Consider the following 230686-nt stretch of genomic DNA (forward strand, 5'->3'; position numbering starts at 1 on the left):
GTCGAGGTGCGCGTCGAAGAAGAACGACAGGCCGGGGGCGAACGCGTCCACGTCCATCCCGCGTGACAGGCCCAGCTCCACGTACCCGAACCCGTCGGCGAGGGTGTACGCCAGCTCCTGCGCGGCCGTGGCCCCGGCCTCGCGGATGTGGTAGCCGGAGACGGAGAGCGGCTTGTACGCGGGGATGCCCGTCGCGCAGTGCTCCATGAGGTCGCCGATCAGGCGCAGATGGGGCTCGGGAGCGAAGAGCCACTCCTTCTGCGCGATGTACTCCTTGAAGATGTCGGTCTGCAGCGTGCCGTTGAGCAGGGCCGGGTCGACGCCTTGCCGCTCGGCGGCGACCAGGTACATACAGAAGACCGGGACGGCCGGGCCGGAGATCGTCATCGAGGTGGTGACGTCGCCGAGCGGGATGCCCGCGAAGAGCACCTCCATGTCGGCGGCCGAGTCGATGGCGACGCCGCAGTGGCCGACCTCGCCCAGCGCCATGGAGTCGTCGGAGTCGCGGCCCATCAGGGTCGGCATGTCGAAGGCGACGGAGAGGCCGCCGCCGCCGGCCTCCAGGATCATCTTGTAGCGCTCGTTCGTCTGCTCGGCGTTGCCGAACCCGGCGAACTGCCGGATCGTCCACGTACGGCCCCGGTAGCCGGTCGGGTGCAGGCCGCGGGTGAACGGGTACTCGCCGGGCCAGCCGATCCGCTCGAAGCCGTCCACGGTGTCGCCCGGGGCGGGCCCGTAGACGGGCTCGACCGGGTCCCCGGAGAGCGTGGTGAAGTCCGCGTCCCGCTTACGAGCCGCGTCGTACCGGGCCTGCCAGCGCTGGCGGCCCTCTTCGATGCCTTCGGCGTCCATACCCTCGAATTTACTAGGACGTCCTAGTAAATGTCGATGGCAAACCGCCCACCCCTTGCGGGACAGGCGGTGCGTTGCGTCACGTGCCGCGCGTCACGCGCCCTCGCGTCACGCGCAGAACGGCCCGCGTCACGCCTGGGCGGGCTCGCCGTCCGCCGGGACGACCAGCGGGGCCACCTCACGCGTCACGTTGCGCTCGACGAAGAAGGCGGCGGTCGGGATCGTGCCCGCGAGCAGCACCCAGCCGAGCTTCGGCAGTCCCCACTTCGCCTTGTTGCCCAGGTCGAACGCGAAGATCACGTAGATGATGTAGAGAACGCCGTGGATCTGGGAGATGACGAGGGTCAGGTCCTGTCCCTTGTCGAACCCGTACTTGACGACCATGGCGGCGCACAGCACCAGCAGCATGACGGCGGTGACGTAGGCCATGACCCGGTAGCGGGTCAGCACACTCTGCTTCATGCATCGAGCCTAACCGGTGCTTTTCGGCGGCTTCACCGGGCCCTGCCGCCCGTCCTCGAAGTCCCCCGCCGCTATCCGCAGCGGGCGCAGCGACGCGAAGAGCTCCTCGCACTCCTCCGCGTCGTAGACGCCGAGGCCGAAGTCCATCGCCATCAGGTCCCGGGTGGCCGCGTCGACCACCTCGCGGCCCTTGTCGGTGATGGAGGCGAGGGTGCCGCGGCCGTCGTTGGGGTTGGGGCGCTTGGCGACCAGGCCGGAGCCGACGAGGCGGTCCACGGTGTTGGTGACCGACGTGGGGTGCACCATCAGCCGCTCGCCGATCTTCGACATCGGCAGCTCGCCCGCCTTGCTGAACGTCAGCAGCACCAGCGCCTCGTAGCGCGCGAAGGTCAGCCCGTACGGCTTGACCACGGCGTCCACCTGGCCCAGCAGGATCTGCTGGGCCCGCATGATCGAGGTGATGGCGCCCATCGACGGGACGCGTCCCCAGCGCTGGGTCCACAGCTCGTCGGCGCGCGCGATGGGGTCGAAGGGAAGGCTCAGGGGCTTCGGCACGCCGCTGAGCCTACCCGTCGGTCACATAGTGGGAGGGGCTGTCTCGTCCATCGGAACCCGGCTCCCCGGGGGAGCGGATTCCGACGGATCGGGACGCCGGATCAGGACAGGGCGCTGAGCTTCGCCCACGCCTCCGGGGAGAGGTTCCACTCGCCGTACCCGTTGCCCTTGTCGACGGTCGCACGGGTCGAACCGGTGACCTCGACGACGTCACCGCGGACGGCCTTGTCGAAGAACCACTTGGCGTCCGCGTCCGACATCCCGACGCAGCCGTGGCTGGTGTTCTCCTTGCCCATCTTGGCGTCGTTCCACGGGGCGGCGTGGACGAAGGTGCCCGACGTGGTCAGGTGCACCGCCATCTTGACGTCCTTGTCGTAGAAGTCCGCCGCGTCCTTGTTGGTGGCGATGCCGACCGACGAGGACGTCATGTGGATCGTCGACTGCTTGCTGATCACGGTCATCCGGCCGTTCCAGGTCGGGAAGTCCGGCTTGCCGGCCGAGATGTTGATGACCTTGACGGTCCTCCCGTCCTCGGTGACCGTCATCTTCTTGGCCTTGATGTCGACCTTGGAGACCCGGGCGGTGCCGATGGTGAAGGTGGAGGTGACGTCGCGGCGCAGGTAGCGGCCGTTGCCGGTGTCGAGGCCGCTGAGCTTGGCCGTCATCGTGACCTTGGTGCCCTTGGTCCAGTACGTGGTGGGGCGCCAGTCGACGCGCTGGGTGCCGGTCAGCGGGTCGGTGATCCAGCCCCAGCTGCCCTGCACGGCGGGCGTCGTCGTCACGGACAGCTGCTTCTCGACAGCCGCGCGGTTGGTGACCGGCTTGTCGAAGGCGATGGAGACGGGCTGGCCGACGCCCACCACCGCGTTGCCGAGCGGCGTGACGGTGACGCCGTTGGTCTTGGTCGCGGCCAGCGTGGTGAAGGTGCTGGTCTGCTCCTTCTGCGCGCCGGACTTGTCGGCCGCGGTGGCCTTGACCGTGTAGGCGGTGCCGGGGGTCATCGTGCGGTCGGACTGCCAGGTGTGCTTGGCGGCGTCCAGCTTGCCGGTGACCTCGACCGGCTCGACACCGTCGGTGCTCTTGGCCGCGGCGGTCACGGTCACGGCGCCGATGGTGCCCTCGGTCAGGGACACCTTCACCGGGCTGCCCGGGTCCACCCCGGTCTTGCCGTTGGCGGGCGAGAAGGTGACCGGCACGGCCGCGGGGGCGCCCTTGTCACCCCCCTTGCCGTCGTCACCGCCCTTGGCGCCGTTGTCACCGCCACCGCCGCCGCAGGCGGTCAGGGCGACGGCCAGCAGCGCCGGCACGGCCAGGGCTCGTAGGCGGGCGAAGGAAACACGGGACGTACGTATCGGTGTCACGGGAGATGTCCTCATCAGCAGCGGTCAGAAGAATGGGGAAGGACGTAGTTCGACGGCGGGAGCTCCAGGTCGGGCGATCCGGACGTGCCGCCGGACGTGCCGCCGGACGCGGACGACGGGCCCCCGCCCGCCGGGCTGCCCCCGGCGAATTCGGTGGAGGGGGAAGTGGTGGGGGTGGCGGGAGCGGATCCCGGGGCGGAGGGGGCGAGCCGGTCGAGGGACCGGAACATGCACAGCACCGGGGTCCCGTCGAGGTAGGGCGTGTTCACGCCCATGATCACCGGTGTGACCACCTGGAGCAGCGACACGTAACGGCCCTTGGTCGCCAGCCAGACCTGGCTCATCCACCCGTCCTTCTTCGTTACCCCGTAGAGGCGCAGCACCGTTTCCGTGGTCAACGCCTCCTTCCCTGAAGAGGTGAGCCCGCATGCGCCCAATTCGTCGCTTATGCGGTTCCGTTCCGTGGTGGCCGCGCCCTCGCTGCCGAGGGCGCGGACGGAGTAGCGCGCGCTGCTGGTCTCGTTCCCCAGATAAAAACGGACACTCGCCGCGGCCGGATCGTACAGCGCGGCCCCGCACTCCATCAGCGGCAGTTTCGCCGCGGTGGCCGCCGCGGTCGTGCGCCAGTGCCAGACCGAGTCCCAGGGCAGGGCGGTCGGCCGGAGCAGCTCGCCCGCCAGGTTGTCCGTCGGCAGCGGGTCGGGCGAGGACGAACCGCCGACCATCGGCGTCTGCGCGCCGTTCTCCAGCCGGGGCACGACCAGCCAGGAGCCCACGGCCACCGCGGCCGCGGCCACCACGGCCACCGCGCCCATCCGGCGCCGGGCACGGCGGCGCTCCCCACGCCTGCGGACGTCCGCGGGGGCGGCGAGGACGATCAGCGGCTCGGTGTCGCGAGCCAGGTCCCGCAGGCGGTCGTCGAGCGGGTCAGCCATGGAGGGGCACCTCCTCTTCCTCGGTCAGCCGGACGCCCAGCGCCTTGCGTGCGCGGCTGAGCCGGGTGCGTACGGCCGCGTTGGACACGCCGGTCTCCCGGGCGACCTCCTCGACCGGCAGGTCCATCAAATGGTGCAGCACGACGGCCGTCCGCTGCTCCTCCCCCAGCTCCCGCAGGGCCGCGACGAGAGCGACCCGGTCCGGTGCCAGGGCAGGCGCGTCGGCCGGCACGCCGTACTTGAAGTGTGCCCGCACGCGGTTGCGTGTCTTGCGCCACGTGCTCACCGCCAGCCGCAGGGCCACCGTCCGCACCCAGGGCGTCGGGTCCCCCTCGGCGGTGAGCTTCGCCCACCGCTGCCAGGCGCGGGCATACGCCTCCTGCACGGCGTCCTCGGCCTCGCCAAGGTCGCCGGTGACCGCGTACACCGCGGCGACCAGGCGTTTCGCGGTGACCGCGTAGAACTCGTCGAAGTCGTCCTGCGGCGTCGCGTGCGGACTCACACCCACCCCGGGGGTGTGTGCGCCGTACGGATGTTCAATGTCCCTCCCGCTACCTACACGCTCAGCGGGCCCGAAAGGTGACAAGGAAATCAGGAAAACTTTCCGGCGGCTGAACTCTCAGCGGCCGGGCAGCCGCCGCAGCACCGGGGCGGCGAGCGACCGCACCTCGGTCAGCCGCAGCGGCCCCGCCAGGGCCAGCAGGGAGCAGATGAGCGCGGCGCCGCCGAGCAGCAGCCCGGCGCAGTCCCCGGCGAAGCCGGTGCCGAGCAGCCGCTCGCTGCCCTGCGCGATCCCGTACGCGGCGGCCGCGCCCGGCAGGCACGCGACGGCCAGCCGGACGTGCGCGCCCAGGACGGCCGGCCGCCACCGCAGCCGCCGGCGCAGCACCCACGTGGTGCACGCCAGTCCGGCACAGCAGGCGATCGCGTAGCCGCCCGCCATGCCGGCCACGGCCCAGCGGGCGGGCAGCACCGCGTACGAGACGAGGGCGAGGCCGGCGTTGACGGCGGCGATCACGACGTTGAGGAAGAAGGGCGTACGGGTGTCGCCGAGCGCGTAGAAGCCGCGGGCCAGCAGGTACTGCCCGGCGAAGGCGGGCAGTCCGAGGGCGAACGCCATCAGGATCCAGGCGATGGCCTGGGCGTCCGCGTCGGTGGTGCGGCCGTGCTGGAAGACCACGCCGGTGATCTGCGGGCCGAGCGCCAGGAAGGCCGCGACCGCCGGCACGATCGCGGCGGCCGAGCCGCGCAGCCCGTACGAGAGGTCGGCGCCGATCCGCGCGTGGTCGCCGTCGGTGGCGGCCCGGCTCATCCGCGGCAGCAGGGCCGTGACCAGGGAGACGGTGATGATCCCCTGCGGGACGACCCACAGCAGGTAGGCGTTGCTGTAGGCGGCGAAGCCGACGCCCACCGCGCTCCCGCCGGCCAGCGCGTGGGCGCCGGCGGAGGTGGCGAGCCGGGTGACGACCCAGTACGCGATCTGGTTGACGAAGACCAGCAGCAGCGTCCAGCCGGCGGCCCGCATGGGGTGCACGAGCCCGGAGCCGCGCCAGTCGAACCGCGGCCGCCAGCGGAACCCGGCGCCGCGCAGCGCCGGGACCAGCGCCAGGGCCTGCACGGCGATGCCCGCGGTGGAGCCGAGCCCCAGCAGCAGCGCGTCGGCGCCGCTCATCGTGCCGGCGGCGGTGGTGTCGTGCGCGACCGCGAGGTACAGGCCGAAGACCGCGATGACGACGACGTTGTTCAGCACCGGCGACCACATCATGGCGCCGAACCGGTCGCGGGCGGTGAGGATCTGGCCGAGCAGGGTGAAGACGCCGTAGAAGAGGATCTGCGGCAGGCAGTACCGGGCGAGCGCGATCGTCAGGTCGCGCTGGGCGGCGGTGAAGTCCGGCCCGTACGCGCTGACCAGCCAGGGCGCGGCCAGCGCGGCACCGGCCGTGATCACCAGCAGGGCGACCAGGCAGACGGTGAGCAGGCGGTCGGTGTAGGCGGCGCCGCCGTCGCTGTGCTCCTTGGCGGCACGCACCAGTTGCGGGACGAACACCGAGTTCAGCGCCCCGCCGATGAGCATGATGTACAGGATGTTCGGGACGGTGTTCGCGACGCTGAACGCGTCACCGAGCAGGGTGGTGCCGAGCGCGGCGGTGATGATGCCGCTCCGCACGAACCCGGTGGCGCGCGAGGCGAGCGAGCCCAGCGCCATGACGCTGCCGCTGCGCTTGAGCGAGGCGGCGGAGTCGGCCCCGGTGGCGGTGCCGGTCCCGGCGGCGGGCGCGTCCGGCGGTGCCGGCCGTTCCGCGGCAGGGGGGAGAACGGCCTCCGGCGGGAGGGGTCCGCCGTAGGGGGCGCCGCGCACCGCGTCCCGACCGGGATCGCCGGTCCCCGCGTCACTGCCCACTGCTGATGTCACCCGTTGTGCTCCCCGGCCGGGCGCGGCCGGTGGCCGCGCAGAGGCCGAAGTCTGCCCGTCGCGCGCCCCCTTGGGAAACCGGTGCGCGCTGTCGCGAACATCTCTGTCACATCCGGGCCCCGTGGGGCGTGAGAGAGGTGAGCGGGCCGCCAGGCCCACCGCACCGCGGAGGACGAGCCTTGACGATGACCACCCACCAGGACTCCGCCCACGACGTCTTCCCCGGCCCGGCGCCCCGTCTCGTGCTGCGCCCCGTCACGGAGGCCGAGCACCTGGAGTTCGTGCGGCGGCGGGGCCCGCGCGCGGTCAGCTTCCTGCAGAGCCCCTCGTGGGCCCGGGTCAAACCGGGCTGGTCGGCGGAGAGCCTGGGCTGGTTCGACGGCACCGGCGCGATGGTCGGCTCGGCGCTGGCCCTGTACCGGCAACTGCCCGGCACCCGGAGATCGTTCGCGTACCTCCCGGAGGGCCCGGTGCTGGACTGGTCGGCGCCGGACCTGGAGCGCCGGCTGGACCCGCTCCTCGACCACCTGCGCGGCACCGGCGCCTTCGCCGTCCGGATGGGCCCGCCGCTGCCGTACCGGCGGTGGTCGGCGCGCACCCTGAAGGAGGCGGTGGCGCCCGGCCGCCGGATGGGCGACGTCCTGCCGGACCTGGTGGACCCGCTGGGCGCCGCGGTCGCGGACCGGCTGCGCGAGGCGGGCTGGCGGCGCGGCGGGGAGGACGGCTACAACGGCGACGCCCAGCCCCGGCTGATCTTCGAGGTGCCGCTGGCCGGCCGCGGCCTGGACGACCTGTGGACCGGGCTGAACCAGGAGTGGCGGCGGAACGTGAAGAAGGCCGCGAAGGCGGGGGTGGAGACCGCCGTCGCGGGCGAGGAGGAGCTGGCGGCCTTCCACGAGCTGCTGGAGGTCACCGAGCGGCGCGACGGCTTCCGGCTCGGGCGCGACCTGGCCTACTACCGGCGCCAGTACGAGGTGCTGAACGCCGAACGGCCGGGCGCCATGCGGCTGTACACCGCCCGCCACGGCGGCGAGATCCTCGCCGCGCACACCCTGCTCGTCTCCCCGGACGGCTCCCGCGTCTGGTACCAGACGGGCGCCTCCGCGGACCACCGCCGCGAGGTGCGACCGAGCAACGCGCTGCAGTGGCGGATGCTGTGCGACGCGCACGTGCTGGGCGCGTCCGTGTACGACATGCGGGGCGTACCGGACAGCCTGGATCCCGACGCGCGCTCGTTCGGCCTGCTGCGCTGGAAGCTCGGTACGGGCGGCGAGGCGGTGGAGACGCTCGGGGAGTGGGAGCTGCCGCTGCAGGGCGCGGTCAACAAGACCCTGCACCGGGCGATGCACGCCTACCTGGCCCGGCGCTGAGCGCGGGTTGCGGCGCGGAGACGGCGGCACGGGCGGCGGCACGGTCGCGGCGGCACGGTCGCCGCGGCCGGCACCGGGCCGGCGCGGTGTTACGCGCGTCGACCAGCGGCGAAGGGGTGTCCTTCAGGCCGTCCCCACAGCGCTGCGGCCGGTGGCCGCCACCGAGCGCAGCACCAGCAGCGTGCTCACCAGACCGAGGATCCCGGCGCCGGAGATGACGGCGTACGGCGGGGCCACCTCGGCCACCGCGCCGCCGATCGTCATGCCGAGCCCCTGCAGCGTCATCATGCCCGCGCCCAGCAGGGACATCGCCTGGCCGCGCATCTCCTCCGGCACCGCCTCGACGAACCACTTGTCCATGCCCAGCGCGTAGGCGGAGCAGAGCCCGACCACCAGCATGATGCCGATGGCCACCGGCAGCGGCGGGTGGAAGGCGAAGAGCACCATCGGCACCAGGGCCAGGCCGGCGAGCGGCATCGCGATCCAGGTGCGGGCCGCCGGTGACAGCAGCGTGCCGGCCGCCAGCTCGCTGACCACCGTCCCGGCCGGCATCGCCGCCAGCAGGAGGCCGACCCCCGCGGAGCCGGCGCCGGCCGCGGCGGCGAACGGCGTCGCCAGGCCTTCGGCCACCGCGAAGAACATCGGCGGGATCCACCACCACAGCAGCAGCGCCCGGATCCTGCGGTGGCTCAGCAGCTGGCGGGCGCCGAGCAGCGACTGCCGCATCATCGAGCCGTTGCCGATGACCCGCGCGGGCCGGTCCAGGGTGCCCAGGCGCAGCAGCGCGGCCGAGCAGAGGAAGGTCCCCACGGCCACGGTGAGCGCGGCACGCGGCGACAGCACCACCAGCACCAGGCCGCCGACGCCGAACCCGACGATCTGGGCGCTCTGCGAGACGATCCTGAGCAGCGAACGCCCCAGGACGTAGACGTCGCCCTCCAGGATGTCGGCGAGGCTCGCGGCCCGCGTCCCCTGGAAGAGCGGCGTGATCATCGCGAGGACCGCCCGCAGCAGGAAGAGCACCGCCAGCGGCGTGAACGGCAGCGCCAGCACCGCGACGCAGGCCGCGCAGAGCAGGTCGCACGTCACGAGCACCCGGCGGGCCGGGTACCGGTCGGAGACGCCGGAGAGCAGCACGCCGCTGAGCGCGTACGGCAGCATGCCGAGCGCGAAGATCAGGGACGTCAGCAACGGGGACCCGGTGCGCTCGAAGACCAGCACCGCCAGCGCCACCTCGGCGAAGAAGCTGCCGAACATGGACAGCACGTGGGCGGCGAAGATCGGCCGGAACTCACGGACCGCGAACACCGTGCGATATCCGGCGGCCTGCGGTTCGACGGGATCGGCCGTCGTCCCCGCTGTCCCGTCGCACGTCGGCTCGTCACTTTTCTGAAGTCCCGAGTCTGAGTTTTCCGTTGTCATGGACGCAGACTGGCGGACATCGGGACTTGGCTTCTACTGTTTCGGCTGAAAACGAAACTTGGGGTCTGTCATGCCGTTCCACATGCATTTCGTCGCCGAGGACCTGCTGTCCTCCCGGTTCGCGATCTCCCCGCTCTGGGAGACGCAGGAGGCGATCCGCACCCTGCGGACACCGTCCCGCCAGGGGTACCACCTGCCGTGGTTGCGGCAGGTCAGGACGGTGGCCCGGACGTTCGACCTCAGCCCGTTCGAGCTGGTGATGCCGCGGCGCGGCCACAACCCCGACTTCCTGTGCCCACCGCCCGACGGCGTCTTCGCGACCATCGACGAGGAGCTGGCCCGGGTCCGCGGCACCGACCCGGAGGTGGCCCGCGCCGACCTGGTCAGGGCGCTGGCGGTGACGCCGGGCGCCGCCGAGACCGAGCGGGCGCGGGCGCTGCTCGACGATCCGGCGCGGACGGTCGACGATCTCGCGGAGCTGATGGCCCGGGTCTGGGACACGCTCCTCGCCCCGTTCTGGCCCCGGATGCGCGCGGTGCTGGAGGCCGACGTCGCCTTCCACTCGCGCCGGCTGGCCGACGGCGGCCCGGAGCGGCTCTTCGCCGACCTGCACCCCAAGGTGAGCTGGGCCGACGGCACGCTGACGGTGGACCGGCGGCCCGACCACGTGCGGACCCTCGACGGCGCGGGGCTGCTGCTGGTGCCGAGCGTCTTCGTGCGGCCGGACGTGGTGAGCGGGTTCGACCCGCCCTGGCAGCCGACGCTGGTCTATCCGGCGCGCGGCACCGCCACCTTGTGGACCGTCCCCGGCCCCGCGTCCCCCGAGCCGCTGATCCGGCTGCTGGGGCCCAACCGGGCGGCGATCCTGACCAACCTCGACGCGCCCGCGACGACCAGCGCGCTCGCCCGCCGCCACGACCTGGCGCTGTCGTCCGTCTCCGACCACCTGTCGGTCCTGCGCGAGGCGGGCCTGCTCACCTCGCACCGCGAGGGCCACCGGGTGCTGTACGAACGGACGCCGCTCGGCCTCACCCTCGCCACCGGCGGGGGCTGAGCGCCGCTAGCCCTCGTAGCCCTCGGGGGCGAGGTACCGCTCGACGGTCTCGACCTTCGACGTCATCCCGTCCGTCACGCCCGGCCGGATGTCGGCCTTCAGGACCAGGGAGACACGCGGCGCGCGGGCCTCGACGGCGGCGACGGCGCGCTTGACGACGTCCATCACCTCGTCCCACTCGCCCTCGATCGAGGTGAACATCGCGTCGGTGCGGTTCGGCAGGCCGGACTCCCGGACGACGCGGACGGCGTCGGCGACGTACTCGCCCACGTCCTCGCCGACGCCCAGCGGGGAGACGGAGAAGGCGACGATCACGCGACGACGCCTTCCTGGCGGGCGCGCGCGGCGATGATCTCCGACTCGGCCTCGCGGCGCAGCATGCGCTCGGCGAAGAAGCCGCCGGTGGGCAGGACGGACAGGACGCCGTAGAGCGCGGCCCGGCCCAGCGTCCACTTGGCCTTGTACCAGGCCAGGGCCCAGAAGATCACGTAGAGGACGAACAGCACCCCGTGGATCATGCCCATGGCCGGGACGGCGTTGAAGTCGGTGGTGCGCTTCAGGATCGAGCAGACCAGCAGCAGCAGGAAGGACACCGCTTCGGGGGCGGAGACCAGGCGGAGCCGGCGCAGGGCGGAGGCGGTCTTGATGTCCACGGATTCCTCATCATCGACGGGGGCGTTCTACGGAGGCGTTCTTGTGAACGTGATCACAAGCCTCCGTCCATTATCTCCGCCCCCTCCCCCGCTCCCGCCCCGGGGGTCGAGAACCGGAGGAGGGCCGATAGCGTCCCCCTCCACGACGATGCACGCGGACGACCACCGCGGACGACGACCACCGGGGGAACCGCACCGATGAAGTTCGACTGGGACCGGCGCCACTGCTCGCGCCGGGGCCACATCACCTACGCGCCGGACGAGGCCCACCTGCGCGAGCGGCTGCACGCCACCACGCCCGTCGGCGAGGTCTGGCGCTGCCTGCGCTGCGGCGACTTCGCGCTGGGCGCGCCGCACGGCTCGGGCCCCGCCGACCAGGCACCCGAGGTGCCGCGCGGGCGGGCGCTGCGCGATCTGTTCATCCTGCGGTTCCTGGCGGTCGAGCGGCTGGTGCGCGGGGTCTTCATCGTGCTCGCGGCGTGGGCGGTGTGGAGGTTCAGCAACTCGCAGGACTCCGTCCGCCGGCTCTTCGAGGACCAGCTCTCGGTCTTCGGCCCGGTCGCCGAGCACTTCCACTACGACCTGGAGCACTCCCCGGTCGTCGACACCATCCGCAAGACCTTCGACTACAAGCACTCGACGCTGGTGATCGTCGCCGTCGCGCTGCTGGTGTACGCGCTCATCGAGATCGTCGAGGCGTTCGGCCTGTGGTGGGGCAAGCGCTGGGCGGAGTACCTGACGGTGGTCGCGACCGCCGCCTTCCTGCCCCTGGAGATCTTCGAGCTGACCGAGAAAATCAGCTGGATCAAGATCGCCACGCTGGCGCTCAACGTCCTGGCGGTGCTCTGGATCGCGCTGTCCAAGCGGCTGTTCGGGCTGCGCGGCGGCGTGGAGGCGTTCGAGGCCGAACGCCGCAGCGCCTCACTGCTGGAGGTCGAGGTCGCCGCCGGCGAGAAGCCGGCCGAAAAGCCTGTTCACACCGAACCGGTGACGGTTCCCGTACGGACGGATAGCGTCTGATCGTGGCCATGTTCCGATTGCAGGGCAGCAAAGTACTCGCCGTGGAGATGACCGGCGACGCCGTCAAGGCGAAGAACGGCGCGATGGTGGCCTACGACGGCCAGATGGCGTTCAAGAAGATGTCCGGGGGCGGTGAGGGGATCCGCGGCATGGTGACCCGGCGGCTGACCGGCGAGTCCATGGAGGTCATGGAGGTGAAGGGGCACGGCACGTGCTACTTCGCCGACCGTGCGAGCGAGATCAACCTAGTGCGGCTGAACGGCGAGAAGCTCTACGTCGAGGCCAGCAACCTGCTGGCGACCGACCCCGGGCTGCGGACCGGCACCACCTTCACGGGCCTGCGCGGCGCGAGCCAGGGCAACGGCCTGTTCACCACGACCGTCGAGGGCGTCGGCCAGGCCGCGATCACCTCGGACGGCCCGGCGATCGTGCTGCGGGTCTCCGCGGGCATGCCGCTGCAGGTCGACCCCGGCGCGTACGTGGCGCACACCGGCAACCTGCAGCAGCACTTCCAGACCGGCGTCAGCTGGCGGACGGTGCTGGGCGAGGGGTCCGGCGAGAGCTTCCAGATCCGTTTCGAGGGCGAGGGCCTGGTCTACGTGCAGCCCAGCGAGCGCAACACGATCGGGGGACAGCTCTAGTGCCGTTCACCAAGATCAATTCCAAGATGGTCGAGGCGCAGATCATCCCCGGCCAGCGGCTGTTCAGCCAGCGCGGCGCGATGCTCGCCTACCGCGGCGAGGTCTCGTTCACCCCGAACATCCAGGGCGGCCAGGGCGGCATCGCCTCGATGATCGGCCGGCGGGTCGCCAACGAGGCGACGCCGCTGATGACCGTCGAGGGCCAGGGCTCGGTGATGTTCGGGCACGGCGGCCACCACATCCACACCATCGACCTGAACGGCGAGACGCTCTACGTCGAGGCCGACCGGCTGCTGGCCTTCGACGGCACGCTGCAGCAGTCCACGATGTTCATGGGCTCGCAGGGCGGCGTCATGGGCGTGATCCGCGGCCAGGTCACCGGCCAGGGCCTGTTCACCACCACGCTCCAGGGCAAGGGCTCGGTCGCCGTCATGGCGCACGGCGGCGTCATCGAGCTGCCGATCACCCACCAGGGCGCGGTGCACGTCGACCCGCAGGCGTACGTGGCGCACCGCGGCGACGTGCGCAACAAGCTGTCGACGGCGCTGGGTTGGCGGGACATGGTGGGGCGGGGCTCGGGCGAGGCGTTCCAGCTGGAACTGTCGGGCCAGGGCACGGTGTACGTACAGGCGTCGGAGGACAAGCTGTGAGCGACGCACGAGAGGCCTTTGGGCCGCAGGCGCACGTCGAGCGGAACCTTCGCCGATCGGGCGGAGAAGCGAACGGAGAAGCGCTGTGAGCGCAATGGGCGTTGGCCCCGTCATCCACGATCCGCACTCGCTGCCGGTCGACGACAACGTCAACCCGTACGCGTTCAGCGTCGAGCTCAAGGGCCAGTGGTTCCTGCAGAAGGGGAAGATGATCGCCTATTACGGGCAGATCGACTTCCACGGCATCGGCCACGGCCGGCTCGACCGGCTGGTCGCCGCCAACTTCCACTCGCCGCTGCACGCCTCGGACTGGGTGGTCGCCGAGGGCCAGGGCAAGCTGCTGCTCGCGGACCGGGCCTACGACGTCAACTCGTTCGACCTGGAGAACGGCAACCTGACGATCCGGTCGGGCAACCTGCTCGCCTTCCAGCCCGGCCTGGCGCTCAAGCAGTCGATCATCCCCGGCTTCCTCACCCTGATCGGGACCGGCAAGTTCGTCGCCGCCTCGAACGGGGCGGTGCACTTCGTGGAGCCGCCGATCCGGGTGGACCCGCAGGCGCTGGTCGGCTGGGCGGACTGCCCCTCCCCCTGCCACCACTACGACCACGGCTACATGCGCGGCGTCCTGGGCGGCCTGCGGGCGCTCACCGGGATCGGCGGCACGTCGGGCGAGGAGCACCAGTTCGAGTTCGTCGGGGCCGGGCAGGTGCTGCTGCAGTCCACGGAGGTCCTGATGCCGGAGACGGCGACCGGGGGCGTCCCGGCGTCCGCGGGGCCCGGTGTGCCGGGCGCGGGCGTGCCGGGGGCTCCCGGCGGCCAGCAGGGGCAGGTACCGCGGCTGCCGGGGCAGCTGGGGGATCTGCAGCGGCGCTTCGGGCTGTAGCGGGAGGGCCGTCCGGCCCCGGCGGGACGGCCGTCCGACCAGGTGTTCGGGCGGCCCGTGCCGGGCTGTGACCGGTTGACTACGGGGCCCGTTCATACGGTTTTCAACTACCTGTAGAATTTACCGCATGGAGACTCAGAACGGCACCAAGTGGCTCACCGAGGACGAGCAGCGCGCCTGGCGCACCCATCTCGACGTCAGCCGACTGCTGATGCACCAGCTGGAGCGTGACCTGCAGCCGTTCGGCCTCACCAACAACGACTACGAGATCCTCGTCAACCTCTCGGAGTCCGACGACCGGCGGATGCGGATGAGCGACCTCGCCCGGGTCACCCTCCAGTCCAAGAGCCGGCTCTCCCACCAGATCACCCGGATGGAGAGCACCGGCATGGTCCGACGCGAGAACTGCGAGTCCGACCGGCGCGGGCTGTACGCGGTGCTCACCGAGCAGGGCTGGGACACGATGCGCAAGGTGGCGCCGCACCACGTGGCGTCCGTGCGGGAGAACTTCATCGACCTGCTGCCGGCCGACGACCTGGCGGCGCTCTACAAGGCGCTGGCGCCCGTCGCCGAGCACCTGCGGACGGCGCGCGGCCGCTAGGTCCCATGAGGTCACCGTGAGGGGTCGGGCCGACCGGCCCGGCCCCCTCACGCGCCCGCTACGCCTGCGTGACGCTCTCGATCAGTTCGTCCGCGGCGGTGTACGGGTCCAGGGCGCCGGTGATGATGCGCTCCGCCAGGGCGTCGAGGCGCTGGTCGCCGTGCAGGTCGCCGATGCGCTCGCGCAGGGCGGTGACCGCGATGTTCTCGACCTCGTTGGCGGCGCGGCGCCGGCGGCGGGCGTTCAGGACGTCGTGCTCCTCCATCCACGCCCGGTGCTTCTCCAGGGCCTCGACGACCTCGTCGATGCCCTCGCCGCGGGCGGCGACGGTCTTGACGATCGGCGGCCGCCAGTCCCCCGGGCCGCGGGACTCCCCCAGCCCGAGCATGTGGTTCAGCTCACGCGCGGTGGAGTCGGCGCCGTCCCGGTCGGCCTTGTTCACCACGTAGACGTCGCCGATCTCCAGGATCCCGGCCTTCGCGGCCTGGATCCCGTCGCCCATGCCCGGCGCCAGCAGCACCACGCAGGTGTCCGCCTGGGCGGCGATCTCCACCTCGGACTGCCCGACGCCGACCGTCTCCACGAGGATCACCTCGCAGCCCGCCGCGTCGAGCACCCGGATCGCCTGCGGCGCCGACCAGGCGAGGCCGCCGAGGTGGCCGCGGGTCGCCATCGAGCGGATGTAGACGCCGGGGTCGGAGGCGTGCTCCGACATCCGGACCCGGTCGCCGAGCAGCGCGCCGCCGGAGAACGGCGAGGACGGGTCCACCGCCAGCACCCCGACCCGCTTGCCGCGCTTGCGGTACGCCGTGACCAGTGCGGACGTCGAGGTGGACTTGCCCACGCCGGGCGAGCCGGTCAGGCCCACCACGTACGCGCCGCCCGACAGCGGCGCGAGCGCGGCCATCACCTCCCGCAGCTGCGGGGACGCCCCCTCGACCAGCGAGATCAGCCGAGCCACGGCCCGCGGCCTGCCTTCGCGCGCCTGCTCGACCAGCGTGGCGACGTCCACCATCAGTGCTCCGTCTCTCGTCTGCTCACTTGCCGGGAACGCGGATGATCAGGGCGTCGCCCTGGCCGCCGCCGCCGCAGAGCGCCGCGGCGCCCGTACCGCCGCCCCGGCGCTTGAGCTCCAGCGCGAGGTGCAGGACGACGCGCGCCCCGGACATCCCGATCGGGTGACCGAGCGCGATCGCGCCGCCGTTGACGTTCACCTTTTCAGGTGTCACGCCGAGGTCCTTCATCGACTGCACGGCGACCGCCGCGAAGGCCTCGTTGATCTCGATCAGGTCCAGGTCGTCGACGGTCAGGCCGTCCTTCGCCAGCGCGTGCGTGATCGCGTTGGAGGGCTGCGACTGCAGCGAGTTGTCCGGGCCCGCCACGTTGCCGTGCGCGCCGATCTCGGCGATCCACTCCAGGCCCAGCTCCTCGGCCTTCGCCTTGGACATGACCACGACGGCGGCGGCGCCGTCGGAGATCTGCGAGGAGGTGCCGGCGGTGATCGTGCCGTCCTTGGCGAAGGCCGGGCGGAGCTTGGAGAGCGACTCCGTGGTGGTCTCGGCGCGGATGCCCTCGTCCTGGCTGAAGACCACCGGGTCGCCCTTGCGCTGCGGGATCTCGACGGGGGTGATCTCGGCCTCGAACAGGCCGTTCTTCTGCGCGGCGGCGGCGCGCTGGTGGGACAGGGCCGCGATCTCGTCCTGGGCCTCGCGGCCGATGCCGAGGCGGGTGTTGTGCTTCTCGGTCGACTCGCCCATCGGGATGTTCTCGAAGGAGTCGGTGAGGCCGTCGTACGCCATCGCGTCGAGCATCTCGATCGCGCCGTACTTGAAGCCGGCCCGGGAGTTCGGCAGCAGGTGCGGGGCGTTGGTCATCGACTCCTGGCCGCCCGCGACGATCACGTCGAACTCGCCGGCGCGGATCAGCTGGTCGGCCAGCGCGATCGCGTCGAGGCCCGAGAGGCAGACCTTGTTGATCGTCAGGGCCGGGACGTTCATCGGGATGCCGCCCTTGACGGCGGCCTGGCGGGCCGGGATCTGGCCGGCGCCGGCCTGCAGCACCTGGCCCATGATGACGTACTGCACCTGGTCGCCGCCGATCCCCGCGCGGTCCAGGGCCGCCTTGATGGCGACGCCCCCGAGGTCGGCGCCGCTGAAGGATCGCAGCGATCCCAGCAGCCGTCCCATGGGAGTTCGGGCACCTGCGACGATCACGGACGTACGTGGCTGGCTCATGGTGCGGGCCCCTTCAGCAGGAGAAGAGAGAAGTTAACGAGGGTTACCGTCAATGTACTGAGCGGTAAGCGCGCGGTCATCGGGCGGAACGTGTGATCGCGCGCACGTTGCGTTACGGGGTCGGGTAGCGGTGCACTGTTCCCATGCTGACTCGCATCGACCACATCGGTATCGCGTGCTTCGATCTCGACGCCACCGTCGAGTTCTACCGCGCCACGTACGGCTTCGAGGTCCACCACTCCGAGGTGAACGAGGAGCAGGGTGTACGGGAGGCCATGCTCAAGATCAACGAGACCTCCGACGGCGGCGCTTCCTACCTCCAGCTCCTGGAGCCGACCCGCGAGGACTCCGCGGTGGGCAAATGGCTGGCAAAGAACGGCGAGGGCGTGCACCACATCGCCTTCGGCACCGCGGACGTGGACGGCGACGCCGCCGACATCGCGGGGAAGGGCGTCCGGGTGCTCTACGAAGAGCCGCGGATCGGCTCCATGGGGTCACGGATCACGTTCCTGCACCCCAAGGACTGCCATGGTGTCCTCACCGAGCTGGTCACCGCCGCCAAGGACCACTGACCCCAGCCCCCCTTGGGCCGGTAGAGTGGCCCAGCCGACGGGTGGGCGTGGGGTACCGGCCCGCTCCACGGCGTGGATCAGACACACTTCTCCATAGGGCCCCGCGCAAACGGGGTTGTGGAGAGTCTCACCCGGTTGGCGGGTGAGAACGCCAGGGGACGGATGGGACCGCGGAGTGCGGGGCAACGACCGCTACGAGGCCGACGACCACCTCTCGCTGTTCGAGGCCGAGATGGAGCGGCTTCGCACCGAGCGGGGTAAGGCCGTCGAGCACGCCGACGACCTGGGCTACCAGGTCGAGGTTCTGCGCGCCAAACTTCACGAGGCACGCCGCAATCTCGCCTCCCGCCCCGCCTACGACAACATCGGCCACCAGGCCGACCAGCTGCTCCGCAACGCCCAGATCCAGGCGGACCAGCTGCGCACCGACGCGGAGCGCGAGCTGCGCGAGGCCCGCGCGGCCACCCAGCGGCTGCTCCAGGAGCAGGCCGAGCGGCAGTCGCGCTTCGAGGCCGAATGGCACGCGGAGGCGGTCGCCCGGCGCCGCCAGCTCGACGAGGAGCTGGGCGAGCGCCGGGCCACCGTCGAGACCCACGTCAACGAGAACGTGGCCTGGGCCGAGCAGCTGCGGGCCCGCAGCGAGTCCCAGGCGCGCCGGCTGCTGGACGAGACCCGCGCCGAGTCCGAGGCGGCGCTGGCCGCCGCCCGCGCCGAGGCGACCCGGATCGCCGAGCAGACCCGCGAGCGGCTCACCGCCGAGGCGGAGTCCGCGAAGTCCGAGGCCGAGCAGCTGCTGCGGCGCGCCAGGGCCGACGCGGAGCGGCTGCTGACCGCGGCCTCCAACCAGGCGCAGGAAGCCAGCAGCCAGGCCGAGCAGCTGCGCACGTCCACCCTCAGCGACTCCGACGCGGCCCGCCAGGAGGCCACCGAGCTGACCCGGCTCGCCCAGGAGCGGATGCGCGAGGCCGACGAGTCGCTGCGCGAGGCCCGCGCGGAGGCCGAGCGGCTGCGCGAGGAGGCCAACGCGGCCGCCTCGAAGCGGCTGTCCACCGCCGAGGCGGAGAACGAGCAGCGCAGCCGTACCGCCCGTGCCGAGATCGCCCGGATGGTCACGGAGGCGACCAAGGAGTCCGAGGCCGCCAAGGCCGAGGCCGAGCAGGTCCGCGCCGACGCGCTCGCCGAGGCCGAGCGGATCCGCGCCGAGGCCCAGGAGAAGGCGCGCTCCGCCGCCTCCGAGGACGCCGCGGCGCAGCTGGCCCAGGCCGCCAGGACCGCCGAGGAGGTGCTGACGAAGGCCTCCGAGGACGCCCGGTCCACCACCCGGGCGGCCGCCGAGGAGGCCGAGCGCATCCGCGGCGAGGCCGAGGCGGAGGCCGAGCGGCTGCGCGGCCAGGCCGAGGCGTCCGCGCAGGAGCTGCGCGGCGCCGCGCAGGACGACACCGAGGAGTACCGGGCCAAGACCGTCGAGCTGCAGGAGGAGGCGCGCAGGCTGCGCGGCGAGGCCGAGCAGCTGCGGGCCGACGCGGTCGCCGAGGGCGAGCGCATCCGCGGCGAGGCCCGCCGTGAGGCCGTCCAGCAGATCGAGGAGGCCGCCAGGACCGCCGAGGGCCTGCTGGCCAAGGCGAAGGCCGACGGCGACGAGATGCGCCAGGGCGCGTCCACCGAGGCCGACCGGATGCGGGCCGAGTCCACCGAGCGCGCCTCCGCGCTGAACAAGAAGGCCGAGGAGGCCCTGGAGCGGGCCCGCGCCGAGGCCGAGGCGCTGCGCACCGAGGCCGAGCAGCAGGCCGGCCAGGTCAAGGACGACGCCGAGGCCGAGGCGCGGCGGCAGCGCGACGAGGCCGAGCAGACCGTGCAGCGGCTGCGTGCCGACGCCGAGGCGGACCTCCTGCGGCTGCGCGAGGAGGCCGAGCAGCGCGTGGCCACCGCCGAGCAGGCGCTGCGCGACGCGCGCGGCGAGGCCGAGCGGCTGCGCCGCGAGGCCGCCGACGAGGCGGAACGGCTGCGGAACGAGGCCGCGGAACGGGTCCGCGCCCTGCAGGAGCAGGCCGAGAGCGAAACGGTACGGCTGCGCGACGAGGCCGCGTCCGACGCGTCGCAGACCCGCGCCGAGGCCGAGACGATCGCGGTGCGGCTGCGCACCGACGCCGCCACCGAGGCCGAGCAATTGCGCACCGAGGCGCAGGAGACCGCGGGCCGGCTGCGCGCGGAGGCCGCCGCCGCGGCCGAGCGCACCGCCACCGAGGCCGCCGAGGCGCTGGCCGCCGCCCAGGAGGAGGCCGCCCGCCGCCGCCGCGAGGCCGAGGAGCTGCTGGAGTCCGCGCGCGCCGAGGCCGACCAGGAGCGCGCCCAGGCCCGCCGCGAGAGCGAGGAGCTGCTCGCGTCGGCCCGTACCCGCGTCCAGGAGGCCGGGGACGAGGCCGACCGGCTGGTCGCCGAGGCCGAGGCCCGCGCCGGCGAGCTGGTCGCCGCCGCCGAACAGACCGCCCAGCAGGTCCGCGACGCCGTCGCGCACCTGCACGAGCAGGCCGACGAGGAGATCGCCGGGCTGCGTTCCGCCGCCGAGCACGCCGCGGAGCGGCTGCGCACCGAGGCCCAGGGCGAGGCCGACCGGCTGCACGCGGACGCCAACTCCGAGCGGGAGCGGGCCGCTGAGGACGCCTCACGGATCCGCCGGGAGGCCAAGGACGAGACGGACGCCGCCAAGTCGCTGGCGGAGCGCACCGTTTCCGAGGCGATCGAGGAGTCCGAGCGGCTGCGCACGGAGTCCCGCGAGGACGCCAACCGCCGCCGTACCGAGGCCGCCGGCCAGGCCGACCAGCTGATCACCAAGGCCCGCGAGGAGGCCGAGCGCCTCGGCATACTCGCCAAGGACGCGCTGGACACCGCGGAACGCGAGTCGGAGGCGACCCGCGCCGAGGCCGACCGGATCCGCGACGAGGCCCGCGAGGACGCCAACCGCCGCCGCAGCGAGGCCGCCGAGCAGGCGGACGAGCTGATCGCCAAGGCGCAGGCCGAGGCGGTGCGGATCGGCGCGGCCGCCGAGGAGCAGTCCGACACGATGGTCGGCGCCGCCCGGACGGAGGCCGAACGGATCTTCGCCGAGGCGACGCTGGAGGGCAACGCCGTGGTCGAGCGGGCCCGTACGGACGCGGACACGCTGCTGGGCGAGGCGCGCCGGGACGCCACGTCGATAAGGGAACGCACCGAGGAACTGCGCACGCGCGTGGAGTCCGAGGTAGAGGAGTTGCACGAGCGGGCCCGCAAGGAGTCCTCGGACCAGATGCGGACGGCGGGCGAGCGGGTCGACAAGCTGGTCGCGGCCGCCACCGAGCAGCTCACCGAGGCCGAGGCGAAGGCCGAGGAGGTCAGGTCCACGGCCGAGTCCGAGGCGAGCAAGGTACGGATCGCCGCCGTCAAGAAGGCCGAGGGGCTGCTCAAGGAAGCCGAGCAGAAGAAGGCCGACGCGGAGCGGGAGGCGGAGCGGGTCAAGGGGGAGGCCCGGGCCGAGGCGGAGCGTACGGTCAACGAGGGGAAGCGCGAGTTGGAGCTCCTGGTGCGCCGCAGACAGGACATCAATGCCGAGATCTCCCGTGTCCAGGACGTCCTGGAGGCGTTGGAGTCATTCGAGACCCCTGGTGGCGGGAAGAACGCGGTGACCGCCGGAGCGGGGGCCGGAACCACCCGTTCGGGGGGCAAGCGCAACGACGATGCTCCACTCGATTGAGCGGACATTCTGCATACCTAATAAGCAATGGCTCGGTGACACGCCGTCCGGGCCCCTAGGATTCCCTCTATCACCTCACCCGGTCTGAATTGACAGGAACCCCATGAGTGACACCTCCTCCCCCTTCGGCTTCGAACTCGTTCGGCGCGGATATGACCGCGGTCAGGTGGACGACCGCATCACCAAGCTCGTCGCCGACCGTGACAGCGCACTGACCCGGATCACCGCCCTCGAGAAGCGGATCGAGGAGCTACACCTCGAGACCCAGAACGCGCAGGCGCAGGTCAACGACGCCGAGCCGTCGTACGCCGGCCTCGGCGCCCGCGTCGAGAAGATCCTCCGCCTCGCCGAGGAGGAGGCGAAGGACCTTCGTGAGGAGGCCCGTCGCGCGGCCGAGCAGCACCGCGAGCTGGCGGAGTCCGCCGCCAACCAGGTGCGCAACGACGCCGAGACCTTCGCCGCGGACCGCAAGGCCAAGGCCGAGGACGAGGGCGCCCGGATCGTCGACAAGGCGAAGTCCGACTCCTCGCAGCTGCGGGGCGAGGCCCAGAAGGACGCGCAGGCCAAGCGCGAGGAGGCCGACGCCCTCTTCGAGGAGACCCGTGCCAAGGCCGCCCAGGCCGCGGCCGACTTCGAGACCAACCTGGCCAAGCGCCGCGAGCAGTCCGAGCGCGACCTGGCCTCGCGTCAGGCCAAGGCCGAGAAGCGCCTGGCGGAGATCGAGCACCGCGCCGAGCAGCTCCGCCTGGAGGCCGAGAAGCTCCGCACCGACGCCGAGCGCCGCGCCCGCCAGACGGTGGAGACGGCCCAGCGCCAGTCCGAGGACATCGTCGCGGACGCGAACGCGAAGGCCGACCGGATCCGCAGCGAGTCCGAGCGCGAGCTGGCGGCGCTCACCAACCGCCGCGACAGCATCAACGCCCAGCTGACCAACGTCCGCGAGATGCTGGCCACCCTCACCGGTGCGGCGGTGGCCGCGGCCACCGGCCCGGCCGACGAGGAGCCGATCTCCCGCGGCGTCCCGGCGCAGCAGAGCCGCTGATCCCCATCGGACGGGCCCACCCAGCCCGCTGATGCCCCATCACCGAAAGCCTCCATCCTCCTCGGATGGGGGTTTTCGGCGTGACGGAGGCCCGCGCGAACCGTAGGTTGGGACCATGATTGAACTACAGGGGCTCACGAAGCGGTACGGGGCCAAGACCGCTGTCGACAACCTCACGTTCACCGTGCGCCCCGGCGTGGTGACCGGCTTCCTGGGCCCGAACGGGGCGGGCAAGTCCACGACCATGCGGATGATGCTGGATCTGGACAGGCCGACCGCGGGCGACGTGCGCATCGACGGCAAGCACTACCGTGACCTGAGCGAGCCGTTCAAGTACATCGGCGCCCTCCTGGACGCGAAGGCCATCCACGGCGGCCGCACCGCGTACAACCACCTGCTGTGCCTCGCGCAGTCCAACCGTCTCCCGCCCTCCCGGGTCGACGAGGTCCTCCAGACGGTGGGCCTGTCCTCGGTCGCGAAGAAGCGGTCCAAGGGCTTCTCACTGGGTATGGGCCAGCGGCTCGGCATCGCCGGCGCCCTCCTCGGCGACCCGGAGATCCTGATGTTCGACGAGCCGGTCAACGGGCTCGACCCCGAGGGCATCCACTGGATCCGCAACCTCATGAAGGATCTGGCAGCCAAGGGCCGCACGGTCTTCGTCTCCAGCCACCTGATGAGCGAGATGGCGCTGACCGCCGACCACCTCGTCGTCATCGGCCAGGGCCGGCTGCTCGCGGACACCTCGATGGCGGACTTCATCGCGACGAACTCCCGCTCGTACGTCCGGGTGAGGACCCCCGAACCGGAACGGCTGCGCGACGCGCTGGCCGCCGCCCGGATCACCCCGGTGGTCACCGGCGACGGCTCCTTCGAGATCGAGGACGGCGATCCCGCGCGGATCGGCGAGCTGGCGGCCAAGCACCAGTTGACCCTTCACGAGCTCAGCCCGCAGCGGGCCTCCCTGGAAGACGCGTTCATGCAGCTCACCGCAGAGTCGGTGGAGTACCACGCAGGCGGCCACGCCGCCGGTGTCGCGGCGCCGGTCGCGAACGCCGCCGCCCCGCAGTGGGGCGCCGGCTGGTCCGATGCTTCCGGCAACGCTCCCCGCAACGGAAAGGAGTCCTGACCATGGCGGCTCCGGGCGCGGTCCTCCAGTCGGAATGGACCAAGATCAGGACGGTACGGTCCACGGTGTGGACACTGGCGCTGGCGTTCATCGTCACCGTCGCCCTCAGCGCGGTCATCTGCCTGGTGATCAAGAACAGCTTCAACGACATGTCCGAGGGGGACCGGGCCACCTTCGACGCCACCAGCTCCAGCTTCGCGGGGATGGCGCTCGGTCAGCTCGCGCTGATCGTCTTCGGCGTACTGGTGATCGCCAGCGAGTACAGCTCCGGCATGATCCGCACCTCCCTCGCGGCGGTCCCGCAACGTGCCTCGTTCTACTTCTCCAAGGTCACCATCGCCGGTCTGCTGGCGCTCGTGGTCGGCATGGCCACTAGCTTCGTCTCGTTCTTCCTCGGACAATCCCTGCTCGGCAGCCACAAGGCGTCGATCGGCGACCCGGGCGTGCTGCGCGCGGTGTTCGGCACCGGGCTGTACATGGCGCTCCTGGTGCTGTTCTGCGTGGGCGTCGCGACGATGCTGCGCAGCCCGATGCTCGGCCTGGGCATCCTGATGCCGTTCTTCTTCCTCGTCTCGCCGATCCTGTCGGCGGTGCCGAAGGTGAAGACGGTCGCGAAGTACTTCCCGGACCAGGCCGGCCAGCAGATCATGAACGTGGTGCAGGGCGGCCCGAGCGACAACTCGGCTCCGTACGGGCCCTGGGCCGGGATGGCCATCATGGCCGTCTGGGTGGTCGCCGCGCTGCTCGGCGGCTATCTGGTGCTCAAGAACCGCGACGCGTAGGCGCCGCGGGAGCGTACCGGCAGGGGTGCCGGAAGAACACCCCTGCTGGAACCGCTCGTGCCCCTGTAGCCTCCTAAACCTCACGGGGGCACGTGCCCCGGTTGAATGCGAGGGGCAAGCATGATCGAGGCAACGGGCCTCACCAAGCGCTATGGCGCGAAGACGGCTGTGTACAACCTGTCGTTCCAGGTCCGACCGGGCGCCGTGACCGGCTTCCTCGGACCGAACGGTTCGGGCAAGTCCACCACCATGCGGATGATCCTGGGCCTCGACGACCCGTCGGCGGGGCACGTCACCATCGGCGGCCAGCCGTTCCGGCAGCTGACGAACGCCCCCCGCAGGGTCGGTGCGCTGCTCGACGCCAAGGCCGTGCACGGCGGCCGCAGCGCGCGCCAGCACCTGCTGTGCCTGGCGCAGCTGTCCGGCATCCCGGCCCGCCGGGTGGACGAGGTGCTGGGCGTCGTCGGCCTGCAGGACGTGGCGTCGCGCCGCTCCAAGGGCTTCTCGCTCGGCATGGGCCAGCGGCTCGGCATAGCCGGCGCCCTGCTCGGCGACCCCGAGGTGCTGCTCTTCGACGAGCCGGTCAACGGCCTCGACCCCGAGGGCATCCTCTGGGTCCGCAACCTCATGCGGAAGCTCGCCGCCGAGGGCCGCACGGTCTTCGTGTCGAGCCACCTGATGAGCGAGATGGCGCTGACCGCCGACCACTTGATCGTGATCGGCCGCGGGCAGCTGCTCGCGGACATGAGCGTCAAGGACTTCATCGCCCGCAACTCGACCGCGCACGCCACCGTCCGCACCCCGGACGACGCCGGCTCGCGCGAGAAGCTGTCGAAGGCGCTCAGCGAGGCCGGCGGGCAGGTGCAGCCCGAGCAGGACGGCGCCCTGCGCGTCACCGGCCTGGAGCTGCCGCGGATCAGCGACCTGGCGCACGAGATCGACGTGCGCCTGTGGGAACTCTCGCCGCACCAGGCCTCGCTGGAAGAGGCGTACATGCGGATGACGAGCGGCGCGGTGGACTACCGCTCCACGCAGGACCCGCGCCAGGGCCTGCAGCAGCCCGCCCAGCACCCGCAGCAGGGCTACCCGCAGGGCGGGTACCCCCAGCAGGGCCAGTACCCGACGCAGGGGTACCCGCAGGCCGGCTACCCGCAGCAGGCGCCCGGCGGCTGGGGCCAGCCCCCGGCGCAGCAGGCACCGTACGGGCAGCAGCCGCAGCCGTACGCCCAGCCCTACGGCCAGCAGCCCGCGGGCCCGCCGCCGCAGCCGTACGCGGCGACCACCGCCGTGCCCGCCCAGCCGCCGGCCGCACCGGCCGCGCCTGCCGCGCCCCCCGCCGCCCCGGCGGCTCCGGCCGCCCCCGCCGCGCCCCCCGCGGCTCCCTCCGCCGCTCCCAGCCTCACCAAGTCCGACAGCGAGGACGCCCGATGACCGCCCCCGTCCCCGCCCCTTACACGTACGCCCAGCAGTACACGTCGCCGATCCCGGTGCAGAACACCACGCTGGCGCACGCGCTGAAGTCCGAGTGGACGAAGATCCGCACGGTGCGCTCCACGGTGTGGACGCTCAGCGTGATGCTCGTGGTGGTCATCGGCATCGGCATGCTGGTGACGATGGCGATGGCCCAGGACGACTACGTCGGGCTGCCGCTGCTCAGCGGCGGCCTGTTCGGGCTGATGCTCGGCCAGCTCGCGGTGATCACCCTCGGTGTCCTGGTGGTGACCTCCGAGTACAGCACCGGCATGATCCGCACGACGTTCACCGCCTGCCCGAGCCGTTCGCGCGTGCTGACGGCCAAGGCGATCGTCTTCTTCAGCCTGGCGTTCGTGACGACGACCGCGGCCTGCGGCATCACCGCGCTCATCAACTCCGCGGCCCTGTCGGGCCAGGAGGTCCCGGACGGCGCCTCCGACGACGTGGTGATGCAGGGTTCGATCGAGGCCGGCAAAGTCGTCGCCAGCGGCGGCCAGTGGCTGGGCGCCACCGTCGGCGCCGGCCTGTTCGTGGCACTGCTCGGCCTGCTCTCGCTGGCGGTCGGCACCCTGCTGCGGCACTCGGCGGGTGCGATCACGGCCATGATGGGCGTGGTCCTGCTGCCGCTGATCCTCGCGCTCTTCATGTTCGCCGAGAGCATGCACTCGCTGCGCGACTTCCTGATCAAGTACTCGCCGCTCAACGGACTCGCGTCGATGTACCGCATCCCGATGGACGACGGCACCAGTACCGGCTGGCCGGGCCTGGGGCTGCTCGCGATCATCACGGCCGTCGCCCTCGGCTGCGCCTACGCCGTCCTGGCCAAGCGCGACGTCTAGCCGTGTGACGGCCGGCGCGCGTCAGTAGCGCGGCGCGTTGCGGGACCGCTGCACCCTCGTGGTGCGGCGGTCCTTCGCGTTCCAGCACGCGCGGTGCCAGTGCCGGCGGTCGTCGACGCCCCCGCGGTACTCGGGCCAGGCCACCAGGTGTCCGACGGAGGGCGGGATCTCCTGGTCGCACCCGGGGCAGCGGTAGCTCTTGCCCGCGGCGCTCCCGGCGATCGACCGCACCGACCACTCCTCCCCCTGCCAGGTCTCGGTACGCTCGAGACCCCGGCCGGGACCCGATTCCCCCGGACGATCTGCGGTGCTGTCACCACCGCGCGGGTGGTTACGACGCGGCGACATGGGACACCTCGCGGTTCGTTCGGATCGGATCAGGCCGTTCCAGGGTACGCGGCGGGTGACGGGCGGGGCGTACCTCCGATCCGGCCCCCACCTGCCCGTGTTGCCGAAAATCATGAAATCGCTGCGGTGAGCCGTGCCTTTGGCACGTGTCAAGCGTTAATGCCTGTAGAGGAGGGAGTGACCGATGCGCGTTGGGACTTTTGTTCTCGCAGCTCAGTTCCCCGGCCAGGGCCAGGGAGAGGTGCTGCACCGGGCGGTCCGGTCGGCCGAGCTGGCCGAGTCCGCGGGGCTGGACGCCGTGTGGCTGGCCGAGCACCATTTCGTTCCCTACGGAGTCTGCCCGTCCGCGGTGACGCTCGCGGCGTTTCTGCTGGGCCGCACGAGCACCATCGGCGTCGGCACCGCGGTCAGCGTGCTGCCGACCGCCCACCCGGTGGCCCTCGGCGAGCAGGCGGCCCTGCTGCACATCACGTCCGGCGGCCGCTTCACCCTGGGCGTCGGGCGCGGCGGCCCGTGGGTGGACCTGGAGGTCTTCGGCGCCGGCCTCGAAGCCTTCGAACACGGCTTCCCCGAATCACTCGACCTGCTGACGCGCTGGCTGCGCGAGCCCCTCGTCGGGGCGGACGGACCGCGCTACTCGTTCCGCGAGGTGCCCGTCGTACCGCGCCCCGACGAGCTGGACGAGCCGGGCCCGCCGGTGATCGTCGCCTGCACCTCCCCCAACTCCGTCCGGCTGGCGGCGGAGCGCGGGCTGCCGATGCTGCTCGGGATGCACTGCGGCGACGAGGAGAAGGCCGGGATGGTCGAGCTCTGGCAGCGCACGGCGCTGGCCGCCGGCCTCTCCCCCGAGGCCGTCGCGGCGGCCGGGGCCGAACATGTGTCGGCGGGGGTCGTGCAGATCGCGGACAGCCGCGCGGACGCGGTCGAGTCGCTGGTGAAGGCGATGCCGGGCTGGCTGCAGCGCGGCCTCGCGGCCCACCAGACGGTGGACGGCAGCGCACGCGCGATGCGGAACCCGCTCACTTACACGGAGTTGCTCTGCGATCTCCACCCGGTGGGCACGGCCCGGCTCTGCGCGGACCGGCTGGCGGCCACCTCGGAGCGGACGGGGATCACCCGCTTCGCCCTGCTCGTCGAGGGTTCGGGGGATCTGGCGGTCACGGAGGAGAACGTCATGCGGCTGGGCAGCGACGTGCTCCCGCAATTGGCCTGAACCGGAGAGCGGGAGCACGTGGACCGCTGTCACATGTGGATCAGCAGTCCCTGAATTCCGGTGACTGGTTGAGCAGTTGAGAGCGCACGGAAGTGAACTTTCCGTAACTCCCGTCAACAGCAGGGTCGAGCGGGAAGACCGCTACCCGGTGGCAATTCTGGAACGCGAGTCGGACCCCGAAATGGCGCTGCAGGGCACCCCGTATCGCGTCACTCGCCAGTGCGCGCAGCAGCTGCCCGCGCGCCTGCTCGTCCGGCGGCGGCACCTGGTTGTCGGCGAAGGAGCCGCCGTCAACCTTGAGTTGCGCCACCAGTGAACTGATCATCTCCCACGCGTACGGCAGGGAGGTCCGGACGCAGTCGACGAATTCCTTCTCGTCGACCTCGCCTCGCTCGGCCTGTTCGAGGAGGGCCGGTGAGACGTCGAGCGACATGGGTACTCCTCTCGTGACCCCGCGATGTGCGGGGCCAGACGGACATGGACCGGAAACCGTCCGAGCTTCTCCCGCACGACGGCTTCCACATGCAACGGTAGGCGGCGGGGTCCTGGGGCACCAGGAGGTAGCGCCCACAACCGGCCATTTTTCAACAGTCGCCCGGAGGGCGTTCATGAGGGCGAATCGCGCGCGGGGCGGGGCGTCGAGTAGCGTTGCTCACCATGCGCCTCGTCATTGCCCGCTGCTCCGTGGACTACGCGGGCAAGCTCTCCGCCCACCTTCCGTCGGCGACCCGTTTGCTCCTTGTCAAAGCCGACGGTTCGGTCTCCATCCACGCCGACGACCGCGCCTACAAGCCACTCAACTGGATGTCCCCGCCGTGCACACTCAAGGTGGGCGACGACGGTGTCTGGACGGTGGTCAACAAGGCCGGTGAGCAGCTGATCATCACCATCGAGGAGGTGCTCCACGACTCCTCGCACGAACTCGGGATCGACCCCGGCCTCATCAAGGACGGCGTCGAGGCCCACCTCCAGGAGCTGCTCGCGGACCGCATGGAGGTGCTGGGTGCGGGGTGGACCCTGATCCGGCGCGAGTACATGACGGCTATCGGGCCGGTCGACATCCTGTGCCGGGACGCCGAAGGCGTCACCGTGGCGGTGGAACTGAAGCGGCGCGGCGACATCGACGGTGTCGAGCAGCTCACGCGCTACCTCGAACTGCTGAACCGCGACCCGCACCTGGCGCCCGTGAGGGGCGTCTTCGCGGCGCAGGAGATCAAGCCGCAGGCGCGCGTGCTGGCCACCGACCGGGGCATCGGCTGCGTCGTCCTCGACTACGACGCGATGCGCGGCATCGAGGACGACAAGCTCCGCCTGTTCTGACCCCCGCCCCACCCGCCCCCGAGCGGGGCGCGCTGCGCGCGGGACCCCGGCCCGGGGATTGCCACCGGGCCGGGGTTTCGGTCTTACTGGCCGGTGCCGCCGGTCACCGGATCCGTAGTCGGCGTCGTGGTGGGCGGCGTCGTCGGAGGTGTCGTGGGCGGCGTCGTCGGTGGGATGGTGGGAGGCGTCGTCGGCGGCGTCGTCGGATGCGACGGGCTCGATGCGCCGCCGGTCGGCGTGCCCGGCTTGGTGGTCGGCTTCTGCCCAGGCGTCGACGAGGTGGAGCCGTTGCTCGGAACGGCCATCGTGCCGCCGGTGGTGGCGGACTGCGTCGGCTGGGCGGAACTCGCCGCCGGAGAGGCGCCGGGCTTCGTGGACGTCGTGCCGTCCGTGCTCTGCTGGTCGGCCGGGAGGCCGGCGTTCTGGTCGTCCGGTTGGGCGGATTCGACCGGCTTCACGTTGTTCGGCACGTTGCGGTTCTCGCTGCCGCCGGCAGAAGAGCCGAGGGTGACGACCGTGCCGATGACCGCCGCCAGCGCGGCGGCCGCGCCCGCGGCCAGCAGGTTGCGGCGGGGGTTGGCGAGAGCCGCCCGGACCGTGCGCCGGGCCGGCGGGCCGGCCGCCGCGAGGCGCTTGCTGATGACCGTGACCGGCGGGTCGTACGTGTCGAGGGGGGCCGTGGCGGACGCGGTGGACGCCACGTGCGCGCCCGGGCCCGCTCCGGGTATCTCCAGGCCCGCGGCGACCGGCGCGAGCGCCGCCGTGCCGCTGGCGCGGTCGTTGACGAGCGCGAGGGTCCGTCGGCCCACCAGGGTGCCCTGGCGGTCGGCGAGCGCCCCGCGCAGGGCTATGGAGGCCTCCAGCTCGGCCCGCGCGCGGTCCAGGTTCCCGGTGCAGAGCGCGAGCACGCCCAGCTCGTGATGGAAGTACGCCTCTTCGGCCACTTCGCCGGCCAGCCGGGCCGACTCCTGCCCGATCCGCAGCGCCCGCTCCCAGGCGCTCCAGTGCAGCCCCGCCGCGAACGCGGGGGCCGCGGTGCGGGCGAGGAGGACGGCGTTGCTGGGGTGTCCCGCGTCGCGGCAGGCGGCCATGGAGGCGAGGATCGCCTCGGCCTCGCCTGCGGCCCGCTCGGGCGAGACCGACGGGTGCCCCGCCCACCAGGTGTAGTGCTGGGCCGCGGCGAGGGCGTGGACGGTGTCCTCGGTCGCGGTGGACAGGCCCACCGACAGCTGCTGGCGCACCCCGGCGGCGAGCCGGTAGTGCGCGGCGACGGGGACGGCGAGGCCGCACGCGGCGATCTCGCCGAGCGCGGCGTCGCCGTGGGTGTCGCCCACGAGCGCGGGCAGGTGCGAGGGGTGCGGGCACTCGCCGTCGAGCGCGACGGCGAAGTCCAGCGCCAGCTGGGCCGCCTCGCTCAGCCGGGACGCCAGGAGTTCGGCGGGCGCGGCGCTCTCGGCGAGCGAGGGCAGCGGGACGCGGCCGGCGGGCTCGGCGTCGAACGGGCCGCCGGAGTCGGGGTCGGACGTCCAGACGGAGTCGTCCCACTCCTGGCCCGGCTCGACCGGGTTGCGCAGGACGTCGCGCTGCCGCAGCAGCGCACCGGCCTGGAAGAAGCGCAGCGGCAGCCCCTCGGACTCGAACCAGAGGTCGGCCGCCCAGGCGGCCTCCTCCTCGTCCAGGGGCCGCTCCACGACGTGCTCCAGCAGTTCCAGGCACGCGACGCGGGTGAGGCCGGGCAGGAAGACCTCTTCGATCAGCGAGTCGGAGGCCGGGGCCGCGACGTCCGGGGTCGCGGTGATCAGGAAGGCGCACTCCGGTACGGCGTTCAGCAGCTCTTCGAGCGCCGCGCCGCCGAACTCCAGGTCGTCCAGCACGACGATCGCGCCGACGTCGCTCAGCAGCTCCAGGAGCCGCGGGCGGTCAGGGCGGTACCCGTCGGCCTCGTAGACCAGGGAGAAGAGGTCCTGCAGCAGGTCGGCGGCGGTCCGGCGGTATCCGGACAGCCGCAGGATGCCGTCGGGCGCGAGGTCGGCGCAGGCCTCGGCCACGACGTCCAGCAGCGAGCTGCGGCCGGCGCCGGAGGGGCCGGTGACCCGCACCGAGCGGCCGCGGGCGAGCAGCCGGATCAGCCGCTCCCGCTCCTCGTCGCGCTCCAGCAGCGGCAGCTCGGGCACGCGCGGGCCCGGGGGCAGCTGCGGGCGGCGGGCCTCGGCCTGCCGCTGCCGGTCCTGCGCGCTGCGCGGCACGGGCTGGCGCCGCTCCTCGGGCGGGCACTGCGCGACCTCGCTGCCGTCCACCGGGTTCACGGTGAGCAGGAAGTCGCCCGCGACGACCTGGACGACCCGCGCGCGGGTCGGTCCGCCCGTGTCCCCTTCGGGCCACAGGGTCTCCCCGCCGAAGGCGGGGGCAGGCTCGCGCTGCGGGCGCGATATGCGCGCCAGCGCCATGGTTTCGTCGGCGAGACCCGCTTCGGGCTCGGGTGTCGCGAGATCGTCTGGTCGACCGGAGTGTGGGTCCATTGGTTTCCGCCCCCCATATGCGTCGCGTACGGGGTCGTGTCGGACCACCGTACGTCCGCTTGTCGGACCGGTCCGGCTCCCCTCCTCGACCCACCGTGTGGCGGGCCGGAAACCGAACTCTAAAGCCCCGGACAGTATTGCCGAAGGGCAGGGGCGCCGTGCCGCCCTTACATCACCTTTCAGCCTCGATCGCCAGGATTCGGTGCAGTCGTGTGGCTACGAGCAGCCGCTGCATCTGTGGCGGGACGCCCCGCAGCACGAGCCGGCGGTTGACCCGGCCCGCCCTGCGGTGCGCCCCCATGATCACGCCCAGTCCCGCGGCGTCCCACGAATCCAAAGCTGTCAGGTCCAGCACAAGATCGCCGCAACCGGAGTCCACGGCGGTGTGCAGGACGGTACGGGCGTCCGCCGCACTGCGGACGTCGAGACGGCCTCCGACGACCAGCTCGGCATGGTCGCCCTGGATATGCATAGATCGCTCCCGGTGGAGTGATGGCGTGGTGGATTCCGCGATGGCTCACCACAACTGACGGTTCGTCGCATATAAACGTTGCCGTGCGTGAGGGAACCGCTACCGAATTCACTCCTGGGAGTGAATCGGATTAGTACGTGTAGAAGCCCTGGCCGCTCTTGCGGCCCAGGTCGCCGGCGTCGACCATGCGGCGCATGATCTCGGGCGCGGCGAACTTCTCGTCCTGCGACTCCGCGTAGATGTTGCCGGTGGCGTGCAGCAGGATGTCGACCCCGGTCAGGTCCGCCGTGGTCAGCGGGCCCATCGCGTGGCCGAAACCGAGCTTGCAGGCGATGTCGATGTCCTCGGCCGACGCGACCCCGGACTCGTAGAGCTTGGCCGCCTCGACGACGAGCGCCGAGATCAGCCGGGTGGTGACGAAGCCGGCCACGTCGCGGTTGACGACGATGCAGGTCTTGCCGATCTCCTCGGCGAAGGCCTTGGCCGCCGCCAGCGTCTCGTCGCTCGTCTTGTAGCCGCGCACGAGCTCGCACAGCTGCATCATCGGCACGGGCGAGAAGAAGTGGGTGCCGACGACGCGCTCCGGGCGCTCCACGACCGCCGCGATCTTGGTGATCGGGATGGCGGAGGTGTTGGAGGCGAGGATGGCGTCCTGGCGGGCGATCTTGTCGAGTGCCCGGAAGATCTCCTGCTTGATCTCGATCCGCTCGAACACGGCCTCGACGACGATGTCGGCGTCGGCGACGGCTTCCAGGTCGGTGGTGGCCGTGATCCGGGCGAGCGCCGCCTCGGCGTCCTCCGCGGTCATCCTGCCCTTGGCGACGAACTTGCCGTACGAGGCCTGGATGCCCCCCAGACCGCGGGTGAGCGCCTCGTCCGTGACGTCACGCAGCACCACGTCGTAGCCGGCTGCCGCCGATACCTGGGCGATGCCGGAGCCCATGAGGCCGGCTCCGATGACGGCGAGCTTCTTCGCCACGACACACACCTTTTCGTTCGGGGATTCTGGCCGGACCTTAACGCCCGCTCACACCCCGGCGCAGCAGGAAGAGAGGCGGGTCACTCTGTGTCTTTCGTCGCATAGTTGAGGATCTCGTCGCTCAGCAGGGCTTCCATGGCGTCCAGTTTGACCAGGACCCGCCGCGAGACCGCGTTGGGCTCGCCGTCGTCGGCCATCTCGCGGCCGATGGTGCGCATCACCGTGTTCTGCAGCCAGGCGATCTGACCGGCGACCAGTTCCGGCATCAGATCGCCCCGCTCCGCGCCGGTTTCCCGCTCCAGGGTGCGCGCCAGGTCGTCCTGCGCCAGGTTCTGCATCCGCCAGATCTTGGCCATCAGCAGGGGCGAGGCATGACAGATCCGCATGAACCCGGCGTAGCCGGGGATCAGGCCGAGCGCCGGCGAGACCATGACGAGTTCGTCACGCAGCGCCCGGACGACGGCCCCGACCGCGGACTCTCCGGGCCGCCGGCCGCGCACGATGCCGGAGAGCCGCTCGACGACCTCGTCGTGCCGGTCGAAGAACAGGTCGGCCTTGTCCGGGAAGTAGTTGTAGACGGTGTTGACCGACACGTCGGCCGCGGCCGCGATCTCGGCGATCGTCACCTCGTCGAAGCCGCGCTCCAGGAAGAGCCCGGTGGCCACGTCGGAGATGTACTGCCGGGTCTGCCGCTTCTTGCGCTCGCGCAGCCCTTCGGCACGCCCGCCGGTACGCCCTCCGGCGTCGGTACGCCCTCCGGCTGCCGCCCCGGCCTGCCGCCCCCCGGCTCGCGCTGTCCCGTCGTCCATCCCCGCATTCTAGCTTCGATGGCATCTCACCAATTTTGGAGTCATTGCAATTTTTCCATGACTCTGATTTTCTGGCGGCATGCCGACCCCGATCATCAGGACCGCCGGGCTCGCCCGGACCTTCCAGACCAAGCGCGGACCGGTCGAGGCCGTCCGCGGCATCGATCTCACCGTCGAGCGCGGCGAGATCATCGGCTTCCTCGGGCCCAACGGCGCGGGCAAGACCACCACCCTGCGGATGCTGACCACGCTGCTGGCGCCCACCGGCGGCAGCGCCACCGTCGCCGGGTGCGACCTCGCCGCCGACCCCCGCGGGGTGCGCGCCCGGATCGGCTACGTCGCCCAGTCCGGCGGCGTCGACCCGGCCGTCCCGGTCCGCGAGGAGCTCGTCACCCAGGGCCGGCTGTACCGGCTGGGCAAGGACGAGGCCGCCGCCCGCGCCACCGAGCTCGCCGGCCAACTCGGCCTCGACGGGCTGCTCGACCGCAAGTGCGCCGCCCTGTCCGGCGGCCAGCGCCGCCGCCTCGACCTCGCCATGGGCCTGACCCACCGGCCCGAGATCCTCTTCCTCGACGAACCGACGACGGGGCTCGACCCGGGCAGCCGGGCCGACCTGTGGGACCTCGTGCGCACCATCCGCGCCGAGCACGGCACGACCGTCTTCCTCACCACCCACTACCTCGACGAGGCGGACGCCCTCGCCGACCGGCTGGTGGTCGTCGACCACGGCCGGGTCGTCGCCGAGGGCACGCCCCGGGACCTCAAGGCCGAGCACGCGGGCTCGCCGGCCGCCACCCTCCAGGAGGCGTTCCTCGCCATCACCGGGCGCAGCGCGCCCGAGGACACCGCACCCGTCGCCGTCTGATCCCGCCGCCGTCCGATCCGGAGCCCCGCCATGCCACCCACCAGCACCGCACCGATCACCGCGAACAACGCGACCACCGCCACGACCGCCGCCCGGCTCTCCCGGCTGCTGTCCGACACCGGCCTGATCTTCCACCGCTCCCTGCGGCAGACCGTGCGCTCCCGCCTCGGGCTGGTCTTCGGCCTGCTCATGCCGCTGCTCTACCTGGTCCTGTTCGGACCGCTGCTCCAGGACCTGCCGCTCGGCGGCAGCGGCGACGCCTGGCAGACCCTCGTCCCGGGTCTGCTGATGCAACTCGGCCTGTTCAGCGCCGCCTTCTGCGGCTTCGCCATCCTGATCGAGAAGCAGCTCGGGATCGTCGAGCGGATGCGGGTCACCCCGGTCAGCCGGCTCGCCCTGCTGCTGGGGCGCACGCTGAAGGACGTGCTGCAGCTGTTCCTGCAGTCGCTGGTCCTGGTGCTGGCCGCGGTGGCGATGGGCCTGCGCACCTCGGTCCTCGGCGCCGTCATCGGCTTCCTGTTCACGGCACTGCTGACGATCTCGCTGGCCTCGCTGTCGTACGCGCTGGCGATGCGGGTCGACAGCCCGCAGGAGTTCGCCCCCGTCGTCAACACCGTGAACATGCCCGCGATGCTGCTCTCCGGCCTGCTGCTCCCGATGTCGCTGGCGCCCCGGTGGCTGGACGCCGTCTCGCACTTCGTGCCGTTCCGCTACCTCGTGGACGCCGTCAGGGCCGCCTTCGTCGGCGACTACTGGTCGGGCGCGGTCGGCGTGGGCGCGCTGGTGGCCGTCGTCTTCGCGGCCGTCTCCGTGACGGTGGGCACACGGGTCTTCACCCGGGCCGGTGCGTGACTACGCTCGGTCGCATGGTCAATCTGACGCGCATCTACACCCGCACCGGCGACACCGGTACGACCGCCCTCGGCGACATGAGCCGCACCGCCAAGACCGACGTCCGGATCTCGGCCTACGCGGACACCAACGAGGCGAACGCCGCCATCGGCGTGGCCATCGCGCTGGGCTCGCTGCCCGCGGACGTCTCCGCCGTCCTCACCCGAGTGCAGAACGATCTCTTCGACGTCGGTGCGGACCTCGCCACCCCGGTGGTCGAGGACCCGAAGTACCCGCCGCTGCGCGTCGAGCAGTCGTACATCGACAAGCTGGAGGGCGACTGCGACCGCTTCCTGGAGGACCTGGAGAAGCTCCGCAGCTTCATCCTGCCCGGCGGGACGCCGGGGGCGGCCCTGCTGCACGCCGCCTGCACCGTGGTCCGGCGGGCGGAGCGCTCGACGTGGGCGGCGCTGGAGGAGCACGGCGAGACCATGAACGCGCTCACCGCGACGTACCTCAACCGGCTGTCGGACCTGCTGTTCATCCTGGCGCGGACGGCCAACAAGGAGCGCGGCGACGTGCTGTGGGTGCCGGGCGGCGAGCGCTGAGCGCAGGGAGCCGGTCGCGCGTCAGCGGGCCCCGGCCGGGTCGCGCTTCGGCCAGATCGTGTAGCTGCCGGCGATGACCAGGTTGACGCCGGTCACCATCGCCATCCGCAGCTGCCACTGCCGCAGCGCGTCCGTCCGGTCCGCGTCGCCGACCGCCCAGACGGCCGCCTGCAGCAGGGCGGCGGCGATGACCGCCGCCAGCGCGGTCCTGGCGAGGATCCGCCACTCGTGGGCGGCGCGCGCGCTGCCGTACTTCGGTGCTCCGGCGGGCTTCGGGCCGCCGGCGAAGCGGTGGGCGAAGTGGCCGTCGGCCCACGCCACCATGGAGGGGCCGTAGGCGACGGAGAAGCCGATGTAGGCGGCGGCCAGCCCGTGCTTCCAGTCGGCGGTGGCGCCGCCGCGCAGGTCCAGGACGGTCGCGACGAGCAGCACCACGTCGACCACCGGCACGCAGGCCAGCACGACCGCACCGGCCTTCGGCCGCCGCAGCGGGTAGCGCAGCACGAGCCCGGCCGCGAGCACCAGCCAGAAGCCGATCTCGCACGCGACGATCACGCTGATGATCATTTCCTGGCACCTTTCGTGGACTCCCCGCGGTCCCCTCCAGCCTCCCGGGTGTCGCGCCCGGTCGCGTCGTCGCCCGTGACGATCCGCGCCTGCATCCTTCGATGTACCGCCCGAGGTACCGCCCTACGACCGGCAGACGACGCCCGCACCCCTCGCCACGTGCTCTGATGGAGCCATGCCGCTGACGCTCCCCCGCCCGCACCCGGTCGACGTGCGCATCGCCGCCGCCGGGCTGCTGGGCGGGCTGGTGATGTGGTCGTTCGGCCTCTACACGTACTCGGGCCGCGGCCCGGACGTGCCGCCCTGGGCGACGCTGCTGCCGCTGGCGGTCATGGCCGGCTGCGAGCTGCTGCGCCGGGTCAGACCGGCGGTGGCGATCCTCACCGGCGTCGTCGCGCTCTCCGCCGACATGATCCTCGGCTCCCTGCTGGTCACCGTCCTGATGTTCACCGACGTCGTCTACGCGGCCGTGCTGTACGGGCCGAAGCGCATGACGCGGTCGGTGCCGGCGGTGAGCATCGTCGTCACGTCGGCGATCACCATCACCCTCGCGCTGACCCAGCGCAACGCGCAGGCGCTGTCGGGCGGCCTGATCTGCGCGCTGATCTCGGTGGCCCCGGCCTGGAGCGGGATCATCGTCCGCCAGCACCGCGACACCGCGGACGCGGCGACGCTGCGGGCCGAGCAGACGACGCTGCTGGCAGAGCTGGACCGGCGGCAGGCGGTGACGGCCGAGCGGGCCCGGATGGCGCGGGAACTGCACGACATGGTCGCCAACCACCTCTCCGCGATCGCCATCCACTCCACGGCGGCGCTGTCCATCGACCGGCGCGAGGGCCCGGCCCGCGACGCGCTGGGGGTGATCCGGGAGAACAGCGTCCAGGGGCTGTCCGAGATGCGCCGGCTGATCGGGCTGCTCCGGGACACCGAGGGGAACGCGGTGCCGGCCACCGCGCCCACGCTGGAGGCGCTGGACGCGCTGCTGGAGCACGCCCGCACCGGCGGCGCCGAGAGCGGGCAGACGTTCGTCCTGCGGGACGACCGGCCGCCCGGCGCTCCCCCGCTGACCACCCCGGTCGAGCTGGCGGCCTACCGGATCGTGCAGGAGTCGCTGACCAACGCGCTCAAGCACGCGGCGCCCGGCGAGGTCCTGGTGCTGCTGGAGGAGGACGAGCGGGCGCTGGTCGTCACGGTCGCCAGCCCGTTCGGCGACCGTGACGGACCGCGGGCGCCCGGTTCGGGATCCGGGCTGATCGGCATGCGGGAGCGGGCCGAGCTGCTCGGCGGCTCCTTCGCGGCGGGGCTGGAGCGGGCGGTGCGCGGTGACGGCAAGGTATGGCGGGTACGGGCGGTCCTGCCCGTCGACGGTGGGGGAAGAGACAGATGATTCGCGTGGTGGTCGCCGAGGACCAGAGTGCCGTGCGCGCCGGGCTCGTGATGATCCTGCGCTCCGCCCCCGACATCGAGGTCGTCGGCGAGGCGGCCGACGGCGAGGAGGCGGTGCTGCGGGCCCGTGAACTGCGCCCCGACGTCGTGCTGATGGACATCCAGATGCCGCGGCTCGACGGCGTCGAGGCGACCCGCCGGGTGGTGGCCGAGCAGCTCGCGGACGTCCTGGTGCTGACCACGTTCGACCTGGACGAGTACGTCTTCGGCGCGCTGCGGGCCGGCGCGGCGGGGTTCCTGCTCAAGGACACCGACGCGGAGCGGCTGCTGGAGGGGGTGCGGCTGGTCGCGCGCGGCGACGGGATGATCGCCCCGGCGGTCACCCGCCGGCTCATCGGGGCGTTCGCCGGACAGCCCGCGAAGCGGTCCGCCGACCCCGCGCTGCTGGACGTGCTGACCCCGCGCGAGCGCGAGGTACTGGCGTGTCTCGGCAGCGGGCAGTCGAACGCCGAGATCGCGGTACGGCTGGAAATGGCCGAGGCGACGACGAAGACGCACGTCAGCCGGATCCTGGCGAAGCTGGAGATGCGCAGCCGGGTGCAAGCGGCCGTTCTGGCCCAGGAATTGGGTCTGGTCCAGACCTCTTGACCTATGGTCCAGACCTTTCTACGCTCACTTTCGTAACAGGTGGTGAGCGGACCATGACAATCACGCGATGAACGACCGCGGGACGACTGTCGGGCGTGCTCTCCGGGCGGCGCAGGTTCCCCACATTCCCCCCCGACCTCGAGGAGCACCCTTGAGAACAGGAACCGCACAGCTCTTCCGGCGCAGATTAGCCGCGGTCGCGACCGCGCTGCTGCTCCCCCTGGCCGCGATCGTGGGACTGGCCACCCAGGCGAACGCGGCCGCGTCCGTCACCGCGACCTACGTCAAATCGTCCGACTGGGGCACCGGGTTCGGCGCCGGCTGGACCGTCAAGAACACCGGGACGACGACGATCACCTCGTGGACCGTCGAATGGGACTACCCGACGGGCACCTCGGTCACCTCCTTCTGGGACGCGACCATCACCCACACCGCCAACCACTGGACCGCGAAGAACGTGGGCTGGAACGGCACCCTGGCGCCCGGCGCCAGCGCCAGCTTCGGCTTCAACGGCGCGGGCTCCGGCAGCCCCAGCGGCTGCAAGGTCAACGGCGGCTCCTGCGACGGCGGTACGGTCCCGGGCGACAACCCGCCCTCGGCCCCTGGCACCCCCACGGCCAGCGGCATCACCGACACCTCCGCCACCCTCACCTGGACGGCGGCCACCGACGACAAGGGCGTCAAGAACTACGACGTCATCCGTGACGGCACCACCGTCGCGACCGTCACCGGCCTCACGTACACCAACACCGGTCTGACCGCGGGCACCGACTACGTCTACACCGTCAAGGCCCGCGACACCATCGACCAGACCGGCCCCGCCAGCAACGCGACCATCGTGCACACCACCGGCGGGGGCGGCCCCGACCCCGGCGGCACGTACGCCAAGGTCGGCTACTTCGTGCAGTGGGGCATCTACGGCCGCGGCTACACCGTGAAGTCCCTGGTGACCACGGGCGCGGCGGCGAAGCTCACCCACATCAACTACGCCTTCTCCAACATCAATCCGACCGACCTGACCTGCATGAACGGCGTCACCAAGGCCACCAGCCCCAACCCGCAGGACCCCAACCAGGGGGACGGCGCCGGTGACTCCTGGGCGGACTACGAGAAGGGCTTCAGCGCCGGCGAGTCCGTCAACGGGACCACCGACACCTGGGACCAGCCGCTGGCCGGCAACTTCAACCAGATCAAGCAGCTCAAGGCGAAGTACCCCAACCTCAAGGTCAACATCTCGATCGGCGGCTGGACCTACAGCAAGTACTTCTCCGACGCCGCGAAGACCGCGGCCTCCCGGCAGAAGTTCGTGCAGTCCTGCCTCGACATGTACCTCAAGGGCAACCTGCCGGTGACGAACGGCCGCGGCGGCCCCGGCGCCGCCGCCGGTGTCTTCGACGGCATCGACGTCGACTGGGAGTGGCCCGGCTCGCCCGACGGGCACGCCGGCAACCACTACTCCACCGCCGACAAGGCCAACCTGACCGCGCTGCTCGCCGAGTTCCGAAGCCAGATGACCGCCCTGACGGCGACCACCGGCAAGAAGTACCTGCTGACCGCGTTCACCCCGGCCGACCCGAACAAGGTCGACCTGGGCTGGGACATCAGCGCGGGCGGCATCTTCAAGTCGATGGACTTCGCCAACGTCCAGGGGTACGACTTCCACGGCTCCGGCAGCGACAACAGCTGGGAGCCGAACCGCACCGGCCACCAGGCCAACCTGTACACCGACGCGCAGGACCCCTACAGCACCCACTTCAGCGTCGAGGTGGCCGTCAACAAGTACCTCAACGCCGGGGTCAACCCCCGCCAGCTCACCATCGGCCTCGCCTTCTACGGGCGCGGCTGGCAGCAGGTCACCGACGGTGGCGTGCACGGCGAGTGGCAGGCGGCCAACGGGGCCGCGCCCGGCCAGTTCCCCGAAGAGGCCGGCACCCGCGGCTACAGCAACCTGATCGCCTCGGTCGGCGGGCTCACCGTCTACCACGACGAGCAGTCCGTGGCCACGTACGGCTACACCGGGGCCAACGGCCAGTGGTGGAGTTTCGACGACACCTGGTCGATCGGCAAGAAGAACGCCTGGATCAAGTCGAAGAACCTGCTCGGCGCGATGATCTGGGAGATGTCCGGTGACACCGGCACGCTGATGACCGCCGTCGACAGCGGGCTCAAGTAAGGACCCCCCGGCCGGGGACCGACACGCCGCCCGTCGCCCCCGGCCGGGGACACGAAGAGGCCCTCGACCGCCGTGCACGGCGGTCGAGGGCTTCTCACGTCAGGACGGCTTACGCCACATTCACCCTCCCCCGGACTCCGTCCGGGGGTACCCCCATACAGCGAGGCCTCTTGTTCTAAGCCACATTGACTCGCTGGCCGGGCGGCGCCGCTTCCAGCCAGGCCAGGAAGCCCGTCAGGGCGTCCTCGCTCATCGCCAGCTCCAGCCGGGTGCCGCGGTGCGCGCACAGCAGCACCGTGGCGTCGGAGAGCAGTGCCAGTTCCTCCTGGCCCTGCGGGGGCCGGCGGCTGACCACCTCGATCGCGGGCCGGTCCAGCACGCGCCGCGGCCGGGGCGAGTACGAGAAGACCCGGAACCACTCGATGCGGTCCCCGCTGTAGCGGGCCACACCGTAGACCCAGCCCTTGCCGGTGGACTCGACCTCGTCCCCGTCGGCGGGGGCCGGTCGCAGACTGCAGTCGAAGGTGCCGCCCGGGCGCTGGATCAGCCGTCGGCGCAGGCCGAAGACGAACAGTCCCAGCAGCGCCGCCGCCACGATCCCGCCACACACCTGAAAAGCGAGGATCACGCCCACCGACCTCCTCGCCTAGGAATGGCTACCGCTCTTACTGTGCCGGAGCCGCGGACCGCCCCATGGGCTGTCCGCGGCATCCAGGTGAATCCGCTCAGTGACCGCTCGCAACGGCGGCCAGCCGGACCTCCGCGCGCCGCTCGGCGGCGGCGTCGGTGTCGGCCTTGGAACGCTCCAGAGCCCGCTCGGCACGCGCGACGTCGATCTCGTCGGCGAGCTCCGCGATCTCGGCGAGCACCGAGAGCTTGTTGTCGGCGAAGGAGAGGAATCCACCGTGTACGGCGGCGACCACGGTGCCACCGTCGTTCGTACGGATCGTCACAGGACCGGACAGCAGCACACCAAGCAGCGGCTGGTGCCCCGGCATGACGCCGATGTCACCGGACGGGGTGCGCGCGATGACCATGGTGGCTTCGCCGGACCAGACACTGCGGTCCGCTGCGACCAGCTCGACGTGCAGCTCAGCCAAGACGGCTCCTCGGTTCGGCACCCACCGCTTCCGGCGGGTGTTGGGTCAAAGAATAGTGGAGGTTTCCCCGGCGTCGCCGCCAAGGGCCCGCTCCCGCGGGTGCGCGGGGGGTGAAAGGCGCTGTCCTACGCACCGTCCACCCCCCGCGCGTCCTACCGCCGGACTCAGCTGACGCCGAGCTCCTTGGCGTTGCGCACCAGGTCCTCGATACCGCCGCACATGAAGAACGCCTGCTCGGGGAAGTGGTCGTAGTCACCGTCGGCGATGGCGTTGAACGCCGTGATCGACTCGTCGAGCGACACGTCGGAGCCGTCCACACCGGTGAACTGCTTCGCCACGTGGGTGTTCTGCGACAGGAAGCGCTCGATCCGACGGGCGCGGAAGACGGTGAGCTTGTCTTCCTCACCCAGCTCGTCGATGCCGAGGATCGCGATGATGTCCTGGAGGTCCTTGTACTTCTGCAGGATGCCCTTGACGCGCATGGCGCAGTCGTAGTGGTCCTGCGCGATGTAGCGCGGGTCCAGGATCCGGGACGTCGAGTCCAGCGGGTCGACCGCCGGGTAGATGCCCTTCTCCGAGATCGGACGCGACAGAACGGTCGTCGCGTCCAGGTGGGCGAAGGTCGTCGCCGGGGCCGGGTCGGTCAGGTCGTCCGCGGGGACGTAGATCGCCTGCATCGAGGTGATCGAGTGACCGCGGGTCGACGTGATGCGCTCCTGGAGGATGCCCATCTCGTCGGCCAGGTTCGGCTGGTAACCCACCGCGGACGGCATGCGGCCGAGCAGGGTGGACACCTCCGAGCCCGCCTGGGTGTACCGGAAGATGTTGTCGATGAAGAAGAGCACGTCCTGGCCCTGAACATCGCGGAAGTACTCCGCCATGGTCAGACCGGCAAGCGCCACGCGCAGACGGGTGCCCGGGGGCTCGTCCATCTGGCCGAAGACCAGCGCGGTCTTGTCGATGACGCCGGACTCGGTCATCTCCTCGATGAGGTCGTTGCCCTCACGGGTACGCTCACCGACGCCCGCGAACACCGACACACCGTCGTGGTTGTTGGCGACGCGGTAGATCATTTCCTGGATCAGCACGGTCTTGCCGACACCGGCACCACCGAACAGACCGATCTTGCCGCCCTTGACGTACGGGGTCAGCAGGTCGATGACCTTGACGCCGGTCTCGAACATCTCGGTCTTCGACTCGAGCTGGTCGAACGAGGGCGCCTTGCGGTGGATCGGCCAGCGCTCCGTGATCTCGACCGTGGACGGGTCCACGTTCAGGATCTCGCCAAGGGTGTTGAACACCTTGCCCTTGGTGACGTCGCCCACGGGGACGGTGATGCCCGAGCCCGTGTTGGTCACCGGGGACTGGCGGACCAGACCGTCGGTGGGCTGCATCGAGATGGTGCGGACCAGGCCGTCGCCCAGGTGCTGGGCGACTTCCAGGGTCAGCGTCTTGAGCTCGCCGTCGTGCGCCGGGTCGGCGACCGTGACGTGCAGAGCGTTGTAGATCTCCGGCATCGCGTCGACGGGGAACTCCACGTCGACGACCGGGCCGATGACCCGAGCGACGCGGCCAGTAGCCGTGGCCGTTTCAACAGTGGTGGTCATAGTGGTTAGTCACTCCCCGCGCTAGCGTCGGCGAGGGCGCTCGCGCCACCGACGATCTCGCTGATTTCCTGGGTGATTTCGGCCTGGCGGGCCGCGTTGGCAAGCCGGGAGAGCTTCTTGACGAGGTCTCCGGCGTTGTCGGTCGCCGACTTCATCGCGCGACGGCGGGCAGCGTGCTCGGAAGCGGCGGCCTGCAGCAGTGCGTTGTAGATACGGCTCTCGACGTACCGCGGCAGCAGGGCGTCGAGGACGCCCTCAGCCGACGGCTCGAAGTCGTACAGCGGCAGGATCTCTCCCTTGGCGTGCGACTCCTCCTGCGCCTCCCGCGCCTCCGCGTCGAGGCTGAGCGGCAGCAGCCGGTTCTCCACCGGCGTCTGCAGCATCATCGAGACGAACTCGGTGAACACGATGTGGAGCTCGTCCACACCGCCCTCGGCCGTCTCCCGCAGCACCGACTCGATCAGCGGTGCGGCGATCGCCTTGGCGTCTCCGTAGGACGGCTGGTCGGTGAAGCCCGTCCAGGACTCCTCGACCTTCCGCTCACGGAAGTTGTAGTACGCGACGGCCTTGCGGCCGACGAGGTACGAGTCGACCTCCTTGCCCTCCGAGCGAAGCCGCTCGGTGAGCCGGTCCGCAGCCTTGATCGCGTTGGACGAGTACCCGCCGGCCAGGCCGCGGTCGCTCGTGATGAGCAGGACCGCGACCCGGGTGGGCGACTCGACCTCGGTGGTCAGGGCGTGCTGGGTGTTGGAGCCCGTGGCGACCGCGGTCACCGCGCGGGTGAGCTCGGTCGCGTACGGACCCGATGCCGCCACCTGGCGCTGCGCCTTGACGATGCGCGAGGCGGCGATCATCTCCATCGCCTTGGTGATCTTCTTCGTCGCGGTTACCGACTTGATGCGACGCTTGTAGACCCTGAGCTGGGCTCCCATGCTCAGCCCTCACCCAGGAGCTTGCCGTCCGACGTCTCAAACTGCTGCTTGAAGGTGGCAACGGACTCGGCAAGCGCCTGCAGCGTGTCGTCGGACATCTTCGCGCCCTCGACGATGCTGTTCATCAGACCCTTGTGCTCGCGGCCCATGTAGTCGAGGAGCTCCCGCTCGAAGCGGCGGATGTCCTCGACCGGGACGTCGTCCATCTTGCCGGTGGTGCCGGCCCAGATGGAGACGACCTGGTCCTCGACCGAGTACGGCGCGTACTGGCCCTGCTTCAGCAGCTCGACCATCCGCTTGCCGCGCTCCAGCTGCGCCTTCGACGCCGCGTCCAGGTCGGAACCGAAGGCGGCGAACGCCTCCAGCTCGCGGTACTGGGCGAGGTCGACACGCAGTCGGCCGGACACCTGGCGCATGGCCTTGTGCTGGGCGCTGCCGCCGACGCGGGAGACCGAGATACCGACGTTCAGCGCCGGGCGCTGGCCCGCGTTGAACAGGTCGGACTCCAGGAAGCACTGGCCGTCGGTGATGGAGATGACGTTGGTCGGAATGAACGCCGACACGTCGTTCGCCTTGGTCTCGACGATCGGCAGACCGGTCATCGAACCCGCGCCCATGTCGTCCGAGAGCTTCGCGCAGCGCTCGAGCAGACGGGAGTGCAGGTAGAAGACGTCACCCGGGTACGCCTCGCGGCCCGGCGGGCGGCGGAGCAGCAGGGAGACGGCGCGGTAGGCGTCGGCCTGCTTCGACAGGTCGTCGAAGACGATCAGGACGTGCTTGCCCTGGTACATCCAGTGCTGGCCGATGGCCGAACCGGTGTACGGGGCGAGGTACTTGAAGCCGGCCGGGTCGGACGCCGGAGCCGCGACGATCGTCGTGTACTCGAGAGCGCCCGCCTCCTCCAGCGCACCGCGCACGGACGCGATGGTGGAGCCCTTCTGGCCGATGGCGACGTAGATGCAGCGGACCTGCTTCTTCGGGTCGCCGGAACGCCAGTTGTCGCGCTGGTTGATGATCGTGTCGACAGCCAGGGCGGTCTTGCCCGTCTGGCGGTCGCCGATGATCAGCTGACGCTGACCGCGGCCGATCGGCACCATCGCGTCGACGGCCTTGAGGCCGGTCTGCATCGGCTCGTGCACCGACTTACGCACCATGACGCCGGGAGCCTGCAGCTCCAGTGCGCGACGGGCGTCCGTCTCGATCTCGCCGAGGCCGTCGATCGGGTTGCCGAGCGGGTCGACGACCCGGCCCAGGTAACCCTCGCCGACTGCGACGGACAGGACCTCTCCGGTGCGTCGCACCGGCTGGCCCTCCTCGATACCGCTGAACTCGCCGAGGACGATCGCGCCGATTTCGCGCTCTTCGAGGTTGAGCGCGAGACCGAGGGTCCCGTCCTCGAACTTCAGCAGTTCGTTCGCCATGGCCGAGGGAAGACCCTCGACCTTCGCGATGCCGTCACCGGCCTCGCTGACCGTGCCGACCTCCTCGCGCGAGGCGGCGTCCGGCTGGTACGACTGGACAAAGGTCTCCAGCGCGTCCCGGATCTCCTCCGGCCGGATCGTGAGCTCCGCCATCTGGGTTCCCTGCTCTCCTTGTTGGGCCCGAAGTTTCCTGCGGGTGCCTGGGGGTCGTCCCCGGCAGGCACCGCGCTACGGCCCAACTCGGGCCGCGGTCATGCTCTTGAGTTGGTGGCTGGTCTCAGCCGGCCATCCGCCGGGCCGCCTCTTCGAGGCGGTCGGCGATGGTGCCGTTGATGACCTCTTCGCCTACGCGCACCGTGATCCCGCCGAGGACCGTCGGGTCCACGTCGAGGTTCAGGTGCACCTGCCGGCCGTACAGCTTGGCCAGCGCGGCGCCGAGGCGCTGCTTCTGCTGGTCGGTCAGCGGTACGGCCGAGACCACCACCGCGACCATCCGATTACGGCGGGCGGCTGCCAGCTTGGACAGGGCTTCGAGCCCTGCTTCCAGGCTACGTCCCCGCGGGTGGGTGACAAGCCGGGCGACCAGCCGCTCGGTGACCGGGTTGACCCGGCCGTCGAGCAGCGAGCGCAGCAGCTCGGCCTTGGCCGAGGTCGCGACGACCTTGTCGGTCAGCGCGGCCCGCAGCTCACTGCTGGCGGAGACGATCCGGCCGAAGCGGAACAGCTCGTCCTCGACGTCGTCGAGAGCGCCGGTGCGCTGGGCGGCGACCAGGTCCGCGGCGTAGGAAAGCTCCTCCACCGCGTCCGTCAGGTCGCGCGACCGGGACCAGCGGGAGCGGACCAGGCCCGACACGAGGTCGAGGGTCTCTCCGCCGATCTGGTTGCCGAGCAGCTGCCGGGCCAGTCCCGCCTTGGCCTCGCCGGTCTTCGCCGGGTCGGTCAGGGCACGACGCAGCGATCCCTCGCGGTCGAGCAGCCCCGTGACGGAAGCCAGCTCTCCCCCGAGCTTCGCCGCGTCGACGGACGTGTTGTCCGTCAGCGCGTCGAGCTGCTCGCGTCCGGCGGCCAGCGCCTCGCGGCTCGCGCCGTTCATCGCGTGGCCTCGGCCTTCTCCTCGAGCTCGTCGAGGAAGCGGTCGATGGTGCGGCTCTGGCGGGCGGTGTCCTCGAGGGACTCGCCGACGAGCTTGCCGGCCAGGTCGGTGGCGAGCTTGCCCACGTCCTGGCGCAGCGCCTGCGCGGCTGCCTTGCGGTCGGCCGCGATCTGCGCGTGGCCGGCCGTGACAATGTCCTCGCGCTGACGCTGGCCTTCCGCACGCATCTCCGCGATGAGCGCGGCACCCTGCTCCTGCGCCTCCTGGCGCAGTCGCGCGGCTTCGTGCCGGGCCTCGGAGAGCTGCTCGCGGTACTGCTCGAGCGTCTGCTGCGCCTCGGCCTGGGTGGCCTCGGCCTTCTCCATACCGCCTTCGATGGCCTCGCGACGCTCGTCCAGAACCTTGTTGATGTTCGGGAGGAGCTTCTTGGCGAGGAAGCCGAAGACGAGGGCGAAGGCAATCAGGCCGATGATGAGCTCGGGGATCGGCGGGATGAGGGGGTTTTCCGCCTCCTCGGCCGCCATCTGTACCAGGGCGATCACATCAGTGCCTTCCGTCAAAGGGGCTAGTGCCGTAATCAGCTGGTCGGGTAGACGAACGGCATGACCAGACCGATGAGGGCGAGCGCCTCACAGAAGGCGAAGCCGAGGATCTGGTTGGCGCGGATCAGGCCGGCAGCCTCAGGCTGACGGGCGAGGGCCTGGGTGCCGTTGCCGAAGATGATGCCGATGCCGACGCCGGGACCGATGGCGGCGAGGCCGTAGCCGATCGAGCCGAGGTTGCCCTTGATTTCGACGCCAGCGGCGAGGGTCTGCGCGAGAGCGGACATGCCGGTTCTTCCTTCTCTTTCACGGACCGGTGGGGGTTGGCCACCGGACATCTGTTGGGCTGGGAGGCGCGGTGATCAGTGGTGCTCGGCGAGCGCGCCCTGGACATACGAGGTGGCCAGGAGCACGAAGACGTACGCCTGAACGGCCTGGATGAAGAGCTCGAAGGCCGTCATGACGATCGTCATGACGAACGAGACGCCCGCGTACGCGATGCCGATCCCGTTGAGCAGGTACCAGCTGGCGATCGTGAACAGCAGCAGCAGCGTGTGGCCCGCGAACATGTTCGCGAAGAGCCGGACCGCGTGCGTGAACGGACGCACCAGCACGTTCGAGAAGAACTCGATGGTCATCGACAGCGGCAGGACCTTGCCCAGCGACGGGTCGTAGCCGGTGATGTTCTTGAAGCCGCCCACGAGGCCGTGCTTCTTGAACGTCAGGTACATCCACAGGACGTACACGATCCCGGCCAGGCCGACCGGGAAGGCGATGATCGCCGTCACCGGGAACTGGGCGACCGGAATGATCGACCAGAGGTTCATGATCCAGACGAAGAAGAACAGCGAGACCATCAGGGGGACGTACTTCTCGCCCTCCCGCTTGCCGAGCGTCTCGTAGACGATGCCGCGGCGGACGAAGTCGTAGCCCGCCTCGCCCACCATCTGGAGCTTGCCGGGAATCATCTTCGGCTTGTTGAAGGCCGCCCAGAAGAACCCGACGATGAGCACGGTGCTCAGCAGGGCCAGCAGCATCGGCTTGTTGAAGTCGAAGCTGCCGATGCTGAAGATCGGCTCGAAAAGGAAGGAGTGCAGGCCGGGAGCCGGGAAGCCGCACCCGTCGAAGATGTGGCAGTTGGTCTCGAAGGCGAGAACCTGGTCAGCACTCACCGCGAGCTCCTTCAGCGTGGCGCATGGGTACGGCAACCTCGATGTGTCGGCGCGGCGTACAGCCACGGAACGGCACTGGACTGGTCTGGCAGAAATGGGGGCGGCTCATCGGCTTGGCGCCGAGAGGCCGTGCGGGCAGCTCCGCCACCCGCGCCGGCCGTGCCGCAGTTGAGACCGGACGATAGCAAATGAGCGGGGAAGGCTTTACACCGGCCCTACGGTTCACGACGTGGACCCGGCGGATTCCGGCTCGACATACAGGATCTTCGCCTTCATATGGGCGCGGGCCTGTGCGGCGATCCAGACGAGAGTGGTGCCGAGAAGGGCGAAGGCGAAGGCCCGCTGGTTGAACAACCCGGTGTTCTTGAACACCGCGAGGACCACCGCGAGCAGCAGGATCTGGGTCGTGTACAGCGCGAGACCCATCATCTGGAATAGCGCCGGGTAGGACTTCGCCACTCGCTGCAGCACCAACAGGCCGATCGACATGAACGCGATGACCACGAACGCGCCGAAGGCGGCGCCGAGTGCTCCCTTGCCACCGGCGAGCACTCCGCTGACAACGACGGCGATGACACCGGCGGCGGCAGAGGGGACAGCGCAGTGAAGGAACATTCGGACGTCGTTGGACTGCATGGTGGCAGCTCCTCCGGCGGGAGTTGGGGGAAAGCGGCTGGTCGTCGGAGACGAGCGTAGACCCGGACCGAGGACGTGCCTCACGCCGGAAGACCGTCGCACTGGGGTCTTTCGGCTTGTTTCCCGGGTTTCGTGAACGGTATCACAAAGTATTTGATGCGGTCTTTACCTTGTAAGTGTGCTGCCTGTCACACGGAAGGCGTACTTGGCGTGTCATCACGCTGACGTCGCACCCTCTATCTGGTACAGGCGAACGGCCGGTTACCGGCGGCTGTCGACCGGGCGTCGGTCGGGCAGCCGCGAGCGGTCGCCGATCGCCGTCGAACCGTGCACGCCGGCCGCTCCGCCGGAGCGGATCAGCTGCTCGGCGGCGAGCTGCGCGGCCTGCGTCGTACGGCGCCTGCGGCGGTAGCGGGGCGGCACGAACGACTCGGCCCAGCGCGGGGCGCGCGGGCGGAAGCGGGGCAGCAGCAGCACGACCAGGCCGATGGCGCTGAGCACCATGATCACGACCACGATCCACAGGCTGGAGGAGTTGAGCGAGAAGGCGACCGCGCCGAACGCGATCAGCGCCGACCAGAAGTACATGATCAGCACGGCCCGGCTGTGCGAGTGCCCGATCTCCAGCAGCCGGTGGTGCAGGTGGCCGCGGTCGGCCGCGAACGGCGACTGGCCGTTCCAGGTGCGGCGCACGATGGCCAGCACCAGGTCGGCGGCCGGAATCGCGATCAGGGTGAGCGGCAGCAGCAGCGGCATGTAGACCGGCACCATGAAGTGCACGGTCTCCCGGGTCGACCCCGTCATGTCGGTGATCGCGTCAGGGTCCACCTGGCCGGTGATGGAGATCGCGGACGAGGCGAGGACCAGGCCGATCAGCATCGAGCCGGAGTCGCCCATGAAGATCCGGGCCGGGTGCAGGTTGTGCGGCAGGAAGCCCAGGCACATCCCGATCAGGATGGCACTGAACAGCGTCGCGGGGGCGGCAGCCTCCACGCCGTAGCCGTACCACATGCGGTACGCGTACATGAAGAACGCGATGGCGGCGATGGCGACCATGCCGGACGCCAGCCCGTCCAGGCCGTCGACGAAGTTGACGGCGTTGATGGTGATCACGACCAGCGCGACGGTGAGCAGCGTGGACTGGATCGGCGACAGCGAGACGGTGCCCACACCGGGGACCGGCAGCCACAGGATCGTCAGACCCTGCAGCACCATGACGCCCGCGGCGATCATCTGGGCGCCGAGCTTGATCAGGGCGTCCACGCCCCACTTGTCGTCCAGCACGCCCAGCAGCCAGATCAGACCGGCTCCGGAGAGCAGCGCCCGCGGCTCGTTGGACAGCTCGAAGACGCTGCTGAGGTTCCACAGGTGCGAGGAGACCAGCAGACCCGCGCAGAGCCCGCCGAACATCGCGATCCCGCCGAGCCTGGGGGTCGGTTCCCGGTGCACGTCCCGCTCACGGATCTCCGGCATGGCGCCGGCCGCGATGGCGAACTTCCGCACCGGGCCCGTCAGGAGATACGTGACGGCGGCGGTCACACACAGCGTCAGCAGATACTCGCGCACAGGGCTGCCTCCGGCAGGGTCGGCCGGGAGAAGCGGTGCTCCAGGGGCGTCGGGCAGGTCCTCACAGCGTCACACCTTAGTGGCGTCGTCCGCGCGGCTGCGAACATCTGCGAAGACTCACAGGGTGCGGCCGTGGTTCCCGGGGCCCCGCGACGGCGTTCAGGCCGGGTACGGCGGGAAGCCCCCGACGAGTCGCACGACCTCGGCGGCGAGCCCTGGCTCCTCGCGCAGCGCGCGGGCGATCAGGGACGCGACCTGCGGCATCTCCGGTTCCGCCATGCCCTGGGTGGTCACCGCGGCGGTGCCGATCCGGATGCCGGAGCCGGTGTCGCACGGCTGCAGGTCGTACGGCAGCGCGTACTTGTCGAGAACGATCCCGGCGGCGGCGCAGCGCCCCCTGGCCTGTACGCCGGTGACACCCAGTGGGGTGACGTCGGCGGTGATCATGTGGGTGTCGGTGCCGCCGGTGGTGACCGTCATCCCCTCGGCGGCGAGCGCGTCGGCCAGCAGCCGCGCGTTGGCGACGACCTGGTGGGCGTACGCGGCGAACGCCGGGGTCGCGGCCTCGGCGAAGGCCGCCGCCTTCGCGGCGATCGAGTGCAGGTGCGGGCCGCCCTGCGAGAACGGGAAGACCGCGCGGTCGATGCGCTGGGCCAGCTCGGCGCCGCACAGGATCAGGCCGCCGCGCGGCCCGCGCAGCACCTTGTGGGTGGTGGCGCAGACGACGTCGGCGTACGGCACCGGGTTCGGGGCGGCGCCGCCGGCCACCAGGCCCAGGGTGTGCGCGGCGTCCACGATCAGGTACGCGTCGACCTCGTCGGCGATCTCCCGGAACAGCCGGTAGTCGATGTGCCGGGGGTACGCGATGGCACCGCACACGATCGCCTTGGGGCGGTGCTCCCGGGCCAGCGCCCGCACCTGGTCGTAATCGATCAGGCCGCCGCCGTCCGGGGCTCCAGGAGGCGTCACGCCGTAGCCGACGAAGCGGAACCAGCGACCGGAGAAGTTCGCCTGCGAGCCGTGCGTCAGGTGGCCGCCGTGCGGCAGCGCCATCGCGAGCACCTTGTCGCCCGGGACCAGCAGCGCCGCGTACGCGGCCAGGACGGCGGAGGAGCCGGAGTACGGCTGCACGTTGGCGTGCGCGGCGCCGAACAGGCCGGTGGCGCGCTCCACCGCCAGCCGCTCCGCGACGTCCACCAGCTCGCACCCGGAGTGGTGGCGGCGGGCGGGGTACCCCTCGGCGTACTTGTTGGCGAGCGGCGAGCCGAGCGCGGCCAGGACAGCGGACGAGGTGAAGTTCTCCCCCGCGATCAGCTGCAGCGTCGTGCTCTGCCGGTCCAGCTCGGCCAGCAGCGCGCCGGCCAGCTCCGGGTCCTGCCGCCGCAGTGCGTCGAAGTCGGGCTGCCACATCCGGGCGGCGGGCCGCGGCGGGGTCTGTACGGGGCGTTCGGCGACCGGCATGGCAGGACTCCCGCAGGAGGGTCGGGTAACTGCACCCCACTGTAGGGGCGCCACCGCCGACGCGCCCGGCGAGCGCGGGATCACGGCCGGATCCCGCCGCGCCCGGCCTGCCGGCGGCTCCGGCGGGGCTCTAGCGCGGTGTCGGGGTGCGGATTCCGGTCAGCGCGGTGACGACCGGGTCGAGGGAGCTGTGGATCTCCTCGCCGATGTTGCGGAAGAACCCGATGGGGGCGCCGTAGGGGTCGTAGACCTCGTCCGCCTCCGCGCTCGGGGCCAGCAGCCAGCCGCGCAGCGCGGCGGCCGCACGCACCAGCGCACGGGCGCGGTCGGACACGGTGCCCTCGGGCAGGGTCGCGGGGTCTATCGCCCGCACCAGCCGGGTGAACTCCTTCAGCGTGAAGGTGCGCAGCCCCGCCGCGTGCCCCATCGAGATGACCTGCGCCCGGTGGTCGCGGGTCGCGGTGAGCACCAGGTCGGCGTCGATGACGTGGTCGTCGAGCAGCTCGCGGCCGATGAACCCGGACGCGTCGGCGCCGTACTCGGTCAGCACGGCGGCGGCGTGCGCCTCCATGGGCGCGCCTTCGTGCCCCCACGTGCCGGCGGACTCGACGAGGATGCCGTCGGCGCCGTCACCGAGCCGCAGCGTCAGCTCGTGGCGGGTCAGCCGCTCGGCGATCGGCGAGCGGCAGACATTGCCGGTGCAGACGTGGAGGATGCGGAAGCGGTCGTCCCTTTGACCAGGCAGCCCCGGTATGCCACGCCTTTCGGGCGCGGTCAATTGCGCTCCTCCAGGTCGGGTACGACCTCGCGCAGCTGGTCGGCGCTGATCGCGCCGGCCCGCAGCAGCACCGGGATCTTTCCGGTCACGTCGACGATGGACGACGGGACCGTGGCGGGCGTCGGCCCGGCGTCCAGGTACACCGCGACGGAGTCGCCGAGCATCTCCTGGGCGGCGTCGCAGTCCTCGGGGGAACGGTGGCCGGTCAGGTTGGCGCTGGACACGGCGAGCGGGCCGGTGGCGGTCAGCAGTTCGATCGCGACGGGGTGCAGCGGCATCCGGACGGCGACGGTGCCACGGGTGTCGCCGAGGTCCCAGCTCAGGGACGGCTGGTGCTTGGCGACGAGGGTGAGCGCGCCGGGCCAGAAGGCGTCGACGAGCTCCCAGGCCTGCTCGGAGAAGTCCGTGACGAGGCCGTGCAGCGTGTTCGGGGAGCCGATCAGCACCGGGGAGGGCATGTTGCGGCCGCGCCCCTTGGCCTCCAGCAGATCGCCGACGGCCTGCGCGTCGAACGCGTCCGCGCCGATGCCGTACAGGGTGTCGGTGGGCAGCACGACGAGCTCACCGCGTTTGATGGCGGACGTCGCTTCGCGCAGTCCGGCGGCGCGGTCGGTCGCGTCCGAGCAGTCGTAACGCCGTGCCATTAGCTGACCTCCAGGCTGTGCGCCGCTGCGGCGCCGTGCGTGCAGTTGACCCGCGCCATCATGGCGTCGCCTTGCGGGCTGTGGTGAAGCGGGGCCGGTTGTTCAGGTCGGGGTGGTCGGCGGCGTCGGCCCAGCCGGCGTCCTCCTTGAAGATCCACGGAACCTGGCCGCCCTGCGAGTCCGCGTGCTCGATCACGACGACACCGCCCGGCCGCAGCAGCCGGTGCGCCGTGCGCTCGATGCCGCGGATGGTGTCGAGGCCGTCCTCACCGGAGAAGAGGGCCAGTTCGGGGTCGTGGTCACGCGCTTCGGGCTGCACGTACTCCCACTCGGTGAGCGGGATGTACGGCGGATTGCTGATGACGAGGTCCACCTGGCCGTTGAGCTCGGGGAACGCGGTGAGCGCGTCCCCCTGCTCCAGCTGGACCTTGCTTCCCTCGATGTTCTTGCGGGCCCATTCCAGGGCCGCCTCCGACAGCTCCACGGCGTGCACGCGCGAGCGCGGCACCTCCTGGGCCAGCGCCAGCGCGATCGCGCCGGAGCCGGTGCACAGGTCCACGATCAGCGGCTCGGCCACGTCCATGGCCCGCACGGCGTCTATCGCCCAGCCGACGACGGACTCCGTCTCGGGACGCGGGACGAACACGCCGGGCCCGACCTGCAGCTCCAGGTACCGGAAGAAGGCGCGCCCGGTGATGTGCTGGAGCGGCTCGCGGGCCTCGCGGCGGGCGACCGCCTCCCAGTAGCGGGCGTCGAACTCGGAGTCGGCGACCGAGTGCAGCTCGCCGCGCTTGACGCCGTGCACGTACGCGGCCAGTTCCTCCGCGTCGAAGCGCGGGGACGGCACGCCGGCGTCGGCCAGCCGCTGGGCGGCCTGCGCCACCTCGGCGAGCAGCACGTTCACTGATTGCCCTCCTGTTAGCTCGCTGTGGCCGGTCCCCCGGCGCTACGACCGGTGTCGCGGCCGGTGTCAGCCGGCGTCGCCGGCCGCGGCCAGCTTGGCGGCGGAGTCGGCATCGACACACGCCTGGATCATCGCGTCGAGGTCCCCGTCGAGGACCTGGTCCAAGTTGTACGCCTTGAAGCCGACGCGGTGGTCCGAGATGCGGTTCTCGGGGTAGTTGTACGTCCGGATCCGCTCCGAGCGGTCCACCGTGCGGACCTGGCTGCGGCGCGCGTCGGAGGCCTCCTGGTCGGCTTCCTCCTGCGCGGCGGCGAGCAGCCTGGAACGCAGGATACGCATCGCCGACTCCTTGTTCTGGAGCTGGCTCTTCTCGTTCTGGCAGGAGACCACCAGACCGGACGGCAGGTGCGTGATGCGCACCGCGGAGTCGGTGGTGTTGACGGACTGCCCGCCGGGGCCCGACGAGCGGTACACGTCGATGCGCAGGTCGTTCGGGCCGATCTCGACCTCGACCTCCTCGGCCTCGGGCGTGACGAGCACGCCGGCCGCGGAGGTGTGGATGCGGCCCTGCGACTCGGTGGCGGGCACCCGCTGCACGCGGTGCACCCCGCCCTCGTACTTCAGCCGCGCCCAGACGCCCTGACCGGGCTCGGTGGCCCCGTTGCCGCCCTTGGTCTTCACGGCGACCTGGACGTCCTTGTAGCCGCCGAGGTCGGACTCGTTGGCCTCGATGATCTCGGTCTTCCAGCCGACGCGCTCGGCGTACCGCAGGTACATCCGCAGCAGGTCGCCGGCGAACAGCGCGGACTCCTCGCCGCCCTCTCCGGCCTTGACCTCGAGGATGACGTCCTTCTCGTCGTGCGGGTCGCGCGGCACCAGCAGCAGCCGGAGCTTCTCGGTCAGCTCGGCGCGCTGCTTGTCCAGCACCTTCAGCTCGGCCGCGAAGTCCGGATCGTCCTGGGCGAACTCACGGGCGGTCTCGATGTCCTCGCCCGTCAGCTTCCAGGACCGGTAGGTGCCGATGATGGGCGTCAGCTCGGCGTAGCGCTTGTTGAGCTTGCGGGCGTTGGCCTGATCCGCGTGTACCGCGGGATCGGCGAGCCGCTTCTCGAGGTCGGCGTGCTCGCCGATCAGTTCCTCGACTGCCTCGAACATCTGCTGTGCCTCTCCTGAACAACCCTGGACTGCTATCGGTACCGGACGACAAAGCGCCGGTCCGGTCCCCCGACGAGTCGGGGGGCCGAGAACCGGCGCTTTCGGGTCGCTACTTCTGGGCGGACCCGGCGGCCTTCTTGCCGAAGCGGGCCTCGAAGCGGGCCACGCGGCCACCGGTGTCGAGGATCTTCTGCTTGCCCGTGTAGAACGGGTGGCACGCGGAGCAGACGTCGGCGCGAATCACGCCGCTCTTCTCGGTGCTGCGGGTCGTGAACGACGCGCCACAGGTGCAGGTGACCTGGGTCTCGACGTACTCGGGGTGGATTTCGCGCTTCAAGGGATGCTCCTAGGTTCGGGAGGGCGCCGGGTCGTGGAGCGGGTTTGCGTCACGTGAACCGGGGCCAGCGGTCCAGTCTGCCAGCACTGGCCGTATCTCCCAAAACGAGAGGTCGGCGGAATTCATTCCCGGGGCCCGCGAGGGCCGCCGAGGGGGTACCGGGAGCATCCCGCGGGCGTCCCGGGAACCTTCCGCGGGCCTCCCGCGAGCGTCAGGAGCCCGATCCGACGACGCCCTGGGCCTCGGTGTCGGCGCCCGCGGACCCCTTGGTGGCGGCGGCCGGTATCGGCTGGTCCGCCTTGAGCGCCTGCCAGACCAGCGCGGCCTGCGCGTCCAGCGGCTCGACGCGGTTCGCGTCGCTCTTCGCGTACTGGACCGGCAGCGTCACCATGGTGATGTGCTCGGACTTCAGGCCCCCGAGGCTCTCGGCCAGGCCCTTGAGGCCGCTGACGGAGGCCAGCTCCGAGTCGGTGGTGATGGCCCTGGTGGCCCGGTCGGCGACCTTGATGAGCTTGGCGGGGTTCGACAGCACGCCCAGGCCGTTCACCCGGTCCATGAGCGCCTTCATGAACGCCTGCTGCAGCTGTATGCGGCCCAGGTCGCTGCCGTCGGCCACGCCGTGCCGGGTGCGGACCAGGCCGAGCGACTGCTCGCCGTTGAGCGTGTGGGTGCCGGCCGCCAGGTCCAGGTGGCTGGACTTGTCGTGTATCGCCTTCGTGGTGGTGATCGGGACCCCGCCGAGGGCGTCGATCAGGCCCTTGAAGCCGGTGAAGTCGACCTCGATGTAGTGGTCCATGCGGATCCCCGTCATGGATTCGACGGTCTTGACCGCGCACGCCGGGCCACCGAGCTCGTACGACTCGTTGAACATGACCTTGTGCGCCTCGGGCGAGGTGCCGCCGCCGGTCTTCGAGCACTCGGGGCGGGTGATCAGGGTGTCGCGCGGGATGCTCACCACGCTGGCCGTCTTCCGGCCCTCGTAGAGGTGGACGATCATCGCGGTGTCGGAGCGGGCGCTGCCCTCGTCCGCGCCGTACTTGTTGTTCGCTCCGGCGCGGGAGTCCGAGCCGAGGACGAGGATGTCCTCGGAGCCGTTGTCGACCTGCGCGGGGCGGTCGTCACCGAGCGCCTGGTTGATGTCGACGCCCTTGATGTTGCCGTTGAGCTTGAAGTACAGGTAGCCGGCTCCGGCGCCGCCCGCGAGGACGACTCCCGCGACGACCCAGGTGGCTATTCGCAGCGGACGGCGGCGCGGCGGGGGCCGCCGGCGACGGCCGGAGGCGGGAGCGGAGCCGGACGTGCCGTTCGTGCCCCGCGTATCGCTCATGTCGTCCGCCATGGCCCCTCAGTCCTCGTCCGTCTCGTCGGTGTGCTGCTACCCCCAGCTGTGTCGCTCAGGCGTGGCTCGTTCTGTCCTGTCAGACGGTGGATCGTCCGACGTGGTTCCTGCCGAGTGTGCACCCCGAACATGAGAACGGGCTCTCAGGCGCCCCTTGCGGGGACCCCGAGAGCCCGTTCTCACGCGTTGTACAGCCCTTCTACGGCGTATGTCGTATGACAAACGTCTCAAAAGGGACGAAATCGTCAGTCGTTGTTGTTCCCCGGCGTCGTCTTCGCGATCTGCATGAGGAACTCGGCGTTCGACTTCGTCTGCTTCATCTTGTCCAGCAGCAGCTCGATCGCCTGCTGGGAGTCGAGCGCGTGCAGCACCCGGCGGAGCTTCCAGACGATCGCGAGCTCGTCGCGGTCGAGCAGGATCTCTTCCTTGCGGGTACCGGACGGGTCGACGTCCACCGCGGGGAAGATGCGCTTGTCGGCGAGCTTGCGGTCGAGCTTGAGCTCCATGTTGCCGGTGCCCTTGAACTCCTCGAAGATCACCTCGTCCATGCGCGAGCCGGTCTCGACCAGAGCGGTGGCCAGGATGGTCAGCGAGCCGCCGTCCTCGATGTTGCGCGCCGCACCGAAGAAGCGCTTCGGCGGGTAGAGCGCGGTCGAGTCGACACCACCGGACAGGATGCGGCCGGAGGCCGGCGCCGCGAGGTTGTACGCGCGGCCCAGACGGGTGATCGAGTCCAGCAGGACGACCACGTCGTGACCCAGCTCGACGAGACGCTTGGCGCGCTCGATGGCCAGCTCGGCGACGGTGGTGTGGTCCTCGGCCGGGCGGTCGAAGGTCGAGGAGATGACCTCGCCCTTCACCGACCGCTGCATGTCGGTGACCTCTTCCGGACGCTCGTCGACCAGGACGACCATCAGGTGGCACTCGGGGTTGTTGACCGTGATCGCGTTGGCGATGGCCTGCATGATCATGGTCTTACCGGTCTTCGGCGGAGCCACGATCAGACCGCGCTGGCCCTTGCCGATCGGCGCGACCAGGTCGATGATCCGGGTCGTCAGCACGCCCGGGTCGGTCTCCAGGCGGAGCCGGTCCTGCGGGTAGAGCGGGGTCAGCTTCTGGAACTCCGGACGGCCGCGGCCGGAGTCGGCCGCCATGCCGTTCGCCGAGTCCAGCCGGACCAGCGCGTTGAACTTCTCGCGGCGCTCGCCGTCCTTGGGCTGCCGGACGGCGCCGGTGACGTGGTCACCCTTGCGCAGGCCGTTCTTGCGGACCTGGGCCAGCGAGACGTACACGTCGTTCGGACCCGGCAGGTAGCCGGAGGTCCGGATGAACGCGTAGTTGTCGAGGATGTCCAGGATGCCCGCGACGGGGATCAGGACGTCGTCGTCGTTGACCGTCGGCTCGTTGCCGAACTGCTGCTGCTCGTCGCGGCGGTTGCTGCCCCGGCCGCGGCGGTCGCGGTAGCGGCCACGACGGCGGCCGCGGCCGTCGCCGAACTCGTCGTCGTCCTGCGCGTTCTGACCCTGGCTCTGGTCACGGCCCTGGTCGCGGCCCTGGCTCTGCGCGCCCTGGTCGCGGCCCTGGCTCTGGCCCTGCGGGTTCTGGCCCTGGCCGCCGCCCTGGCTCTGGCCGCCCTGGTTGCCACCGCGGTTCTGGCGGTTGCCGCCCTCCGCGCCTCCCGCGGCGCCCGCGCCGTTGTCGTCGCCCCGGTTGTTGCGGCGCTCGCGCTGCCGCTCCTGGCGCTCGCGGCGGTCGTTCTGCCGGTCGCCGCGCTGACCGCGCTGGCGGTCCTGGCGGTCCTCGCCGGACGCGGCCCTGCCGTCGGCGGACTTGCCCTCGGCGGTGTCCGCGGCGGCCTCGGCGCGCTCGTTGCCGCGCTCGCCCCGACCGGCCTTGGGCTGCTCACCGGCGGGCTGGCCGGGGATTTCGATCTGCTTCGCCTCGGACGGCGCGGCGGCGGCCGGAGCCGCGGCAGCGGGCTCGGAGCTCTCCACCGTGCGGGCCCGGGAGGTCGCCCGGCGCTTCGGCTTCTCGGCAACGGGCTCGGCGGTCGCCGTGCCGGCGACCGCGGCGGCCTTGGAGGGAGCGCTGGTGGCCCCGCCCTTGCCGGCCTGGGTCTCCTTGATCGTCTCGATCAGCTGGCTCTTGCGCATCCGCGCGGTGCCCTTGATACCGAGACCGGAGGCAAGCTGCTGCAGCTCTGCCAGGACCATGCCGTCGAGGCCGGTCCCCGACCGGCGGCGCTTGGGGGCAGCACCGGTGGCAGGCGCGGCAGCGGCGTCCGGAGCGGGCGCGGCGTCTGCGCGCACGCCCATCAGATCGGTGGTGTCGCTCACGAAGGGTCCTTCCCTGGAGCGGACGTCGGCCTGTCTGGCTCGGCGACCGGTTGTGCTGTCCGGATCTGGGCGTTTCCGCTGCTCAGAGCCGGGGCGATGGTCCGCCTGATGGCGGCAGAAATACAACATGGTTCCGACGCGAACGGTGAAGGAGATTATTCGCGCCGACTCCGGAGCGTGCTCGACACTGCTTAGGCGGGATGCTCAGGCAGTGTGGGAGGCTCCCGGAAGAGTGGCGGTCCCCAGAAGGGACACAGATCACTTCTGCGTGCACTTCGGCACCATTCGTGTGCATGGTCCGTCGAGTGCAGGCTTGACATTAACACTACCGGATCCAACAAACATTCCCCCTCTCTTCAACCGGCAATCGTGTCACTGCCCCACTGCGAGGGGCAGCACACAGGCCCCTGCCGCGTCGAGGGCCAGGCGGTTCGCCGCCCACCCCTCCCCCGCGAGCCGGGAGACTTTGTCGGCGGCGCCCTCCTCGGTCAGCGCGAGGACCGTGGGCCCCGCTCCCGAGATGACTGAAGGGACGCCGTCGGCACGCAGCCGGTTCACCAGAGCCACACTTTCGGGCATGGCGGGTGCGCGGTAGTCCTGGTGCAGCCGGTCCTCGGTGGCGGGAAGCAGCAGCTCGGGGCGGCGGGTGAGCGCCTCCACCAGCAGCGCGGCCCGGCCCGCGTTCACCGCCGCGTCCACATGGGGGACGGTGCGCGGCAGCAGGCCGCGCGCGACTTCGGTCAGGACGGGCTTGGACGGGACGAAGACCACCGGGACGACGGAGGCCGCCGGATCCATCCGGATCGCGCGGGCGGCGCCGGACTCGGTCCAGGCGAGGGTGAAGCCGCCGAGCAGACAGGCGGCGACGTTGTCGGGGTGGCCCTCGATCTCGGTGGCCAGTTCCAGCAGCGCGGCGTCGTCGAGACGCTCGGGGCCGCCTATGGTCACCGCGCGGGCGGCCATGATCCCGGCGCAGATCGCGGCGGACGAGGAACCCAGGCCGCGGCCGTGCGGGATGCGGTTGGCGCAGACCACCTCCAGGCCGCGCGGCTGTCCGCCGAGCAGGTCGAAGGCGGTCCGCATGGAGCGCACCACCAGGTGCTTCTCGTCGCGGGCCAGGTTCTCGGCGCCCTCGCCCGCGATGTCCACGTGCAGCCCGGAGTCGGCGACCCGGACCACCACATCGTCGTAAAGGCCCAGCGCCAGGCCGAAGGCGTCAAAGCCGGGGCCGAGGTTGGCGCTGGTCGCGGGGACGCGCACTCGGACCGCGGCGGCGCGGAAGGCGGGACCGGCCATCGTTCGACGATTCTCCTTGTGCTGGTGCTTGTTTCTTGTGCAGAAGTGCTGTTCTGCCCCGGAATGCCGAGCCATTGGCGATGTACGGCGGGGCTGCGGTGAGCGGCGGGAGCGGCAATGCCTCTGGCATGAACCGGATCGGCGCACTGCGGCGCCGGTAGGGGTCAGCCTATCGAAGGAAGGTTCTGCTGCGACATAGGGCGCACGAACAGCGCGCGATGCGTGTCGCGAGCTTCTCCGTGCGCCCCTGTCCCACGGGGCTCCGTCAGGCCAGTCCGAGCTTCTCGGCCGCGGCGTCCGCGTCGACCGCCACGGTGACCGGCTGGGGCGCGCCGGCGACCGCCCAGTCCGGGTCCTTGAGGCCGTTGCCGGTCACGGTGCAGACGATCCGCTGGCCCGGGTCGACCTTGCCCTCTTCGAGCGCCTTGAGCAGCCCGGCCACCGACGCGGCCGAGGCGGGCTCCACGAAGACGCCCTCCTTGGCTGCCAACAGCCGGTACGCCGAGAGGATCTGACGGTCGGTCACCGCTTCGATCAGGCCGCCGGAGTCGTCCCGCGCCTCCTCGGCGAACTGCCAGGAGGCCGGGTTGCCGATCCGGATCGCGGTCGCGATGGTCTGCGGGCTGCGGACCGGGGCGCCGTTGACGATCGGCGCGGAACCGGACGCCTGGAATCCCCACATGCGCGGCTTGCGCGTCGAGACCTTGTCGTCCGCGTACTCGCGGTAGCCGCGCCAGTAGGCGGTGATGTTGCCCGCGTTGCCGACCGGAAGCAGATGGAGGTCGGGCGCGTCGCCGAGCGCGTCGACGATCTCGAACGCGGCGGTCTTCTGGCCCTCGATACGTACCGGGTTGACCGAATTGACCAGTGCGACCGGGTACTTCTCCGACAGCCCGCGCGCCAGGTCCAGGCAGTCGTCGAAATTGCCGTCGACCTGGAGGATCTTGGCGCCGTGGATCAGCGCCTGGCCCATCTTGCCCAGGGCGATCTTGCCCTGCGGCACCAGGACCGCGCAGACCATGCCGGCGCGCACCGCGTAGGCGGCCGCCGACGCGGAGGTGTTGCCGGTGGAGGCGCAGATGACGGCCTTGGCGCCCTCCACCTTGGCCCGGGTGATCGCCATGGTCATCCCGCGGTCCTTGAAGGAGCCGGTGGGGTTGGCGCCCTCGACCTTGAGGAACACGTCGCACCCGGTCAGCTCGGAGAGCAGCTGCGCGGGAACGAGCGGAGTGCCACCCTCCAGCAGCGTGACGACCGGGGAGTCCGGCGCGACCGGCAGCCGGTCGCGGTACTCCTGGATGATGCCGCGCCACTGGTGGGTGCCGGACATCCGGGGACCCGCGGTGGATCCGCTCGGAGACTCGGTGGTGACAGCGTTCATAGTGGGTTACTCCCCTTCCACGCGCATGATGCTGGCGACGCCGCGTACGGTGTCGAGCTTCCGCAGTGCCCCGACGGTCGCCGACAGGGCGGCGTCGGGCGCACGGTGAGTGACGACGACGAGGGACGCTTCGCCGTCCTTGCCCTGCTGGCGGACCGTGTCGATCGACACGTCGTGTTCCGCGAAAACGGTGGCGACCTGGGCGAGGACGCCCGGTTTGTCCGCCACGTCAAGGCTGATGTGGTAGCGGGTGACCACATCGCCCATCGGGCTCACCGGCAGTTGCGTGTACGCGGACTCGCCGGCGCCTGTGGAGCCTGCCAGTTTGTTGCGGCAGGCGGCCACGAGGTCGCCGAGTACGGCGGAGGCGGTGGGTGCGCCGCCCGCGCCGGGACCGTAGAACATGAGCTGGCCTGCGGCCTCCGCCTCGACGAAGACCGCGTTGTACGCCTCGCGGACGCTCGCCAGCGGGTGGCTGAGCGGGATCATCGCCGGGTGGACCCGGGCGGTGACGGAGCGGCCGTCCGCGGTGCGCTCGCAGATGGCCAGCAGCTTGACCGTGCAGCCCATCCGCTTGGCGGACGCGATGTCGGCGGCGGTGACCTCGGTGAGGCCCTCGCGGTAGACGTCGTCCATGGTCACACGGGTGTGGAAGGCGATCCCGGCCAGGATCGCGGCCTTCGCGGCGGCGTCGAAGCCCTCCACGTCGGCGGTCGGGTCGGCCTCGGCGTAGCCGAGCGCGGTGGCCTCGTCGAGCGCCTCGGAGTAGCCGGCGCCGCTGGAGTCCATCTTGTCGAGGATGAAGTTCGTCGTGCCGTTGACGATGCCCATCACGCGGTTGATCTTGTCGCCGGCCAGCGACTCGCGCAGCGGGCGGATCAGCGGGATGGCGCCGGCGACCGCGGCCTCGTAGTAGAGGTCGACCTTGTGCTTGGCGGCGGCGGCGTGCAGCGTCGCGCCGTCCGCGGCGAGCAGCGCCTTGTTGGCGCTGACCACGGACGCGCCGTGCTCGAAGGCGGTGGTGATGAGGGTGCGGACCGGCTCGATGCCGCCGATCACCTCGATGACGACGTCGATGTCGCCCCGTTTGACCAGGGCGGTGGCGTCGGTGGTGAGCAGCTCGGCGGGGACGCCGGCGCGCACCCGGTTGGGACGCCGCACCGCGATTCCGGCCAGCTCGACGGGGGCTCCGATCCGCGCGGCGAGATCGGCGCCCTGCGTCGTCATGATGCGCGTCACCTCTGAGCCGACCACACCACAGCCCAGCAGCGCCACCTTCAGCGGACGCGTACGCATCATCCGACCTCGTTTCTCACATCTCTCGGGGTAGGACCAGTCTCACGCACCGGACGCGAGAATCCATCTCCTGTCCGGTGCGTGAGACCAGCCCCGCTGTTTTTGAGATTTCACTTCAGCCGACGTCGAGACGCAGGAGATCGTCCTCCGTCTCACGCCGCACGATCACCCGCGCCCCGCCATCATTCACGGCCACCACGGGCGGCCGCAGAGCATGGTTGTAATTGCTCGCCATGGAACGGCAGTACGCCCCCGTCGCCGGGACGGCGAGCAGATCGCCGGGCGCGAGGTCGGCGGGCAGGAACGCGTCCTTGACGACGATGTCGCCGGACTCGCAGTGCTTGCCGACGACCCGCGCGAGCATCGGCTCGGCCGTGGACGTCCGCGACACCAGCGAGACGCTGTACTCGGCGTCGTACAGCGCGGTACGGATGTTGTCGGACATCCCGCCGTCCACGCTCACGTACGTCCGCAGCCCCTCCAGCGGCTTGACGGTGCCCACCTCGTACAGCGTGAACGCCGTCGGGCCCACGATCGCCCGCCCCGGCTCCACCGACAGCCGCGGCACGGACAGCCGGTTCGCCTCGCACTCGCGGGCGACGATCTCCCGCAGCGCCTTGGCGATGTCGTGCGGCTCGGCCGGGTCGTCGTCCGACGTGTACGCGATGCCGAGGCCGCCGCCGAGGTCGATCTCGGGCAGCTCCACGCCGTGCTCGTCGCGGACCTCGGCCAGCAGCGACACCACGCGGCGCGCGGCGACCTCGAAGCCGGCCATGTCGAAGATCTGCGAGCCGATGTGCGAGTGGATGCCGACCAGATCCAGCGCGTCGAGCTTCAGCACCCGGCGCACCGCCTCGGCCGCCTGCCCGCCGGCGAGCGCCAGCCCGAACTTCTGGTCCTCGTGCGCCGTCGCGATGAACTCGTGCGTGTGCGCCTCGACGCCGACGGTCACCCGGATCTGCACCCGCTGGCGCTTGCCGAGCCGCTCGGCGGTGTGCGCGACCCGGACGATCTCCTGGAACGAGTCCAGGACGATCCGTCCGACGCCCACCTCGATGGCGCGCTCGATCTCCTCCTGCGACTTGTTGTTGCCGTGCAGCGCGATCCGGTCGGCCGGCATGCCCGCGGACAGCGCCACCGCCAGCTCGCCGCCGGAGCACACGTCGAGGTTGAGCCCCTCCTCGAACAGCCACTTCACGACCGCCCGGGACAAGAACGCCTTCCCGGCGTAGAAGACGTCGGCGTCCTCGCCGAACGCCTCGCGCCACGCGTGGCAGCGGGCCCGGAAGTCGGCCTCGTCGAGGAAGTACGCGGGCGTCCCGAACTCCTCGGCGAGCGCCCGCACGTCCAGACCGCCCACCTCGGCCGCGCCGTCGGCGTTGCGGGTGACCGTACGGGCCCACACCCGCGGATCGAGGACGTTCAGGTCGGCGGGGGGCGCCGTGTAATGCCCCTCGGGCATCACGTCGGCGTAGCGGGGCCCGGCGGGGTGGGCGGATCTACTCACGGGACTCTGTCTCCTCAGAGATGTTCTGGCGCGCTGATGCCGAGCAGGGTCAGGCCGCCTGCCAGCACCGTGCCGGTCGCTTCGGCGAGCGACAGCCGGACACGGTGGGCGGCCGAGGGTTTCTCGTCGCCGCGCGGCAGCGGCGGGCACTCGTCGTGGAAGCGGAGGAAAGCGTCGGCGAGCCGTTCCAGGTGGCGGGCGACCCGATCGGGGGCGCGGTGCCGGGCGGCGGTCTCGATGACACGGGGGTAGTCGGCGATCAGGCCGAGGAGGTCCGTCTCCGCGGGATGGTGAAACGTACCGTCCGCGGCCTCCGAGGAGGGTTCGATGCCCAGATCGTGGGCGTTGCGCAGCAGCGCCCGGGTCCTGGCGTGCGCGTACCGCACCCGGAAGAGCGGATTCCCGGCGCGCTGCGAGAGCAGCGCCGCGGCGTCCAGGGACGGCGTGTCGTCGGCGGGGGGCCGCAGCAGCGCCCAGCGGGCGGCGTCGTCGCCGAGCCGCTCGCGGAGCTCGGCGGGGGTGGCGCCGGCGGGACGGGGGCGCACGGACTCGGGGTGCCCGGCGCCGGCCTGGGCGCCGCAGGCGCGCAGCAGCAGCGTCAGGGCCTCGGCGGTGGCGGCGGCGCGCGCCTCACCGTCGTGGACGGGGGTCACGGACGTGCCGGCGAGCGCGTCGCTGTGGCCGTACGCCGCTCCGCGCTCCAGCACCCTGCGCACCACGTCCCCGTAGGCGGCCACGTCGAGCGTGATGTTCAGGAAGCCGGGACCGGCGATCACCACCTGCGCGATGCCGGGCTCGGTCGCCAGCCGCTTGCGCAGCACCTCCGCGACCTCCCGCGACGGACGGCCCGCGGCGCCCGCGAGCTGCAGCGCGACGTTCGTGGCGTAGTCACCGCACCCGGGCCGGGGCGGCCGCTGCACACTGATCCGCTCGGGTACGGCCACCCGCAGCTCGTCGGCCGCGACGGCGCGGCGAACCGTGCTCAGCACAGCACGGGAGAGCTCGGCGGGGGTCACACGGAAAGGGTAGGCGAGGAGGGGGGTACCCATGCGACCGGGTTTCTCCGCGGAGCTGCCCGGCCAGGCGTTTCAGCTCATCCGCTGCCGGGCGCCGCAGCGGCCTGGCCCTCGGTGGGCGCTCCCTCACTGCTGGGCGCGCCGGGAGCGGCGGGCCCGCCGAGCGCGAGCCGCCGCACCACGTTCACCAGATCGGACGGCTCGAACGGCTTCCCGAGGAACGCGTCCACCCCGGCGGCCACCCCGCGCTCGACCTCCAGCTGGGTACACGCGCTGACGATCGCGATCCGGATCCCCCGCGTCCGCGGGTCGGCCCGCAGCCGGGCCGCGGTACGCAGCCCGTCCAGCCGCGGCATCACCACGTCGAGCGTGATCACATCGGGCTGCACGCGGTGCACGATGTCCAGGCATTCGGCACCATCAGCCGCGGTCACGACCTCGAAGCCCTCCAGCTCGAGATTGACCCTGATCAGCTGCCGGATGACCTTGTTGTCGTCGACCACAAGCACCCGGCCGGACATGCCCGGCACATCTCGAAGAGTAGGCGGGGCCATCGCGATCCGTCCGCGTTTTGCCCACTTCTTCCCCGTGAGAGGGACCTTTCCCAACCCGCCCCCGCCCACCCCACCCCATGCGCTACCGCCCACCGGGCAACACCCCAAAACCCTGTACCCAGGCACCATGCACAAGCTGGTAGGGTTTCACCCGTCACCGCTACTGCGGACGACACGCCCCCGTAGCTCAGGGGATAGAGCATCGGCCTCCGGAGCCGGGTGCGCAGGTTCGAATCCTGCCGGGGGCACTTCGCGAGAAGTGCCAGAAGACCCCGTAACCAGCGGAAACGCTGGGGACGGGGTCTTCTCGTATTTCCGGGCCTTCAGGGACCGGGACAGGCCCGCCCCTCCCCCGGGGCGGAGCGTCGCACGCAGCCGCGGGTCAGTTCGGGGTGAGGCGGGGGCCGCAGGGGGTGGTGGGGGTGGTGGTGCGGCGGTTGGTTGCCTCGGGGATGGCGGGGGGCAGGTTGCGTTGGAGGGATTTCAGGCGGGCCTGGTCGGGGACCGCGGCGCTGCGGATCCAGTCGCCTGTGGGGGTCGAGGTGGAGAGCGGGACGTAGCCGTGGGCGGTGAGGGTTGCGGGGGTCAGGCCCGAGAGGGTCGTCCACGGGCTGTGGACGTGGATGAACGTGGGGCGCACGTGGTCGAAGACGTAGGAGCGGAGCCGGGTCGTGTCGTGGGCCGCGTACGCGTCCGCGATGGTCGGGTCGGTGAGGCCCGCCAGGTCGGTGACGCGCAGGCGGGTCGTCAGGAGGGTGCCGCCCAGGTCGGGGAGGAGCAGCCCGGCGTCGGGCAGGGCGAGTTGGTCGGCGTAGGTGTTGAAGAGCCGGCCGTAGCGGTCGGCGACGAAGCACATCGACAGCGTCGGGTCCGCCTCGAACTCCGCCGCCCGGGGCCGCTGGCCGGCCAGCGACAGGACTGCTCCGACAGCCAGCGCCGACGCCAGTACCGCCCGGCCGCGCGGCCGTTCGCGGTCCCAGACGGTGACCGCGGCCAGCGAGCCCGCGAACGCCGCGAGCGCCCAGACCGGGGTCGCGAAACGGTGCAGCCCCATCCAGTCGCGCTGCAGCATCCCGTACGCGGTCAGGGCCAGACACAGCGGGACGAGCACGGCCAGCAGCGCCCGGCGCGGCGCTCCCGGGCGGGCGAGCGCGGCGGCGGTGCACGCCAGGGCGGCGAGGACCAGGGCCCAGCCCGCGTACGCGACCAGCTCGGTGACGCGGGCGAGGTCGGCCGGGCCCGGCGTGCGCTGCGCCTTCGCGACCGCCGTGTTGGGGACCCAGCGGCCGAACTCCGCTCTCCTCCACAGGAGGTGCAGTGCGTACGGCGTGCCGAACGTCGCCAGCGACAGCGCGATCCGGCGGAGCGAGCCCGCGCCGCGGGCCGGCAGCAGCACCGTCACGGGGTACGCCGCCGCGTAGACGATCCCGTCCGGGCGGGTGAGCGCCGCGACCAGGGCCAGCAGGCCGGTCGCCGCGGCGGTGGAGGTCCGTAGCAGATCGGCGCGGGCGGCGGACGTGGCGAGCATCGCCGCCAGGGCGGTGACGGCGAGGCCGTACAGGGGGTTCTCCAAGCCGGAGAAGAGCCAGACGACCAGCGAGAAGTTCCCGGCCATCGCCGCGCCGGCGAGCAGCACCACCGCCCACGCCCGCCCCGGCAGCACCGCCCGCGCCGCGACCGCCACCGAGGCCAGCATCCCGGCCACGCACAGCAGCGCCAGCGTCTTCGGGAACCACACGAGGTCCGAGACGCCGAACAGCGCCCCGTGGTCGAACAGCCGCAGCCGCCGCCCGGTCACCAGCAGCGCCAGCCACGCCGGGTTGGAGTACCCCTCCACCGGTGGCGCGCCGGCCTGCTGGGCCGGGCCGTACCCCTCGTCGACGCTGCGCGCGTAGGCGTACGTGATGGCCGCGTCGTCCACGATCCACTGCCCCAGCCGCAGCGCCTGCCCCCCGACCAGGAGGGTGCCCGCGAGGACCGCGGCAGCGTCGGGGAGCGTCCGGCGCCCCGCGGGTCGGGGGGCGCGGGTCTGCGAGGTTCTGGTCACATGGAGGTGAACCGCGCGGCGCCCGTCACGTCACGCCCTCAGTAGCGGTAGTGGTCCGCCTTGTACGGGCCCTCGACCGGGACGCCGATGTAGGCAGCCTGCTCCGGGCGCAGGGCCGTGAGCTTCACGCCGAGCGCGTCGAGGTGGAGGCGGGCCACCTTCTCGTCCAGGTGCTTGGGGAGCACGTACACGCCGATGGGGTAGTCGGCGGTCTTGGTGAAGAGCTCGATCTGGGCGATCGTCTGGTTGGCGAAGCTGTTGGACATCACGAAGGACGGGTGGCCGGTCGCGTTCCCGAGGTTCATCAGGCGGCCCTCGGACAGCACGATGACGGTGTGCCCGTCGGGGAAGGTCCACGTGTGGACCTGCGGCTTGACCTCGTCCTTGACGATGCCGGGGACCTTCGCCAGGCCCGCCATGTCGATCTCGTTGTCGAAGTGGCCGATGTTGCTGACGATGGCCTGGTGCTTCATCCGGGCCATGTCGGCGGCCATGATGATGTCCTTGTTGCCGGTCGTCGTCACGAAGATGTCGCCCTCGGCGACGACCTCCTCCAACGTCGTGACCTGGTACCCGTCCATCGCCGCCTGCAGCGCGCAGATCGGGTCGATCTCGGTGACGATCACCCGGGCGCCCTGCCCGCGCAGCGACTCCGCGCAGCCCTTGCCGACATCGCCGTAGCCGAGCACGACGGCGACCTTGCCGCCGATCAGCACGTCCGTGGCCCGGTTGAGGCCGTCGATCAGCGAGTGCCGGCAGCCGTACTTGTTGTCGAACTTCGACTTGGTGACGGAGTCGTTGACGTTGATCGCCGGGAAGAGCAGCCCGCCGTCGCGCTGCATCTCGTAGAGGCGGTGGACGCCGGTCGTGGTCTCCTCCGTGACGCCCTTGATCGCGGCGGCCGCGGCGGTCCACTTGCCGGGGCTCTCGACCAGCGTGCGGCGCAGCAGGTCGAGGATGTGGCCGTACTCCTCGGAGTCGCCCTCGGCGAGGTCGGGGACCGCGCCCGCCTTCTCGAACTCGACGCCCTTGTGGATGAGGAGCGTCACGTCGCCGCCGTCGTCCAGAATCATGTTCAGTCCGCCGTCGGGCCAGGTGACGGCCTGCTCGGCACACCACCAGTACTCCTCCATCGTCTCGCCCTTCCAGGCGAAGACGGGGGTGCCCTGCGGGTCCTCGGGGGTGCCGTTCGGGCCGACGGCGACGGCGGCGGCCGCGTGGTCCTGGGTCGAGAAGATGTTGCACGACGCCCAGCGGACCTCGGCACCCAGCGCGACCAGCGTCTCGATGAGGACGGCCGTCTGGATCGTCATGTGCAGCGAGCCGGTGATCCGCGCCCCCGCCAGCGGCTGGGACGCCGCGTACTCCGCGCGGATCGACATCAGGCCGGGCATCTCGTGCTCGGCCATGACGATCTCCTTGCGGCCGAAGGCGGCGAGGGAGAGGTCCGCGACCTTGAAATCAGCGGCGGTGAGGGACGGCATCTGCACTCCTTGTGTCCAGGTTCAGCTTCTGGTTCTGGTTCAGGTTCTGGTGGATCTCGAGCGTCGCGGTGGACCGATTGAGGGTGATGTAGTGCAGGCCGGGAGCCCCGGCGGCGAGCAGCCGGTCGGCCAGCCGCGTCGCGTGGTCGACCCCGATCCGGTGCCCGGCGGCGGGGTCGTCGCGGGCCGCGTCGAGGCGGTGCGCCAGGTCGGCGGGGAACGTCGCGTCGCTCAGCTCGGCGAAGCGCCGGATCTGCCGGACGTCGGTGGCGGGCATGATCTCCGGGATGATCGGCGTGTCGCACCCGGCGGCGGCCACCCGGTCCCGCAGCCGCAGGTAGTCGTCCGCGTCGAAGAACATCTGGGTGATGGCGTAGTCGGCGCCCGCCCGGCACTTGGCGACGAAGTGCCGGATGTCCTCGTCCCAGCTCGGCGAGCGGGGGTGCCGCTCGGGGAACGCCGCCACGCCGATGCTGAAGTCACCGACGGACCTGACCAGCTCGACGAGGTCCGCCGCGTGGTCCAGGCCGCCCGGGTGCCGCACCCACGGCCCGCGCGGGTCGCCCGGCGGGTCGCCGCGCAGGACGAGGACGTCCCGGATCCCGGCGTCCGCGTACCGGCCGATGATCTGCCGCAGCTCCGCCACGGTGTGGCCGACGGCGGTCAGGTGCGCGACCGGGCGCAGCGTCGTCTCGGTGGCGATGCGGCGGGTGACGTCCACGGTCCGGTCACGGGACGAGCCGCCGGCGCCGTAGGTGACGGAGACGAACGTGGGTCCGACGGCCTCGATGCGGCGGATCGCGTCCCACAGGACGCGCTCGCCCGCGTCCGTCTTCGGCGGGAAGAACTCGAAGGAGAACGACCGGGTTCCGGAGGCGAGGATCTCGCGCAGGTTGGTGGTGCTGGTCAGCGTGGCCGGCCTGGTGGGCGCGGCGGACATGGTGGGCACGGTCCTCCTCAGGCCTTGTAGTAGCCGGCTTCCGGGTGGTGGATGACGATCGCGTCGGTGGACTGCTCCGGGTGCAGCTGGAACTCCTCGGACAGCACGACGCCGATGCGTTCCGGCTTGAGCAGGTCCATGATCTTGGCGCGGTCCTCCAGGTCCGGGCAGGCCGGATAGCCGAGCGAGTAGCGGCACCCCTGGTACTCGGTGCGGAACATCGCGTCGAGGTTGTCCGGGTCCGCGACCGCGATGCCCAGCTCCGTGCGGATCCGGGAGTGCCAGTACTCGGCCAGGGCCTCGGTCAGCTGCACGGAGAGGCCGTGCAGTTCGAGGTAGTCGCGGTAGGCGTTGGCGGCGAACAGTTCGTTCGCCACCTCGGAGACCCTGTTCCCCATGGTCACGACGGTGAGCGCGATGACGTCGGGCTCCCCCGTCCCCTCGGGGCGGAAGAAGTCCGACAGGCACAGGTGCCGGTCGCGGTGCTGGCGGGGGAACGTGAAGCGGTGGCTCTCGCCGCCGGTCTTCCCGTCCAGGATGATCAGGTCGTCGCCCTTGGACACGCAGGGGAAGTAGCCGTAGACCACGGCCGCCTCGAGCATGTTCTCGGTGTGCAGCCGGTCCAGCCACATCCGCAGCCGGGGCCGGCCCTCGGTCTCCACCAGCTCCTCGTACGAGGGTCCGCCGCCCCGGGCCGCCTTCAGCCCCCACTGGCCCATGAACGTGGCCCGCTCGTCCAGCCAGGACGAATACTCGGCGAGCGGAATGCCCTTCACGATCCGCGTCCCGAGGAAGGGCGCCTTCGGCACGGGGTTGTCGGTGGCCACGTCGGAGCGGGCGGGGAGGAGCGCCGGTGCCACGGGGGCACGTACGGGACGGTCCACGGCGGCCACGCGGCGCTGCTTGAGAGGCGGCAGGGTGGCGCCGGGGACACCACGTTTGACGGCGATGAGGGCGTCCATCAGCCGCAGGCCCTCGAAGGCGTCACGGGCGTAGCGGACCTCGCCCTCGTAGATCTCGTGCAGGTCCTGCTCGACGTAGGCGCGGGTGAGTGCGGCGCCGCCGAGGATGACGGGGTAGTCGGCGGCCATCTTGCGGGCGTTGAGCTCCTGGAGGTTCTCCTTCATGATCACGGTGGACTTCACCAGCAGGCCGGACATGCCGATCACGTCGGCCCTGTGCTCGGTGGCCGCTTCCAGGATGGCCGCCACCGGCTGCTTGATGCCGAGGTTGATCACGTTGTAGCCGTTGTTGGACAGGATGATGTCGACCAGGTTCTTGCCGATGTCATGCACGTCCCCGCGCACGGTCGCGAGCACGATCGTGCCCTTGCCCTCCGCGTCGGACTTCTCCATATGCGGTTCGAGGTAGGCGACAGCGGTCTTCATGACCTCGGCCGACTGGAGGACGAACGGCAGCTGCATCTGGCCGGAGCCGAACAGCTCGCCGACGACCTTCATGCCCTCCAGCAGGGTGTCGTTGACGATCGCCAGCGCGGGGCGGGTCCGCAGGGCCTCGTCCAGGTCCTGGTCCAGGCCGTTCTTCTCGCCGTCGATGATCCGCCGCTGCAACCGCTCGTCCAGCGGCAGCGCCGCCAGCTCCTCCGCCCGCCCGGCCTTCACGGACTTCATGTCGACGCCCTCGAACGCCTCCAAGAAGGCCTGGAGCGGGTCGTAGCCCTCCCGCCGCCGGTCGTAAACCAGATCCAGCGCGATCTCCCGCTGCTCCTCCGGGATCCGCGCAATCGGCACGATCTTCGCCGCGTGCACGATCGCGGAATCCAGCCCCGCCGCCACGCACTCGTTGAGGAAGACGGAGTTCAGGACGACGCGGGCGGCCGGGTTCAGGCCGAAGGAGATGTTCGACAGGCCCAGCGTCGTCTGCACCAGCGGGTGGCGGCGCTTGAGCTCCCGGATCGCCTCGATGGTGGCGATGCCGTCCTTGCGGGACTCCTCCTGACCCGTCGCGATCGTGAACGTCAGGCAGTCGACCAGGATGTCGGTCTCCTGGATGCCCCAGTTGCCGGTCAGATCCCCGATCAGGCGCTCGGCGATCGCGACCTTGTGCTCGGCCGTACGCGCCTGCCCCTGCTCATCGATGGTCAGCGCGATCAGTGCGGCACCGTGCTCCGACGCCAGGGCGGTCACCTGTGCGAACCGGGACTCGGGGCCGTCGCCGTCCTCGTAGTTGACGGAGTTGATGACGGCCCGGCCGCCGAGCTTCTCCAACCCCGCCCGCAACACGGGCACCTCGGTGGAGTCCAGCACGATGGGCAGGGTGGAGGCGGTGGCGAAACGCCCCGCCACCTCGGCCATGTCCGCGGCACCGTCGCGGCCGACGTAGTCGACGCACAGGTCGAGCAGGTGGGCGCCCTCGCGGATCTGGTCGCGGGCCATCTCCACGCAGTCGTCCCAGCGGCCCTCCAGCATCGCCTCACGGAATTTCTTCGACCCGTTGGCGTTGGTCCGCTCGCCGATGGCGAGGTACGAGGCGTCCTGCCGGAACGGGACCGTCTGGTAGAGCGAGGCGGCGCCCGGCTCGGGGCGCGGACTGCGCGGGGCAACGTCCAGCCCGCGCACCCGCTCCACGACCTGGCGCAGATGCTCCGGCGTCGTGCCGCAGCAACCCCCCACCAGCGACAGCCCGTACTCGCGCACGAACGTCTCGTGCGCGTCGGCCAACTCCTCCGGCGACAGCGGGTAGTGGGCGCCGTCCTTGCCCAGCACCGGCAGGCCGGCGTTCGGCATGCACGAGACGGCGATCCGCGCATGCCGGGCGAGATAGCGCAGGTGCTCGCTCATCTCCGCCGGGCCGGTGGCGCAGTTCAGGCCGATCATGTCGATGCCCAGCGGCTCCAGCGCGGTGAGCGCCGCGCCGATCTCGGAGCCGAGCAGCATCGTGCCCGTCGTCTCCACCGTGACCTGGCAGATCAGCGGCAGAGAGGCGCCTGCGGCACTCATCGCCCGCCGGGCGCCGACGATGGCGGCCTTGGTCTGCAGCAGATCCTGCGTCGTCTCCACCAGGATCGCGTCCGCGCCGCCTTCCACCAGTCCGGCCACGTTCGCCTCGTAACCGTCCCGGAGCAGGGCATAGGGCGCGTGGCCGAGGGTTGGCAGCTTGGTGCCGGGGCCGACGGAGCCGAGCACCCAGCGCGGGCGGTCCGGCGTGGCGAAGTCGTCCGCCACCTCCCGGGCCAACCGGGCACCGGTCACCGACAGCTCGTGGATCCGCTCCGGGATGTCGTACTCCCCCAGCGCCGCCAGGTTCGCCCCGAACGTGTTCGTCTCGACGCAGTCCACACCCGCCGCGAAGTACTCCTCGTGCACCGACCGCACGATGTCCGGACGGGTCACGTTCAGAACCTCGTTGCACCCCTCCAGATTCTCGAAGTCGTCCAGCGACGGATCCTGCGCCTGCAACATCGTGCCCATAGCGCCGTCGCCCACCACCACCCTGGTCGCGAACGCCCGGCGCAGAGCGTCGGCCCGCACCGAGCCGCTCATGACAGAACCACCAGGTGCGTGGCGAGTTCGGCGGCCGACGCCGGGCCGTAGCCGGCCCGTAGCCGTTCCAGCAGGTCGGCCGCCGAGAGCACGTACTCCTGGGTGCCGACCGATTCGAGGACGACGGTGGCGATGGCGCAGCCCAGTTCGGCCGAGCGGCGGAGGGAGAGGTTCCAGGAGACGCCTGCGAGGAAGCCGGCGCGGAAGGCGTCGCCGACGCCGGTGGGTTCGGTGGGTCCCGTCGTCGGGGCGGCTGGTACGAGGATCGGGGCCTCGCCCGCGCGCTCGATGCGGACGCCCTGGGCGCCGAGCGTGGTGATCCACGTGCCGACGCGCTGGAGCACCTGTTCCGCGCTCCAGCCGGTGCGCTCCTGGAGGAGCGCCGCCTCGTACTCGTTGCTGAAGAGGAACCGGGGGCCGTCGAGGAGTCGGCGCACCGACTCGCCGTCCAGGCGGGCCAGTTGCTGCGACGGGTCGGCGGCGAAGGGGATGCCCAGCTCGCGGCAGTCCGCCGTGTGCCGGAGCATCGCCTCGGGGTCGTTGGGGGCGATGACGACCAGGTCGAGGGTGCCGGCGCGGTCCGCGACGGGGGCGAGGGCGATCCGGCGGGCCTCGGACATGGCGCCCGCGTAGAACGTGGCGATCTGGTTCTGCACCGAGTCGGTGGTGCAGACGAAGCGGGCCGTCTGGTGCTCGTGGGAGACGTGGACGGAGTCGGTGTCGACGCCGTGCTGCTTGAGCCAGACCTGGTAGTCGGCGAAGTCCGGGCCGACCGCGCCGACCAGGACGGGGGCGAGGCCGAGCTGCCCCATGCCGAAGGCGATGTTGGCCGCCACCCCTCCCCGCCGGACCTCCAGGGTGTCGGCGAGGAAGGACAGGGACACGTTCTTGAGCTGGTCGGCGACCAGGTGGTCGGTGAACCGACCGGGGAAGACCATCAGATGGTCGGTTGCGATCGATCCTGTGATGGCGGTGCGCATCTCAGTCACTCACTCACTCCTCCGGTGCTCTTCCTCAGCCGGCTGTCAGAGACCGGCGGCCTGGCGGAGCTTCGCCGCCCGGTCGGTGGACTCCCAGGTGAACTCGGCGTCCGTCCGGCCGAAGTGGCCGTAGGCGGCGGTCTGCGCGTAGATGGGGCGCAGCAGGTCGAGGTCGCGCACGATGGCGGCCGGGCGCAGGTCGAAGACCTGGCTGACGGCGTCTTGAATGCGGGCCACGGGGACCGTCTCGGTGCCGAACGTCTCGACGAAGAGCCCGACGGGGGCCGCCTTGCCGATGGCGTACGCGACTTGGACCTCGCAGCGCGTGGCCAGTTCGGCCGCCACGACGTTCTTCGCCACCCAGCGCATGGCGTACGCGGCGGAACGGTCCACCTTGGACGGGTCCTTGCCGGAGAAGGCGCCGCCGCCGTGCCGGGCCATCCCGCCGTACGTGTCGACAATGATCTTGCGGCCGGTCAGCCCCGCGTCACCCATCGGACCGCCCACCTCGAAGCGGCCGGTCGGGTTGACCAGCAGCCGGTACCCCTCCGTGGACAGCGTGGCGCCGAGGGCTTCGAGCTCGGGCTCCACGACGAACTCGCGGATGTCGGGGGCGAGGAGCGAGTCCAGGCTGATGTCGGGCGCGTGCTGGCTGGAGATCACGACGGTGTCGAGGCGTACGGCCTTGCTGCCGTCGTACTCGATGGTGACCTGCGTCTTGCCGTCCGGACGCAGGTACGCCAGCCGGCCGCTCTTGCGGACCGCGGAGAGGCGGCGGGAAAGGCGGTGGGCGAGCGCGATCGGCAGCGGCATCAGCTCGGGGGTGTCGTCGCACGCGTACCCGAACATCAGGCCCTGGTCACCCGCACCCTGGCGGTCGAGGTCGTCCTCACCGCCCTCCACCCGCGCCTCGTACGCCGCGTCCACACCCTGCGCGATGTCTGGCGACTGCGCACCGATCGACACCGACACCCCGCACGAAGCCCCGTCGAAACCCTTCGCCGACGAGTCGTAACCGATATCCAGAACCGTCTGCCGCACGATCGCCGGAATATCGGCGTACGCGGACGTGGTGACCTCACCGGCGATGTGCACCTGGCCGGTCGTGATCAGGGTTTCGACCGCGACCCGGGCGGTGCGGTCCTGCCCGAGGAGCGCGTCGAGCACGGAGTCGCTGATCTGGTCGGCGATTTTGTCGGGGTGTCCCTCGGTAACCGATTCCGACGTGAAAAGGCGACGGGCCATGGATTCCTCCAGATGCGTATCGAACGCTCCGGTGGGCATGGGAGCGATATCCACGAGAGCGTGCGATCGGCACCTTGCGGACGGCTAAAGCGAAACCTGCGCACGGGCCGTCCCACGGGGGTAACCTTTTTCGACGGCCTTGCGGGTCGCGGATCGCTTTAGGGGCGCTTTAGTCCCACCTGTCGCAATGGATGCAAGAAAGGAGCTATCCATGACCCGCTACCTCATCAGCTTCCTCCCGTGGATCGCCTACGCCTTCGTCGCCACGAGCGATGACTGGCGCAAGGGTGCACTGGTCGGGCTCGGGATCGCCGCAGTGGTGATCTGGCGCGACCGCAAGTCCGGCAAGAACTGGGACGAGATGGTGATCGAGACCAGCGCGTTCGTGTTCTTCGCGGGGATCGCCTGGCTGTCCTACGCGCAACCGGACTCGGATCTGGTCCGTTACGGGCCGGCTCTCGTCGACGCATGGCTCGCCCTCACCGCCTGGGGCTCGCTGCTCATCCGTCGGCCGTTCACCCTCGGCATCGCACGCAAACTCGTACCGGAGAAGGTCGCCCGCACGGAGGCGTTCTACCGGACCAACGCCGTCATCACGCAGGTGTGGGGGCTCGCCTTCGCGGCTGCCGCCGTCGTGCTGGCCCTCATCATCCGCGCCGACGCGCACGCGACGACACCCATGATCGTCGTCAAGGTCGCGAGCTTCGTGATCCCCGTGCTCTTCACGATCCGCTACCCGAAGGCCGTCGCCGCGCGCCGCGCGCACCAGACCGCCTGAGCACCGTCCGCCGCCCCCGCCACCCGCTCCCCCCACCGTCCCACCGCCTCAGAGAGTGAGGCGGTGGGTTCAGTGCTGCCCGAGCGCGGAACGGCGGCGCTGCGACGACATGCCCGTGCCCGGACATGCCCGTGCCCCGGATCCGTCAGGAGGTCCGGGGCACGGGCGGCAGGGTCGCGGCCGTCAGCCGTAGGCCCACGCGCCGGGCGGGCTGTAGCTGTCGGGGGTCCAGCGCGGGGGCCGGCTGCCCTGGCCGCCGCGCCCGACCTGGTCGTCGTCGGCGGCGGCCTTCTGCCGCAGCACGGCGAGCAGGGCGACCGTCGCGGCGGCCACCTGCTCGTCGTCCGGCTCACCGCGGACGAACTGGATGAGCAGTTCGTCCGCCGGCCGGGTGCTCGTCGGTGTCGGTGCGGCCGTCGCGGTGGGTGCGGTCTTGGTGCTGGGTGCGGTCGGTGCGCTCGGTGTCGTCATGGCCGTCACACCGGCGGGTTTCCGTGCTTGCGGGACGGGAGCGTGGCGTGCTTCGTGCGGAGCATCGCCAGCGAGCGGATCAGGACCGATCGCGTCTCCGCGGGGTCGATGACGTCGTCCACGAGGCCGCGCTCGGCCGCGTAGTAGGGGTGCATCAGTTCCTCCTGGTACTGCTTGATGCGCTCGGCCCGGACCGCGTCCGGGTCGTCCGCCGCCGCGATCTCGCGCCGGAAGACGACGTTGGCGGCGCCCTCCGCACCCATGACCGCGATCTCGTTGGTCGGCCACGCGAACGACAGGTCGGTGCCGATGGAACGGGAGTCCATGACGATGTACGAACCGCCGTACGCCTTGCGCAGGATGACCTGGATGCGCGGCACGGTGGCGTTGCAGTACGCGTACAGCAGCTTCGCGCCGTGCCGGATGATGCCGCCGTGCTCCTGCGCGCTGCCGGGCAGGAAGCCGGGCACGTCCACGAGCGTGACCAGCGGGATGCTGAACGAGTCGCACATCTGGACAAAGCGCGCGGCCTTTTCCGAGGCGTTGATGTCCAGGACGCCCGCCAGCGAGGCCGGCTGGTTGGCCACGATGCCGACCACCTGGCCGTCCAGGCGCGCCAGCGCGCAGACGATGTTGGTGGCCCAGGCGGCGTGCACCTCGAAGAACTCGCCGTCGTCGACGATCTCCTCGATCACCGGCCGGATGTCGTAGGCGCGGTTGGCGTCGGCCGGGACCAGTTCCAGCAGCGACTCGTTGCGGCGGTCGGCCGGGTCGGCGGTGGTGACGGCCGGCGGCAGCTCACGGTTGTTGGAGGGCAGGAGCGAGAGCAGGTAGCGGACCTCGGCGAGGCACTCCGCCTCGTCCTCGTAGACGAACTGCGCCGCGCCGGAGACCGACGCGTGCACGTCGGCGCCGCCGAGCTGGTCGTGCGAGATCTTCTCGCCGGTGACGGCCTGCACGACGTCGGGCCCGGTGATGTACATCTGCGAGGTGCCGCGCACCATGAACACGAAGTCGGTGAGCGCCGGGGAGTAGGTGGCGCCGCCCGCGCACGGGCCGAGCATCACGCTGATCTGCGGGATGACGCCCGACGAGCGGACGTTGCGCCGGAAGATGCCGCCGTAGCCGGCGAGCGCGGTGACGCCCTCCTGGATGCGGGCCCCCGCACCGTCGCTGAGGCTGACCAGGGGCGCGCCGGCCGACTCGGCCAGGTCCATCAGCTTGTGGATCTTCTCGGCGTGGGCCTCGCCCAGCGAGCCGCCGAAGATCCGGAAGTCATGGGCGTAGACGAAGACCGTGCGGCCCATGACCTCGCCCCAGCCGGTGACCACGCCGTCGGTGTAGGGGCGCTTGTTCTCCAGGCCGAAGCCGGTGGCGCGGTGCCGGCGCAGCGGTTCGATCTCGGTGAACGTGCCCGGGTCGAAGAGGAGTTCCAGCCGCTCGTGGACGGTCAGCTTGCCCTTCGCCCACTGCTGCTCCGTCGCGCGCGGCCCCGGCCCGTCCCTGACCGTCTGTTTGACCAGGTTGAGCAGCGCCACCCGGGACCGCGGGTCCTGGCGGGGCGGCGGAAGCTGGCCCGTCACCGGGGCCAGCGTCTGCGGCCGGGTCGAGGTGATGTCCTCGGCAATGGTCATGGTTCGGTTCACCCATCCACTCGGTCAGGTCCACTCGGTCAGGCGATTGCGGCGATCGCAGTGATTGCAGCGTTTTATGAAACAGCCTGAACCTCATTGAAGCCGCGGCTTCGAAGCAGGTGCCACAGCGTCGACCCCCTAGCCTCCTCCTGCCCACCCCTATTCGGTGTCCGATATGGGTACTGCTAAGGGGCGCGGGCGGGGAGACATAGGGGTTACTCCCCCTTGGTGCAGCCCGTAGAAAAGAGCGGACGAGGCCAGTTCGCGACAAGGCGGGTTTCAGCGATGACTACGGCAATGGTGTTTCCAGGAATGGGTCCCACCCGTTTCTCCGACCTGGGCAGGTTCCTGCTTCTGAATACCTTTGCCCGCGATCTGCTGCCGATCGCCGACGAAGCGCTCGGCTACTCGGTCTTCGACCGATTCCGTGCGTCGGGCGAGGATTACTCGGAGGCGGCCCAGGTCGCTTTCATGGTCGCTTCCACGGCGCTCGCGCAGTGGGCCCGCGCCGAGTTGGGCGCCGAGGCCGAGATCTGCGCGGGGCCGAGCTTCGGCGAGAAGCCGCTGATGGCGTTCTGCGGCGCGCTGGACTTCCCCGACGCGGTGGTGATGACGGCCCGGCTGGCCCGTTGCACCGCCGACTACTTCGCCACCGAGCACCGGGACGTGGTCACCCAGTCCTTCGTACGGGCCCCCGCCGACGGGCTGCGCGAGCTGCTCGACGGGATGGACGAACGCGGCGAGTGGTACGACCTGTCCTGCCGCCTCGACCAGGGCTTCGAGATGATCTCGCTGCGCGAGGAGCACCTGGAGGCGTTCACCGGCCGGCTGCGGAAGATCGGTTCGCTGCCGCTGTACGCGATGCGCCCGCCGATGCACTCCTCCCTCTTCACCGGGCTGCGCGACCGCGCCGCCGTCGAGGTCATCGACGCCCTGCCGCTGCGCGACCCGGACCTCCCCGTCCTCGCCGACCAGGACGGCCGGCTCGTCGACACCGCCGAAGGGCTCAGGACGATGCTGCTCGACCACTTCGTGAAGCCGGTGGACTGGCCGGCGGTCCTCGCCGAGCTGGGCCGGCGCGGGGTGACGAGGCTGGTGGTGGCCGGCCCCGACGCCCTGTTCAGCCGGGTGGAGTGCGCGGTGCGCAACTTCGACGTCGTCCTGGCCGATCCGAAGCACGCGATGCGTCCCAAGGCGGGGGTCTGACATGAGCGTCATCACCGAAGCGACGGCGTCGGCCGCGGCGACGGCACCATCGCCGTCCGCAGGGCAGGCAGGGGGGCCGGGCTCAGAGCAGGCCGGGGGCCAGGGCCCAGGGCCGGCCGCTTCCCTCGACCACACCCTGCACGGCCGCTTCCTGCGCGGCCTCGCGATCTCCCCCGACCGCCCCGCCTTCCGGGTCGGCGGCCGGGACGTCAGCTACACCGAGGCCCATGAGAGCGCCCTGGCGTGGGCGGGCGCCCTGCGGCACGCGGCGCCCGGGGCCGGTGCGGGACCGCGCGTCGTCGCCGTCCTGGCCACCAAGACCCCCGAGGCCTACATCGGGCTGCTGGCCGCCCTCTACCTGGGCGCCGTCGCGGTCCCGGTCAACCCGGAGTTCCCCGCCGCCCGCAACCGGTCGATCCTGGCGGCGGCCGGCGTGGACGCGGTGATCACCGACCGGCGCGGGCTGGCCGGCCTCGACGCCCTGACGGCGGGCTGGGACGACCGCGACGCCGCGGCCGGCCCGCTGCTCGTCCTCGTCCCGGGCGCCGAACCGCACCCCGAGCGCCCGGACCTCATCACGGCCACCCCGCCGGAGACCGCCCTCGCAGCGCCGCTCCCGGCGAACGCCGAGGACACCGCGTACATCCTCTTCACGTCCGGCTCCACCGGCCGCCCGAAGGGCGTGCCCACCAGCCACCGCGCGGCCGACAGCTACTTCCGCACGCTTGACGCGCGGTACGGCTTCGGCCCGGACGACGTGTTCTCGCAGACGTTCGACCTCACCTTCGACTGCGCCATGTTCGACCTGTTCTGCGCATGGGGCGCGGGCGGCTGCGTCGTGCCGATCCCCCTGCAGGCGTACCGCGACCTGCCGGGGTTCCTGGCCGAGCAGCGCATGACGGTCTGGTTCTCGACCCCCGGCGGCATCGCGCTGGCCCGCCGCACCGGCGCACTGTCGCCCGGCGCGCTGCCGGGCCTGCGCTGGAGCCTGTTCGCGGGCGAGCCCCTGCACCGTCAGGACGCGGAGGACTGGCTGCGGGCCGCGCCCGGCTCCGTGGTGGAGAACCTCTACGGGCCGACCGAGCTGACGATCACCGTCACCGGGCACCGCCTGTCCCCCGCGACCCCCGACGAGCGCTACGTCAACGGCGTCGTCCCGATCGGCCCCGTGCACGACTCGCTGGACGCGCTGCTGCTCGCCCCGGACGGATCGGTGGACGCGGGCAGCGGGGACGGGGAGGGCGAGGGCGAACTGTGCATCACCGGGCCGCAGATGTTCTCCGGCTACCTCGACCCGGCCGAGGACGCGGGCCGCTTCCTGGACCACGACGGCCGGCGCTGGTACCGCACCGGCGACCGCGTACGCCGCTACGCGGACGGCGACATCGCCTACGTGGGACGCGCCGACGACCAGGTGCAGGTGCAGGGCTGGCGGGTGGAGCTGTCCGAGGTCAGCCACAGCGTGCGCGGGCTGCCCGGGGTCGAGGACGCCGTCACGGTGGCCGCGGCCGTCGGCGGCAGCCACGAGCTCGTCACCTTCTACACCGGGGAGCCCGCCGCATCGGCGGACCTGGCCCGCCGGTTGACCGCGGACCTGCCCAAGGCGATGGTCCCCCGGCTCTTCCAGCACCTGGAGGAGTTCCCGATGAACCCCAACCGGAAGATCGACCGGTCCACTCTCAGGTCCCGCGCCGAGGCGCTGCTGGACCGCGGCCGGATTCGCAGCTGACAAGGAGATGACCGTGACCATCGTGGACACCGCCGGCACCGCAGACACTGCGGGCACCGTGGCCCCTGCGGGCACCGTGGCCCCCGCGGGCAACCGCACCGACCGCCCCGCCGACACCGCGCACCTGCTGCACGAACTGCTCGACACGACGGCGGCCCGGCAACCGCGGAGCATCGCCGTACGCGACTCCCGCGACGCCTGGACCTGGGAGAACCTGGTCCAGCAGAGCCACATGATCGCCGGCTGGCTGCGCGAGCAGGGGGTCGGTTCCGGGGACCGCATCGTCGTACGCCTGCCGAACGTCCGCGAGATGGTGGCGCTGCTCTACGCCGCCTCCCGGATCGGGGCGGCGCTCGTGCCGATCAGCGCCGAGATGAAGGAGTTCCACCTCAAGGCCGTCATCGCCAACTGCGAGCCCAAGGCGGTCGTGGTCGTGGACGGCCTGGCGGACGGCGTCCAGGCGCTGACGGAGGTGCCCGTGCACGAGGTCGGCGCCATCTGGGCCGCCGCCACCGACACCGAGGTGCGCATCGCCCCCGCGCAGACGTCGGTCGACTCCCCTGCCGTCCTCATCTACACCTCCGGCAGCACCGCCACCCCGAAGGGCATCGTCTGCCCGCACGCGCAGATGTCGTTCGCCGCCGACGCGATCAACCAGGTGCTCGGCTACCGCGCGGACGACGTCGTCTTCTGCCGCGTCCCGCTCTCCTTCGACTACGGCCTGTTCCAGGTGCTGCTGACGTGCCTGTCGGGCGCCGAACTGGTCCTCGCCGACGGGGAGGCCGACCCCAAGCTGCATATCCTCATCCGCGAGACCGGCGCGACGATCCTGCCCCTCGTCCCCTCCCTCGGCGGACCCCTGATCCGGCTCGCCGAGCGCGACCCGCGCCCGACGAAGCTGCGGATGTTCACCAGCACCGGCGCCGCGCTGGAGCAGCGGATCATCGACGGGCTGTGGCGCTGCTTCCCCGACGCCCGTGTCGTGCGGATGTACGGCATCTCGGAGTGCAAGCGGATCACCGTCATGCCGCCCGAGGAGGACCGCACGCGGCCCGGCTCGTCCGGCCGCCCGCTGCCCGGCACCCAGGTGACCATCCTCGACGAGGAGGGCAACCCGGTCCCGGCCGGCAGCAGCGGTGAGATCACCGTCACCGGCCCGAACGTCATGGCCGGCTACTGGCGGCTGCCCGAGATCACCGCCCGCACCTTCCGCACCGACCCGGAGACGGGCGTCACCCGCCTGCACACCGGCGACTACGGCTCGCTCGACGCGGACGGCTACCTGTACTTCGAGGGCCGGCGCGACGACATGTTCAAGCGGAAGGGCATGCGGGTCAGCACCATCGAGATCGAAGCCGCCGCCATGGACATCCCCGGGGTGCGCAACGCCGCCGCCCTCAAGCCGACCGCCGACCGCGACCTGCTGCTCTTCGTCGCCGCCGACCTGCCGCCGCAGACCGTGCTGCGGGAGCTGGCGCAGCGGCTGGAGGCCGTGAAGGTCCCCTCGCTGTGCAAGGTCATCGACGACTTCCCGCTGACCGCCAACGGCAAGAACGCCAAGCAGCAGCTCGAAGCGCTGCTGGCGGCGGAAGAGCTGGCCGCCGGATGACCGTCACCGAGACCGGAACCGTCACCGAAGCCGTCACCGAAGCCACGGCTGTCCGCGTGACCGACGAAGAGCTGGTCGCGCGGTACGGCTCACCGCTCTACGTCTACGACCTGGACCGCGTCATCGCCGCCCGCGACGATCTCCGGGACGCCCTGCCGGAGCCGTTCACCCTCTTCTACTCCCTCAAGGCCAACCCGCACCCCGGCCTGGTCCGCGCCCTCGGCGAGGGCGACCGGCCATGCCGCGCCGAGGTGTGCTCGACCGGCGAGCTGGCGTCCGCGCTGGAGGCCGGCCACAGCGCCGACCGGATCCTGTACTCCGGCCCCGGCAAGACCGCGGAGGAGATCTCCGCCGCGCTCACCGCCGGCGTCCGTACGTTCTCCGTCGAGTCGCTCGGCGACCTGCGGCGGCTGGGCGTGCGGGCGGTGCTGCACGGCACCACCGCCGACGCCCTGATCCGCGTCAACAGCGCGGCGGCCGCGGCCACCACCAGCATCCGGATGACCGGCACGCCCTCGCAGTTCGGCTTCGACGCCGAGGGCCTGAGCGAGCTGCTGCCGGAGATCCGCGCGGTGGAGGGGATCCGGGTCGCGGGCGCGCACTTCTTCCCGCTCAGTAACTCCAAGGACGAGGCGAGCCTGATCGCCGAGTTCCAGGAGACCATCCGGGGCGCGGCACGCCTGGAGGCCGAACTCGGCACGCCGCTGCGCCTGCTGGACATCGGCGGAGGCTTCGCCGCCCCGTACTCGGTGCCCGGCGAGCGGCCCGTCTACGGCGAGCTGCGCGCGGAGCTGGAACGGACCCTCGACGAGCACTTCCCGCGGTGGCGGCAGGGCGTCCCGGAGATCGCCTGCGAGTCGGGGCGCTACCTGGTCGGCGACAGCGGGCGGCTGCTGACCACGGTCACCAACGTCAAGCAGAGCCGCGGCCGGACCTTCGCGGTGCTGGACGCGGGCATCAACACCCTCGGTGGGATGGCGGGCCTGGGCCGGCTGCTGCCCCTGTCGGTCGAGCCGAAGGCCGGGAGCGGCGACGGTGCGGCGGAGGAGATCGTCGTCACGCTCGCCGGTCCCCTCTGCACCCCCGGCGACCTGCTCTCCCGGTCCGCCCGCATGCCCCTCCCACACCCCGGCGACGTGATCGCCGTGCCCAACGTGGGCGCGTACGGGCCCACCGCGAGCCTGCTGCTGTTCCTCGGCCGCCCCGCACCGGCCGAAATCCTGCTCAGAGCCGGTGAAGTGACGTCGGCGTCGCGCCTGATCTCTTCCCGCGCAGAAATCGACACTGGAGTTCAGTGATGAGCGAGTCCGCATCCCACGAGTCCACCGCAGACGGCTCCGCCGTCGATCCGGCCGACCGGGCCGAACCGGTCGATCTGGCCGGGCTGGCCGGCCTGACCGAGGCGGAGCAGTACCGACGCCTCCTCGCGGTGGTCCGTAGGGAGGCGGAAGCGGCGCTGCGCAAGGCCGGTCGGGAGGGGCGGATCCCTCTCGACCTGTCGCAGCCGTTCCTGCTGCTCGGCTTCGACTCCCTGGCCGTCGTCGACCTGCACCGCAGGCTCAGCGACGCGACAGGGCTCGACCTGCCGATCACCATCGCCTTCGACCACCCGACGCCGACCGCGCTGGCCAGGCAGCTGATGTGGGAGAGCTTCGGCGTGCGGTTCGACGGCCGCTCCGACGGCCGGACGGTGACGGGTGGTGAGGCCGGTTCGCGTCCGCAGGACGAGCCCACGGCCTACCCGGCCGCCGGCTCCGACGAGCCGATCGCGATCATCGGCATGGCGTGCCGCTACCCGGGCGGGATCAGCTCCCCCGAGCAACTGTGGGACCTGGTGGTGTCGGGCCGGGACGCCATCGGCACGCTGCCCACCGACCGCGGCTGGGACGTGGAGGGCCTCTACGACCCCGACCCGGACGCCCCCGGCAAGACCTACACGCGCGAGGGCGGCTTCCTCTACGGGGCGGCCGAGTTCGACGCGGACTTCTTCGGCATCAGCCCCCGCGAGGCCGCCTCCATGGACCCGCAGCAGCGGCTGACCCTGGAGACCTCCTGGGAGGCGTTCGAGCGGGCCGGCATCGACCCGGCCGCGCTCCGCGGCTCGGCGACCGGCGTCTTCGTCGGGGCCGAACCGCAGGAGTACGGACCCCGGCTGCACCAGGCGCCCGAGGGCTACGAGGGCTACCTGCTGACCGGCAGCGCCACGAGCGTCATCTCGGGGCGCGTCGCCTACACGCTGGGCCTGGAGGGCCCGACGCTGTCGGTCGACACCGCCTGCTCCGCCTCGCTGGTCGCCCTGCACCTCGCGGTCCAGTCGCTGCGCGCCGGCGAGTGCTCGCTCGCGCTCGCGAGCGGCGTCGCCGTGATGTCCAGCCCCGGCGCCTTCACCGCGTTCAGCCGGCAGCGCGGACTCGCGCCGGACGGCCACTGCAAGCCGTTCGCCGAGGCCGCGGACGGCACGTGCTGGGGCGAAGGGGTCGGCGTCCTCGTCGTCGAGCGCCTGTCGGACGCGCGACGCAACGGCCACCGGGTGCTGGCGGTCGTGCGCAGCAGCGCGATCAACCAGGACGGCGCGAGCAACGGCCTCACCGCCCCCAACGGCCCCTCCCAGCAGCGCCTGATCCAGCAGGCCCTGGCGAGCGGCGGCCTCACCGCCGCCGACGTGGACGCCGTCGAGGCGCACGGCACCGGAACGAAGCTCGGCGACCCGATCGAGGCCCAGGCCCTGATCGCCACGTACGGGCGGGGGCACGACGCCGACAACCCGCTGTGGCTGGGCTCGGTGAAGTCCAACATCGGCCACACGGCCGCCGCCGCGGGCGTCGCGGGGATCATCAAGATGGTGCAGGCGATGCGGCACGAGACGCTGCCGCCCACCTTGAATGTCGATTCACCGACACCGCACGTGGATTGGTCGGCTGGCTCGGTGGAGCTGTTGACGGAGGCGCAGCCGTGGCCGGTGCGGGAGCGTCCGCGTCGGGCGGGGGTGTCGTCGTTCGGGATCAGCGGGACGAACGCGCACGTGATCGTGGAGGAGGCTCCGGCCGAGGTCGGGGTGGAGGGCGTTGCGGCTTTCGCCCTGCCGGTGGTGCCGTGGGTGCTGTCCGGGAGGACGCCGGAGGCGTTGCGGGCGCAGGCTGCCCGTCTGCGGGAGTTCGTGCTCGCCGATGCGGGGCTGGATGCGGCGCTGGTGGGTGCGGCGCTGGCGACGACGCGGGCGGGCTTCGCCCACCGTGCGGGTGTGGTCGCGGCTGACCGTGCGGGTCTGCTGGCCGGTCTGGACGCCGTCGTGGACGGCGAGGCCAAGGTGGGTATGGCGGGGGGCGGGGACCTGGCGTTCCTGTTCACCGGGCAGGGCAGCCAGCGGGCCGGGATGGGGCGCGAGCTGTACGCCGCGTTCCCCGTCTTCGCGCAGGCGCTGGACGCCGTGGCGGTCGCCTTCGACGAGCACCTGGACCGTCCGCTGCTGGACGTGCTGTTCGCCGACGGCGACCGGCTGAACGAGACGGGCTACACGCAGCCCGCGCTGTTCGCGCTGGAAGTGGCGCTGTTCCGGCTGCTCACGTCCTGGGGCGTCCGGCCGCAGGTGCTGGCCGGTCACTCCATCGGTGAGCTGGCCGCCGCGCATGTGGCGGGCGTCTGGTCGCTGGAGGATGCGGCGCTGCTGGTGGCCGCTCGTGGGCGGCTGATGCAGCAGCTCCCGCCCGGTGGGGCGATGGCGGCGATCCAGGCCACGGAGGCGGAGGTCCTGCCGCAGCTCAACGACCGGGTCGGGATCGCAGCCGTCAACGGGCCGACGTCGATCGTCGTCTCCGGCGACGACGAGGCCGTGGCTCAGGTCATCGCGCACTTCGACGCTTTGGGCCGGAAGACCAAGCGCCTCACCGTCAGCCACGCCTTCCACTCCGTCCACATGGAGGCGATGCTCGACGAGTTCCGGCGCTTCGCCTCCATCCTGGAGTACTCGGCGCCGTCCATCCCGATCGTGTCGACGCTGACCGGGCGGGCCGCGACCGCCGCCGAGCTGACGGACCCCGAGTACTGGGTCCGGCACGTCCGCGAGGCCGTCCGCTTCGCCGACGCCGTCACCACCCTCCAGAGCCAGGGCGTCACGACCTTCCTGGAGCTCGGCCCGGACGCCGTGCTGACGGCCATGGGTGCCGAGAGCGTCACCGACGCCGTCCTCGTCGCCACCCAGCGCCGCAGCCAGGGCGAGGCGCAGGCCCTCGTGTCGTCCGTCGCCGCCCTGCACACGCACGGCGTCGAGGTCGACTGGCGGGCATTCTTCGGAACAGGTCCCGCCACCCCGCTGCTGGATCTGCCGACCTACGCCTTCCAGCGGGAGCGGTACTGGCTGGACGACGTGACGGGCTCCGCCGACCCCTCGGCCCTCGGGATCGAGGCGGCCCCGCACCCGCTGCTCGGCGCCGTCGTCGCGGTGGCGGGCACCGACCGGCTGGTGCTCACCGGCCGGCTGTCCCTGCAGACGCATCCGTGGCTCGCGGACCACGCCGTGGGAGACACGGCGCTGCTCCCCGGCACCGGCTTCGTCGAACTCGCCGTGCAGGCGGGCGACCGCGTCGGCTGCCCCGTCCTGGAGGAGCTGACGCTCCAGGCGCCGCTGCTGCTCGACGGCTCCGGCGCGGTCGACTTCCAGCTGGTCGTGGAGGAGCCCGGCCAGGACGGCAGGCGGGCGCTGGGGATCTTCTCCCGCCCCGCCGGGACCGACGACTCCCTCTGGACGCAGCACGCCGAAGGCCTACTGCGGTCCGAGGACGCGGCGGCCACCCGCCCGGCCGGCAGCGCGTGGCCACCGGCCGGCGCACAGCCCATCGAGGTCGAGGGCGCCTACGACCGGATGCGCGAGCAGGGATACGGCTACGGACCGTCCTTCCAAGGGCTGCGCGCCGCCTGGCGGCTGGGCGAGGAGGTCTTCGCGGAGGTCGCGCTGCCGGAAGGCGTCGACGCCACCGGCTACGCCCTGCACCCCGCTCTCCTGGACGCCGCCCTGCACGCCATCGGCATCGACCGGCCCAGCGAGGACGCCGAGCTGCCGTTCGCCTGGACCGACGTCGTCCTGCACGCCTCCGGCGCGACCGCGCTGCGGGTGCGGGTCACCCCGGCCAACTCCGGGTACGCGCTGCGGCTGTCGGACGTGCAGGGCGGCCCGGTCGCCGACGTGGGCGCGCTGGTGCTGCGGCCGGTCGTTGCCGCCGAGTTGAAGACATCCCAGACTGCGGCCGCACGGGATCTCTACCACGTGGAATGGTCCGCACTCCGGGCCGGTGGGACCTCGTCCGACGGTGAGTCGGCGCTGGTGCGCGTGCCCGCACACGTCGAGCCGATCGAGGCACTGACGGCCGTACTCGCCGAACTGCAGACGCTGCTGGCGCTCGACGATGAGCGTCGGTTGGTGGTGGTGACGCGGGGTGCGGTGGCGGTGGTGCCGGGTGAGGACGTGTCGGATCTGGGGCAGGCCGCGGTGTGGGGCCTGATCCGCTCCGCGCAGTCCGAGCACCCCGGTCGGATCGTCCTGCTCGACACCGACACCGACACCGATGAGATCCCTGGTGGGGTGCTGGGTTCGGGTGAGCCGGAGTTGGCGGTACGCGGCGGGTCGGTCTTTGTGCCGCGCCTGGCCCGGACGACGGCCACCGGTGTCCCGGTGGTGTGGCGGACCGATGGCACGGTGCTGATCACCGGCGGTACCGGTGGCCTGGGTGCGCTGCTGGCCCGCCACCTCGTCACCGCGTACGGGATCACGGACCTGCTGCTGACCAGCCGCCGGGGCCCCGACGCCCCCGGCGCCACCGAACTCACCACCGAGCTTCAGGCTTTGGGCGCGAGGGTCACCGTCGCCGCCTGCGACGTCTCCGACCGGGACGCGCTGGCCGCCGTGCTGGAGGGGGTGGAGCTGACCGCCGTCGTCCACACCGCCGGTGTGCTGCACGACGCGACGTTCGCCACCCTCACCCCGCAGCACCTGGCGGAAGTCCTGGCACCGAAGGCGGACGCCGCCGCCCATCTGCACGAACTGACGGCCGACGCGGACCTGGATGCGTTCGTGCTGTTCTCCTCCGCAGCCGCAACCTTCGACGGCACCGGACAGGGCAACTACGCCGCCGCCAACGCCTACCTCGACGCCCTCGCCGCCCACCGCCGCACCCAAGGACTCCCCGCCACCTCCCTCGGCTGGGGCCTGTGGGCACCAGAAACCGGCGGAATGGGCGCAGGGCTCTCGGCAAAGGACGTGGAACGGGCGGCGCGGGCCGGGACCCCGGCGCACAGCGCCGCGGGCGGCCTGGCGATGTTCGACGCGGCCATGGGTACGGAGTACGCCCACGTCCTGGCGCTGCGGCTGGAGTCCGGGGCGCTCGCGCGCCGGGCCGCCGCCGACGGCGTGCCGGCCCTGCTGCGCGGCCTGGTCCGGGCCCCGGCCCGGCTCGCCGCAGCATCGGGCTCAGCGGGCGATGACTCCTTGCAGGAGCAGCTCGGCCGACTTCCCGCGGCCGAGCAGGAACGCTTCCTGCTCACCCTGGTCCGTACGCAGGTCGCGGCCGCTCTCGGCCACTCCGGCCCGGACGCGGTCGATCCCGCACGCGGGTTCGGCACGCTGGGCTTCGACTCCCTCGCGGCCGTCGAGCTCCGCAACCGGCTCGGCACCGCCACCGGCCTGCGGCTGCCCGCCACGCTCACCTTCGACTACCCGAACGCCACGACGCTCGCCCGCTACCTGCGGGAGAAGCTCGTCAGCGACGGGACGGCCGCTGCCACCTCCTCCGCTGCGGCGGCCGTCGTCGCGGCCCGGCAGTCCGTGGACGACGACCCGATCGCGATCGTCGGCATGTCGTGCCGCTTCCCGGGCGGGGTACGCACCCCTGAGGAGTTGTGGGAACTGCTCGCCGCGGGCCGGGACGCCATCACGGACTTCCCCGAGGACCGCGGCCCGAGCTGGTACGAGGCCTACGACCCCGACCCGGACGCCATCGGCAGGACGTACTCCAAGTCGGGGGCGTTCCTGGAGGAGGCGGGCGAGTTCGACGCCGACTTCTTCGGCATCAGCCCCCGCGAGGCCCTGGCCACCGACCCGCAGCAGAGGCTGCTGCTCGAAGCGTCGTGGGAGGCGTTCGAGCGGGCGGGGATCGATCCGGAGAGCTTGCAGGGCACCGCTACCGGCGTCTTCGCGGGGGTGATGTACCACGACTTCGCGCCGCGCCTGCGTGACGTGCCGGAGGAGCTCGCGGGCTACCTCGGCAACGGCGGCCTCGGCAGCGTCGTCTCCGGCCGCGTCTCGTACGCGCTGGGCCTGGAGGGCCCCGCGCTGACGGTCGACACCGCCTGCTCGTCCTCGCTCGTCGCCGTCCACTTGGCGGGCCAGGCGCTGCGCGCCGGCGAATGCTCGCTGGCCCTGGCCGGTGGCGTCACCGTGATGACCACCCCGGACACCTTTGTCGACTTCAGCCGCCAGCGCGGCCTCGCCGCCGACGGGCGCTGCAAGCCCTACGCGGAGGCGGCGGACGGCACGGGCTGGGGCGAGGGCGTCGGCGTCCTCGTCCTGGAGAAGCTCAGCGACGCGCGGCGCAACGGTCACCGTGTCCTGGCGGTCGTCAAGAGCAGCGCGATCAACCAGGACGGCGCCAGCAGCCAACTGACGGCTCCCAACGGGCCCGCCCAGCAGCGCGTGATCCGCCAGGCCCTGGCCGCCGCTTCGCTCACCAGCGGTGACGTCGACGTGGTCGAAGGCCACGGCACGGGCACCCGGCTGGGCGACCCGATCGAGGCGCAGGCGCTGCTGGCGACGTACGGGCAGGAGCGGGCCGACGGACAGCCGCTGTGGCTGGGTTCGGTGAAGTCCAACCTGGGGCACACGCAGGCTGCGGCGGGTGTGGCCGGGATCATCAAGATGGTGCTGGCGATGCGGCACGAGGAGTTGCCGCGCACGCTGGGCGTCGACGCCCCCAGCTCGCACGTCGACTGGTCGGCCGGTGACGTCGCCCTGCTCACCGAGGCGCAGCCGTGGCCGGTGCGGGAGCGTCCGCGCCGGGCGGGTGTCTCGTCCTTCGGGATCAGCGGAACAAACGCCCACGTGATCGTGGAAGAAGCGCCTGTAGAGGCTTCGGCGGAGGGCGCTGCGGCTGTCCTTCTGCCGGTGGTGCCGTGGGTGCTGTCCGGCAAGACGCCGGACGCGGTGAAGGCCCAGGCCGCCCGCCTGCGCGACTTCGCCCTCGCCGACCCCGACCTGGACCTGACGGCCGTTGGCTCCGCACTGGCCACCACTCGCGCGGCCTTCACCCACCGCGCGGGCGTCGTCGCCGCTGACCGTGACGGCCTGATCGCCGGACTGTCGGCGCTGACCGAGGGCGCGAACGCCCCCGGTGCGGTGCGCGGGACGGCCGGTTCCGGGCAGTTGGGATTCCTCTTCACCGGGCAGGGCAGCCAGCGGGCGGGGATGGGGCGCGAGCTCTACGCCGCCTATCCCGCCTTCGCATCAGCTCTGGACGAAGTAGTGGCAGCGTTCGGCAACCAGCTGGAACTCCCGCTCAAGGACGTGCTGTTCGGTGACGGCGAGCGACTGAACGAGACGGGCTTCACCCAGCCCGCTCTGTTCGCGCTGGAAGTGGCGTTGTTCCGGCTGCTGGAGTCGTTCGGGGTCCGGCCGCAGGTGCTGGCCGGTCACTCCATCGGCGAGCTGGCCGCCGCGCACGTGGCGGGCGTCTGGTCGCTGGAGGACGCGGCACGTCTCGTGGCCGCCCGTGGGCGGCTCATGCAGCAGCTCCCGTCCGGCGGGGCGATGGCCGCGATCCAGGCCACCGAGGCGGAGGTGCTGCCCCAGCTCAACGACCGAGTGGGGATTGCAGCCGTCAACGGGCCGACCTCCATCGTCGTCTCCGGCGACGAAGACGCCGTCGCAGATGTCATCTCGCACTTCACGTCCGCCGGATGGAAGGCCAAGCGGCTGACCGTCAGCCACGCCTTCCACTCCCCGCACATGGAACCAATGCTCGCCGAATTCGGCACCATCGCCGCCGGGCTCACCTACAGCGCACCCACCATCCCCATCGTCTCCACCCTCACCGGCCAGACCGCCACCACCGAAGAACTGACCGACCCTGCCTACTGGGTCCGCCACGTCCGCGAAGCCGTCCGCTTCGCCGACGCCGTCACCACCCTCCAAGGCCAGGGCATCAGCACCCTCCTGGAGCTCGGCCCCGACGCGGTCCTCACCGCCATGGCCGCCGACTCCACCACCGACACCACCACCCTCATCCCCACCCTCCGCCGCGAGCACGACGAAGCACAGATCTTCGTCACCTCCCTCGCAACCCTCCACGCCACCGGCACTCCCATCACCTGGCCCGCCCTCTTCGGCACCGGCCACACCCCCGTCGACCTCCCCACCTACGCCTTCCAGCACCAGCACTACTGGCTCGCCGACACCACCACCTCCACCGGCGACCCCTCCGGGCTCGGCCAGGGCAGCACCACCCACCCGCTGCTCACCGCCGCCATCGCTCTCCCGGACACCGACGGTCTGCTCTTCACCGGCAGGCTCTCGCTCGCCACCCACCCGTGGCTCGCGGACCACGCCGTCAACGGCACCGTCATCGTCCCCGGCGCCGCGCTCGCGGACCTCGCCATCCACACCGGCGACCACGCCCACACCGGCACCCTCCAGGAGCTCACCCTCTCCGCCCCGGTCGTCGTGCCGCAGACCGGTGCCCTCCATCTGCGGGTCGGCATCGGCAGTGCGGGAAGCGGCGGCGCAGGCGAGGAGCGGACGCTGTCGGTCTTCTCGCGCCTTGAGGGCGCGGCCGACGACGAGCCCTGGACGCGGCACGCGGACGGGCTGCTGACCACCCACGCCGCCGAGCCCGGCTTCGATCTGGCCCAGTGGCCCCCCGCCGGCGCCGAGGCCGTACCCGTCGACAGCCTGGACGCGCTCTACCCGACCATGGCCGCGAGCGGCCTGGAGTACGGGCCGGTCTTCCAGGGGTTGGGCGCTGCCTGGAGGCTCGGGGACGAGGTCTTCGCCGAGGTCGCGCTGCCCGAGGGCACCGATACCACCGGGTTCGGGATCCACCCGGCGCTGCTCGACGCGGCGCTGCACGGCATCGGGTTCTCCGGGGCCGACAGCGGCGTGGCCGAGCTGCCGTTCGCCTGGTCCGACGTGGCGCTCCACGCCACCGGCGCGACCGCGCTGCGTGTGCGCATCACCCCCGCCACGTCCGGCTACACGCTGCACCTGGCCGACCCGCAGGGCGCGCCCGTGGCCTCCGTCGGGATGCTCGCCCTGCGTCCGGTGGACACCACCGCATCGGCGCACGCCGCCGTCGCCCGGGATCTCTACGAGATCCAGTGGTCGGCCGTGGACGCGGCTCCGGCTGCCGAGGGTTCGGCGGCTGTGGACGAGAGCGCGCTGCTGCGGGTCGAGTCGCGGGCCGATGCCCGCTCCACGGTCGTCGATGTCCTCGCGCGGGTGCAGGGGTGGTTGGCGGACGACTCCCCCGCCGGCTCCGACGCTCGCCTCGTCGTCGTCACCCGGGGTGCGGTCGCCGCACTGCCCGGGGAGGACATCGCCGACCTCGCGCAGGCCGCCGTGCACGGGCTCGTCCGGGCCGCGCAGGCGGAGCACCCGGACCGGATCGTCCTGGTCGACACGGACGCGGACGCCGGTACCGGACAGATACCCGCGACCGTCCTCGCCGCCGACGAGCCGGAGCTCGCCGTCCGCAACTCCCAGCTGTACGCGCCCCGCCTGACCCGTACGGCACCGTCCGCCGCGGCCGAGGCGACCCCCTGGCGCACCGACGGCACGGTCCTGATCACCGGTGGCACCGGCGGCCTGGGTGCGCTCACCGCGCGCCACCTGGTCACCGAGCACGGCGTCCGCAACCTCCTGCTCACCAGCAGGCGCGGCCAGGACGCCCCCGGAGCGACGGAACTCACCGCCGAACTCACGGCAGCGGGCGCCACCGTCACCATCGCCGCCTGCGACGTCTCCGACCGCGACGCCCTCGCAACGCTCCTCAACAACGTCAACAACGCACCGCTCACCGCCGTGATCCACACCGCGGGTGTCGTGGACGACGGGACCGTCGAGTCCCTCTCTCCCGGCCAGGTGGGCACGGTGTTCGGGCCCAAGGCCGAGGCGGCGCGCCACCTCCACGAGCTGACCGCGCACCTCTCCCTGGACGCGTTCGTCCTCTTCTCGTCCACCGCCGCCACCTTCGACGGCACCGGGCAGGGCAACTACGCCGCCGCCAACGCCTACCTCGACGCCCTCGCCACCCACCGCCGTACGCACAACCTCGCCGCGACCTCGCTGGCCTGGGGCCTGTGGGCTCCCGAGTCCGGCGGCATGGGGGCGGATCTGACGCAGGCGGAGGTGGACAGGGTGGCGCGCGGCGGTGCGGTGGCGCTCGGGCGCGAGGCCGGGCTCGCGCTGTTCGACGCGGCACTGGCCGCCGGGAAGGCGCACCTGCTGCCGGTGCCCTTCTCCGCCACGGCGCTGGAGGCGCGGGCGGGGAGCCAGGGGCTGCCGGCCATGCTGCGGGGGCTCGTCAGGGCGCCCGCGGCGCGGCGCGGCACCGTGCAGGCCGCGGCCGGCGTGGCGGCTCCGGAGAGTCTGAAGGACCGGCTGCTCAAGCTCCCGCCGGCCGAGCGCACACCCGTGGTCCTGGACCTCGTGCGTTCCGAGGTGGCGGCCGTGCTCGGGCACTCGGGCGTGGAGGCCGTCGATCCGGCGCGCGGCTTCGGCGGGCTGGGCTTCGACTCGCTCGCCGCCGTCGAGTTCCGCAACCGGCTCACGCCGGCGACCGGGCTGCGCCTGCCCGCGACGCTGATCTTCGACTACCCGACCTCCGAGGCCCTCGCCGAGTACATCCGCGAGCAGCTGGCGCCGGCGCCGTCCGGCCCGGCGGCACTGCGGGCCCTGGAGGCCGAACTGGCCGACCTGGAGGACCGGCTGGTCACGACGACCGGCGACGTCGATGCCACGGACCACACCCGGGTCACCGACACCCTGCGCGCCCTGGTCGCCCGCTGGACCGCGCTGCGCGCCGGAGCCGCCGAGGCCGCGGCCTCCGCCGCCGCGGACGAGGCGGAACTCGCCTCGGCCGACGCGAGCCAGCTCTTCGACATCCTCGACAACGAGTTCGAACACCTCGACTGAACAACTCCACCGATCCGACCCGACCCGCCCGACGTATCCCCGCATGACCCGTTTGAGGAGAGATCCGACATGGTTGTTCAGGACCCCGCACCGACAGCGGCCACCCGTAAGGAGACGGACCTCTGGCTGCTGGAGCGGCTGGTACCGGGATCGGGCGTCAACAACCTGTCCCTGACCTTCGACGTGGACGGTGAGATCGACGCCGCGGCGCTGTCCCGCGCGCTGACCCTGGTGGTGCGCAAGTACGACATCCTGCGCACCGTCTTCCGCACCTCCGAGACCGACCTCGCCAAGGAGGTGCTCACCCCGGACATGATCACCGCGATCGACGTCATCGAGGCGGAGAGCACCGAGGACGACGTCCAGGCCGCCGTCGAGACGTTCGTGGCCGAGCCGTTCGCCCTGGACGGGAGCCCGCTCGTCAGGGCGGCGCGCTTCCGGCGGGCGGGCGGGGCCGGCGACGTGGTGAGCGTCGCTCTGCACCACCTCGTCTTCGACGCGATGTCGACCGTCACCCTGCTCGGCGAGCTGATCAGCGCCTACCAGGCGCCCGACGCGTACTCCACCGTCCCGGTCACCGCGGTGGTCGAGGCGGAGCCGTCCGAGGAGAGCGTCGACTTCTGGCGCGACCAGCTCCGCGGCTTCCGCGGCTGCGACGACGGCCTCTGGTACGGCAACCCGGCGTCGGCCACCCCGAACCTGGCGGGCGACACCCTGCAGTACCCGCTCTCCGACGACGCCCTCGCCGTCGTGGCCCGCCTGCAGCGCGAGCTGCGCGCGCCGGAGGCCGTGATCCTGCTGGCCGCCTACTACCTGCTGCTCGCCCAGCACGGCGCGGGCTCGGACATCGTCGTCGGCTCGCCGGTCAGCGTGCGCCCGCCCGGCCACGAGGGCGCCATCGGCTATCACGTGAACGTCCTGCCGCTGCGCGTGAGGATGGATCCGGCCAAGCCGTTCAAGCGGCTGGTGAACCGGGCCCGCGCGGTCTTCCTGGAGAGCCTCGGCGAGCCCGGGGTGACCGCCGAGTCCGTGCTGGACGAGGTGCGCGACGGCGACTCCGCCTCGTGGCGGAACTCCCTCTTCAACCACCTCTTCAACTACGTTCCGGGCGGCACCTCCGGCACGTTCGAGGTGGCGGGGCACCCGGCGCGGATCCGCGGGGTGGAGAACGGCTTCAGCAAGTTCGACCTCGAGTTCTTCTTCATGCCGGAGCCGGAGGCGGCGAAGACCACGATCCGCGCCGTCTTCCGCACCCAGGTCTTCTCCTCCGCCGAGGTGGCCCTGCTGCTCGCCCGCTACGACGCCCTGCTGTGCGCCCTCGGCGACCAGCTCGACCGGCCGATCGGGGAGGTCTCCGGCTGGAGCCCGGCCGACCACGCCGCCGTGCTGGCGGGCCACCGCGACGGGCTGCCCGAGGCCGTCCTCAGCCCGTCCGCCGCGCCCTTCTCCGGCTACGCGAAGCGTGCCGCCCAGGCCGATCCCTCCCTCCTGACCCGGGCGTTCGTGGCCGCACCCGACGGTACGGAGCTGCCCGTGGGCGTCCGCGGGGAGCTCTGCCTCGCCGACGACGACGTCACGCGTACCGGTGACGTGGCCCGCTGGCTGCCCGACGGGCGGATCGAGATCCTCGGGCGGCTCGACCGCCGGGTGACCGTGCAGGGGCTGGCCTTCGCCCTGGAGGACGTCGACGCCGCGCTGCTCGCGCACCCCGCCGTCGACGCCGCCGTCACGGTCGCCGTGGGCGCGGCCTCCGTACCGCCGGTCCTCGTCTCGTTCGTCGCGACCGCCGGCGGTACCGCGGCCGGTACCGGCCTGCTCGACCAGCTCTGGAAGCAGGTGCGCACCGACCTCCCCGGCCCGGCCGAGCCGGCCCGCATCATCGTCACCGAGGAGCTTCCGACCGTGAACGGTGCTCCTGACCTGCAAGGCCTGCGGCTGCGTGCGGAGGAGCTGCTCCGTACGGAGGCCGCTCCCGAGCCGGTGGACACCACCGAGCTGACGCGTGCGCTGATCGCCCTGTGGAAGCAGTTCCTGCAGCGCGAGGACCTGGACGCGGACTCCGGCTTCTTCACCAGCGGCGGCCACTCGCTGCTCGCCGTCCAGCTGCTGCAGCGCGTCAAGCGCACCACCGGCATCCAGGTGAAGATCCGGCTGGCCGACCTGTTCGCCCACCCGACCCCGGAGAAGCTCAGCGCGTACATCGCGAGCAAGAAGGCCTGAGAAGGCCTGAGAAGGCCTGACCGACGGCAGATACGCCGAAGGGGGCTCGTACCGGTCGCACCGGTACGAGCCCCCTTCGGCGTTGCGCGCGTTGCGTGCTGCGGCCGTCAGCCGACCTCCGCCAGCCACGCCTTCATGACGGTGTCGAAACGTTCCGGCTCCTCGACGTGCGGCATGTGGCTGGACTGCTCGAACAGCTCCCACCGGGCGCCGGGGATGTGGTCCAGGAACGGCTGGATGGTCGCCGGGGTGGCCTCGTCGTAGGCGCCCGAGATGATCAGGGTCGGGACGGCGACGGCCGGGAGCCGGTCGATGACCGTCCAGTCCTTCAGGGTGCCGATGACGTGGAAGTCGTTCGGGCCGTTCATGGTGCCGTAGACCGTCGGGTCGCTCTGCAGCTCCAGCAGCGTGGCGGCGACCTCGCGCGGCAGCGGGTTCGCCCGGCAGACGTGGCGCTGGTAGAAGGCGTACACGGAGCGCTGGTACTCGGGGTGGTCGAACTCCTCGGTGGCCTCGTGGCGGCGCAGGGCGTCGCGGTGCACCGGCGGCATCGCGTCCTTGAGCCCCTCGCAGGCCGCGCGCCACAGCGGCATGGAGGCCGGGGAGTTGGCGATGACGAGGCCGCGCAGCCCGGCGGGGCGCCGGACGGCGTGTTCGGCGCCGAGCATGCCGCCCCAGGACTGGCCGAAGAGCAGGTAGTCGTCGGCGATGCCGAGGTGGGCGAGGAGGTTGTCCAGCTCGTCGAGGAAGAGGTCGACGGTCCAGAAGTCGGCGCCGCGGTCGGGCAGCCGCGTGGAGCCGCCGTTGCCGATCTGGTCGTAGTGGATCACCGGACGGCCGGTGGACGCGGCCAGTTCGGTCATCCGCAGCAGGTAGTCGTGGGTGGAGCCGGGGCCGCCGTGCGCGACCACGAGCGGGGTGCGCCCGGTGTGCAGATCGCCGGTGACCCGGAACCAGGTGCGGTGGCCGCGGAAGGGGGCGGTGCCCTTCTGGGTGGGGGCGGGGAACATCGTGGGGTACCTCACGTCTCGGGTCGGGACGGGTCGGGATAGGACGAGTCGGGTCGGGTCGGGAAACGGCACCGGCGCCGCCGGCGGGAGGCTTCCCGCTGGCGGCGCCGGTGCCGGCGGCCGTGCGACGATCAGGCCCTGGCGGCCTCACGGCGGGAGTTGAGGATGACGGCCCCCGACAGGACGACCGTCCAGCCGGCGAGCACCAGCGCGGCGACGATGGTGCGGGTGCCGTGCAGCAGGGCGCCGTGGCCGATGTCGGCGAGCCAGTAGCTCGGCAGGGTCTTGACGACGGCGGTCAGCCAGCCGGGGAAGCCCGTGGTCGGGAGGAGCAGCCCGCCGAGGAACCCGAAGAGCAGCACGAGCCCCTGGAGGTACATCTGCTGCTGCTCGACGGCCACGTACAGGCCGATGACCAGGCCGAGCACCGCGCACGGCAGGGCCGCGATCCAGATGCCCAGGGTGATCTGCAGCCAGCCGGCGACGGACAGGTGGACGTCCTGGAGGGTGGCGCCCGCGAGGGCCACGAAGAGCGGGCCGGGGAGCGCCACGATCATGCTGACGACGATCTTCGACAGCAGGTAGTTGCGCGGCAGCAGCGGGGTGAGCCGCAGCTGGCGGTGCCAGCCGATGGAGCGCTCGTGGGCGACCCGCGCGCTGGTGTGCATGGAGGAGGTGAAGGCGCTGTACGCGGCGAGGCTGCACATCAGCCAGGCGCTGTACGTGATGCCGTTGGAGTGCGGGATCACCTGGTTCTTGTAGAGCATGCACTCCATGAGGTAGAGCCCCACGGGCAGCACGATCGCGAAGATGATGAAGCGCGGTCCGCGGAGCATCCGCTTGATCTCGATGGACAGGTAGCCGGTCATGCGGCGTCCTCCTGCACGTCCGTCTCGTCGGCGGCGGTCAGCGAGAGGAACGCCTCTTCCAGGCCGCTGGCGCTGATCTCGATGTCGTACGCGTCGGGGTAGGTGGTGAGCAGGGCGCGCAGGCTCTTGTCGGAGTCCTCGCAGTGCAGTTCGACGCGGCCCAGGCGCAGGGCGGCGGCGGTCACGCCGGGCAGCGCGCGCAGGTCCGCCTCCTTCGCGTCGGGGACCGAGGCGCGCAGCACGCGGCCCGCGGTGAGGGCGCGGATCTTGGCGACGGTGCCGTCGGCGGCGATCTCGCCACCGCGCATGAGGACGACGCGGTCGGCGAACTCCTCGGCCTCGTCCAGGTAGTGGGTGGCGAAGACCACCGTGCGGCCGGTGTCGGTGAACTTCCGCATGGACTCCCAGAACTTGCGCCGGCTGCCGACGTCCATGGCGGAGGTCGGCTCGTCGAGCACCAAAAGCTGCGGGTTGCCGATGAGCGCGCAGGCGAAGCGGGCGCGCTGGCGCTGGCCGCCGGAGAGCTTGGTGCCGCGGCGGTCGACGATGTCCTCGATGTTGGCGCGGCGCAGCACCTCGTCCAGGGGCAGCGGCTTCTTGTAGAGGGAGGAGATCATCTCCAGCGTCTCGCGGACGGAGATGTCGTCGATCAGCGAGCCTTCCTGGAGGACGGCGCTGACGAGCCCCTCGCGGACCGCGAGGTAGGGGGCCCGGCCGAAGATGCTGATCTCGCCCGAGGTGGCGTGGGACAGGCCGAGGATCATGTCGATGGTGGTGGACTTGCCGGCGCCGTTGGGGCCGAGCAGCGCCACGACCTCGCCGGGGGCGATGGTCAGGTCGATGCCCTTGACCGCCTGGACCTCGCCGTAGACCTTGCGCAGTCCGGTGACGCGGATGGCCGGCTCGGCGCCGGGAGTCGGCTCGGAAGCCGGTTGGGAAGCCGGTTCGACGGCCGGTTCCGCGGCCACCAGGACCGGCGCCGGAGCCGGTGGTTCCGCCACCGGGACGGTCCCCTCCGCCGTGCCGGCGGAGGTCTTCTCTGTGGTCTTCATGTCACATCCGGATCTGTCGGGAGAGGTCCTGTGCGGTCAGCAGCTCGGCCAGCGCCGTGGCGGCGCCTTCGTCACGCAGCAGGTCGGTGTGATCGCAGTCGAACCGGAGTTCACGGGCCACGGCTCCGGCCGCGCCGTCCGGGTCGGTGGAGCGCAGCCGGTTGAGTCCGCTGAGCGGGCTTCCGGAGCTGAAGGCGACGGCGTCGGTCCACGCGGCGGTGGCCGGGGAGTTGAGCTGGCCGGCCGCGACGACGTAGGCGACGAAGGAGGTGAAGGACTCGGTGAACTCGGCCCGGCTCTCGGCTTCCAGCTCGATCTCGTCGAAGGCGGCCTCGCTGATCTGCCGGAAGAGCCCGACGAGCACCGGGCCGATGTGCCCGAGGTTCTCGGGGTCGGCCTCCAGCGCCTGCCGGGCGGTCTCCTGGGCCTCGGCGACCGGTTCGGCGCCGATGATCCCGGCGAACAGCTCGACGGACTTGTGGAACTGCCAGAGCAGGCCGAAGGCGTTGGCCAGCTCGGGGTCGAACAGGATGAGCTGGGGAGCCCGCTCCTGCCACTGCGCTATCCGGCCGGCCAGGGCGGCGGCGTACACCGCTCCGGCGCAGAAGCCGAGTACGGCACCGACCGGCCGGCCGCTGGCGCGGACGTCCTCGAACCAGCGGTCGAGGTACTCCTCGCCCGACGGGCCGATGTCGGTGGCGATGGCCTGCGGCATCGTCTCCCAGACCGGGTGGCTGGTGGCGGTGAGGCCGACGATGTCGGCGAATCGCGCATCGGGTCGCCCGGTGGCCGTGAAGTCGACGGCGAGGACCAGATCTCCTGGGCCCTTGCCGCCGATTTCCCACCATGCATCGGATTTCTCCACCAACCGCCCCTTCCGTTCCCTGCTGCCCCGTGCACCCGCATTGGGAGTGCTTCCGATGCTAGAAGCGGGTAATTGCACTGAGATCCCCTAGCGGAACCCCTAGCGCCCCCTACTCGTGGCCGGCACCCGCCGCGACCGGTGCCGGGGCCGCCTCGACGATCTCCAGCAGGTGCTCGGCCAGCTCGTCGGGCGTCTCGTACTCGTAGATCACGGCGGCGGAGAGCCGGGCGCCGACGGCCGCGCCGATCCGGTCGCGGAACTCCACGGCGAGCAGCGAGGAGAAGCCCAGGTCGATGAATTCGCTGTCGGCCTCGACCTCCTCGGCGGAGGCGTGGCCGAGCACGGAGGCGGTGACCGTCCGCACCAGGTCCAGTAGCAGCGCCTCGCGGGCCGGTCCGTCGGCGGCGTGCAGCCGCCGCTGGAACTCCAGCGGGTCGTCCGCCGGCTCGTCCACGGGGTCGGGAACGTCCGCCGGGCCGCTGACCGCGCCCGGCCCCGCCGAGGCGCGGCCCGCGGCCGCCAGCCAGTAGTGCTGGTGCTGGAAGGCGTACGTGGGCAGCGGGACGCGGCGGGCCCCGGTGCCGTCGAAGAGCGCGGCCCAGTCCACGGCGGCGCCGCGCATCCGCAGCCGGGCGGCTGCCTCGGTGGCCGCGTGCGGCTCGGTGCGGTCCCGGCGCAGGACGGGGAGGACGGCGGCGGTCGCGGGGGCGGTCAGGCAGTCGCGGACCAGTGCGGACAGGACCGCGTCCGGGCCCAGTTCGACGAACGTCGTGGCGCCCTCGGCCTCCAGGCTGCCCACGGCGTCGGCGAAGCGGACCGTCTCGCGGACGTGCCGCACCCAGTAGTCGGGGCTGCTCAGCTCCTGCGCGGTGACGGGCTTGCCGGTGAGCGACGACACGATCGCGATCGTCGGCTCCCGGTACGTCAGCCCCGCCGCGACCTGCCGGAACCCGTCGAGCATCGGTTCCATCAGCGCGGAGTGGAAGGCGTGGCTGACGGTGAGGCGCTTGGTCTTGCGGCCCAGGTCGCGGACGCGCCCGGCCACCGCCTCGACCGCCGCCTCGGCGCCGGAGACCACGACGGACTGCGGGCCGTTGACCGCCGCGATCCCCACGCCCTCCCCAAGGAGCGGCAGCACCTCGGCCTCGGTGGCCTGGAGGGCCGCCATCGCGCCGCCGGACGGCAGTGCCTGCATCAGCCGGCCGCGGGCGGCGACGAGCGCCGCCGCGTCCTCCAGCGACCACAGGCCCGCGACGTGCGCGGCGGCCAGCTCGCCGATCGAGTGCCCGGCGAGCAGGTCGGGCCGCACTCCCCAGGACTCCAGCAGCCGGTGGAGGGCGACTTCGAGGGCGAAGAGCGCGGGCTGCGCGTAGCCGGTCGTGTCCAGCAGCGCCGCCCCGTCGGTGCCCGGTTCGGCGAACAGCACGTCCTTCAGGGGGGTTTCGAGGTGCGCGTCGAGTGCGGCGCACGCGGCGTCCAGCGCCTGGGCGAACACCGGCTGCGCGGCGTACAGTTCCCGGCCCATGCCGGGCTTCTGGCTGCCCTGCCCGGTGAAGAGGAAGGCGGTACGGCCGCTCCCCTGCGTCTCCTGGAGCACGGCCGGGCCCTGGCCGCCCGCCGCCAGCCCCTCCAGCGCGGCCAGCAGGTCCGCCCGGTTGCCTGCGACGATCGCCGCCCGGTGGCCGAGCTGGGTGCGGGTGGTGGCGAGCGACAGGCCGAGGTCGGCGGCCGACAGCTCCGGTCGGTCGGTGGCCCAGGCGTGCAGCCGGGCGGCCTGGGCGCGCAGCCCGGCCGCGCCCTTGGCGGAGAGCAGCCAGGGCACCGGACGGGGTGCGACGGCTTCCGCGCCCTCCGCCGGCTCGTCCCGCGGTGCCTGCTCCAGGACGACATGGGCGTTGGTGCCGCTGATGCCGAACGCGGACACCGCCGCCCGGCGCGGCCGGCCGCTGTCGGGCCAGGCGCGGGCCTCGGCGAGCAGCTCGACGGCGCCCGCCGACCAGTCGACGTGCGGGCTCGCCTCGTCGATGTGCAGCGACCGGGGCAGCACCCCGTGCCGCAGCGCCATCACCATCTTGATGACGCCGGCGGCGCCCGCGGCGGCCTGGGTGTGCCCGAGGTTGGACTTCACCGAGCCGAGCCACAGCGGCTGGTCCGCGGGCCGGTCCTGGCCGTAGGTCGCGATGAGCGCCTGCGCCTCGATGGGGTCGCCCAGGACGGTGCCGGTGCCGTGCGCCTCGACGGCGTCGATGTCGCCGGTGCTCAGCCCGGCGGCGGCCAGCGCCTCCAGGATCACCTGCTGCTGGGACGGGCCGCTGGGGGCGGTGAGGCCGTTGCTGGCGCCGTCCTGGTTGATGGAGCTGCCGCGCACCAGGGCCAGCACGGGGTGGCCGTTGCGGCGCGCGTCGGAGAGCCGCTCCAGGAGCAGCACGCCGACGCCCTCGCCCCAGCCGGTGCCGTCGGCGGCCTTCGCGAACGGCTTGCAGCGGCCGTCGGGGGCCAGCCCCCGCTGGCGGCTGAAGTCGATGAACGTGTCGGGGGTGGCCATGACGGTGACGCCGCCCGCCAGCGCGAGCCCGCACTCCCCGTTGCGCAGCGCCTGCATCGCGAGGTGCAGCGTCACCAGCGACGAAGAGCAGGCGGTGTCGACGGTGACGGCCGGGCCCTGGAGCCCCAGCGCGTAGGAGATCCGGCCGGAGAGCACGCTGCCGGCCGTGCCGGTGCCGAGGAAGCCCTCGACGCCGTCCGGGATGGACGCCCGGTCCGAGCCGTAGTCGTGGTACATGACGCCCGCGTAGACGCCGGTCCTGGTGCCCCGGACGGTCGCCGGGTCGATCCCGGCGTGCTCGAACGCCTCCCAGGACGCTTCGAGCAGCAGCCGCTGCTGCGGGTCCATGGCCAGGGCCTCGCGGGGGCTGATGCCGAAGAAGGCCGCGTCGAAGTCCCCGGCCCCGGCGAGGAAGCCGCCCTCCTTGGCGTAGCTCTTGCCGAGGGCGTTCGGGTCGGGGTCGTAGAGGTTCTCGACGTCCCAGCCCCGGTCGGTGGGGAACCCGGCGGCACCGTCGCCCCCGGCCGCCAGCAGCTCCCACAGTTCCTCGGGCGAGGTGACCCCGCCCGGGTAGCGGCAGCTCATGCCGACGATGGCGACGGGTTCGCGGGTCCTGTCCTCCAGGTCCTGGATCCGGCGGCGGGCCTGGAGGAGATCGTTGGTCGCCCGCTTCAGGTAGTCGCGGAGCTTCTGTTCCGTATCCGTGGTCATGCGTGCTTCAGCTCCTTGGAGAAGGCGAGCGGGCGAGCGGAGGGGACGGGGTCAGGCGGCGCCGATCTCGCCGTCGAGCAGGGCGAACAGCTCGTCGTCCGAGGCCTCGTCGACGGTCGTCGCCTCGTCCTCGGCGGCGGGCGCGGGCGCTGCCGCGTCGTGCCAGCGGGACATCAGCGCCTGGAGGCGCACGGTGACCTTGGAGCGGGTCAGCTTGTCCAACCCGTCGGTGTTCAGCAGCGGTTCGAGCTGCTCCAGGCTCGCGAGCAGCGCGTGCGCGGGGTCGTCGTCCGCCGGGGCGAGCGCCTGGAGCAGGTGGTCGGCCAGCTCCAGCGGCGTCGGGTAGTCGAAGACGAGGGTGGCGGGCAGCCGCACCCCGGTCTCGACGACGAGGCGGTTGCGGAACTCCACGGCCGTCAGCGAGTCGAAGCCGAAGTCCTTGAACGGCTTCTCCGCCTCGACCGGCTGGTCGGCGGCGAAGCCGAGGACGGCCGCGACCTGCTTGCGGACCACCCCCAGCACCAGCTGCGGCCGTTCACTCGCGGGCAGGGCCGCCAGCCGCGCGGTGAGGCCGCCGTCCGCGCCCCCCGAACCGCCGGCCGCCGCGGCGCGGCGGACCGGGCCGCGCACCAGCGACCGGAACATGCCGGGCACCTCGCCGCTCATGGCGCGGCCCAGGGCCCGGGTGTCCAGGCCGACGGGCACCAGGAGGGCCCGGCCCGCGGCGACCGCCGTGTCGAACAGCGCGAGGCCCTGCTCCTGGCCGAGGGCCAGGATCCCGCCGCGCGCCATCCGCTCGACGTCGGCCCCGGTCAGGGCCGAGCCCATGCCGCCGGTCGCCGGGTCCCACAGGCCCCAGGCGAGCGCGGTGCCGGGCAGGCCCGACGCCCGGCGCTGGGCGGCCAGGCCGTCCAGGTAGGTGTTGGCGGCCGCGTAGTTGCCCTGCCCGGCGCCGCCGAAGACCCCGGCGGCGGAGGAGAACAGGACGAACGCGTCCAGGTCGAGGTGTGCGGTCAGCTCGTGGAGGTGGTGGGCGGCGTCGGCCTTGGGGCCGAGGACCGTCGTAACGCGGGCGGGGGTCAGCTTGCCGATGACGCCGTCGTCCACGACGCCCGCGGTGTGCACGACCGCGCTGAGCCGGACACCCGCCAGCAGTGCGGCCAGGCTGTCGCGGTTCGCGACGTCGCAGGCCGTGACGGTCACCGAGGCTCCGGCCGCCTCCAGTTCGGCGGTCAGGGCGTCCGCGCCGGGCGCCTGTGGGCCGCGCCTGCTGACCAGCAGCAGGTTCCGCACGCCCTGGGCGGTGACCAGGTGCCGGGCGACGAGCGCGCCCAGACCGCCGGTGCCACCGGTGATCAGTACGGTGCCGTCGGAGCGCCAGGGGGCGTCCGCGGCCTCGTCCGTGGTCGCCCGGACGAGGCGGGGCGCCCACAGCACGCCCTCACGGAGGGCGAGTTCGGACTCGCCGGCGGCGAGGACGCCGTCCGGCACGGTGCCGCCCTCGAGGTCGCTGTCGCTGTCCAGCAGGACGACGCGGCCCGGGTTCTCGGCCTGGGCGGCCCGCACGAGACCGGTCACGGCCGCCTGCCCCAGATCCGTCACGCCCTCGCCGGGGGCCACCGCCGCCGCGCCGCGCGTCACGACGAGCAGCTGCCCGTCCGCGTTCTCCTCGTCGGCCAGCCACTCCTGCATCCCCGTCAGTACGGCGGCGACCGCGTCGGCCGCCGAGCGGCCGGCCGGTGCCGCCAGCACCGTCGGCGCGGGCCCGGCGTCCGCGGTCACGGCGGCGAGCCGCTTCCACTCGACGGTGAACAGCGCGTCGTCGGTCGTGTCCCGGGCGCCCAGCTGGGCCGCGGGGACCGGCCGCAGGGTGAGCGTGCCGATCGACGCGACCGCGCCGCCCTCGGCGTCCGCGACCCGCACCGAGACGCCGCCGGGCGTGGCGGCCGGGGCGAGCCGGACCCGCAGCGCCTTGGCGCCGGAGGCGTGCAGGGTGACGTCCGACCAGGCGAAGGGCAGCCACGTGGCGTCGGGATCCGCGTCGGCCGCACCGCCCATCAGGCCGGGGCCGCCCAGCGCGACCCCGTGCAGGGCGGCGTCCAGCAGGGCAGGGTGCAGCCCGAACAGCCCGGCCTGCGCCTCCTCGCCCTCGGGCAGCGCGACCTCGGCGAAGACCTCGTCGCCGAGCAGCCAGGCGGCCCGCAGGCCCTGGAAGGCGGGCCCGTACTGCAGGCCGCGGCCGGCCAGCTCGTCGTAGAGGTCGTCCACCGCGACCGGCTCGGCACCGGCCGGGGGCCACTGCGCCAGCTCGAACCCGGCGGCCGGAGCGTGCTCGGTGAGTGTCCCGTCGGCGTGCCGCGTCCAGGCGGTGCCCTCCGGCGCGCCTTCCGGCCGGGAGAAGACCGTCACGGCCCGCCGCTCCTCGCCGCCGTCCAGCCGCACCCGCACCTGGACGGCGCCGGTGGCGGGGACGACCAGCGGGGCGTGCAGCGTGAGTTCCTCCAGCGTGCCGCAGCCCGCCAGGTCTCCGGCGTGCACGGCGATCTCGACGAGCGCGGTGCCGGGGACGATCACGGTGCCGTTGACGGCGTGGTCGGCGAGCCACGGGTGGGTGGCGAGCGACAGCCGCCCGGTGAACAGCAGGCCGTCCGACTCGGGGATGCCCACGGCGGCGCCCAGCAGCGGGTGGCCCGCGGTGTCCTGGCCGAAGTCGGCGGCGTCGCCGCTCGGCAGGGCGTTGGACCGGAACCAGTAGCCGCGGTGCTGGAAGGCGTACGTCGGCAGGTCCACGAGCCCGGCGGCGGCCCGGCCCGCGAAGAACGCCCGCCAGTCCACGCCGATGCCCCGCAGGTGCAGCCGGGTGACGGCCTCCACCAGCGTCCGCGCCTCGTCGCGGTCCCGGCGCAGCGCCGGGACCAGCACGGACGCGGCCGGGTCCGGCACGCTCTCGGCGCCCATCGCGCTCAGTACGGCGTCCGGTCCCAGCTCCAGGAACGCGGTGACGCCGCGCTCCTGGAGCGTCGTGACGGCGTCGGCGAAGCGCACGGCCTCCCGGACGTGCCGGACCCAGTACGCCGGGTCGGCCAGCTCCTCGGCGGTGGCCGCCTTGCCGGTCAGGGTCGACACGATGGGGATGGCGGGCGCGTTGTAGGTGAGCCCGGCGGCGACGGTGCCGAACTCTTCGAGCATCGGCTCCAGGTGGACGGAGTGGAAGGCGTGGCTGACGGTCAGGCGCTTGGTCTTCCGGCCCAGGTCGTCGAAGTGCCGGACGACCTGCCCGACGGCGTCCTCGTCGCCCGAGACGACGAGGGACGTCGGCCCGTTGACGGCCGCGATGCCCACCCTCTCCGTCAGCTGTGGCAGTACTTCCGCCTCCGTGGCCTGGACCGCCGCCATCGCGCCGCCGGACGGCAGCGCCTGCATCAGCCGGCCGCGGGCCGCGACCAGCAGCGCGGCGTCCGCGAGCGACCAGACGCCCGCGACATGCGCGGCGGCCAGCTCGCCGATGGAGTGGCCCGCGAGCACCTGCGGCCGGATGCCCCAGGCGGCGACCTGCCGGAACAGCGCCACCTCCAGGGCGAAGAGCGCGGGCTGGGTGTAGCCGGTCGCGTCCAGGGTGCCGTCGTCCCCGAACAGCACGTCCTTGAGCGGACGGTCCAGGTGCGGGGCGAACGCCGCCGCGACCTCGTCGAGCGCCGCCGCGAACACCGGGAAGGCCGCGTACAGCTCCTTCCCCATGCCCGCCCGCTGGCTGCCCTGGCCGGTGAACAGGAAGCCGAGCTGCCCCGATCCGGGACCGTCGCGCAGGACGCCGGGGGCGCTCTCGCCGTCGGCCAGCGCCACCAGCGCGGTGAGCAGCCCTTCGCGGTCCCCGGCCACCACGCCCGCCCGGTACGGGAAGGCGGAGCGCGTGGTGGCGAGGGCCGAGCCGATGGTGGAGGGGTCGGTGGCCGCCGCTCCGTCGCGCAGGTGCTCGTGCAGCCGGCGGGCCTGGGCGGTCAGCGCCTCCGGGGTGCGGGCGGACAGCAGCCAGGGGACGGCGGGCAGTTCGGTGGCGGGGGAGCTCTCCGCGGTCTCCTCGGCCGGGACCTCCTCCACGATGACGTGCGCGTTCGTGCCGCTGATGCCGAAGGAGGAGACGCCCGCGCGGCGGGTCCGCTCCCCCGCCGGCCACGGCCGGGGCTCGGTCAGCAGCCGGACCGTCCCCGCCGACCAGTCGACGTGGCTGCTGGGCGCGTCCACGTGCAGGGTGCGCGGCAGTTCCTCATGGTGCAGGGCGAGCACCATCTTGATCAGCCCCGCGACGCCCGCCGCCCCCTGGGTGTGCCCCAGGTTGGACTTGACGGAGCCCAGCCACAGGGGCTGGTCCGCCGCCCGCTCCTGGCCGTAGGCGGCGATGAGCGCCTGCGCCTCGATGGGGTCGCCGAGCTTGGTGCCGGTGCCGTGCGCCTCGACGGCGTCGATCTGGTCGGCCGACAGCTTGGCGCTCGCCAGCGCCTGGCGGATGACGCGCTGCTGCGAGGGGCCGTTGGGCGCGGTGAGGCCGTTGCTGGCGCCGTCCTGGTTGACGGCGCTGCCGCGCACCACGGCCAGCACGCGGTGGCCGTTGCGCCGGGCGTCGCTCAGCTTCTCCAGCAGCAGGACGCCGACGCCCTCCGAGAGCCCGGTGCCGTCGGCGGCCTCCGCGAACGGCTTGCAGCGGCCGTCACCGGCCAGCCCGTCCGCCCGGCTGAACTCCAGGAACGTCCCCGCGGAGCCCATCACCGTCACCCCGCCGGCCAGCGCCAGCGTGCACTCCCCCGCCCGCAGCGCCTGGCCCGCGAGGTGCACGGCGACCAGGGCGGACGAGCAGGCGGTGTCGATGGTGACGGCCGGGCCCTCCAGGCCCAGCGCGTACGAGACGCGGCCGGACAGGACGCTGCCCGCGACACCGGTCATCATGTGGCCGGCGACCTCGGCGGGCATCTTCTGCAACCCGCGCAGGTAGTCGGAGCTGCTGACGCCCGTGAAGACCGCCGTCCGCGTGCCGGACAGCGCCACCGGGTCGATCCCGGCACGCTCCAGCGCCTCCCACGACGTCTCCAGCAGCACCCGCTGCTGGGGGTCCATCGCGAGCGCCTCGCGGGGGCTGATGCCGAAGAACTCGGCGTCGAACTCGGCGGCGTCGGCGAGGAAGCCGCCCTCGGGGGCGCCGTCGCCCGCGGCGCCGCCCTTCTCCCGTTCGCTGTCCTGGAACTGGGTGAGGTTCCAGCCGCGGTCGGTGGGGAACGGCGTCAGGCCGTCCTGCCCGGCCGCGAGCAGCTCCCACAGCTCCTCGGGCGAGGTGACCCCGCCCGGGAAGCGGCAGGCCATGCCGATGATCGCGATCGGCTCGCGTTCCTTGTCCTCCGCGTCCCGCAGCCGCCGGCGGGCGTCGTGCAGGTCAGCGGCGACCCGCTTGAGCGTGTCGACCAACTGCTTCTCGTCCGCCATCACTTCTCCGTAGGTTTGTCGGGACTTCCGGACGCCCTCAGGCAATGCCGAGTTCGTCCGTGATGAAGGCCAGGACCTCGTCGGTCGTGGCGTCCTGCAGTCGTTCGTTGACGTCCTCGCCGGTGTCGCCGCCCGCCCCGGCCCGCAGGTTCTTGAACCGGGAGAGGAGTTCCTCCAGGCGGGCGGTGACGGCGGCGTGGACGCTGTCGTCGAGGGACACCTCGGGCAGGTAGCCGTCGAGGCGGTCGAGTTCGGCGAGTACGGCGTCGGCCGGGTCGGTCTGCTCGGGGGCGAACTCGCCGTAGAGCAGCCGGGCCAGCGCCAGCGGGGTCGGGTGGTCGAAGACGGCGGTGGCCGGGAGCCGGACACCGGTCGCGGCGCCGAGCCGGTTGCGGAACTCCACGGCGGTCAGCGAGTCGAAGCCCAGCTCCTTGAAGGAGCGGGTGGCGCCGACCGCCGAGGTGCCGGCGAAGCCGAGCACCGCCGCCGCGTAGGACTGCACCAGGTCGAGCAGCACGGTCTCCCACTCGTCGGTGGGCAGCGCGGCGAGCCGCTTGCGCAGCGCGTCGCCCTGGGCGCCGTCCTCGGCCGCCGACGCGCCCTGCGCGGTGCGCCGGGACGGGCCGCGCACCAGGGAGCGCATCAGCGGCGCCACCGGTCCGTCACCGGCCTGCGAGCGCAGCCCGGCGGTGCTGAGGCCGATCGGGACGAGCGCGGGCTCGCTCCCGGCGACCCCGGCGTCGAACAGGGCCAGGCCCTGTTCGGGGCTGAGCGGCCGGATGCCGGAGCGGGCGAGCCGCGCCAAGTCGGTGCTCTCCAGGTGCCCGGTCATACCGCTCGGCTCCGCCCACAGGCCCCAGGCGAGGGAGACGCCGGGCAGCGCCGCCGCCCTGCGGTGGGCGGCGAGGGCGTCGAGGTAGGCGTTGGCCGCCGCGTAGTTGGCCTGGCCCGCGTTGCCGAAGACCCCGGCGGAGGACGAGAACAGCACGAACGCGTCCAGTTCGGTGCCGGCCGCGACCGTCAGCTCGTGCAGGTGCCGGGCCGCCTCCGCCTTGGGGGCGAGGACCGCGAACAGCTTCTCGGGGGTGAGCTTGCCGAGCGTGGCGTCGTCGAGCACCCCGGCCGCGTGGACGATCCCGCGCAGCGGGCGCTCCTGCGGAACGGCCGCGAGGAGCGCGGCGACCGCGTCCCGGTCGGCGACGTCGCAGGCGGCGACGGTGACGGTGGCGCCGGCCGCGGTCAGCTCCGCCGCCAGCTCGGCCGCGCCCGGAGCGTCCTGGCCCCGCCTGCTGGTGAGCAGCAGGTGCCGTACGCCGTGCTCGCCGACCAGGTGGCGGGCGACGAGCGCGCCCAGACCGCCGGTGCCGCCGGTGATCAGGACGGTGCCGTCGGACTGCCACGGCGCCACGGCGTCGGCCCGCGCCTCGGCCCGCACCAGCCGGGGCGCGAGGATCTTCCCGTCGCGCAGCGCGAACTCCGGCTCGCCGGTGGCGAGGGCCGCCGCGAGCAGGGTCCGGGAGGGGATGCCGGTGCCGATGTCCGCGAGGACGATCCTGCCGGGGCTCTCGGACTGCGCGGAGCGGACCAGGCCGTGGACGGCGGACTGCGCGAGGTCGGCGATGTCCTCGCCGGCCTCGGCGGCGACCGCGCCGCGGGTGACGACGACCAGCGTGGTGCCGTCGGTGCGCGGGTCCGCGAGCCACACCTGGAGGTCGCCGAGGGCCTGCATGACGGTGTCCTCGGTGCCGCTCTGCCAGTGCACGGGCGTCAGGACGGTGCCGATGGAGCCGTCCAGCTCGTCGGTGCTGAAGATCTCCGGCAGGCCGGGGAAGAGCGGGTCGTCGCCGAACACCGCCCAGTCCGCCGCCGGTTGCGGGGCGTCGCCCGGGGCCGTGACCGCGGTCCACTCGACGCGGAACAGCGCGTCGCGGAACGGGTCGGAGCCGGCCGCGCCGAGCTGGGCGAGCGCCTCCAGCGGGAGGCGGCGCAACAGCAGGGAGTCGACGGCGGCGACCGGCGCCCCGGTGGCGTCGGCGACGTTCAGGGTGACGGCGCCGGTGCCCTCGGCCGCGGCGATCCGCACCCGCAGGGCGGAGGCGCCGACGCTGTGCAGCGCCACTCCGGACCAGGCGAAGGGCAGCCACGGCCCCTCGCCCTCCCCGGTGTCCAGGCCGCTCATGATTCCGGGGGCGCCCAGCGCGATGGCGTGCAGGGCGGCGTCCAGCAGCGCCGGGTGCAGGGCGTAGTCGGCAGCGGCGGAGACCGCCTCGGTGGGCAGCTCGACCTCGGCGAACAGCTCGCCGTCGCGCCGCCAGGCGGCGCGCAGCCCGCGGAAGACCGGCCCGTAGTCCAGGCCGACGGCGCCCAGGTCCGCGTACAGGCTCTCCGTCGTCAGCGCCTCGGCGCCGGACGGCGGCCACTGGGTGAGGTCGGGGCCGGGCGCCGGGGTGTCCGACGTCAGCAGACCGCTCGCGTGCCGCGTCCACGGGGTGTCCTCGCCGCCGTCCTCGGACCGCGAGAAGACGGCCACCGGGCGGTGCCCGTCGGCGGCCGGCTCGTCGACCAGGACGCGCAGCTGCGTCTCGCCGCGCTCCGGCAGGACGAGCGGCGCCTCCAGCGTCAGCTCGGCCAGCGTGCCGCAGTCGGCCTCGTCACCGGCCCGCACGGCGAGCTCCAGCAGCGCCGTTCCGGGGACGAAGACGACGCCGCCGACCGCGTGGTCGCCCAGCCACGGCTGGGACTTGAGGGAGAGCCGGCCGGTGAGCAGGTAGCCGTCACGGTCGGGCAGCGCCACGGCCGCGCCGAGCAGCGGGTGCCCGGCGGGCGTCTGGCCGAGCCCGGCCGGGTCCACGGACCCGGAGACGGCCTCCAGCCAGTAGCGCTCGCCCTGGAAGGCGTACGTCGGCAGCTCGGTGCGCTCCAGCGTGCGGCCCGCGAAGACCGCCGACCAGTCGGGGCGGGTGCCGTGCGCGACCAGCCGCCCCAGCGACGTCAGGACGCGGGAGGCGCCGCCGTCGTCGCGGCGCAGCGTGCCGGTGACGACGACGTCGTCCGCTCCTGCGGCGGCCACGGTGTCCTGCACGCCGACGGTGAGCACCGGGTGCGGGCTGCACTCGACGAACACCGTGTGACCGGTGAGGGCCAGCGCCCGCACGGCCGGCTCGAACTTCACGGTGTGGCGCAGGTTGCGGTGCCAGTACGTGGCGTCCATCTCGCTGCCGTCGATCAGCCGGTCCTCCAGCGTGGAGTACAGCGGGACGCGTCCCGCCCGCGGCCGGACGGGGGCGAGCACGTCCTCCAGCTCCTCGCGCAGCGACTCCACGTGCGAGGAGTGCGAGGCGTAGTCCACGTCGATGCGGCGGGCCCGGATGGTGCGCCGCTCGCAGGTGGCGAGGAGTTCGTCGAGCGCGCCTGGGTCGCCGGACACGACGGTGGACGACGGCCCGTTGTTCGCGGCCACCGAGATCTGGCCGGGCCAGGCGGCCAGCAGCTCCTCGACCTCGGCGGCGGGCAGCGGCAGGGAGACCATGCCGCCGGTGCCGGCGAGGCCGACGAGCGCGAGGCTGCGCAGGGTGACGACGCGGGCGGCGTCCTGGAGGGTGAGCGCCCCCGCGACGCACGCGGCGGCGATCTCGCCCTGCGAGTGGCCCACGACGGCCGACGGCCGGACGCCGAGCGACTCCCAGAGGGCGGCGAGCGAGACCATGACCGCCCACAGGGCGGGCTGGACCACGTCGACGCGCTCCAGGGACGCGGCGCCCTCGACGCCGCGCAGCACGTCCAGCAGCGACCAGTCGGTGAACTCGTCGGCCGCCGCCGCGCACGCCTCCAGGCGCGCCCGGAACACCGGTGAGGTCTCCAGGAGTTCGGCGGCCATGCCGATCCACTGCGAGCCCTGGCCGGGGAAGACGAAGACCGTCTTGCCCGGGGTGCCCGCCAGGCCCTCCTCGACGCCTGCGGCGGGAACGCCGTCGGCGATGTCCTTCAGCGCCTGGACCAGCGCGGGCCCGTCCGCCCCGACGAGCACCGCGCGGTGCTCGAACGGCGTGCGGGTGGTGGCCAGCGCGTGCCCGATGCTGCCCAGCGCGGTGGCGCCGAGGGCGGAGGGGTTCGCCAGGTGCGCGTGCAGCTTGCGGGCCTGAGCCCGCAGCGCGATCTCGCTGCGGCCGGTGAGCAGCCACGGGACGGGGGTGGTGTCGGTGGCGGTGAAGGGGGCCGGGGTGTCCTCTTCCGAACCGGTGGCGGCCGGCTCGACCGCCGGCGCCTCCTCCAGGATGACGTGCGCGTTGGTCCCGCTGAAGCCGAAGGCGGAGACGCCCGCCCGGCGGGCGCCGGACCCGCCGCGCGGCCACGGCCGCGCCTCGGTGAGCAGTTCCACGTTCCCCGCCGACCAGTCGATGTGCGGGCTGGGCTCCCCGACGTGCAGCGTCGCCGGCAGCTCCTCGTGGCCGAGCGCGGTGACCATCTTGATGACGCCCGCGATGCCCGCCGCCGCCTGCGTGTGGCCGAGGTTGGACTTCACCGAGCCCAGCCACAGCGGCTGGTCGGCGGGCCGGTCCTGGCCGTAGGTGGCGATGAGCGCCTGCGCCTCGATCGGGTCGCCGAGCCGGGTGCCGGTGCCGTGCGCCTCGACGGCGTCGATGTCGGCGGCGGCCAGCCCGGCGGAGGCGAGCGCTTGGCGGATGACGCGCTGCTGGGAGGGGCCGTTGGGGGCGGTGAGCCCGTTGCTGGCGCCGTCCTGGTTGAGGGCGCTCGCGCGGACCACGGCGAGGATGTCGTGCCCGTTGCGCCGGGCGTCCGAGAGCCGCTCGACGAGGATCATGCCGACGCCCTCGGCCCAGCCGGTGCCGTCCGCCGTGGACGCGAACGCCTTGCAGCGGCCGTCGGCGGCCAGCCCCCGCTGGCGGCTGAAGTCCACGAACGTGTCGGGCGTGGCCATCACGGTGACGCCGCCGGCCAGCGCGAGCGTGCACTCGCCGCGCTGCAGGGCCTGGATCGCCAGGTGCAGGGCGACCAGGGACGAGGAGCAGGCCGTGTCGACCGTGATCGCCGGACCCTCGAGCCCCAGCACGTACGAGACGCGCCCGGACAGCACCCCGGCGGACGTCCCCGTCCCCAAGAAGCCGTCGACGCCCTCGGGCAGTTCGCCCAGCCGGGTGCCGTAGTCGTGGTAGATCACCCCGGCGAAGACACCGGTCGAGCTGCCGCGCAGCGTGGCCGGGTCGATCCCGGCCCGCTCCAGCGCCTCCCACGACGTCTCCAGCAGCAGCCGCTGCTGCGGGTCCATGGCGAGCGCCTCGCGCGGGCTGATGCCGAAGAAGGGGGCGTCGAAGTCGGTGGCGTCGTACAGGAAGGCGCCCTGGTCGGTGTACGTGGTGCCGGGCCGCTCGCCCGTCGGGTCGTACAGCGACTCGACGTCCCAGCCGCGGTCGTCGGGCAGCCCGGCCATCGCGTCGGTGCGGGTGGCGAGCAGCCGCCACAGGTCCTCCGGGGAGCGCACCCCGCCGGGGAACCGGCAGCCCATGCCGACGATCGCGATCGGCTCGTCACCGGAGATCGACGTGGCGGCCACCGGGCCCGCACCGTCGGCGGCCCCGTCGGAGACGAGATCGCCGACCAGCTCGGTGCGCAGGAACGCGGCGAGCACGTCCGGCGCCGGGTAGTCGAAGACGAGCGTGGCGGGCAGCCGCAGACCGGCCGCGGAGCCGAGCCGGTTGCGGAACTCCACCCCGGTCAGCGAGTCGAACCCGAGGTCCTTGAACGCCCGCGACGGGTCGATGGCCTCGGCCCCGGAGTGGCCGAGCACGGCCGCGACGTTGCTCCGCACCAGGTCGAGCAGGAACTCCTCCTGCTGCGCGAGGGTCATCGCGGCCAGCCGCGGCCCCAGCTCCAGCGCGCCCCCGGAGGTCGCGGCACGGGCGGCACGGCGGGCCGGAGCCCGCACCAGCGCCCGCAGCAGCGGCGGCACCTCGTCGGGCGCGGCCGTCGCCGGCAGCTCCAGGTGCATCGGGACGAAGGCGGGCGCGGCGAGGCCGACGGCCGTGTCGTACAGGGCCAGCCCCTCGGCGCTGCTGAGCGCCGCCGCACCGGAGCGCGCCAGCCGCTCGCGGTCGGCCGCCTCCAGGACGTCGGCCATGCCGCCGCCCTCGGACGCCCAGGCGCCCCAGCCCAGCGACAGCGCGGGCAGACCCGCGCCGCGCCGGTGCGCGGCGAGCGCGTCCAGGTAGGCGTTGGCGGCGGCGTAGTTGGCCTGGCCCGGGTTGCCGAACGTGCCGGCCGCCGAGGAGAACAGCACGAACGCGGCCAGGTCCAGGCCCCGGGTCAGCTCGTGCAGGTGGCGGGCGGCGTCGGCCTTCGGGCCGAAGACACGGTCGACGCGCTCGGGGGTGAGTGAGGCGAGGATGCCGTCGTCGAGCACGCCGGCGGCGTGCAGCACAGCGGTCAGGGGGTGCTCCGCCGGTATCGCGGCGAGCGTGGCGGCCAGCGCGACGCGGTCGGCGGCGTCGCAGGCCGCGAACGTGACGGTGGCGCCCGCCGCCGTGAGTTCGGCGGCGAGTTCGGCCGCCCCCGGCGCCTCGATGCCGCGCCGGCTGGTGAGCAGCAGGTGGCGCACGCCGTACTCGCTCACCAGGTGGCGGGCGAGCAGGCCGCCGAGGGCCCCGGTGGCGCCGGTGATCAGCACCGTGCCCTCGGGGGCGAGCGGCGCGGGGATCGTCAGCACGAGCTTGCCGGTGTGCCGGGCCTGCCCGATGTGGCGGAACGCCTCCGGCGCCTGCCGGACGTCCCATGCGGTGACGGGCAGGGGCCGCAGGGCGCCGCTGTTGAAGAGCTCCAGCAGGGCGGCGTACATCTCCTGGATCCGCTCGGGGCCCGCGTCCATGACGTCGAACGCCCGGTACGCGACGCCCGGGTGGTCGGCGGCGACCGTGTCCGCGTCCCGGATATCCGTCTTGCCCATCTCCACGAACCGCCCGCCGCGCGGCAGCAGCCGCAGCGAGGCGTCCACGAACTCGCGGGCGAGGGAGTCCAGGACCACGTCCATGCCGCGCCCGCCGGTCGCGTCGAGGAAGTCCTGCTCGAAGTCCAGGGTGCGGGAGGACGCGATCCGGTCGTCGGTCAGGCCGAGGCCGCGCAGCGTCCCCCACTTGCCGGTGCTCGCCGTGCCGTACACCTCGGCGCCCAGGTGGGCGGCGAGCTGAACGGCGGCGATCCCGACGCCGCCCGCGGCGGCGTGGATGAGGATCCGCTCGCCGGACCGCAGCCCGGCCAGGTCGTTGAGCGCGTAGTACGCCGTCAGGTAGACCACCGGGGCGGCGGCCGCCTCGGCGAACGTCCAGCCGATCGGCATGGGCGCGACGAGGCGGTGGTCGACGACCGCGAGCGGCCCGAACGCACCGGAGAACAGCCCCATCACCCGGTCCCCGGGCGCGAGATGGGTGACGCCGGGGCCGGTCTCCACGACCACCCCGGCCGCCTCGAGGCCGAGCCGGCCCGCGTCGCCCGGGTACATGCCGAGCACGTTCATCACGTCACGGAAGTTCAGCCCCGCGGCGCGGAGGGCGACCCGGATCTGGCCCTCGGCGAGCGGCTCGGCCGCCTCGGGGAAGTCGGCGACGTAGATGCTGTCGAGCGTGCCGCTCTCGGTGAAGTCCAGCCGCCAGGGGGCCGTTCCGGTGCCAGTGGATGAGGTGGGGGCCGGGGTGGAGGCCGGGGTGGGGGCCGGGGTGGGGGCGGGAATCGTCAGGCTGTCGGCGGGCGTGCTGCGGAGCAGGCGCGCGGTGTGCGCCTGGCCGCCGCGCAGCGCCAGCTGCGGCTCGTCGGCGGCGACGGCGGCGGCCACGGCCGGGGCGAGAGCCGCGGCCGAGGCCGGGGTGCCGTCGATGTCCACGAGGACGACCCGGTCCGGGTACTCGGACTGCGCGGAACGCGCCAGGCCCCACACCGCGGCCGCGCCCGGGTCGGCGACGGCGTCGCCGGGGGCGGCCGCCAGGGCGCCGCTGGTGACGAGCACCAACCGGGCGCCGGGCGGCTGATCGGCGTCCAGCCACTGCTGGAGGAGCGCCAGGGCGGCGTGGACGGTGCCGGCGGTGGACGGGGAGTGGTGGGTGGTGAACTGGGCGAGGGTGAACTCCGCCGCGTCGCCCGCCAGGGTCGCACCCGCTGCGGTGAGCGCGTCGGCCAGGCCGAACGTGTCGTCGCCGAGCAGGGTCCAACGGTCGCCGGTGGACGCTTCGACGGCGGTCTGCAGCGGGGCCCAGTCGAGCCGGAACAGCGACTCGTGGTGGCCGGGGCCACCGGCGTTCGCCGCCAGTTGGTCCACCGCGAGGGCGCGCAGCACGAGCGAGCCCACCGACGCCACCGGGAGGCCGGCGGCGTCGGCCAGCTGCAGCGCCACACCGCCGCCGGAGGCCGCGGGCGAGACCCTGATCCGCAGGGAGGTCGCACCGGCCGCGTACAGGGCGACGTCCGACCAGGCGAAGGGCAGCTGCGGGACGCTGCCGTCCTCGACGAAGTCGCCGAGGCTGATCGCGTGCAGGGTCGCGTCCAGCAGGGCGGGGTGCAGTCCGAACGAGTCGGTGTCCGGGGCGTCCTCGGGCAGCGACACCTCGGCGAAGACGTCGTCCCCGTGCCGCCAGGCGGCCCGCAGGCCCTGGAAGAGCGGCCCGTACTCCAGGCCCGACGAGGCCAGGTCGTCGTAGAGAGCCGTCGTGTCGAGCGCGCTCGCCCCGGCCGGGGGCCACTGCGCGAGGTCGAAGGCGGGGTCGGGAGCCAGGACCGAGGCGGTGAGGAGGCCGTCGGCGTGGCAGGTCCAGGGGGCGTCGTCGGGCGCGTCCTCGGGCCGCGAGAAGACGGTGACGGGCCGCAGCCCGCCCGCGTCGGCCTCTCCCGCCTGCACGCGCAGCTGGACGGCGCCCTGCTCGCCCAGCACCAGCGGCGCCTGGAGCGTCAGCTCCTCGACGGTGCCGCACCCGACCTCGTCGCCCGCTCGCACGGCGATCTCGACGAGCGCGGCGCCGGGGACGATCACGGTGCCGGAGACGGCGTGGTCCGCCAGCCACGGGTGGGTGGAGAGCGAGAGCCGCCCGGTGAACAGCACGCTGTCGGTGTCCGGGAGGGTGATCGCCCCGCTGAGGAACGGGTGCCCGCCGGAGCGCAGCCCCAGGCCGGTCGCGTCACCGGTCGACGCCACCGTGCGCGGCCAGTACTGCCGGTGCTCGAAGGCGTAGGTGGGGAGGTCGACGGGGGTGTGTCCGGTGCCGAAGAGGGCGGGCCAGGTGACGGTTCCGCCGGAGGCGTGGATGCGGGTGAGGGCTTCGGTGAGGAGCTGGGGTTCGTCGTGGTCCCGGCGCAGGGTCGGGATGAGGGTGGCGGTGCCGTTGGCGGAATCCGCGGTGGAGTCGGCAGCCATGGCGGTCAGGACCGCGTCCGGGCCGAGCTCGATGAACCTCGTGACGCCCTGGTCCTGGAGGGTGGTGACGGCGTCGGCGAAGCGGACAGCTTCGCGGACGTGCCGGACCCAGTAGGCGGGGTCGGTGAGTTCCTCGGCGGTGGCGGCCTGGCCGGTGAGGGTCGAGACGATGGGAATGGTGGGCGCGCTGTAGGTGAGGCTCGCGGCGATGGTGCCGAACTCTTCGAGCATCGGTTCCATGTGCAGGGAGTGGAAGGCGTGGCTGACGGTGAGGCGCTTGGTCTTCCGTCCGAGGGTGTTGAAGTGAGCGAGGACGGTGGCGACGGCGTCTTCGTCGCCGGAGACGACGACGGAGGTCGGTCCGTTGACGGCCGCGATGCCGACACGGTCGGAGAGTTGCGGCAGGACTTCCGCCTCGGTGGCCTGGATCGCCGCCATGGCTCCGCCGGTGGGGAGCTGCTGCATGAGCCGCCCACGGGCGGCCACCAGCCGTGCCGCGTCATCCAGCGACCAGACGCCCGCCACGTGCGCGGCGGCCAGCTCGCCGATGGAGTGACCGGCCAGCACCTGCGGCCGAACCCCGAACGACTCCAGGAGCCGGAACAGCGCCACTTCCAGGGCGAACAGCGCGGGCTGGGTGAAGCCCGTCTCGTTCAGCCGGCTGCCGTCCTCGTCGAACAGCACCTCCTTGAGCGGCACTTCGAGGTGCACGTCAAGCGCCGCCACGACGGCGTCCAGCGCCTGCGCGAACACCGGGAACGCGGCGTACAGCTCGCGCCCCATCCCGGCCCGCTGGCTGCCCTGCCCGGTGAACAGGAACGCCGTCCGGCCCGCGTGGGCCGCGCCCTGTACGAGGCCGGGGGCGTTGCCGCCCTCGGCCAGCGCCGACAGTCCGGCGATCAGACCGTCGCGGTCGGCGGCCACGACGCCCGCGCGGTGGGAGAACGCGGCACGGGTGGTGGCCAGGGAGTAGCCGACGGCGGCGGGGTCGAGAGCGCGTCCGGCGTCGGCGAGCAGGTGGTCCCGCAGGCGGGCGGCCTGAGCCTGGACGGCGTCCGGCGTCTTTCCGGACAGCACCCACGGCACCACCGGCAGGGCGATGGGCGCAACTTCGTCCGCCGCCGCCTCGGCCGGGGCTTCCTCCACGATGACGTGGGCGTTCGTCCCGCTGATCCCGAAGGACGAGATGCCCGCACGGCGGGTGCGCTCGCCTGCCGGCCACGGCTGTGCCTCCGTGAGCAGGGTGACGTCACCGGCCGACCAGTCGACGTGCGAGCTGGGGGCGTCGACGCCCAGCGTGCGCGGCAGCTCCTCGTGCCGCATCGCGAGCACCATCTTGATGATCCCGGCGACACCGGCAGCGGCCTGCGTGTGACCGAGGTTGGACTTCACGGAGCCGAGCCACAGCGGACGGCCTTCCGGGCGGTCCTGGCCGTAGGTGGCGATGAGCGCCTGTGCCTCGATCGGGTCGCCGAGCTTGGTGCCGGTGCCGTGCGCCTCGACGGCGTCGACCTGGTCGGCGGACAGCCGCGCCCCGGCCAGCGCCTGGCGGATCACACGCTGCTGCGAAGGGCCGTTGGGCGCGGTGAGGCCGTTGCTCGCGCCGTCCTGGTTGATCGCGCTGCCCCGGACCACCGCGAGCACGCGGTGGCCGTTGCGCTTGGCGTCGCTGAGCTTCTCCAGGAGCAGCATGCCGACGCCTTCGCCCCAGCCCGTGCCGTCCGCGGCCTCGGCGAACGGCTTGCAGCGGCCGTCGGGGGCCAGCCCGCGCTGGCGGCTGAAGTCGACAAAGGTGTCAGGGGTTGCCATGACCGTCACCCCGCCCGCGAGGGCGAGCGAGCACTCACCCGAGCGCAGCGCCTGAGCCGCCAGGTGCACCGTGACCAGGGACGATGAGCAAGCCGTGTCGACCGTGACGGCCGGGCCCTCCAGGCCGAAGGCGTAGGAGACGCGGCCGGAGGCGAGACTGCCGCCGACGCCCAGGAAGCCTTCGACGGCATCGGCGGCGTGCTCCAGCACGTCGCTGTAGTCGCCGTACATCACCCCGGCGAAGACGCCGGTCGCCGAGCCGCGCACGGACGCCGGGTCGATGCCCGCGCGCTCGAACGCCTCCCACGACGACTCCAGCAGCAGCCGGTGCTGCGGGTCCATGGCCACGGCCTCGCGCGGGCTGATGCCGAAGAACGCGGGGTCGAAGTCGGCGGCGCGGTCCAGGAATCCGCCGTGGCGGGAGTACGTCTTGCCGGGGGCCTCCGGGTCCGGGTCGTAGATCCCCTCCACGTCCCAGCCACGGTCCAGCGGGAACGACGAGACCCCGTCGCCGCCGGCCGCGAGCAGCGCCCACAGCTCCTCGGGCGAGGTGACCCCGCCCGGGTACCGGCAGGCCATGCCCACGATCGCGATCGGCTCGTGGCCCGCGCCGGAGAGCTGGCGGTTCTGCTCGCGCAGCCGCTCCGTCTCCTTCAGCGACGCGCGCAGAGCCTCAACGATTCTCTCGTTCGATGCAGCCGTTGCAGACACCTGAACCTCACCCATTCGCGTCATCAGAAGTCGGACCCTTCGAGCGCCTTCGAGATGAGGCTCTCGGCATCCATTTCGTCGATCGATTCGCTCGCGTCCTCGGCCGTCGGGCCGTCGTCCTCCGTCTGGAGGCCGGCGAGTTGCAGCAGTGTGTCCAGCAGTCCGGTCTCCCGGAGCCGGGCCAGCGGGATGGCGAGCAGCGAGGCGCGGACGCTCTCCTCGTAGGCGGCGGTCGCCGGATCCGTGTTCGTGTCGGGGGCCGCTTCATGGAGGAGGAAGTCGGCCAGCTCCTGCGGCGTCGGATAGTCGAAGACGAGCGTCGCCGGGAGCCGTACCCCGGCCGCCGCGCTCAGCTGGTTGCGGAACTCCACCGCGGTGAGCGAGTCGAAGCCGAACTCCTTGAACGGCTTGCCCAGCTCCACCTCCTGCGCCGCGGTGAGGCCGAGGACCGCGACGACCTGGCTGCGGACCAGCTCGACGACCACCGGGAGGCGCTCGTCGGACGGCAGCGCCGCCAGCCGCTCGGCCAGACCGGACGCGCCGACCCCACCGGGCTCGCCCGCGGCAGCCGCGCGCCGGACCTTGCCGCGCACCAGGCCGCGGAAGAGACCCGGCACCTCGCCGCCCGCGGAGCGCACCAGCGCGGGCACGTCCAGCCCTGCGGGGACCAGCACCGCCCGGTCGGCGATCAGCGAGGCGTCCAGCAGGGCCAAGCCCTGCTCCTCGCCCAGCGCGAGGACTCCCCCGCGGGCCATCCGTTCCACTTCGGCCCCGGACAGCTCCGCGCCCATCCCCCCGGCCTCCGGCGCCCACAGACCCCAGGCGAGGGAGACCGCGGGAAGCCCGACGGCCCGACGGTGGGTGGCCAGTGCGTCGAGGTACGCGTTGGCGGCGGCGTACGCACCCTGCCCCGCACCGCCCAGCACCCCGGCCGCGGACGAGAACAGGACGAACGCGTCCAGGTCCGTCCCGGCCGTCAGCTCGTGCAGGTGGCGCGCCGCCTCCGCCTTCGGGGCGAGTACGGCGGCCAGCCGCTCGGGGGTGAGCGACGCGAGGACACCGTCGTCCACGATGCCGGCCGCGTGGATCACGGCGGTGAGCGGTGCGTTGTTCCTGTCGTTGAGGAGTGCTGCGAGGGCGTCGCGGTCGGAGACGTCGCAGGCGGCGATGGTGACGGTGGCGCCCGCTGCCGTGAGTTCGGCGGTGAGTTCCGTCGCTCCGGGGGCGTCCTGGCCGCGCCTGCTGGTGAGCAGGAGGTTGCGGACGCCGTGCTCGGCGACCAGGTGGCGCGCGGTGAGCGCACCCAGGCCGCTGGTGCCGCCGGTGATCAGGACGGTGCCGTCGGTGCGCCAGGGGGTCGCCTCGGCCTCGGCGGACGGTGCCGTACGGATCAGGCGGGGCGCGAAGAACGCCCCGTCGCGGAGTGCGAACTCCGCCTCGTCGGAGACGAGGACCGCCGCAGGTATCCGGATGGGGTCGGGGGCTGTGTCGGTGTCGGTGTCGATGAGGACGATCCGGTCCGGGTTCTCGGCCTGCGCCGCCCTGACGAGACCCTGCACGGCGGCCTGCGCCAAGTCGGTGATGTCCTCCCCGGGCAGTGCGGCCACCGCACCCCGGGTGACGATGACGAGGCGAGCGTCCGAAGCGGCAGTGGACTCGTCCGCCAGCCACGCCTGGAGCCCGGCCAGGACGGCGGAGAGCGTCTCCGCCGTTCCGAGCCCGGACGGGGCGAGCAGCAGCTGCGCCCCCGGAACCAGTTCCGTGGACGCCCCGGCACCGGCCGGCTCCGTGACCCGGACCCAGTCGAGCCCGAACAGCGCGTCTCCGTGCTTCGCTACCGGCACCTGCTCGGCGAGCGGCCGCAGCGTCAGCGAACCGACCGACGCGACCGGCGAGCCGGCGGCGTCCGCCAGTTGCAGCGTCACACCGCCCTGGCGGTCGGCCGGGGAGAGACGAAGGCGGAGGGCGGTGGCGCCGGTGGCGAAGAGGGACACGTCGAGCCAGGAGAAGGGCAGGTGGGCGCGCCCGTCATCGGCGAAGAACGTTCCCAGCCCGATGCCGTGCAGCGCCGCGTCGAGCAGCGCCGGGTGGATCCCGAACCCGCTGGTGTCGGCGTCCTCGGGCAGCGAGACCTCGGCGAAGACCTCGTCCCCGCGCTTCCAGGCGGCCTGGACCCCCTGGAAGACCGGTCCGTACTCCAGGCCCAGAAGGGCCAGGTCGTCGTAGAGGCTGTCGACCGGGACGGCATCGGCCCCGGCCGGAGGCCACTGGACGAGGTCGAAGCCGGGCTCCACGGCGGCCGAGGAGAGCACCCCCTCGGCGTGCCGCACCCACCCCTCCTCGCTGGTGCCGTCAACACCCTCGGCGCCCTCGACGCGCGAGAAGACGGTCACCCGCCGGCGGCCGGAACCGTCGTCCGCACTCGTCCTGACCCGCAGCTGGGTAGCAGCGGTGGGAAGGACGACGAGGGGCGCGTAGAGCGTCAGCTCCTCCAACGTGCTGGTGTCGGTGTGGTCGCCCGCGTGGATGGCGAGATCGGCGAGCGCGGCGCCGGGGACGATGACGGTGCCGTTGACGGCGTGGTCCGCGAGCCACGGGTGGGTGTGGAGCGCGAGCCGCCCGGTGAAGAGCATGCCTTCGGAGTCCGGCAGAGCGATCGCCGCGCTGAGGAGCGGGTGCGTGGTGTCGCTCTGACCGAAGCCTGACGCCTTCCCGTTCGGGGCGACGGTGTCGGCGAGCCAGTAGTGCTGGTGCTGGAAGGCGTAGGTGGGGAGGTCGACGGGGGTGTGCCCGGTACCGAAGAGGGCGGGCCAGGTGACGGTTCCGCCGGTGGCGTGGATGCGGGTGAGGGCTTCGGTGAGGAGCTGAGGTTCGTTGTGGTCGCGGCGGAGGGTGGGGATGAGGGTGGTGGTGTCGGTGGTGGAGTCGGCGGCCATGGCGGTGAGGACCGCGTCGGGGCCGAGTTCCAGGAGGGTGCTGATGCCCTGGCCTTGGAGGGTGGTGACGGCGTCGGCGAAGCGGACGGCTTCGCGGACGTGCCGGACCCAGTAGGCAGGGTCGGTCAGTTCTTCGGTGGTGGCGGCCTGGCCGGTGAGGGTGGAGACGATGGGGATGGTGGGTGCGGTGTAGGTGAGCCCGGCGGCGATGGTGCCGAATTCGGCGAGCATTGGTTCCATGTGCGGGGAGTGGAAGGCGTGGTTGACGGTCAGGCGCTTGGTCTTCCGTCCGGCGGACGTGAAGTGCGCGATGACATCCGCGACGGCGTCTTCGTCGCCGGAGACGACGATGGAGGTCGGCCCGTTGACGGCCGCAATCCCCACTCGGTCGTTGAGCTGGGGCAGCACCTCCGCCTCGGTGGCCTGGATCGCGGCCATGGCTCCGCCGGTGGGGAGCTGCTGCATGAGCCGCCCACGGGCGGCCACGAGCCGTGCCGCATCGTCCAGCGACCAGACGCCCGCCACGTGCGCGGCGGCCAGCTCGCCGATGGAGTGACCGGCCAGCACCTGCGGCCGGACCCCGAACGACTCCAGGAGCCGGAACAGCGCCACTTCCAGCGCGAAGAGAGCGGGCTGGGTGAAGCCCGTCTCGTTCAGCCGGCTGCCGTCCTCGTCGAACAGCACCTCCTTGAGCGGCACTTCAAGGTGCACGTCAAGCGCCGCCACCACGTCGTCCAGCGCCTGCGCGAACACCGAGAACGCGGCATACAGCTCACGCCCCATCCCCGCCCGCTGGCTCCCCTGCCCGGTGAACAGGAACGCCGTCCGGCCGGAGCCGGCCGTCCCGCGCACCACCCCGGGGGCATTCCGGCCGTCGGCCAGGGCTGACAGTCCGGCGATCAGGCCGTCGCGGTCGGCGGCCACGACGCCGCCCCGGTGGGCGAACACAGCGCGGGTCGCCGTCAGCGCGGACCCGACAGCCGTCGGGTCCAGGTCGGGGTCGGCCAGCACGAAGTCGCGCAGGCGGGCGGCCTGGGCCTTCACTGCGTCCGGCGTCTTGCCGGACAGCACCCACGGCACCACCGGCAGAGCAACCGCGGTGGCATCCTCCGCCACCGCCTCAACCGGAGCTTCTTCCACGATCACGTGGGCGTTCGTCCCGCTGATCCCGAACGACGAGACACCCGCCCGACGCGGACGCTCCCGCACCGGCCACGGCTGCGCCTCCGTCAACAGCTCCACCGAGCCAGCCGACCAGTCCACGTGCGAGCTGGGCGCGTCGACGCCCAGCGTGCGCGGCAACTCCTCGTGCCGCATCGCCAGCACCATCTTGATGATCCCCGCGACACCCGCCGCAGCCTGCGTGTGACCCAGGTTGGACTTCACCGAACCCAGCCACAGCGGACGACCCTCCGGGCGGTCCTGTCCATACGTGGCGATGAGCGCCTGTGCCTCGATCGGGTCGCCGAGGGTGGTGCCCGTGCCGTGCGCCTCCACCGCGTCGACCTGGTCGGCCGTGAGGTGGGCGCCGGCCAGAGCCTGCCGGATCACCCGCTGCTGGGATGGGCCGTTGGGAGCCGTGAGGCCGTTGCTCGCACCGTCCTGGTTGACGGCGCTGCCCCGGACCACGGCCAGCACCCGGTGGCCGTTGCGCTGTGCGTCGGACAGCCGCTCCAGGAGCAGCATGCCGACGCCCTCGCCCCAGCCGGTGCCGTCCGCAGCCTCCGCGAACGGCTTGCAGCGGCCGTCGGGAGACAGGCCCCGCTGACGGCTGAAGCCGACGAAGGTCTCCGGAGTCGCCATGACCGTCACGCCGCCCGCGAGGGCGAGCGAGCACTCGCCCGAGCGCAGCGCCTGGCCTGCCAGGTGCACGGTGACGAGGGACGACGAGCAGGCCGTGTCGACCGTGACGGCCGGGCCCTCCAGGCCGAAGGCGTAGGCGACGCGCCCGGAGGCGACGCTGCCGGAGCTTCCGGTGCCGAGGTAACCCTCCAGGTCGGCGGGGTAGCTGTTGAGCCGGATGCCGTAGTCGTTGTACATGACACCGGCGAAGACACCGGTCGCGCTGCCGCGCACCGATGCCGGGTCGATGCCCGCACGTTCGAACGCCTCCCACGCGGACTCCAGCAGCAGTCGGTGCTGCGGGTCGGTGGCCAGGGCCTCGCGCGGGCTGATGCCGAAGAACGCCGGGTCGAAGTCCGCCGCCTGGTCCAGGAATCCGCCGTGCCGGGAGTACGTCTTGCCGATCGCGGTCGGGTCCGGGTCGTACAGACCCGCCACGTCCCAGCCGCGGTCGTCGGGGAACGGCGTCACGGCGTCGCCACCGGCCGCCAGCAGCGCCCACAGCTCCTCGGGCGAGGAGACCCCGCCGGGGAAGCGGCACGCCATGCCGACGATCGCGATCGGTTCGTCGGCCATCGAGCCGGGGCCGTTCGCCGGCTCTGCCGAGCCGGCCGTCGCCTCCGCTGCCGCGTCCTCGCCCAGCAACTCCACCAGCAGGAACTCGGCCACGGCCGTCGGCGTCGGGTAGTCGAAGACGAGCGTCGCCGGCAGCCGCACCCCGGCTTCCGCGCCGAGCTGGTTGCGGAACTCCACGCCGGTGAGGGAGTCGACGCCCAGCTCGCTGAACAGGCTGTCGGCCGCGACGTCCTCCGCCGCACCGAAGCCCAGCACGCCGGCGATCTGTCCGCGTACCAGCTGGAGCAGCAGCTCGTGCCGTGCGGCCGGGGGCAGCGCCGTCAGGCGCTCCTCCAGGGACACCGGCCCGGTGCCCGCACCGGATCCTGCCTGCACGGCCCGGCGGACGGGAGCCTTGACGAGCCCCCGCAGCAGCGCCGGCACCTCGCCGGGAGCGGCGGCCAGGGCCTTGAGGTCGAGCCGGATCGGCACCAGGTGTGCGTGCTCGCTGTGCTGTGCCGCGTCGAAGAGCGCCAGGCCCTCCGTCGCATCCAGAGCGAGCACGCCCGCTCGGGCCATCCGCTCCAGATCCGTCGCGGACAACCCCGCGCCCATTCCGCCGGTTTCTGGTGCCCACAGGCCCCAGCCGAGGGAGGTGGCGGGGAGTCCTCGGGTGCGGCGGTGGGTGGCGAGGGCGTCGAGGTAGGCGTTGGCGGCGGCGTAGTTGCCCTGTCCGGTGCCGTCGAAGGTTGCGGCTGCGGAGGAGAACAGCACGAACGCATCCAGGTCCGCGTCGGCCGTCAGTTCGTGCAGATGGGCGGCGGCGTCCGCCTTCGGTGCCAGGACTTCCGCCAGGTGCTGCGGGGTGAGGGCGGCGAACGTCGCGTCGTGCAGCACACCGGCGGTGTGGACGACGGCGGTCAGCTCCACCCCGTCCAGCACGGCGGCCAGCGCATCCCGGTCGGAGACGTCGCAGGCGGCGACGGTGACCCTCGCGCCCAAAGCCTGAAGCTCGGTGGTGAGTTCGGTGGCGCCGGGGGCGTCGGGGCCCCGGCGGCTGGTCAGCAGCAGGTCCGTGATCCCGTACGCGGTGACGAGGTGGCGGGCCAGCAGCGCGCCCAGGCCACCGGTGCCGCCGGTGATCAGCACCGTGCCATCGGCCCGCCACACCACCGGGACACCGGTGGCCGTCGTCCGGGCCAGGCGCGGCACAAAGACCTCCCCGCCCCGCACGGCCAACTCCGGCTCACCCGACCCCAGCACCCCACCAGGGATCTCATCGGTGTCGGTGTCGAGCAGGACGATCCGACCGGGGTGCTCGGACTGCGCGGAGCGGATCAGGCCCCACACCGCGGCCTGCCCCAGATCCGCCACGTCCTCGCCCGGCACCACCGCCACCGCACCCCGCGTCACCACCACCAACCGACGCTCATCGTCAGAGGCCAGCCAGTTCTGGGTGTGGGCGAGCACGGCGTCGAGCGTCTCGTTCGGCGTCGCGCCGGCCGGGCACCGGTACAGCGTCACGTCGTCCGTCGGGTCGGCGGAAGCCGCCTGCGTGGGAAGCGCCGTCCAGTCCAGGTGGAAGAGCGCGTCGCGTGCGACGTTCTCCGCCGTGGCGAAGTCGTCGGCCACGATCGGCCGCAGCGCGAGCGCGCCGACCGCCGCGACCGGCACGCCCTGGTCGTCCGCGAGTTGCAGCGTGTAGCCGGAGTCCGTTGGGGCGATCCGCACCCGCAGGGCGGTCGCACCGGTCGCGTACACGGCAACGTCGGACCAGGCGAACGGCAGCTCGGCCGCGCCGCTGTCCGTCGCCCGCAGGGCGATGCCGTGGAGGGCGGCGTCCAAGAGGGCGGGGTGAAGGGCGAAGGCGTCGGCGGCGTCGGCGCCCTCAGGGAGGACGACCTCGGTGAAGACGTCCTCGCCCAGGCGCCAGGCAGCGCGCAGCCCCTGGAAGCCCGGACCGTACTCCAGTCCCAGCGCGGCCAGGTCGGCGTAGAGGCTCTCTACGGCGACGGGCTCGCTCCCCGTCGGCGGCCACTGCGCGAGGTCGAAGCGGGGCTGCGGAACGTCGGTGCTCAGAACGCCTTCGGCGTTCCGCACCCACTGCCGGTCGTCCGTCGTGTCCTCGCCGCGCGAGAACACGCTCACCGTCCGCCGGCCCCGACCGTCGGCCTCGCCGACACGGACCCGCAGCTGAACGGCGCCCTGCCCCTCCAGTACCAGCGGTGCTTGGAGCATCAGCTCTTCCAGCGCGCCGCAACCCGTCTCGTCACCCGCCCGCACGGCGATCTCGACGAGCGCCGCTCCGGGCACGACCACCGTGCCGGACACCGCGTGCTCGGCCAGCCACGGGTGCGACGACAGCGACAGCCGGCCGGTGAAGAGGACCCCGTCGGAGTCGGGGAGAGCAATAGCTGCCCCCAGCAGGGGGTGTTCCGCGTCCGTCAGTCCGGCGGCCCGGACGTCGCCCGCCGTGACGGCGGCCCGCTCCGGCCAGTAGTGCTGGTGCTGGAAGGCGTAGGTCGGCAGATCCAGCAGCGGGGTGGCGGCGCCGGTGCCGAAGAATGCCCGCCAGTCGACCTCGACGCCACGCGTGTGCAGCGCGGCGACGGACGACACGAAGGTCTCCGCCTCGTCCTGCTCCCGGCGCAGCGACGCGACGAGCACGGCATCGGTGACGCTCTCGGCACCCATCACCGTCAGCACGGCGTCGGGCCCCAGCTCCAGGAAGGTGCTGACACCCAGCTCCTGGAGGGTGGCGACGGCGTCGGCGAAGCGGACGGCTTCGCGGACGTGCCGGACCCAGTAGGCGGGGTCGCTCAGCTCCTCGGCGGTTGCCGCCTTGCCGGTGAGGGTGGAGACGATCGGGATCGACGGAGCGGTGTGGGTGAGGCTCGCCGCGATGGTGCCGAACTCTTCGAGCATCGGCTCCATGTGCGGGGAGTGGAAGGCGTGGCTGACGGTCAGGCGCTTGGCCTTCCGACCTGCGGACGTGAAGTGCGCTACGACGTCTGCGACGGCGTCTTCGTCACCGGAGACGACGATGGAGGTCGGCCCGTTGACGGCCGCGATCCCCACTCGGTCGTTGAGTTGCGGCAGGACTTCCGCCTCGGTGGCCTGGATCGCCGCCATGGCTCCGCCGGACGGGAGCTGCTGCATGAGCCGCCCACGGGCGGCCACCAGCCGTGCCGCGTCGTCCAGCGACCAGACGCCCGCCACGTGCGCGGCGGCCAGCTCGCCGATGGAGTGACCGGCCAGCACCTGCGGCCGGACCCCGAACGACTCCAGCAACCGGAACAACGCCACTTCCAGGGCGAACAGCGCGGGCTGGGTGAACCCCGTCTCGTTCAGCCGGCTGCCGTCCTCGTCGAACAGCACCTCCTTGAGCGGCACTTCAAGGTGCACGTCAAGCGCCGCCACGACGGCGTCCAGCGCCTCCGTGAAGACGGGGAACGCGGCATACAGCTCGTGCCCCATCCCCGCCCGCTGGCTGCCCTGCCCGGTGAACAGGAACGCCAGGTCCCCGCCCCCCGCCACACCAGCCTTGGCCTCGCCGTCCACGACGGCGTCCAGACCGGCCAGCAGACCCGCACGGTCAGCCGCCACCACACCCGCACGGTGGGCGAAGCCCGCCCGCGTCGTCGCCAGCGCCGCACCCACCAACGCCGCATCCAGCCCCGCATCGGCGAGCACGAACTCCCGCAAGCGGGCGGCCTGCGCCCGCAACGCCTCCGGCGTCCTCCCGGACAGCACCCACGGCACCACCGGCAGGGCGAAAGCCGCAACGCCCTCCACCCCGACCTCGGCCGGAGCCTCCTCCACGATCACGTGCGCGTTCGTCCCACTGATCCCGAACGACGACACCCCCGCCCGACGCGGACGCTCCCGCACCGGCCACGGCTGCGCCTCCGTCAACAGCTCCACCGAGCCCGCCGACCAATCCACGTGCGAGCTCGGCGCGTCCACGCCCAGCGTGCGCGGCAGCTCCTCGTACCGCATCGCGAGCACCATCTTGATGATCCCCGCGACACCGGCAGCGGCCTGCGTGTGCCCCAGGTTCGACTTCACCGAACCCAGCCACAGCGGACGACCCTCGGCCCGCTCCTGGCCGTACGTCGCCAGCAGCGCCTGCGCCTCGATCGGGTCACCCAGCCGCGTGCCCGTGCCGTGCGCCTCCACCGCGTCGACGTCACTCGTCGTGAGCGAAGCGGCGGCCAGGGCCTGGCGGATCACGCGCTGCTGCGAAGGTCCGTTGGGGGCGGTGAGGCCGTTGCTCGCGCCGTCCTGGTTGATCGCGCTGCTGCGCACGACCGCCAGCACCCGGTGGCCGTTGCGCTGCGCGTCGGACAGCCGCTCCAGGAGCAGCATGCCGACGCCTTCGCCCCAGCCCGTGCCGTCCGCGGCCTCCGCGAACGGCTTGCAGTAGCCGTCGGGGGCCAGCCCGCGCTGGCGGCTGAAGTCGACAAACGTGTCGGGAGTCGCCATGACCGTCACCCCGCCCGCGAGGGCGAGCGAGCACTCGCCCGAGCGCAGCGCCTGGCCGGCCAGGTGGACGGCGACGAGCGAGGACGAGCAGGCGGTGTCCACGGTCACGGCCGGGCCTTCGAGGCCCAGGGTGTACGAGACGCGGCCGGAGGCGATGCTGCCGCCGACGCCCATGAAGCCTTCGGTGTTGCGGTGCGCGGACTGCTCCAGCACTGACGTGTAGTCGTGGTACATCACCCCCGCGAAGACGCCGGTCGCGGTGCCTCGCACGGACGCAGGGCCGATGCCCGCGCGCTCGAACGCCTCCCACGAGGTCTCCAGCAGCAGCCGGTGCTGCGGGTCCATCGCGAGGGCTTCGCGCGGGCTGATGCCGAAAAAGCCGGGGTCGAAGTCGGCGGCGCGGTCCAGGAAGCCGCCGTGGCGGGAGTACGTCTTGCCGACCGCGTCCGGGTCCGGGTCGTAGATCCCCTCCACGTCCCAGCCACGGTCCAACGGGAACGACGACACCCCGTCGCCACCCGCCGCCAGCAGAGCCCACAGCTCCTCGGGCGAGGTGACCCCGCCCGGGTACCGGCAGGCCATGCCCACGATCGCGATCGGCTCGTCGAGCACGGACCCGGCCGCCGGTACGACGGCCGTCGCGTCGGCCGCTGTCGCGGCCTCCTCGCCCAGCAGCTCCACCAGCAGGAACTCGGCCACGGCGATCGGCGTCGGGTAGTCGAAGACGAGGGTCGCGGGCAGCCGCACCTCGGCTTCGGCGCCGAGGCGGTTGCGGAACTCGACCGCCGTGAGCGAGTCGAAGCCGAACTCCTTGAACGGCTTGTCGCCCGCGACCTTCTGCACGCCGTCGTAGCCGAGCACGGCGGCCACGTGGCGCCGCACGAGATCGACCAGCAGCCGCGATCGCTCGGCCCCGGTCAGTGTGCCGAGGCGCTCCGCCAGCCCGGTGGCGTCCGCTGCGGCCGAGCCGGCCGCCTTGCGGGCGGTGGGGGCCGGACGCGTCAGGCCGCGCAGGACGGCGGGGAGGGTGTTGAGCCGCGCCCGCTGCTCCAGCGCGCTCCTGCCGAAGGCGACGGGGAGGACATGGGCGTGCTGGCCCGCGAGGGCGGCTTCGAGGAGGGCGAGGCCCTGCTGCCGGCCGATGGCGAGGACGCCGGAACGTTCCATCCGCTCCACGTCGGCCGTGGTCAGCTCGGCCCCCATGCCGCCGACGGCCGGGTCCCACAGGCCCCAGGCGAGCGAGATGCCTGCCAGCCCCTGCGCTCGGCGGTGGATGGCCAGCGCGTCGAGGTAGGCGTTGGCGGCGGCGTAGCCGCCCTGCCCCGAACCGTCGAACGTGCCCGCAGCGGAGGAGAAGAGGACGAACGCGTCGAGGTCGGCGTCGGCCGTCAGCTCGTGGAGGTGGCGGGCCGCGTCGGCCTTCGGGGCCAGGACCGCGGCGACCCGGTCGGCGGTGAGCGAGGTGATCATGCCGTCGTCGACCACACCCGCCGCGTGCACGATCGCGGTGATCGACGTGTCCGCCAGCAACTGGGCCAGCGCGGCACGGTCGGAGACGTCGCACGCGGCGACGGTCACCGCAGCGCCGGCCGCCTCCAGCTCGGCCACCAACTCGGCCGCACCGGGGGCCTGGAGGCCGCGGCGGCTGGTCAGGACCAGGTTGCGGACGCCGTGCTCGGTGACCAGGTGGCGCGCGGTGAGCGCGCCCAGGCCGCCGGTACCGCCGGTGATCAGGACGGTGCCGTCGGCGCGCCACGTCACTCCGCCGGTGGCGGGGGCGGTACGCGCCAGACGCGGTACGAACAACTGGCCGTCGCGCAGCGCCAGCTCGGGCTCGTTCGCGGCGGCGGACGCGAGAACCGTGGAGTCCGTGGCCGTGTCCACATCCGTGTCGAGCAGGACGATGCGGCCCGGGTGCTCTGTCTGCGCGGCCCGGACGAGGCCGTGAACGGCCGCCTGTCCCAGGTCGGTGACGTCCTCGCCGGGCAGCGCGGCGACCGCGCCCCGGGTGACGACGACGAGCCGGGCGTCCGACGCCTCCTCTGCGGCCAGCCACTCCTGCAAGCGCGCCAGGACGCCGGTGACGGCCTCGGCGGGGACGAGCCCCGAAGGAACGTGCAGGATCTCCACGTCCGCCGCCTCGGCTACTGCCTGCTGCGGCAGCGGGCTCCAGCGGACCTCGTACAGTTCGCGGTCGTGGGCGCTCTGCAGCTCACCAGTGGCGACGGGTCGCAGGACCAGGGAACCCACCGTGGCCACGGGCGCGCCGTGCGGGTCGGCCAGCTGAAGGGCGTAGCCCGAGGCGGCGGGCGTGATGCGGACGCGCAGCGCGGTCGCGCCGGCCGCGTGCAGGGCGATGTCGGACCAGGCGAACGGCAGCTCGGCCGCCCCGCCGTCCGGCTGCGCGAGCGCGATCCCGTGCAGGGCGGCGTCGAGCAGGGCGGGATGGATGCCGAAGCCGGCCGCGTCGACACCCTCCGGGAGCGTGACCTCGGCGAAGACCTCGTCCCCGAGCTTCCAGGCGGCGCCCAGGCCCTGGAACACCGTCCCGTACTCCAGGCCACTCGCGGCCATCGCCGCGTACAGCCCGTCGACGGGTACGGCCTCGGCGCCGGTCGGCGGCCACTGCGCCAGGTCGAACCCGGGCGTCACGTTGCTGTCGTCGGGCGCGAGCAGGCCGTCGGCGTGCCGCGTCCAGGTGCTCTCGGAGGCGTCCTCGACGCGCGAGAACACCACCACCGTCCGCCGCCCGTCCCGACCGGGCTCACCGACCTGGACCCGCAGCTGAACGATCCTGCTGACGGGCACCACCAGCGCTGCGTGCAGCGTGAGTTCCTCCAGCACGCCGCACCCGGTCTCGTCACCCGCCCGCACAGCGATCTCGACGAGGGCCGCACCCGGCACGACAACCGTGCCAGCGACCACGTGATCCGCCAGCCACGGGTGGGAGCCGAGCGACAGCCGGCCCGTGAACAGCAGTCCGTCCGACTCCGGCAGAACAACGGCCGCCCCGAGCAGCGGGTGCCCCGCGTCCACGAGCCCGACGGCCGCCATGTCTCCGGCGGCCGAAGCCGTCGGGGTGTCCAGCCAGTAGCGGTTCGACTGGAAGGCGTAGGTGGGGAGGTCGACGGGGGTGTGGCCGGTGCCGAAGAGGGCGGGCCAGGTGATGGGGGTGCCGGTGGTGTGGAGGGTTGCGAGGAAGGTGACGAAGACCTGCGCTTCGTCGTGGTCGCGGCGCAGGGTCGGGATGAGGGTGATGGCCTCGGTGGCGGAGTCGGCGGCCATGGCGGTCAGGACCGCGTCCGGCCCGAGTTCCAGGAAGGTGCTGATGCCCTGGTTCTGGAGGGTGGTGACGGCGTCGGCGAAGCGGACGGCTTCGCGGACGTGCCGGACCCAGTAGGCGGGGTCGGTCAGCTCTTCGGCGGTGGCGGCCTGGCCGGTCAGCGTCGAGACGATGGGGATGGTGGGCGCGCTGTAGTTGAGGCTCGCGGCGATGGTGCCGAATTCGGCGAGCATCGGTTCCATGTGCGGGGAGTGGAAGGCGTGGCTGACGGTCAGCCGCTTCGTCTTCCGGCCCAGGGTGTCGAAGTGGGCGATGACCTGCGCCACGGCCTCGTCGTCACCGGAGACGACGATGGACGTCGGCCCGTTGACGGCCGCGATCCCCACTCGGTCGTTGAGCTGCGGCAGCACCTCCGCCTCGGTGGCCTGGAGCGCGGCCATGGCACCGCCGGACGGCAGCTGCTGCATGAGCCGCCCACGAGCGGCCACGAGACGTGCCGCGTCCGCCAGCGACCACACACCCGCCACATGCGCGGCAGCAAGCTCACCAATCGAGTGACCCGCCAGCACCTGCGGCCGGACCCCGAACGACTCCAGGAGCCGGAACAACGCCACTTCCAGGGCGAACAGCGCGGGCTGGGTGAAGCCCGTCTCGTTCAGTCGCTCGCCGTCACCGAACAGCACCTCCTTGAGCGGTACTTCGAGGTGCGCGTCAAGCGCCGTCACGACGGCGTCCAGCGCCTCCGCGAACACCGGGAACGCGGCATACAGCTCACGCCCCATCCCCGCCCGCTGGCTCCCCTGCCCGGTGAACAGGAACGCCGTCCGGCCGGAGCCGGCCGTCCCGCGCACCGCCCCGGGGGCATTCCGGTCGTCGGCGAGCAGCGCCAGCCCGGCCAGCAGGCCGTCGCGGTCGGCGGCGACCACCGCGCCCCGGTGGGCGAAGACGGCGCGCTGCGTCGTGAGCGCCGAACCGATCGCCGCGACGTCGAGCCCCCGTCCCGCGTCGGCGAGCACGAACTCCCGCAGCCGAGCCGCCTGCCCCCGCAACGCCTCCGGCGTCTTGCCCGACAGCACCCACGGCACCACCGGCAGAGCAACCGCCGCAACGTCTCCCGTCAAAGCCTCTACAGGCGCTTCCTCCACGATCACGTGCGCGTTCGTCCCGCTGATCCCGAACGACGACACCCCAGCCCGACGCGGACGCTCCCCCGCCGGCCACGGCTGCGCCTCCGTCAGCAGCTCCACCGAGCCAGCCGACCAGTCCACGTGCGAGCTGGGCGCGTCCACGTGCAGGGTGCGCGGCAGTTCCTCGTGCCGCATCGCGAGCACCATCTTGATGATCCCCGCGACACCCGCCGCAGCCTGCGTGTGCCCCAGGTTGGACTTCACCGAACCCAGCCACAGCGGACGACCCTCGGCCCGCTCCTGCCCGTACGTCGCCAGCAGCGCCTGCGCCTCGATCGGGTCGCCCAGCCGCGTGCCCGTGCCGTGTGCCTCGACGGCGTCGATGTCCTCGGCCGAGAGCCGGGCGCCGGCCAGGGCCTGGCGGATGACGCGCTGCTGCGAGGGCCCGTTGGGGGCGGTCAGCTGGCTGCTCGCGCCGTCCTGGTTGACCGCGCTGCCCTTGATGACGGCCAGCACCTGGTGGCCGTTGCGGCGCGCGTCGGACAGCCGCTCCAGGACCAGGACGCCGACGCCCTCGCCCCAGCCCGTGCCGTCGGCGGCGTCGGCGAACGGCTTGCAGCGGCCGTCGGCGGCGAGGCCGCGCTGCTGGCTGAAGTCGACGAAGGTGTCGGGGGTCGCCATGACCGTCACGCCACCCGCGAGGGCCAGCGAGCACTCGCCCTGGCGCAGCGCGGAGGCGGCGAGGTGCACGGTGACGAGGGAGGAGGAGCAGGCGGTGTCGACGGTCACCGCCGGGCCTTCGAGGCCGAGGGTGTACGAGACGCGGCCGGAGAGGACGCTGCCCGCGGTGCCGGTGCCGAGGAAGCCCTCGACGCCCTCGGGGACGACTGTGCGGTCGGTGCCGTACTCGTGGTACATGATGCCCGCGAAGACGCCGGTCGCGCTGCCGCGCATGGTCGCGGGGTCGATGCCCGCCCGCTCGAACGCCTCCCAGGACGCTTCGAGCAGCAACCTCTGCTGCGGGTCGGTGGCCAGGGCCTCACGGGGGCTGATGCCGAAGAACTCGGCGTCGAACTCCGTGGCGTCGTGGACGAAACCGCCTTCGCGGGAGTACGTCTTGCCGGTTGCCCCGGTGTCCGGGTCGGGGTCGTAGATGCCCTCGATGTCCCAGCCGCGGTCCGACGGGAAGTCCGATATCGCGTCGCCGCCCGCGGCGAGCAGGTCCCAGAGTTCCTCGGGATTGCGCACACCGCCGGGGAAACGGCAGGACATTCCGATGATGGCAATGGGTTCGCGCTGCTTGTCCTCCTCTGCGCGGAGGCGCCGGCGAGTTTCCTTCAACTCGGCCGTAGCCCGCTTGAGGTAGTCGAGGAGCTTTTCTTCATTCGACTCTTTCGACACGTGGGCCACCTCATGAGGAAGAACTGGAACAGCCATTCGTTCCGGCCACGCTATTTCGGCCCTTCGGGACCAACCACCCCTGCCCACCCCTATCCGGCGATGGCGGTGAGGGGTGGGCAGGGGTGGACGGAGGGGCCCCGGGCACGGCCCCGAACTCACCCCTGGACTCGCCCCCGGCCACGGCCCCGGACACGCCGCCGGCTACGCCCCCGCAGACGCCGCCGGGCACGGCATCCCGCCAGGATGCCGTGCCCGTGCGCGCTGAAGCCGTACGTCGCCCGCCCGTCAGCCGACGGGGACGAGGAGCCCCGACAGGGTGCCCCACAGGGACCCCGGCGTCTCGAACGTCTCCATGGCGAGCGCGTCGTCGGTGAACTTGACGTCGTACGCGTTCTCCAGGGCGATCAGCAGGTCGACGATGCCGAGGGAGTCGAGACCGAATTCCCTGAGGTCGAGCTCGGGGGTGAATTCAGCGTCCTCCGGCAGGAACGAGAGATGGGGCCTGACGATTTCTTCGAACTGGGCGTCCCACATGTGCATGCTTCCTTTCCGTCCCGTCGGTACCGTCAGTCCCGGGCCAGGATCATTTCGACCACGCTGTGCTCCGTGGACAGGTGCTTGATCGAGCGGATCTCGAAGCCGGCGCCTTCCGCCTGCTTGCGCATGTCCGGCTCGGAGCGGATGCGCGTGCCCTCCTCGCAGACGACCATCTGGAAGAGCGAGCGGATCGCGGACGCGTTGTCGTGGCCGAGCAGCGGCTCGATGACGAAGAGCACCGGCTCGGCCGCGAGGCCCTCGGAGTCCTCGACGGTGCGGACCATGGCCTTGCGCACGGTCTCCAGGATCTTGACGCTGCTGTCCGGGCTCCAGTTGTGGAGCACGTTCTTCAGGAAGTACGCGTCGCCCCCCGCCGGGACCTCGGCGAAGAAGTCCGACTCGACGAACGTCAGCCGGCGGATGAGGTCCTCGTTGCCGGTGGCGGCGAGTTCCTTGGTGCCGCGCTCGGCGACGTCGGCGCGGTCGGCGACGACGCCCTCGACGTCGGGGTGCGCGCCCAGGATGCCCTTGAGGAGGTGGCCGGTGCCGCCGCCGATGTCGACGACCTTGCGGATCCAGGAGAAGTCGAAGTCACGGGCGAGTTCGGCGGCGGCCGGGCGGGTGATGTCCGCCATGGCCTTGTCGTAGATCTCGCCCGCGTCGGTGTCCTGGTCCATGTACGCGTAGATGGAGCCGCCGTACTCGGACTGGGAGGCCGGCTTGCCGGTCTTGACGGTCGTCAGCAGGTCGCGCCAGACGTCGTAGTACATCTCGCCGCCGAGGACGCACCAGTAGCGCATCGACTCCGGGTGGTCGTCGCGCAGCGGCTGCGACGTCTCGGTGTGCTCGAACGTGCCGTCCTCGTTCTCCTTGAAGACGCCGACGATCCCGAGCACCCGCAGCAGGTACAGCACCCCGTCCGGGTCGGAGTCGGTGAGCTGCGCGAGCTCCGGGGGCGACTTGGGGCCGTCCGCGAGGTGGTCGGCGATTCCGAGCCGGGCGGCGACGCTGAGCGAGCGGGAGATCCACCCCATGCCCGCGAGTTGCAAGAGCGACATCGTGTTCATCCTCTACTGGTTGAAGCCGAAGGGCATGAGGGAGCTACGGGACCTGAGCCGTCGTGCTGGACGGCCATGACGTGCGGGCCTACGTGGTGGAGAGCGAGGGGACGGCGGCCTCGGCGTCCGCGTCCTCGGAGACGGCCGCCGCCAGCCGCAGCGCGGTGCGGTGGTCGACCACGTCCTGGAGGCTGAAGCGGACCCCGCTCCTACGGGCCTTGTTGGCCACCTGGGCGGCGCCGAGGCTGGTGCCGCCGAGTGCGAAGAAGTCGTCGTCCACGCCGACCCTGGCGGCGCCGCAGTACTGGGCGAACAGCTCGCACAGCAGCGTCTGGAGCTCGGTCCACGGCGCGCGGAACGTGGTGAGGGAGGCGAAGCGGGGCACCGGCAGGGAGCCGGTCTCCAGCTTGCCGTTGGCGTTCAGCGGGAGGGCGTCCAGGGTGAGGATCACGCTGGGGACCATGTACTCGGGGAGCGTCTCGGCGGCATACGCGGACAGCCGGCCGACGTCGATGCCGCCCTTGGACGACGGCACGACGTAGGCGATCAGGTGCGCGTCGCCGCCGCCCTCCCGATGGACCGTCACGGCTGCCTGGCCGACCTCCAGCCGGTGCAGCAGCGCGGACTCGATCTCGCCCAGCTCGATGCGGAAGCCGCGGATCTTGACCTGGCCGTCGAAGCGGCCGAGGAAGTCCAGGGTGCCGTCGGCAGAACGTCGCACCCGGTCGCCGGTCCGGTACATCCGTGATCCGGGGGCGCCGAACGGGTCGGCGACGAAGCGCTCGGCGGTCAGCCCCGGCCGGTTGAGGTAGCCGCGGGCCAGCTGGCCGCCCGCGATGTACAGCTCGCCGGTCTCCCCGGCGGGGACGGGTCGCAGCGAGCCGTCCAGGACGTGGAGTTCGCTGGTGTGGGTGGGGCGGCCGATGGAGACCGCGCCGGGCGGGACCTCGTCGGCGGGCGCCAGGACGTGCACGCAGCAGCCGACGGTGGCCTCGGTCGGGCCGTACTCGTTGACGACGGTCACGCCCGGGTTGTCCTTGCGGAACGTCTCGACGGTCTCGGAGAGCAGCAGTTCCCCGCCCACGACGAGTTCGCCGGTGGGCGCGGACTCGGGCGGCAGCGTCGCCAGCAGCGCCATGTGCGACGGGGTGACCTTGAGGAACGTGGGCCGCTCGCGCACCTCCTCCATCGGGCCGACCTGGACGCGGCCGCCGGAGATCAGCGGCGCGTACAGGGTGGTGACCGTCATGTCGAAGGCCACGGAGGAGTGCAGCAGGGCCCGGCCCGCGGCGCTGGGGTAGGTGGCGCGGGCGTAGCCGAGGTAGGCGGCCAGCGGGCGGTGGGTGACGACGACGCCCTTGGGGCGGCCGGTCGAGCCCGAGGTGTAGATGACGTACGCCGGGTGGTCCGGGTGCAGGGGCGCGATCCGGTCGGCGTCGCCGGGGTCGGTGGCCGGGGCCGCCGCGAGGCGGGCGGCGGTCGCCGGGTCGTCGAGGGCGATCACCGGCTGGTCGCCGGTGGCGGAGCCGGCTTCGGCGGCGGTGGTGACCAGCAGCGCGGGCCGGGCGTCGGCCATCATGAACGTGAGCCGCTCCGCCGGGTTGTCCAGGTCGAGCGGCAGGTACGCGGCCCCGGCCTTGAGCACGGCGAGGAACGCGACCACCAGGTCGAGCGAGCGGCGCATGCCGACGGCGACGAGCTGTTCGGGTCCCGCGCCGCCGGCTATGAGGTGGTGCGCGAGGCGGTTGGCGCGGGCGTTGAGTTCGGCGTAGGTCAGCTCCGTGCCGCCGCCGGAGACGGCGACGGCCCCGGGCGTGCGCCGCACCTGCGCTTCGATCAGGGCGGGCAGCAGCCCGCCGGCCGTGCGGTCGTCCGAGCGGGCCCCCGTCCCGTCGTGCGTTCCGTCGTCCGTGCCGGTCCCGTCAGGACCTGCGTCGATTCCCCCGTGGTCAGCCATGGGTCACCTGCCTGCGGTCGTTGATTCGGTGCGGTCGCCGGAGAGCAGCTCCGACAGGGCGCGGGCGACGCCGTTGATGCGCAGCAGGTCGTCGTGGTCGACGTCGAAGCGGATCTCGCGGCCGACGGGGTACGACGGCGGGCCCGAGGTGATCGCGGTGCCGCGGGCCCACAGCGGCAGCGGGTCGATGGCGGAAGCGGCGGCCAGGTAGCCGACCAGCGAGCCGAAGACTCCGGCGAGATCGTCGCGGATGTCGTCGTCGAGTTCGAGGCGTTCCGCGGCGGTGCCCACCGCGCGGGTGAAGATCAGGGCGAGTTCCGGGCCGACGGCGGCGAGGTCGTCGGCGTAGCGGCGTTCGATCTGCCGTCCGGCCTCGTGGAACTCCGTCAGCTCCTCGGGCATGAGCAGCGACGCCAGCGAGTCGCCGGCGGCGTGGAAGTCCTTGTACAGCCCGGCGGTGTTGGGCAGTTCGGGGTCGAACAGCACCAGGGCCGGGGTGTCCTGCCACGCGCCGATCCGCTCGGCGAGCGCGGCGGCGAAGACCGCTCCCGCGCAGTAGCCGAGGACGGCGGTGACGCGGCGGCCGCTCTTGCGCACGTCGGTGAGCCACCAGTCGACGTAGCCGTCGAGGGCGACCGCGTCGTCCGCCGTCGGGGGGAGCGTCGTCCAGAAGGCGGCGGCGGGCGGGTCCAGTCGGGGTGCGAAGTCGGCGAAACTCGCCTGGGTGCGCCCGCTGGTGCTGAAATCGACCGACAGAATCAATTCGTCCCGGTCGCCTTTTGTCAGCGATTTCCATGAAAGGAGACTCACGTGATTCCCAATCCAGCCGATTCCAGGAATTCTTCCGTTGGCACGACGCTAGACGAAAGGTGCTGACGGGCGGACCCCCTATGGCCGTCCGTCGCACCCCTAACCGTCTCTGCGCACGCGAATACCCCCTAGCCGGCGACCGCGACGCCCATGCGCAGCGTGATGGCGTCGAGGACTTCCCGCGGCCGGTCGGCGAGGTAGAAGTGGCCGCCGCCGGGGAACACCTGGACCTCGCAGGGGCCGGTGGTGTGGTCGCTCCAGGCCTCGGCCTCGGCGAGCGTGGTGGTCGGGTCGGCGTCGCCGACGAAGACGGTGACGGGGCAGTCGACGCGCACCCCGGCGTCCGCGCGGTAGGTCTCGACGGCCTTGTAGTCGTTGCGGATCGAGGGGAGGGCGAGGCGCATGATCTCCTCGTTGCCGAGCACCCGCGAGTCGGTTCCGCTGAGCCGGCGCAACTCCGTGATCAGGCCTTCGTCGTCCTTCTGGTGCACCCGGTCGGGGCGGGTGCGGGACGGGGCGCGGCGGGCGGAGGCGATCAGCCGGGCGGGTGCGGGCAGGCCGGCGGCGGCCATGCGGCGGGCGACCTCGAAGGCCACCGTGGCGCCCATGCTGTGCCCGAAGAACGTCAGCGGTTCGTCGGCGAACCCCCGCAGGTCCTCGAAGACCCGGTCGGCCAGCTCCTCGACGGTGTCGATGAGCGGTTCCTTGCGCCGGTCCTGGCGGCCCGGGTACTGCACGACGAGGACGTCGATGTCCGGGGCGAGCGCCTGCGACACCGGGAAGTAGAAGCTCGCGGAGCCGCCGGCGTGCGGGAAGCAGACCATGCGCGGGGTGCCCGCGAGGGCGGTGTGGTAGCGCCGGATGTACAGGTTGTCGGCGGTCCGGGTGGTGCCGGTCATGGGGTGTCTCCTCACGAAGGGGGCGGGGTGGGCAGCAGCGGGCCCTGGTCCACGGGGAGTTCGGGAAGGAAGCCGAACAGCATCGACGTGAGCCCCCACATCCCGGTGAACTCCGCGACCTCGGCGTCCTCGACGGCCACGCCGGTGTCGCGCAGCGCGGCGGCGAGCAGGCGCTGCTGCTCCGGGTCGCCCGGGGACGCCTGCGGTTCCGCGACGGGCACGGCGGCGGGCAGCGATCCGGCGTCGAGGGCGGGGCGGCGCAGGTGCCAGTGGGTGGTCGACTGGTAGACGTCGGCGAGCGCCGCGAGGTCGAAGTCGCTCCACGGCACCCCCGCGAGCTGCAGCGACAGCGGCATGCCGTCGGCGCCGAAGCCCATCGGGACGGCGACCGCGGGGAACCCGACGGCGCTCCACAGGCCGGGTAGCCAGGAGACGGTGCCCAGTGCGGCGGGGTCGTCGTAGCGGGGTGCGGTCGTCGGCCAGGTCGGGGTGGCCATCGCGTCGAGCCCCGCGAAGCGCTCGCGCAGGCTCGTGGCGGCCGAGGCGCGGACCCGCTGGGCGTGCAGGTAGGTCGGCGCGCCGACCAGGGCGCCGAGGACCGCGGTCCTGCGGAACGGCCGCCCGTACTCCGCCCAGCGGGTGCGCAGCCCGGCGCCGTGCAGCTCGAACGCCTCCGCGAGGAGGGTGATGAACTGGGCGGCGAACAGCGGGTACACCTCGGGCAGTTCGACGGTGACGAGCTCGGCGCCGGCCGCCCGCAGCTCCTCCAGGGCGGCGGCGAAGGCCGCCGCGCAGTCGTCCGACAGCTGCGCGGACTCCTCCAGCGCCTTGGCCGGGACGCCGATGCGGGCGCCGCGCAGGTCGGTGCGCCAGGCGGTGGCCTCCGGGCGCCCGGCCAGCACGGCGAGGGTGCTCGCGCAGTCCCGGACGTTGCGGGCCAGCGGGCCGACGACGTCCAGCGAGCGGCTCAGCGGGCGGCAGCCGCCGTCGGGGACCAGGCCGTGGGTGGGCTTGAAGCCGGTGACGCCGCACAGCGCCGCCGGGATGCGGATGCTGCCGTTGCTGTCGGTGCCGAGGCCGACGTCGAACAGCTCGGCGGGCAGCCCGTTGGCGCTGCCGCAGCTGGAGCCTCCCGTCCAGCGGTTGATGTCCCACGGGTTGCGCGGCACGGGGAAGTCCAGCGCCGGGTCGGGCCGGCCCAGGGCGTGCTCCGCCATGGTCGTGCGGCCCAGCGGTACCGCGCCCGCCGCCCGCAGCCGGGCGACCGGTACGGCGTCGCACCCGGCCCACCACTGCGTGTCGTGGACCCGGCTCTGGCAGCTCGCGGGTGCCTCACGGGTCGCGAAGACGTCCTTCACGCCCAGCGTCAGCCCGTGCAGCGGGCCGGTCTCCGAGCCGTCCGCGACGGCGGTGTCCAGTCGCTCCGCCGCGGCGGCGGCCTGTTCGGTGAACCGGCCGAGGTACGTGCCGAGCACCGGGTCGAGCCGGTCCGCGCGGTCGAACGCCTCTGCCACCCGGGTCCTGACGTCAGCCATTCCCGTCCATCCTGTCCTCGGCCGAAATCCCCGCTGATCGGAGTTCTCGATCCTAGGCAGGGGGAATTGCGTTCCAGACCCCCTTTCCCGCCCCCTAGCACCCCCTGTCGACCTGCTGTCAGAACTTCCCCCGACTACCGTGAACACGTCCGGAGGGAACAGGGTGCGACCGTGCCCGTCCGGGCTCAAAGGGCCTTTCTGGCCGGTTCACGGGGGAGCCTTCCTTGATAATGGATGTGAATTCCTGGCCGGTCGGACAGGTCGCGCTCGCCGACGATTCCGGCACCGGCCCGCGGCAGTTGGCGCGCCTGGTCCTGGACGTCCTCGGCCCCGGTTCCGGGCCCGGCGGGCTGCCGCCGCTGTCCGGCGAGCCGCTCACCGTCCGCACCGGCTGCTACGTCGTCGATCCGCCGTTCTTCGGCAACGGCGACCTCGGCCGGCTCGCGGTCGCCGGGACCGTCAACGCGCTCGTCGCGACCGGAGCCGACCCGTACGCCCTCTCGCTCGGGCTGATCGTCGAGGCCGGGACGCCGCTGGAGTTCCTGCGGCGGGTCGCGGAGTCCGTCCGGGACACCGCCCACGAGGCGGGGATCGCCATCGCCGCCGTCGACACCCGGGTGGTGCGCGCGGGCGACGCCGACCGGCTGTTCGTCACCGCGACCGGCATCGGCGTCCACCGCCGGCCGCCGCTGGCGCTGGGCGCCGTGCGGCCCGGCGACCGCGTCCTGGTGACCGCGCCGCTGGGCAACCACGCGGTCCATCTGCTGTCGCTGCGCGCCGGACTCGGCTTCGAGCACCATGTGCCCAGCGACTGCGCCCCGCTGACGTCCCTGCTGAACGGGCTCCCGCCGGGGTCCGTCCTGGCCGCCGCCCCGATCACGACGGGCGGCCTCGCCGTGACGCTGCGCGCCTGCGCGGCCGAGCGCGGCCTCACCCTCCGGATCGACGAGGGGGCGCTCCCCGTCCAGTACGAGGCGCGCCCCGCGTTCGAACTCCTCGGCCTGTCACCGCTGCACGCCGCGAACGCGGGCGCCCTGTGCCTGTTCGCGCCGCGGGCGGCGGCCGACGCGGTCCTCGCCGCGCTCCGCTCGCACCCGTACGGTCGGCAGGCCGCGATCGTCGGGACAGTCACCGAGGACACGGCGGGGGACGTCGAACTCCGCTCCCCCGACGGGGCCGTCCACCGGCTGCCCGCGACGCCGCCGCCCGGCAGCGCCGAGCCGCCGCGGGTGCGCTGACCGGGGTGCCGGTCAGGCCGCCGCGACCAGCCGGTCGTAGCCGCGCAGCAGCGTCAGGGCGGCGGCCGTCGCGAGGACGGGCAGCAGGGTGAAGCCGAGCAGGACGCCCAGTTCCGCGGTGGAGCTCTGCCCGACGGAATCGCCGCCGGTGGAGGAGACGTAGCCGAAGGCCTGGAGGACCAGCCCGTAGAGGAAGGGCGCCAGGGCGAGGCCGAGCATCTCGCCGGTGGTGAAGACGCCGGAGAAGACCCCGGCCTGGCGGCGCCCGGTGCGCTCGGTGTCGTGGGCGGTGCGGTCGGTGAGCATCGCGTACAGGAAGAGCAACTGGCCGGCGTGCCCGGTGCCGGTCACGGCGATGGCGAGCGCGACCACGGCCGGCGGCAGGTCGGGCGAGGCGAGCAGGACGGCGCAACCGGCGATGAAGAGCCCGCAGGCGGCGGCGTATCCGCGGCGGTTGCCGAGCCGGGAGCCGAGCCGCGACCAGAGGGGGACGGTGAGCAGGTTCGGCAGCACGAAGGCGCCGACGACCAGGCCGGTGGCGTCCGAGTCGTGCAGCACGTGGTCGGTGAAGTACGGCGCCCCGACCAGCATGAAGCCGGTCGCGAGCGACTGGACGACGCCGCAGCGCAGCAGCGCCATGAACGGGGCGTTGGCGCGGGCCACGGCGAACTGCCGGCGCAGGCTCGGCTCGCTCGCCAGGACCCGGTCGCCGCGCGTCCCCGCGGTGCCGAGGAAGGCGCCGACCGCTCCGGCGGCGATGACGAGCGCGCCGAACAGGCCGACCCAGCGGTGTCCGGGGATGCCCCCGCCGCCGGCGTCCGCGATGGCGGGGCCGGCCGCGCCCGCGATCAGGGCGGCGACCCCGATGACGGCCACCCGGCCGCCGACCAGCCGCAGCTGGTCCTGGCGCCGGGTGGTGATCTCGGCGGGCATGGCCGCGTACGGCACCTGGAAGAACGCGAACGCCGTAGCGGTGAGCAGGAATCCGGCGCCGGTGAACCAGGCGCCCGCCGTGCCGGCCGCCACCCCGGAGAACATCAGCGCGAACGTCAGTGCCGCGGCGAGACCGCCGAGCAGCACGTAGGGCCGCCGCGCCCCCCAGCGCGTACGGGTACGGTCGCTCGCCCGGCCGACCAGCGGGTTGAGCACCGCGTCCCACACCTTGGGGAGCAGCACGACGGTGCCCGCCACGGCCGCCCCGATGCCGAGGGTGTCGGTCAGGTAGGGCAGCAGCAGCAGGCCCGGCAGGGTGTTGAAGGTGCCGGTGACCAGCGAGCCGGACGCGTAGCCGAAGCGCAGGCGCGCGCCCGGTGCGGCGGGCGCGGCCTGCGGTCGGGGCCGCGGCGGCAGGACAGCTTGTTCGGGTTCGACGGCCGTCATGACGTGCTCCTCCGACATCGGTCGGGGACGTGGCGGGATGCCGCCAGGCCCACTTGCCCCCGAGCCTGACCAAGGGGCAGCCTTGGCGTAAGTCAGGGAATTCCCCCACATGGCACTTCCTGTCGTGCAGGTTCCGGACAGGGGGACGCTCTTGGCCGGGCCACGCGAGTGCGGGCACGCTGCGAGGGCCGGACCCCCTGGAACACCCGAGGACAGCGAGGACAACGTGCCGCCTGTGGAGACCGCCCTTTCGCAGGCCGCCGACTCCGCACCGGTCGGCCGCCACCAGGAACTGCTCGTCCTGCGGGAGTCGTTGCGGCTCGCCCGGACGTCGGCGCGGATCGTCTCGCTGGCCGGCGAGCCCTGGGTGGGCAAGTCCCGGCTGCTGGCGGAGCTGGTCGCGGTGGCGCGCGAGGACGGCTGGACGGTGGCGGCGGGCCGGGCCGGGAGGCTCGGCGGGCCGGTGCCGTTCGAGGTGTTCGTGGACGCGCTCGACGACCGGCTGGCGCGCATCGGCCCCGGCCTGGCGGAGCGGCTGGGCCCGCAGGCGGCGGAGCTGCTCGCCGGGGTCTTCCCGGCGCTGGCCGCCGGGCGCCAGGAGGCCGCGCCCGCACCGGCCGACCCGGACGCGTACTGGCTGATCCGTGCGATGCGCGCCCTGATCGGGCGGGCGGCGGACGCGAACGGGCTGCTGCTCGTCCTGGACGACGTGCACCGCGCCGACCCGCTGTCGCTGCAGCTCCTGGACCACCTGGTGCGGCACCCGCCCGAGGCTCCGGTGCTCATCGCACTCGCCTACCGCGACTCCCCCACCGCCCGCCACCTGTCGTCGCTGCGCACCCTGCGGGCGCACGGCGCCGTCCCGTCCTGGCGGCACCTGGACGTCGCCCCGCTCCCGGAGCGGGACGCCGCCCATCTGCTGCCGGCCGGGCTCGACCCGGTCCGCCGCCAGTTGCTGCTGCGGGACGCGGCCGGGGTCCCGGGGCTGCTGCACGCCCTGCGCGACGCGGGCCGGCTGCCGGTCAACCCGGACGCCGCGTCCGTGGACTTCCGCGCGCTGTCCCCGGTGGCCTGGCGGACCGCCTGCGCCGCCGCCGTGCTCGGCGACCCGTTCACGCCCGGCCTCGTCGCCGACGTGGCGGAACTGCCGCTGGAACGGGTGCTCGGCGCGCTCGACGACCTGCAGAGCGAGGGCCTGATCCGGCCGGACGGGCACCTGCGGCGCTTCCGCTTCCGACACCCGGCCGTCGCGGGCCTCGTGCTGCGCGCCACCGACGCGGGGTGGCGGTACGGCGCCCAGGGGCGCGCGCTGCGGGCGGCCGCGCCGGGCAACGCCGCACCGCCCGCCACGCCACCCGCCGCTCCGCCGGTCGCCCGGTCCCGCCGGCCGATGCCGCTGTCCGCGATGACGGACGCGATGGACGAGGAGCCGCTGACCGGCGACGTTCCGGACGGCGCGGGCGCGGGCGGGGCGGGGACGGACGGGCTGGCGTCGCTCAGCCGCCGCGAGGTCCAGGTCGCCGTGCTCGTCAGCGCGGGCTTCACCAACCAGCAGATCGCGGGGCGGATGCAGCTCAGCCCCAAGACAGTGGAGACGTATCTGAGCCGGATCTTCAAGAAGCTGGGCGTCGTCTCCCGCACGCAGGTCGCCCACCTGGTGGGGCGCGGCGGCCGCCACCTGTAGCGGGCGCGGGGGTGCCGGCGGAAGGCCGGCGGCGAGCTGGCGAAGGCCCCGCCCGGGGGTCCGGGGGAAGACCCGGGGGCGGGGCTCGCGGGCGCCCGGGGCTCCCCTGCGGGGGGGGTCGGGGAGCGGGGGCAGCAGTACGAGAATGCCCCTGACCTCATGGGCTTCGCTAAAGCCCTGCCGGAGGATCAACGGGGCGGATCGACGGGGCGGAGTTCCGGCCGTGCAGCTTGCTGCCACCGCTCCCGGCTGGCCCGGACCCCCCTGGTTCCGGAACCTTGGACGAGGAGACTCCCGACGCCGCCGCAGCCGCGGGCCAACGCCGGACCGGATCCGCGGGGAAGACGCCGGACCAAGGAGACGCCATGACAGTCAAGAGCGCGGCCACCGCTGAACCGGCACTCGGCAACGGCACCCGCCACCTCATCCACTGCCCGCCGTCCTGGGACCACTACCTGCTCGACGCCCCGAGCGTCGGCGAGGAGCACTTCGTCCTGGCCGGTGAGCTGCCGCGGGCGCATCCGCTGTTCAACGACGGTCCCGGCCACTTCCACGACGCGCAGATCGTCACGGAGACGATCCGGGAGATCGGCGAGTTCGTCGGACACCGCTACTTCGGGGTGCCGCAGGACCGGCCGGGCCTCTTCTTCGGCTTCCACCTCGACCTCACCGAGCTGCGCGCCTGGCGCACCGACTGGGCCGACTCGACGGAGTCGGGCGCGGCCCGGATCACGACGAACATCCGGGCGAAGCCCGCGAACGCGATGAACGGCGTGCCCCGCGGCCTCGACTTCCACATCGAGGTGCGGATCAACGACATGCCCTGCTGCACCGGCACGGCGGGGCTGGTCTTCCTCATGCCGCAGCTGCACCGCAACCACCTGGCCCACAACCGCCAGGCGCTGCGTGCCGCGCCGGAGCTGGACGACGCCCCGGACGGGGCGCTCCGTCCCGTGGACCCGGCCGAGGTCGGCCGCTCCGCGGTCTCGAACGTCGTGATCAGCGAGCCGTCCGAGTCCTCGCGCGGCCGGCTGACGACGTGGGTGCTGACCGACAACCCGAACCCGGTCTTCGCCCCGGAGGGCGGCCACCTGTCGGGGACGCACCTGCTGGAGTCGTTGCGCCAGACCTCGCTGCTCGCGGCCGGCCGCACCTTCGGGCTCGCCCCGGCGCGCAGCACGCTCGCCTCGTCCGAGGTGCACTTCCGCAGCTACGCGGAGCCCGGACTGCCGCTGCGCTGCACGGCGGTGCCGGGGGCGCTCGGCCGGGACGAGTACGGCCGGCCGGCGGTGCCGGTGACGCTGACGGTGACGCAGCGGCGCCGCGCGGTGGCCGAGGCCAGGACCACCGTGGTGCAGGACTTCTGACGGGGCTTCCGGCCGGCGGCACACGACCGGCCGACGACGTACGACGCGGCACGCGGAGCGGGACGGGGGTAACGCGATGAGATTCTGGATCCTGGGGCCGATGGAGATCGGTGGGATCGACGGGCCGGAGGCCGGCCCCGACGGCGCCGCCACGCCCGCCGTCTCCTTCACGCCGCGTGCCGCCAAGCTGCGCGTCGTGCTGGCCGCCCTGCTGGTGCGGGCGAACGAGGTGGTGTCGGTCGAGAGCCTGATCGACGAGCTGTGGCAGGACAACCCGCCGCGCACCGCCACCACCACGCTGCAGGTCTACGTCTCCCAGCTGCGCAAGCTGCTGCACTCGGCCGATCCCGAGCACGGCCGCGACACCCTGCTGACCCGGCCGCCCGGCTACCTGCTGCGGCTGGAGCCCGACCGGCTCGACATGACCGCGTTCGAGGAGCTGCACGCCCGGGGCCGCAAGGCCCTGGAGGCGGAGGACTGGGTGTCGGCGGCGGAGCTGCAACAGCGCGCCATCGCGCTGTGGCGCGGGCCGCTGCTCTCCGACACCCCGCACGGCCCGCTGCTGGGCGGTGCGGCGGTGCGGCTGACCGAGGCCCGGATGACGGCGCTCGACCAGCGCGTCCGGGCGGACCTCCAGCTCGGCCGGCACCGCGGGCTCGTCGCCGAACTGCAGTCCCTGGCCTCGGAGCACCCGCTGCGCGAGGAGTTCCACGCCCACCTGATGGTGGCGCTGTACCGGACCGGGCGGCAGGCGGAGGCACTGCGGACCTTCGGCCGGGTGCGCCGCACCCTCGTCGACGAGCTCGCCATCGAGCCCGGTCCCCGGCTCCAGCGGCTGCACCGGCGCATCCTGGCCGGTGACGCGGCACTGCTGAGCGCGGGGGGCGGCAACGGAGGTTCGAACGCGACGGGTTCGGGTCCGGGATCCGGTTCGGGATCCGGTTCGGGATCCGGTTCGGGATCCGGTTCGGGTTCGGGGGCCGGTTCCGGTGGGGCGGGCATGGCGCGGGCCGTTCCGGACCGGGCCGCGTTCCATCCCGTCACCTCGCTGCCCGCCGCCGACGGCGCGTTCACCGGCCGCGACGCGGTGCTCGCCGAGGTCGGGCGGCTGCTGCGGGACGCGCCGGCCGGGACCAGCGTCGCCATCACCGGCAAGCCCGGCGTCGGCAAGACCGCGCTGGCGGTCGAGGCCGCGCACCACAGCGCCGACGCCTTCCCCGACGGCCGGATCTTCCTGGATCTGGAACCCGACCCCGGCCGGCCGCTGGGCGCGGCGGACGCGATGACCCGGCTGCTGCGCCGCGCGGGCACCCAGGCGGTCCTGCCCGCCGAGGCGCAGGACCTCCAGGACGCGCTGCGCGAGCTGCTCACCGACCGGCGGATCCTGCTGGTCCTGGACAACGCCACCTCCGAGGCGCAGCTGCGCCCGCTGCTGCCCGCCACCGCCGGCTCCACCGCGCTCATCACCGGCCGCCGGCTGCCCGCCGGGCTCGGCGGCGTCCGCCCGGTGGTGCTGGACGCGCTCTCCCCCGAGGAGTCGCTGCGGCTCCTCGACGCGCTGGCGGGGCCCGGCCCCGCCGCCGCGGAGCCCGCGGCGGCGGTCGAGATCACGGAGCTCTGCGGCCATCTGCCGCTCGCCGTGCACATCGCGGCCGCCCAACTGCGCGCCCGTCCGCACTGGACCGCGGGCACGCTTGCCGCCCGGCTGCGCGACGAGCGCTCCCGGCTCACCGAGCTGCAGCTCGGCGACCTCGACGTCCGCGGCACCCTGATGGTCGCCTACCTGGACTCCTCCCCCGCCGCGCAGCGCGCCTTCCGGCTGCTGGGGCTGCTGCCCGCCGGGCCGTTCGGGCTGTGGGCGGCCGCCGCCGTCCTCGGGCTGGAGGAGGGCGAGGCCGGCCGCGTCGTCGAGCACCTGGTCGACGGGCGGCTGCTGGAGGCGTCCGTGCACGACGGCCCGCACCGGGGCCGCTACCACTTCCACGCGCTGCTGCGGATCCTCGCCACCGAACTCCTCGCCGCGCAGGAGACCCCGGAGTCGGCCCGCGCCGCCACCGAGCGGATGTGCGAGGCGTACACCGCGGCCGCCGGGCGCGCCGACGCGGCGCTCACCCCGCGCCCGGTGACCGGACCGGTGGCTGTCCCCGGTCCGGTCACCGACCACCCTCAGGAGTGGTTCGCACAGGAGCAGCCCGCCCTGGTGCACGCGGTCCGCGCGGCGCACGCGGCAGGGCTGTGGTCCGCCGCGCTGCGCCTGGTCGACGCCATGACCGGCTACCTGGAGGCGCACGCCTCCTGGGCGGACTGGCGCTCCACCCACACCCTGGCGCTCGACGCCGCCCGGCAGGCCGGCGACCGCCCCGGCGAGGCGCGGATGCTGCGGTCGCTGGGGGACCTCGCCTGGCAGAACCGCCGGCTCGCGGAAGCCGCCGACCTGTACACCCGGGCCCGTGACACCGCGGCGCTGTGCGGCGACGGGTACGAGCACGGGCGCGCCCTCGTCGGCCTCGCCGACCTCCACCTGGACGGCGGCGACACGGCCGCGGCCGCCGCCCTGCTCGAACCGGCCCTGGCCGCCCTCGCCGCACCGGCGCGGGCCCGTGGCCGCTACGACGCGCTGCGCGCGCTGGCCCTGCTCGCCCTGGAGGCGGAGGGCCCGGACGCCGCCCGCGCCCGGTTCACCCAGTGCCTGGACCTCGCCACGTCGCTCAAGGACCGCCGCCTGGAGGCGTACGCCCGCCGCGCCCTGCGCGCGGTGCGGGACCCGGCCCCGCCGTCCGGCCACCCCGCCGACGTCGAGGTCCGGCCCGGCATCTGGCGGCTGCGCGCCCCGGCACCGCGCCCCGCGTCGTCCCTCCCGGTCCCCGGCCGCCTGACGGCCCTTACCGCGTGAACCGGGCGCCCGGCGCCAGGATTTAGCACCGCTTTGGCCGGGAGGCCGACCATGACCGCGTCCTATGAGGGCAGGGGGAACGATGCCGGTATCGCAGCGGGAACGGCGGCAGGACCGCCCGCAGGCCGCCTCCGAGCGGTTCGGACCGCGCCGGAGCCTGGTCGGACGGGAGACGGAGACGGTCGTCCTGGCGGGGCGGCTGCGGGATCCTTCGGTGCGGCTGCTGACCCTGACCGGGCCCGCCGGGGTCGGCAAGAGCCGGCTGGCGGCCGAGGCCGCCGCCGGGGCGGCGGACGTCTTCGACGAGGTGCGGCACGTGGACCTGGCGCGCGACGCGCTCCCCGGCCGGGCGCCGGACGGGCACGTCCTGCTCGTCCTGGACGGCTGCGACCAGCCGGACGTGCCCCCGGTCGCGGGAATCGGCGCACTGCTGGCGGCCAACGACCTGCTGGTGGTGCTGGCCACCGGACAGGAGCCGCTGGGCGTCTACGGGGAGCGGCTGCTGCCGGTCGCGCCGCTGCCGGTGCCGGAGCCGGCCCCCGGAGCGGAGCTCGACGTGCAGGAGGTGCAGGACGTCCCGTCGGTGGCGCTGTTCATCCGGCGGGCCCGTGACGCCGACCCCGGCTTCGCGCTGACGGCGGAGAACGTCGCGGCCGTCGCGGAGATCTGCGCGCTGCTGGAGGGCCTGCCGCTCGCCGTCGAACTGGCCGCCGGGCGGCTGCGGCTGTTCCCGCCGCACGCCCTGCTCGCCCGGCTGCGGCGGCGCACCACGATCCTGGCCGGCGGCCCGGTGGACGCGCCGGAACGCCACCGGTCGCTGACGGCGCTCGCCCGGTGGAGCTGCCGGCGGCTGGACCGCGAGCAGCGCGCGCACCTGGAGCAGCTGGCCGTCTTCGAGCGGGGGTTCGGGCTGGCGATGGTGGCCCGGGTCGGTGCCGAGGACGTCCTGGAGCCGCTCGTCGACGGGAACCTGCTGACGATCGTGGGCCAGGAGCCGGGCGAGCCCAGGTTCGCCGTCCCCGAGCCGGTGCGCTCGTTCCTGCTGACGGAGTTGGAGCAGTCCGGGGGCGCCGACGCGGCCCTGGACCGGCACGCGGGCGAGTACCAGCGGCTGGTGACGCTCACGGAGCCGCGGCTGGCCGGCACGGAGCAGGAGAAGTGGCTGGGCGTCCTGGCCGCGGAGAGCGGCAACATCAGTGCGGCGCTGCGCCGGCTGCGGGCCCGCGGCGAGCGGGAGGCCGTCGCGGCGCTGGTCACCGCGTGCCGGCAGCCGTGGCTCGTCCAGGGCCGGCTGCGCGAGGGCCTGGACTGGTGCGACGCGCTCGCGGAGGACGGCCCCGGCGACAGCGCGCTGCCGGAACCCCTGCGGGCCCGGCTGGTCGACCTGTCGGGCACCTTCACGGCGGCCCTCGGCGACGCGGACCTGGCCGTCCGGCGGCACCGCCGGGCGCTCGCGCTGTGCAAGCGGCTCGGCGACCGCCGGCAGGGCGCGCTGGTGACGGCGCGGATGGGCATGGCACTGCTGCTGCTGGGAGATCCGGCCGGCGCCCAGGCGGCGCTGGGGCCCGCACTGGCCACCTTGGAGTCGCTGGGCGCGGCGGGGCCCGCCGCCGAGGCCGGCACCGCGCTGGCCGGGGCGCTGCGCGTGCAGGGCGAGACCCGCAAGGGCCGGGAGCTGCTGGACCGCGCCCTCGACGCGTACCGGCGGATCCGCGACCCGCGCGGGCTGGCGGGCGCGCTGCGCGAGTCGGCGGCGTTCGCCGAGGACGGCGAGGACCTGGACGCGGCGGGCCGGGCGCTGCGCGAGAGCCTGCGGCTGTACGACTCGATCGGCGAGCGCACCGAACTCCCGGCCACCCTGGAGTCGTTCGCGCTGCTCCTGCTGCGCGCCTCCCCCGGCCAGCAGCCGCGCGCCGTCCGGCTGATCGCGGCCGCCGACGCGCTGCGCCGCGGCTTCGGCGGCAAGGTGCCGGACGAGCGCTGGGGGGTGCTGGAGGAGGCACTGGCGGGGCTGCGGGAGCGGCTGCACTGGACGGGCTTCGCCACCGCCTGGGCCGAGGGGCTGCGGCTGACGCCCGCCGCGGCCGTGGCGGAGGCGCTGGCCGCCGCCGTCCCCGCCCCGCACGCCGAGCGGGAGAGCCCGGCGGCGCAGCCGCTCACCCCGCGCCAGGTCCAGGTCGCGATGCTCGTCTCGGAGGGGCTGACCAACCGGCAGATCGCCGGGCAGCTCGGGATCTCCGAATGGACGGTGGTCAACCACGTCCGCCAGGTGATGCGCCGCCTCAACTGCACCTCCCGGGTGCAGGTGGCCTGGTCGGTCGGCCGGTGGCCGTGACCGGGCGCGCGGCGGTGGACACGGTGGGTCCGGCGGCCGGGCACCTGTCCGGGCTGCTGGCCGCCGTCACGCCGCCCGAGGACGTGGCCGCGCGGTTCCGGGGCGAGGGCTGGTGGCGGGACGAGACGTTCCTGCACGACCTGTACCGCACCGCGGCCACCGACCCGGGCCGGCCCGCGATCGTCTCCCAGCGGATCCACCGCCCCGCGGACCGCCGCACGGTGACCGTCAGCTACGCGCAACTGGCGCTGTACGTCGACCGGTTCGCCGCCGCGCTCGCCTCCCTCGGCGTCGGCGCGGGCGACCCGGTCGCCTTCCAGCTGCCGAGCTGGTGGGAGGCGGCCGCGCTCACCCTGGCCTGCCTGCGGGTGGGCGCGCTGGCCGTCCCCGTCCTGCCGACCGTGCGCGCGCACGGCCTGGAACGGATCCTGGAGGGCAGCCGGGCCCGGATCTGCGTCGTGCCCGACGCGTGGGAGGGCTTCCCGCACGCGCAGGCGCTGGCCGACCTCGCCCCGGCCCTCCCCTGGCTGCGGCACCGCGTGGTGATCGGCGACGCCGCCGCGACGGGCGCCCTCGACTTCGCCGGGTACTTCCAGCGGACGCCGCACGAACGCGGCCCGCACGCCCGCCGGTTGCGGCTGCGCTCCGACCGGGCGGACCGGATCAGTCTGATGATCACCGTCATGAGCCTGGGCGACGCCTACACGGCCGTCCTGCACACCCCCAACACCCTGTACGCGAACATCAGCACCCAGCGGGACCCGGAGGGGCCCGGCCGGCGGCCCGGCGAGGTCTTCTACTCGGCACTGCCGCTCACCTCGCTGGCCTCGCTGCTCTACAGCGTCTGCTGGCCGCTCGCGGTCGGCGGCACCGGCGTCTACCAGGACGTCTGGGACCCGGGGGCCTGCCTGGACCTGCTGGCCGCCGCCGGCGTCGACCAGGCATACGCGGCGCCCGTCTACTGGTCCGAGGTGCTCGCCGCGCAGCGGCACCGCCCCCGCGAGCTCGGCGCGCTGCGCCTGCTGCTCTCCGGCGGGCGCACCAGCACGCCGGCCCAGCTCCTCGCCGACCTGCCGGGCGCGCTGGGCGCCCCGGTGCGCACCGTCTGGGGCGCCCCCGAGCTGGGCATGGGCACGGTCACCCGGGGCGACACCCCGGCGGAGCGCAACGCCGAGAGCGACGGGCGACCGCTGCCCGGCCTGGAGGTCTCCGTCGTGCCCGCCGAGGGCGTCGGCGACGCGCAGACCTCGCGGCTGCGGGTGCGCGGCCCCTCCGTCTGCCTGGCGACGTGGCAGCGCGGCGGCGGGCCGGCCCCGCTGCTCACCTGGGACCGCGACGAGGGCTGGCTCGACACCGGGGACCTCGCCAAGGCCGACGGCCTCGGCGGCGTCCAGGTGATGCGGCGGGCCGGCGAGCGGCTGGGCGGGATCTTCCTGGTGCCGGTGGACGAGTTGGAGGAGCGGCTGCTGACCCACCCCCGGGTGCGCGAGGCCGCGGTGGTCGGCTACGTCGATCCGGAGTACGGCGAGATGCCGTGCGCCGTCGTGGTGCCCACCACCGAGGCGGAGCCGCCGGGCCTGGTCGAGCTGCGGGACCACCTGGCCGGGCGCGGCGTCGCCGCCGCGTTCCTGCCGACCCGGCTGGAGCTGGTCGGTTCGTTGCCCCGGGACGACCGGGGCGAGCTGCGCAAGGAGGGGCTGCGCAGCTGGCTCGCCCGCATCAGGCCCGGCGTGCCCCGCCCGGTCCCGGTGCCCGCCGCCGACGCGTAGGGCCGGGCGGCCGGGCCACGGGCTTCCGGCTTCCCGCTCCCGGCTCCCGGCTCCCGGCTCCCGGCTCCCGGCCTACTGCGACAGGCCGGAGACGCGGATCGCGAACGCCGCGAGCTCGTCGCGCCACCCGGGGGCGAGCGGCGCGGCGTCGACGACGCGGTCGGCGCGGGCGACGAGCTGCGAGATGATCCGCTCGGCTGTGTCCCGCTCCTCCGTGCCGAGCAGCACCTCGCGCAGCATCTGCGCGTCCCAGTCGTACCCGGGCCCGCCCTCCAGGAAGCCGCGCAGCCGCCAGGCGGCGTGCAGCGGGCGGGCGTACTCCCGGTACGGGGCGGCGAGGTCCTGCCGGCCGGCCAGTGCCGCGCCGATCAGCAGCGGGTGGTGCAGGGCGTACCAGCCCGCCCCGCAACCCTGCGCGCAGCCCGCGATGCACCGGCCCGGCCACGGGTCGTCGAGGTACTCGGTGGCGCAGGCGGCGTCGGTGTGGGCGCCGATGACGCGCTCGGTCCGCAGCTCGTCCCACAGCTGCCACGCGGCGGCGGGCAGCCCGGACGCCAGCCGGTCGGCGTAGGCGAGCGCCAGATCGCCCGCGAGCACCGCGGTGCCCTCGCCGAAGCGCCGGGACTCCCCGCGCCAGCCGCTGCGCTCGTGCTCGGCGGCGTGGCTGACGTGCAGGGTCGGGATGCCGTGCCGCAGCGGGGCGTTGTCGCGGATGTCGCTGCGGATGAGGAAGCAGGTGTCCAGCAGTTCCAGCGCTGCCGCCGCGTCGACGATCGCCGTCGAGGTGGGGTCGCCGCCCGCGGCGAGGTAGCCGGTGACGCAGACGACGGGACGGATCCGGTCGCCGCCCGCCCGCACCAGCTCGGTGATCGAGCCGACCAGGCTCGCCGCCCGGGGGTTCACCGCGTGCCAGCGTTCGAACTCCCCGGCCAGCAGGCCGCGCAGCCGCTCCTCCACCTGGTCGAGCAGTGCGGCACGCAGTTGCCCGGGGACGAGTGTCTCGGGCGGCAGAGAATGCGTGGTCATGACGAGCCTCCCTGATTCGGCTGCTGCGAGCCTTCCGGGGCCGTCGGGGCAGCTCAAGGGCGGTGGGCGGCCGGCGCGGGAACCCGCCCGCGCCGCGGGCCGCGAAGCGCCCGTTCCCTGCCATCCGCGGGGGCGCCCGGCGGGGGGTTGCTATGCGCTTGTCATGGCGCCGACCCGGAGCGCCGGAGCGCCCCGGCCGCGGCACAAACCCCGCGCATACCCGGCTTTAGCGCGGTGTCGGTTCATGGGTGTGCTGCTCGACGCGGGCAGACCGGGCACCACGCCCGACCCACAGCACTGCTGCAGGAGGACTCGTGTCCAACAACTCGTCGAACAACAACAACGCTTCGAACAACAGCAACAACAACTCCAACAACAACGCGAACGCGAACGTGAACAACAACGCGACCACGAACTTCGCGGACAACAGCAACAACATGAACAACGACAACACGAACAACAACGGCAACAACAGCGCGAACACCCCTCGCCTGCAGAGCGTCGTCCCGGCCGACCTCGCGCAGATCCTCGAGGACATCGACGCGGACAACGGCGAGGCGTGACACCGCCGGGGCGGTGCGGTCCTGACGACCGCACCGCCCCGCGTGTCCGCACCGCCGCCGCACCTCGCCACCGTCACCACCGCCGCCACCGCCGCCACCGCCGTCACCGCCGTCACCGCCGTCACCGGGAAGGAACCGCGATGCACCGCATCAGGGTCGTCGGGCTCGGCGTCCAGGGGATCGAGCAGCTCACCCTCGCCGGACTGCGCCAGTTGCGGGAGGCCGAAGCGGTGCTGCACCTGGTCGACCCGGCCGTCGACGTCCGCGAGCTGACGGACCGGCCCACCGAATCGCTGCACGCGCTGTACCGCGCCGGAGCACGCGACCTGGACCCCTTCGCGCGGGTGCTCGACCGCATCCTGGACCGGGCGCGGTCCGACGGCGACATCGCCGTCCTGCTGCCCGGCGACCCCCGGCTCGGCGTCACCGTCGTCCAGCAGCTCCAGCGGCTGGCCGCCGCCGGCGAGGTGGCCCTGCACGTCGAGCCCGGTGTCTCCACCTTCGCCACCACGGCCAACAACCTGGGGATCGACCCGCTGGAACGCGGCACCCTCGTCGTCGACGCCAACCGCCTGCTGCTCTTCCAGCAACTGCCGAACCCCGCGTTCAACACCTTCGTCTACCACGTCGGCGGCGCGGACCGCGCCGAGCTGCTGCGACGGCTGCTGCTGCGCGCCTACGACGCGGCGCACCCCGCCTGCCTGGTCGAGCCGGCCCACGCCGCCGCCGGCAGCGCCGCCGTCGCCTGGGGACGGGTCGGCGCGCTGGGCGAACTGCTCGCCACCGTCTCCTTCGCGAGCCCGCTCTACCTGCCGGCCGCCGTCCCGCGCAGCGTGGACCGCGCCGTCCTGGCCCTGCTGAAGCCGTTCGAGCCGGAGCCGGCCGAGCCGGCCACCTGGTGAATGGGCCTCCGGACCACCGCGGCTGACGCACGCGTACCCGCCGACGCCGTCTTCCCGGGCGACGCCGCCGCCGTGGCCGCCTACCGCGACCAGCGCCGCCTGCTGCAGAAGGAGGCGGTCCTGGGGCGCGGCGAGCTGATCGAGAGCGTGCTGCGCGGCCGCCGGGCGGCACTCGCCGGGCTCCGCGCGACGCCCTGGCTGCGGCGGCTGATCGACAGCACCCACCGGCAGGTCCGCCAGGTGATGGCGCGCCCCGAGTACGCGGACGTGCTGCCGCTTCGCCGCTCCATGCTGACGTTCCTCGCCGAGCTGCCGCTGCCCATCCCGGCCGACAGCGTCATCCTGCGTCACCCCACCCACGCCCCGGCGGCCGAGATCCTGGCCGGGCTGCCGGAGCTGCGGCACCGGCGCGCGGAGGTGGCGCGGATCCTCGCGGAGTCCTCGCTGCAGGAGGCCGGCACCCCGTTCCGCACGGTCGACGACGAGCGGGGCAACGCGATCGTGCTGGGGCAGGACGCCCCCACGATCGACGCGCTGGCCGGCATCGCCCACGAGCTGGGGCACTGCCTGTACGAACGGGCCCGCCCCGGACGCTCGGTCCGGTCGCAGTTCGCCTCGGAACGGCTGGCGCACTGCCTGGAGGAGCGGCTGGTCGCCGCGTACCTGCGGGAGCGCGGCAGCCCCGAGGAGTGCCGCGCCTGGTGGTCCTACCAGCGCCGGGTCGACGCCCACAACCTGTACTTCTTCCGGCTGGAGCGGGCGCTGATGTACGACCGGCCGGACTCGGTGCCGGAGTTGATGCCCGAGTCGACCACGTCGTTCCGCGAGTCGCTGTTCATTCTGCCGGGGTACCAGGTGGTCTACGCCCGCGCGTCACTCGCCCGGCTGCCCGCCCATGGCGGCGCGTAGGCTCGCCGGCCGCATGTCCGTCCAGTGCGCCTCGATGTGGTCGAGGCAGGCCTGCCGGCCGCTCTCCGCCAGGACGATCCGCCAGCCGGCGGGCACGTCGTTGGCGGCGGGCCACACGGAGTACTGGCCCTCGTCGTTGACCAGCGCCAGGTAGGCGGCGTCCGGATCCTCGAACGGTGTGCTCAACTGCTCGTCCTCTCAGGTGGGTACGGGGTGCTGGTGATCACGGGGTGCCGGTGATCACGGGGTGCCGGTGATCGCGGGGTGCCGCTGGTTCCGGGCCGCGCTCACGCCACCTCGGTGACGCTGAGCTGGAGGTCCACCGGCAGCTCCTGCCGGCTGCTGATGCTGAGCTTGCGGTAGACCCGCGTCAGGTGCTGCTCGACGGTGCTGACGGTGATGTAGAGCTTCATCGCGATCTCGCGGTTGGTGTGCCCGTGCACCGCGAGCATCGCCACCCGCTTCTCGGAGTCGCTGAGCTTGGCCTCCATGTCCGCGAACGCCGCCACCGGCGCCGGCTCCTCCGGCATCCCGCCCGCGGCGCTGTGCCCCGGCAGGGTCTTCTCGCGCAGCGCCTCGGCCCCGCACTCCTGCGCCAGGTGCCAGGCCCGCCGGTTGACCATGTTGGCGCGGGTGGGCTCGCCCAGCTCCTTGAGCACCTGGCCGAGTTCGGCCATGGACCGGGCCAGCTCGTAGCGGTCGCCCGACCTGCGCAGCTCGTCGACGGACTTGGCGAGCAGGATCTGCCGCTCCCGGGGCTCGCGGGTCGCGGCCCGCAGCCGCAGCGAGATGCCGGCCACCCACGGGTTCGCGGCGTCCCGGGTGGCGAGCTGGTCGGTCACGAAGCGCTCCGCCTGGTGCGCCTCGCCGAGCTGCAGCAGCGCCTCGGCGGCGTCGGTGCGCCACGGCAGCAGCAGCGGCCGGTCCAGGCCCCAGCGCTTGGTGCGCCGGCCGATGTCCAGGAAGTCGCCGAGCGCGGCGTGGTAGCGGCTGGTCGCCAGGTGGTACTGGCCGCGGGCGCGCAGGTAGCCGAGCCCGTGGAAGCTGCCGGCCAGGCCCTCGGGGACCGGCTGGCTGAGCACCCGGGCCGCCGCGTCGTAGTGGCCCATCGCCGTGCGGGCGCGGACCAGGATCCCCGCGACCCCGGACAGGAAGACGCTGCCGGCGCGCTCCGGCACCAGTCGGAGGGCGAGCGCGGCCCGGTCCTCGGCCCCCTGCAGATCGCCCAGGCGCAGCAGCGCCTCCGCCCACAGCGAGGTGAACAGCGCCTGCCAGCCCGGTGCTTCGCGGCGGGCGGCCTCCTCGCCGATGACCTGGCTCCAGTGCACGGCACGCTGCGCGCCGCCCAGGTGCAGCAGGACCCGCAGGGCCTGCACGATGGGCTCCACGGTGGCGCCCGCGAGGGTCGTGCCGCGCAGGAACAGCTCGGCGTCCTCGGCGGCCGTGCCGTCCTGGGCGCCGTCCGGGATCGCCCACAGGGCGGCCGGCGCGACGGCCACCGTGGCGGCGTTGACGCTGGAGTGCGCGGCGGTGGACGGCGCCGGGGAGCCCACCGAGCGGGTCCGCGTACCGGACCAGCGCGGGAAGGCGGACAGCCCGTCCAGCGGGTCGTCCCGGTGCCCCGGCAGCTGGCCGCCGGTCCTGCCGCCGAGCACCGATCCGAGGGCGGAGACGGTCGCGGAGCCGTGCTGCGGGTCCTGGCGGCGGCCGGTGTCGCCGGTCGCGGTCGCCAGCCGCGCGAGGACGTCGCCGGCCTCGTCGATCCGGCCCTGGGCCGCCAGCAGCCGGGCGAGCGGGCCCATCCGGGCGGGGGCGAGCCGGTCGTCCCGCAGCGCCTCCAGCGGCTCGGCGAGGTGCCGTTCCGCGGCGCCGGGGTTGGTCCGCCAGGTCACGGCGGCCAGCCGGGTGCGGAACTCCGCGCGCTGCTCGTCGTCGGTGCACCCCTGGTACGCCAGCTCCAGGCAGGCGGAGGCCGGTACGGCCTTGCCGTCGGCGAGCAGTTGCTCGGCCGCCGCCCGCAGCACCGGCACCGCCCAGTCCTCGTCCGCGTGCTGCGCGGCGAGCAGTTGGCCCGCGACGGCCGCCGCGGGCATGCCGTACTGGTGGGCGAGGCGGGCGGCCCGCCGGTGCAGTCCGGTGCGGGCGGCCGGGTCCATCCGGTCCAGGAGCGAGCGGCGCACGGACGGGTGCCGGAACCGGAAGCTCTCCAGGATCCCGGCGGCGTTCAGCGCGGCGACCCCCTGGACCGCCGCCGGGGCGGTGATCCCCAGCAGTTGCGCGGCCAGTTCGGCCGTTCCGGTCCTGCCCAGGACGGCCAGCGCCTCGGCGAGCTGGGTGGTCCGCGGTCCGCAGCGGTACAGGCAGGCGAGTACGGCCTGGGTGAAGGCGCCGCCCGCCTCCGGCTCCGGGATGGTGCCCGCCGGCGAGTTCCGCCGGGCGACCCGGTACTCCTCGACGAGCGCGCGCAGCAGCAGCGGGTTGCCGCCGCTGACCGTCCAGAAGTGGCCGGCGTGGTCGGAGAGCCGCTCGTCGCCCGCCGCGTCCGGCTGCCCGGCCGGCTCGTGGGCGAGGACCTCGGCGACGGCGTACCGGCCGAGCCGCTCCAGCCGCAGGCGGGTGAAGTTGGGCTGCCGCAGCAGCTCGGTGCCGAACACCGGGTCGTCGCTGCGCTCGTGCACCGGTTCGGTCAGCACCAGCAGGATCCTGGCGTTGCGGGTCCTGCGGGCCAGCTGCAGCAGGTAGCGGCAGGACAGGTCGTCCGCCAGGTGCAGGTCGTCGACGCAGATCACCACCGGCGTGCGCGCGCTCAGCTCGTGGACGGCGTCGCTGAACGCCTGCATGGCCTCGATCCTGGAGGGGCCCTGGTTCTGCGACGGCTCCGGGAGTGACCCGGGCGGCGCGCTGTTGACGAGCTGCCCCAGCACGGCCAGCGGCAGGGCCCGTTCCGCGGCCGACCCCATGGCCCGCAGCACGACGGCGCCGGCCTTCGCGGCCGATTCGGCCACCGTGTCGGCGAGTTCGCTCTTGCCGCAGCCGACCGCACCCTCCACCAGCACGATCCGCGCATGTCCCGCCATGCACCCGGCCAGAGCCGTATCCAGTAGCGCCAGTTCCGCCTCACGATCGATCAGCACCATCTTCGCCCCACTGTCCCCGTAATCCAGTGCGGTCCGCACTCCCGCCGGCCGGAATAGCCGGCCGTTTTCCCCGGAGGGAGTACCTGGGCACTGGCGAAATTGAAACGGGGGATTCCCCCGTTTAATCAGGAATCCAGTGTAGGCAGGGATCCGGCACCCCACGGTGGCCGGAAGTTGCCCTGCATCAAGTACTCCAGCGGTGCGCGAGCGCCGGTCCGGCTCTCTGGGAGTCCAAGCTGGTCAGAGGGTTGTCGCGGGCTCCGGGAGGATCTGCCGGGGGACGTTCCTGGGGTGGCCGGGAGTGCGCCACTCGCGGGGGTAGCCGACCGACACCTCTTCGAACCGCACTCCGTCGTACCAGGTGGTGCGCGGGATGTGCAGATGTCCGTAGACGACCGCGGCGGCCCGGAATCGCGTGTGCCAGTCAGCCGTCAGTTCGGTTCCGCACCATTGGGCGAATTCGGGATAACGCAGGATATTCGTCGGCTCCCGGACGAGCGGGAAGTGGTTGACGAGCACGGTCCGCAGTTCGGGGTCGCAGGCCTCCAGCCGCCGCTCGGTCTCCGCCACCCGGGCCCGGCACCAGGCGTCCCGCGACGGGTGGGGGTCGGGGTGCAGCAGGAACTCGTCGGTGCAGACGATCCCGGCCTCGTAGGCCTGCGCGAGCGACTCCTCCTTCGTGGCCGCGGTGGGGGTGCGGAACGAGTAGTCGTAGAGCACGAACAGCGGGGCGACGACGACCGGGCCGCCGGGCCCGCTCCAGACCGGGTACGGGTCCTCGGGGCTGTGCACGCCCAGCGAGCGGCAGACCTCCACGAGGTGCCGGTAGCGGGCCTCGCCGCGCAGTTGGGAGGTGTCGCCGTGCGGGGTCCACAGGTCGTGGTTGCCCGGCGCCCAGACGACGTGCGCGTAGCGCAGGCTCAGCAGCTCCAGCGCCCACTCGATGTCCTCGAGCACCTCGCCCACGTCACCCGCGACGACGATCCAGTCCGACGGGTCGTCAGGGCGCAGCTCCTCGAGGATCTTCCGGTTCTCCGGATGCGCGACGTGCAGGTCGCTGATGCCCAGCAACTTCCCTTGAGACATCCGACGAGGGTAGAACGGCGGACAGTGGGGAAGAACCCCTAAGTCGGTGCGGGGTCCCCCCTGCCCCCGGTCCCGCGGGCGCTCCGCGGGCCTTCTGCCATGGCGTGTAGCAACCGCATGGCAAGCCTCCGCGCGCCCGTGCCCGCCGACCGGCAGGCCGCCTCCCACCCCTCCCGCGGATAGCAGCCGGCAGGCATGGATCGGGGCTCCGGCCGCCCCCGTCTTCGCCGCGGAGCCCGCCCGCGTTGTCCCGTCACCGCCCGGCAGGCAGCGTGGGAATCGCTCGCCCCGTACCGGAGCGGGCAAGCGGCAGACGCCGAAGAGGCGTCGGACGAAACGGGGCTCCCATGATCGCGCAGCTGCTTCCCTCGGAGGTCGTCGCCGTGGACGCGACGACGGATCCGCCCGAGGCCACCTTGTTCCCGGAGGAGACGGAGCAGATCCGCAACGCGGTGGAGAAGCGGCGGCTGGAGTTCACCACGGCGCGCTGGTGCGCCCGCCGCGCCCTGGCGGGCCTGGGCCTGCCGGCGATGCCGATACTCCCCGGCACCCGGGGCGCGCCGCAGTGGGCGCCGGACGTGGTCGGCAGCATGACGCACTGCAACGGCTACCGGGCGGCGGCCGTGGCCCGGGCGGGCGACATGGCGGCGATCGGGATCGACGCCGAGCCCAACGACACCCTCCCCGAGGGGATCCTGGAGTCCATCGCGCTCCCCCAGGAGCGCGGGTGGGTCCGGCAGCTGATGCGCACGGCGCCCGACGTGTGCTGGGACCGGCTGCTGTTCAGCATGAAGGAGTCCGTCTACAAGGCCTGGTTCCCGCTCACCGGCCGCGAACTGGACTTCGAGGACGCGCTCATCACGGTCAACCCGCTGGCGCACACCTTCCGGGCCCGGCTGCTGCTGCCGGCGTCCGCGCTGGAAGAGGGGGACCCGACGGGTTTCAGCGGCCGGTGGTCCGCGCGCGGCGGCGTACTGGTCAGCGCGATCGCCGTGCCGGCGACGGTTCCCGCGACCGCGGGGGCACAGCAGAACGCTCCCCACCGTGAGTTGGTAGGGAGCGCCGCGTAGGTCAGGCCGAACGACCGGGGATGGTCAGTCCCCCGGGATGGTCAGTCCCACTCGTCGTCATCAACGTGCACGTGCCCCGTGTGGTAGGCCACGGGAGCACTGATGGCATCCCCCGCCTGACGTTCCATGGTCTGCGCCTGCGCCGGGGAGTACCCGACCGCCAGCGCCGCCACCGCACCTGCGACGAGCATCGCCCGTACGGTCACGCTCTTCACATTCGCCGAAACCCTCATGTTTCCCCCAAAAGGATCGGTCCAACGGACTTCACTGCTGTGCTGCCGTCACTCGAGGCTCACTGGAGCCACTGTCCGACCCGCACACAATGCCCAGGTTCGAATCCCCGCTCCAAGGCCAACCCGATGGCCTAAGCTTGCATGGCAGCAACTTCACAGCTCACGGGGGAGCGCCACGGATGGCCGGAAGCGGCAATTCCAGTTCGGAGTTCGCCGAGTTGGACGACTTGAGCGCTGCCGCTTACGGGGCCGCCGTCGAGTTCGGACGGTTCGACCGGGCGGACATCGCGGAGCGACTGTCGCTCAGCGCGCCCGAGGTCGATCGGGTCGAGCACGTCCTGCGCCTTCTGCACCTCCTGCAGCCGATGCCGGGAGATCCCGACGTGCTGGTCCCGGTGGGTCCCGACGTCGCGGCCGCGGATCTGGTGGGGTCCGCCGAGCACCAGATCCGGGACCTGCAGCAGGCCGTCACCGACGTGCGGTCGAAGCTGCTCTCGCTGATGCCGCGGTACTTCGAGGGACGCCGGATGCGCAACCGGCTGGAGGCCTTCGACGTGATCAGCGACAAGGACACCATCCAGTCGATGATCAACCACCTGACGCAGCAGTGCCGCAAGGAACTGCTCACGGTGCAGCCCGGCGGCGCCCGCTCGTCACCGTCGCTCGCCTCGGCCCGCCAGCGCGCGCTGAACACGTTGGACCGGGGGGTGCGGATCCGCACCATCTACCAGCACACCGCCCGCAGCGACCTCGCCACCAGGGCGTACGTCCGGGACATCTCCGCCGAGGGCGCCGAGGTCCGCACCGCGGACGAGCTCATCGACCGCATGATCATTTACGATCGGGAGACCGTCTTCCTGCCGGAGCGCAAGTCGACCTCGAAGACCCCCGGCGCGGCGATCGTCCGCGAGCCGACGCTGGTCGCATTCCTGTGCGCGGTCTTCGAGCACCTGTGGGACGGCGCCACCCCGTTCAGCCCCGACAGCCAGTCGACCTCCTCGGGGACCGACGACCTGCGCGCGTCGATCATCCGGCTGATGGCGAAGGGGTACAAGGACGAGATGGTGGCGCGGCGGCTCGGCATGTCGGTGCGCACCTGCCGCCGGCACATCTCGGAGATCACCGAGCAGCTGGAGGCCACCAGCCGCTTCCAGGCGGGGTTCAACGTCGCCCTGTCCGGGATGCTGGACCAGTTCGGCCTGAAGGACTGACGGGCACGGGGAATCCGGAGCGGGGAAACGTCACTCCTCCCCGTTGAGCGCGGCGGTGATGGCGGCGGCGGCGTCCTGGTCGAGCATCGTCGTGATGTCGGTGTCCAGCACCGCGCCGAACCCCGCGTCGTACACCGCCGCGCTCACGCAGTAGCCGGTGTCGAGCACGAAGGTGCGGAACGCCCACTCGGAGCCGGTGCCGGCGGTGCCGTCCGGGCGCTGCACGCGCACCGGCTTGCCGTCGGGGCCGAACCCGAACTCGCTGAAGCGGAACTGCATGCCCTGCCCGATCGCCTTGCTGTAGGCCTCCTTGAGCGTCCACAGCCGCACCAGGCTGGGGTTGCGCTGCTCCTGCTCCAGCGAGGCGAGGGTGACCAGCTCGTACGGGGTGCACACGTGGCGGCCCAGGCCGCTGCCGTACATCTGCCGGTCGGTGCGCTCGGCGTCCACGCCGATCAGGCCGCGGGTGGTGAGGCCGACCAGCAGCAGGTCCTCGGTGTGGCTCAGGCTGATGTCGATCTGGTCGCAGCCGCGCAGGTACGGGCGGCCGGTCGGCCCGTAGGCCAGCTCCAGGTCGTCGGGGTCGCCGTTGAGCACCGCGGCGGCGGCGTACTTCAGCAGGATCCGCGAGGCCGCGTAGCGGCCGCGGACGGCGGGGTGGGCGAGGTCGAGGTAGCGCGACCAGTCCCGCCCGAGCAGCGCGCGCAGCTCCTCGCCCTCGGGCAGGTCGGGCTGCAGGTCGGCCAACTGGGCGTAGACCAGCGCGGTTCCGTAGGCCGTCAGGTCGGCTCGGACCCTGTCCCAGGCGGCACCCCTCGCGCCCACCTCGACCGGCTCGCCGAGGGGTGGGCCGAGAGTGGAGTTCCCGGGGACGGTCATCCTTGCTCCTTCAAGCGGTGGATCAGCAGCGGTGGGGTGTTCCTGGTGCGCGGCGGCGCGGGCCCTACGGGGAGGTGGCCGCGGTCCGGCTGGCGTCCCTGACCAGGGCGTGGATCTGCTGGAAGGTGCGGGCCTCCAGGACCGCCCTGACGGGCACCCGGCGGCCCGTCTCGTCCTCCAGCAGCGACACCAGCCGGAGCAGGTGCAGCGAGTCCCAGCCGTCGACGTCCGCCAGGTCGGTGTACGCGTCCCGGTCGGACAGCTCAAGACCCAGCTCGGTGCGCAGCAGCCGCAGGAAGCCGCTCAGGTCGTCGATGCCGCTCATCCGCGGCCCCCTTCCAGTCCGTCGGGTCCGGTGGGAGCGAAGCCCGCGAGCGGGCCGGTCCCCGTGTCGATGACGAGGTGGTCCGGCACCGGGGGAACCGTCCGCAGGTCGTGGCGGAACACCAGCGCGTCACCGTCCCCACCCACCTCCTCGAAGCCGAGCGAGGGGTAGAAGTCCCGCACCCGGTGGTTCTTCGCCGTCGGCCGGTACCGGGCGTGCACCGCGGTGAGCCCGGCGGCCCGCGCCCGCTCTAGCAGGACCGCGACACAGCCCTGTTCGATGCCCCTTGCCAGAACCCGGCAGCTCAACCACATGTTGTCCAGATGCAGTCCGTCGGCCGCGTGGCGGCCGAGCACCGCCCCGACGAGGCCGTTGTCGCCGAACCGGTCGGCCGCCCGCGCGGCGAGCACCAGCCGCCGCGGATCGGCGGCCCACGCCTCCAGGTCCGCCTGCGCCGACCGCAGGCCGGTGAGGTTGAACTGGTTGGTGCGCTGGGTGAGCTGGGCGAGGCGGGCGAACTCGTGCCCGAGCGGCGCGCCCAGCTCCACCCGCACCTTCAGCTCGCGCAGGAAGTCCGCGTGCGAGCCGCTGCCCTCGCGCAGCTCCCGGCGCTCGCGCTCCACCCGGTACTGCCCGGTCCTGGCCCGGTCCTCGTCCGTCAGCCGGGGCGTGTCGAACCAGCCGTCCGCCAGCAGCCGCGTCACGTGCAGCGCGGGTTCGTCGTCGAGCGGGACGACGGCGACCTGCGGGGCGCCGTGCCGCACCTGGGCGCGTTCGGCCGGGGAGTCGTCGGCGAAGACGAGGGAGTCGAGGCCGATGCCCAGGCGCTCGGCGATCTCGGCCACATTGCCGTCCTTGGGTCGCCAGTTGGCGTTGACCTGCACGAAGTCCGACTCGCGCAGCACCATGTCGGGGTGGTCGCGGAGCACCGCGAGCACCGGCTCCGCGTCGTTCTTGCTGCTCACCGCGAGCAGCACGCCCTGCGCGCCGAGCTGCCGCACGGTCCGCTGGAACGCCCCGAACGCCTCGCCGCGCAGGGTGCCGGCGGCGGCGATCCCGTCGGCCCCCGCGTCGCCGAGGATGCCGTCCCAGAGGGTGTCGTCCAGGTCCAGCACCAGGCACTTGCGCGTCATGCCGCGCAGCGACCTGGCGAGGTGGGCGGCCTCGCGGGCGTACGCGGCGAGCAGCGGCGCGGTGTACTGGGCCTTGGCGTAGCCGGCCAGCCGGGGGTCCGTGACGGGGCCGGTCTCGGCGATCAGCGGGTCGAGGTCGATGACGGCCAGGCCCGGGACGCGCTCGGTCAGCCGCAGCAGCGACGCGTTGAACTCGCGCCAGAGCGCGCCGAACCGGGCCCGGGAGGCGTGGTCGACGAGCTGGTGGGTGTGGCGGCGCAGCAGCGGCAGGGTGTTGAGCACCAGCGTGCCGGGGCGCCCGGCGTGGTGGGCGGCCAGGCCGGTGAGGCGTTCCAGCACGTCGTCGGCGGCGCGGGAGAGCGCGGTGACGTCCCAGGGCTGCGGGACCTCCGCGAAGACGGTCTCGGCGTCGAGCAGGCAGAGCGCCAGGTCGGCCGCCAGGTCGTGGAAGAGGCCCTGCTCGGAGGTGAGGTCGTGCAGGTAGCCGCCGTGGTCGCCGAGGACGGGGTGCAGCAGCAGCCCGTGCCGGGCCAGTTCCGCGGTGAGCGGGTCGACGAGCTGGGCCACGGTGGACTGGCCGGTGACGGCGACGGTGACGACGGGGGTGTCCGGGTGGGCGGCCAGGACGGCGGCGCGGTCGACGCCGGCGAGCAGCCGGCCGGCGCGCGGCAGGTCGGCGGAGGCGGACGTGCCGGGGTCGTCGGTGAGCTCGGCGAGCAGCCCGGCGACCCGGTCGTACTCGGCCTCCAGCCGCCCGAGGGCCTTCAGCTCCCGCAGCCGTTCCAGTCCAGTTGCTGTTGTCATGTGACGCAGTCCGTCCCTCTCGGCCCTTCTCAGACCTTCTCAGAGCTTCTCCAGGGCGAGCCCGGTCTTGATCCACTTGCTGGACTCCACCGCGACGGCCAGCGCGCGCTGGCCGGTCCGCAGTTCCGGCAGCAGCCGTTCGATCTGCTGGAAGGGCAGGGCGTTCCCGGTGTTGCCGGTGTCGGAGACGCAGCTGATCTCGCGGACGCCCGGCACCGCCATGTGCTCCACGATCCGCTGGGTCATCCGGGTGGACAGCTGCGGCGGCAGCAGGAAGTCCAGGTCCTCGACCTTCCAGTCCAGCAGGCCCAGCAGGTCCCAGAGGATCTCCACGGCCATCACCGGCACGCTCGCCTCGATCTCCTTGTAGTCCTCGGAGATCATCCGGCGTTCGGTGTGCCGGTCGGTGATCCCGTACCAGTCGACGATCTGGCCGGGCGGGCGGCCGAGTCCGGCGAAGCGGTTGAGCACCCCGCGCAGCGCGACCCGCTCGCCGACCGGCTCGGCGGTCAGGACGGCGGCGCCCGCGCCGTCCCCGAACAGCACGTAGTTGACCAGCTCCTCGGTGGGCATCCGGCTCAGGTCGCGGCGCAGGTCGAGGTGGCGGTTGCTGACGTCCCCGCCGATCACCAGCCCCGCGCCGCAGCCGCCGGCGATCAGGGACCGTCCCAGGTCGATGGCTTGCACCGCGCCGGAGCAGCCGGCCTGCAACTGGTACGCGGGCAGGTAGTTGAGGCCGAGCCGGTCGGCGACCCGGGCGGCGGTGGTCGGCAGCAGGGTGTCGGGGGTCGCGGTGGTCACGACGAGGAACTCGATGTCGGAGGGGTCGAGCCCGGCGTCGGCGACGGCGCGATCGCCGGCCTCCGCGCACAGGTCCGTCAGGCTCTGGTGGACCTCCCCGGTGGCCAGGTCCCAGGCGAAGTGCCGGGTCCTGGTGCCGACGAAGATGTCGATCCACTCCTCGCTCACGCCGAGCAGCTTCCCCAGGGTGCCGTTGTCGACCGGCGCTCCGGGCAGCGCGGTGCCGGCGGCGGCCAGGTACGCCGTGGCCCCGCTCACGGCGTACGCACGCTGACGCAGTCGGTGAGGAACTCCGCGAGCGACCCCACGGAGCGCAGCGCGGGCAGCAGTTGCTGCACGGAGATCTCGCCGGCGTTCGGCAGCCGGGCCTCGATCCGGTCCTTGAGCTGCATGATCATCACGGAGTCGAACCCCAGATCCTCGTAGAACCGCGCGGAGCGAACGACCTGCTCCAGCGGGTAGTCGCCGACCTCGGCGACCGCCTCGATGACGGCGGAGAGCACCGGCTCCCGCTCCTGCGACAGCGCGTCCAGCCGGGCGGGCGCGGCGTCCGGTTCGGCGGCCGGTTCGGCGAACTCGGCCGGCAGCGCGGCCGGCGGGCCCAGCGCGAGCGCGGGCGCGGGCCGTGCCGGGCGGGCCGGGCGTACGGCGGGTTCGGCGGGTGCGGCGCTCTGCCGGGCGGCCGGATCCGCGGGCTTGGACCAGAAGCGGTGCCGGTCGGAGAACACGTAGGGCCGCAGCCGTTCCGCCGTGCGCCGGTCCGGCGCGTAGAGCGCGTCCCACTCCGGGTCGAGCCCGGCCCGGAAGAGCGCGGCGACGAGTTCGGCCAGGTCCCGGCCCGACGCCCCGGCGCCGGGCGCCGGGTGCAGGAACTCGATGTCCCCGCGCAGCCCGGCCCGTCCGGCCAGCGGCAGCAGGTGCGGCTTCGGGCCGATCTCGATCAGGTGGGTGGGGGCCAGCGCCTCCTCCAGCGCGCCCAGCGCCGACGAGAAGAGCACCGGCTCGGCCGCCTGGCCGGTCCAGTACGCACCGTCCATCGGCTCGTCGCGCAGCATCCGCCCGTAGCGGGTGGAGGCCACCGGCACCTGCGGCGAGGCCGCGGCGACGGTGCCCGCGGCCTGCGCGAAGCGCTCCAGTGCCGGGGCCATCAGCGCCGAGTGGAACGCGTGCGAGACCGGTACGGCCCGGGTCCGCACCCCTCGCGCGCGCAGGATCTCCGCGATCCGCTCCAGCGCGCGCACGGCGCCGGACAGCACCACGTCGGCGGGTCCGTTGACCGCGCCGAGGCCCACCTGCGGCTCGTCGTCGAGCAGCCCCCTCAGGTCGGCGGGGCTCGCGTTGACCGCCAGCATCCCGCCGCCCGCGGGCAGTTCCTGCATCAGCGCGCCCCGGACGGCCACCAGCCGGGCCGCCTCGTCCAGGCTCAGCACGCCGGCCAGCACCGCCGCCGGGTACTCGCCGATGCTGTGGCCGAGCACGGCGGCGGGACGCACGCCGAGTTCGGTCAGCGTGCGGGCCAGGGCGTAGCCGACCGCGAAGAGGGCGGGCTGCGCGGTGCCGGTCTCGTGGATGCGCTGCTCACCGCCCAGGATCAGGTCGCGGACGGAGCCCCCGGTGTGCGGGGCGAGGGCCGCGTCGGCCTCGTCGAGAAAATGCCGGTACACGGCTGAGTCACGGTGGAGCCCGGCGGTCATCGCCGGGAACTGGCTGCCCTGGCCGGTGAAGAGGAAGGCCACCACGGGCCGGCTCCACGGCCGGTGCGCGACCCCGGCGGGCAGCTCCTGCCCGGCGGCCTGCCGCAGGCCCGCGGCGAGTTCGGCGGTGTCGCGGGCGGTGACGGCGAAGCGGAACGGCAGCCCGGTCTTGACCCGGTTGCTGCTCCAGCACAGCGCCGCCGCCTCGCCGCGCGGGCGCCTCGCGACCGCGTCCGCCTGCTCCGCGAGGTTGCGGCGCAGCGCCTGCGGGGTGTCGCCGGTGAGTGTGAAGACGCCCGCGGCGCCGGAGGCCGCGTCCCGCCGGCCGGCGGTTCTGGCCTTGCTCCTGGGCGCGGTGGCGAGCACCGCGTGCGCGTTGGTGCCGCCCATGCCGAAGCTGCTCACCCCGGCGACGGCCTCGCCCGGTGGCAGCCGCAGCGGCGACTTCAGCAGCCGCAGGCCCCGCTCGGCGAGCCGCAGCTGCGGGTTCTCGCGGTCCGCGAACCGGCTGGCCGGCACGATCCGGTGGTGCAGCGCCAGCGCCGCCTTGATCAGCCCGGCGATGCCGGCCGCGCCCTCGGTGTGCCCGAGGTTGCCCTTCACGGAGCCGATCGCGCACGGCTCCGCGCGCTCCACGCCGTGCACCGAGCCGAGCGCCGCGCACTCGATCGCGTCGCCCAGCACCGTGCCGGTGCCGTGCGCCTCGATGAAGGCGACCTGGTCGGGGGTGACGCCGGCCCGCCGGTAGGCGGCCTCGACGACCTTCTGCTGCGACCAGCGGTTGGGGGCGGTGACCCCGTTGCTGCGTCCGTCCTGGTTGACCGCGGTGCCGCGGATCACCGCGTAGATCCGCTGCCCGTCGGCGAGCGCGTCCGCGGTCCTGCGCAGCACGACCAGGCCGACGCCGTCGCTGCGCGCGATGCCGTCGGCGTCCGCGCTGAACGGCCGGCAGCGGCCGTCGGCCGAGGCCAGCCCGAGCTGGGTGTAGACGATGCCGAGCGCCGGGGAGAGCACCAGGTTCACCCCGCCGGCCAGCGCGGTGTCGCACTCACCGGACAGCAGGGCGTTCGCGGCCAGGTGCACGGCGACCAGCGACGAGGAGCAGGCGGTGTCCACGGCCAGGCTCGGCCCGGTCAGGTTCAGGTGGTACGAGATCCGGTTGGCGGTCATCCCCGCGCTGCTGCCCGCGCCCAGCTGCGGGGTGATCTCCGCGGGGTCGCCCATCCGCAGCCGGCCCCACTCGCCGCCCATCACCCCGACGAAGACGCCGGCGCCGGTGCCGGCCAGCGCGCCGGGAGCCCGCCCGGAGTCCTCCAGGGCGCGCCAGGCGCACTGCAGCAGCAGCCGGTGCTGCGGGTCCATCGCGGCGGCCTCGCGCGGCGCCACCGAGAAGAAGTCGTTGTCGAAGGCGTCGGCGTCGTCGAGGAAGCCGCCGCGCGTCATCTCGGAGCGCCCGGCGCCCGGCTCCCGCGCGGCGTAGTCGCGGGGGTCCCAGCGCTGCCCCGGTACGTCGCCGACGGCGTCGCCGCCGCGCATCAGCAGGTCCCAGTACGCGTCGCCGCCCGGCGCTCCGGGGAACGCGCAGTCGAGTCCGACGATGGCGATGGAGTCCATCAGCGGTTGTCCTCCGCGACCCGTGGGATCTCCACTGCCATGTACCCGACGAGGCTCTCGACCGTCGGGTGGTCCCACAGCAGGGTCGGCTCCACGTACAGCCCGAACCGGTCCTCCAGGTCGCCGCACAGGCTCAGCGCGGCCACCGAGTCCATGCCGAACTCGGCGAGCGGCACCGTGGGGTCGATGGTGTCGGCCGGGCGGTTGAGGTAGAGCGCGAGCCGGTCGAGCAACCAGCCACGGTGCAGGTTGTCGGTGAGCACAGCACTGTGCCGGGTCGTCGGAGCGGTCATCGCTGGACTCCTTGGGTACGCGTCGGGCCCATGAACCGTCAGCCGGGGATGGGGGTGTTGTAGAGGTCGTAGCTGCGCTGGGCGCTGAAACGGACATGGACTTCGTGCCGGAGCCGCGTCTCGCACTCCCCCGGCAGGTCGGGGACCTTCGCTCCCAGCCGCCGCGCGATGCGGTGCAGGGCCGCCGCCGCCCAGGCCGGATCGGCCAGGAACGGGTCGGAGCCGTCCTGGTTGTGCCGCCACACCCCGAGCACCGAGGCCGCCGCGAGCAGCAGCGCGTACCGGTCCATCAGGGCGAACGAGGCGGGCCCCACCGGGGTGGTGCGGTCCGCGGGCTCCAGGGCCAGGACCCGGTCGCGCAGGTCGCGGAACTCCTCCACCAGCTGCCCGGCCAGGGCGCGCAGCGCCCGCTCCACCGGGGTGCGGCCCGGGATCGCGGCGGCGACCGACAGCAGCGTGGCGCTGACGCTGTCGCGGCCGCAGGCCAGGCTGAGCGACTCGGTGCGCAGCGGCGGCAGGTCGGCGCGCGGCCGGAAGAGCCCGGCGGGCGCGTCGTCCTCGGTGAACCAGGACTGCCGGGCCAGCCGGTGCAGCTGCGGGATGACGGTGGCCTGGCAGGCGACGGAGCCCGCGTGCCCGAGGCTGAGCACCGGCACGTCCCTGACGTGCTTCTGGAAGATGCCCAGCGTGCCCTCGCGGGTGTAGAACCCGGAGCCGAGCACGATCGACAGGTCGTACATCGTCTCGGTGAGGATCCGCGGCAGCAGGTACTTCAGCGCCGCCGAGTACACGCTGGTCTGCGTCGGCAGCAGGTGGATCGCGCGCAGCGCGACGAGCGCGAGGCTGTCGTAGAGCAGCAGGTTGACGAAGGCGCCGGTCGCGGCGGCGTCGGTGCGCTGCGCGTCGGAGCGGGCGCCGCCCCAGCCGCCGCCGCGGTGCTCGTGGTCGAAGCGGACCGCCGTGCGCAGGCTGGTGTCCACGGCCGCCAGCGCGGTCGCGGCGATGACGGTGCGGCTGATCTGGAAGGATCGCAGCGCCGTCTCGATGCCGCTGCCGACCGGGCCGAGCAGCGCGGACTCCGGGACCGGGCAGTCGTCGAACTCCACCCCGGCGAAGGCGTTGCCGCGCAGTCCCACCGGCATCTGGTGCGGCACGATCCGGGACCGGTCGGCGGGCAGCTCGGCGGGGTCGAGGAGCAGGACGGAGTGGCTGCGGCTGCCGGGCGCCGGGTCGGTGCGGCAGAACAGCACCAGCGCCTCGGAACGGGCCAGGTTGTTGATCACCGGCTTGCCGCCGCTGAGCAGGAACCCGCCGCCGGCCGCCGGGCGTGCCGCGACCTGGCTGCGGACCAGCTGGTTGCTGTGCGCGGTCTCGTGCTGCGCGATGGCGGCCTTCGCGCCGCGCAGCATCGCACCGGCGAGCCAGCGCTGCTGCCCGTCGCTGCCCGCCATCCAGACGTCGGAGGCGGCCATGTACGACATCATCCCGTAGCTCATGCCGAGGCCGACGTCGCGCCGGAAGACCGGGCGCATCACGCGGACGAGGGTGTCGACGGAGTCCAGCCGGCCGCCGAGCCTGCTGGGGACGAACTCGCGGTTCATCCCGAAGTCGTCGAGCAGCGCCTCGCCGCGGCCGAACGGCACCGCGGCCCGGTCGGCGTCGAGCACCGCGTGGTAGCCGCAGGGGTTGCCGGGGTCGGTGGGGTCGCCGAGCAGCGCCTCCAGCTCGGCGACGCGCGCCTGCACCGCGGCCTCCCGGCGCTGCGGTGCGGGCGCCTCGGCGAGGGAGCCGGCGGATCCGGTCGCGGGTCTGGTCACCAGGGCCTGCCTCTGACACCGGCCGGTTCCGGTTGCAGCAGGTCCTCGCCGAGCAGGGTGTCGCGGGCCCGCACCACGGCGTGCACGGCCGGGTCCAGCGCCTCGTACTCGCCGCGCAGCTCACCGTCGAGGAAGAGCTGCCGCATCAGGGTGCGCTGCACCTTGCCGCTGGTGGTCCGCCGGATCGTTCCCGGCCGGACCAGCAGGACGTTGCCCGCCGGGATGTTGAAGTCCTGGCCGATCATCGCCTGCACCTGCTGGGCCAGCACCCGCAGGCTCGCCGCGCTCGCGCCCTCGCCCTTGACCTCCTGCACCACCACCAGCTGCTCGCGCCCGGCCTCGACGCTGAACGCCGCTCCGGCACCGTGGCCGAGCGCCGGGCTGGTGGCGCGGACCGCGAACTCGACGTCCTGCGGGTACACGTTCCGCCCGTTGATGATGATCACTTCCTTGAGGCGGCCGGTGACGAACAGCTCGCCGTCCTCCAGCACGCCCAGGTCCCCGGTGCGCAGGAACCCGGTCTCGCCGTCCTCCAGGGTGCCGTGGAAGGTCGCGTCGGACTCCGCCGGCCGCTGCCAGTAGCCCTGGGCGACGCTGTCGCCGCGCAGCCAGATCTCGCCGACGGCGCCGTCCGGCAGCTGCCGGTACCCGGCCGGGTCGACGATCCGTACGTCGAAGTCGGTGACGTGCCCGCTGCTGACCAGGTCGCGCCGCGGCCGGCCCGGCTCGGCCGGCGCCAGCTGGTCGCGCTCCAGGGCCTGGGTGTCCGCCCGCTTCTCGGTGAACGGGGTGCCGGGGACGCCGCCGGAGACGATGAGGGTGGCCTCGGCCAGCCCGTAGCAGGGGTACAGGGCCTGCGGCCGCAGCCCGGCCGGGGCGAAGCGCTCGGCGAACGCGCGCAGGGTGTCGGCGCGGACCGGCTCGGCGCCGTTGAGGGCGAGCCGCCAGCGGGACAGGTCGAGCTCCTCGATCTGCTCGTCGGTCACGCGGCGCAGGCACAGCTCGAAGCAGAAGTTGGGGCCGCCGCCCGCGGTGACGCCGTACTCGTCGATCGCCCGCAGCCAGCGCACCGGCCGCTTGATGAAGGAGGTGGGCGACATCTGCACCGAGGAGCTGCCCAGCCACAGCGGGTGCAGGAGGTGCGCGATGAAGCCCATGTCGTGGAAGTGCGGCAGCCAGCCGCCGAACCGGTCCTCGCGCGTGGTGCCCAGCGAGCGGCCGATCGCGGCCTCGTTGGCCAGCAGGTTGCGGTGCGAGACCATGACGCCGCGCGGGTCGGAGACCGAGCCGGAGGTGTACTGCAGGAACGCCAGGTCGTCGGGGCGGGCCGCGACGGGCTGCCAGGCGGCCGGGTCGCCGAAGCCGGTGTTGTCGGTGGCCAGGCAGACCACGTCCTCGCGGCGGGCGCGGGAGAGCCACAGCGCGATGTCGGGGGCGTTGGCCCGGTCGGTGAGCACCAGGCGGGCCCCGGAGTCCCGGATCACCGCCGAGGTGCGGCTCAGCCGCTTCTCCTGGCCCGCGTCACCGGGCAGCGGGGCCGGCACGGCCACCGCCCCGGCGTACAGGCAGCCGACGAACGCCTTCAGGAACTCGGCAGTCGTGGGGTACAGGAGCAGCACCGGCTGTCCCTCCACGCCGTGCAGCTGCAGGACGGAGGCGATCCGCCGCGCCTCCGTGTCCAGCTCCGCGTAGGTCAGGTGCTCGGCCGCCATGGCCGGCCCCGCGTCGCGCAGGAAGACGTGGGCGTCCGCGTCGGCGAGCTCCGCGGCCCGTTCCAGGACAAGCTCGGTGAAAGTGGCGAAGCCTGACAATGACATCCCCTCGACATCCCCTCGCGGCGCAACCACCGGCCCGCTGACAGACCGGCGTGGAACGGGTCCCGCACATCTCGTCGGATCCTCGGCGGCACGGCTAAAGCAGCGGTTGCGCGAACCGGTTGACACGGGCGACCGGCGGCCCAGAGGATGGAATTTCGGTAGGTGACATGTGTCACCTGTCGTGCGGAGCGATCCCCGGCAGCCCCTGGAGGGGCCCGTGCACAGCCCGGCGTACCGGACAGCGTCCAACCACCCTCACCCGCGGAGACCGGCCGAAACGGCCCGGCGGCGATGTATGACCGCGACGACCGGCCATCTCACGACTGCGGGCCGCTGGCATATGGCACAACCGTTGCTAAAGTCGCCTCTGGGCGAGGGGGTAGCTATGGCTGTGACTGTTCGAGGCGGGGCGGCGGAATCCGACGATGTCGGTCTTGCCCTGTACCAGGCTTTGCGTGATCAGGGCTCGTGCCCGCCGGCCACGGCCGCGGCACGACTGGGTCTGAGCGCCACCGAGGCGGCGAACGGCTGGGCGGAACTCCGGGAGCTGGGGCTGATCCGCGCCGGACGCAGCCCGGAGGAGGTCGACCCCGTGGATCCGGACACCGCGCTGATCAGCCTGCTGGACCGGCAGCGGGCCGCTCTGCAGGCGCAGCGCGAGGAGCTGACGGCGATCGTCAGGGCGTCGGAGTCCCTGATGGAGCGCTACCGTCCCGCCGTCCAGCGGGACGCGGCCAAGGTCGAGGTCGAGATCATCAACGGCGACGGCCGCAAGCGGCAGATGGTCGGCGACTACTACGCCACCCTCACCACCCGCTCCCGGTCGATGCACCCGGGTCCGCTGCCGCCGGCCGAGGTGCTGGCGGAGTCCCTGCAGGGCGACGCCGACATGGTCAAGCGCGGCATCCGCGTGCAGGCGATCTACACCCAGGGGATCAATTCGGCGCCCCGCCAGCGCAAGTACCTCTCCGAGCTGGCCTCCGTCGGCGTGGAGGTCCGGCTGGCGCCCCAGGTGCCGCTGGACCTGAGCATCGGCGACATGCACACGGCGATGCTCGCGGCCAATCCGGACATCCCGTCGGGGCCCGCGCTCCTGGTCCGCGGCACGGCGCTGGTGCGCTCCTACAGCGCCCTGTACGAGGACTGCTGGTTGCGCTCGGTGCCGTACTCGACCAAAGTGGCTGACCGGTTCGACTCCGCGAGCGAGCTGACCGAGCAGCACCGTACGGCCATGAGGCTGCTGGCCAACGGGCTCACCGATGAACGGATCGCCAGGAAACTGGGCATCTCACTGCGGACGGTGAGCCGCCTGGTCTCCGAGGTCATGCGATACCTGCAGGCCGAGAGCCGTTTCCAGGCCGGGGTCCTGGCCGTCACTCATGGTTTCATCTGACCTCATGACCTTCCGATTCGCGCCATTGCGCACTTACGCACCTGCCCTAACTGGCCACTCGCCGTCCATTTTTGGCACCCTGGCATTGCTACAAGGGCATCCCGAACCCGTGAGCAACTTCCTGCCTTCCCAGACAAGGATCACGATGTCGAGCATGCAGCACCTGACCAAGGTCACAGCGGTCGCAGCCCTGGTGCTCGCCCTTTCCGCAGTCGGTGGCACCGCCCTGGCCGCGTCGCACGACTCCTCCACGGGGTCGCAGCACGCGCTGGAGAGCGGCCCGGCTGTATGGGTGCCCGCAGCAGTGCCGAACGTGTGGGTTCCGGCCTCGGCTTCCGCCTGACAACAGACCTTCCCCCCTCCCCCACAGCGCTGTACGGTTCGCGGCTACGCCGCGGGCCGTGCAGCGTTTTCTGCGTCCGGTCGTGTTTCGGCCAGAACAGCGGCGTTTTTCAGCCAATCTGCCCGGAGGGGTCTCTTCCGACAGGGATGACGCGGCTGCCGCTGGGCGCGGCCTGCCGCAAGGGTGCCTTTCCAGCCAGGCAAGCGGTAACCGGCCACGGCCGCACCGCGACTTTTCAGCCGTTCTCACGAGGGACGGCCGGCGGCGCTCAACCCGTGCTGAGACGGTCGCGGCCCAGGGTCTGCAGGACGTCCTCCTGGGCGTAGAAGACCTGCCGCCCGTCGCGCTTGCGCCGCCACTGGTGCTCGTTGGCGAGCCAGTAGACGGTGCCCGCGGGGATCCGCCAGGCCGAGGAGATCTCCCGGGCGCTGAGCCCGGGAGGGACTCCGTCACCGGCCCGGCCGCGGTACAGAGCGCGCCAGCGCTCCGGCGGCCAGATGTGCGCGCGATCCGTGTCGCACTCCACAGCCGGGGGGAGCGTGGAGCCGGGTTCACGGACGACGGCGGTGAGGCGGCCCCGGCAGGACTGCACGATGCAGGGGCCGACGGGGATGCGGCGCTCGAGCCGGGGTCGGGCGATCTTCATGCAGCGGCGGACCAGTGCGTCGACCTCCGCCGCGGCGTCCTCGGCCGCGGGGTGGACGGCCAGCCAGGACAGGTGGCGTCGTAGGAATGCGGCGAGGGCCGGCACCGTCCGCAGGGGGAGGCGGACGGTGCGGCCCTCGACTATCAGATCGGCCCAGGAGGCGAGGGTGCCTCGGATGTCGGCGCGCGCATCGACAGCCGGCCCGTTCAGCGGGATGCCGGGCCGGCCACCTGCGGTGACACGGTCGCCACCGTCCACAGCCGGAACGAGCGCAGCCTCCAACTCGCCATATACCCGGGGAAGCAAGGCGAGTTGCCGATCCAACCGCTCCTGGCAAGGGAGGCACAGCGCAGGATCCGTGTCCACGCAAAGATGCCCGGTACGGAATTCGCTCTCCTGCACTCCGCTGTCCCTTCCTCGCCGAGGCGGTAAGAAGAGAAAAGCAGGAGAGCCCCCACCCCGACAATGAAATGCAACCTGCCGGATCGCGCCATGGCGTGGCCCCGCCCGTAGGGGACCCGGCGGCGACCCGGCAGCGGCCCCGCGACGTCAGGCGGGGAGCACGGCTTCGATGGCTTCGACCAGCTCAGGGGCCTCGGGCTCGGTGCGCGGACGGAACCGGCCGGCCACCTCGCCGTCCGGGCCGACGAGGAACTTCTCGAAGTTCCACTGGACGTCCCCGGCCTCGCCCTCGGCGTCCTTCGCCTGCGTCAGCTCGGCGTAGAGCGGGTGCCGCGCCTCCCCGTTCACGTCGGCCTTCTCCAGCAGCGGGAAGCTCACCCCGTAGCTGGTGGAGCAGAAGGTCTGGATCTCCTCGGCGCTGCCGGGCTCCTGGCCGGCGAACTGGTTGCTGGGCACACCGAGCACGGTGAAGCCGCGCTCCGCGTACCGCTGCTGCAGCCGCTCCAGTCCCTCGTACTGCGGCGTGAGGCCGCACTTGGAGGCGACGTTGACGACGAGCAGCGCCTTGCCGCGCTGGTCGGCCAGCGAGGTGGGCTCGCCGGACAGGGTGCGCAGCGGGATGTCGTACAGGCTCACAGGGGTCTCCTACTGTCCTTGGGTGCTCTGACGGGGTGGTCTGGGTGGTCTGGGTGGACTACCGGTCCTTGACGGTGATGCCGAGGTTCCGGGCGAGGGCCGGGGCCAGCTCGAAGAGCTGGAGGGTGGTGATGAGGGCCCCCTTGAGCGCTTCGTGGCCGTCGGCCAGTTCGAGGGTGGTGGCGCCGCGCAGATCGACCTTCTTCAGCGTGGCGCGGCCGAGGTGGACGCGCTCCAGCCGGGTGCCGGGGAACGTCACCCCGGTGAGCTTCGCGCCGCCGAGGTCGACGTCGCGCAGCACGCAGTCCTCGAAGACCACGTCGTGCAGCGTCGCGGCCCGCAGGTTCACCGAGTCGAACTTGCACTGGCGGAACACGACCCTGCGCAGCACCGAGCCGTACGCCTCGATGCCTGCCAGGGCGCAGGCGGTGAAGGCGGTGTCGAGCCAGGAGGACTCGGCGAGCGCGGTGCCGGTGAAGCGGGTGGCGTGCGCCCAGACGTCGTTGAAGCGGGCGCCGCGCAGCGGGGTGCCGGTGAAGCCGCAGTCCGTTATGGCGCACTCCAGGAAGTGCGCCCCGGAGGCCTTCCCGTCCTCGAACGCGAGGCGGTCGAAGTGCACCGTGTCGTACCGCTCGTCGGCCTCCAGGCCGCCTTCGTGCGGGTGCAGCAGGTCGGCGAAGGGCAGGTCGGCGAGCTCCTCGGGTGGTGTCACATCCCGCAGCCTACGTCCCGGCCCCGACATCGGGGCGCGCGGTCCCCAGGGGTCACATAAGGGACATCTGCCCCGTTGCTTGCTACGTTGCAGCCCATGAGCGCAACGATCACCGACGCTCCGCCGCCCCTGGTCCTGGTCCCGAAGCGGCGCGGCGTCGAGCTCTCGCTGCTGGTCGGTGCGGTCCTCATCTCGGTGTACGGCTACGCGGAAGTGGGGCTGGCCACGAGCGGCGCCGTGCCGCCCGACGCGGTGGGGTACGGGGCGGGACTCGGCGTCCTGGCGCTGCTCGCCCACGCGGCGGTCAGGGCCCGCGCCCCCTACGCCGATCCGCTGCTGCTCCCGATCGCCGTCCTGCTCAACGGGGTCGGGCTGGTCTTCATCTACCGCCTCGACCTGGAGCCGGTGCTCGGCCCCGAGGCGGCGCCGGCCCAGCTGGTCTGGTCGACGCTGGGCATCGGGCTGTGCGTCGTGGTGGTGCTGGTGCTGCGCGACCACCGGGTGCTGTCGCGCTACGCGTACGTCTGCTGCGCCGCCGCCCTGCTCCTCATGGTCGTCCCGATCTCCTTCCCCGCGATCAACGGCGCCAAGATCTGGATCCGGTTCGCCGGCCTCTCCATCCAGCCCGGCGAGTTCGCCAAGATCCTGCTCGCGCTGTTCTTCGCCGCGTACCTCGCCACCAGCCGCGAGGCCCTGGCGTACGCGGGGCGCAGGTTCTGGAGGGTGCAGCTGCCCACCGGCCGGGTGCTCGGCCCGATCGCGACGGTCTGGCTGCTCAGCGTGGGCCTGCTGATCGCCGAGCGGGACCTGGGCACCTCGCTGCTCTTCTTCGGGCTCTTCGTGGTGATGCTGTACGTGGCGACCGGGCGGACCGGCTGGATCGCGGTGGGGCTGCTGCTGTCGGCGCTCGGCGCCTTCGCGGTCGGCGCGGTCGAACCGCACGTCCACGCGCGGGTGGAGGACTGGCTGCACCCGTTCGCCAGTGTCCGTGCGGGGGCGGGCCCCAACCAGCTCGCCCAGTCGCTGTACGCCTTCGGCGCCGGCGGCATGCTCGGCACCGGGCTCGGCCAGGGCCACTCGTACCTGATCGGCTTCGCCGCCAAGTCCGACTTCATCCTCTCCACGGTGGGCGAGGAGCTGGGCATGGCGGGGCTGACCGTGCTCCTGGTGCTCTACGCCCTGCTGGTGGCCCGCGGCTACCGGGCCGGGCTGACGCTGCGCGACCCGTTCGGGCGGCTGCTGGCGATCGGCCTCGCCTCGATCCTGGCGCTGCAGGTCTTCGTGATCGCGGGCGGGGTGATGGACCTGATCCCGCTCACCGGCATGGCGATGCCGTTCCTCGCCCAGGGCGGGTCGTCCGTCGTCACCAACTGGATCATCGTCGCGCTGCTGATCCGGCTCAGCGACAGCGCGCGCCGCCCGCAGCCGGACGATGGCGCGAGCGGGGGCGCCGCGTGATCCGCTGCATCCGGCGGGCCGCCGCCTGCTCCCTGGTCCTGCTCGTCGCCCTGCTGCTGAACGCCGGCCGGATCCAGGTCTTCCAGGCCGACGGCTACAACGCCGACCCGGCCAACCGGCGCAACCTGATCGCCCGCTGGGACCAGCCGCGCGGCGACATCCTCGTCGCGGGCCGGCCCGTCACCGGCTCGCGCGCGACGAGCGACCGGCTGACGTATCTGCGCACCTACGCCCAGGGGCCGCTGTACGCGCCCGTCACGGGCTTCGCGTCGCAGGTGTACGGCACGAGGCTGCTGGAGGGCACCGCGGACGGTGTGCTGTCCGGTGCCGACCCGCAGCTGGCCTCGCTCCCGCTGTGGAACGAGATCACCCGCGCCCGGCAGCGGGGCGGCGACGTCCACACCACGATCGACCCCGCCGCCCAGCGGGCCGCCTTCGCCGGGCTCGGCGACCGCACGGGCGCGGTCGCCGCGCTCGACCCGGCCACCGGCCGGATCCTGGCGCTGGTCTCCACGCCCTCCTACGACCCCTCGCGCATCGCGGGGACCGGCCGGGCGGCCGGCGCCGAGTGGGCCCGGCTCAGCGCCGACCCCGAGCAGCCGATGCTGGACCGGGCGATCCGCCAGACGTACCCGCCGGGATCGGCGTTCAAGGTCGTCACCGCCGCCGCGGCGCTGGAGTCCGGCAAGGTCACCGACCCCGAAGCGCCGACCACCTCCCCCGAGCCCTACACGCTGCCCGGCACCACCACCCGGCTGGAGAACGAGGCGGAGGGGTGCGCCGACGCGGGCCTGCTCCTCGCGTTCACCGTCTCGTGCAACACGGTCTTCGCGAAGCTCGGGGTGGACGTCGGGCTGCGGGGCATGGTCCGGCAGGCGCAGGCGTTCGGCTTCAACGACCGCGGGCTGCGGATCCCGCCGAGCGTCGCGCCGAGCAACTTCGACACCACGATGGGCCCCGACCAGGTCGCCCTGTCCTCCATCGGCCAGTTCGACACGACCGCGACCCCGCTGCAGATGGCGATGGTCGCGGGGGCGGTGGTCAACAACGGCGAGCTGATGTCCCCGTACCTGGTGGACCGGATCACCAACTCCCACGGCGTCACGGTCTCGGCCGCCTCCGGCCGCCTGCTGCACCAGGCCGTCGGCTACCGGACCGCCGTGCGGCTCCAGCAGATGATGGAGTCGGTCGTCACCGACGGCACCGGCACCAACGCCGCCATCCCCGGCGTCACCGTCGGCGGCAAGACCGGCACCGCCCAGCACGGCGTCGGCAACAAGGGCATGCCGTACGCCTGGTTCATCTCCTACGCCAAGGCCGCCGGGGGCCGGCCGGCCGTCGCGGTGGCCGTCGTCGTCGAGGACGCCGAGGCCGTCCGTGCCGACATCTCCGGCGGCGGCAGCGCGGCCCCCATCGCCCGGGACGTCATGCGGGCCGTCCTGGGCTGACCGGCGGCGACGGGAGAGGCGGGTCCTAGTAGATCTTGGGGAAGCTGAACGTGTAGCCCTGCTGCTTCAGCCACGGCAGGACCTTCTCCAGGGCCGCGACCGTCTGGTCGCGCTTGCCGCCGCCGTCGTGGAAGAGGATGGTCGGGCCGCCCGCCACCTCGTGCTTGACGGTGTTCACGATCGCGGGGACGCCGGGCTTCTCGAAGTCCTTGGAGTCCACGTTCCAGCCGAGCGGCCGCATCCCGTGCGCCGCCGCGAGCTTGCGGTTGAAGGGGGTGAACGCACCGCCCGGGGCCCGCCAGTACTGCACCTTCACGCCGCCCGAGGCCTGCTCGATCATCCGCTGCGCGTCCAGGATCTCCTGGCTCTGGTACGCCTCGGACTTCTTGTCCATCCCCGTGTCGTGCGTCATCGAGTGGTCGCAGAGCCGGTGCCCGGCCGCCACGATCTCCTTGATGAGCTCGGGGTGGGCCTTGGCCTGCGGGCCGACCACGCAGAAGACGGCCTTCACGTCGTTGCGCTTGAGCACCTCGAGCACCTGGGGCGTCCAGGTCGGGTCGGGGCCGTCGTCGATGGTGATGTTGACGGCCTTGCCGCCGCTCTCCGGCATGTGCACGATCTCGATCGGCACCGGCCGGGCGGGCTTGGCGTCCACGCGCGGCTTGGACTCCTTCGCGTCCGCCTGCGCCTTGTTGTAGCCGGACACCGCGACGGCACCGGCTATCGCAGCTATCAGCGCGATGACCGATGCCACGGTTATCGCTATGTTCCGCTGGCTCGCGGTGAGTCGCGCCATGGGTTCGAGTCCCCTTCTCTCGTCGCGTCGCAGCACGGCAGGACTGAACACACAGCCAAACCCCGCATTTCTGCAGTGATAGATGCCGGTGGCGGCGCGGCGGTTCCTACTTCTTCGGCGCCGCTTTCAATCCGGTGCAGCCGAGCAGTCCGGCGCGGCGGTCGTTGATGCGTTCGGCCGCCGCGCCCTCCTGGGGCACGGGCACACCGCGCCGGTCGACAAAGCCCGGGGCGAAGCGTTCGCCGGTGACTTTCCCCTTGGCGACCGTCAGGGTGGTGATGCCGGTGTCGTTGGAGTTCGGGTACGGCGAGGTGCCGTACCAGAGCAGATTGCCCATCCCGTAGGCGACGTAGGTCTGCCGCATCATCCCGGAGCCCAGCATCACGTGCGCGTGCGTGCCGACGACGGCGGTGGCGCCGGCCGCCGCCAGCTTGGCCGCGATGGACTTCTGCTCGGGACCGGGGCAGGACTGCCCCTCGGTGCCCCAGTGCAGGTAGACGACCACGACGTCGGCCTGCTTCCTGGCCGCCTTGACCGCCGCGACCAGCTTGGTCGGGTCCAGCGCCGAGGCGATGCCCGGCTTGGTGGCCGAGGCGCGCCAGTTCTGGTTGGTGATGTCCTGCACCTGGCTGGCCGCGAGCACGGCGAGCCGCACCCCGCGGATCGTCTTCACGTACGGGCGGTAGGCCTGGGCCTGGTCCGCGCCGATGCCGACGACCGGGATCGGGGCGTCCTCGACCGCCGCCAGGGTGTCCGTCAGCCCCTGCGCCCCGTAGTCGACGGCGTGGTTGTTCGCCATCGAGACCGCGTCCACGCCGGACTTCTTCAGCACGTCGAGCGCGGTGGCCGGCGTCCTGAAGTGGTACTTCTTGGCCTGCGGGGTGCCCCGGGTGGTGATCGCCGTCTCCAGGTTGACCATGGAGAAGTCGGCCGCCGCCAGGGTCTTGGAGAGCGGCCCGATCGCCGGCTCCGTCATCCCGCCGGTCAGCCGGGGCTCGGTGCGCTCGGTGAAGTGCACGTCGCCCCCGAACGCGAGGGTGATCGTCCCCGGCGGCGCCGAGGCCTTCGCCTCGGGCGCCACCGAGCCCTCCGGGGTGCCGTCCACCTGCGCGGTGGGCGTGCCGGAGACCGGCGCCAGTACCTCGGGCGACGGCTTCGAGCCGGATCCACAGGCGGCGCTGAGGGTCGTCAGCAGTGCGAGCCCCAGCGCCATGCGTACGCGCCGTCGCGCTCTCGGTCCTTCAAGCATCGAGCAAGCGTACGACTCCCGAGCGGGTGTTTTCGCCGCGCCAGGGAAGTCCGTGGGGGAATCAGGCGGTCCGGTTCCGCTGGTCCGGTTCTACGGGGCGGGCCGGGTCAGCCGGTCTCCGTTCCCGAGCCGAGGGTGATCGCGTCGGCGACCTCCGCCACACGGGCGGACTCCTCGGCGGCGAAGCGCTCGGCGTCGAGCTTCTCGGCTATCTCCTCGTCCTCGGCCATGAGCAGGTCGAGGTTGGAGTCGCCCATCTCGAAGACGCCCATGTCCACATAGGCCTTCTGCAGCCGGGGTCCCCACAGGCCGATGTCCTTCACGCAGGGCACGATGCGGCTGAAGAGCAGCTGCCGGAAGAGGTGGAGGTACTCGGAATTCTCGCTGAGTTCCTCGGCGTCCTTGCGCGGAATTCCGAAGTTCTCCAGGACCTCGACCCCGCGCAGCCGGTCGCGCATGAGATAGCAGCCCTCGATGACGAATTCCTCGCGCTCCCTCAGTTCGTGGTCGCTGAGCTGCTTGTAGTAGTCACGCAGCGCCATCCGCCCGAAGGCGACGTGCCGGGCCTCGTCCTGCATGATGTAGGCCAGGATCTGCTTGGGAAGCGGCTTGTCCGTGGTGTCGCGGAGCATTCCGAAGGCGGCGAGGGCGAGCCCTTCGATGAGGACCTGCATTCCGAGGTAGGGCATGTCCCAGCGGGAATCGCGGAGCGTGTCGCCGAGCAGTCCCTGCAGCTGGTCGTTGATCGGGTAGAGCATCCCGACCTTTTCCTGCAGGAACCGCGCGTAGATCTCCGCGTGCCGCGCCTCGTCCATCGTCTGGGTCGCCGAGTAGAACTTGGCGTCCAGGTCGGGAACGGATTCGACGATGCGGGCCGCGCAGACCATCGCGCCCTGCTCGCCGTGCAGGAACTGGCTGAACTGCCAGGACGCGTAGTGCCGCCGCAGGTCCTTCTTGTTCTGCTCGTTCATCGTGTCCCAGTAGCGGGACCCGTAGATCGTCAGCGCCTCGTCGGGGACGCCGAGGGGGTCGTAGGGATCGACCTCCAGGTCCCAGTCGATCCTCCTGACGGCGTCCCACTGCTTGTCCTTGCCCTTCTGGTAGAGGGCCAGCAGCCGGTCGCGCCCGTCGTCGTACTCCCAGGAGAAGCGGGCGGCACCGCTCGCCGTGACCTCCCAGAGCGCTTCGGCCGGTGCATTCGTGTACAGCTCGTGCGTCGACACTGACGCCTCCTCGTCACTCGCCCGATGTCCTTACGGGGTGCGGTCGTTGGCCGTGCAGTCGTTGGCAGACTCACACGCCGGTTACCGCCGGGTCAACAAGTTCTGCGCGAGGGATTGACGTCCTTGCTGACAAGCAGTCTCATAAGCGTATGGCCCCCCTCATGCCCAAGATCACGGAACGCGAGAAGGTCGCGGAGCGGTTGCTGGCGGCCTCCGCCAAGCACTCCTTCGACCCCGACACCGAGCTGGACTGGGACGCCCCGTTCGAGGACGGGAAGTGGTACTGGCCCCCTGAGCTGCTCTCCCTCTACGGCACACCGATGTGGAAGCAGATGTCGCAGGAGCAGCGCATCGCGCTGAGCCGGCACGAGGGCGCGAGCATCGCCTCGATGGGCATCTGGTTCGAGGTGATCCTGATGCAGCTGCTCGCGCGGCACATCTACGCCCTCGACCCGACCAGCCAGCACGTCCGATACGCGCTGACCGAGGTCGCCGACGAGTGCCGGCACTCGATGATGTTCGGCCGGCTGGTCAAGAAGTCCGCCACCCCGGTCTACCGGCCCAGCAGGCTCAACCTGCACCTGGGCCGGATCCTCAAGACGTACGCCACCACGCCCGGCGCCTTCACCGGCACGCTGCTCGTCGAGGAGATCCTCGACTGGATGCAGCGGCTGACCTTCCCGGACGAGCGCGTCCAGCCGCTGGTGCGCGGGGTGACGCGGATCCACGTGGTCGAGGAGGCCCGGCACGTGCGGTACGCCCGCGAGGAGCTGACCCGCCAGATGACGACGGCCCCGCGCTGGGAGCGCGAGCTGACCCGGCTGACGTCCGGGGAGATCGCCCGGGTCGTGGCGGGCTCGCTGATCAGCCCGCGGGTCTACTCGTCGGTCGGGCTGGACCCGGCCGCCGCGCTGGCGCAGGTGAAGGCGAACGGCCACCGCCGGGACGTGATGCTGCAGTCCGCCAAGCGGCTCGTCGAGTTCCTGGAGGACATCGACGTGCTGCGCGGCCCCGGCCGCAGGCTGTGGCGCGCCTCCGGCCTGCTGGCCTGAACGGCGCTCGCGCGCGATCGTCACCGGGCCCGCGCCCGGCCCCACCGGCTAGGCTGCGCCCATGAACGGCAGCGCGGCGCCCGCATACCGCCGACTCAGCGTCGAGCAACGCCGTACGCAGTTGCTCGCGGCGGCGGTGGACCTCTTCGGGCACCACCGCCCCGAGGACGTGTCGGTCGACGACGTCGCGGCCGCCGCCGGGGTGTCGCGGCCGCTGGTCTACCGCTACTTCCCCGGTGGCAAGCAGCAGCTGTACGAGGCCGCGATGAACAATGCCGCAGACGAGCTGATGAAGTGCTTCATCGAACCGTCCCAGGGGGCGCCGACGCAGCGGCTGGCGCACGCCCTGGACCGCTACCTCTCCTTCGTCGACGAGCACGACGCCGCCTACTCCGCGCTGCTGCGCGGCGGCAGCGTCGCGGAGACCAGCCGGACGGGCGCGATCGTCGACGGCGTGCGGCGCAGCGCGGCCGAGCAGGTGCTGCTGCACCTGGGGGCGCCCGACCCCGGCCCGCGGCTCGCGATGATGGTCCGCTCCTGGATCGCCTCCGTGGAGGCGGTGTCGCTGACGTGGCTGGACGAGGGCAAGCAGCCGCCGCTGCCGGAGCTGCGCGGCTGGCTCGTCGACCACCTCACCGGCCTGCTGATGATCACCGCGACCACCGACCTGGAGACCGCCGAGGTCGCCGCGGCGGCGCTGGCCCTGGAGACCCCGGACAGCCCGGCCGGCGAACTGGCCCAGCGGCTGGCCCCGATCGCCGAGGCCGTCGCGCATCTGCTCCCCGACCGCGACGGCCGTGGGATGCTGGGCGCGTGAGAAGCGAGAACACGGAGTTCGTCGGCGGCCCACTGGACGGGCGCCTGATGGGCGTCCTGGTGGGGGCGACCGGGCAGCCGCCGAAGGTGTACACCGTGCCGGTGCCGGACGCCGACGGGGGCAAGCCCGTGGTGCACGTGTACCACCGCGAGCCGAGCCCCGGCCCGCGCGCGGCCCGGCAGACCCGGTGGGTCTTCGTGTACGACCCCGAGGGGACCGTGCCGGAGACCCGGCTGAAGTGGCCGTGGTCGAGGAGCGTGCGGAACAAGGGGACGCGTCCGCCCGGGGATTGATGACATAACGGCAGATGACGGCCGCGTGGGGACGCGGCCTCCGGCGGGCGTCGCGCGGGTGTTGGTTCAGACCATTGACAGGATTGGTCCAGACCTGTTTGCTGCGCCATGTCAGGCGCGCCGCGTCGTGCGCACTCCTTGAAGCAGAAGGAGCATCCCCCCGTGCTCACATCCCCCTTCCGCGGCCGGTCGAGATCCGTCGTCGCCGGCGTGGCCACCCTCGCGTGTGCCGCCACCCTCGGCGGCCTCGTCGCCCTCGCCCCCTCCGCCTCCGCCGGCGAGTTCCTGGCCAACGGCGGCTTCGAGACCGGATCCCTGTCCGGCTGGACCTGCGACGCCTCCGCCAAGGCCGTCACCGGGCAGGCCAAGAGCGGCGGTTACGCCCTCGCCGGCACCCCCGGCGCGAGCGACACCGCCCAGTGCAAGCAGACGGTCACCGTCGCGCCGAACACCGCGTACACCTTCTCCGCGCAGGTCAAGGGCTCGTACGTGTACATCGGCGTGGACGGCGGCACCAGCACCTGGACGCCGGGCACCGGCGGCGCCTACCAGCAGCTGAGCGTCAACTTCACCACCGGCGCGAGCCAGACCAGCGCCACGGTCTACCTGCACGGCTGGTACGGCCAGCCCGTCTACTACGCCGACGACGCCTCGCTGAGCGGACCGGGCGGACCGACCAACCCGCCCACCACCCCGCCCACGACACCCTCGACGACGCCGCCCACCACCCCGCCGACGACGCCCCCCACGACGCCGCCGACCACTCCCCCGACCACGCCGCCCACCACCCCGCCGCCCTCCGGCGGGCTGCCCGCCCACGCACTGGTCGGCTACCTGCACGCCAGCTTCGCCAACGGCGCGGGCTACACGCGCATGGCCGACGTGCCCAGCACCTGGAACGTCATCGACCTGGCCTTCGGCGAGCCGACCTCCGTCACCTCGGGCGACATCCGCTTCAACCGCTGCCCGGCGACCGAGTGCGCCGGCGTCGAGACCGACGCCGAGTTCAAGGCCGCCATCCAGGCCAAGCAGGCCCAGGGCAAGAAGGTCGTCATCTCCATCGGCGGCCAGAACGGCCAGGTGCAGCTGACCACCGCGGCGGCCCGCGACACCTTCGTCTCCTCGGTGAGCGCGATCATCGACAAGTGGGGGCTCAACGGCCTCGACATCGACTTCGAGGGCCACTCGCTCTCCCTGAACACCGGCGACACCGACTTCAAGAACCCGACGACGCCGGTCGTGGTGAACCTGATCTCCGCACTGAAGACCCTCAAGGCCAAGTACGGCAGCGGCTTCGTGCTGACGATGGCCCCGGAGACCTTCTTCGTGCAGCTCGGCTACCAGTACTACGGCTCGGGCCCCTGGGGCGGCCAGGACCCGCGGGCGGGCGCCTACCTGCCGGTGATCTACGCGATGCGCGGCGACCTGACCCTGCTGCACGTCCAGGACTACAACTCGGGTTCGATCATGGGGCTGGACAACCAGTACCACTCGATGGGCGGCGCGGACTTCCACATCGCCATGACCGACATGCTGCTCACCGGCTTCCCGGTCGCGGGCAACACCGCCAACATGTTCCCGCCGCTGGCGCCCTCGCAGATCGCCATCGGCATGCCGGCGAGCACCAACGCGGGCAACGGCTACACCGCTCCCGGTGAGGTGAACAAGGCGCTGGACTGCCTCACCAAGAAGACCAACTGCGGCGGCTACACCACCCACGGCACCTGGCCCGCGCTGCGCGGCCTGATGACGTGGTCGGTGAACTGGGACAAGTTCGGCAACTGGGAGTTCTCCAACAACTTCCGGTCGTACTTCGGAAGCTGAGAACACCCGCGGGCACGACCGCACAACCGCGCACCGCCCCCGGCCGGGCTGGCTTCCGGCCGGGGGCGGTCGTACTCTCCCTCGACAGGTCCAGGCCAGAGGGGGGCACGCACACATGTCGGAACAGCCCGCCGGGATGTCGCGCCGGGCGCTGCTGACGGTGTCCTTCGGCGGGGCCGCGATGGCGAGCGCGGCCGGGATCGCCTGGCTCCGCGAGGGCCCCGGCAAGACCGGCCGGGCCACCGCGCCCGACCCCTCCCCCACGGCCCCGGCCCGCCGCACCAAGGGCCCCCGCCCTCCCGGCACCCCGCCGGCCCCGCTGTGGACGTACCGGGGCCCGGATCTGGTGGACGTCGCGCCGGTGGCGGTGAGCGACACCCTGCTCGTGCTCAAGGGGTACGACGGCCTGGTCGGCCTCGACCCGCGCACCGGCAGGCAGCTGTGGACCGCGGGCGGCTTCGAACCCGACGGCTCGCCGCTGCCCACCGGCGACGGCCTGCTCGCGGACGTGGCCTACACCGTCGGCGCCGCCGCCCCGCGCGCGGTCGACCCGGCGGCGAAGGGCCGGGTCCGCTGGACCCTGGAGCCCGCGGCCGGTCTGCGCTTCGCCCAGGACGCGCTGCTGGCCTCCGACGCCGGCACCCTGTACCTGACGGCGTCACAGGGCAGCCCGCTCGACGACGGCTACGCCGCCCTGGTGCTCGCCTACGACCTGAAGGACCGCCGCGAACGGTGGCGCGCGACCGCGGGGAACAGCCCCTCCGAGGCGCCGGCCGCGGTCCTTGCGGACGACCGGCTGCTGTACTGCGACGGCGCCGCCCTGACCGCGCTCGACCGGCGGACGGGCGAACAGCGGTGGACGCGCGCCCTGCCGGGCACCGGCAACGGCCGCCCGGCGGTCGCGGGCGGCCGCGCCTACGTGGCGGGCGGCGGGGTCACCGCGGTCGCCCTCGCCGACGGCACCGTCGCCTGGCGGCACACCCCCCGCGACCGGACGTACAGCGATCCGGCCGTCGCCGGCGGCGTCCTGTACGCCACCGGGGCCGCGGCGGGCGTGCTCGCCCTCGACGCCCGCACCGGCGCCCCGCTGTGGGAGAGCGGCCCCGCCGTCCCGCTGGGCACGCTGTGCGCACCGGTGGTGCACGGCGGGGTGCTGCACGCCCCCACCGCCGGCGGCCGACCGTGCGTCGCGGCGTTCGACGTCCGCACCCGCAAGGCGCTGTGGAGCTACCGGGTCCCCGGACCGGCGGGCGGGACCGGCGCCACCGGAAGCGGCGGAACCGGGAGTGGTGGAACCGGGAGCGGTGGATCGGAAACCGGAAGCGGAAGCGGAACCGCCGCGGGCATACGCCTCGTCACCCGGGGTAGCGTCCTGTTCGTTCAGAACGGCAACTCGGTGACGGCGCTGCCGATGGGCTGAGCAGGTGGCGGGGGTACCGCAGGGGTGACCGGATTGAGCGGAATCGCCTATTCCCACTGTCGAAGATATGACAACCCATGACAAGATCTTGACGCAGCAGGTGATCACCGCTGTGCGACCGGAAGTGAGGGGATGTCAGTGGCCCGACGGAACCGTGGGTGGATCCACCGAGCGGTGATATGCGGTGCGCTCCTCGCGGCCGCGGCACTCTCGCTCCCCGCCCAGCAGGCGGCCGCCGCGCCCCATGACCCCCCGTCACAGCCCCTGGTCCAGCTGCTGACCCAGCTCCAGACGCTGTACCTGCAGACCGAGCAGGCCACCGAGGCCTTCAACAAGGCCAAGGAGGCCGCGACCAAGCAGCAGGCCACGGCCACCCTGCTGGACAAGCAGCTGGCCGACCAGCGGGTCGCGGTCGCCGAGGCGCGCGACCAGATCGGGATGCTCGCCCGCCGGCAGTACCAGGACGGCGGGGTCTCGCCGTACCTCAACCTGCTGGTCGCCGACGAGCCGCAGGACCTCTTCTCGCAGAAGCACCTGCTGCAGCGGGCCGCGGGCAGCGAGGCCGAGCTCCTGGAGCAGCTGAAGGGCGGCGAGGCGCGGATCGCGGTGCTGAACGCCGGCGCCCAGGCCGCACTGGGCCAGGCGCAGCTGCTGCAGACGCAGCAGGGCGCCGCGAAGGCCCAGGTCGAGGAGCACCTCAAGCGCGTCGAGACGATCATCGCGGGACTGACGGGCGTTCAGCTCGACGAGCTGCAGAAGCTCGAGGAGCAGGGCATCAACCAGGCCCAGACCGACTTCCTGGACTCCAAGGCCCTCGGCACCGGCAGCCGGACGCCCTCCGAGGAGGGCAACCGCGCGGTCGGCTACGCGTTCCTGCAGCTCGGCAAGCCGTACATCTGGGGCGCCGAGGGACCGGGCTCGTACGACTGCTCGGGCCTCACCTCGCAGGCCTGGCTGCACGCCGGGAAGGCCATCCCGCGCACCAGCCAGGAGCAGTGGGCACAGCTGCCCAAGGTGCCGATGAGCCTGCTGCGCCCCGGCGACCTCGTCGTCTACTTCCCGGGCGCGACGCACGTCGCCATCTACATCGGCGACGGCCTCGTCATCCAGGCGCCGCGCCCCGGCGCCTACGTGAAGGTCTCGCCGATCGCCGCCAACCCGATCCTCGGGGCGGTCAGGCCGGACTCGGCCCAGGGGCCGATGAAGAACTACGTCCCGCCGGCGCTGCCGAAGGCGGACGCCGCGACGCCGATCGACGGCGGCGGCTCCGACCGGGGCAACAACGTCGGCTGACACCGGCACGCGAAGGGGCCGGGCCGCTCGCGGTACGAGCGGCCCGGCCCCTTCGCGTCAGGCGTCGGCCGGCTGCTGGGCCGCCCGGCCCACCTCGTCGAGGTAGGCCGCGGCCCGCTCCGGGTCGAAGAACCACTGCTCGTAGTCGGCCGGGTCGTTGAAGCCGTTGGCGAAGCGGTCGGCGACGGGCTGCAGCTCGCCCGCGGCGCCGATCAGCTGCAGCACGTGCTCGGGCGGCGGCGCGAGCATCGCGTTGGTCCACTTGGTGACGGGCTCGGCGATCCGCCAGTACCGGTCGAAGGCGGACCGCAGCCACGCCTCGTCGAAGGGCTGGTCGCCCCGCTCGACGATGCTCCGCAGGTAGGACGCGGCGCACTTGGCGGCGCTGTTCGAGCCCTGCCCGGTGATCGGGTCGTTGGCGACGACGACATCGGCGACGCCGAGGACGAGGCCGCCCGACGGCAGTTCCGCCACGCCCTGCCGGACGGTGGGCGCGTAGCGGCCGGCGAGGGTGCCGTTCGCGTCGGTGAGCTCCACCGAGCGGGCCCGGTCGTACTCCCACGGGGTGAACCGCCGCATCAGGTCCAGGGTGAGGCGCAGGTGTTCCTCGGGGTCCTTGACGCCCTGGAAGACGTCGAGGGGGCCGCCCGGGACGCCCTCCCAGAAGAGGATGTCGGCGGGGCCCGAGGTGGTGAGGGTCGGCATGACGAAGAGTTCGCCGACGCCCGGCACCAGGTTGCAGCGCACCGCCAGGAAGTCCGGGTGCTCGGGGCGCGGGCCCAGGCCGTGCACGTATGCGACCGCCAGGGCGCGCTGCGGGGCGTCGTAGGGCGATCGGGCGGCGTCGCGGCCGAACATCGAGACCAGCTCGCCCTTGCCCGCGGCGACCAGCACCAGGTCGTAGGCGCGCGAGAAGTAGTCGAGGTCGGAGACGGCGACGCCGTGGATCACGAGCTTGCCGCCGCGCTCCGCGAAGGTCTCCATCCAGCCGGCCATCTTCACCCGCTGGTCGACCGATTGCGCGAAGCCGTCCAGCCGGCCGACCCAGTCGATCGGGCGGGACGCGTCCGGGGCGGCGACCGAGACGCCCAGCCCCTCGATCCGCGGCGCCTGGTCTTCCCAGAAGTTGATGCCCAGCTCGCGCTCGTGCCCCAGCGCGGTGTCGAACATGCACTGGGTGGACATCACCCGGCCGTCACGTATCTCGTCGGCCGTGCGGTTGGACATGAGGGTCACTTCGTAACCGCGGCCCTGCAGACCCAGGGCCAGTTGGAGCCCGGCCTGACCGGCTCCGACGATGAGTATCTTGCGCATGATGAAGGTCCGGCTTTCGTCAAGAATTACGTGTTCACACCGCTCAGAGCGGCTGTTCCGCCAGGGCGTGGGCCACCAGCGCCATGAGCGCCTCCACCACCGAGTACCGCTTGCGGGCGTCGCAGATCAGGACGGGGATGTGCGGCGGCACGGCGAGCGCCTCGCGGACGTCCTGCTCGGTGTACTCCGGCGTGCCCTCGAACTGGTTGACGGCAACGGTGTACGGCAGCCCGCAGCCCTCGAAGTAGTCGAGCGCCGGGAAGCACTCGGCCAGCCGCCGGGTGTCGGCCAGCACGATCGCGCCGATCGCGCCGCGCACCAGGTCGTCCCACATGAACCAGAACCGCTGCTGGCCGGGCGTGCCGAAGACGTACAGCACCAGGTCCTGGTCCAGGGTGATGCGCCCGAAGTCCATCGCGACGGTGGTCGTCGTCTTGTCCGGGGTCGAGCCGAGGTCGTCCACGGACTCGCTGGCCCGCGTCATCACCGCCTCGGTGGTGAGGGGCGTGATCTCCGAGATCGAGCCGACGAAGGTCGTCTTGCCCACGCCGAATCCGCCCGCGACCACGATCTTGGTGGAGACCGGCGCGCGCCCGCGCTCCGTCTGCCACTCCTGCGTGCCGCCGGTCTCCTCAAAGCCTGCGAAGTCCACCGAGCACCCTTTCCAACAGCGCGCGATCAGGGCTGCCGGGCCCGTGCCCGGTTCCGTAGACGCGGATCCTTCCCTGATCAGCCAGGTCGCTGAGCAGTACGCGGACGACGCCGAGCGGCATCCGCAGCAGGGCCGAGATCTCGGCCACCGACCGCATTCTGCGGCACAACTCCACGATCGCGCGCATCTCCGGCATGACCCGTTCGGCCCAGCGGCCCGCGGCCAGCACGAAACCCGGTTCCGGGCCGTCGACGCTCGCCACGAACGTCTCGACGAAGAGCACATGGCCGAAACGGGTGCGACCGCCGGTCAGGGCGTACGGGCGGACCCGCGCGGTGCGGTGGTCGGCGCCGCGCTGGGGCAGGGACATGGACATCAGCGACCGCCCTCGCCCACGGCGCCGGCGGCTTCCCTGGACTGCCGCAACTCGTCGCGGAGCGCGGGGGTCAGGACGTGTCCGGCCCGGCCGACGAAGAGCGCCATGTGGTAGCCGACGACGCTCATGTCGCAGTCGGCGGCGGCGTGGACGCCGAGCAGCGATCCGTCGCTGATCGACATGACGAACAGGCTGCCCTCGTCCATGGCGACCGCGGTCTGCCGGACCCGGCCGCCGTCCATCAGGCGGGCCGCGCCGTCGGTCAGCGAGGCGAGGCCGGAGACGACCGTGGCCAGGTCCGCCCGGGCGTCCGCGGGACCGGCGGGCGACTGCTGCCCGCCGGGTTCCGCCGGCGCCTCCGGGTCCGCGCCGGAGGTGATCAGCAGCAGCCCGTCGGAGGAGACCACGGCGACCGAGTGGACGCCGGGCACCTCCTCGACGAAGTTGCTCAGCAACCACCGCAGGTTGCGGGCTTCATGGCTCAGGTCCTTCGTATCCGTACTCGCCGCGTTCAACGGCTCGCCTCCTCGATGGTTCCAGCTGCGCCCGTGCCCCCCGTTGGGCCTGCCTGCTCCGGGTCTGCCGCCCGGGTCTCCTCTTCCGCGTCCCGTCGTCCGTCCCGAAGTCCTCGTTGCAGTCCGCCGAACTTGCGCCGCAGCGCTTCCGCGTCCACCGGCCCGGTCCGCCCCTGGCGGCGGGCGGCCGGCTCGCCGGTCAGCCCGCTGCTGCGCGGCACGCGCTGCGGCAGGCCGGTCCCGGTGACGGTGTCCTCGGTGGCCGTGGTGCCCGCCGCGACTTCGCCCGCCGCCGCGTCGTCGGGCGCGCGCCGCGGGCGGGCGACGCCGCCCTCGGGCGGCTGCCCCGCCGGGTCGCGCTCCGGTCCCGCGTGCTCCACGGAGGCCTCCGGCGCGGGTCCCGCCGCGGTCGGAAGCGCTTCCGGAACGCCGGGCTCCGGCAGCGGCTCGCCCGCGATCGCGGCCTGGACCGGGTTGGCCGGGGCGTCGTCGGGGCGGGCGGCGGGCAGCAGCCGGCCCGGCAGGACGACGACGGCCGCGATGCCGCCCTGCTGCTGCTCGCGCAACTGCACGCGGATCCCGTGGCGGGCGGCGAGCCGGGCCACGACGTACAGCCCCATGCCGGTCGCGTTGCCGGGCGCGGCCGGCTCGGGGTCGGTGAGCAGCGCGTTCAGCTCGGCGAGCCGCTCCGGCGGGACGCCGATGCCCTGGTCCTCGACCGAGAGCATCACCTCGCCGTTCTCCAGCATCCAGCCGGCGAGCTGCACTTCGGAGTGCGGCGGTGAGAACGCGGTCGCGTTGTCGAGCAGTTCGGCGACCAGGTGGCTGGCGTCGTCGGCCGCGTGCCCCGCCAGCTGCCCGGTGGGCAGCGCCTGGATCCGCACCCGCTCGTACCGTTCGATCTCCGAGATCGCCGCGCGGGCCACGTCGACCAGCGGCACGGGCTTGGCGGCGGCGCCGTGGCTGTGCTCGGTGCCCGCGAGGACCAGTAGGTTCTCGCTGTTGCGGCGCATGCGGGTGGCGAGGTGGTCCAGCCGGAAGAGCGTCTCCAGCCGGTCCGGGTCCTGCTCGCGGTCCTCCAGCCCCTCGATCAGGGCGAGCTGGCGCTCCACCAGGCCGAGGGTGCGCAGCGAGAGGTTGACGTACGTGGTGTGCGCGCCGGTCCGGTCGCTGCCGTTCCCGGCGGGCACGGCGCGGGCCGCCTCCCGCTGCTGCAGCAGGCTGTCCCGTTCGGCCGCGAGCGCGTCGCGGACGGACAGCAGCGCGGTCCGCTCCGCGCCGAGTTCGAGGCCGCGGGCCTGGACCGCGCGCAGCTCGGTGATGAGCACGTTGATGCGGCGGGCGACCGTCGCGAACTCGTCGTCGCCGACGACGCGCGCCTCCTCGGAGCGGCCCGTGGCGAAGCGGTGCAGCGCGGCGAGCGGCCGGGTGAGCGAGCGGGCGGTGGAGACGAGGACGCCGACGGCGACCAGCAGGCACAGCGCGGCCAGCGCGACCCGCAGTTCGAGGGCGGTCACGGCGTCGTCCCGGCGCTCGGCCGCCGCGTCCGCCTCGGCGGTGGCGAGCGAGGACTCGACGCTGCGCATCAGGTCGATCCTGGCGGTGAGCGCGGCCTTGACCTCGGCGGTGCCCAGCGCCCGGTCGGAGCCGGTCAGCTGCGGCTGGTCGGTGAGCAGCCGCAGGTCGTTCTCGGCCGTGGCGACGTCCGCGCCGGTGACGGTCTGGCTGTACTGGTCGCGCAGTTCCTGCGGCGCGGTGGCGCGGAAGTCGGCCAGCGCGGCCCGTTCCTGCACCGCGACGGTCTGCGCCTCGGCGGCCAGCGTCCGCTGGGAGCCGGTGCCGGTGAGCGCGCTCACCAGGAGGCCGCGCTCGGTGGCGGCCAGCGCGGCGGCGCGGCTGAGGGGCGCGGTCACCGGGCCCCTGACGCGGCCCAGGGCGTCCAGCAGGGGCGTGTAGGCGGCGACGACGGCCTGTGGCGGGCCCGTGCCGGTCAGCACGTCCTGCCGGATCTGCGGGAGGGTCGCCAGCACTTCGCGCAGTTCGGTGGCGGTGTCCTCGTCGGCCGTCAGGCCCTGCGTCTGGCGGTCGACACGGTTGCGCTGCGACTCGGAGAGGCCGGGGGCGCCGGTGCCGGGGGCGGTGGAGCGGCCGCCGGCGACGAAGGCGGCCATGTCGTCGCGCTCGTCGGCGAGCGAGTGCGCCAGCGAGATGGCGCGGATGGCCGACTCGGCCGCCGTCACCTCGTCCTGCGCGTCGGACACGTCGCCCACGGCGACCGCCACTCCGGGCGCGGCCGCGGCCGGCACGAGGACGGCGCAGATCAGCAGGGCGGCCAGCAACCGGCTGCGCACCCGTCCTTGGGCCGTCGTCGGGGGGACCCCGCCGCGCGGTTCACGTCGTCTTCGCACCGGAGCTCGCAATCCCGTCTCGCCTGGTCAATGGGCCCGACCCTCTCAGCCCGTTGGAGACGGGGCCGCGCGTCCCCCTCCCCGACACCCGAACGAGTGAATCGCAAGCATGAGTTGACCGACAACCCCGGATCGGAACGTCTCAATCCGTGACCATCGGTCAGGTTTGGTGTCGCGGCCGACCCCTGGCAGGATGCCCGCCCGCACGCCATCCGCCCATGTCAGGCGGCCAGGAACGGGGATCGGCGGCGCCGCGGGGATGATCAGGTACGGACCAGGGGGTTCGAACGGGGCTCCGGCAGAATTGAGCCATGCGCATCGAGACCAGCACCGAACCCGGCACCTCCGACCACCCGAACGAGGACTTCCTCGCCGTGGCCCTGCCCGCTTCCGGGCAGGGTGGCGCGCTGGTCCTGCTGGACGGCGTCACACCGAGGCCCGGCAACGGCGACTGCGTCCACTCCGTGCCGTGGTTCGTGGCGCGCCTGGGTGGAGCCCTGCTCGAACTGTCCGTTTCGCGCTCGGAGATGACGCTCTCCGACTGTTTGGCGACCGCAATTAGCCGTACGGCGGACGCCCACCGCGACACCTGTGATCTTTATCACCAGCTGACGCCGCAGGCCACCGTGGTCACAGTCCGGTGGAATCAGGACAGCGTGGAGCATCTCGTGCTCTCCGACTCGGTGCTGCTCCTCGAAGCCCCCGACGGCAAGGTCACGCCGGTGCTGGACGACCGCATCGACCGGCTGGTGGCCGAGGGCCGCGCCGTCCCCGAGCTGCGCAACGCCGAGGGCGGCTTCTTCACCGCCGCGGCGGATCCGGCGGTGGTCTCCCGCGCGGTCACCGGCACCACCCCGCGCGAAGAGGTCCGCGCCCTCGCCGCGCTGACCGACGGGGCGAGCCGCCTCGTCGAGGTCTTCCGCACGGAGGACTGGGCCGGCACCTTCGCGCTGCTGCGCGCGGAGGGGCCGCAGACGCTGATCGAGCGGGTGCGCGCCGCGGAGTCCGCCGACCCCGCGGGCCGCGCCGTCCCGCGCGGCAAGCCCTTCGACGACGCGACGGCCGCCCTGGTGGAACTCTGAGGGGCCTCGGCCCGAGGGACCGCCGTACGGGATCCGGCCCGGCCTAGGTCGTGTCTTCACATCCTCGTCTGGTCGGCGGGGTCTGGCACGCACGCTCGCGGCGTTGTCGTCGGTCACCGATGCTCCGCATGGACTCCCTCCTCCGCCTTGCGATCGCACGCACCAGACCCCGCCGACCCCGCCCTCCGGGCGGACGACGCCGATATGAAGACACTCCCTAGTCGTCGGAATCCTGCAGTTCGTTCAGCCGTTGCAGCAGGCGCGCCAGTTCGCTGACCTCGCCGCGGTCCCAGGACGCCAGCCGGCGCAGGTAGCGGGAGCGCCGGGCGGCGCGCACGCGGGAGAAGCGCTCGCGGCCCTCGGCCGTCATCCGCATCAGGAAGGCGCGGCCGTCGGCGGGGTCCGGCTCGCGGGTGACCAGGCCCAGCACCTCCAGCGCGCGCAGCTGCCGGCTCATCGTGGCCTTGCCGACGCCGAAGTACGCGGCGAGGTCGGTGGCGCGCTCGGGCTCGCACTCCTGGAGCCGGACGAGCAGTCCGTACGCGGCGGGTTCCAGTTCCGGGTGCAGCTCGCGCGCCATCTCGCCGGAGGACGCGCGGGCCCGCCGGTAGAACACCGTCAGCTCGCGTTCCAGGGCTTCCATCTGCTCGTCCACAGCGCTTTCGCTTTCAGAGGGCTGAAAGTTTCTTCCAGCGTTCGTCGTTCCCGCAGGCGCCCCAGTATTTCGCAGGTGTAGACCAACGGCGGTTCCCGGGGACCCTTCCACGCGCGTAGTTTCCGCACCTACCTTCATCGTGTCATGGCCATCCCAAAGCCATGGTGCGCGTCAGGCCCCGTCCCCCATGGAGGCACACATGTCCTTCGGAGCCCCATCCGCCGTGCACGGTCCAGGATCCTTCCGCACCAGAGCAGCACTCACCGCCGGGGTGCTCATCGCCCTCCTCGCCGCCCTCCTCGCCGCCCTCCTGGCCCTGCCGAACTCCGCCGGCGCGGCCGGCAGCGGTCCGATGACCCACCCCGAACTCGACTGGATGGGCTCGACCATCCGCGCCCACGAGGGCGGCAGCACCAGCACCGGCGGCGTGGCCACCCCACTGGTCACCCAGACCCCGGGCATGGACGTCAGCGGCTACCAGGGCAACGTCAACTGGTCGGCCGCCTGGTCCAACGGCGGGCGGTTCGCCTACGTCAAGGCCACCGAGGGCACCTCGTACACCAACCCGTACTTCGCCCAGCAGTACAACGGCTCGTACAACGTCGGGATGATCCGCGGCTCGTACCACTTCGCGCTGCCGAACAGCTCCGGCGGCGCCGCCCAGGCCGACTACTTCGTCAACCACGGCGGCGGCTGGTCCGGTGACGGCAAGACGCTGCCCGGCGCGCTCGACATCGAGTACAACCCGTACGGCGCCACCTGCTACGGCCTGAGCGCCGGCAGCATGGTCAACTGGATCGCCGCGTTCAGCAACCAGTACCGCGCCCGTACCGGCCGCTACCCGACGATCTACTCCTCCACCAACTGGTGGACGCAGTGCACCGGCAACAGCAGCGCCTTCTCCGGCACCAACCCGCTGTGGATCCCGCGCTACTCCACCAGCGTCGGCGCCCTGCCGGCCGGCTGGGGCTTCCACACCATCTGGCAGTACGCCGACTCCGGCGTCTTCCCCGGCGACCAGGACCGCTTCAACGGGGCCTACGACCGGCTGCAGGCCTTCGCCAACGGATAGCCGCTCCGCGCGAACCAGCACGACGACAGGGCGCCGCCCCTCCGCACGGGGGGAGGGGGGCGCCCTGTCGGCGTGTCCGCCACGGGGGCAGCGGTCAGGCGGCGACCGGGATCCGGTCGCTCGCCGCCGACTGCTCCAGCGCCAGCTTCAGCACCTGGCGGACGTCGGAGACCGGGTGGACGTCGAGCTTCTCCAGGATCTCCGCGGGCACGTCGTCCAGGTCCGGCTCGTTGCGCTTCGGGATGATCACCGTGGTGATCCCGGCCCGGTGCGCGGCCAGCAGCTTCTGCTTGACGCCGCCGATCGGCAGCACCCGCCCGGTCAGCGACACCTCACCGGTCATGGCCACGTCGGTGCGGACCCGCTGCCCCGACAGGAGCGAGGCGAGCGCCGTCGTCATGGTGACGCCCGCGCTCGGGCCGTCCTTGGGGATGCCGCCGGCGGGCACGTGGATGTGCACGCCGCGCTCCTTCAGGTCGCCCACCGGCAGCTCCAGCTCCGCGCCGTGCGAGCGCAGGAAGGAGAGCGCGATCTGTGCCGACTCCTTCATCACGTCGCCGAGCTGTCCGGTGAGGATCAGCCCCGAGCCGCCCGTCTCCGGATCGGCCAGCGACGCCTCGATGAAGAGCACGTCGCCGCCCGCGCCGGTCACGGCGAGGCCGGTCGCCACCCCGGGGACGGCCGTCCGCCGCTCGTCGGGCTCCTGCGCCGACTCGGGCGTGTGGTGCGGACGCCCGATCAGCGCCCGCAGGTCCGCGTCGCTGACGGTGAACGGCAGCTTCTGCTCGCCCAACTCGTGCCGGGCCGCGATCTTCCGCAGGATGCGGGCGATCGACCGCTCCAGGGTGCGGACACCCGCTTCACGGGTGTACTCCCCCGCGAGCTTGCGCAGCGCCGAGTCGTCCAGCGCCACCTCGTCGGTGAGCAGTCCGGCCCGCTCCAGCTGGCGCGGGACCAGGTGGTCCCGGGCGATGGTGACCTTCTCGTCCTCGGTGTAGCCGTCCAGCCGGACCAGCTCCATCCGGTCGAGCAGCGGCTCGGGGATCGAGTCCAGGACGTTGGCGGTGGCCAGGAAGACCACGTCGCTCAGGTCCAGCTCGACCTCCAGGTAGTGGTCCCGGAAGGTGTGGTTCTGCGCCGGGTCCAGGACCTCCAGCAGCGCCGCCGCCGGGTCGCCCCGGTAGTCGGAGCCGACCTTGTCGATCTCGTCCAGCAGCACCACCGGGTTCATCGACCCGGCCTCCTTGATGGCCCGGACGATCCGGCCGGGCAGCGCGCCGACGTAGGTGCGCCGGTGGCCGCGGATCTCCGCCTCGTCCCGGACGCCGCCGAGCGAGACCCGGACGAACTTCCGCCCCATGGCCTTCGCGACGGACTCGCCGAGGGAGGTCTTGCCGACCCCGGGAGGGCCGACGAGCGCCAGCACGGCGCCGCCGCGGCGGCCGCCGACCACGCCGAGGCCCCGGTCCGAGCGGCGCTTGCGCACCGCCAGGTACTCGGTGATGCGCTCCTTGACGTCGTCCAGGCCCGCGTGGTCCGCGTCGAGCACCGAGCGGGCGCCCGGGATGTCGTAGACGTCGTCGGTGGTGGTGTTCCACGGCAGTTCGAGCACTGTGTCCAGCCAGGTGCGGATCCAGCTGCCCTCGGGCGAGGCGTCGGAGGAGCGCTCCAGCTTCTCGACCTCCTTCAGGGCGGCCTCGCGGACCTTCTCCGGCAGGTCGGCGGCCTCGACGCGGGCCCGGTAGTCGCCCGCCTCGTCCTCCGGCTCACCGTTCAGCTCGGAGAGCTCCTTGCGGACCGCGTCCAGCTGCTGGCGGAGCAGGAACTCGCGCTGGGCCTTCTCCATCCCCTCCTGCACGTCCTTGCGGATGGTGTCCGCGACGTCCTGCTCCGCGAGGTGGTCGCGGAGCGTGGCGATGGCGATCCGCAGCCGCTCCACCGGGTCGCCGGTCTCCAGCAGCCGCACGCGCTGCTCGGTGGTCAGGAACGACGAGTAGCCGGAGTTGTCGGCGAGCTGCGAGACGTCCTCGATCTGCTGCACCCGGTCCACGACCTGCCAGGCGCCGCGCTTGCGCAGCCAGCTGGTGGCCAGCGCCTTGTACTCCTTGACGAGGTCGGCGACGGCGCCGGGCGCCTCGGTGACCGGTGGCTCCTCCACCTCGGTCGCCTCCACCCACAGCGCGGCGCCGGGCCCGGTGGTCCCGGCCCCGATCCGCACCCGCTTCACCCCGCGGATGACCGCCCCGGGATCCCCGTCGGGCAGCCGGCCGACCTGTTCGATCGAGCCGAGCGTGCCGACGGCGGCGTACGTGCCGTCGATCCGCGGAACAAGCAGCACCTGCGGCTTGCTCTTACTTCCTGGGACGTGCGCGGACTGCGCGGCCTCCACGGCCGCGCGTACCTCGGTGTCCGTCAGGTCCAGCGGCACCACCATGCCGGGCAGCACCACAGCGTCGTCCAGTGGCAGCACGGGCAGGGTGAGCGGTCCGGACGATGCGGATACAGCAGCCATGATCTCTCCCTAAGCAAGCAAGTTGAGCTATGTGGACTCAATGCATGTGAGGCCCCTGGTGTTCCCCATCCGCTGTTCGCTCTGAGCGATCACCTCCGAGGCGCCCGGAAAGAGCGCCGACTGTCCCTTTTGGGCCACGTAGCCGAGCGCGTCGGCCGCCCCGTACGCTGCATGCCAACCGGGACGACCTTGTGGGGCGGCAATGGACAGCACACAGACGACGCCGGGCGCGCAGCGCCGGGTGCTGGTGGTGGAGGACGATCCGACGATCGCCGACGCCATCGCGGCCAGGCTGCGCGCCGAGGGGTTCCAGGTACGCACGGCGGGGGACGGGCCCACCGCGGTCGACACCGCGATCGCCTGGCAGCCGGACCTGCTGGTGCTCGACGTCATGCTGCCCGGCTACGACGGCCTGGAGGTCTGCCGCCGGGTCCAGGCGCAGCGGCCGGTGCCGGTGCTGATGCTCACCGCGCGTGACGACGAGACCGACATGCTCGTCGGCCTCGGGGTCGGCGCGGACGACTACATGACCAAGCCGTTCTCCATGCGCGAGCTGGCCGCCCGGGTGCACGTGCTGCTGCGCCGGGTCGAGCGCGCGACCATAGCCGCGCACAGCCCGCGCGGCGGCAGCCTGCAGCTGGGCGACCTGGAGATCGACAACTCGCAGAGACGGGTGCGGGTGCGCGGCACCGACGTGCACCTGACCCCGACCGAGTTCGACCTCCTGGTGTGCCTGGCCCAGCAGCCGCGCGCCGTCCTCTCCCGTGAGCAGCTGCTGGCCGAGGTCTGGGACTGGGCCGACGCGTCCGGCACCCGCACCGTCGACAGCCACGTCAAGGCGCTCCGCCGCAAGATCGGCGCCGAGCGGATCCGTACGGTGCACGGGGTCGGCTACGCGCTGGAGACCCCCGCCCCATGAGGACGGGGGTGCGGCTGTGGGAGCGCCTGTGGGCGGCGCTGCGGCCCTACGACCCGCTCCGGTCCATCAAGGCCGCCCTGCAGCTGCTGGTGGTGGTCTCGGTACTGATCACGACCCTGCTGGTGATCGTCGCCATCCACTCGGCCACCGAGCTGCGCGTGATCACCATCTTCTCGATCATCGCCTGCCTGCTGATCACCCAGTTCGTGGCGCACGGCCTGACGGCGCCGCTGCGCGAGATGACCGCGGTCGCGCGGGCCATGGCGCAGGGCGACTACAGCCGCCGCGTGGCGCGGGTCCGGCGGGACGAGGTCGGCGAGCTGGCGGAGACCTTCAACCGCATGGCGGCCGATCTGGAGGCCGTGGACCAGCACCGCAAGGAGTTGGTGGCGAATGTCTCACACGAGCTCAGGACGCCCATCGCGGCCCTGCGGGCGGTCCTGGAGAACGTCGTCGACGGGGTCTCCGAGGCCGATCCGGAGACGATGCGCACCGCGCTGCAGCAGACCGAGCGGCTGGGCAAGCTGGTCAGCCAGCTGCTGGACCTGTCCCGGCTGGACAGCGGAGCGGTGCGCCTGGACGCCAAGCCGTTCGAGGTCTGGCCCTACCTGTCGGCCGTGCTGAAGACCGCCAGCCTGGGCATGGAGGGCGGCGCCCGCGCCGGCTCGCGCAGCCGCCCCCGCGCCGACGTCCACCTCCACCTGGACGTCTCCCCGCCGGAGCTGACCGCCTATGCGGACGCCGAGCGGCTGCACCAGGTGGTCGCCAACCTCGTCGACAACGCCGTCAAGCACAGCCCGCCCGGCGGCCGGGTCACCGTCCGCGCCCGGCGCGGGGACGCCCCGGGCAGCCTGGACCTGGACGTGCGGGACGAGGGCCCCGGCATACCGGAGTCCGAGCGCAACCGGGTCTTCGACCGCTTCAACCGGGGCGCCCACCCCGGCGGCGACGGCGGTACGGGGCTGGGCCTGGCCATCGCCCGCTGGGCGGTCGATCTGCACGGCGGGGACATCGAGGTGGCCGAATCGCCGCGGGGCTGCCGGATCCGCGTCACGCTTCCGGGTTCGGTTCCCGCGCAACGTTGACATAGGCTGGCAATACGGGTGCGGCGGACAGCGGGCCGTACTCGTACGGGGGACTGCCGTCACAACCCCTCAAGAGGGTCCAATTTCCCGCCACGTACAGCGTCGAAACCCCTCTTCCGGTGTGACTTACGCGACGACTGACCCCCGGGCCTGCGCCGAACGGCCCGGTAGGCGTAGCCTTTATTCCCGCTGTCCACCATCTTGTGAAGCGGAAGAGGGCGGTTGCCGCCGTGTCGCCACAGTCCCCCAATAGCTCGACTACCTCGATCGACGCCACCGGGCAGGGCAAGAGCCCTGTCGCGGGTTTCGGCCCCAACGAGTGGCTCGTCGATGAGATCTACCAGCAGTACCTCCAGGACCCGAACTCGGTAGACCGAGCCTGGTGGGACTTCTTCGCCGACTACAAGCCAGGGACGGACACGGGATCCGCCGTGGCCGCCCCGGTCACCGCGCCGGCCCCGGCCGCGCAGGCCCCGGCTGCCGTCCCTGCACCCCAGGCCGCGCCGGCCGCCGCGAAGGCCGCCGCTCCGGCGCCGGCCCCCGCCGCGGCCAAGCCCGCGGCCGCCCCGGCCCCCGCCAAGCCGGCCGCCGCCGCTCCCGCGAAGGCGGCCGCACCGGCCAAGGCCGCGGAACCGGCCGCCGCCGCGGACGGACCGGAGTACGTCACGCTGCGCGGCCCGTCGGCCGCCGTCGCGAAGAACATGAACGCGAGCCTCGAGCTGCCCACGGCGACCAGCGTCCGCGCGGTCCCCGTGAAGCTGCTGTTCGACAACCGCATCGTCATCAACAACCACCTCAAGCGCGCCCGGGGCGGGAAGGTCTCCTTCACGCACCTCATCGGGTACGCGATGGTGCAGGCCCTCAAGGCCATGCCGACGATGAACCACTCCTTCACGGAGAAGGACGGCAAGCCGACGCTCGTCAAGCCGGCCCACGTCAACCTGGGCCTGGCCATCGACCTGGTGAAGCCCAACGGCGACCGCCAGCTGGTCGTCGCGGCCATCAAGAAGGCCGAGACGCTCAACTTCTTCGAGTTCTGGCAGGCGTACGAGGACATCGTCCGCCGCGCCCGCGCGAACAAGCTGACGATGGACGACTTCACCGGCGTCACCGCGTCGCTGACCAACCCCGGCGGCATCGGCACCGTGCACTCCGTGCCGCGCCTGATGCCCGGCCAGGGCCTGATCCTCGGCGTCGGCGCGATGGACTACCCCGCGGAGTTCCAGGGCACGTCGCAGGACACCCTGAACAAGCTCGGCATCTCCAAGGTCATGACGCTGACCAGCACCTACGACCACCGGGTCATCCAGGGTGCGGCGTCCGGCGAGTTCCTGCGCCAGATGAGCCTGCTGCTGCTGGGCGAGAACGGCTTCTTCGACGACATCTTCGAGTCGCTGCGGATCCCGTACGAGCCGGTCCGCTGGCGGACCGACATCGACACCGCGCACGACGACGACGTCACCAAGGCCGCGCGGGTCTTCGAGCTGATCCACTCCTACCGGGTCCGCGGCCACGTCATGGCCGACACCGACCCGCTGGAGTACCGCCAGCGCAAGCACCCGGACCTCGACGTCCTGGAGCACGGCCTCACGCTGTGGGACCTGGAGCGCGAGTTCGCGGTCGGCGGGTTCGCCGGCAAGTCGCTGATGAAGCTCCGCGACATCCTCGGCGTGCTGCGCGACTCGTACTGCCGCACCGTCGGCGTCGAGTTCATGCACATCCAGGACCCGAAGCAGCGCCGGTGGATCCAGGACCGCGTCGAGCGGTCGCACACCAAGCCGGAGCGCGACGAGCAGCTGCGGATCCTGCGCCGGCTGAACGCGGCCGAGGCGTTCGAGACGTTCCTGCAGACCAAGTACGTCGGCCAGAAGCGCTTCTCGCTGGAGGGCGGCGAGTCCGTCATCCCGCTGCTCGACGCCGTCATCGACGCGGCCGCCGAGGCGCGGCTCGACGAGGTCGTCATCGGCATGGCCCACCGCGGCCGGCTGAACGTGCTGGCCAACATCGTCGGCAAGTCGTACGCGCAGATCTTCCGCGAGTTCGAGGGCAACCTCGACCCGAAGTCGATGCACGGCTCCGGCGACGTGAAGTACCACCTGGGCGCCGAGGGCACCTTCACCGGTCTGGACGGCGAGCAGATCACCGTCTCGCTGGCGGCCAATCCCTCGCACCTGGAGGCCGTCGACCCGATCGTCGAGGGCATCGCGCGCGCCAAGCAGGACATCATCAACAAGGCGGGCACCGACTTCACGGTCATGCCGGTCGCGCTGCACGGCGACGCGGCCTTCGCCGGCCAGGGCGTCGTCGCGGAGACGCTCAACATGTCGCAGCTGCGGGGCTACCGCACCGGCGGCACCGTGCACATCGTGATCAACAACCAGGTCGGCTTCACCGCCGCCCCGGCCGCGTCGCGCTCGTCGATGTACTGCACCGACGTCGCCCGCATGATCGAGGCGCCGATCTTCCACGTGAACGGCGACGACCCGGAGGCCGTGGTCCGCGTCGCGCGGCTGGCCTTCGAGTTCCGCCAGACGTTCAACAAGGACGTCGTGATCGACCTCGTCTGCTACCGCCGCCGCGGTCACAACGAGGCCGACAACCCCTCGTTCACCCAGCCCCTGATGTACGACCTCATCGACAAGAAGCGCTCGGTGCGCAAGCTCTACACCGAGTCCCTCATCGGCCGGGGCGACATCACCCTGGAAGAGGCCGAGCAGGCCCTGCAGGACTACCAGGGCCAGCTGGAGAAGGTCTTCACCGAGGTCCGCGAGGCCGCCTCCGCCCCCGCCGCCACCGAGATGCCGGTGCCGACGCAGGAGTTCCCGGTCAAGCTGGACACGGCGATCAGCCAGGAGACGATCAAGCGGATCGCCGCCGCCCAGGTCAACATCCCGGACCGGATCACCGTCCACCCGCGCCTGCTGCCGCAGTTGCAGCGCCGCGCGTCCAGCGTCGAGGACGGCACGATCGACTGGGCGATGGGCGAGACCCTCGCCGTCGGCTCGCTGCTCATGGAGGGCACCCCGGTCCGGCTCGCCGGCCAGGACTCCCGCCGTGGCACGTTCGGCCAGCGGCACGCCGTGCTGGTCGACCGGGAGACCGGCGAGGACTACACCCCGCTGCTCTACCTCTCCGACGACCAGGCCCGCTACAACGTCTACGACTCGCTGCTCAGCGAGTACGCGGCGATGGGCTTCGAGTACGGCTACTCGCTGGCCCGTCCCGAGGCGCTGGTGATGTGGGAGGCGCAGTTCGGTGACTTCGTCAACGGCGCGCAGACCGTCGTCGACGAGTTCATCTCCTCCGCCGAGCAGAAGTGGGGCCAGACGTCCGGCGTCACCCTGCTGCTGCCGCACGGCTACGAGGGCCAGGGCCCGGACCACTCCTCGGCCCGCATCGAGCGCTTCCTCGCGATGTGCGCGCAGAACAACATGACGGTCGCCAGCCCCACCACGCCGGCGAACTACTTCCACCTGCTGCGCTGGCAGGTGCACAACCCGCACCACAAGCCGCTCATCGTCTTCACCCCGAAGTCGATGCTGCGTCTGAAGGCCGCGAACTCCCGGTCCGAGGACTTCACCTCGGGCGGCTTCCAGCCGGTCATCGGTGACACGACGGTCAGCCCGTCCGCGGTCCGCAAGGTGGTCTTCTGCTCCGGCAAGGTCTACTACGACCTGGTCGCGGCACGTGAGGCCAAGGGCGCGAACGAGGTCGCCATCGTCCGGATCGAGCGGCTCTACCCGCTCCCCGGCAAGGAGATCCAGACCGAGCTGGCGCGGTACACCGGTGCCCAGAAGTACGTGTGGGCGCAGGACGAGCCGGCCAACCAGGGTGCGTGGCCGTTCATCGCCCTGAACCTGATCGACCACCTGGACCTGGTGCTGGGCGCCGCTCCCGACAACGCCGACCGACTGCGCCGGGTGTCCCGCCCGTCGTCCTCGTCGCCGGCCGTCGGCTCCGCCAAGCGCCACCAGGCCGAGCAGGAGGCCCTGGTCAACGAGGTCTTCACGATCTGACCTGGCGGCAAGCGCGAAGGGCCGGGCCCGCCACCTGAGTTCAGGTGGCGGGCCCGGCCCTTTTCCGTGCGGCGGAGCCGGCCGGCCGGGCTAGCTCACGTGGGGCTCGAAGTCCCAGTACGGCCGGGTGCGCGAGCGGGCCGAGACGGTGTGGATGTGCTGCGTGCCCAGCGTCGTGCCCAGCGTCGCGATGGCCTCCTCCTCGACCTTCTCCGCCTCCTGGCGCTTGCGCAGCGCCCGCAGGTCGGCGGCGAGCGCCACCCGGGCGGAGAGCGTCAGCGGATGCCGGGCGCCCAGGACCGACGCCGAGCGGGTCGCGGTGTCGCGGCTGAGCTCGGCGGCGGCCTCCGGGTCGCCGGAGAAGTTGCGGGTGGCGGTGGCGTTCAGCGCGCACCCCAGCGTCCACGGGTGGTCCGGGCCGACGGCCTCGACCATCCCGGCGAGCGACTCCTCGACCAGCTCGCGCGCCTGGTCCCGCTCGCCCGCCGCGCGCAGCACCAGCCCGTTGTTGCCGAGCGTGCCCACCACGTACGGGTGGGCCGCGCCGAGCGTGGCGGTGTAGCGCCGGGTGACGGCCTCCCCGATGGCGCGCGCCCGGTCCAGGTCGCCGTGCTCGCGCGCCACGCAGGAGTAGGTGGCGGCCACCATGAGCGTCAGCGGGTCGCTCTCGCCCAGCACCCGCTCCACGCGCTCCAGCAGCCGGGCGAGCACCGCCTGGGAGCGGCGGTCGCCCGCGCGGTACTGGCCCATGACGAGGTTGTGCTCGGCGCGGAGCGTCTGCGGGTTGTCCGCGCCCATCACGTCGCGGTGGGTGCGCACGCTGCGGTCCTGGACGGAGACGGCCTCGTCGTACCGGCCGAGCAGCCGCAGGTCGTAGGCGTAGTTGTTCTCCGACATCAGCGTCCAGTTGTGCAGCGGACGCAGCGCCTCGCGGCGGATGTCGAGGGTCTCCCGGTCCAGGTCGAGCGCCTCCTCGTAGCGGCCGAGCAGCCGCAGCGAGACCGCGAGGTTGCTGCGGGCGCTGAGCGTGCGCGAGTCGCGCACGCCGACGAGTTCGAGATAGCCCTCCAGGACCAGCCGGGACACCTCGTACGCCTCGTCGTAGCGGGCGAGGCCGCGCAGCGACGCCGCCAGCCCCGACGCGGCGCGCAGCAGGTCGAGGTCCTGCTGCCCGCGCTCCTCGCGCAGGTGGTCGACGGCGGCCCGGGAGATCGCCTCGGCCTTCACGTAGTCGCCCGTGGAGTGCAGCAGGTTGGTGTAGTGGTGGCTGAGGTCCCAGATCCTGGGGTGGAGTTCGCCCAGGAGCTCCCGCCAGGCCACCATGGCGCGCTGCGCCAGCTTCAGCCCGGACTTGTACTCGCCCGACAGGTACATGTAGCGCAGCGAGTTGAGCACCAGCTGCTGGACGTCCGGGTCGGTGCTCTCCAGCACCCCGGCCGCCTTGAGGTGCGGCGTCAGCTCGGCGTAGCGCGGCCACAGCCGGGTGTCGGTGGGACGGCCGGGGTCGGCGGCGGCCAGGGCCCGGCGCACGACGCCCGCGTACTCGGCCCGGACGGCCTCGGGCATGCCGTCGCGGACGGTCTGGTGGACCATCCGGTGCATGTGCAGGATGTCGGAGCCGCCGCCCGGCTCGTCGACGCCCACGTCGTGGGACTCGCGGCGGACCACCGAGTACTGGACGAGCTTGGCGGTGGCGTCGTTCCAGCGCAGCGGGTCGTTCATCAGCCCGACCAGCTGTTCCGGCAGGTCGCGCAGGGGCAGCTCGCGCAGCAGCCGGACGGGGATCGGCCCGGGTGCGAAGAAGACGCACAGCCGCAGCAGTTCGATCGAGGCCGGTTCGGTGTCGCGCAGCTGGTTGAGCAGTATCGACCAGGCGGTCTGGAACGTCATCGGGAAGTCGGCGGCGACCCTGAGGCCGGCCTCGGCGTTGGAGCCCGTGATCAGCAGGCCGATGTACTCGTCGACGGACATCGTCGAGTCGCTGAGCCAGCCCGCGGTCTGGTCGAGCAGCAGCGGCAGGTCCTCCAGCGCCTCGGCGAGCCGGTTGGCGTCGCTCACGTCGAGGCGGGCGGCCCGGCGGCGGACGAAGGCGATGCTCTCGTCGCGGGTGTAGACCGGGATCTCCATCAGGGCGGTGTTGTGCTCGCCCCAGGCCCGGTTCTGCGAGGTGATCAGGACGTGCCCGGGACCGCTGGGCAGCAGGTCCGCGATGTCCCCGACCTGGTCGGCGCCGTCCAGCACGAGCAGCCAGCGGGAGTACGGGGTGCCCCGGCGCAGCGCGTCGAGCACGGCCCGCAGCCGCTCGCCGTACTCGGGCCCGGTGGTCAGGCCCAGCGCGGGGGCGAGTTCGGCCAGCCGCTGGCGCAGGGTGCCGCGCTGGTCCGCGGGGACCCACCAGACGGCGTCGTACTCGGAGCCGAAGCGGTAGACGTACTCGGCGGCGATCTGGGTCTTGCCGACGCCGGACATGCCGAGCAGCGTGACGACCGCGGCGCCCTGTTCTGCCTGCTGCAGCCGGTGGTAGATGTCACCGAGCAGGTTCTCGCGGCCGGTGAAGCGGATGTTGCGGCGCGGCACGCCGCCCCAGACGCGGGGCTGGTCGTAGGGGAAGCGCGGACCGCCGCGGGCCGGGGTCTCCTCCGGCGGCGCGGTGTCGGCGGTGCCGATCCGGGCCAGCAGGCGGCGTTCGGCCTCGTGCGCGCCGATGCCCCACAGCGAGGAGGCGCTGAGGGCGGCGGTCGCGGTGGGCAGCGCCGCGTTGGTGACCGAGACCGCGGCGAAGCGGTCCGGGTTGGTGGCGACCACGGTGCGGAGCGCTTTGTTCCACTCCTCGTGGGTGCGCGGCCCCAACTGGAAGTACCAGTCGCTGAGGATGATGAGGATGCGTCCCTCGGCGAGCATGAGGTCCTCGAGGGCCTGCTCGATCGTGGTGCCCGGAGGCGGGTCGAAACGGGCGAACGAAACCCGGTGCCCCTGGCGTTCCAGCCGGTTGCCGATCCACGCGGCCCACGCGCGGTTGAATCCCGCGAAACTGATGGTGACGGGCTGCCTCTCGGCCGTTGCCGTCGACTTCCGCACTACGGTCATGCGACCGTCTCCCTCGTGATGCGAACGAACGTACGGCCTTGACGCGCCGTTAGATGCCTCTGCTGGGAACATACACCGGCGGTTCCCCTCCCGAGGTCTGCCTCCGCCACATCCTGCGGGCGGTCTCCACGTAGGCGCTCGCTCGGGCCAAGTGCCCCTGGGGCGGCGGATGATCCTTCAATCGGGTGAGCTGCCGGACCATGGCGCCGACGAACACCCGCCCCTCGCGGGTGAGGCTCTGCGACCCGGCCAGCGAGGGCAGCGCGGCGCCGACCTGCTCGCGGCAGCGGGAGTGCTCCGCCCACGCCTTGTCGCGCTCCGCCGCGTCCTTGGCGCCGAGCGCGAACAGCTGCCAGTACTCGGCGAGCGCCAGGTGCGAGTACGCGCCCTGCAGCAGCCCGTCGAAGGGCCGGGGGTCGGGCCGCCAGGGCGCCCAGTACCGCTGCCGGGGGCCCGCGGTGTGCAGCGGGACGAGGTCGGTGAGCGCGCTGAGCTTGGCGTGCTGCAACTCGTGGACGAGCGTCGCGGCGAGGTACGCCGGGGTCCGCGGCGTGCTGCTGAGCACCGCGCCGAACGCCTCGCGGCGGGTGCCGCTGCAGTGCGCGGCGGCGCCGCCGTACGGGACCGCCCCGGGGGGCGGGGCGAGCGGCACCAGGCAGTCCAGCAGGGCGGCGACCTCGTCGGTGCGCACCGGGCCGCCGAGCGCGATCATCGGCAGGGCGCCGTCCCAGGCCGACTGCCACTGCTCCGGCTCGTCGGCGCCCATCCGGTCGCCCGGTCGCAGCCCGTGGCGCTCCAGCCCGCTGTCCGCCGTGCGGAACGGGTCGATCTCGTCGAGCAGGACGGGCCGCGGCCCGCCGGTGAGGACCCGCAGCGGGGACCAGCGCGGATCGTCCGAGCGCCAGGTCCCGTCGGGGTGGCGGCGGATCGCGGCCGGAGCGCCGTGCTCCGGGGTGACGGTCAGCAGCCGCCCGTCGAAGTGCAGCCCCGTCGTCCCCGGCACGCCCAGCGCGCCCAGGGTGGGCAGCGTCAGCACGTCGTCGTCCCCCAGTCCCTCCGCGGCACCGAGCCGCAGCGTGAACGGCAGGCCGGCGCGGACGGCGGCGGCCGCCGCGAGGGCGCCGAGGTGGGCGAGCTCGCGGGTGAGTTCGGCCTCGTGCTCGCTGGAGGTGGCTTCGGTGGCCGCGGTGCCCAGGCGGCGCAGGCAGCGGCGGAGCCAGGGGCCGACGAGCGGGTAGAAGAGCACCCGGCGGGCGGCCTCCCGGTCGGCCCGGTCGGCGGCTTCGAGCAGCGCCCAGTGCCGCCGGCACCGCACGGCGACCGGGCCGGGCGTCTCGGCGACCGCGTCGAGCAGGGCCCGCAGCTGCAGCAGCCGCAGGGTGTGCTGCCCGGCCGTGAGCAGGGCGAGCGCGCCGGGGCCGCCGTGGGTGGCGCCCAGTTCGCGCAGTACGGCGTCGGAGACGCTCCGGTGCGCCGGCGAGGAGCGGCCTGCGGTCATGCCGCGGCCGCCTCGGCGAGCCGGGCGGCGACGTGGCGGATCAGCCGCTCCAGGTCGGCGCAGTACACCGACGGGTGGCGGAAGCCCTCCCCCGCCCGGTACCGGTGCGCGTAGTGCCCGCCGCCGCACACCCGCACCACGGGACAGCGCCGGCACTGCCCGGCCAGCGCGGCCGCCCCGCCCTGGCGGGCGGCGATCCCGGGGTGCGCGAGGGCCTGGTCGAAGCTGTGGCGGAAGACGTCGAGGCCGGTGGCGGCGGCGCCCTCGTAGGCGGACTTGAGCGAGTCCACCTGCTCGATGCTGCCGTCGGTCTCCACGACCGCCGCGTCGAACGGCTGCAGCCCCAGGGACTCGGTGGCCGCGGGAACGCCGAGCAGCAGCGCGAGGCACTCCTCGAAGATCCGCACCCGGACCCGGCGGCGGTCGGAGCGCCACCACCGGTCGAAGACCGTGCACAGCCAGTCGCCGTACGGGGCGGGCCGCCCGGCGGGCGCGGGCAGGCCGGGCGGTGGCGCGCTCCAGTTGCCGTGCGGGAGCAGGAAGTCCACGGCGGGCGGCGAGAAGGCGAGCAGCGAGTCGTAGACCTCGGCGGGGTCGGAGGCGAGGTCGACGACGCAGAGCACGCCCGCGTAGCTCTCCCGGTGCCGGTCCTCGGCGAGCAGCCGCAGGCCGCGCGCGGCGGCGGTCCACGAGGGGCGGCCCGCGTGGTCCACCCGGGCCAGGTTGTGGGCGGGCAGCCCGCCGTCGAGGCTGACGCCGACCCGGACGCGGTGGGCGGCCAGCGTGCGCAGCCGGTCCTCGTCCAGCAGCGTGCCGTTGGTCTGGACGGTGGCGTGCACCGCGCACCCGGCGGGGACGGCCGCCCGCACCCGGGCGACGACGCCGCCGAGCACGGCGGCGTCCGCGAGCAGCGGCTCGCCGCCGTGCAGGACGACGGAGACGTCGGTGAGGCCGTGCGCGGCGGCGTGCTCGGCGATCCGGCGGGCGGCGGCGTCCAGCACCGGGGCGGCGGGTGCGACGGGACGTTTCCGCCAGCCGCTGTCGGGGCCCGCGTAGAGGTAGCAGTAGCGGCAGGCGAGGTTGCAGCGGCCGTTCATCTTGAGGATGAACTGCCGGAAGGGGACCGGACGCGGACGGTCCGCCTCCGCCTCCGTCCCGGTGAAGGTCCGCGGTGCTCTCTCCGGTGGTGCCCCCGTCTGGTGTCCCACGTGCCTCACGGTGAAAACTCCCGTCCCCCGGTCGTGGCGAGACCTTCCTCCGGCGCGACGCTGTAAACCCCTCAGGACCGGCGTTGTCCGGAACGGCGCCGAACACGACCGAAACGGGGCCGGTCGAGGGCTCCGGCGGCCTTGTCGAAGGGCCCGCCGAAGCGCCCGGTCAGAAGGCGTTGCCGAATCCCCAGAGCATCTCCGTCGGCTCGCCGAGCCGGCCGCGCAGCCCCTCCAGCACCTCGGAGAGCACCGGATGGTCCAGCTCGCGCAATGTCTCCAGGTCCAGGTCCAGCAGATCCGGCAGTCCCGCCGTCCCCGGGCCCTGCGCCCCGGTGACTTCCTGCTCCTCGGTACGCTCCGCGCTCTCGTGCTGACGCATCGTCACACCACCTTCGCTGCCCCTTAGTTGGGGCCCATCTGGGATGCCCGCCCACCGGGCGGCCAAACCCCGGCGCGGTCTGCCGGCCGCCCCTCCTACCTTCCACCGCCCAGGGCGGCCAGCCGTTCCGCCGTCCATTCGGCGTCCCGCCCGCCGCCGTCCGGCAGCCTGCGCCACTCCTCCAGGGCCGCCCGGTACGCCTCCCGGGCCGCCCGCGGCCACTGCGCGGACTCGTTGACCTGGCCGCGCCAGCGGTGCGCCTCCGCGGCCAGCCGCACCGCGGCCGCCGGGTCGGGCATCCCCTCCTCGGCGAGGCGCGCCGTCTCGGCGGCCCGGCGGAAGGCGTCGGCCGCCTGGTCCCACCGGTCGGGGCCGCCGACGTGCCGGACCTCGCCCAGCGCGTGCCGGACCTCGCCCAGCGCCAGCCAGGCGCGCGCCCGCTCCAGCGGCGGGCCGCCGTTCCTGGCCGCCAGTCCGAAGATGTGCTCCGCGTCCCGCAGGTCGAGCAGGTCCCGCCGCGTCCGGTACCGCAGCAGCAGCGCCCGGCCCAGCATCATCAGCCGGTGGGTGAGCCGGGGGTGGCCGGCCGGGGAGTGCATCCGGCAGTCCCGCAGCACCCTTATCGCCCGTGAGACGACCGTCGCGCCGCCCGCCAGGTCCGCCCGCCGCAGCAGGACCTCGCCCCACTCCTCCATCAGCTGCCCGTACTCGGGGCGGTCGCGCAGCATCAGCCGGCCCGCCTCCTCGAACCGGTCGGCCGCCTCGTCCAGGTCGGAGGGCGGGCCGCCCGCCTCGTACCGCCGCACCCACAGCCGGGCGGAGCGGACCAGCACCTCGGCCCGCAGCGACTGCTCCCTGACGTCCTCCAGGGTCCTCGCCAGCAGCCGGCCGGCCTGCTCCAGCCGGTCGCCCGCCAGCAGCAGCGCGTCGGTCAGCAGCAGCTGGACCCGCACCCGGTCCTCGATCGGCGCCTGCTCCGCGGCCATCGCGGCGCGGGCGAACTCCAGCGACTCGGCGGCCTGCCCGGCCTGCACCCGGGACCGCTCCTGGTCGTCGGCCGTCCCGGCCAGCATCAGCAGCGCCCGGCCCCGGGCCAGCGAGAGCCCGGCCGGCTGCGCCGCGTCGCGCCCCTCCCGGGGGCGCCCGTCGGAGAACGCCTCCAGCATCCCGATGGTCTCCTCCAACGGCCCGGTGTCCCCGCTGAGCCGCCACTGCTCCTCCAGCACCTCGGCGCGCTCCAGGGTGATCCGCAGCGCCTCGCCCGGTTCCAGGTCCGCGGCGGCACCGGCCGCCGTGAACTCCCGGTCCGCGCGCCGCAGCAGCTCCAGCGCGGCCTGCCGCTGGCCCAGCGCGCGCAGGTCCGACGCGGCGGCGTGCAGCACCCGGGCCAGCACGGCGCGGGCCCGCACCGCACCCGGCGCGGCGGCGGCGGTCTCCGCGGCGGACTGCGCCTCGCGCAACAGCTGCGCCCCGCCCTGCAGCCGCCACAGCCGCAGCAGGTCCTGGGCCAGCTCGCCCCACAGCTCGGGATCGGCCTCCGTCGGCAGCCCCGCGGCCGCCGCCCTGCGCAGCAGCTGCACCGCGTCCAGCAGGCTCTGCACCATCCCGTCGGCCTCGAAGCGCGCGACGAGCGCCCGCGCCCGTTCCAGCGCCGCCTCGGAGCGGGGGGCGCCGGAAGGCGTGACCGGGACCTGCTCGGCGACGTCCGTCAGGGGGATGAACCGTTCCAGTACCTTCGCCGCCACCTGCGCGAACGGCTGCGCGGCCCGCCGCGCCGAGTCCTCCGTGCCGCCGTCCAGCGGCAGCCGGCCCTGGGCCGCCTCGCCGCGGTCGTCCGACAGCTGGGCGATGGCCAGCGCCGGGAAGTTGGGGCCGCCGAGCCCGAAGCGCTGCTCGACGTACTCGGAGCAGTGCTTGAGCACCAGCAGCGCCTCGTCCCGCCCCAGCGGGCCCAGCAGCACGTCCTGGACGCCCTCGGCGAACTCGTACCACTGCGCCGGCGGGCGCGCCGGGGGCGCCTCGCCGATCACGGTGCCGTACGGGGGCGTCGTGTCGACGACCGTGCCGTACGCGGGGGTCTCCGTGCCCGGCCCGCTGGAGCCGCCCGAGCCCGCCCGGGTGAGCAGCCCGCTGAGCAGCACCTCGGAGAGCTCCGCGGGCCCGGAGTCGGGCAGCATCGTGCGCTGCACCAGCTGCATGACGGGCAGGTACAGCGGGGCCGCGGCGACGTACACGGCGAGCTGCGCCGCGCCCGGCGAGGCGGCGGAGCGGAACCGGGCGACCAGTTCCGCGGGCGCCAGCGGTCTGCGCGGCCGGGACGGCGGCGCCGCCGGCTGGTCGGCGCGCACCCAGCCCACCGCGGCCGGCACCGGGCCGGTGCCGGTCCCCGAGAGCAGCCGCGCCCACGCGCCGAGCGCGGCTGCCGTCGGCGGCAGCACCGGGATCGGGGCCAGGCCGGGGCGCTCCGTGACACCCTCGCCCTCGAAGTGCAGCGCCGCCGAATGCCCGGGGCCCTGCCCGCGCATCAGCAGCCCGTACGAGGTCGGCAGCCGGGTGCGGGACCACAGCCGCTGCGGCAGCGGCTGCAGCACGGCGACCGGCGCGTACCGGGAGAGCCGGTGCAGCAGCCGGTGCGCCTCGCCGCTGCGCCACAGCGGCCCGGCGCAGTCGCTGACCAGCACCGTCACCTGACGGCCTGTCGGGTCGCTGAGCTGGTCGGCCGAGCGCAGGGGCGCGGTGCCGGCCTCGAAGCGGCGGCTGACGGCCGCACCGCCGTCCGGCGACTGGTGCAGGTACTGCACGTGCACGTCCCGGAAGGCGCCGAGCTGGCCGAAGACCTGCTGGAACTCGCCCAGCATGCGCTCCCACACGTACATCGACGAGGAGGCGTCCATCAGCAGCTGCAGCGAGGCGTCGCCGCGCGAGACGCTGCGGAAGACCGGCATCAGCAGCCCGCCGGCCCGCGCGCTGCACTCGGCGGTGGCGGCCTCGTCCAGCACGCTGCGGATCGGCGGGGCGGCGCTGTGGTAGCGCTGCAGCGGGCGCAGCGCCCGCTGCAGCTCCAGCAGCCCGGGGAGCGACGGCGCCTCGGGAACGCCGATGGAGACGGCGCCGCCCGGCAGGGCGGCGCCCCGTCCGCCGCCGGCCGTGCGGTCCCGCTCCCCCGGGTACAGCGCGATGTTGCCCCCGAGGGAGCGGCCGCGGGACCGGCCGGAGTCCGTCCCCGGGTCCTCGGCGGGCTCCGCTCCCGCACCGTCCGCCGGCGGCCGCTCCAGGGGGCCGGCGCCGTGCGCGCGCGTCGCGGGCCCCGCCGGGCGCGGGCCGTCGGCCCACTCGCCGGGCTCCGCGCCCGCGGTGGTGGGCTGCGACCAGCGCGCCAGCCACACGGCGTCGGCGAGTTCGCCCAGGTCCGGGTCGAGTCCGGCCCCGCGCAGCCGCTCGATGACCTCCGCGAGCGGATCGCGGCGCGGACGCGGGCGCGCCGCGGCCGGCCCCGGCGGAGGCGGCTGCCCCGGGGGCTGCTGCGCCGGAGGCGGCGTCGGTGGCTGCGAGGTCACACCCTCACCTCGGCCTGTCGAGACGCTGGATGAGCATGTCGGCGAGCCGGTCGCGGGACGGCGGCGCGGCGTGGTGCGTGAGGTATATCGCGTTCAGCAGCTGGTCGGCGGCGAGGAGTTCGCTGCGCGAGCGCTCCAGGAACCGGGTGATCAGGTCGTCGCCGATCCTGGCCGCCTCGGTGCCCAGGTGCGCCCTGACCACGGTGGCCAGCCGCTTGTGGTCGGGCTGCCCCAGCTCCAGGTGGATGCAGCGGCGCAGCAGCGGAGCCGGGAAGTCGCGCTCGCCGTTGCTGGTCAGGACCACGAACGGGAAGGCCCGGCAGCCGACCCGGCCGTCCTCGACCGTCACCTTCGTGCTGTCGTCGGTGAGCACCTCGACCCGCGGCTCGCGCTCCGCGAGCCGTTCGAGTTCTGGGATCGCGAACTCGCCCTCCTCCAGGACGTTCAGCAGGTCGTTGGGGAGGTCGATGTCGCTCTTGTCCAGCTCGTCCACGAGCAGGACGCGCGGCCGGGCGGTCGGCAGCAGCGCCGTGCCGAGCGGCCCCAGCCGGATGTAGCTGCCGATGCCGCCCGGGGTCTGGGCCCGGCTGCTCGCCGCGATCTGGGTGTCCTGGAGCCGGGCGATGGCGTCGTAGCGGTAGAGGCCGTCCTGGAGCGTGGTGCGGCTGACGATCGGCCAGCGCAGCACCCGGCCGAGGCCGAGCTCGTAGGCGACGGCGTGCGCCAGGGTGCTCTTGCCCGTCCCGGGGCTGCCGGTGACCAGCAGCGGACGCCGCAGGTACAGCGCGGCGTTGACGATCTCCAGCTCCTCCGGGCTCGGCCGGTGCAGCTGCGCCATGTGCCGGTAGGCGCCGAGGCGGCGGGTCGAGGCGCTGTCCGTGCCGGGGCCGGGCTCCACGAGGGGGCCGCCGTCGAAGTCCCGCCAGGGCGGCGGGTCCGGCAGCGCGCTGATCCCGTCGTGCGGCTCCCCCGCGCCCCGGTAGATCAGCCACTCGTTCTCTTCGATGCCGTCGGCCCCGGCAGTCGCGTCGGGCCGCGGGTTGTTGTCAGGCACTATGTGCTCCTCGTCGCTCGTACGTCGATGGCAGGAGCGCAGACCACGTACCGACCGTCCCACGGAGTGGGGGCGGAGCATAAGGGGTGTGTTCGGCCGGTCATGGCGTCTCCAGCGGCTGATCGGTGCCGGGCAGCGGTCGGGTGGGGTCGTCGTACAAAAGGATCAGGTCCTGCGAGAAATAGGCTTCCAGCTCGTGGTGCGCCAGGTCGAACCGGAGCCGGCGCACCGCCTCCGGGAGCCGGTCGGCCTGCCCCGCGTCCGTGACCGTGCGCTCCACCCCCCGGTGGAAGTCCGAGCACACCCGGTCCCTTCCGGCCCGCTCCCGTCGCCACAGCACGACCCCGTAGCCGGCGCCCGTCACCCGGCGCAGCGCCGCGGGGCCGTCCTCGGCCTCCGAGGCGCGGCACAGGATCGGCACCGAGTACAGCCCGCGGAACCGCAGTTCGGCGTCGGCGGGCACCGGCGCCGGCGTGCCGTGGTCGCAGTCCAGGATCACCGGCTCCATCGGACCCGCCTGCACGCGCTTCCAGCGGGCCCGCCGCAGCGCCGCGTCCTCGCTGACCTCGTCCGGGTCGTAGTCCGGGTCGGCCGGGCGGACGACGACCGGCCGCACCTCGCCCAGCGCCGGGCCGTCCGGCCGGGTGCGCCAGGTCTCCACCGGCAGTTCGAGCAGCGCCCTGACCACCGCCACCTGAAGGACCGCCGGGCGGCCCGGCTCGTCGCAGCGGCGGAAGGCCTCGGCGAGCGGCGCGCCCAGCCGCTGCGGCAGCTCGCCCAGCCGCGTGCCGTCGGCGCCCTCGGCCACCGGCAGGACGTCGCCCGCCGCGTCCACGATGGCGATCCGCCAGTCGTAGCTGTCGCGTTCCCAGCCGCGGCGGTCGATCTCCAGCAGCACCGAGGGGGCGGAGACCGGCTCCCGGGCGGGCCGGCTGCCGGGGTCGGGGGCCGCGCGGACCCCGGACGGGCCGGGGTCCATGCGGCGGGCGTTGACCCGGGAGAGCCACTCGCGGCCCAGGTCGTTGCGGAAGCCGCGCGACAGGTCCCGTTCGCTCGCGGCGACGGCCGCCGCCCAGTTCCACAGCCGGCGCTCGGCGCCGTGCGCCGCCTCGTACGGCCGCTCCGCCGTCGCGACACGCACGCAGTACCGCAGGATCGTCTCCAACTCGCTCTGGCCGCGCCGCAGGTCGTACAGGAGGCCGAGCCCGTCGCGCCAGGAGCGCGGGGCGAGCGGCAGGTTCTCGCAGGGCTGGCCGCGCAGCTCGTTCACCGCCGCCAGCAGGCTCGCCGTGCTGACCGGCGGCGGCAGTTCGGCGAGCAGCCCGAGCAGCTCGGTGCGCATCCCGGGCGACAGGGCGCGCCCGGCGGTGGCGCCCAGCAGGTTGTGGGCGTCGGTCCAGGTCGTCCGGTTGGTGTCGGCGAGCCGGTGGCGGTCGGCGTGGTGCCGGTCGTGGCCGTGCACCACCCGCTGGAAGAGGTCGTCGGACTCGGCCCTGGCCGGGCCCTGCGGCAGCGGCAGCCCGCGCAGTTGCAGCACGGAGACGGCCAGTCCGCCGTCCTGCCCGCCCCGCCGGGCCTTGAGCACGCCGATCACCTCGCCGCGCGCGAGGTCGACGACCGGGCCGCCGGAGGCGCCGGACGGGATCTCGTCCTCGTTGCCGAGCCGGAGCTTGCCGTCCCGGCCCAGTTCGCCGCGGATGGTGCAGCGGCCGCTGACGTCCTCGACCTCGCCGTCCACCTCCATGCAGCCGAAGAAGGCGACTTCCTTGCGGGTGAACACCTTGGAGGTGCGTTCGGTGAGCCAGACGCACGCGTGCGGCACCGGCTCCAGCAGCCGGATCAGCGCCAGGTCGGGGGCGGGCCACAGTCCCGGGCCCGGGTTCTCCAGCGGCTCGGCCCACTCGACCCGGCCGCGCACCGTGTGCCCGTCGAAGGTGAGACCGACCTCGCGTCCACCGTCAGCCACCGCGCCCCCCTCGCCCCGAAGCGCCACATGGGCGCAGGTGAGCACCCAGTTCGGGGCGACGAAGAAACCGCTGCCCCACGGGCGGACGGCGACGTCCCCAGCGGACGGCCCACCGGACCCGTCGGGGGCATACCCGGGGGGCGGTGCGTGAACCCGTACGGTGGCGGCTCTCACCAGGGGCGCCAGGGTCTCGAACGGATCCGAGTCGTCTCCCTGTGCGTCCTGTGCGCCCCCATACCCCCCTGTCACGCCGCGTCACCCCCCGTTCGGCCTGCTGTGACGAAAGGCTAGCGGCCTGCGGGGACCCGCGCGAGGGAGTGTGGGAATGCTGCCTATCCTTGCCTGGAATGTCCCACCGTCCCCGTGTCGCGGTGTCCGTGTGCACCGGTGACCACTGCTTGGAGCTATGGAGCATCCCGTGTACTTCACCGATCGCGGTATCGAGGAGCTTGAGAGCCGCCGGGGCGAGGAAGAGGTCTCGTTCGAGTGGCTGGCCTCCCGGCTGCGGGAGTTCGTCGACCTCAACCCCGACTTCGAGATCCCCGTGGAGCGGCTCGCCACCTGGCTGGCCAGGCTGGACGACGAGGACGACGAGGAGTGAGCCGCGAGCGGCCCGACGCCTCGGAACGGGCCGCTTGACTTCTCCGGTACGCGATATATCGTGTCTATCACCTAGACGCGATATGTTGCGTTGCCTGCCGTACCACCGAGGAGGGTCGACATGAGCGGCACGTCGGAATGGACCGTCACCGAACCACAGAAGCTCGTCTTCGACGCGCCCGTCGACACCGTGCGCGTGCGCATCGTCGGTGGCGCGGTGAACGTCGTGGGCGTGGAGGAGGGGCCGGCCCGGCTGGAGGTCGGCGAGCTCGACGGACCGCCGCTGGTGGTCAGCCTCGACGGCGGAGTCCTCACCGTCGGTTACGACGACCTGGAGTGGAAGGGCTTCCTGAAGTGGCTCGGCGGCAAGGGCTGGGAGCGGCACGCGGTCGTCTCCCTCGCCGTGCCGCAGCACACCCGCGCCGAGGTCGGGGTGGTCGGCGCCAGCGCGGTCGTCTCCGGCCTCTCGCAGGCCATCCAGGTGCGCGGGGTCAACGGGGACGTCACCCTGGTCGGCGTGGCCGGACCGGTCAGCGCCAACACCGTCTCGGGCAACGTCGAGGCCCAGGCGGTCTCCGGTGACCTCCAGGTCAGCACCGTCTCCGGGGACCTGACCGTCGTCGAGGGCAGCGGCGCCCGCATCAAGGCCGACTCCGTCAGCGGCAACATGGTGCTCGACCTGGCCCCCGCCGAGACGCCCCCGGGCGCCGACGTCCGGCTGAACACCGTCTCCGGGGAGATCGCCGTGCGCATCCCGGACCCGGCCAACGCCGACGTCGACGCCAACACCGCCAGCGGAGCCGTCTCCTGCGCCTTCGAGGACCTGCGGGTCAGCGGCCAGTGGGGCGCCAAGCGCATCACCGGGCGGATCGGCACCGGCGGCGCGCACCTGAAGGCCACCACCGTCTCGGGCGCCATCGCCCTGCTGCGCCGCCCACCGGTCGACGACGAGCCGTCAGGCGCGTCGGCCGACGGGACCCCCTCGCTCCGGAAGGACGTCTGACATGCCCCCCGTCTTCGCCCACGGCCGGCTGCGGCTGTACCTCCTCAAGCTCCTGGACGAGGCCCCGCGCCACGGCTACGAGGTGATCCGGCTGCTGGAGGAGCGCTTCCACGGCCTCTACGCGCCCTCCGCCGGCACCGTCTACCCGCGGCTGGCCAAGCTGGAGAAGGAGGGCCTGGTCACCCACAGCACCGAGGGCGGCCGCAAGGTGTACTCCATCTCCGACGGCGGCCGCGCGGAACTGGCCTCCAGGGCCGACGAGATCGCGGACCTGGAGAACGAGATCCGCGAGTCGGTCTCGACGCTGGCCGCCGAGATCCGCGAGGACGTCCGCGGTGCCGCGGGCGACCTGCGCCGCGAGATCCGGGCCGCTGCCCAGCAGGCGCGCAGCGCTCCGCCCAACGGCGCCGGCACGGACTTCCGCGCCATGAAGCAGGAGTGGAAGGACCAGGCCCGGCGCGCCAAGGAGGAGAGCCGCCGCGCCAAGGAGGACGCGCGCACCGCCCGGCTCCAGGCCAAGGAGGCCCAGGAGTTCGCCCGCGTGGAGGTGCAGCGGATCGCCAAGCAGGTCCAGGAGCAGGTGCAGTCCCACGTCCGCGAGGGCGACTGGCAGGGCGGCCTCAAGGAGGGCCTCGCCGAGCTCAACCGCGAACTGGGCGCGCTGGGCCGGGCCACCGGCCACATCTCGACCGCCTGGCCGGGCTACCTGCGGCAGGACCGGGACGCGGCCGCTGACGCGCCTGCCGACGCGGCCGCCACTGACGCCCCCGCCGAGGCGGACGAGCCGGAGTGGGCCCGGGAGACCGGGTCGGAGGACGTGGCCGACCCCGGCCGCGAGCTGGAACGCCTCCTGGACCGCTTCCGCGACGACATCCGCGACGCGGCCCGCGACCGGGGCGTCGACGCGGGCCAGCTGCGGGAGGCGCGGCGCCACCTGTCGACCGCGGCGGCCCGGATCGCCGCCGTGCTGCGCGGCCCCCAGGACTGACGGGCCGGCGCGGGGCGCGAAGCACGGGGGAAGGGTGCGGGTTCCGCGGGACGGGACCCGCACCCGGCCGTTCAGTTCGCGGTCAGCACGATCTTTCCGAACAGGTCGCCGTCCGCCATCTTCTCGAAGCCCTCGCGGGCCCGGTCCAGCGGCAGCACCGAGTCGATCACCGGTCGGACGCCGGTGGCCGCGCAGAAGCTGAGCAGGTCCTCCAGCTCGTCCTTGGTGCCCATCGTGGAGCCGACGACCTTCAGCTCCAGGAAGAAGATCCGGGTCAGTTCGGCGGCCGGCGGGTTCGAGCCGCTGGTGGCGCCCGAGATCACCAGCGTGCCGCCGGGCCGCAGCGACTTCACCGAGTGCGACCAGGTCGCCGCGCCCACCGTCTCGATCACCGCGTCGACCCGCCGCGGCAGCCGCGCGCCCGGCTCGAAGGCCGCCTCCGCGCCCAGCTCGACCGCGCGCTTGCGCTTGCCCTCGTCGCGGCTCGTCGCGAACACCCGCAGCCCCGCGGCCTTCGCCAGCACGATCGCCGCCGTCGCCACGCCGCCGCCCGCGCCCTGCACCAGGACCGAGTCGCCCGGCCGCACGCCCGCGTTGGTGAAGAGCATCCGGTACGCGGTCAGCCACGCGGTCGGCAGGCAGGCCGCCTCCTCGAAGGAGAGCTCCGCCGGCTTGCGCAGCACGTTCCACGCCGGCACCGACACCCGCTCGGCGAAAGTCCCCTGGTACCGCTCGGTGAGGATCGAGCGCGGCTCGTCCGGTCCGACGCCGTGCCCGGACTGCCCGATGACGGAGTGCAGGACGACCTCGTCGCCGTTCTCGTCGATGCCGGCCGCGTCACAGCCAAGGATCATCGGCAGCCGCTCCTGCCCGAGCCCCACGCCGCGCAGCGACCACAGGTCGTGGTGGTTGAGCGACGCGGCCTTCACCGTGACGGTCGTCCACCCCTCCCGGCGCTCGGGCTCGGGGCGCTCCCCCAGCTCCAGGCCGTTCAGCGGCTGGTCACGGTCGATACGTGCGGCGTAGGCAGCGAACATGCAGCAGAAACTATCGGCGCCGTCCGCCCCGGGTGAAGCCCCCACCGCACGAAGCGACATACGTCACCCCCGGGTGCAACCTCCGGGGCCGTCCAGCGCACTGACACAGTGACGGGCTGCCGGCCCGGACGGGGCGAGGGAGGGGACGACATGTCGCAGGAGGACGGTGCCGACCGCGGCGACGACGCGCTGGAGGCGTTCATCGCCGGACGGCGCCTCGCGCTGTTCCGCAGCGCCTACCTGCTCTGCGGCGACCGCGACGAGGCGGACGACCTCGTACAGACCACCCTGGTGAAGGTCATCCTGGGCCGGCGCCGGCTGCAGCGCCTGGACAACGTCGA

The 230686-nt window shown here is 72.8% G+C and carries 159 protein-coding genes, 1 tRNA gene and 1 pseudogene (2 of these 161 only partly in view); 60 read left to right on the forward strand and 101 right to left on the reverse strand.

What is annotated here, in order from left to right; genetic code table 11:
* The 7 genes from ABZ721_RS06740 to murJ all read right to left on the reverse strand — a co-directional run.
* On the reverse strand, nt 1-852 hold the 5' portion of the coding sequence (locus tag ABZ721_RS06740; protein ID WP_358787513.1) for a methylmalonyl-CoA mutase family protein. It extends 849 nt beyond the left edge of the window; only the first 852 of its 1701 coding nucleotides appear in the window; it begins with the start codon at nt 850-852; its stop codon lies off the left edge, out of view.
* A 129-nt stretch (nt 853-981) separates the two neighbouring features.
* Nucleotides 982-1314: a DUF3817 domain-containing protein gene (locus ABZ721_RS06745; RefSeq protein WP_358787514.1), complete on the reverse strand. Its 333-nt coding sequence runs from the start codon at nt 1312-1314 to the stop codon at nt 982-984.
* A gap of 9 nt (nt 1315-1323) precedes the next feature.
* Nucleotides 1324-1869 carry a MarR family transcriptional regulator gene (locus tag ABZ721_RS06750; RefSeq protein WP_358787515.1) on the reverse strand — a complete coding sequence of 182 codons (546 nt, stop codon included), beginning with the start codon at nt 1867-1869 and terminating at the stop codon, nt 1324-1326.
* A gap of 101 nt (nt 1870-1970) precedes the next feature.
* Nucleotides 1971-3230 (reverse strand): Ig-like domain-containing protein, encoded by a 1260-nt coding sequence (locus tag ABZ721_RS06755; RefSeq protein WP_358787516.1) that lies wholly within the window; start codon nt 3228-3230, stop codon nt 1971-1973.
* A 14-nt stretch (nt 3231-3244) separates the two neighbouring features.
* Nucleotides 3245-4165 (reverse strand): hypothetical protein, encoded by a 921-nt coding sequence (locus tag ABZ721_RS06760; protein WP_358787517.1) that lies wholly within the window; start codon nt 4163-4165, stop codon nt 3245-3247.
* A complete protein-coding gene (locus ABZ721_RS06765) occupies nt 4158-4667 on the reverse strand; it encodes a SigE family RNA polymerase sigma factor (protein ID WP_358787518.1) in 510 nt (169 codons plus the stop codon). Before ABZ721_RS06765 ends, ABZ721_RS06760 begins: the two co-directional genes overlap by 8 nt.
* A 117-nt stretch (nt 4668-4784) precedes the next feature.
* Nucleotides 4785-6578: a murein biosynthesis integral membrane protein MurJ gene (gene murJ / locus ABZ721_RS06770; RefSeq protein ID WP_358787519.1), complete on the reverse strand. Its 1794-nt coding sequence runs from the start codon at nt 6576-6578 to the stop codon at nt 4785-4787.
* A 185-nt stretch (nt 6579-6763) separates the two neighbouring features.
* On the opposite strand from murJ, the gene ABZ721_RS06775 reads away from it, so the two are divergent.
* A complete protein-coding gene (locus ABZ721_RS06775) occupies nt 6764-7948 on the forward strand; it encodes a peptidoglycan bridge formation glycyltransferase FemA/FemB family protein (RefSeq protein WP_358787520.1) in 1185 nt (394 codons plus the stop codon).
* 123 nt (nt 7949-8071) lie between these two features.
* Here the strand turns inward: ABZ721_RS06775 and ABZ721_RS06780 are convergent, their stop codons facing one another.
* The gene (locus ABZ721_RS06780) at nt 8072-9256 is read right to left on the reverse strand and encodes an MFS transporter (RefSeq protein WP_358787521.1); all 1185 of its coding nucleotides are present in this window, start codon (nt 9254-9256) and stop codon (nt 8072-8074) included.
* 184 nt (nt 9257-9440) lie between these two features.
* Here ABZ721_RS06780 and ABZ721_RS06785 point away from each other — a divergent pair, with 184 nt between their 5' ends.
* Nucleotides 9441-10424: a DUF5937 family protein gene (locus ABZ721_RS06785; RefSeq protein WP_358787522.1), complete on the forward strand. Its 984-nt coding sequence runs from the start codon at nt 9441-9443 to the stop codon at nt 10422-10424.
* A gap of 6 nt (nt 10425-10430) precedes the next feature.
* On the opposite strand, the gene ABZ721_RS06790 is transcribed toward ABZ721_RS06785, so the two are convergent.
* Together ABZ721_RS06790 and ABZ721_RS06795 are read right to left on the reverse strand one after the other, a co-directional pair.
* A complete protein-coding gene (locus tag ABZ721_RS06790) occupies nt 10431-10739 on the reverse strand; it encodes an MTH1187 family thiamine-binding protein (RefSeq protein WP_358787523.1) in 309 nt (102 codons plus the stop codon).
* The gene (locus ABZ721_RS06795) at nt 10736-11077 is read right to left on the reverse strand and encodes a DUF3817 domain-containing protein (RefSeq protein WP_358787524.1); all 342 of its coding nucleotides are present in this window, start codon (nt 11075-11077) and stop codon (nt 10736-10738) included. Before ABZ721_RS06795 ends, ABZ721_RS06790 begins: the two co-directional genes overlap by 4 nt.
* A 198-nt stretch (nt 11078-11275) precedes the next feature.
* Between ABZ721_RS06795 and ABZ721_RS06800 the strand changes: the two genes are divergently transcribed.
* From ABZ721_RS06800 to ABZ721_RS06820, 5 genes are all read left to right on the forward strand, one after another.
* Nucleotides 11276-12097, forward strand: a complete 822-nt coding sequence (locus ABZ721_RS06800) for a DUF2127 domain-containing protein (protein ID WP_358787525.1) — start codon at nt 11276-11278, stop codon at nt 12095-12097.
* A 2-nt stretch (nt 12098-12099) separates the two neighbouring features.
* The gene (locus ABZ721_RS06805) at nt 12100-12738 is read left to right on the forward strand and encodes an AIM24 family protein (protein ID WP_358787526.1); all 639 of its coding nucleotides are present in this window, start codon (nt 12100-12102) and stop codon (nt 12736-12738) included.
* Nucleotides 12738-13388 (forward strand): AIM24 family protein, encoded by a 651-nt coding sequence (locus ABZ721_RS06810; RefSeq protein ID WP_358787527.1) that lies wholly within the window; start codon nt 12738-12740, stop codon nt 13386-13388. Before ABZ721_RS06805 ends, ABZ721_RS06810 begins: the two co-directional genes overlap by 1 nt.
* A 94-nt stretch (nt 13389-13482) precedes the next feature.
* Complete coding sequence (locus ABZ721_RS06815) at nt 13483-14271, forward strand: AIM24 family protein (RefSeq protein ID WP_358787650.1); 789 nt, start codon at nt 13483-13485, stop codon at nt 14269-14271.
* Nucleotides 14272-14398: 127 nt separating this feature from the next.
* On the forward strand, nt 14399-14872 hold the full coding sequence (locus ABZ721_RS06820; protein ID WP_358787528.1) for a MarR family transcriptional regulator: 474 nt from the start codon (nt 14399-14401) through the stop codon (nt 14870-14872).
* 58 nt (nt 14873-14930) lie between these two features.
* On the opposite strand, the gene meaB is transcribed toward ABZ721_RS06820, so the two are convergent.
* Entirely contained in the window at nt 14931-15887 is a 957-nt protein-coding gene (gene meaB / locus ABZ721_RS06825) for a methylmalonyl Co-A mutase-associated GTPase MeaB (protein ID WP_358787529.1), read from the reverse strand.
* Between the two features lie 22 nt (nt 15888-15909).
* Entirely contained in the window at nt 15910-17085 is a 1176-nt protein-coding gene (locus ABZ721_RS06830) for an acetyl-CoA C-acetyltransferase (RefSeq protein ID WP_358787651.1), read from the reverse strand.
* A gap of 164 nt (nt 17086-17249) precedes the next feature.
* On the opposite strand from ABZ721_RS06830, the gene mce reads away from it, so the two are divergent.
* The 7 genes from mce to ABZ721_RS06865 all read left to right on the forward strand — a co-directional run bounded on the left by mce (nt 17250) and on the right by ABZ721_RS06865 (nt 26667).
* The gene (gene mce, locus ABZ721_RS06835) at nt 17250-17678 is read left to right on the forward strand and encodes a methylmalonyl-CoA epimerase (RefSeq protein WP_138357147.1); all 429 of its coding nucleotides are present in this window, start codon (nt 17250-17252) and stop codon (nt 17676-17678) included.
* Nucleotides 17679-17910: 232 nt separating this feature from the next.
* Nucleotides 17911-21405: a polarized growth protein Scy gene (scy, locus tag ABZ721_RS06840; RefSeq protein ID WP_358787652.1), complete on the forward strand. Its 3495-nt coding sequence runs from the start codon at nt 17911-17913 to the stop codon at nt 21403-21405.
* Between the two features lie 103 nt (nt 21406-21508).
* Nucleotides 21509-22447 carry a cellulose-binding protein gene (locus tag ABZ721_RS06845; protein WP_358787530.1) on the forward strand — a complete coding sequence of 313 codons (939 nt, stop codon included), beginning with the start codon at nt 21509-21511 and terminating at the stop codon, nt 22445-22447.
* Between the two features lie 115 nt (nt 22448-22562).
* On the forward strand, nt 22563-23573 hold the full coding sequence (locus ABZ721_RS06850; protein ID WP_358787531.1) for an ABC transporter ATP-binding protein: 1011 nt from the start codon (nt 22563-22565) through the stop codon (nt 23571-23573).
* Between the two features lie 2 nt (nt 23574-23575).
* Nucleotides 23576-24355 (forward strand): ABC transporter permease, encoded by a 780-nt coding sequence (locus ABZ721_RS06855; protein WP_358787532.1) that lies wholly within the window; start codon nt 23576-23578, stop codon nt 24353-24355.
* A gap of 120 nt (nt 24356-24475) precedes the next feature.
* Nucleotides 24476-25786 (forward strand): ATP-binding cassette domain-containing protein, encoded by a 1311-nt coding sequence (locus ABZ721_RS06860; RefSeq protein ID WP_358787533.1) that lies wholly within the window; start codon nt 24476-24478, stop codon nt 25784-25786.
* Nucleotides 25783-26667 (forward strand): ABC transporter permease, encoded by an 885-nt coding sequence (locus ABZ721_RS06865; RefSeq protein WP_358787534.1) that lies wholly within the window; start codon nt 25783-25785, stop codon nt 26665-26667. Before ABZ721_RS06860 ends, ABZ721_RS06865 begins: the two co-directional genes overlap by 4 nt.
* A 21-nt stretch (nt 26668-26688) precedes the next feature.
* On the opposite strand, the gene ABZ721_RS06870 is transcribed toward ABZ721_RS06865, so the two are convergent.
* Nucleotides 26689-27015, reverse strand: a complete 327-nt coding sequence (locus tag ABZ721_RS06870) for an ATP/GTP-binding protein (protein WP_358787535.1) — start codon at nt 27013-27015, stop codon at nt 26689-26691.
* Between the two features lie 184 nt (nt 27016-27199).
* Between ABZ721_RS06870 and ABZ721_RS06875 the strand changes: the two genes are divergently transcribed.
* Nucleotides 27200-28228: an LLM class flavin-dependent oxidoreductase gene (locus ABZ721_RS06875; RefSeq protein WP_358787536.1), complete on the forward strand. Its 1029-nt coding sequence runs from the start codon at nt 27200-27202 to the stop codon at nt 28226-28228.
* 40 nt (nt 28229-28268) lie between these two features.
* Here the strand turns inward: ABZ721_RS06875 and ABZ721_RS06880 are convergent, their stop codons facing one another.
* A complete protein-coding gene (locus tag ABZ721_RS06880; RefSeq protein ID WP_138357354.1) occupies nt 28269-28661 on the reverse strand; it encodes an SCO5389 family protein in 393 nt (130 codons plus the stop codon).
* Nucleotides 28662-28885: 224 nt separating this feature from the next.
* On the opposite strand from ABZ721_RS06880, the gene nucS reads away from it, so the two are divergent.
* Nucleotides 28886-29548, forward strand: coding sequence for an endonuclease NucS (gene nucS / locus ABZ721_RS06885; protein WP_358787537.1), 663 nt, complete (start codon nt 28886-28888; stop codon nt 29546-29548).
* Nucleotides 29549-29631: 83 nt separating this feature from the next.
* On the opposite strand, the gene ABZ721_RS06890 is transcribed toward nucS, so the two are convergent.
* From ABZ721_RS06890 to ABZ721_RS06905, 4 genes are all read right to left on the reverse strand, one after another.
* Nucleotides 29632-31995 (reverse strand): ATP-binding protein, encoded by a 2364-nt coding sequence (locus tag ABZ721_RS06890; protein ID WP_358787538.1) that lies wholly within the window; start codon nt 31993-31995, stop codon nt 29632-29634.
* 244 nt (nt 31996-32239) lie between these two features.
* Entirely contained in the window at nt 32240-32539 is a 300-nt protein-coding gene (locus tag ABZ721_RS06895) for an STAS domain-containing protein (RefSeq protein WP_138355950.1), read from the reverse strand.
* Nucleotides 32540-32669: 130 nt separating this feature from the next.
* Complete coding sequence (locus ABZ721_RS06900; RefSeq protein ID WP_358787539.1) at nt 32670-33518, reverse strand: 3-hydroxyacyl-CoA dehydrogenase family protein; 849 nt, start codon at nt 33516-33518, stop codon at nt 32670-32672.
* 80 nt (nt 33519-33598) lie between these two features.
* Nucleotides 33599-34327 carry a TetR/AcrR family transcriptional regulator gene (locus tag ABZ721_RS06905; protein WP_358787540.1) on the reverse strand — a complete coding sequence of 243 codons (729 nt, stop codon included), beginning with the start codon at nt 34325-34327 and terminating at the stop codon, nt 33599-33601.
* A 79-nt stretch (nt 34328-34406) separates the two neighbouring features.
* On the opposite strand from ABZ721_RS06905, the gene ABZ721_RS06910 reads away from it, so the two are divergent.
* The 3 genes from ABZ721_RS06910 to ABZ721_RS06920 are packed head-to-tail and all read left to right on the forward strand — an operon-like array spanning nt 34407 to nt 36631.
* Entirely contained in the window at nt 34407-35192 is a 786-nt protein-coding gene (locus ABZ721_RS06910; RefSeq protein ID WP_358787541.1) for an ATP-binding cassette domain-containing protein, read from the forward strand.
* Between the two features lie 30 nt (nt 35193-35222).
* A complete protein-coding gene (locus ABZ721_RS06915; RefSeq protein ID WP_358787542.1) occupies nt 35223-36044 on the forward strand; it encodes an ABC transporter permease in 822 nt (273 codons plus the stop codon).
* A 14-nt stretch (nt 36045-36058) separates the two neighbouring features.
* A complete protein-coding gene (locus tag ABZ721_RS06920) occupies nt 36059-36631 on the forward strand; it encodes a cob(I)yrinic acid a,c-diamide adenosyltransferase (RefSeq protein ID WP_358787543.1) in 573 nt (190 codons plus the stop codon).
* A 21-nt stretch (nt 36632-36652) separates the two neighbouring features.
* Here ABZ721_RS06920 and ABZ721_RS06925 read toward each other — a convergent pair whose 3' ends face one another.
* Nucleotides 36653-37198 carry a hypothetical protein gene (locus ABZ721_RS06925; RefSeq protein ID WP_358787544.1) on the reverse strand — a complete coding sequence of 182 codons (546 nt, stop codon included), beginning with the start codon at nt 37196-37198 and terminating at the stop codon, nt 36653-36655.
* Nucleotides 37199-37373: 175 nt separating this feature from the next.
* On the opposite strand from ABZ721_RS06925, the gene ABZ721_RS06930 reads away from it, so the two are divergent.
* From ABZ721_RS06930 to ABZ721_RS06940, 3 genes are all read left to right on the forward strand, one after another.
* Nucleotides 37374-38585, forward strand: a complete 1212-nt coding sequence (locus ABZ721_RS06930) for a histidine kinase (protein WP_358787545.1) — start codon at nt 37374-37376, stop codon at nt 38583-38585.
* Entirely contained in the window at nt 38582-39232 is a 651-nt protein-coding gene (locus ABZ721_RS06935; protein ID WP_358787546.1) for a response regulator transcription factor, read from the forward strand. Before ABZ721_RS06930 ends, ABZ721_RS06935 begins: the two co-directional genes overlap by 4 nt.
* A gap of 151 nt (nt 39233-39383) precedes the next feature.
* A complete protein-coding gene (locus ABZ721_RS06940; RefSeq protein WP_358787547.1) occupies nt 39384-41405 on the forward strand; it encodes a glycoside hydrolase family 18 chitinase in 2022 nt (673 codons plus the stop codon).
* A 175-nt stretch (nt 41406-41580) separates the two neighbouring features.
* On the opposite strand, the gene ABZ721_RS06945 is transcribed toward ABZ721_RS06940, so the two are convergent.
* The 25 genes from ABZ721_RS06945 to ABZ721_RS07065 all read right to left on the reverse strand — a co-directional run bounded on the left by ABZ721_RS06945 (nt 41581) and on the right by ABZ721_RS07065 (nt 67445).
* Nucleotides 41581-42033, reverse strand: a complete 453-nt coding sequence (locus ABZ721_RS06945; RefSeq protein ID WP_358787548.1) for a DUF2550 domain-containing protein — start codon at nt 42031-42033, stop codon at nt 41581-41583.
* 97 nt (nt 42034-42130) lie between these two features.
* Nucleotides 42131-42526 carry a F0F1 ATP synthase subunit epsilon gene (locus ABZ721_RS06950; RefSeq protein ID WP_358787549.1) on the reverse strand — a complete coding sequence of 132 codons (396 nt, stop codon included), beginning with the start codon at nt 42524-42526 and terminating at the stop codon, nt 42131-42133.
* A gap of 143 nt (nt 42527-42669) precedes the next feature.
* Nucleotides 42670-44112 (reverse strand): F0F1 ATP synthase subunit beta, encoded by a 1443-nt coding sequence (gene atpD, locus ABZ721_RS06955; protein ID WP_358787550.1) that lies wholly within the window; start codon nt 44110-44112, stop codon nt 42670-42672.
* A 5-nt stretch (nt 44113-44117) separates the two neighbouring features.
* Nucleotides 44118-45044, reverse strand: coding sequence for a F0F1 ATP synthase subunit gamma (locus ABZ721_RS06960; protein ID WP_358787551.1), 927 nt, complete (start codon nt 45042-45044; stop codon nt 44118-44120).
* A 2-nt stretch (nt 45045-45046) separates the two neighbouring features.
* Nucleotides 45047-46618 (reverse strand): F0F1 ATP synthase subunit alpha, encoded by a 1572-nt coding sequence (atpA, locus tag ABZ721_RS06965; RefSeq protein ID WP_277440138.1) that lies wholly within the window; start codon nt 46616-46618, stop codon nt 45047-45049.
* A gap of 124 nt (nt 46619-46742) precedes the next feature.
* The gene (locus ABZ721_RS06970) at nt 46743-47558 is read right to left on the reverse strand and encodes a F0F1 ATP synthase subunit delta (protein WP_358787552.1); all 816 of its coding nucleotides are present in this window, start codon (nt 47556-47558) and stop codon (nt 46743-46745) included.
* Nucleotides 47555-48100, reverse strand: a complete 546-nt coding sequence (locus ABZ721_RS06975) for a F0F1 ATP synthase subunit B (protein WP_358787653.1) — start codon at nt 48098-48100, stop codon at nt 47555-47557. Before ABZ721_RS06975 ends, ABZ721_RS06970 begins: the two co-directional genes overlap by 4 nt.
* Nucleotides 48101-48135: 35 nt before the next feature.
* On the reverse strand, nt 48136-48387 hold the full coding sequence (gene atpE, locus ABZ721_RS06980; protein WP_269277298.1) for an ATP synthase F0 subunit C: 252 nt from the start codon (nt 48385-48387) through the stop codon (nt 48136-48138).
* A gap of 75 nt (nt 48388-48462) precedes the next feature.
* Complete coding sequence (gene atpB / locus ABZ721_RS06985) at nt 48463-49272, reverse strand: F0F1 ATP synthase subunit A (protein ID WP_358787553.1); 810 nt, start codon at nt 49270-49272, stop codon at nt 48463-48465.
* 222 nt (nt 49273-49494) lie between these two features.
* Complete coding sequence (locus tag ABZ721_RS06990; RefSeq protein ID WP_358787554.1) at nt 49495-49908, reverse strand: hypothetical protein; 414 nt, start codon at nt 49906-49908, stop codon at nt 49495-49497.
* A gap of 261 nt (nt 49909-50169) precedes the next feature.
* Complete coding sequence (locus ABZ721_RS06995) at nt 50170-51474, reverse strand: MraY family glycosyltransferase (RefSeq protein ID WP_358787555.1); 1305 nt, start codon at nt 51472-51474, stop codon at nt 50170-50172.
* Between the two features lie 159 nt (nt 51475-51633).
* Complete coding sequence (gene glyA / locus ABZ721_RS07000) at nt 51634-52884, reverse strand: serine hydroxymethyltransferase (protein WP_358787654.1); 1251 nt, start codon at nt 52882-52884, stop codon at nt 51634-51636.
* A gap of 181 nt (nt 52885-53065) precedes the next feature.
* Nucleotides 53066-53713 carry a protein-tyrosine-phosphatase gene (locus ABZ721_RS07005; protein ID WP_269277315.1) on the reverse strand — a complete coding sequence of 216 codons (648 nt, stop codon included), beginning with the start codon at nt 53711-53713 and terminating at the stop codon, nt 53066-53068.
* Entirely contained in the window at nt 53710-54357 is a 648-nt protein-coding gene (locus ABZ721_RS07010) for an L-threonylcarbamoyladenylate synthase (RefSeq protein WP_358787556.1), read from the reverse strand. Before ABZ721_RS07010 ends, ABZ721_RS07005 begins: the two co-directional genes overlap by 4 nt.
* Nucleotides 54358-54415: 58 nt before the next feature.
* Complete coding sequence (gene prmC / locus ABZ721_RS07015) at nt 54416-55261, reverse strand: peptide chain release factor N(5)-glutamine methyltransferase (RefSeq protein ID WP_358787557.1); 846 nt, start codon at nt 55259-55261, stop codon at nt 54416-54418.
* Between the two features lie 66 nt (nt 55262-55327).
* Nucleotides 55328-56416 (reverse strand): peptide chain release factor 1, encoded by a 1089-nt coding sequence (prfA, locus tag ABZ721_RS07020; RefSeq protein WP_358787558.1) that lies wholly within the window; start codon nt 56414-56416, stop codon nt 55328-55330.
* A 109-nt stretch (nt 56417-56525) separates the two neighbouring features.
* Nucleotides 56526-56753 (reverse strand): 50S ribosomal protein L31, encoded by a 228-nt coding sequence (gene rpmE, locus ABZ721_RS07025; RefSeq protein ID WP_138355974.1) that lies wholly within the window; start codon nt 56751-56753, stop codon nt 56526-56528.
* A 211-nt stretch (nt 56754-56964) separates the two neighbouring features.
* Complete coding sequence (locus tag ABZ721_RS07030) at nt 56965-58080, reverse strand: LCP family protein (RefSeq protein ID WP_358787559.1); 1116 nt, start codon at nt 58078-58080, stop codon at nt 56965-56967.
* A gap of 257 nt (nt 58081-58337) precedes the next feature.
* Nucleotides 58338-60428: a transcription termination factor Rho gene (gene rho, locus ABZ721_RS07035; RefSeq protein WP_358787560.1), complete on the reverse strand. Its 2091-nt coding sequence runs from the start codon at nt 60426-60428 to the stop codon at nt 58338-58340.
* Nucleotides 60429-60800: 372 nt separating this feature from the next.
* On the reverse strand, nt 60801-61724 hold the full coding sequence (gene thrB, locus ABZ721_RS07040) for a homoserine kinase (RefSeq protein ID WP_138355997.1): 924 nt from the start codon (nt 61722-61724) through the stop codon (nt 60801-60803).
* Nucleotides 61725-61989: 265 nt separating this feature from the next.
* Nucleotides 61990-63054 (reverse strand): threonine synthase, encoded by a 1065-nt coding sequence (gene thrC, locus ABZ721_RS07045; RefSeq protein WP_358787655.1) that lies wholly within the window; start codon nt 63052-63054, stop codon nt 61990-61992.
* Between the two features lie 57 nt (nt 63055-63111).
* Nucleotides 63112-64404 carry a homoserine dehydrogenase gene (locus ABZ721_RS07050; protein ID WP_358787561.1) on the reverse strand — a complete coding sequence of 431 codons (1293 nt, stop codon included), beginning with the start codon at nt 64402-64404 and terminating at the stop codon, nt 63112-63114.
* 112 nt (nt 64405-64516) lie between these two features.
* The gene (gene lysA / locus ABZ721_RS07055) at nt 64517-65908 is read right to left on the reverse strand and encodes a diaminopimelate decarboxylase (protein WP_358787562.1); all 1392 of its coding nucleotides are present in this window, start codon (nt 65906-65908) and stop codon (nt 64517-64519) included.
* Between the two features lie 14 nt (nt 65909-65922).
* Complete coding sequence (gene nrtL / locus ABZ721_RS07060; RefSeq protein ID WP_358787563.1) at nt 65923-66924, reverse strand: ArgS-related anticodon-binding protein NrtL; 1002 nt, start codon at nt 66922-66924, stop codon at nt 65923-65925.
* A gap of 77 nt (nt 66925-67001) precedes the next feature.
* Complete coding sequence (locus ABZ721_RS07065) at nt 67002-67445, reverse strand: response regulator (protein ID WP_358787656.1); 444 nt, start codon at nt 67443-67445, stop codon at nt 67002-67004.
* A gap of 209 nt (nt 67446-67654) precedes the next feature.
* On the opposite strand from ABZ721_RS07065, the gene ABZ721_RS07070 reads away from it, so the two are divergent.
* Nucleotides 67655-67726, forward strand: a tRNA-Arg gene (locus ABZ721_RS07070).
* Between the two features lie 134 nt (nt 67727-67860).
* Here ABZ721_RS07070 and ABZ721_RS07075 read toward each other — a convergent pair.
* From ABZ721_RS07075 to metK, 6 genes are read right to left on the reverse strand one after another with little or no spacing between them, the layout of a single operon-like run.
* Nucleotides 67861-69525 (reverse strand): hypothetical protein, encoded by a 1665-nt coding sequence (locus ABZ721_RS07075; RefSeq protein ID WP_358787564.1) that lies wholly within the window; start codon nt 69523-69525, stop codon nt 67861-67863.
* A 38-nt stretch (nt 69526-69563) separates the two neighbouring features.
* Nucleotides 69564-71009 carry an adenosylhomocysteinase gene (ahcY, locus tag ABZ721_RS07080; RefSeq protein ID WP_358787565.1) on the reverse strand — a complete coding sequence of 482 codons (1446 nt, stop codon included), beginning with the start codon at nt 71007-71009 and terminating at the stop codon, nt 69564-69566.
* Nucleotides 70987-71949, reverse strand: coding sequence for a methylenetetrahydrofolate reductase [NAD(P)H] (gene metF / locus ABZ721_RS07085; RefSeq protein ID WP_358787657.1), 963 nt, complete (start codon nt 71947-71949; stop codon nt 70987-70989). The genes ahcY and metF overlap by 23 nt, the downstream gene beginning before the upstream one ends.
* Nucleotides 71950-71966: 17 nt before the next feature.
* On the reverse strand, nt 71967-75452 hold the full coding sequence (gene metH, locus ABZ721_RS07090; protein WP_358787566.1) for a methionine synthase: 3486 nt from the start codon (nt 75450-75452) through the stop codon (nt 71967-71969).
* Nucleotides 75449-76432, reverse strand: a complete 984-nt coding sequence (locus ABZ721_RS07095; RefSeq protein ID WP_358787658.1) for a carbohydrate kinase family protein — start codon at nt 76430-76432, stop codon at nt 75449-75451. Before ABZ721_RS07095 ends, metH begins: the two co-directional genes overlap by 4 nt.
* 45 nt (nt 76433-76477) lie before the next feature.
* On the reverse strand, nt 76478-77677 hold the full coding sequence (gene metK / locus ABZ721_RS07100; protein ID WP_358787567.1) for a methionine adenosyltransferase: 1200 nt from the start codon (nt 77675-77677) through the stop codon (nt 76478-76480).
* Nucleotides 77678-77888: 211 nt separating this feature from the next.
* Here metK and ABZ721_RS07105 point away from each other — a divergent pair, with 211 nt between their 5' ends.
* Nucleotides 77889-78455, forward strand: a complete 567-nt coding sequence (locus ABZ721_RS07105; RefSeq protein WP_358787568.1) for a hypothetical protein — start codon at nt 77889-77891, stop codon at nt 78453-78455.
* Between the two features lie 183 nt (nt 78456-78638).
* Here ABZ721_RS07105 and ABZ721_RS07110 read toward each other — a convergent pair whose 3' ends face one another.
* Both ABZ721_RS07110 and ABZ721_RS07115 read right to left on the reverse strand, forming a co-directional pair.
* On the reverse strand, nt 78639-78926 hold the full coding sequence (locus ABZ721_RS07110; RefSeq protein ID WP_358787569.1) for an acyl-CoA carboxylase epsilon subunit: 288 nt from the start codon (nt 78924-78926) through the stop codon (nt 78639-78641).
* Between the two features lie 5 nt (nt 78927-78931).
* The gene (locus ABZ721_RS07115; RefSeq protein ID WP_358787570.1) at nt 78932-80560 is read right to left on the reverse strand and encodes an acyl-CoA carboxylase subunit beta; all 1629 of its coding nucleotides are present in this window, start codon (nt 80558-80560) and stop codon (nt 78932-78934) included.
* A 312-nt stretch (nt 80561-80872) separates the two neighbouring features.
* Here ABZ721_RS07115 and ABZ721_RS07120 point away from each other — a divergent pair, with 312 nt between their 5' ends.
* The 6 genes from ABZ721_RS07120 (at nt 80873) to ABZ721_RS07145 (ending at nt 99496) form a co-directional block, all read left to right on the forward strand.
* A complete protein-coding gene (locus ABZ721_RS07120; RefSeq protein ID WP_358787571.1) occupies nt 80873-81766 on the forward strand; it encodes an ACP S-malonyltransferase in 894 nt (297 codons plus the stop codon).
* A gap of 1 nt (nt 81767) precedes the next feature.
* Nucleotides 81768-83495 carry an AMP-binding protein gene (locus tag ABZ721_RS07125; protein ID WP_358787572.1) on the forward strand — a complete coding sequence of 576 codons (1728 nt, stop codon included), beginning with the start codon at nt 81768-81770 and terminating at the stop codon, nt 83493-83495.
* Between the two features lie 7 nt (nt 83496-83502).
* The gene (locus tag ABZ721_RS07130; RefSeq protein WP_358787573.1) at nt 83503-85104 is read left to right on the forward strand and encodes an AMP-binding protein; all 1602 of its coding nucleotides are present in this window, start codon (nt 83503-83505) and stop codon (nt 85102-85104) included.
* Nucleotides 85101-86402 carry a type III PLP-dependent enzyme gene (locus ABZ721_RS07135; RefSeq protein WP_358787574.1) on the forward strand — a complete coding sequence of 434 codons (1302 nt, stop codon included), beginning with the start codon at nt 85101-85103 and terminating at the stop codon, nt 86400-86402. Before ABZ721_RS07130 ends, ABZ721_RS07135 begins: the two co-directional genes overlap by 4 nt.
* Entirely contained in the window at nt 86402-97276 is a 10875-nt protein-coding gene (locus ABZ721_RS07140) for a type I polyketide synthase (protein ID WP_358787575.1), read from the forward strand. Before ABZ721_RS07135 ends, ABZ721_RS07140 begins: the two co-directional genes overlap by 1 nt.
* Nucleotides 97277-97345: 69 nt before the next feature.
* A complete protein-coding gene (locus tag ABZ721_RS07145; RefSeq protein ID WP_358787576.1) occupies nt 97346-99496 on the forward strand; it encodes a condensation domain-containing protein in 2151 nt (716 codons plus the stop codon).
* A 107-nt stretch (nt 99497-99603) separates the two neighbouring features.
* On the opposite strand, the gene ABZ721_RS07150 is transcribed toward ABZ721_RS07145, so the two are convergent.
* The 14 genes and pseudogenes from ABZ721_RS07150 to ABZ721_RS07215 all read right to left on the reverse strand — a co-directional run bounded on the left by ABZ721_RS07150 (nt 99604) and on the right by ABZ721_RS07215 (nt 146374).
* Nucleotides 99604-100506, reverse strand: coding sequence for a proline iminopeptidase-family hydrolase (locus ABZ721_RS07150; protein ID WP_358787577.1), 903 nt, complete (start codon nt 100504-100506; stop codon nt 99604-99606).
* A gap of 131 nt (nt 100507-100637) precedes the next feature.
* A complete protein-coding gene (locus ABZ721_RS07155; RefSeq protein WP_358787578.1) occupies nt 100638-101375 on the reverse strand; it encodes an ABC transporter permease in 738 nt (245 codons plus the stop codon).
* A complete protein-coding gene (locus ABZ721_RS07160; protein WP_358787579.1) occupies nt 101372-102427 on the reverse strand; it encodes an ABC transporter ATP-binding protein in 1056 nt (351 codons plus the stop codon). Before ABZ721_RS07160 ends, ABZ721_RS07155 begins: the two co-directional genes overlap by 4 nt.
* Nucleotide 102428: 1 nt before the next feature.
* Nucleotides 102429-103292, reverse strand: coding sequence for a hypothetical protein (locus tag ABZ721_RS07165; RefSeq protein WP_358787580.1), 864 nt, complete (start codon nt 103290-103292; stop codon nt 102429-102431).
* 109 nt (nt 103293-103401) lie between these two features.
* Nucleotides 103402-106548: a type I polyketide synthase gene (locus tag ABZ721_RS07170; RefSeq protein ID WP_358787581.1), complete on the reverse strand. Its 3147-nt coding sequence runs from the start codon at nt 106546-106548 to the stop codon at nt 103402-103404.
* Nucleotides 106549-106599: 51 nt separating this feature from the next.
* Nucleotides 106600-112020: a type I polyketide synthase gene (locus ABZ721_RS07175; RefSeq protein WP_358787582.1), complete on the reverse strand. Its 5421-nt coding sequence runs from the start codon at nt 112018-112020 to the stop codon at nt 106600-106602.
* A 37-nt stretch (nt 112021-112057) separates the two neighbouring features.
* Nucleotides 112058-123910, reverse strand: a pseudogene (locus tag ABZ721_RS07180) (SDR family NAD(P)-dependent oxidoreductase); the annotation flags it as partial.
* A gap of 62 nt (nt 123911-123972) precedes the next feature.
* Nucleotides 123973-139614 carry a type I polyketide synthase gene (locus ABZ721_RS07185; RefSeq protein WP_358787583.1) on the reverse strand — a complete coding sequence of 5214 codons (15642 nt, stop codon included), beginning with the start codon at nt 139612-139614 and terminating at the stop codon, nt 123973-123975.
* A gap of 249 nt (nt 139615-139863) precedes the next feature.
* A complete protein-coding gene (locus ABZ721_RS07190) occupies nt 139864-140112 on the reverse strand; it encodes a phosphopantetheine-binding protein (protein ID WP_277440106.1) in 249 nt (82 codons plus the stop codon).
* Nucleotides 140113-140144: 32 nt separating this feature from the next.
* Complete coding sequence (locus ABZ721_RS07195; RefSeq protein ID WP_358787584.1) at nt 140145-141173, reverse strand: methyltransferase; 1029 nt, start codon at nt 141171-141173, stop codon at nt 140145-140147.
* Between the two features lie 88 nt (nt 141174-141261).
* Entirely contained in the window at nt 141262-143130 is a 1869-nt protein-coding gene (locus tag ABZ721_RS07200; protein WP_358787585.1) for a non-ribosomal peptide synthetase, read from the reverse strand.
* A 3-nt stretch (nt 143131-143133) separates the two neighbouring features.
* The gene (locus ABZ721_RS07205) at nt 143134-143892 is read right to left on the reverse strand and encodes a hypothetical protein (protein ID WP_358787586.1); all 759 of its coding nucleotides are present in this window, start codon (nt 143890-143892) and stop codon (nt 143134-143136) included.
* Between the two features lie 176 nt (nt 143893-144068).
* Complete coding sequence (locus ABZ721_RS07210) at nt 144069-144839, reverse strand: alpha/beta fold hydrolase (RefSeq protein WP_358787587.1); 771 nt, start codon at nt 144837-144839, stop codon at nt 144069-144071.
* 11 nt (nt 144840-144850) lie between these two features.
* A complete protein-coding gene (locus tag ABZ721_RS07215; protein ID WP_358787588.1) occupies nt 144851-146374 on the reverse strand; it encodes an amidase in 1524 nt (507 codons plus the stop codon).
* Between the two features lie 230 nt (nt 146375-146604).
* On the opposite strand from ABZ721_RS07215, the gene hypE reads away from it, so the two are divergent.
* Nucleotides 146605-147612, forward strand: coding sequence for a hydrogenase expression/formation protein HypE (gene hypE / locus ABZ721_RS07220; protein WP_358787589.1), 1008 nt, complete (start codon nt 146605-146607; stop codon nt 147610-147612).
* Between the two features lie 12 nt (nt 147613-147624).
* Here hypE and ABZ721_RS07225 read toward each other — a convergent pair whose 3' ends face one another.
* On the reverse strand, nt 147625-148992 hold the full coding sequence (locus ABZ721_RS07225; RefSeq protein ID WP_358787590.1) for an MFS transporter: 1368 nt from the start codon (nt 148990-148992) through the stop codon (nt 147625-147627).
* Nucleotides 148993-149227: 235 nt separating this feature from the next.
* Here ABZ721_RS07225 and ABZ721_RS07230 point away from each other — a divergent pair, with 235 nt between their 5' ends.
* The 5 genes from ABZ721_RS07230 to ABZ721_RS07250 all read left to right on the forward strand — a co-directional run bounded on the left by ABZ721_RS07230 (nt 149228) and on the right by ABZ721_RS07250 (nt 159040).
* Nucleotides 149228-150676, forward strand: coding sequence for an AAA family ATPase (locus ABZ721_RS07230; protein WP_358787591.1), 1449 nt, complete (start codon nt 149228-149230; stop codon nt 150674-150676).
* 365 nt (nt 150677-151041) lie between these two features.
* Entirely contained in the window at nt 151042-152043 is a 1002-nt protein-coding gene (locus tag ABZ721_RS07235; protein WP_358787592.1) for an AfsA-related hotdog domain-containing protein, read from the forward strand.
* A 100-nt stretch (nt 152044-152143) separates the two neighbouring features.
* The gene (locus ABZ721_RS07240) at nt 152144-154936 is read left to right on the forward strand and encodes a BTAD domain-containing putative transcriptional regulator (protein WP_358787593.1); all 2793 of its coding nucleotides are present in this window, start codon (nt 152144-152146) and stop codon (nt 154934-154936) included.
* A gap of 82 nt (nt 154937-155018) precedes the next feature.
* Nucleotides 155019-157271, forward strand: a complete 2253-nt coding sequence (locus tag ABZ721_RS07245) for a LuxR C-terminal-related transcriptional regulator (RefSeq protein ID WP_358787594.1) — start codon at nt 155019-155021, stop codon at nt 157269-157271.
* On the forward strand, nt 157262-159040 hold the full coding sequence (locus ABZ721_RS07250) for an AMP-binding protein (RefSeq protein ID WP_358787595.1): 1779 nt from the start codon (nt 157262-157264) through the stop codon (nt 159038-159040). The genes ABZ721_RS07245 and ABZ721_RS07250 overlap by 10 nt, the downstream gene beginning before the upstream one ends.
* A gap of 72 nt (nt 159041-159112) precedes the next feature.
* On the opposite strand, the gene ABZ721_RS07255 is transcribed toward ABZ721_RS07250, so the two are convergent.
* Nucleotides 159113-160066 (reverse strand): polyprenyl synthetase family protein, encoded by a 954-nt coding sequence (locus ABZ721_RS07255; RefSeq protein ID WP_358787596.1) that lies wholly within the window; start codon nt 160064-160066, stop codon nt 159113-159115.
* Nucleotides 160067-160380: 314 nt separating this feature from the next.
* Here ABZ721_RS07255 and ABZ721_RS07260 point away from each other — a divergent pair, with 314 nt between their 5' ends.
* The 3 genes from ABZ721_RS07260 (at nt 160381) to ABZ721_RS07270 (ending at nt 162440) form a co-directional block, all read left to right on the forward strand.
* Entirely contained in the window at nt 160381-160629 is a 249-nt protein-coding gene (locus ABZ721_RS07260) for a hypothetical protein (protein WP_358787597.1), read from the forward strand.
* 140 nt (nt 160630-160769) lie between these two features.
* Nucleotides 160770-161531 carry an SAM-dependent methyltransferase gene (locus tag ABZ721_RS07265; protein ID WP_358787598.1) on the forward strand — a complete coding sequence of 254 codons (762 nt, stop codon included), beginning with the start codon at nt 160770-160772 and terminating at the stop codon, nt 161529-161531.
* On the forward strand, nt 161532-162440 hold the full coding sequence (locus tag ABZ721_RS07270) for a hypothetical protein (RefSeq protein WP_358787599.1): 909 nt from the start codon (nt 161532-161534) through the stop codon (nt 162438-162440). It begins immediately after the preceding gene.
* Here the strand turns inward: ABZ721_RS07270 and ABZ721_RS07275 are convergent.
* From ABZ721_RS07275 to ABZ721_RS07285, 3 genes are all read right to left on the reverse strand, one after another.
* On the reverse strand, nt 162405-162626 hold the full coding sequence (locus ABZ721_RS07275) for an MbtH family protein (RefSeq protein WP_358787600.1): 222 nt from the start codon (nt 162624-162626) through the stop codon (nt 162405-162407). The genes ABZ721_RS07270 and ABZ721_RS07275 overlap by 36 nt on opposite strands.
* Before the next feature lie 101 nt (nt 162627-162727).
* A complete protein-coding gene (locus ABZ721_RS07280; RefSeq protein WP_358787601.1) occupies nt 162728-165577 on the reverse strand; it encodes an AAA family ATPase in 2850 nt (949 codons plus the stop codon).
* A gap of 240 nt (nt 165578-165817) precedes the next feature.
* A complete protein-coding gene (locus tag ABZ721_RS07285; protein WP_358787602.1) occupies nt 165818-166663 on the reverse strand; it encodes a metallophosphoesterase in 846 nt (281 codons plus the stop codon).
* Nucleotides 166664-167010: 347 nt separating this feature from the next.
* On the opposite strand from ABZ721_RS07285, the gene ABZ721_RS07290 reads away from it, so the two are divergent.
* A complete protein-coding gene (locus tag ABZ721_RS07290; RefSeq protein WP_358787603.1) occupies nt 167011-167733 on the forward strand; it encodes a 4'-phosphopantetheinyl transferase superfamily protein in 723 nt (240 codons plus the stop codon).
* Between the two features lie 41 nt (nt 167734-167774).
* Here ABZ721_RS07290 and ABZ721_RS07295 read toward each other — a convergent pair whose 3' ends face one another.
* Nucleotides 167775-167924 (reverse strand): hypothetical protein, encoded by a 150-nt coding sequence (locus tag ABZ721_RS07295; protein WP_358787604.1) that lies wholly within the window; start codon nt 167922-167924, stop codon nt 167775-167777.
* A 269-nt stretch (nt 167925-168193) separates the two neighbouring features.
* On the opposite strand from ABZ721_RS07295, the gene ABZ721_RS07300 reads away from it, so the two are divergent.
* Entirely contained in the window at nt 168194-169177 is a 984-nt protein-coding gene (locus tag ABZ721_RS07300) for a LuxR C-terminal-related transcriptional regulator (RefSeq protein WP_358787605.1), read from the forward strand.
* Between the two features lie 30 nt (nt 169178-169207).
* Here the strand turns inward: ABZ721_RS07300 and ABZ721_RS07305 are convergent, their stop codons facing one another.
* From ABZ721_RS07305 to ABZ721_RS07340, 8 genes are all read right to left on the reverse strand, one after another.
* Complete coding sequence (locus ABZ721_RS07305) at nt 169208-170056, reverse strand: 4'-phosphopantetheinyl transferase superfamily protein (RefSeq protein WP_358787606.1); 849 nt, start codon at nt 170054-170056, stop codon at nt 169208-169210.
* Nucleotides 170057-170120: 64 nt separating this feature from the next.
* Nucleotides 170121-170381 carry a phosphopantetheine-binding protein gene (locus ABZ721_RS07310; protein WP_358787607.1) on the reverse strand — a complete coding sequence of 87 codons (261 nt, stop codon included), beginning with the start codon at nt 170379-170381 and terminating at the stop codon, nt 170121-170123.
* On the reverse strand, nt 170378-172318 hold the full coding sequence (locus tag ABZ721_RS07315; RefSeq protein ID WP_358787608.1) for an HAD-IIIC family phosphatase: 1941 nt from the start codon (nt 172316-172318) through the stop codon (nt 170378-170380). Before ABZ721_RS07315 ends, ABZ721_RS07310 begins: the two co-directional genes overlap by 4 nt.
* Nucleotides 172319-172357: 39 nt before the next feature.
* The gene (locus tag ABZ721_RS07320; protein ID WP_358787609.1) at nt 172358-173377 is read right to left on the reverse strand and encodes a 3-oxoacyl-ACP synthase III family protein; all 1020 of its coding nucleotides are present in this window, start codon (nt 173375-173377) and stop codon (nt 172358-172360) included.
* The gene (locus tag ABZ721_RS07325) at nt 173374-176427 is read right to left on the reverse strand and encodes a beta-ketoacyl synthase N-terminal-like domain-containing protein (RefSeq protein WP_358787610.1); all 3054 of its coding nucleotides are present in this window, start codon (nt 176425-176427) and stop codon (nt 173374-173376) included. Before ABZ721_RS07325 ends, ABZ721_RS07320 begins: the two co-directional genes overlap by 4 nt.
* The gene (locus tag ABZ721_RS07330; RefSeq protein ID WP_358787611.1) at nt 176427-176720 is read right to left on the reverse strand and encodes an acyl carrier protein; all 294 of its coding nucleotides are present in this window, start codon (nt 176718-176720) and stop codon (nt 176427-176429) included. The genes ABZ721_RS07325 and ABZ721_RS07330 overlap by 1 nt, the downstream gene beginning before the upstream one ends.
* Before the next feature lie 38 nt (nt 176721-176758).
* Nucleotides 176759-178537 (reverse strand): acyl-CoA dehydrogenase, encoded by a 1779-nt coding sequence (locus ABZ721_RS07335; RefSeq protein ID WP_358787612.1) that lies wholly within the window; start codon nt 178535-178537, stop codon nt 176759-176761.
* On the reverse strand, nt 178534-180354 hold the full coding sequence (locus ABZ721_RS07340) for a fatty acyl-AMP ligase (RefSeq protein WP_358787613.1): 1821 nt from the start codon (nt 180352-180354) through the stop codon (nt 178534-178536). The genes ABZ721_RS07335 and ABZ721_RS07340 overlap by 4 nt, the downstream gene beginning before the upstream one ends.
* A 385-nt stretch (nt 180355-180739) precedes the next feature.
* Here ABZ721_RS07340 and ABZ721_RS07345 point away from each other — a divergent pair, with 385 nt between their 5' ends.
* Both ABZ721_RS07345 and ABZ721_RS07350 read left to right on the forward strand, forming a co-directional pair.
* Complete coding sequence (locus tag ABZ721_RS07345) at nt 180740-181747, forward strand: helix-turn-helix transcriptional regulator (protein WP_358787614.1); 1008 nt, start codon at nt 180740-180742, stop codon at nt 181745-181747.
* Nucleotides 181748-181901: 154 nt separating this feature from the next.
* Nucleotides 181902-182090 (forward strand): hypothetical protein, encoded by a 189-nt coding sequence (locus ABZ721_RS07350; RefSeq protein WP_358787615.1) that lies wholly within the window; start codon nt 181902-181904, stop codon nt 182088-182090.
* A gap of 268 nt (nt 182091-182358) precedes the next feature.
* On the opposite strand, the gene ABZ721_RS07355 is transcribed toward ABZ721_RS07350, so the two are convergent.
* From ABZ721_RS07355 to ABZ721_RS07365, 3 genes are all read right to left on the reverse strand, one after another.
* The gene (locus ABZ721_RS07355) at nt 182359-182994 is read right to left on the reverse strand and encodes a hypothetical protein (RefSeq protein WP_358787616.1); all 636 of its coding nucleotides are present in this window, start codon (nt 182992-182994) and stop codon (nt 182359-182361) included.
* 291 nt (nt 182995-183285) lie between these two features.
* Nucleotides 183286-183774 (reverse strand): glutathione peroxidase, encoded by a 489-nt coding sequence (locus ABZ721_RS07360; protein WP_358787617.1) that lies wholly within the window; start codon nt 183772-183774, stop codon nt 183286-183288.
* Nucleotides 183775-183832: 58 nt separating this feature from the next.
* A complete protein-coding gene (locus ABZ721_RS07365) occupies nt 183833-184486 on the reverse strand; it encodes a pentapeptide repeat-containing protein (protein ID WP_358787618.1) in 654 nt (217 codons plus the stop codon).
* A gap of 96 nt (nt 184487-184582) precedes the next feature.
* On the opposite strand from ABZ721_RS07365, the gene ABZ721_RS07370 reads away from it, so the two are divergent.
* Complete coding sequence (locus ABZ721_RS07370) at nt 184583-185944, forward strand: FtsW/RodA/SpoVE family cell cycle protein (RefSeq protein WP_358787619.1); 1362 nt, start codon at nt 184583-184585, stop codon at nt 185942-185944.
* Entirely contained in the window at nt 185941-187392 is a 1452-nt protein-coding gene (locus tag ABZ721_RS07375; RefSeq protein WP_358787620.1) for a penicillin-binding transpeptidase domain-containing protein, read from the forward strand. The genes ABZ721_RS07370 and ABZ721_RS07375 overlap by 4 nt, the downstream gene beginning before the upstream one ends.
* Nucleotides 187393-187417: 25 nt before the next feature.
* Here the strand turns inward: ABZ721_RS07375 and ABZ721_RS07380 are convergent, their stop codons facing one another.
* The 3 genes from ABZ721_RS07380 to ABZ721_RS07390 all read right to left on the reverse strand — a co-directional run bounded on the left by ABZ721_RS07380 (nt 187418) and on the right by ABZ721_RS07390 (nt 190660).
* The gene (locus tag ABZ721_RS07380; RefSeq protein WP_358787621.1) at nt 187418-188146 is read right to left on the reverse strand and encodes a polysaccharide deacetylase family protein; all 729 of its coding nucleotides are present in this window, start codon (nt 188144-188146) and stop codon (nt 187418-187420) included.
* 148 nt (nt 188147-188294) lie between these two features.
* Nucleotides 188295-189437, reverse strand: a complete 1143-nt coding sequence (locus tag ABZ721_RS07385; RefSeq protein WP_358787622.1) for a CapA family protein — start codon at nt 189435-189437, stop codon at nt 188295-188297.
* Nucleotides 189438-189544: 107 nt separating this feature from the next.
* Nucleotides 189545-190660: a ferritin-like domain-containing protein gene (locus ABZ721_RS07390; protein WP_358787623.1), complete on the reverse strand. Its 1116-nt coding sequence runs from the start codon at nt 190658-190660 to the stop codon at nt 189545-189547.
* Between the two features lie 161 nt (nt 190661-190821).
* Here ABZ721_RS07390 and ABZ721_RS07395 point away from each other — a divergent pair, with 161 nt between their 5' ends.
* From ABZ721_RS07395 to ABZ721_RS07420, 6 genes are all read left to right on the forward strand, one after another.
* Nucleotides 190822-191712: a diiron oxygenase gene (locus ABZ721_RS07395; RefSeq protein WP_358787624.1), complete on the forward strand. Its 891-nt coding sequence runs from the start codon at nt 190822-190824 to the stop codon at nt 191710-191712.
* A 61-nt stretch (nt 191713-191773) separates the two neighbouring features.
* Nucleotides 191774-192529 (forward strand): TetR/AcrR family transcriptional regulator, encoded by a 756-nt coding sequence (locus tag ABZ721_RS07400; protein WP_358787625.1) that lies wholly within the window; start codon nt 191774-191776, stop codon nt 192527-192529.
* Complete coding sequence (locus ABZ721_RS07405) at nt 192526-192822, forward strand: hypothetical protein (protein ID WP_358787626.1); 297 nt, start codon at nt 192526-192528, stop codon at nt 192820-192822. The genes ABZ721_RS07400 and ABZ721_RS07405 overlap by 4 nt, the downstream gene beginning before the upstream one ends.
* 210 nt (nt 192823-193032) lie before the next feature.
* Complete coding sequence (locus ABZ721_RS07410) at nt 193033-194646, forward strand: glycosyl hydrolase family 18 protein (RefSeq protein ID WP_358787659.1); 1614 nt, start codon at nt 193033-193035, stop codon at nt 194644-194646.
* Between the two features lie 115 nt (nt 194647-194761).
* On the forward strand, nt 194762-196066 hold the full coding sequence (locus tag ABZ721_RS07415; RefSeq protein WP_358787627.1) for a PQQ-binding-like beta-propeller repeat protein: 1305 nt from the start codon (nt 194762-194764) through the stop codon (nt 196064-196066).
* 174 nt (nt 196067-196240) lie between these two features.
* Nucleotides 196241-197359, forward strand: a complete 1119-nt coding sequence (locus ABZ721_RS07420; RefSeq protein WP_358787628.1) for a C40 family peptidase — start codon at nt 196241-196243, stop codon at nt 197357-197359.
* A 57-nt stretch (nt 197360-197416) separates the two neighbouring features.
* Here the strand turns inward: ABZ721_RS07420 and ABZ721_RS07425 are convergent, their stop codons facing one another.
* Genes ABZ721_RS07425 through ABZ721_RS07445 form a run of 5 tightly spaced genes read right to left on the reverse strand, consistent with a single transcriptional unit; the run spans nt 197417 to nt 202567 of the window.
* Complete coding sequence (locus tag ABZ721_RS07425; RefSeq protein WP_358787629.1) at nt 197417-198673, reverse strand: styrene monooxygenase/indole monooxygenase family protein; 1257 nt, start codon at nt 198671-198673, stop codon at nt 197417-197419.
* Nucleotides 198674-198716: 43 nt separating this feature from the next.
* Nucleotides 198717-199325 carry an ATP/GTP-binding protein gene (locus ABZ721_RS07430; RefSeq protein ID WP_138350878.1) on the reverse strand — a complete coding sequence of 203 codons (609 nt, stop codon included), beginning with the start codon at nt 199323-199325 and terminating at the stop codon, nt 198717-198719.
* Nucleotides 199306-199701 (reverse strand): DUF742 domain-containing protein, encoded by a 396-nt coding sequence (locus tag ABZ721_RS07435; RefSeq protein ID WP_358787630.1) that lies wholly within the window; start codon nt 199699-199701, stop codon nt 199306-199308. The genes ABZ721_RS07430 and ABZ721_RS07435 overlap by 20 nt, the downstream gene beginning before the upstream one ends.
* Nucleotides 199701-200216: a roadblock/LC7 domain-containing protein gene (locus ABZ721_RS07440; RefSeq protein WP_358787631.1), complete on the reverse strand. Its 516-nt coding sequence runs from the start codon at nt 200214-200216 to the stop codon at nt 199701-199703. The genes ABZ721_RS07435 and ABZ721_RS07440 overlap by 1 nt, the downstream gene beginning before the upstream one ends.
* A complete protein-coding gene (locus ABZ721_RS07445; RefSeq protein ID WP_358787632.1) occupies nt 200213-202567 on the reverse strand; it encodes a nitrate- and nitrite sensing domain-containing protein in 2355 nt (784 codons plus the stop codon). The genes ABZ721_RS07440 and ABZ721_RS07445 overlap by 4 nt, the downstream gene beginning before the upstream one ends.
* A gap of 368 nt (nt 202568-202935) precedes the next feature.
* Here ABZ721_RS07445 and ABZ721_RS07450 point away from each other — a divergent pair, with 368 nt between their 5' ends.
* Entirely contained in the window at nt 202936-203706 is a 771-nt protein-coding gene (locus tag ABZ721_RS07450; protein ID WP_358787633.1) for a hypothetical protein, read from the forward strand.
* Between the two features lie 217 nt (nt 203707-203923).
* On the opposite strand, the gene ABZ721_RS07455 is transcribed toward ABZ721_RS07450, so the two are convergent.
* Entirely contained in the window at nt 203924-204349 is a 426-nt protein-coding gene (locus ABZ721_RS07455) for a MarR family transcriptional regulator (RefSeq protein ID WP_358787660.1), read from the reverse strand.
* A gap of 211 nt (nt 204350-204560) precedes the next feature.
* Between ABZ721_RS07455 and ABZ721_RS07460 the strand changes: the two genes are divergently transcribed.
* Nucleotides 204561-205433: a lysozyme gene (locus ABZ721_RS07460; protein ID WP_358787634.1), complete on the forward strand. Its 873-nt coding sequence runs from the start codon at nt 204561-204563 to the stop codon at nt 205431-205433.
* A 94-nt stretch (nt 205434-205527) separates the two neighbouring features.
* Here ABZ721_RS07460 and lon read toward each other — a convergent pair whose 3' ends face one another.
* Nucleotides 205528-207945 (reverse strand): endopeptidase La, encoded by a 2418-nt coding sequence (gene lon, locus ABZ721_RS07465; protein ID WP_358787635.1) that lies wholly within the window; start codon nt 207943-207945, stop codon nt 205528-205530.
* 202 nt (nt 207946-208147) lie between these two features.
* On the opposite strand from lon, the gene ABZ721_RS07470 reads away from it, so the two are divergent.
* The 3 genes from ABZ721_RS07470 to ABZ721_RS07480 all read left to right on the forward strand — a co-directional run bounded on the left by ABZ721_RS07470 (nt 208148) and on the right by ABZ721_RS07480 (nt 213965).
* Nucleotides 208148-208864 (forward strand): response regulator transcription factor, encoded by a 717-nt coding sequence (locus tag ABZ721_RS07470; protein WP_283465910.1) that lies wholly within the window; start codon nt 208148-208150, stop codon nt 208862-208864.
* Nucleotides 208861-209949, forward strand: a complete 1089-nt coding sequence (locus ABZ721_RS07475; RefSeq protein ID WP_358787636.1) for an ATP-binding protein — start codon at nt 208861-208863, stop codon at nt 209947-209949. The genes ABZ721_RS07470 and ABZ721_RS07475 overlap by 4 nt, the downstream gene beginning before the upstream one ends.
* Nucleotides 209950-210179: 230 nt before the next feature.
* The gene (locus ABZ721_RS07480) at nt 210180-213965 is read left to right on the forward strand and encodes a multifunctional oxoglutarate decarboxylase/oxoglutarate dehydrogenase thiamine pyrophosphate-binding subunit/dihydrolipoyllysine-residue succinyltransferase subunit (protein ID WP_358787637.1); all 3786 of its coding nucleotides are present in this window, start codon (nt 210180-210182) and stop codon (nt 213963-213965) included.
* A 90-nt stretch (nt 213966-214055) separates the two neighbouring features.
* Here the strand turns inward: ABZ721_RS07480 and fxsT are convergent, their stop codons facing one another.
* The 7 genes from fxsT to ABZ721_RS07515 all read right to left on the reverse strand — a co-directional run bounded on the left by fxsT (nt 214056) and on the right by ABZ721_RS07515 (nt 226966).
* Nucleotides 214056-217052 carry an FxSxx-COOH system tetratricopeptide repeat protein gene (gene fxsT / locus ABZ721_RS07485; protein WP_358787638.1) on the reverse strand — a complete coding sequence of 999 codons (2997 nt, stop codon included), beginning with the start codon at nt 217050-217052 and terminating at the stop codon, nt 214056-214058.
* 49 nt (nt 217053-217101) lie between these two features.
* The gene (locus ABZ721_RS07490) at nt 217102-218550 is read right to left on the reverse strand and encodes an HEXXH motif-containing putative peptide modification protein (RefSeq protein ID WP_358787639.1); all 1449 of its coding nucleotides are present in this window, start codon (nt 218548-218550) and stop codon (nt 217102-217104) included.
* Complete coding sequence (locus tag ABZ721_RS07495) at nt 218547-219647, reverse strand: FxsB family cyclophane-forming radical SAM/SPASM peptide maturase (protein WP_358787661.1); 1101 nt, start codon at nt 219645-219647, stop codon at nt 218547-218549. The genes ABZ721_RS07490 and ABZ721_RS07495 overlap by 4 nt, the downstream gene beginning before the upstream one ends.
* 280 nt (nt 219648-219927) lie before the next feature.
* Nucleotides 219928-220140 carry an FxSxx-COOH cyclophane-containing RiPP peptide gene (fxsA, locus tag ABZ721_RS07500; RefSeq protein ID WP_358787640.1) on the reverse strand — a complete coding sequence of 71 codons (213 nt, stop codon included), beginning with the start codon at nt 220138-220140 and terminating at the stop codon, nt 219928-219930.
* Nucleotides 220141-220235: 95 nt separating this feature from the next.
* Nucleotides 220236-223697: an SAV_2336 N-terminal domain-related protein gene (locus ABZ721_RS07505; protein ID WP_358787641.1), complete on the reverse strand. Its 3462-nt coding sequence runs from the start codon at nt 223695-223697 to the stop codon at nt 220236-220238.
* 4 nt (nt 223698-223701) lie between these two features.
* A complete protein-coding gene (locus tag ABZ721_RS07510; protein WP_358787642.1) occupies nt 223702-224751 on the reverse strand; it encodes a MoxR family ATPase in 1050 nt (349 codons plus the stop codon).
* Nucleotides 224752-224851: 100 nt separating this feature from the next.
* Nucleotides 224852-226966: a trypsin-like peptidase domain-containing protein gene (locus ABZ721_RS07515; RefSeq protein ID WP_358787643.1), complete on the reverse strand. Its 2115-nt coding sequence runs from the start codon at nt 226964-226966 to the stop codon at nt 224852-224854.
* A 169-nt stretch (nt 226967-227135) separates the two neighbouring features.
* On the opposite strand from ABZ721_RS07515, the gene ABZ721_RS07520 reads away from it, so the two are divergent.
* The 3 genes from ABZ721_RS07520 (at nt 227136) to ABZ721_RS07530 (ending at nt 229308) form a co-directional block, all read left to right on the forward strand.
* Entirely contained in the window at nt 227136-227318 is a 183-nt protein-coding gene (locus ABZ721_RS07520; RefSeq protein ID WP_269274433.1) for a DUF6104 family protein, read from the forward strand.
* A gap of 120 nt (nt 227319-227438) precedes the next feature.
* Nucleotides 227439-228320, forward strand: a complete 882-nt coding sequence (locus tag ABZ721_RS07525) for a DUF4097 family beta strand repeat-containing protein (protein WP_358787644.1) — start codon at nt 227439-227441, stop codon at nt 228318-228320.
* 1 nt (nt 228321) lies between these two features.
* A complete protein-coding gene (locus ABZ721_RS07530) occupies nt 228322-229308 on the forward strand; it encodes a PadR family transcriptional regulator (protein ID WP_358787645.1) in 987 nt (328 codons plus the stop codon).
* A 71-nt stretch (nt 229309-229379) separates the two neighbouring features.
* On the opposite strand, the gene ABZ721_RS07535 is transcribed toward ABZ721_RS07530, so the two are convergent.
* Nucleotides 229380-230345, reverse strand: a complete 966-nt coding sequence (locus tag ABZ721_RS07535; protein WP_358787646.1) for a zinc-binding dehydrogenase — start codon at nt 230343-230345, stop codon at nt 229380-229382.
* A 150-nt stretch (nt 230346-230495) separates the two neighbouring features.
* Between ABZ721_RS07535 and ABZ721_RS07540 the strand changes: the two genes are divergently transcribed.
* Nucleotides 230496-230686, forward strand: the start of a protein-coding gene (locus ABZ721_RS07540) for a SigE family RNA polymerase sigma factor (RefSeq protein ID WP_358787647.1). 319 nt of this gene lie beyond the right edge of the window; 191 of the gene's 510 nt are visible here — the first part of the coding sequence; it begins with the start codon at nt 230496-230498; the stop codon falls past the right edge of the window.

This window comes from Streptomyces sp. NPDC006733, assembly GCF_040636125.1.
Classification (GTDB): Bacteria; Actinomycetota; Actinomycetes; order Streptomycetales; family Streptomycetaceae; genus Actinacidiphila.

Coding starts and splice junctions, on each gene's coding strand:
- ABZ721_RS07255 (WP_358787596.1), bottom strand. CDS start 160,066: ATGACCACGCATTCTCTGCCGCCCGAGACACTCGTCCCCGGGCAACTG.
- ABZ721_RS07475 (WP_358787636.1), top strand. CDS start 208,861: ATGAGGACGGGGGTGCGGCTGTGGGAGCGCCTGTGGGCGGCGCTGCGG.
- ABZ721_RS06785 (WP_358787522.1), top strand. CDS start 9,441: ATGCCGTTCCACATGCATTTCGTCGCCGAGGACCTGCTGTCCTCCCGG.
- ABZ721_RS07370 (WP_358787619.1), top strand. CDS start 184,583: ATGAGCGCAACGATCACCGACGCTCCGCCGCCCCTGGTCCTGGTCCCG.
- ABZ721_RS06925 (WP_358787544.1), bottom strand. CDS start 37,198: ATGATCATCAGCGTGATCGTCGCGTGCGAGATCGGCTTCTGGCTGGTG.
- ABZ721_RS07195 (WP_358787584.1), bottom strand. CDS start 141,173: ATGTCGCTCTTGCAACTCGCGGGCATGGGGTGGATCTCCCGCTCGCTC.
- scy (WP_358787652.1), top strand. CDS start 17,911: ATGGAGCGGCTTCGCACCGAGCGGGGTAAGGCCGTCGAGCACGCCGAC.
- ABZ721_RS07350 (WP_358787615.1), top strand. CDS start 181,902: ATGCAGCACCTGACCAAGGTCACAGCGGTCGCAGCCCTGGTGCTCGCC.
- ABZ721_RS06820 (WP_358787528.1), top strand. CDS start 14,399: ATGGAGACTCAGAACGGCACCAAGTGGCTCACCGAGGACGAGCAGCGC.
- ABZ721_RS07120 (WP_358787571.1), top strand. CDS start 80,873: ATGGGTCCCACCCGTTTCTCCGACCTGGGCAGGTTCCTGCTTCTGAAT.
- ABZ721_RS07285 (WP_358787602.1), bottom strand. CDS start 166,663: ATGTCTCAAGGGAAGTTGCTGGGCATCAGCGACCTGCACGTCGCGCAT.
- ABZ721_RS07305 (WP_358787606.1), bottom strand. CDS start 170,056: ATGACCGTCCCCGGGAACTCCACTCTCGGCCCACCCCTCGGCGAGCCG.
- ABZ721_RS07245 (WP_358787594.1), top strand. CDS start 155,019: ATGCCGGTATCGCAGCGGGAACGGCGGCAGGACCGCCCGCAGGCCGCC.
- ABZ721_RS06935 (WP_358787546.1), top strand. CDS start 38,582: ATGATTCGCGTGGTGGTCGCCGAGGACCAGAGTGCCGTGCGCGCCGGG.
- ABZ721_RS06850 (WP_358787531.1), top strand. CDS start 22,563: ATGATTGAACTACAGGGGCTCACGAAGCGGTACGGGGCCAAGACCGCT.
- atpA (WP_277440138.1), bottom strand. CDS start 46,618: ATGGCGGAGCTCACGATCCGGCCGGAGGAGATCCGGGACGCGCTGGAG.
- thrC (WP_358787655.1), bottom strand. CDS start 63,054: ATGTCCGGCACCCACCAGTGGCGCGGCATCATCCAGGAGTACCGCGAC.
- ABZ721_RS07240 (WP_358787593.1), top strand. CDS start 152,144: ATGGAGATCGGTGGGATCGACGGGCCGGAGGCCGGCCCCGACGGCGCC.
- ABZ721_RS06775 (WP_358787520.1), top strand. CDS start 6,764: ATGACCACCCACCAGGACTCCGCCCACGACGTCTTCCCCGGCCCGGCG.
- ABZ721_RS07340 (WP_358787613.1), bottom strand. CDS start 180,354: ATGTCATTGTCAGGCTTCGCCACTTTCACCGAGCTTGTCCTGGAACGG.
- ABZ721_RS07310 (WP_358787607.1), bottom strand. CDS start 170,381: ATGAGCGGCATCGACGACCTGAGCGGCTTCCTGCGGCTGCTGCGCACC.
- ABZ721_RS07530 (WP_358787645.1), top strand. CDS start 228,322: ATGCCCCCCGTCTTCGCCCACGGCCGGCTGCGGCTGTACCTCCTCAAG.
- ABZ721_RS07290 (WP_358787603.1), top strand. CDS start 167,011: ATGATCGCGCAGCTGCTTCCCTCGGAGGTCGTCGCCGTGGACGCGACG.
- ABZ721_RS07160 (WP_358787579.1), bottom strand. CDS start 102,427: ATGAAGACCACAGAGAAGACCTCCGCCGGCACGGCGGAGGGGACCGTC.
- glyA (WP_358787654.1), bottom strand. CDS start 52,884: ATGTGGCAGCCCGACTTCGACGCACTGCGGCGGCAGGACCCGGAGCTG.
- ABZ721_RS07470 (WP_283465910.1), top strand. CDS start 208,148: ATGGACAGCACACAGACGACGCCGGGCGCGCAGCGCCGGGTGCTGGTG.
- ABZ721_RS07385 (WP_358787622.1), bottom strand. CDS start 189,437: ATGCTTGAAGGACCGAGAGCGCGACGGCGCGTACGCATGGCGCTGGGG.
- ABZ721_RS07175 (WP_358787582.1), bottom strand. CDS start 112,020: ATGGCGGACGAGAAGCAGTTGGTCGACACGCTCAAGCGGGTCGCCGCT.
- ABZ721_RS07525 (WP_358787644.1), top strand. CDS start 227,439: ATGAGCGGCACGTCGGAATGGACCGTCACCGAACCACAGAAGCTCGTC.
- ABZ721_RS07435 (WP_358787630.1), bottom strand. CDS start 199,701: ATGTCCATGTCCCTGCCCCAGCGCGGCGCCGACCACCGCACCGCGCGG.
- ABZ721_RS07155 (WP_358787578.1), bottom strand. CDS start 101,375: ATGACCGGCTACCTGTCCATCGAGATCAAGCGGATGCTCCGCGGACCG.
- ABZ721_RS06880 (WP_138357354.1), bottom strand. CDS start 28,661: ATGTCGCTCGACGTCTCACCGGCCCTCCTCGAACAGGCCGAGCGAGGC.
- ABZ721_RS07210 (WP_358787587.1), bottom strand. CDS start 144,839: ATGACCGGCACCACCCGGACCGCCGACAACCTGTACATCCGGCGCTAC.
- ABZ721_RS06875 (WP_358787536.1), top strand. CDS start 27,200: ATGCGCGTTGGGACTTTTGTTCTCGCAGCTCAGTTCCCCGGCCAGGGC.
- atpD (WP_358787550.1), bottom strand. CDS start 44,112: ATGACCACCACTGTTGAAACGGCCACGGCTACTGGCCGCGTCGCTCGG.
- ABZ721_RS06890 (WP_358787538.1), bottom strand. CDS start 31,995: ATGGCGCTGGCGCGCATATCGCGCCCGCAGCGCGAGCCTGCCCCCGCC.
- ABZ721_RS07215 (WP_358787588.1), bottom strand. CDS start 146,374: ATGGCTGACGTCAGGACCCGGGTGGCAGAGGCGTTCGACCGCGCGGAC.
- ABZ721_RS06905 (WP_358787540.1), bottom strand. CDS start 34,327: ATGGACGACGGGACAGCGCGAGCCGGGGGGCGGCAGGCCGGGGCGGCA.
- ABZ721_RS07115 (WP_358787570.1), bottom strand. CDS start 80,560: ATGACCATTGCCGAGGACATCACCTCGACCCGGCCGCAGACGCTGGCC.
- ABZ721_RS07270 (WP_358787599.1), top strand. CDS start 161,532: ATGGGCCTCCGGACCACCGCGGCTGACGCACGCGTACCCGCCGACGCC.
- ABZ721_RS07145 (WP_358787576.1), top strand. CDS start 97,346: ATGGTTGTTCAGGACCCCGCACCGACAGCGGCCACCCGTAAGGAGACG.
- ABZ721_RS07345 (WP_358787614.1), top strand. CDS start 180,740: ATGGCTGTGACTGTTCGAGGCGGGGCGGCGGAATCCGACGATGTCGGT.
- atpE (WP_269277298.1), bottom strand. CDS start 48,387: ATGTCCGCTCTCGCGCAGACCCTCGCCGCTGGCGTCGAAATCAAGGGC.
- ABZ721_RS07315 (WP_358787608.1), bottom strand. CDS start 172,318: ATGACAACAGCAACTGGACTGGAACGGCTGCGGGAGCTGAAGGCCCTC.
- ABZ721_RS07295 (WP_358787604.1), bottom strand. CDS start 167,924: ATGCTCGTCGCAGGTGCGGTGGCGGCGCTGGCGGTCGGGTACTCCCCG.
- ABZ721_RS06745 (WP_358787514.1), bottom strand. CDS start 1,314: ATGAAGCAGAGTGTGCTGACCCGCTACCGGGTCATGGCCTACGTCACC.
- meaB (WP_358787529.1), bottom strand. CDS start 15,887: ATGGTGGACGTCGCCACGCTGGTCGAGCAGGCGCGCGAAGGCAGGCCG.
- ABZ721_RS07130 (WP_358787573.1), top strand. CDS start 83,503: ATGACCGTGACCATCGTGGACACCGCCGGCACCGCAGACACTGCGGGC.
- ABZ721_RS06990 (WP_358787554.1), bottom strand. CDS start 49,908: ATGCAGTCCAACGACGTCCGAATGTTCCTTCACTGCGCTGTCCCCTCT.
- ABZ721_RS07110 (WP_358787569.1), bottom strand. CDS start 78,926: ATGACGACACCGAGCGCACCGACCGCACCCAGCACCAAGACCGCACCC.
- ABZ721_RS06860 (WP_358787533.1), top strand. CDS start 24,476: ATGATCGAGGCAACGGGCCTCACCAAGCGCTATGGCGCGAAGACGGCT.
- ABZ721_RS06970 (WP_358787552.1), bottom strand. CDS start 47,558: ATGAACGGCGCGAGCCGCGAGGCGCTGGCCGCCGGACGCGAGCAGCTC.
- ABZ721_RS07170 (WP_358787581.1), bottom strand. CDS start 106,548: ATGACCACGGATACGGAACAGAAGCTCCGCGACTACCTGAAGCGGGCG.
- ABZ721_RS07425 (WP_358787629.1), bottom strand. CDS start 198,673: ATGCGCAAGATACTCATCGTCGGAGCCGGTCAGGCCGGGCTCCAACTG.
- ABZ721_RS07450 (WP_358787633.1), top strand. CDS start 202,936: ATGCGCATCGAGACCAGCACCGAACCCGGCACCTCCGACCACCCGAAC.
- ABZ721_RS07455 (WP_358787660.1), bottom strand. CDS start 204,349: ATGGAAGCCCTGGAACGCGAGCTGACGGTGTTCTACCGGCGGGCCCGC.
- ABZ721_RS07265 (WP_358787598.1), top strand. CDS start 160,770: ATGCACCGCATCAGGGTCGTCGGGCTCGGCGTCCAGGGGATCGAGCAG.
- mce (WP_138357147.1), top strand. CDS start 17,250: ATGCTGACTCGCATCGACCACATCGGTATCGCGTGCTTCGATCTCGAC.
- ABZ721_RS07065 (WP_358787656.1), bottom strand. CDS start 67,445: ATGTCCGGCCGGGTGCTTGTGGTCGACGACAACAAGGTCATCCGGCAG.
- ABZ721_RS07150 (WP_358787577.1), bottom strand. CDS start 100,506: ATGTTCCCCGCCCCCACCCAGAAGGGCACCGCCCCCTTCCGCGGCCAC.
- ABZ721_RS06920 (WP_358787543.1), top strand. CDS start 36,059: ATGGTCAATCTGACGCGCATCTACACCCGCACCGGCGACACCGGTACG.
- ABZ721_RS06870 (WP_358787535.1), bottom strand. CDS start 27,015: ATGTCGCCGCGTCGTAACCACCCGCGCGGTGGTGACAGCACCGCAGAT.
- ABZ721_RS07495 (WP_358787661.1), bottom strand. CDS start 219,647: ATGAACGGCCGCTGCAACCTCGCCTGCCGCTACTGCTACCTCTACGCG.
- ABZ721_RS07190 (WP_277440106.1), bottom strand. CDS start 140,112: ATGTGGGACGCCCAGTTCGAAGAAATCGTCAGGCCCCATCTCTCGTTC.
- ABZ721_RS06760 (WP_358787517.1), bottom strand. CDS start 4,165: ATGGCTGACCCGCTCGACGACCGCCTGCGGGACCTGGCTCGCGACACC.
- ABZ721_RS06815 (WP_358787650.1), top strand. CDS start 13,483: ATGGGCGTTGGCCCCGTCATCCACGATCCGCACTCGCTGCCGGTCGAC.
- nucS (WP_358787537.1), top strand. CDS start 28,886: ATGCGCCTCGTCATTGCCCGCTGCTCCGTGGACTACGCGGGCAAGCTC.
- ABZ721_RS07030 (WP_358787559.1), bottom strand. CDS start 58,080: ATGAGCGATACGCGGGGCACGAACGGCACGTCCGGCTCCGCTCCCGCC.
- ABZ721_RS07235 (WP_358787592.1), top strand. CDS start 151,042: ATGACAGTCAAGAGCGCGGCCACCGCTGAACCGGCACTCGGCAACGGC.
- metF (WP_358787657.1), bottom strand. CDS start 71,949: ATGTCCGCCGCGCCCACCAGGCCGGCCACGCTGACCAGCACCACCAAC.
- ABZ721_RS07010 (WP_358787556.1), bottom strand. CDS start 54,357: ATGGCACGGCGTTACGACTGCTCGGACGCGACCGACCGCGCCGCCGGA.
- ABZ721_RS07135 (WP_358787574.1), top strand. CDS start 85,101: ATGACCGTCACCGAGACCGGAACCGTCACCGAAGCCGTCACCGAAGCC.
- ABZ721_RS07125 (WP_358787572.1), top strand. CDS start 81,768: ATGAGCGTCATCACCGAAGCGACGGCGTCGGCCGCGGCGACGGCACCA.
- ABZ721_RS07105 (WP_358787568.1), top strand. CDS start 77,889: ATGACCCGCTACCTCATCAGCTTCCTCCCGTGGATCGCCTACGCCTTC.
- ABZ721_RS07280 (WP_358787601.1), bottom strand. CDS start 165,577: ATGGTGCTGATCGATCGTGAGGCGGAACTGGCGCTACTGGATACGGCT.
- ABZ721_RS07535 (WP_358787646.1), bottom strand. CDS start 230,345: ATGTTCGCTGCCTACGCCGCACGTATCGACCGTGACCAGCCGCTGAAC.
- ABZ721_RS07460 (WP_358787634.1), top strand. CDS start 204,561: ATGTCCTTCGGAGCCCCATCCGCCGTGCACGGTCCAGGATCCTTCCGC.
- ABZ721_RS07400 (WP_358787625.1), top strand. CDS start 191,774: ATGAACGGCAGCGCGGCGCCCGCATACCGCCGACTCAGCGTCGAGCAA.
- ABZ721_RS07185 (WP_358787583.1), bottom strand. CDS start 139,614: ATGGCTGTTCCAGTTCTTCCTCATGAGGTGGCCCACGTGTCGAAAGAG.
- prfA (WP_358787558.1), bottom strand. CDS start 56,416: ATGTTCGAGGCAGTCGAGGAACTGATCGGCGAGCACGCCGACCTCGAG.
- metH (WP_358787566.1), bottom strand. CDS start 75,452: ATGAGCGGCTCGGTGCGGGCCGACGCTCTGCGCCGGGCGTTCGCGACC.
- hypE (WP_358787589.1), top strand. CDS start 146,605: ATGGATGTGAATTCCTGGCCGGTCGGACAGGTCGCGCTCGCCGACGAT.
- ABZ721_RS07325 (WP_358787610.1), bottom strand. CDS start 176,427: ATGGACTCCATCGCCATCGTCGGACTCGACTGCGCGTTCCCCGGAGCG.
- ABZ721_RS07200 (WP_358787585.1), bottom strand. CDS start 143,130: ATGGCTGACCACGGGGGAATCGACGCAGGTCCTGACGGGACCGGCACG.
- ABZ721_RS07140 (WP_358787575.1), top strand. CDS start 86,402: ATGAGCGAGTCCGCATCCCACGAGTCCACCGCAGACGGCTCCGCCGTC.
- ABZ721_RS06910 (WP_358787541.1), top strand. CDS start 34,407: ATGCCGACCCCGATCATCAGGACCGCCGGGCTCGCCCGGACCTTCCAG.
- fxsT (WP_358787638.1), bottom strand. CDS start 217,052: ATGACCGTAGTGCGGAAGTCGACGGCAACGGCCGAGAGGCAGCCCGTC.
- ABZ721_RS07490 (WP_358787639.1), bottom strand. CDS start 218,550: ATGACCGCAGGCCGCTCCTCGCCGGCGCACCGGAGCGTCTCCGACGCC.
- ABZ721_RS06960 (WP_358787551.1), bottom strand. CDS start 45,044: ATGGGAGCCCAGCTCAGGGTCTACAAGCGTCGCATCAAGTCGGTAACC.
- fxsA (WP_358787640.1), bottom strand. CDS start 220,140: ATGCGTCAGCACGAGAGCGCGGAGCGTACCGAGGAGCAGGAAGTCACC.
- ABZ721_RS07395 (WP_358787624.1), top strand. CDS start 190,822: ATGCCCAAGATCACGGAACGCGAGAAGGTCGCGGAGCGGTTGCTGGCG.
- ABZ721_RS06845 (WP_358787530.1), top strand. CDS start 21,509: ATGAGTGACACCTCCTCCCCCTTCGGCTTCGAACTCGTTCGGCGCGGA.
- ABZ721_RS07050 (WP_358787561.1), bottom strand. CDS start 64,404: ATGATGCGTACGCGTCCGCTGAAGGTGGCGCTGCTGGGCTGTGGTGTG.
- thrB (WP_138355997.1), bottom strand. CDS start 61,724: ATGGCCGGTCCCGCCTTCCGCGCCGCCGCGGTCCGAGTGCGCGTCCCC.
- lon (WP_358787635.1), bottom strand. CDS start 207,945: ATGGCTGCTGTATCCGCATCGTCCGGACCGCTCACCCTGCCCGTGCTG.
- ABZ721_RS06930 (WP_358787545.1), top strand. CDS start 37,374: ATGCCGCTGACGCTCCCCCGCCCGCACCCGGTCGACGTGCGCATCGCC.
- ABZ721_RS06855 (WP_358787532.1), top strand. CDS start 23,576: ATGGCGGCTCCGGGCGCGGTCCTCCAGTCGGAATGGACCAAGATCAGG.
- ABZ721_RS06865 (WP_358787534.1), top strand. CDS start 25,783: ATGACCGCCCCCGTCCCCGCCCCTTACACGTACGCCCAGCAGTACACG.
- ABZ721_RS06915 (WP_358787542.1), top strand. CDS start 35,223: ATGCCACCCACCAGCACCGCACCGATCACCGCGAACAACGCGACCACC.
- metK (WP_358787567.1), bottom strand. CDS start 77,677: ATGGCCCGTCGCCTTTTCACGTCGGAATCGGTTACCGAGGGACACCCC.
- ABZ721_RS07415 (WP_358787627.1), top strand. CDS start 194,762: ATGTCGGAACAGCCCGCCGGGATGTCGCGCCGGGCGCTGCTGACGGTG.
- ABZ721_RS07330 (WP_358787611.1), bottom strand. CDS start 176,720: ATGACCGCTCCGACGACCCGGCACAGTGCTGTGCTCACCGACAACCTG.
- ABZ721_RS06895 (WP_138355950.1), bottom strand. CDS start 32,539: ATGCATATCCAGGGCGACCATGCCGAGCTGGTCGTCGGAGGCCGTCTC.
- ABZ721_RS07095 (WP_358787658.1), bottom strand. CDS start 76,432: ATGCGCACCGCCATCACAGGATCGATCGCAACCGACCATCTGATGGTC.
- ABZ721_RS06800 (WP_358787525.1), top strand. CDS start 11,276: ATGAAGTTCGACTGGGACCGGCGCCACTGCTCGCGCCGGGGCCACATC.
- ahcY (WP_358787565.1), bottom strand. CDS start 71,009: ATGCCGTCCCTCACCGCCGCTGATTTCAAGGTCGCGGACCTCTCCCTC.
- ABZ721_RS07225 (WP_358787590.1), bottom strand. CDS start 148,992: ATGACGGCCGTCGAACCCGAACAAGCTGTCCTGCCGCCGCGGCCCCGA.